Source organism: Streptomyces sp. NPDC046557 (assembly GCF_040645975.1).
GTDB lineage: Bacteria > Actinomycetota > Actinomycetes > Streptomycetales > Streptomycetaceae > Streptomyces.
Genome location: NZ_JBEYZH010000002.1, coordinates 402,295 through 625,851 on the forward strand (window position 1 = coordinate 402,295; position 223,557 = coordinate 625,851).

Genomic DNA, 223,557 nt, shown 5'->3' on the forward strand with positions numbered 1-223,557 from the left:
GCGGCAACGCCCTGCCCGCCCGGGCGCAAGCCGCGGGCTCGCAGTTGCCGGTGCGTGGCGTACTCCTCGGGGGCCATCCGCCACGGGTAGGTCGGCATGCCGTACCGCTCACCGGCCGGGTCGTAGAAGCGGCCGGCCATCACGCGGCCACCGCCTCAGCGCCGTCGCCCGACTCCGAGCGCTCCGCCTTGAGCGTGTCGCGCAGGGTGCGGCCGTTGGCGGACGACGTACGGACCGCCTTGCGGATCGCTTCGGCCGTCAGCTCGGCGTCGGACCAGTCGGCCGTGAGCGACCGTGCCTCGGTGAGGAGTTCGTCCGGGGTGCGAGTCGGTCGGGGGGTGCGCGCCGACTGCGGTACCCGACCGGTCGCCCGGCGCGGAGCCGACTCCACAGCGGCGACCGACTTCACCGGAGCCGACTGGGGAACCTCGACCGGCTCGACTGCCGGAACCGACTCGGGCACCGCCACCGGCTCGATGACCGGCAGCGGGTCGGCCGACTCAAGGGCGGGAAGTTCGACCGCCTCGGGCAGGGCTTCGGGGGCCGACTCGTGCAGGTCAGACCTCAACCGATTTACGGTGAACTCCGCTGTTTCATCCTGGTTTGCGGGAGCGGTGAACATGGCGGCCAAGGCGGCGTCCGCCCCGCTGGTGAGCCGGTCGCGCTGGACGTCCAGGAGTCGGGCGCCCAGCGATGCGTCCCCCAACCCGACCTTCCGGGCCAGTCGCCACGAAGTCTGGTCAGACCACTTCCGCACCCATGACCATGGGTGGTTCGCGGCGCGGGCCCGGTGGTAGGCCAGCGCCCGCACCACGGTGGCCGCCTTGGCTTCGGCCTCGGCGTCGCGGCCGTCCTGGTGGACCACGATCCGCCGGGCCAGGAACGCCATGCCCTCCGCCGCGACACACATGCCCATCGGCGTGACGGCGTAGATCACGGTGCGGCCCGGGTCATCGGCGGCCATCGCGGCCATGACCGACGCGGCAGCGGGCAGCGCCCACAAGCCCACCCGGATGATGCGGGGAGAGGACTGGCCGAGCATCGTCAGTCCGAGTAGCACCAGCGCCAGAACCGCGGTCGCTCCCTCACCGGCCGCCACCGCGCCCAGCGCCGTTCCGGAGCCGTAGGCACGGCTGATGTTGCTGTAGGTACCCAGGCCACCGGCGACGCCGGTGCCGAGCATGGGCACGAACGCAGCCGTCAACACGACCTTCTGCACCTTGGTCAGTGCCTTGCGGGTCGCCATCACGCAGCCTCCCCGCTGGTGCCCCGGCGGCCGTCACGACGACCGTTGACCGTGGCCACGGCAGGAACGGTGAGCCGCTGGGCGATGCGCCAGCCCCCGCCGCGCTGCTTGGCTCGGTACATCTGCTCGTCCGCGCGGCGCAGCAGAGTCGGCAGGTCACCGGTACCGGTGCGGTAGTAGGCCGCCCCGATCGAGGCGTGAACCTCGATCGGTTGGCCGTCGAACGGCACCGGCTGGTCGAGTCGGCCGGTCAGCATGAACAGGTCGGCGCGCAGCTTGTCGATGCCGTAGCCGGGGATGACGGCGGCGAACTCGTCCCCGCCCAGGCGCCCGGCGACGCCGGCGTGCTCCTCGGCCCACCGGCCAAGGCGTTGCCCAGTGGCGCGGAGGACCGCGTCTCCGGCAGCGTGCCCAAGCGTGTCGTTGATCTCCTTGAACCGGTTGAGGTCCAAGACGAGCACGGCGCGCTGGCACTTCTGGGACAGGCTCTTGCGGGCCCGCTCCTCGAACGGGTCCCGCGTCCACAGCCCGGTCAGCGGATCGCGGCGGGCAGCCTCGATCCGGCGCCGCATCCACAGACTGTGGACCGACCAGCCGGACACAAGGGGCAGCACTGCCGACAGTGTCGTCATGGTGTGGCTCATGCCGCTTCCCCCGTCCGGGCGGAGCGGCCGGCGTCACGTGCAGCGCCCCGGAGGAAGGGGACGGTGCGGGTGAGCGCGTCGGCGTATAGCGCGTCCCACGCGGCGATCTCGTCGCCGCCCTCGCCCAGGGCGGCCAGCTCCGCGATGACCTCACGGGCCACCGCCTCACGGGCCGCCCGCTCCTGCGCGGTCTCCGGGGTGAGCGGACCGCGGAACAGATCGCGGTCCAGTCCCAGGGGCAGTTCATCGAAGCCGAGCGCCAGCTCTTCGAACTCGGCGGGGTTCACGATCTGGTGGGTACCGATGTACGAACGCATGTCGATCTCTCCTGATGAGCGAAGGGAACCGGGGCGCCTCGGTCCGTGGTGAGAGGCAGCGCCCCGGGGGTGAAGCCCGAACTTCGCGGCTCCCCTCCACCCCGCCCGTACGTGACGGGCGGGGGAGGCAACCGGCCGCAGGCTGCGAGCACTGCGGAAGGGAGAGCAAGCCGTGCGAGCAATGCCGGGTGTGAAGCCCGGAGACGCCTCGCAGGGCGGTTGAGCGGTGACACGAGGGGCGCGGCCGGCCGTACCGGTCCAGTACGGCCAGCGCCCGTAAATGTCGGTGGATCACAGGAGCCTCCAAGCCGGAGGGGCGAGGCTTCACCGGCGCGCCGTTGCCACGGTGCTCCGGTCCCGAGCCTGGGAGTCGGGTGCGTCATCGTCACTGCTCTGACGCCAGCAGGGCGGCACGTACCGGGTGGCACCCCCGAGGGGGTGTTCTCCAGAGCCAGCACGCAAGAGAAGGTGTCGCCGCCGACGACTGCCCGTCGCCATGGGGACGGGGATCACGCCCCGTCTCGTTTCACTTGACACGCTGTTGAGTTCTTAAGGAACGGACGCTGCCTTCGTACTCACCCCCTCGGGCTTTCCTCCGGGCATAGCTCGTCACAGGACATCGATGCAGGTCAGCGCGGAGAACCGCCCCGATCAACATGCGATACATGCTTGAGCGTGTATCTCACAGTGGCGGCCCTGATTGCGCTTGTCAAGCCCCTCGCTCAACCGGGGTTCCATGTGATGTGCCATCAGAGTGCCGCCGAGGGGCGGGACGAAGTCACCACGTCCCTGGACGACTTGGGACGTCCCCGGTAGCGTTCCGTAGGTCGAGTACGTCCCTGGACGTCCCTGGGGGTGGGATGGCTAACGAGCGGTTGCGTTCCGCGATGCTGACGCAAGGCATCACCGTGGAAGCCCTGGCAGAGCACGTCGGGGTGGACCCCAAGACCGTGGAGCGCTGGATCACCAAGGGGCGGGCGCCGTACCGCCGCCATCGCCTCGCCATCGCAGCGATGCTGCGTGAGGACGAGTCGTACCTGTGGCCGGAAGGTCTCCCCGACTCCCAGCGCAAGGACGCTGCCGACGCCGAAGTCTTGAAGGTGTACCCACACCGGTCCTACGTGCCGGCCGAGCTGTGGCTCCAGATGTTCGGCAGGGCTGAGCGGGAAATCGGCGTGCTGGTGCACGCGGGCGTATTCCTCGCCGAAAACCCCCGATGGGCGCAGCTCCTCAAGCTGAAAGCGGCAGAGGGCGTCCAGGCACGCATCCTGCTCGGAGATCCGGAAAGCCCGGAGATCCAGCGCCGCGGCGAGGAAGAGGAGATCGGAGAGGGCGTGGCCTACAAGGTCCGCGAGGTCATGAAGCTGTACCGCCCGCTCTACTCAGTGCCGGGCATCGAGTTTCGCCAACATAGGTCCACCCTGCACAACTCGCTGTACCGCTCGGATGACGAGTGGTTGGTGAATACGCAGGTGTACGGGGTAAGCGCGCCCCTGACCCCAGTTCTCCACCTGCGCCGCGTGGCTGGCGCTGAACTGGTCTCGACATATCAGCAGAGCTTCGAGAAAGTCTGGACCGAAGCCGTTCCCCTCGAAAGGTGACCATGAGCCGCCGCACCGACTACTTCAACGATTCCTCCGCGCCGAAGGCCAACAGCATCGTGCCCGCAGTCACGGCCTTCGTGGTCAACGACGCGGGCGACGTCCTTATGGAGCGCAGGTCGGACAACGGGCGCTGGGGAATGCCGGGGGGAGTTCAGGAGATCGGCGAGGACATCGCCGGAACTGTCGTCCGAGAGGTACGGGAAGAGACCGGCATCACCGTTGAGGTGATCGGCCTGGTGGGCATTTTCACCGACCCCGGGCATGTCATCGCGTTCGCGGACGGCGAGGTCCGCCAGGAGTTCTCGCTCTGCTTCCGCGCCCGGCCGGTCGGCGGCGAGATCAAGGTGAGTTCCGAATCCTTCGAGGTCCGATGGGTCCCGCGGTCCGAAGTCGATTCACTCGACATGTCGCCGACCACGCGCCGACGCCTCGAAGAGGGCTTCCGGGAGTCCCCGGTCCCCCGGATCAGCTGAGAGCCGACCACTCCGCCTCGGCCCGACGCTGCCTCACCCGATCCACCCTCGCCAGCAACTCGGGACGGGCCGCGGAAACGGCTCGATAGACGACGTGTTCGGGGCCGTATCGGTCCAGCACTTCCGCCAACCGCTCGCCGGGGTCGACCAGGGCGCCGGTCGGGCTGCTCGTGAGGTCGCAGAAGGTGATGGCATCCACCAGTTCGGGCTCGGCGGGACCGAACTCCGAGAGGGCATCGTTCAGCCCCAGCTCGGACGCCTCCCACGGCGATGACGTGTGGAAGGCCACGAGACTGGACAAGCGCGGATCGGCTCCGACGACATCCCTCAGGTACCGGGCCCCGTCAATCATGTGCTGCCCGGTGTCGACGGCGGCCTGGGCGTATCCGACATCGTGCGCGATGGCCGCTGCCGCCAACAGTTCGGCGTCCTCCCCCAGGGCCGGGGCCAGGGTCAACGCCTGCGAATAGACGCGCTGCGAGTGGGCCCACCGCTTCGGCAGGGCCTCGGCGAGCAGCGACTCCGCAAGGTCATGGGCCCACTTGGCCAGCTGCATGAATTTACCTCCGAGGGCGTTGGGGTTCAGGCGGCGCTGCTGACGAATCTTCCTACCCCGTGCTGGGCCCTTACGTGCCCGGCCGTCTCCAGCTCCCGGACGGCACGGCGCACCGTCCCGCGGGAAACACCGTAGGTGTCGGCCATCGCTGCCTCGCTGGGCAGGCGGGCGCCGGCGGGGAGGGCACCCTCGCGGATCTGCTTCAACAGGTCCGCCATGATCTGCTCGTACGGTGCGCGCCCGGCGCCCCCGGGGAGCTGTCGGCCGACCCCGGCGACGGTGGCGACATCCCCCGTCTCCTCCAAGGCGCGCAAGGCTCGCCGCACGGTCGTACGGGCTACTCCGAACTCGCGCCCGATCTCGGCCTCGGACGGCAGACCGTCCGCGTAGCGTCCCTCAGCGATCCTGGCTCGCAGCGACTCCGAGACGAGCAAGTACGTTCCTCGTGGACTGGCCTGCGGCACGCAGCCTCCCTTTCCCGGGCCTTGACGGCGGTGGTTAACCACCCCAGCTTCGCACGCTGGGGGCCTCCCGCCGAGGCCCCGGCACGCACGCCAGCGCCCATCGCTGAGTGCCCCGCGCACGGTATGCGATAGAGATCGGTCCGGATGGGGGCGCCCGGCAGGGAAACACCAGGTCAGCGCATGTTTCCGGGGTGCCCTTGGCATGCCCTCCGGAGCCGTGTGCGCAGGTTCGAATCCTGCCGGGGGCACTTCGCAGGAAGTGCCCAAAGACCCCGCCATCAGCGAGTTCGCTGAGACGGGGTCTTCGCGTATGCGCGGCCGACTGGCGGGCTGCTGGGTGTTCGTCAGGGGGGCGGCTCCGTGAGCGGGGCGTCGCTGTCGGCGCGGAGGTAGAGGCGCGTGACGCCCGGTGGGAACTCGTGGGCGTAGACCTTGGTGCAGAGCCGGAGGGATCCGCCTTCAGGGGTCTTCGTTTCGCGAGGGCAGACGCTGGTGCTGCGCATGCTTTCGACCAAGGTCTCGGGTTCGGGCAGGCCGAGGTGGGTGAAGGCGTCGTCGCGGGAGTAGCCCGGTGGTTCCGGGTGCCGGTTGCCGGACATTTGGGTGTCCTCTCGGCGGAGCGGCCGTAGTAACCGGTCAGCCGGCAGCACTGCCGCTCGGGCCCGGCCGGCTGCCGCAGCCCGAACGTGACCGTCAGGAGCGTGCCCAGGACACCGAGAGCGCACAGGCCCGAGAACACCCAAGCGGCGGTGGCGAGGTGCGAGGTCCGCTGCACCGGACCGCCTTACGCGGGGAGGTGGGCGCTCGGGGGGAGGGGTGGGAGGAGGCTCGGGGCGCGGGGGGATGGGGGGCGGGTGAGGAGGGGGGTGCCCGTGGCGGATTCCTGGGTGGGGGCGTAGCCGGCCGCGCGGAGGGTGGCGAGGGTTTCCTCGGGCGGGGCCGTGGAGGTCAGGACGGTCGGGGCGATGCGGCGCAGGCCCAGCTTGGACAGGCCGCGGGCGTGGACCACCTCGGCGAGCAGGCCCGTGTCGTCGGAGCGGATGCAGCAGCCGGAGCGGACGACCTTGAGGCGGCCGTGGGTGCGGGCGGCGTCCTTGATCGTGTACGCGAGTGGTTGCGGGAGCGGGGTGCCGCCCTCGCTCACGGCGGTGAGGCGGTCGAGGAGTTCGTCGGCGCCCCAACCGGCGTCCAGGGCCCTCCGGATGGAGGCCGCCGTGATCCGCCAGACCACCGCGTGGCCCTCGGACTCGATGTCGCCGACGGTGGACAGGAGGTCGCAGAGGGCGGGCTCGGGCGCGCCGGTGACGGTGGCGGTCTGGTCGCTCTGGAAGCGGGCGGTGGAGCTGGGCTCGGGCAGGGCCGCGTACAGGGCCTCGCGCAGCTCGGTCACCGCGCGGGCCAGGTCGGGGCGGGCGGTGAGGTCCGCGCCCAGGCCGTCGGAGCCGCGGCCGGCCGGGTCGGCGCCCGCGCCGGGGACGGCGGGGTAGTGGCGGGCGCCGCCCGCCTCCAACACCCGGCACAGGGCCCGGCCGACGGGGGTGAGCGCGCCGTGCGAGACGACGCCGAGCAGCGTCGCCTCGGCCAGGGTGGCCACCAGTCGCTCGGGCAGGTCGTCGTCGGTTTCCGCGTGGTTGCCCAGGGGCGGGACGAACCACTCCGCCAGGTTGAGGAGTTCGGCGTGACCCCGCCTGGCCGCGTCCCGGCCGCAGCCGTCGGGGAGGGTGGCGAGGGCCCGGAGCACTCCGGTCCGTAGGCGCACGGCGGACTCGTCCTGCGGGTTGATCAGCGCGACCGGGGTCTCCTCCGGGTCCGGCCAGTAACTCAGGAGGGCCGGGATAACGGCCCAAGTGACCAGCAGCGGCAGGAGCTTGCCGGCGGCCGGGGCGGCGGCCCAGGCGTCGTAGCGGTCGCTGGGCAGGAGCCGGACCCCGGGCTGCGGGGCGTGAGGGGTCTTCGCGCGGCGGCCGGGCGCGGCGGGGGCCGGCTCCCGATGCGGTGCGGCGAGGCCGGCGTTGACGGCGAGGTCGAGCCACAGCCGGGTCTGGGCCTCGTCCGCCCCGGCCGCCTTGGCCAGCCGACGGGTGTCGCGTACGGCGATGCCCCCGGCCTTGCGGATCGCGACCGGCTCGGCGGCGAGCGCCCGCAGGACGAGTCCGGCCCGCCAGGCGGCGGAAGCGGCGGCCGCTCCTGCCTCCGCCTCCCACCCCGGGGCCGGCCGTGCGGTGACGGTGAGCGGTTCGGGCTCCAGCCGGGGGTTGGGTGCGGAGTCCTCGCCGCGCAGCGCGCGGGCGACCTCGTACGGCAGCTCCACCAGGTCGTGCCCGACGGGGATCAGCAGCCCGCGCGCGGCCAACCAGTCGGTGTCCGGGTCCCCGCTGCCGCTCGCCCGGAAGACGTACTTGGTGTCGGGGCCCGCGTACTGGGACCCGTACCGGCCGACGAAGCAGTGCGTGCGCAGCAGCGGCGGGCCGGGTACCAGGGCGTCCAGCATGTCCCGCGCCCCGGCCGGGGCCCCGGCAACCAGGGCCCGTACCCGGTCCGGGTCGCCGAGGAGGGCGGTGATCATGTCCTGGGCCCGGTCGCGGGTGCGGTTCGCGGCTTCCCCGCCGAAGAGGTCGGCGGCGATCCGCTTGATCTCGGGGGCGTTGTAGGCGGCGGTCAACAGGTGTGCGACGGGGCGGCCGTATCCGTCGAAGTCGGTGGCCCGGACGTGCAGCAGTGCGGGCAGCGCCAGCCGGCCGGCGGGGGCCGGCAGCAGCAGTGCGCGCTCACGCAGTCGGGCGAGGGCGCGCTCCGCGCGCTGTCGCTCCTCCCCCGGTTCGAACCAGGCCAGGACCTCCCGCTCGGCCACCATCCGGTCCGCGGGCTCCACCCGGACGACGGGCCGGTGCTGCTGCCAGGGGTACCGGACGGCGCCCTCGGGCTCCTCGGTGGCGGGGCCGTACCGCTCCAGGGCGAGGGCGGCGACCGAACCCAGCAGATCCAGCTCCCCGCGGTCGCACGCCAGGAGACCCCGGCCCACGGACAGGTCGGAGAGCAGGTGGTCCGCGAGGGCGGGGAGGGTGTCGATCGGACGGGGCCCGGCGGCGCGCGGCAGGTCCCGCTCTTCCAGCAGGGCGGTCAGCCGCCGGTCGTCGAGGGTGCCGAGCCATGTGGCGAGAGCGGTACGTGCCTTCACACGATCAGCCTAGGGCGGATCGCCTGCTCTTTGGGGTGAATCCGGAGCGGGGCCGGGGGGTCCGGGGGTGTCGGGGAGGCCGGGGGGTCCGGCGGTGTCCGGAAGGCCGGCGGCATCGGGAAGGCCGGGGGCATCCGGAAGGCCGGCGGCATCGGGAAGGCCGGGGGCGTCCGCCGTCAGCAGGCTGATGACCTGACTGTCCGGGGTCTGGGAGAAGTCGCGGTACCACTGACCCACGGAGGAGAAGCCGGGCGGGGTGGTGAGGCAGACGAGTTCGTCCGCCGCGGCGGCGAGGCGGGTGGCCGCCTCCGGTGGGGCCACGGGGGTGGCCATGACGACGTGGCTCGCACCCTGCGCGCGGACGACCTCGCAGGCCGCCGCCGCGGTGGCGCCGGTGGCGATGCCGTCGTCGACCAGGATCGCCGTGCGGCCCGCGACGGGCAGGCGGGCACGGCCCGCGCGGAAGCGTCGGGCCTGGTCGGCGAGTGCGGCGCGCTCCGCCCGTTCGACCGCCGCCATGTCCTCGGGGCGGAGCCGGGCACGGCGGACGACGTCCTCGTTGACGACCCGTACGCCACCTTCGCCGAGGGCGCCGAACGCCAGCTCGCGGTGGCCCGGGACGCCCAGCTTGCGTACGACGATCACATCGAGCGGGGCATCGAGCGCGCGGGCCACGTGGAAGGCCACCGGGACGCCGCCCCGGGGCAGGCCGAGCACCACCGGGTGCCGGGGTCCGTAGCGGCGCAGGGCTTCGGCCAGGCGGCGGCCGGCGTCGTCGCGGTCGTTGAACAGCACCCTTCGAACCAACGCCTCCCGGCGGTGTGGCGCAACTCGTACGAAGGAGGTGGTGCCGGGTCTGTGGGTTTTGGGGGATGGGTAGGCGTAAGCCGTGTGCGTAGGTTGACAAGAAAGCCACCCGGCGCCGCTGACCAGGCGCTTTGTGGCGGGCTCTGACGACGAGGATGGGGCGGACGCGATGCGTGAGCTGGTGGAGACGGCGCGGCGGTGGGTGGCCGAGGGGCGGGACGGGTACCTGGCACGGCCCGTCACCGAGCAGGGATTCGGGCCGCGCGACCCCGCCGGGGCGGTGCTCGTGGACGCCCGGGGCGACTGCGTCGGGGCCCTGTACCGGGGGGTGTTCGACGCCGAACTCGTCGCCGAGGCCCGGGTGATGGCGGCCGGCGAGACCGCGCGGGTGTGCGAGGTCTCCGTCGGCGCCGGGGAGGCGGTGGAGGCGAAGCTGACCTGCGGCGGGCAGGCGGAGGTGCTGCTCCAGCCGCTGTCGGCGATCCCGGCCGAGTGGTGGGAGCAGCTCGGCGCGGGGCACGGCGTGGCGCTGGTGACCCGGTTGAACGAGGCCGCGGACCGGGCGGTGAGCGAGGTCGTAGGGGCCGTCGACGCCCCGGCCGACGACGCCGCGCGGCGGGCCGGTGAGCTGCTGCGCACGCGGCGGCCGGGGCGGGACGCGCTGTACGCGGGCTCGGGGCTGGTGCTGGTGGAGGCGTACCCGTCGGAACCGCAGGTGGTGATCGGCGGTTCCGGTGAGCTCGCGGAGCTCATCGCGCGGCAGGCGACGCTGCTGGAGTGGGGCGCGGTGACGGTCGAGTCGGCGGCCGAGGCGGAGAAGGTGCTGGGCGCCCACCGGGACGCCGCCTGCCTGGTGCTGCTCAGCCACGACCCGGAGTTCGACGTGCCGGCGCTGCGCACCGCGCTCGCGCTGGGCATCCCGTACGTCGGTGCGCTCGGCTCCCGCCGGACCGCCGCCCGGCGCCGCGACGGGCTGCTGGCGGCCGGGGTGACGGAGGCCGAGCTGGCCCGGGTGCACGGGCCGATCGGCCTCGACCTCGGGGCGCGGACCCCGGCGGAGACGGCCCTGGCCATCTGCGCGGAGATCCTCGGGGTGCTCGGGGGCCGGGACGGCGGGGGGCTGCGGGACTCCGAAGGACCGCTGCGGGGGTAGCCGGGCTCTCGGCTTCCGGGAGAGCCCGGGGCGGGTGGCGGCCGCGTGTCCCGGACGGGTTCTCCCCACCTTGGGTGAATAGATCAGGTCAATACGCACGAAGAGGAGGAAAATAGTACGTATGAACATGCTCGCCTCGGACGACGTACCGAATTCCGTTTGGTTCCTCTTCGTCGGGTTCTTCATCGTCGCGTTCCTCCTCGCCGCCTTCAAGCTGGGCCAGCGGGTGCGTGCCAAGGAGCCCCCGCCGCCCACTGCCGAGAGCCACCCGCACCTGCCCGACGGGGGCGCCGTGTACGAGGTGCGGGAGGAGCGGGACCCCGTGGAGTTCCCCGAGGGCGGCCTGCGCCCGCACGAGATGCAGGGCTTCGGCAACTTCGGGTCCACCACCTCCGCCCACCCGGACGAAGTCCGCGCTGCCCGGGAATCGGGGTACCAACACTCGCACCCGCACGCCGGCCAGCGGCCGTCCTCCGAGGTCACCGAGCCTCCGCCGCCCGCGCCGCCGACCCCGCCGGAGCCGCCGGTGGCCCCGCCGCACGGGGGGACGGACCACACCTGACGCCGCCCGCCCCGGACCGCCCGGACGGACCTCTGACCGCGCTGCCGCGAGGCGCGCGTCAGAGGTCCGTCCGCAGTCGGAGCACCTCCGGCGGCGGATGGCGCAGCGAGGTGTGCCGGACCTCCGCCGCCAGCGGCGGATCGAGGGGACGGTAGGCCACCTCTCCCAGCCCGACGGCCGTGACGGTGGCCGGACCCTGTGCCCCCGCCCCCGCCTCCGCCGTCGACTCCGCCGGCGCCTCGCCCGTACGGGCGGCCAGGGCCTCGGACAGCTCCCTGCGCAGGGGCGCCGACAGGGGGCTCGACACGAGGGGCGCCTCGTCGTCGCCCGGCACGAGCAGCACCAGCGCCGCCGGCCGGCGCGACGTACCGGTGTAGCCGATCACCGCCGCGTCCCGGACGTCGGTGTGCCGCAGCTTTTGCCATGCGCGCCGGCCGGCCGGGTAGGACTGGTCCAGCCGTTTGACGACCAGGCCCTCGATCCCGCTGGCGGGCAGCGTCTCGTACCAGATCGCGGCCAGCTCCGGATCGGTCGTCATCGGCACCGGCTGCAGGGGCGGCCCGAGCGGAAGCAGCAGGTCCACCAGGAGCGCCCGACGCCGTTCGTACGAGCGGCCGCGCACGTCGACTCCGGCCAGCTTTAGGACGTCGAACGCCGCGTACGAGGCCGGCAGGCTCTGCGCGAGCGCCGGGGCGCGGGTCGCCGTCGCCGCCGCCCGCCGCTGGACGAGGGCGAAGTCCGTCCGCCCGTCGTGCCAGACCACCACCTCACCGTCGAGGACGGTCCCGGCGGGCAACCGCTCCGCCGCCCGGGCCAGGTCGGGGAACGCGCTGGTCACGATGCGGCCGGAGCGGGCCTGGAGCACCACGCCGTCCGCACCGCGCAGGATGACGAGACGGTGGCCGTCGAACTTCGGTTCGTACGCCAGACCGGGCGCCCGCGGCAGGGTCCGTACGGTGGCGGCGAGCGCGACCCGGACCCGGCTCACGGCAGGGCCCCGGCCTGCCCGGGGTCGGTGAGCGGGGCGAAGAGGTCACCGTCGCGGGCCAGCCGGGGCGCGATGTCATCGGCGAGGAACACCAGGTCGGAGGGGTGCGCGCAGGCTTCCACCTCCGCCCAAGAGAGGGGCGCGGAGACCGTCTGGCGGGCGCGGGCGCGCAGGGTGTAGGGCGCGGCGGTGGTCTTGGCGGCGGCGTTCTGGCTGTGGTCGACGAAGACCTTGCCGGGTCTCAGCGCCTTGGCCATGCGGTGCACGACGAGCTCCGGTAGGTCCCGTTCGGCCTCCTGGGCGAGCCGCTTCGCATAGGCGGACACCCGCGCCGAGGCGGTCGGCTCCAGGGGCGCGGACAGGTGCAGCCCCTTGGCGCCGGAGGTCTTCGGGTAGGCGTGCAGGCCGTCGGCGGCGAGCCGGTCGCGCAGCCAGAGGGCGGCGGCGCAGCACTCCACGACGGTGGCGGGCGGGCCGGGGTCGAGGTCGAGGATCAGCCGGTCGGCGACGGCCGGGCTGCCCGCCGTCCACTGGTGGACGTGGAACTCGACGACGAGGTTGGCGGCCCACATGAGAGTGGGCATGTCCGCGATGACCACCTGTTCGGCGGACGGGTCCTCCGAGCGCGGGACCGGGCTGGTCCGCACCCATTCGGGGGTACCGGGCGGCGGGTTCTTGGTGAAGAAGAGCTGCCCGTCGGGGCCGTCGGGGTAGCGCAGGAACGACACCGGCCGGTTGTGGACGTGGGCCAGCAGGGGCTGCGCGACGGTGGCGTAGTAGTGCAGCACCTCGCCCTTGGTGAAGCCGGTCTCCGGGTAGATGACCTTGTCCAGGTTGCTGAGCGCGATGCGCCGCCCCTCCACCATGGTGATCGGCGTCATACGATGAGATTGCCACGAAACGGGAGGAACTGTGCGATCCATCTGGAATGGGGCGATTTCCTTCGGCCTGGTCAGCATTCCGATCAAGCTCGTGAACGCCACCGAGAGCCACGCGATCTCGTTCCGCCAGATCCATGTGACCGACGGCGGACGGGTGCGGTACCGCAAGGTGTGCGAGCTGGACGGCGAGGAGGTGTCGGCCGCCGAGATCGGCAAGGGGTACGAGGAGGCGGACGGCTCGATCATCCCGATCACGGACGAGGACTTGGCGCGGCTGCCGATCGCCACGGCCAAGACGATCGAGATCGTGTCGTTCGTACCGGCCGACGAGATCGATCCGCTCCAGATGGACGCGGCGTACTACCTCGCGGCGAACGGTGCGACGGCGGCGAAGCCGTACACGCTGCTGCGGGAGGCGCTGAAGCGGAGCCGGAAGGTGGCGATCGCGAAGTTCGCGCTGCGGGGGCGGGAGCGGCTGGGGATGCTGCGGGTCGTCGACGACGTGATCGCCATGCACGGACTGCTGTGGCCGGACGAGATCCGCCGCCCGGAGGGGGTGGCGCCGGAGACGTCGGTGACGGTACGGGACGCCGAGCTCGACCTGGCGGACGCGCTGATGGCGACACTGGGCGAGGTGGACATCGAGTCGCTGCACGACGACTACCGCGGGGCCCTGGAGGAGATGATCGCGGCGAAGGCGGGCGGGGCGTACGAGCCGGCCGAGGCCATGGCGGAACCGGCCGGGCAGGTGATCGACCTGATGGCGGCGCTGGAGCGGAGCGTGCAGGCGGCGAAGGCGTCGCGGGGGGAGGGCGGTGGCGTTCCCGCGGAGGCCGGGGCCGGGTCGGGGGCCGGGTCGGGGGCCGAGGCGGACGTGACGCCGATCCGGCGGAAGGCCGCCGCCGCGCCCAAGGCGGTGGGCGGGAAGAAGTCCACGGCGACCTCCGGGTCGGGGGCGGCGAAGAAGACGGCGTCGGGGCGGAAGTCCACGTCGGCGTCGTCGTCGGCCTCCGCGAAGAAGACGGGGTCGGCCGGGGGCAAGTCGGGCGGTACCAAGTCCACGGCGGCGGCGGCGAAGAAGACGGCGGCGTCCGGCAAGAAGGCGGCGACACCGCGCAAGCGGCGCTCGGCCTGAGCCCGTGCCCTGGCCGGGTCGTCAAGCGGGCCTCCGCGAGGGGTTGCCCGGTGCGCCGGACGGGGTCGATGTCGCCTCAAACTCCCCCGGCTACCGCTGGGAGGTGCCCCAACGGGGCTGGGGTGGCTGCGCCCGGGGGCCGGCGTGGGGTGGTCGGGCGTGGGGTGGGGGTGTTACGGGAGCCAGGTTGTCGTGTCGCGGGCCAGGGAGAAGAGGGTGTCCGGGTCCGGGGGTTTGAGGGTGGGGGTGGCCGTCGTGAAGTAGGGGGCCGCCGTGGGGGGTTGGAGGACGAGGATGTCGCGCAGAGTGGGGGCCGCCTCGACCGTGGAGGCGTCGACCACCGCCACCACCGGGGTGACCGGCGTGCGCAGGGCGAGCGCGGCGTGGGCCGCCGCGCCGCGGATGTGGCGTACGTCGGGGCGGGGGTCGGCGCGGCCCACCGTGACCAGCAGGTCGCCGACCCGGACCCGCCGGCGCCCTCCCGCCACCGTGGCGACGCAGAACACCCCGGCCGGCCCGATCAGCAGGTGGTCGATCAGGCGGCCGTCCGGGAGCGGCACGGCGTGCAGGACCCGCCAGTCCATCGCTTCGAGGGCGTCCAGCTCCGACCCCATCAGTTCCCGGGCCTCCAGCTCCCGGCGCAGCCGGTGGCGGGCCCGGGTGCCCGGTGAGCCGTACGCGAGTTCCCCCAGCAGCGGTTCACCCGGGCGGTTCGGGGCCAGGTCCCGGTCCGGGGGAAGGGCCAGCCGGAGCCGTTCGGCGGGCGTGGGCACCGGCGGCGGCCCGACGGCCGGTTCACCGCGCAGGTAAGGGCGCAGGGCGGCCAGCACCGCCTCGCGGCGGGCCTCCTCCAGCAGGCTGATCCGGTTGGCGCGCCGGTCGTACCAGGCCACCGCCCGGCCGTCCGGCAGGTTGACGAACAACCGGCCGCGCCCGGGCCGTCCGCTCGGCAACACCGTGAGTCCGCGCATCGCCCTCACCCCCGGCGTCCATGGGAACAGGCGGTGCGCCGCCCGGCAATCCCCCGTAGGCGGCGCGTTGTGTAACGACTCCTACGGGACGCTGTCGGCCCACCGTTACAAGGCCATGGCCCTACCGCAACGGCGCGCCCCTACGTTGGGACGTCCTTGGCCGAGCCCGACCGCAGGAGGAGTTCCGTGACCACCGTCAGCCGCCGCACCCTCGTGCGCGCCGCCGCCGTGACCGTCTGCGCCGGCGCCCTGCTCACCGCGCCGACCGCCGCCGCGCTCGCCGAAGGGCTGCCGGCCGCCTCGGCCGGGGCGCGGACCCTGGTGAGCAACCTGTCCCTGGCCGACGGCCGCTCCACGGCCCTGGTCTACCGGCTCCCCGGGGACATGTACGAGGCCGACGTGCTGCGCGACGGCGCCCGCGTGGCGTCGCTGACCAGCCGTCCCGGCGCCCCCGCCACCGGTCAGACGCAGGGCCTGCACATCGCGTTGCGGGCAGACGGCCGGCTCTCGTCCTGGGTCGGCGCCATCGCCCCCGGGCCGGGCGGGCACGCGTTGGCCGGCGACGGGCACAAGACCGCGACCCGCGGCCGGCCGGTCTCCGCCGCCGTGGCGCCGCGGAGCGCGGCCGTCGAGGCGCTGCGCTCGTACGCCGTGCCGGACGGGCCCGGCAACGGGGCGCTGCTGCTCGCCGCGGGCGGTGGAATCGCGGCCGTCGGCGCCGCCGGGCTGGGCTTCGCGATGCTGCGGCGGGGTCGTACGGACGCCTGACGCCCGCGCGCCCGGTCACCTGCGCTTCCCACGGGCGACGCTCCCCGGCCGCCCGGGCGTCGCCCCCGTGTACGGGCGAACCCGGACCGGGTCGGCCTAAGGTTGGCGGGAAACCAACCTTCACCCCCGACCGTGTCAGAGGAGGCCCGCCGCTGTGCGCACGCTCGCCTTCCGCACGGTCATCGGGCTGCTCCTGCTGCCGCCGCTGGCGGCGTGCGGCGATCCGGGCGGGCTGGTCTCCGCCGGTCCGACCCCGACGGCGAGCGGGCCCGTACGACTGTGGCCGTGGCGCGAGGGCGCCGACGTACCGCCCGCCCCGCCAGGGGGCGTGCCGCCGGTGTACGTGCAGGGCTTGGCGCCGGTGCACGACCAGAACGTGCACGAGGTGGACGCGGTGGCGCTGGTGCGGGCGGATCTGCGCGCCCACCGGGGCGCCGTGGTCGGCGCGGACGGGATGCCGAAGGAGACCGCCGACGCGATCGGGGCCTGCGGGACGGAGGCCTCGGAGCGGTGCCCGGTGCTCGACCCGTACTACCGGGACCTCACCGGGAACGGGAAGGACGAGGTCGTCGTCGGGATCGAACTGCCCGACCACATGATGTCCGTACGCGCCTACACGGCCGACCCGGACGGACGGCTCAACCGGATCATGGCGACCACCGAGACCGTCATCGGCGTCGAGCTGGCCGGTCAGAACGTGGTGCTGCGCGTGCCGAGCGGGCATCCCGGATACGAGCTGATCAGTACGTGGTCGTGGGACGACAAGCAGCGGAGCATGCTGCCGACGCGCGAGCAGATCGTACGGGTGCCGGCGCGCCCGCGGACGTCATGAGGGCCCGGCTGCCCGCGTGGACCGCCCGGCTCACCTGGAAGTCGGCGTGCTTCATCGTGGTCATGTGCTGTGCGCTGGCGGCGGCGCTGGGCGCGCTCGTGCACGTCGAGGTCACCCGACAGACGGTGTCGAACGCGCGCGACCGCGCCCTGGAGAAGCTGGGCGACGCCACGCGCGCGTACGAGGCGGGCGAGGCGCTGCCGCCGCGTTCGTCGCTGGACCCGGCGGGCCTGCCGGAGGCGCTGCGGCGGCTGGCGGTGGGCGGACTGCGGGGCACGGTGGTGGCCGAGTACCGGGGGCGGCAGGTCATGTGGGCGGCGGGACCGGCGGACGGACGGGCCCTCGCGACGGCCGTGGACTACAGCCAGGCGGCGCGCACGATCAGCGGGCTGGACCACGCGATCATCGGCTCCTCGGTGCTGGCGATCGGCGGCACGCTGCTGTTGGGCGCGTTCGCGGTGCGGCGGGTGACGCGGCGGCTGCACCAGACGGCCACGGTCGCGCGGCGGATCTCCCAGGGGGACCTCGACGCGCGGGTGGGCGATCCCCGGACGCAGGACGCCTCGCGCCACCAGGACGAGGTCGCGACGGTGGCGGGCGCGCTCGACACGATGGCGGCGACGCTCCAGGGCAAGCTGGAGCGCGAACAGCGGTTCACGGCGGACGTCGCGCACGAGCTGCGGACGCCGCTGACCGGGTTGCAGGCGGCGTCGGAGTTGCTGCCCGAAGGGCGGGCGACGGAGTTGGTGCGGGAGCGGGTACGGACGATGCGGGGGCTGACGGAGGACCTGCTGGAGATCTCGCGGTTGGACTCGGGCCGCGAGGTGGTGGAGACGGACCTGCACCAGTTGGCGCGGCTGGCGCGGCGCGTGGTGCGGGCGTCCGGGACGCCGACCGAGGTGGTCGTGGTGCGGGACGCGCTGGTGGAGACGGACCGGCGGCGGCTGAGCGGGTGCTGGGGAACCTGGTGGCGAACGCGCACCGGCACGGGCGCGAGCCGGTCGTCCTGACGGTGGACGGGCCGGTGGTGACGGTACGGGACCACGGCGACGGGTTCCCGGAGTACCTGATGACGCGGGGACCGCAGCGGTTCCGCAGCGCGGGGGCGGGGTCCCGGGCCGGGAAGGGGCACGGGCTGGGGCTGACCATCGCGGTCGGCCAGGCCGGGGTGATCGGGGCGCGGCTGGAATTCTGCCGGGCGGAGGGGGGCGGGGCGGAGGCGGTGCTGCGGTTGCCGTAGCCCCGGCCGGGCGTTGAGCGGGGCCCCGCGGGGGTTGCCCGGTCCGCCGGGCAACCCCCGCGGAGGCCCGCTTAACGACCCGGCCGGGCCCACGGCCAGCGAACGCGGGGGCGGGTGCCCTCTGGGCGGAAGGTGTACTTCCAGCCCTTCTGGAGGCCCAGGCGTTTGGTCTGGCCCGCCGGGACCCGTTCGTACAGCAGGACCGTCGGTGCCGCCCCGTCCGGGTCGGGGACCGGGATCTCGTACCACTTCGGCGGGTGGCCGGTCGGGCCCAGCAGGATCGGCAGGGACCGGCCGTCCATGGGACCGCCCTCGAACGGGGTGGATTCGCTTCTCACCCCTCCAGTGTCACAGCAGGTGGGCCGCTTCGGAGACCACCGGGATCACCCGCCGGGCCAGCACCCCGACCGGGCCGTCCGCCGCTTCCAGGGCCAGGGCGGCCCGCGCGGCGGCGGCCGTCTGGGGGTCGGTGGCGGCGGTGGCGGTGAGGAGGGCGATGAACTGGTCCACCAGCCAGTCGCGGAGCGAGCCGACCTCCGGCTGCTTGCCCTCGTCGATCCAGTTCAGCGAGGCTCCTTCCACCGCCGTGATCCAGGTCCGCACCATCATCCGCAGCCGCGGCCCGGGGTCCGGGACGGCGAGGTGCACGAGGATCTGTTCGGCCGCCGCGCGGCGGATGCCGTCCACGGTCGCCGTCGTACGGGAGGTCTCCACGACGCTGCCGCCCTGGAGCAGCGCCGCGAAGCCGGTGTCGTGTTCGTCGACGAAGGCCAGGTAGCGGTCCAGGGCCCGGGACAGCCGCTGGGTGAGGGGCCCGGCCTGGGGCTGCGCGAAGCACTGTTCCAGCAGTTCCGCCGCCGAGCGCAGGGCGGCCTCGTAGAGCTGCTGCTTGCCGCCGGGGAAGTAGCGGTAGACCAGCGGGCGCGAGACCCCGGCGGCCTCGGCGACGTCGTCGAGGGACACCTCCTCGGGCGCCCGGTGCGCGAACAGCGACAGGGCCGCGTCGAGGAGTTGGGCCCGACGCTCCTCGACGCTCAGCCTGCGGTACGCCCGTACGGTCGTCATGCCCGCAGGGTAACCCCGGGCGGCGGGGGTCAGGCGAGGAGTCCCGAGCTGCGCCAGAGCCTGCGGCCGACGCCGCGCAGGACGCCGATGTCGTCGAGGAAGTCGGTGAGCCGTTTGGCTCCGGTCTGCATGACCTCCCGCCGGTGGCCGCTGGCCTTGACCTGGGCGACGGCTTCGCGCCGGTCCAGGCCGACGTTCTCGTAGACCTGGGGGTTGACGAAGGCCAGCGAGAAGACGCGGGCGGCCTCGCCGCAGCTGATGCGGGTGAGTTCCTGCTCCCAGCGCGGGGCGGTCAGCATCTGGCGGCGCAGTTCCTCGCGGGCGTAGCGGACGTGTCGGGCCTCTTCGATGACGTGGATGCGCGTGACCCCGCGCACGAGCGGCTGGATGCGCTCGTCGGGGAAGGTCAGGCGCTGCATCCAGTCGAGGATCTCCTCGCCGAGGAGGGTGCAGGCGAAGGAACCGGGGGTGGTGGAGACGGTCTTGAGGACGCGGGCGAGGTTGTGGTGGGTGCGCGAGACCGGGTAGGCGGGGGTGTCGGCCTTGCGGATCATCCGGGCGAACATCATGGAGTGCCGGCATTCGTCGGCGATCTCGGTGAGCGCGTAGCGGACGTGGTTGCTGACCAGCGACTTGTCGTAGATGTGCCGGACGAGCAGCTGCATCAGGATGATCTCGAACCAGATGCCGAGGGAGCCGAGCGCGGCCGCCTCGTGGCGGGAGAGGTCGATGCGCTGCTCCTCGCCCATCTTCTTCCACAGCGGGGTGTCGTAGAGCGAGAGCAGTTCGGGCGGCCAGTAGTACTTGCCGTCGATCGGCGGGGCGTCCCAGTCGAGTTCCCTGTCGGGGTCGAAGGAGTGCTTGGCCGATGATTCGAGCAGTCGTTCGGCCGTCTCCTCGCGGTCTTTGAGGAGGCCGAGCGCGTCCCTCGGCGCTGCTCGATCGGTCACGGTCGTCATGGCTTCGGACACCTCGCTCGTCGAGTTACCGGCGGTCACTGCTTATGAGACTGCTTGTCAGCAAGACCGTCAATCCCCTGGGCGCGACTTGTTGACCCCGCGTCTAGCAACGTGTGACGCTGCGGACGGTGGCCAACTGTGCAGTCCGGTACGCGAGTACATGAGACCGAGGGGGCGTCAGTGTCGACGCACGAGCTCTACACCAAGGACCCGGGCGAGGGCGTCTGGCAGGTTCCGGCCTCCGGCGCCGCCCGCTTCAGCTGGGAGTACGACGGAGGCCGGGAGCGGTTGCTCGCCCTGTACCAGAAGGGCAAGGACAAGCAGTGGGACGGCGCCAAGCGCATCGCGTGGGACCTGGAGGTCGACCCGTACGACCCGCTCGGCACGCCCGACGAGGCGCTGACGCTCCACGGCACCCGTTACTGGGCCAAACTCACCGACAAGGACAAGGGCGAGTTGCGCCGCCACTACGCGGCCTGGAACTTCAGCCAGTTCCTGCACGGGGAGCAGGGGGCGATGGTGTGCGCGGCGCGCATCGTCGAATCCGTGCCGGACCTGGACGCGAAGTTCTACTCTGCGACCCAGACCATGGACGAGGCGCGGCACGCGGAGGTCTTCGGGCGCTTCCTGCACGAGAAGGTCGGGACGCTCTACCCGATCAACGACAGCCTCCGGGGGTTGCTCGACGACACGCTGCGCGACTCACGCTGGGACATGCCGTACCTGGGCATGCAGGTACTGATCGAGGGGCTGGCGCTGGCGGCGTTCGGGATGATCCGCGACACGACCGACAAGCCGCTGCCCAAGCAGATCCTGGCGTACGTGATGCAGGACGAGGCCCGGCACGTGGCGTTCGGGCGGATGGCGTTGCGGGACTACTACAAGCAGTTGACGGACGCCGAGCTGCGCGAACGCGAGGAGTTCGTGATCGAGGGCTGCTACCTGATGCGGGACCGGCTGCGCGGGGTGGAGGTACTGGAGAACTTCGGCGTCCCGAGGAAGGAGGCGGAGGAGTTCAGCGAGCGGTCGGAGTTCCTGCACCTGTTCCGCAGGCTGCTCTTCAGCCGGATCGTGCCCTGCGTGAAGGACATCGGGCTGTGGGGTGACCGGCTGCAGCGGGCGTACGAGGAGATGGGCGTCTTCGAGATGGGCGACTCCAACCTCGACCTGTTGATGAGCGAGGACGAGGAGATCGCCGAGGCCCTGGATCGCGAGCGGTTCGCGGCCGAGGAGCGGGAGCGGGTGGCGGAGGTCCGGTCCGCCATCGAGGAGGGTGCGGGGGGCGGCACCGCGAGCGCCTGAGCGCGGCCCCGACCGTCACCCGGCACGGCTCCACCACGATTCCAGGGTGACTCCGGTGGGGTTCGACCGGCACTCCGGTGACGATCGGGCCCCGGTCGAGCGGAACTGCGGCTTCACAGCACCGGGAATCACCCGCCGCCCCACCCGTACCCCAGCGGCAGTCCGTCGAGAACCCGCCGGCAGTATCCCGGCAGTTCCGGGGCACAAGCTGCCGCACCCGCCCCCACCTGCGGTTCTCTGCCCGTGACCGGCAAATGTCGGGTCACGGGCGGGCAGCCTCCTGCCAGGCAGCTTCCTGGTCGCGCCAAACCTGGGCCCGAGGGCCCCGGGGGTGATTTCCTTTGGTCATGCGGTCGAGGGCCTCAGGAACCCGCCGACAGCACGGACGCCACAGAACACCACGGGCGCCCCGCAACGCAGCACCTCCCGCTCGAAGCAGGAACAGCCGCACCGCACCTTTCTTGTCTATGGGGGACAAAAACCATGATTTCCATCGCTCGCTGTACCGCCGTTGCCACCACCGTCGCCGCGACCGCGCTGAGCGCCCTGCTCTGGGCCGCGCCGGCCGAGGCCGCCGGGCCCTCCACCACCGCGGTCGTCACCGGCACCGACGACTTCGTCTGGGGCGGGGCGACGCACCTGGTGCCCGAACTGCCCTGCGGCGACCTTCACTTCCCGCAGTGCCTCGGCGACAACCCGGACGACTTCGTCTGGGGCGCCCCGCAGAAGCCGTGAACACCGCCGCGATCCCGCCGGTGGCGTCGGCCGCGGCCCCCGTCTCAAATCCACTCGCGGCGGGCCGCCAGCACCCCGGCTTCGAAGCGGCTCGACGCCCCGAGACGGTCCATCAGGTCGGCCACCATGCGCCGTTCGGTGCGCACGCCGATCCCCAGGGCCCGCGCCACGGCCTCGTCGGTGAGACCCGTGGCGAGCAGGCGCAGCAGCTTGCGCTCCTGCGGCGTCAGTCCGACGGCGCCGGTCTCGCCGGGGTTGTCGAAGGAGCTCGAATGCTCCCAGTACGCCTCGAAGAGCGCCCGCATCGCCAGGACGACCGGCTCGCTGCTGAACAGCAGGGCGGACGGTCGGGCCTGGCCGGGCAGGCCCGCGACGATCGCGGCCGTGGTGTCGACGATGAGCAGGCGCATCGGCAGCGTGGGCGACGTCCGCACCTCGCAGTTGCGCTCGGCCATCCACTGGGCGTGGCTCTTGGTCACGCGGTCGTTGGCCACGCTGTCCAGGTAGATGGTCCGGAACCGCACGCCGCGGGCCAGGGCGCGCTCGTTGAGCGGCCGGCCGGCCTCGATGGACTCCTTGGTGACCGTGTTGACCGGGTGGAAGGCAAGCGCCTCCCGCGTGCACGACTCCGAGAGCGATTCGAGGCGGATGCGGATGTCATCGACGGAGTCCAGGTGTTCCGTTCCGTCGAGCGTGCCGGACCAGTTCGAAGCCGTGTACTCCGCCGCGAGCGCGGCCAGCGCGGCACGGCTCTGCTCGATCCGCTGCTGCCGCGAGGCCAGTTCGCGCTGCTCCCGCTGGAGCAGCACTTTCAGGCCGAGCGAGGGGTTGACCGGGCGCAACCGTCCCGGTGCCTCCCGCGACGAGGCGAGCAGGGAAAGCTGGGCCAGTTTGTCCAAGGCCCGTTGCACCTCTTCGGCCGTACTGTCAAGCAGTTCGGCCAGCTTCTCAGGGTCGTGCTCCCGGTGGAAAAGAATGGCCCGGTACACGCCCAACGCTTGCTGATCAAGTTCAAAAACCTCGTCCACGTGGCGTTCTCCCCGTATTCGAACCACGCCTGAACGGCATCCCGCACGGTACCCCGTCGTCCTTTGTCCTCGACAGGTGGATACGACTTCAGGCCGGCCTCGTCGCAGGCAACTGCCCATCCCTAGGGGGTTTCTCGTGTCCCACTCAGTGCCCTCGGCCGACTTGCCGCTGGCCCGCGACACCGTTCTGGTGGTCGACGCGACCATCGGAATCGGCCGGGTGCTCACCCGTCGGCTGTGTCTGGCCGGGGCGTCCGTCGCCGTGGTGGGCGTGGGGCACCGGGAACGCGCGGACGACGCCGCGGCCAACGCGGCCTTCCTCTGCAAGGAGCTCGTCGCACTGGGGCTGGTGGCGCTGCCCTACCGGGCGGACGTGGACCGGCCGGAGACGGTGCGGGAGTTGCCGGCGCAGATCGCGGCGGACCTGGGGCCCGTCACCGCGGCCGTCGTGGTACTGGCCCCGGCCTCGGCCGGCCGCACGCTGGTCGAGCTGTTCCGGGGTGCGTCGGGGTTGTTGTCGGGGGCGTTGCCGCCGGGGGCGCGGCACATCGAGGTCCGGCTGTCCGAGGACGTGAGCCACGAGGAGCTCGCCGAGTCCGTGCTCTCCCGGCTGCTCGCCTCCGGGCCGCGCTGAGTCCGCGAGGAGCCCTGTCGCACCACTGCCCGGCCGTAACCGGCCGGTCCGCACCGTCTGTCATCGAGTCCCGGGGGTCGTGTCATGTCCGTACGAGTCGTCATCGCCGGCGATCACCAGCTTGTCCTGGAGGCGTTCGCCGAAACACTCAACCGGGCCGAGGGGCTGGACGTCGTGGGGCTCGCCACGGCGCCGGAGGCGGTGCTGCCCGCCGTCGAGCGGCACCGTCCCACGGTTCTGTTGCTCAGCGAGAGCACCATGGGCGGCGGGGCGTTGAAGGTGGCCACTGAGGTCCGCTCGCTGCACCCGTGGTGCGGGGTGGCGCTCATGGTGGGCGCGGCCACCCCGGCGGTGGTCGAACGGGCCGTGGCGGCGGGCGCGTTGGGGCTCGTACCGAAGAACGCCCGGATCCCGCAGCTGATCACCACGCTGATGGGGGTCGCGGGCGGCTGTCTCACCGTGGACCCGACGCTGATGAGACCGCCGGTCGACACCGACACGGCGCTGAGCGTGCGGGAGATGGACGTCCTACGGCTGACGGCGGGCGGAGCCACGGTGCGGGAGATCGCGGGGGAGCTCTACCTGGCCGCGGGCACCGTACGCAACGTGACCTCCGCGGCGATGAAGAAGCTCGGCGGTCGCAACCGCTTCGACGCGGCGCGGATCGCCGGGGAGCACGGGTGGCTGTGAGACCCGGCGGGCCCACCGGGCCCGCGCGCACGCCGGCCCCGGCACGGAGCGTGCCGGGGCTAGACGGGATGCCGCGCGCGCTGGTCGCGCGGGTACTACTTCTCCAGGCAGAACTCGTTGATCGGGTAGCCGACGTGGCGGTCCGCCGTCGGCAGGTGCCCGAGGATCGTGTCGCCCGGCTTGAGTTCGGTGCTGTTGAGTACGGACGCGCCGGGGCCGAGGACCCGTACGTGCCAGTCGTCCTGGAGGATCAGGTTGACCGCCTGCCCGTTCGGCGCGACCGCGTCGATGGAGATGAGCGGCCGGGTCTCGATCTTGACGCGGCCGACGCTGACCGGACGGGTGCGCCCGGCCACGTCGACGGCCAGGACGGTGCTGCCCGCGTGCAGTTCGCTGAGGTAGTTCGTCCGGCCGCCCTGCGAGACGGTGTACGAGTGCAGCGCGCCGGCGTTGACCCGGAAGGGACGCGTCGGCATGTACGGCAGCGGGTGGGTCTCGCTGACGCAGAGCACCATGCCCTTGGAGTGCGAACCGACCAGGATGCCCTCGTCCTTGCGGAAGTGGGTCGTGGTGTCGACGCAGGCGCGGTCTCCCATGCCGATGTGCGTGGCGGCCGTGACGGTCAGTTCCACCAGGGAGATTTCGCCGCTACGGGAGGTGGCCGCGGTACGGAGCGCGGTGGCGTCGCCGACGTGCGAGCCGGGCATGAGGACGCCGTCCGAGCCGAGTTCGAGGACGCCGTAGACGATCTCGGCCTCCTCCTGGTCCGCGGCCGTGGTGATGATGGAGCCGGGGGCGCCGGACGCGGCGGCGATGACGATCTCCAGCGGGATCTTCGTGGGGTCGCGGAAGCGCAGGACGCTCCACGCCTCCAGGCGGGCCGAGAGGCAGGCGTCCTCCAGCGAGTCCGCGTCGATGATCTCGACGTACCGTCCGAACTCCACGTCCGGGTGGGCCAGGGCGAGTTCGGCGCGTGCCTCCTTGCCGCCCGGGACGACCACCAGGTCGGCGGCGCCGAGGTCGGCCGGGACCTGGCCGTCCTCGAAGAGCAGGATCTTTTTGACGGTGGGGGGCAGACCGTCGAAGACGGCCGGGTCGGCGGCGACCACGCCGTCGATCTTCTGGTGCAGCGCCTCCTCGACTACGGCCGCGGTGGCGGGACCGGCGTCGCGGATGTCAAGCCAGCAGAGTTTGGCGTCCGACATGATGCGGACCTCCTGTCAGATGGTCGAAAGGGATTCTTCGAAGGGGGCGGGGGTGAGCCGTTCGTCGACGAACCGGTGGGCACCGGTGATGCCGAGATCGGCGGGTGCGCCGGCGGTGAAGCCGCCCGGCGCGAAGTGCTGTTCCGGGAAGTGGTGCACGATGCGGGCCACCTTGAGGGCGAGCCCCCTGGGGTCGGCGGCCCGGAAGATGTTGCGGCCCATGGCCACGCCGCCCGCGCCACCGGCGATCGCGGCGCGCACGTAGTCCAGGACGTCCTCCTCCGCGTCGAGCGCCGGTCCGCCCGCGACGAGCACCGGCACGGGGCAGGCGGCCGTCAGGTCGAGCATTTCGGCGGTGGAGCCGAGGAAGACGGTCTTGACCAGGTCGGCGCCGAGGTCGGCGGCGATGGTCACCGCGTGTGCCACGACCTCCGGGTCGCGGGGGTCGTGGATCCGCGGTCCGCGCGGGTACACCATGGCGAGCAGCGGCAGGTTCCAGCGGTCGCAGGCGTCAGCGATGCGACCGAGGTCCCCGATCTGCTGGCGTTCGTCGTCGGAGCCGAGGTTGACGTGCACGCTGACCGCGTCGGCTCCGAGCCGCAATGCCTCTTCGACGTCGGTGACGACGTACTTGGCGTTGGGGTCGAGTGCCTGGCTGGTACTCGCGTTGAGGTGGATGATCAGCGACATCGCGGCGAACCGCTCCGGGCTGATGTGCCGGACGCTGCCCTTGTGGAGGACGACGGCGTCCGATCCGCCGGCGGCGATCTGGCCCGCCAGGTGGTCGAGCGTGGTGCCCTTGGGTACCAGCGGACCGTCGTGGATCGAGTGGTCGAGTGGGGTGATCATCAACCCTGCGGTGCTGTGGCGGTAGAGCCGCCTGAGCCTGAGTGACCGGGCAAAATGCCCGTAATTTGTCATGGAGTGCCCTTTCTCGGTGCGCATCCCGGCTGGTCGGGGTGGGCGGGGGCCGTCACGCGACGGCGCGACGGGGCCCCGGGCGGGCGAGGCTGCCCGGGGAGTCTTCGGTCGGAGTGGTCACGGCCCGCAGGTAGGTGCGGTCCGGTTTCCCCGAGGCGGTGAGCGGGATCCGCGGCCAGAAGGAGATGCGTGCCGGGACGTGTTCGGGTGTGAGCACGGCCGAGACGAACCCCTTCAGGTCGCAGGAGGTCTGGGTGGCCCCGCCGGTGAGTTCGACCGCGGCGTGCACCTGCTCGACCAGGTCGTGGTCGCGGACCCCGTAGACGACCGCCTGGCTGACCTGCGGGTGGCGCAGCAGCGCCGCCTCGATGTCGGCCGGGTCGAGCTTGAGGCCGCCGTGCTTGATGACCTGCCCGATCCGCCCGTCGAGCCGCAGGTAGCCGTACGCGTCCCAGTGGCCGAGGTCCCCGGTGCGCAGCCAGCCGTCGCGCAGCACCGTCCCGGTCAGTTCCTCGTCGTCGAGGTAGCCGGCCGTGATGGTCGGCGAGGTCACCCAGATCTCGCCGCTCTGGCCGCGTTCGGCCGCGGTGTCCGAGCCGGGGGCCCGGATGTCCACGGAGACCCAGGGGAAGGGCCGGCCCACCGAGCCGAGCAGTTCCGGTTCGCGGTGGTCGAGCGGGTTGAGGCTGCTGATGCCGCCCGCCTCCGTGGTGCCGTACACCTGGATGAGCACGTCCCCGAAGAGCTCGACGGCCCGGGCCACCCTGGCGGGGGCGGCGGGGGTGCCGCTGTAGGTGATGCGGCGCAGCGAGCTCAGGTCGGTGGTGGCGGCGTCCGGGTGGTCGAGCAGCCGGTAGAGGTGGGGGACGGCGAGGTACACGTCGGTGACCCGGCGTTCCTCGAAGGCCCTGAGCACCTCACCGGCGTCGAAGCCCTCGTGCATGACGACGACCCCGCCGGTGGAGAGCACGGCGTCGGCCATCGGCGCCGTCGTGTGGCTGATGGGTGTGACGGAGAGCAGCGTCGCGGGTCCCCGGGGATCGAGGCCGTGTGCGAGCCGTTCCACCAGCTCCTCGCGGGTGCCGTAGCGCTGCGCCACCATCCTGGGCCGGCCGGTGCTGCCGCTGGTGAAGTCGACGACGCAGAGGTCGTCGGGCCGTACGGGCGGGAAGCGCAGGGGGAGCGCGGCCTCGGTCGGCCGCTCCCGGGGGATGGGCAGGACGGTGAGTTCCGGCATCCGGTGCGCGAGCCAGCGTCCGCGTTCGGCGCTCTCCTCGTCCACCAGGAGCAGTTGGGCTCCGGTGTCGCGCAGCAGGTCGGTCTGCGTGGCGAGCGAGAAGGTCTCGGTGTCGGTCCGGGGGTTCATCGAGCGTACGTAGACGGACGTGGCCCCCAGGAGGTGGATGCCGTAGCGGGCGCTGAGCATCAGGGGGTGGTTGGGGCCGGTCAGGACGCCGACGGTGTCGGAGTGGCCGATGCCGTGGGCGTGCAGCAGGGCGGTGGTACCGAGGATGGAGTCGGCCAGTTCACCCGCCGCGACGCGGGTGTCGCGCCCGTGCTCGCGTCCGTGCAGGACGGTGCGGGCCCGGTCCCGCTCCAGCACGTCGAGGACGCGCCGTACGTACGGGCTGCTTGGGTCGGCCATGTGTTCCCTCCTTCCGGGAGGCTCGGGTGGGCGGGGCTCTCGCGCGTTCTCGACTGACCAGCGGTCAGCTGATCTTCATTTGGCCCATCATTCCCATGGCGGAGTGGTCGATCATGTGGCAGTGGTACGGGTAGACCCCGCGGTGCGAGTCGAAGGTGAGCTGGAGCTTCGCGCTCTGGCCGGGCCACAAAAGGACCGTGTCCTTGAGGCCGCCCTCGGTCGGGGCGACCGGTTGGCCGTCGCGTTCGAGGACGCGGAACGGCGCCAGGTGCACGTGGAAGTTGTGCGGGATCTCGGTACTGGTGTTGCTGACCGTCCACACCTCGGTCGAGCCCCAGGTGATCTCGGTGTCGATCCGGGCCGGGTCGAAGACCTTGCCGTTGATGAGCGCGCCGGCGCCGGTCGCGGCGTCGGCGTCCATCTTGAGCGTGAAGGACCGCTCCACGGTCGGCGTGGGCAGCGGTGCCCGCGGGTTCAGCACGTCCGGCACCCGGCTGTTGTCGGGCGTCTTCTCGCCGACGTCGAAGCGCATGACCTTGCCGACGAGCTCGGTCGGCCCGGGGCCTATGAGGTTCTCCAGGACGAGTTGGGTGCCGGGCGCGTACTGGGAGAAGTCCAGGACGATGTCGGCGCGTTCGCCCGGGGACAGCACTGCGACGGGCATCTTGGCGGGGGCGGGCAGCAGGCCGCCGTCGCCGCCGATGTGCGTCATCGGGGAGGCGTCGCCCAGGCGCAGCACGAAGATCCGCAGGTTGCAGGAGTTGATCAGGCGCAACCGGTACTTGCGGCCCTCCACCTTCATCACGGGCCACGGCTTGCCGTTGACCAGGATCGTGGTGCGGTTGAAGGCGTCGTCCATGGTGTAGAGCAGCGCCGCGTTCTCGTCGAAGTGGGCGTCGCGGAGCACCACGGGCACGTCGTACTTCCCGGAGGGCAGCCCGAGGGCGTCCTCGGTGTCGTCGGCGAGCAGGTAGGCCGCCGACAGGCCCCGGTAGACGTGCTCGGACTCCATGTGGTGCGCGTGGTCGTGCGTCCACAGGGTGGCGGCCGGCTGGTCGTTGGCGTACACGTACGTCCTGCTGCGGCCCGGGGCGATGGTGTCCATCATCCCGCCGTCCATCGCGACGGGGTTGTTGCCGCCGTGCAGGTGCACGGACGTGGGCATGTCGAGCGCGTTGACCTGGCGGACCACGGTGGTGCGTCCGCGGCGGGTCCGGAGGGTCGGTCCGGGGAAGGACCCGTTGTAGGTCATCAGGTCGGTACGGGTGCCCGGGAGGACCTCGTGGCTGGTAAGGGCCATCCGGACGTCGTAGTAGTCCGTGTCCCTGGTTCTCAGCACGGGTCTGAGCACCGGTGGTGTCACGAAGGGCACGGTGAACGGTGCGACCGGCGTGGCCCCGGTCTGGGCGGCCTGGGCCGTGCCGCCGGCGACGAGCGTCTGGAAGAGCCCGCCCGCGGCACCGACCGCGCCGAGGCCACCCGCGGAGAGGCCGAGACTGATTGCATGACGACGAGTGAGCACGGGAACTTCCTTACGTCCTGCGCATGAAGGGAGTGAAGGGTCTTTTCGTCTTCCGAGCATGCGTGCGCCCCTTCGGAGCACCTAGCGTTTGACCGGCGCACCTGGCATCTGTCACGGAAGTCGATGACCTCGGTCACCGAATCGGCGGGGGGATGTCACCGGTTTTCCGGAGGGCTCACCGGGATATGCGCGCGGCCCTCACAGTGGCGTGTCCGAATTTCACCGATGGACCGCCCCGACGGGAGACCCCGTAATGCAGACCGACACACCGTCGCCGCCCCGCACCGCCCCGGTGCTCCGCGAGGACGTCCGGCTCGCCTTCGAGGGCGAGACGGCCACCCTGACCGGCCCGGCCACCACGCTCGTGCTGCGGCCCGTACGCGGAGCCGTCCGCACCGCGTTGAACCGACTGGCCACCGGCCCCGAACCGCTGGACGAGCTGCTGTCGGGCCTGGGGCCGGCCGAGCGGGAGGGCGTGCGCCGGCTCCTGGAGCGCACGAACCACCTGCTGCTGCACAGCGTCCTGACCCGCGGGCCGGCCGCCGGGCGCCGGGAGTTGCTCCGGCTGGAGCCGGTGGCCCGCGACGCCCGTCCGGGGCCGGTCGCACCCGCACCGGGGGCGGTGCTGCGGCTGTCCCGCTTCGCGTTCTGCAGGAGCCGCGAGGGGGTCCTCGTGCTGGAGTCGCCGCTGGTGAAGTTCCGGGCGGTCCTGACGGACGCCGGGGCGCGGGAGCTGGTGGCCGCGCTGGGCTCGCCCGGCTCGGCCGAGACGCTGCGGCGGGGTTCGGCGCTGGCCCCGGAGGAGGTCGACGACCTGCTCGCGCACCTGGTGGGCGCGGGGCTGGCGGAGACCGCGAACGCCTCGGGGGCCTTCCCCTCGGACACCGATCCCACCCTGCGCCAGTGGGACTTCCACGACCTGCTCTTCCACTCCCGCGTCCGCTCGGGGCGCTACGACGACGTGTTCGGCGCGGTGTATCCGTACCGCGGGGAGATCGACCCCCAGCCGGCCGTCAAGCCGGTCCCAGAGGGGCCCGTGACGGCCCTGCGCCGGCCGGACCGGGCGGAGATCGCCCGGCGGGACCCGTCGTTGACGGAGGCCGTGGAGACCCGCCGCTCCATCCGCGGGTACGGGGCCGAGGAGATGACCGCCGAGCAGCTCGGCGAGTTCCTGTACCGGGTCCAGCGGGTGCGCGCCCACTACACCCCCGAGCCGGGCGGCGACCGCGACGAGGTGGTCTCCCGCCCCTACCCCAGCGGCGGTCAGGGCTACGAGCTGGAGCTGTACGTCACCGTGCGGCGCTGCGCCGGACTGGCCCCGGGCAGCTACTACTACGACCCGGTGGCGCACTCGCTGGTCCTGGTCAACGCCTCGGAAGCCGACCGGGAAGCACTGTTCCTGGTGGCCTCCCGGGCCACCGGGATGGAGGCCCGACCGGACGTGCTGATCACGGTGACGGCGCGCTTCCAGCGCATGTCCTGGAAGTACCGGGGCATCGCCTACGCCACGACGCTGCGGCACACGGGCGTGCTCTACCAGACGATGTACCTGGTCGCGACGGCCATGGGGTTGGCTCCCTGCGGGCTGGGCAACGGGGACGCCGACATGTCCGCTCGCGTGCTGGGCCTGGACTACCTGCGGGAATCCTCCGTGGGGGACTTCCTGTTGGGCAGCCGCGCCCCGGACGACTCGGTGGTCGGGGAGCCCGGGGAGGGCTGGGAGATGCTCAACAGCCCCGAATGGACCGTGACCGACGATCGCTGAGCCGGCTTTCGCATGTGTTCGTCGGGGCGGCACATGACGCCGATTACGACCGGCGTGACAACTGTCAGGCGCCGGCCGAAAACTCTTGGCGGCGGCCGATTCGGTGGGCATTCTCTAGTTGTGCAGCCGAGAGGGTGCACAAAGAAAAGCGAAAAGCGGGAAACGAAAGACTTCCCGCTCCCAGGGAATTCGGAAAGGAATTCACATGAGCATCAACGACATCAACGGTGACGACGCGGCGTTCGACGCCTTCGACGTGGACCAGCTCGAGACCCTTGAGGTCGCCGACGGCGTGGCCCTCCCGGAGCTCGGTGCCTCCAGCGGCTCGATCGGCACCTCGTCGTCCTCGTCCTCCACCTGCTCCGCCTGCTGACGCAAGCACTCCCCGGACCGAAAGGAATTCACATGAGCATCAACGACATCAACGGTGACGACGCGGCGTTCGACGCCTTCGACGTGGACCAGCTCGAGACCCTTGAGGTCGCCGACGGCGTGGCCCTCCCGGAGCTGGGCGCATCCAGCGGCTCGATCGGCACCTCGTCGTCCTCGAGCTCGACCTGCTCCGCCTGCTGAATCGGTCCCCGCTGACTGATTGAGAGCACCAAAGGATGCGCCCATCCGGTCAACGGGCCGGATGGGTACATCCTTGCTCGACAGCTCGCACCACACGGCGGGCCGACAGGTCCCGTCGCAGAGGCCGCCCAGGCGGTGCTGTCGGTTCCGGGCTCAACCGCGCACGGCGACGTGTAGCGAGGAGCCCAGCAGCACCACCGCGGCCCCCAGACCCACCACGATCCGCACCGTCTCCCCCGCGGCCCCGGTCGCGGCGACGGCGAAACCGGCCACCGAGACCGCCGTCAGCAGCCAGGCGGTCCACTTGTACTGCCACTGGTCGAACAGCCGGGCCAGCGGGAGGAAGTGCAGGCCGACGACCAGGCAGATGCCCGGCGGGATCAGTTCGGGCCGGCCGGCCGCGTTCGACGCGGCGACCACGGCGAAGATCGCCACCACCTCGGCGACGTTGACCAGTCCGACACCGCGGTTCCACTTCTCCGGGAGCCGCACCTGGCGCACCACGGGGCCGGCGGCGCCCCGGAAGGCCGACACCACGGCCACGGCGGTCAGTACGACCGCCACCACCCCGACCGTCACGGACACGGGCATCGACGCGATGCCCGAGCCGCCCGCGAAGGCCCACACCAGGGCGAAGAAGGCCAACACGATCGCCCCGCGGCGGCGCAGGTTCCGGGTGAGCGCCTCGCACTCGGCCGTGTCCACGGCGTCCAAAGTCATTGCGCGAGAGTACAACCGGCTTGTCTGCCTTATGGCTTCTTTCGGCCACGCCTCGCGTTCGATTTCGATCACTCGAAAGGTACGAAGAACCATGGGGGTTGATGCTCCGGAGCGCACGGCCACGGCGCCGGGTTCCACCGGTCTGACGGGGGTGCGGCTCCACACCCGGATGCCGGTGTCGCCTGCCTGGCTGGCCCGCCACGTCGTTCCCGTCGCCCGTGCGCTGGTCGCACAGGGCGCTCCTGCCGTTCAGTTGCGCCGCGGCTGGCTGCACGGGCCCTACGTCGACATCCTCGCGCTCACGGCGCCGGGCCTCCCCGGACCCGACTGGGCGGAGGTCGCGGCACGGCTCGACGCGGGACCGCTGGACCCGCCACGGGCGCTGACCGAGGAGCAGTACCTCGTCCAGGCGCGTGAATTCGGCCGTCTGGAAGCAGTCCCTCCGCCGTACCTCCCGCTGCGCGAGCACGGCGCGGTCGAACGCGTCGAGCGGACCGCCGGCAGCTCCGCCGAGCCGCGCCTGGACCCCTTCCGCACCGTCGTCGCCGGCGCCCTCGCCAAACCCCTGCTGAGCATGATCGAAGCGATCGCCGCCGACCCGCGCAGCGCCACCGTGCGCCTCGCGGAGGCATTCGCCGCGCTCGCCGACACCCACGCCCTCGGCCTCGCGTACGGGGTCTTCTCCCCGCGCTCGCACGTCGAGGCCTTCCTGGCCTGGGCCGCTCCCACCAAGGACGTCCGACCCGTGTTCGAGGAGCGCTACGCGCGGGACCGGCAGCGGCTGCGCACCGTCGTGGAGCAGCGGGTGTCGGGGGAGGTCTCCCCCGCCGCCGCCGAGTGGCGCACCGCGTTCGCCTACTGCGCGGGCGCGCTGGAGAACGCGGTCGCCGCCGGCACCCTGACCCTGGACCTGCTCGACTCCGCCACCGCCGGCGTGGACAAGAGCGAGATGGGGCCGCCCGGCGCAGTGCGCACCGTCCCGCAGGGGGCGCAGCCCGACAGCGACTTCCACCGGGCCGTCGACGCGTCGGGGGTGGTGGCCGACCCGTCGAAGTGGTTCGCCGCCTTCCGCCTGCTGACCAACCTCTTCTACGAGCAGCTTCCCCTGCTGACCGTCTCCCCCATGCAGCGCTACTACATGTGCTTCGCCATCGCCGAGACGGTGGACGCGGTCCTCGGCGTCTCCTGGCAGGAGCGGCTCCGGGAGCGGCAGGACCGGGGCGGCCACGGCGGCAACGGCAGCAGCAGCGACAACGTCAGCAGCAGCGGCGGCAGCGACACCGGCGACAGCGCCCTCACCGAAACCGGAGCCCCCAGATGACCGAGCCCCTGAAGGAGCCGCTCTGGTTCCTGCGCGTCAACCCCCTGCGCCGCGCCCGCATCGCCGACCCGGCCCAGCGCGCCCTGCTCGCCGAGTACGCCGCGGCCCACACGGAACTGGCCGCCGCGACCACCGCGTGCTCCGACGAACTGTACGAGCGGATCGGCACCGTGGAGGGCCCCGAGCGGCGCGAACTGGTCGCCCTGCGCCGTACGGTCCTCGCCGGACGCGCCCCCAAGACCCCACCCGCGGCGACCGCCGTGACGACCGCCGCGACGGCCCCCGTCCCGACCCCCGTCATGACGCGCTGGCTGACCGCCCGGGAACGGCACGAGCGGCTGCGCGCCGAGCTCGTCGCCGGCTACCCCGAGGCCGCCGAGCGCGAACGGGCGGGCCTCGCCGCACTGCTGGCCGACCCCGACCTGCTGCGTTCGCTCGCGCTGGTGGCCCCCGAGGTGCACCAGGAGGCGGAGCGCTACCGCACGGCGGTGGCGGCCCCCGGACCGGTCACCTCCAAGACCCGCAAGTCTGAACGCGGTCTCATCCAGTACGTGACGCGGGCGATGGTCCGCACCAGTCCGCTCTCCCGCTTCACGGCGGTCGCCATCGCGGAGCCCGACCCGGCCGGCGTAGCCCCGGACGACGTGCCGTTCACCGGCGCGGTGGCCTTCCCGGGCCTGGACCGGGTCATGCTCGGCTACGTGCTCGGCGGTCTCCCGCAGGCCGACACGGCCGACCTGGAAGACAAGTGGATCGGGCTGCCGCCCACTTCGGCGCCCGACCCGGAGCTCGGGAAGCTGTTCTTCCTCAAACTGACCGACGGGGGCATGCGGCGCATGGCCGTCCCGCTGGACGGACCCGCCGGGCACCTCCTGGACGCGGTGTCGATGGGCCCCAGGCTCTTCCCCGCCGTCGTCGCGCACGTCGCGGAGCGCTCCGGACGGCCGCCGGCCGAGGCCGAGGCCCGGGTCCGGCAGGCCGTGACCCAGGGTCTGCTGTGCACCTTCAACGAGGCCGAGGACGGCAACGGGGACTACGAGACGCTGCTCACCCCCGCCGACCCGCGCGCGGCCGAGTCCGCCGCCGAAGTGCGCGCGGGGCTGCCGGAGCTGGCGGCCGCCCCCGCGGAGCGGCGCGGCGCCGTCCTCGGCGGGCTGCGCGGCTCGCTGGACCGGCTCAGCCACATCGCCGGCCGGCCCGCGCGGATCACCGTCGAGGAGGACTTCGTCATGCCGCCGCTGAAGGTGGCGACGGAGCGCTGGCACGCGCCGCTGGCGGACCTCGGGCCGGCCGTGGAACTGCTCACCGTATTCGACTGGCTGCACGACGTCCGGGTCCTGATGACCGCCGCCTTCGTCGAGCGGTTCGGGGCCGGCGCCGACGTGCCGCTGGCCGCGAACGCCGCCTTCGTGGTCGGCGAGGTATCCCGGCGGGCCGCCGCGATGGACGCGGTGTACGGCCCCCGCGGCACCGGTGACGCGTCCGCCCTCAAGGGCATCGGTCCGGCCGACGGCTCGCTGGAGCGGATGTACCTGCTGCGCCGGGAGCTGACCGAGGCGGTGCACACCCGGCTGTCGAAGACGGTGGACGAGGGCGCGGACACCCTGTCCTTCTCCCCCGCCGAGGTGCGCGAGCTGACGGCGGCCCTGCCCGATCGGTTCCGCCGGGACCGGCTCGTGTACGGGGTGCTGCTCCAGCAGGCCGACGGCCGACTGGTCCTCAACGACGGCCTGCCGGGCCACGGCATGCTGTACGCCCGCTTCCTCGACGCCGACCGCCGCCTCGGCGGGCGGGCCCTGCCGCTGCTCGCCGACCGCCTGCGGCGCACGTACGGCGCCGACGGCGCCCGGGTCACCGAGGACCTGGGCCTGCACCGGCTCAATGTCAACGCGCACGCGCCGATCCTGCCCGGCGGCCTGCACCCCGAGGACTGGTTCTCGCTGCGGCTGGTGCACGACGCGGACACCGACACCCTGCGCGTGGAGGACCCCGAGGGCCGGCCGACGCGCGTCCTGCCGCTCGGCACCGGCCACCCGGGATTGTTCCCGCCGCCGCTGTCGGTGGCGTCCGGGCTGGTCATCAGCGGCCGGCTGTTCAACTCACTGCCCAACAGCTGGCACGCGGCCACCCCCTGGGACCGGTCCGCCACCCGCGTCGCACCCCGGATGGCGGTGGGCGACGTGCTGATCGGTCGGCGCCGCTGGTACGGCGGCGACGAGTTGGACGCGGCGGTCGCCACCGGTCCCGACGAGCACGAGCGGCTGCTCGCCCTCACCGCGTGGCGGGCCCGGTACGGGGTGCCGGAGGAGGTCGTCATCAAGAACGCGCCGGAGGACGAGGGCCCGCTGTCGGTGGGCGCCCCCGACGTGCAGTCCAAACGGCTCCAGCAGAAGCCGCAGTACGTCGACCTGACGAGCGCGCTCGGCACCCGGGTGCTGCCGCGCATGTTGGAGCGGCGCGGTGCGGACGGTTGCTACCTCGAAGAGGCGCTGCCCGGGGTGCAGGACGGCACCCACGCCACCGAGTGGGTGGTCGAGGTCGGCCGCGAGCCCGGCGGCCGGTTCACCTACCAGGGTCCCGAAGGGGAGAAGTGATGACACCCACGACCGCACTCGTCGCCCGGCCCGACCTGCACTTCGCGCCCGTCCCGAACGGCGTGTACGTCAGCGGTCCGCGCGGCCGGTTCGTCCTGAGCGGCTCGGAACTGCTGCACGCGGTGGCCGAGGGCTGCGTGCCGTTGCTGGAGTCCGGTGCGAGCGAGGACGAGCTCGTCGCGGCGATCGGCACCGAGAAGTCCCGCCCCGCCGTGCGGCACCTGATCGGGAAGATGCGGGAGTGCGGCATGTTGCTCGATCCCGCCGCCTTCACCGTCGCGGCGCCCGCGCCGGAGGTACGGGAGCGGTTCCCCGAGGCGCTGGCCCGGCTGGAGTCGGCGCTGGACGACCCGTACGCGGCGTTCGCCCGGCTGCGGTCGGCCCGGGTGCTGTTGGCGGGTCCGGCCGAGGCCACCGGCCCGGCGGCCCGCGGGCTGCGCCGGGCGGGGGCGGGCGAGGTGACGGAGGCCGTTTCGCTGGCCGCGTACGAGGCCGCGCACCCGGGAGCGGCGTACGACGGCGTCGACGCGGTCGTGGAGATGACCACGGGGGATACGCAGCACCCGGCAGCCGTGCCGGACGGCGTCCCCCTCCTGACGGTGCTGCTGGGCGGCCGGGTGGCGCTGGTGGGACCGGTGCTGACCGGTCCCGGCCGGCACGGCGTCTGGGCCGCCTTCCGGGACCGGGCGTCGGCCTGGGCCGAGGCGGAGGCCTGCGACCCCGCGCCGCGGCCGGTCGCGGACGCCCTCGCGGGGGCGCTGGCGGGGCAGTCGCTGTTCGACTCCTTGGCGGGAACGGCGGAGCCCGGTACGGGCCACGTCGTGTACGGCGCCGATCTGGCCACCGACCCGGTGGCCGTCGAAGGGGCTCTTCACCCGGCGGCCGCGACCGGCCGGCCGAGCACCCTCGACGACGTCCCCGCCCTGCCGATGCCCGACGCCGAGGAGGCGTTGGAGGCCGCCGCGTCCGTCGCGCGCCGCTGGACCGGGCTGTTCGCCTCCGCGGCCGGCGAGGACCTGCCGCAGATGCCGCTCGCGCTGCGGGTGGCGGAGTACCGGGCCGGGCGCTCGGGCGCGGTGGTGGGTTGGGCCGCGCACCAGGAGACCGCGACCGTGGCCGCGGCACTGGCGGCGCTGCGGGCACGGGCCTCCCGGCCCGGTGTGCCCGCGGCCGGGCTGACCGAGGAGCACTGGCTGCTCGACGGTGTCCTGCGCGTCCTCGCCGGCGACCCGGCGTTGGAGCAGGACCCCGAGGCGCCCCTCGACCCGGAGGGGGCGCGCATCCTGGCGGGTCTGCGGGCCGCGGGGCGCGACCCCGAGGTGGCGGTGCTGCGGCTGCCGGAGCTGGACTGGCGGATCGCCCGGGTGAGCCTGGGCGGTGTGCCGCTGGGCCGGGGCTGGGGCGCCACCGCGGAGGAGGCCGTCCGTACGGCCCTGTGCACGGCGCTCGCCCGGGTTCAGGCGGGCGGCAGCGGCACCGTCGCTGAACTCTCCACCGACGCGCTGCTGTTCGCGGACGGCGCCGTCATCGGGCGGTTGCGCGAGCAGCTCACCGCCCGCGCCGCGCGGGCCGGCACCGGCTACCGCGGTCTGGCCGAACGCACCGACCCGGTGCTCGGTCCGCTCCCCCTCTGGTTCGGCGCGGTCGAGGCCGTGACCGTCGCACCCCCGCAGGAGGCCCGTGATGCCGGCTGACCCCACCCCGCAGACGCGTACGGCCTTCGGGCCGGGCACGGATTCGGCGTACGACGCCCCGGGCGGCGACTGGCGGTCGGCCGTGGCGGACCTGGCCGAGGCCACCGGTGCCTTGGTGGCCGTCAACCGCGGCTGGGACCTGGCCTGGGAGCGCGACCGGCTGGCGGACGCGGCCGGGGGCGGCTCGGACCTGCTGTCGGTCCGGGTGTTCGCCGACGAGGTGCTCGTCGGGCCGCTGTGGCGGCCCGGTGACAAGGACGGCGGGGGCTGTGCGGCCTGCGCCGAGGTCCGGGACCGCACCGTCGTGGACCACCCGCTGGTCGGCGACCTGGCGCGGGCGACCTCGGCCCCCCGGGCCGCCGCGCCGCTGCTGCCCGAACTGCTCCGGGCGACCCTGGAGCACCTGGCGCGGCGGCCCCTCGCCCCCGGCGAGCTGTACGTCGTATCGGCGGCCGGCAACCGGCGTCGGCGTGTCTCGCGCAGCTTCCACTGTCCCGTGTGCGGTCCGACGGCGGCCGAGCTCGACGGGACCGGGCTGCCGCGGCCGCAGGCGCTGGTCTCCCGGCCCGCCTCGGCGGGCGACCCGACCCGGTCGGCGCACAGCCGGCTCGTCGAGCACGGGGTGCTGCGCGCCCGGCTGGTGGACGACCGCTTCGGGCCGGTGCGGGCGATCCTGCGCGAGAGCCACGCGCCGTTCGCGATGAGCATGGCCGTACTGCCGGACGCCCCCGCGATGGGGCACGGCCGGGCGCAGACCTTCGCCGAGACCGAACCGGTCGCGGTGCTGGAGGCGTACGAGCGGCTCGGCGGGTTCCCGTACGACATCCCGGTCCTGACGGGGCGTTCCTATCGCGAGCTGGGCGAGCGGGCCGTGGACCCGGGCGGGCTGGGCCGCTACACGGCGGAGCAGCTCGCCCACCCCACCTCGCGGGTGACACCGTTCACCGAGGACACGCCGATGGACTGGGTGTGGGGGCACGACCTGTCGGACGGGCGGCCCCTGCTGGTGCCGGCGGACCACGCCTTCTACCAGTACGAGTACGCGTTCCGGCGGGACCGGAGGGCGGCCCGCGCGGTCGGTCCGCACGAGCGGGAGCACTTCTTCTACGAGTCCTCCAGCGGCTGTGCGGTCGGTGCGAACCTCGAAGAGGCCGCCCTGCACTCGTTGTTCGAGCTCGCCGAGCGGGACGCGTTCCTGCTGTCGTGGTACCGGGCGGCCCCGCTGCCGTACATCCCCGAGTCCTCGATCACCGACCCGACCAGCCGGGCCATGATCGAGCTGATCCGGGCGCGCGGGTTCGACGTCCACCTGCTGGTCGTCACCCAGGACATCGAGCTGCCGGTGGTGTGGGTGTTGGCGGTCAACCGGCTGAACCCGTTCCCGGCCACGTTCTCCTCGGCGGGCTCGGGCGCCGATCCGCGGTCCGCGATCCGCGGCGCGCTGCGCGAGGTCGCCCAACTGGTGACCAACCCGATCGACTGGACCCGCGAGCAGGTCGAACCGATGATCGACGACCCCTGGCAGGTCCAGGAGTTGGAGGATCACGTACGCCTGTACTCGCTGCCACAGATGCGGGAGCGGGCCACCGCCGGGCTCGGCGGACCCCCGGTGAGCCTGGAGGAGGCGTTCCCGGGCTGGCCGCAGAAGTTGGCCGTGGAGTCGGGCGGTGACGTGCGCGGTGCGTTGGACTTCGTCCGGGGCCTGTTCGCGCGGGCCGGTCTGGAGCAGATCGTGCTGGTCGACCAGACGAGCCGGGAGCACGCGGACGCGGGCATCCACGTGGCGCGTTCGGTGGTGCCCGGCATCCTGCCGATGTGCTTCGGGCACGCGCAGCAGCGGCTGACCGGGCTGCCCCGGCTGACGGCGGCGCTGCGCGGCACGGACCAGGAGCACCGCCCGGTCCCGTACGACCCGCACCCCTTCCCGTAACCCTGTCGAAGTCCCTCCCCCGGCTGCCCCCGGGACTTCGTCCGGAGGCAGCCCCAGAGGTGCCGCCGGGCCCGCGCCGATCGCGCGGGCCGGTGAGAGTCCCCGGGGTCCGGGCTGTCCCGAGACGGCCCGGACCCCGTGTCCACCCCCGGCCGGGCCGGGGCCCGATCCCCCCGGGCCCCGGCCCCGTTCTCTTGGAGGCCCGCAGATGACGCCCACGACCCCGCTCCGCACCCGACGGCCCTGCCCGGTCGACCTGCCGGGCCCCGAGGGCGACAACCCCATCGCGCGCGAGCCGCTCTGGTACGCGTACGGCGCCGGCGACGACCGGCCCGAACCGCCGCCCTGGACCTGGACCCCGCAGGCCCCGCCGGACACCCACGTGGCGCCCGCGCCGCCGACCGGGGCGGGGGCGCGGACGGTGCTGCCGCTGGGTACCACCGGGCTGCTCTCCGCCCTCCCCTACCCGGACGTGCCGGCCGGGGCGGGTGCGGGCGTGGCGGGTGCGGGCGTGGCGGACTGCGAGCGGTGGGCGCACGCGCTGACGACGGCTTTCGGGCCGCAGCGCCGCGAGCCGGAGAACCCGTACAACGACCACCGCCCGTACGCCTCGGCGCGCTGCCTGTTCCCCGTCGACGCCTTCGTGGACGGCGGCGGCCCGCGGCCCTGGCGGCTGCTCCAGCCGGACCTGCACGCGCTCACCGGCGCGGCGACGCCCGGCCCGGCCCGGCGGATCGCGCTGACCGGCCGTTACACGGCGATCCCGGCCGCCTACCAGTGGTTTCGCGGCTCGCTGGTCGCCATCGAGCTCGGCATGGTGTTGCGGGCCCTCGGCATCGGCCTGGAGCTCTTCGGGCTGCCGGCCCGGCTGCGGCTGCCCGGACCGGACGCGCACCGGTTGTTGGCCGAACTCGGCTTCGAGCGACCCTGGGAGTGGTCGCTGCCGCTCACCGTGGAGTGGGACGCCGCGACGCCGGCTGCGGCCGGGCGGGCGGACGTCGTCCCGCCGCCGGCCGCGCTCGCCGCGAGCGATCCCGCCTTGGACGACCTCGTACGGGTCAATCGCGCTCAGGTGTACGACGGCCTGCCGCACCCTCTGACCTCGGCGATCCCGGCGGGACTCCCCCGTTCGGCGGTGGTGCCCGACTGGGCGGAGCTGCTGTGGCGGCGTCACTCGGGCCGGATGCCGCGTGCCCTGCACGGGATGACGGGGCGGCGCCGGCGGGTGCCGTCCGAGGCGTTGGAGAGCGCGGTGCGTTGGCTGTCCGTACCGCCGCCCGGCCCGGACCTCGCCGCGGCCTTCGAGTCGGTCCGGGTCACGGTGGTGACGCAGGGCGTCACCGGCACGGCGGACGGGGTGCACCGGGTCGACGGCGGCGCGGCCCGGCTGGTTCGGGCGGACGCCTCGGCCGCCGGGCGGCTGGAGGAGCGGTACGGCTACGGGGTTTCGCCGGTGAACGGCTGCGGCATCCGCAACGCCCCGATGTCGGTGTTCCTGTCCGTCCGGCCCCGGGAGCTGTTCGACCGGCTCGGTCCGGCGGGCTGGGGCGCGGCGCAGCACGCGGCCGGTTGGGCGGTGCACGGGCTGTGCTTGTCGGCGGCGGCCTCGGGACTGTTCGCCCGCCCGGTGCGGGCGTTCAAGGAGATACCCACGCAGCGTGTCCTCGGCCTGGAGGAGGACGAGACGATCGTCCTGTCCGCGGTCGTGGGGGTCCCGAAGGAGACCGGTGGCGCGCTGCTCGACCTGCGACGGTGAAGGGAACCGGAGACATGACGGACACGGACACGCGGACGGACCAGCGGACCGATCGGCGGACGGACGGGCGGACGGACGGGCGGACGGACACGGGGACGGGCGGGCAGGGACGGGCGCCCACCGCCTGGACGGCCTGGCACCTGCACCTGGGCACCACCGCCCGGTCGGCCCACGACCGGGTGCTGACCGAGGCGGTGGGACCGGCCGTCGCGGAACTGGGCGGCCGGCCGTGGTTCTTCATCCGCTATTGGCAGGGCGGCCCGCACCTGCGGCTGCGCGTGGGCGATCTGGCCCCCGGCGAGCTCCCGGAGTTCGAGAAGGCCCTCGGAACGCGGCTCGCCGAGGCGGGCCGGCCGCGCGCACACGAGGAGCCGCTGGACGCCGAGGCGTTCCGGGAGGGCGCGGGCGTGCTGACGGCCGGGGAGCGCGGGGAGAACCGCTCCCTGCGGGCGCTCCTGAGCCCGGGCGTGCACGAGGCCCGGTACGAGCCCGAGTACGACCGGTACGGGGGCCGGGCTCTGATGCCCGCGAACGAGCGGTTGTTCCACGTGTCGAGCCGGCTCGTACTGGCCCTGGTGCCGAGGATCCGCGGCGAGGCGCACCGCGCGCGGCTGGCGCTGCGCGGCACGATGGCGGCGGCCGCCGCGCTCGGCGGGCCCGCCGAGCGGGCGTCGTACTACGCGCACGGTCTGGCGGCTTGGCGGGGCTGGGCGACGCAGGCCGGGTACGCGGAAGAACTGCTGGACTCGGTCACCACGATCGCCGGGGACGGGGGTGCGGCCGGCGTGGACCCGTCGGCGCACGGCCCGTTCGAGGGTTGGCACGAGGCGGCCGGGGTCCTGCTGGACGAGGTCCGCTCTGCCTCCCCGGTACCGCCCGGGGTGATCCTTTCCTCGCACACGCACATGCTGCACAACCGGCTGGGGTTGAGCATGCTGGAGGAGCTGCGCACGTACGCGTGGCTCGCGCACGCCTTCCCCGCCCCCGCGGGTTCGGTCGCCCACCCGGTGCCCGCGGGCTGAGCGGCCCCCGGCCGCGCCGGGCAACGCCGAGGCCCGGCCGGAGACTCTCCGGCCGGGCCTTCGGGGTACCGGCGGTGGGACCGCGGTCCGTCAGACACCCCCCTGGACGCCGCGGACGAAGACGGCGGTGACGCGCACGCGCAGCCGGGGTCCCACCAGGCCGCGCATCGCGCTCACGCCGAGCGCGTGCCGGTCGACGTCCGCGGTGGCGCGTACGACGACCCGTGCCCCGCCGTCCTTGGTCTCGATGCCCCCGGGGTCCACGTGCAGGGTCAGCGGGACGCCGGCGCCCTTGACGGTGAGCCGGCCGGTCACGGTCCAGCCCGCCGCGCCGCCGCCGTTGAGGCGCTCGCCGGTGAACCGGATCACGGGGTGGCGTTCGGCGTCGAGGAAGCCGGGGCCGGTGACCTGCCGGTCCCGGCCGGGGTTGCCGGTGTTGAAGTCGGCGGCGGTCAGGGAGATGTCGAGGCCGCGCAGGGTGCCGCCGTCATCGATCTGTACCGCGCCGGCGCCGACCGGGATGCGGCCGGAGACGGGGAACAGGAAGAAGTGCCGGGCGCGGAACTCGACGGAGCCGGCTTCGGTGTCGATGTCCCAGAGACCGGCCAGTTCGGCGGGGGTCGGTGCGTCGGTGACGCGGGACGAGGAGAGGGAGGAGGACATGAGGTTCCTTCCGGATGAGGTGTCGCGGGGTCGCGGCACGTCGAGGGGGCCTCGTGGTCGAGGCCCCCCGGGACGTGCACGCCGTACGGTCCGGTGCCCGGCCGGCTCTACTCCGGGCGGGGGTCCCAGCGGAAGCTGCGGACCGCGATCAGGGCGCCGATGACGCCCCAGGCCGCCAGGACGGCCAGTTCCTTCCAGTGGAAGCTGCCGTCACCGGTGAACGGCGCGAGCATGGCGTCGTTGAACGGCTTGACGGGCAGCAGCCCCGCGATCTTGTTCAGCACCTCGGAGTGGATCGGGAAGTAACTGCCGGAGATGAACACCAGCGGGAACTGGATGAACTGCACCACCGCCGGGGCGGCTTCGGAGTTCTTGATGAGCGAGGCGACGCCCACGCCCAGCGCGCAGAAGCTCGCTGCGCCCAGCACCAGGGTGAGGGTGACCACCGCCCAGGCCGTCGGCAGGGTCACGCCGTACAGCGAGCCGATGCCGATGACCAGTGCCACGTCGATCACGGAGACCACGACGCAGTGCACGAGGAGTCCGGCGAAGTACACCCAGGCCGGCAGCGGGGTGGCGTGCAGCCGCTTGAGGATGCCGGTCTGCCGGCGCATGGCCAGCACGATGGCGAGCTGGCCGTAGCAGGCACCCAGCACCGAGACCGCGGCGATCGTCGGGGTGTAGTACTGCATGCCCGACAGGCCGAAGAAGAAGGTCTCGCCCTCGCCGCCGCTGAAGACCGCGCCGAAGATGCCGATGATGACGATGGGCAGGACGAAGGTGAACACCATCGACTGCGGGTTGCGCCAGAAGGACAGCTGCTCGAAACGGATCTGGTGCCAGAGGAGGGCGAGGGTGCCGCGCTCCGTACCGGCCGCGGCCGGGCGCCCGCCGGTGCGGGATGTCGTGGTCGGGGTCAGGGTGGTCATGATCGGCTCCGATTCGGCCGGCGCCGTGTCCGGGCGGAGGACGGCGAGGAGGCTTCCGTGGACGCGTACTCCCGGGTCAGGCCCAGGTAGACGTCCTCCAGGGTGGGCTGGTCGACGGTCAGCCGCTCCAGGGGAGTGCCGCGCCGCAGGGCCCAGTCGGTGAGCTTGTACAGGGCGGTGGTGGGTTCTTCGACCTCCGCCGTGACCAGGCCCTCGCCCGCGTCGGTCACCGGAACGGGCACGTCGGAGACGACGGCGCCGCGCGGCAGCGCGAAACGGATCCGGGCGAGGGCGCTGTCGCGCCCGCCGAGGGTCTCGGGGGTGCCCGAGGCCACGACCTGGCCGGCCGCGACGACGACGACGGAGTCGGCGAGTGCCTGCGCCTCGTCCATGTAGTGCGTGGTCAGCACGATCGTGGTGCCGGCGTCGCGCAGGTTGCGTACGACGTCCCAGGCGCCGCGGCGGGCGTTCGGGTCGAAGCCGGTGGTCGGCTCGTCCAGGAACAGGAGCTGCGGGTTGCCGATGACGCCGAGCGCCAGGTCGAGCCGGCGCTTCTGGCCGCCGGACAGGTCCTTGACCTTGGCGCCGCGCTTCTCGTCGAGACCGACGAGGTCGAGGACCTCGTCGACGTCGCGCGGGGCCGGGTAATAGCCGGCGTTGCGGGCGACCGTCTCGCGTACCGACAGGTACGGCTCGACGGCGATGTCCTGGAGCACCAGGCCGATCTGGCCGCGCAGGTAGCGGCCGCCGTCCTTGGTGCCGGGGTCGCGGCCCAGCACTTCGACCCGGCCCTCGTCACGCTGCCGGAAGCCTTCCAGGATCTCCAGCGTGGTGGTCTTGCCCGCCCCGTTCGGGCCGAGCAGGGCGAAGATCTCGCCCTCCTGCACGGTGAAGTCAACGCCGCGGACGGCTTCGTGGTCACCGTACTTCTTGCGCAGGCCCTCTACGGCCACCGCGGTCATCGCGGCTCCTCCGGTTGCCTCACTGTGATCCTCCCAGGTCGTTGGTCGCCCGCGGAACGGAACTCCCGGGCACTTCACCGACGTTAGGGGCGGTCAAGCGGTACGACCGGCTCCGCGCGACGCCCGGATGACGGAGGTCACGGAAGTCACGACAGTTGTCAGGCGACGGGTGCCCCGACATTGCCGCCGGGGTGGGTGACACCCAAGCTCGGAGCCTGAAGGCCGGCAGGTCGTGGCAGAGGAAGGGCGGTCGGAGACGTGCGGTTCATGGAGGTCGGCGAGGACGCCGAAGAGGAACGGCAGCAGATCACCGTGGTGGGTGCCGGGATCGGTGGTCTGGCGCTCGCGGGCGCACTGGCCGCGACCGGCACGCCGTACACGGTCTACGAGCAGGCCGACCGGTTCGCCGAGGTGGGTGCGGGAGTGCAGCTCTCGCCCAACGCCTTGCGACCGCTGGCCCGGCTGGGTCTGGGGCCCGCGCTGGACGAGTGGGGCGTGCGGATCGAGGCGATGGAGGTGCGCGGTTGGACCGGGCGTCCGATCGCCCGGACCCCCCTCGGCGAGGAGTGCGAACGGCTCTTCGGGGCTCCGTACCGGACCATTCACCGGGCGCACCTGCACGAGGCGCTGCTCTCGTTGGGCGACCGGGAGCGGGTGCGGTTGAAGTCCCGGCTGGACTCGGTGGAGCAGACCCCGGACGGTGCCCGGCTGTTCTTCGCCGACGGTACGGTCCGCACCGCGGGCGTGCTGGTGGGCGCGGACGGGATTCACTCGACGGTGCGGGAGGTCCTGCGCAAGGACGACCCGGTCTTCTCCGGGCTGGGGATCTACCGCGGTCTCGTACCGGTGGAGAAGCTGCCGGCGGAGGCTCGCGAGGCCCTGGTGCGGCTGTGGCTCGGCCCGGGCGGACACTTCGTCTGCTATCCGGTGGACGGCGGCAGGCAGATCAGTTTCGCCGCGACCGTCCCGATGCCCCACGCCCCGCACGAGTCCTGGTCGGCCCCGGCCGATCCGGCCGATCTCGTACGGGCCTTCGGCGGGTGGACCGGGCTGGTGTCGGACATCGCCCGCAACGTGGAGGAGCTCCACCAGTGGGCCCTGCACGACCGGAGTCCGCTGCGCCGGTGGTCGACCTCGCACATCACCCTGCTCGGGGACGCGGCGCACCCGATGCTGCCGTTCATGGCGCAGGGCGCGAACCAGGCGATCGAGGACGCGATGGACCTCGCGGCCTGCCTGACGCGGGAGCCGCGGACCACGGTCGCCGAGCGGCTGGCCCGGTACGAGGCGCTGCGCGTCCCGCGGACCGCCGAGATCCAGCGGGCCTCGCGCGGCAACGCGGACTTCCTGCACCTGCCCGACGGGCCGGCCCAGCGCCGGCGCGACGCGCGGATGGCGGTCGGCGCTTCCCTGCGCGACCGGGCGACCCTCTACGCCCACGAGACGGGCCGCAGCGTACTGGCGGGCGCCTAGGTGCCGTGACCGGCCCTAAGGGAGGCGCGGGTTGGCCTGGAGCGCGGCCGTCAGGACGGCGCGGGCGATCGGGGCCGCCGCGCTGTTGCCGCTGATGTCCCCGCGGTCCGCCGCCGCGTCCTCGACGACGACCGCGACCGCGACCGCCGGCAGCGGCGCGCCCTCCGCCCTGGCCCAGGCGATGAACCAGGCGTAGGGGGTGCCCGTGTTGCCGACGCCGTGCTGCGCGGTGCCGGTCTTGCCGCCGACCACCGCGCCCGGGACGGCGGCGTTGCGTCCTGTTCCGTTCTCCACCACCTTGACCATGAGTTCCTGCATGCGCAGGGCCGTCGCCGGGTCCATGGCCCGGCTCAGCGTGCGCTGTTCGCCGCGGCGCACCTGGCTGCCGTCGTCCCGCGTGGTGCGTTCCACCAGGTAGGGGCGTTTCAGTTCCCCGCCGTTGGCGACCGCTGCCGCGACCATCGCCATCTGGAGCGGGGTCGCCTTGGTGTTGAACTGTCCGATCGAGGACAGCGCCAGTTGGTCGGGGCTCATGTCGGTGTCGAAGGTCGACGGGGACACCCAGGCCGGCACGCGCAGCCCGTTGTCGTTGAAGCCGAACCGCCGTGCCGCCTCGACCATGCGGTTCAGGCCCACCTGTACGCCGATCTTCGCCATCACCGTGTTGCACGACCACTGCACCGCCTCCGCCATCGAGGCGTCCTCGCAGCCGGTGGCCTCGTTCGGCAGCAAGGTGCTGGTCCCGGGCAGCGGGTAGGGGTCGGGGGTGTTGGTGGGAGCGTCCACGTCCTTGACCACCCCGGCGTCGAGCGCGGCCGCCGCCGTCACGATCTTGAAGGTGGAGCCGGGCGGGTACGTCTCGCGCAGCGCCCGGTTGAGCATCGGCTTGGTGGGGTCGGCGTTGAGCCGCGTCCATGCCTCCTTGACCCGCGCGCCGGTGCCCGAGAGCGCCCCCGGGTCGTAGGAGGGGCTGCTGACCAGGGCCAGGATCTTGCCGGTGGCCGGCTCCAGGGCCGCGACCGCGCCCCTCTTGCCCGCCAGCCCCGTGTACGCGGCCCGCTGCATCCCGGCCCGGAGCGTCGTGACGGCGCTCCCGCCCGGCGGGTGACCGCGCGCGAGGTCGTACCAGAGCGGGAAGGCGGACAGGTCGGGGTCGGTGCCGGCGAGGACGGTGTCCTCGGCGCGCTCGACGAAGCTGGTCCCGTACGTCTGGGAGGCGAAGCCGGTGACGGGCGCGTAGAGCGGGCCGTCGGTGTAGGTGCGTTCGTAGCGCAGCAGTTGGCCGCTGTCGCGGGAGCCGGTGACGGGCCGGCCGTCGACCAGGATGTCCCCGCGCGGCTTCGCGTACCGCTCGACGGCGGTGCGTTTGTTGGCCGGGTTCGCGCCGTAGGCGGACGCCTCCCACACCTGTACCCGGCCGATGTTGACCAGCAGGGCGACGAGCAGGACCGCGCAGAAGTACGCGCACCAGCGGATGTAGCGGATCACGCGGGGGCCGCCTCTCGGGTCACGCGAGGGCCGCCTCTGCGGCCGGCAGGGGTCTGCGGGCGCTGTCCCCGAGCCGGATCAACAGGGCGGCGATGATCCAGTTGGTGACGACGGAGGAGCCGCCCTGGGCCAGGAACGGCATGGCCATGCCGGTGAGCGGGATCAGGCCGGTGACGCCGCCCGCGATGACGAACACCTGGAGGGCGAGGATCGAGGCGAGCCCGGTGGCGAGGAGGCGCCCGAAGGGGTCGCGCAGCGCGAGTCCGGCGCGGAAGCCCCGGTCTACGAGGAGCCCGTAGAGCAGCAGGATCGCGCTGAGGCCGACGAGCCCGAGTTCCTCGCCCGCGGTGGCCAGGATGAAGTCGGACTTGGCGGCGAAGCCGATGAGGAAGGACTGGCCGTGGCCGAGGCCGGCGCCGAGGAGGCCGCCGGCGCCGAAGGCGAAGAGGGACTGGGCGAGCTGGCCGGGGCCGTCGCCCCGCGCGATGGAGGCGAAAGGATTCAGCCAGTCCTCGACGCGGCTGTGCACGTGCGGCTCGAACGTCCCCACGGCGTACGCGCCGAGCGCCGCGAGCAGCAGTCCGATCGCGATCCACCCGATCCGTCCGGTGGCGGTGAACAGCATGATCACGAACAGGCCGAAGAACAGCAGGGACGTGCCGAGGTCCCGTTCCAGGACCAGCACGCCGACGCTGAGCAGCCAGATCGTGAGGATCGGGCCGAGGACGCGGCCGGGCAGCAGGCGCAGTTTCCACAGCAGTCGGCGCCCGGTCAGCGCGAGGGCGGTGCGGTTCGCGGCGAGGTAGGCGGCGAAGAAGACGGCGAGCAGGATCTTGGCGAACTCGCCCGGCTGGAAGGAGTACCCGGCGAACCGGATCCAGATGTGGGCGCCGTTGACGGCCGGGAAGAAGACGGGGACGAGCATCAGGGCGAGTGCGGTGGTGACGGAGAGGTACGCGTACCGCTGGAGCACCCGGTGGTCCCGCAGTACGCCGACGACCAGCACGAACAGCGCCAGCCCGACGCCCGACCAGCGCAGTTGGCCCACGGCCGCGGCCGGGCCCGGGGTGGCGAGGTCGAGCCGTTCGATCAGGACCAGGCCGAGTCCGTTGAGCAGGGCGGCGATGGGCAGGACGAGCGGGTCGGCGTACGGGGCGCGCAGCCGCACGGTGAGGTGCGCGAGCAGGGCGGCGACGGCGAACCCGACGGTGTGCCGGGTGATCGCGTCGGGGAAGCGGCCGGTGGCGGCGAGTCCGACGTAGAGGTGACCGAGGACGGAGATCAGGACCGCCCCGACGAGCAGCGTGAGCTCGATGCCGCGGCCCTTGGGGGTCCGGGCGTCGGGAGGCGGGGGCGGAGCGGGCTCCGCCACCTTCGCCGTCAGAGCGGTCATAGGGGGGAACGTAGCAAGCGCGGGAACGCTATGTCCGCTTATGTCACAGTGCGCCGAAGAGTCGCCACAAACGGTCGGAACGTGAGGCGATCGCGAGCCGTGACGACCGCCGGAGCGCCCGCCCCTGCCTCCGAACAGGTGACGCGACCTCACCCCGCCGCCCCCGCTGGGCGATTCGTCATACCGGGCATGGCAGCATCGGCCACACCGGAGGTGATTACATGACAAACCGACCACTTCTTGTCCGCACCGTCTGCGTCGCCGCCGCCGTCCTGCTCACGGCCGCCGGCCCGCCGGCCACCGCCCGCGCCGAACCCCTCGCCGCGACGGAGCCCGCCGCGGCGCCCCTACCCGCGCCGCTTCCGGGCACCGGGCCCGCGGCCCGGCCCGCAGCCGCCCAGCCCGCCACCGCCGCCCAGCCGGCCACCGGCGAGTCCGTCGGGGTGCTGCTCACCCGCCTCCAAGACCTGTACCAGAAGGCGGAGCAGGCGTCCGAGGCGTACAACGCCACCGAAGTCGCCCTCAAGGCCCGCCAGGACGAGGAGCACCGGCTCACCACCGAACTCGGCAACACCCGTACCGCCCTCACCGCCGAGCGGGCCCGCGCCGGCCGGCTGGCCCGGGAGCAGTACCAGGGATCCCGCGGCGGCCTCTCCCCCTACCTGCTGATGCTCCTGTCCGGAGACCTCCGCCACGCCTCCGACCAGCGCCGGCTCACCACCCTCCAAGGCGCCCGCACCGCCGGACTCCTCACCCGCCTCGCACACGGCGAACAGCGCGCCGGGACCCTCGCCGACGCCGCCCGCAAGGCGCTGGAGGCCCAGCGGACCCTGACCGCGGAGCGGAAGCGGCACAAGGAGGAGGTCACCGGCCGGCTCAAGGAGGTCGAGCGGCTCCTGGCGTCACTGACCCCCGAACAACTGGAACGGCTCGGCGCCCGCGAGACGGAGGTCACCGCCGAAGCACAACGGAAGATGATCGACTCGGGCCGCCTCGGCCGGGCCGGTTCCCCCGCCGCCGGTCGGGCCGGTTCCCCCGCCGCCTCCCTGCCGGCCGCCACCCCCACCGCCGCCGGCGGCGCGGCCCTCGCCTACGCGGTGGCCCAGATCGGCAAGCCGTACGTCTGGGGCGCCGAGGGCCCGGCCTCCTTCGACTGCTCCGGGCTGACCTCCCGGGCCTGGGAGCACGCCGGGCGGCCCATCCCCCGCACCAGCCAGGAGCAGTGGGCGCAGTTGCCGAAGGTGCCGCTGGACCGGCTCCGTCCCGGGGACCTGGTGGTGTACTTCCCCACCGCCACGCACGTCGCCCTCTACATCGGCGACGGCAAGGTCATCCAGGCGCCCCGCCCGGGCGCGACCGTCAAGGTGTCGCCGATCGCCGCGAACCCGGTCCTGGGCGCCGTCCGCCCCGACCCGGCGGGCACCCCGCTCGCGTCGTTCACCCTCCCGCCGTTGCCCGAGTCGGCCACGACGGGGGACGACACCGGCTACTCGGGGTCCGGGCCCGACGCGGAGACCGAGGCCGAAACCTCCGCCAGGTAGTCCGCCGTGTCCTCGGGGTCGTAGAAGTACCCGTCGAAGTCGGCCGGGTTGTCGAAGCCGTTGGCGAATCGATCCGCCACCGGCGCCAGCTCCCCGGCCGCGCCGATCAGGTTCAGCACGTGCTCCGGCGGCACGCCCAACATGGCGTTGGTCCACTGGGTGACCGGCTTGCCGGTCGTGAACCAGAACTTGTCGAAGGTCGCCTTCATCCACGGCTCGTCGAACGGCTTGTCGCCGTGCATGAGGATCGACGAGAGGTAGGAGGCCGCGCACTTCGCGGCGGAGTTCGAGCCCTGTCCCGTGATCGGGTCGTTCGCCACGACCACGTCCGCGACGCCCAGCACCAGCCCGCCGCCCGGCAGCCGGCCGATCGGCTTGCGGACGACCGGCGCGTACCGACCGGCGAGGGTGGCGCCACCGTCCGTCAGGTCCACCTTGGTGGCCCGTGCGTACTCCCAGGGTGCGAACTTCTCCATCAGCTCCAGCGTCAGCGCCAAGTGCTCCGACGGGTCCTTGACGCCCTTGAAGACGTCCACCGGACCGCCCGGGAGGCCCTCCCAGAACAGGATGTCCGCCCGCCCCGAGGTGGTCAGGGTCGGCATGACGAACAGTTCGCCGACGCCCGGCACCAGGTTGCAGCGCACCGCCTCGGTTTCCGGGTGCTCGGGGCGCGGGCCGAGCCCGTGCACGTAGGAGACCGCCAGCGCGCGCTGCGGCGCGTCGTACGGGGAGCGCCCCGCGTCCCGCTCGAACATCGACACCAGTTCGCCCTTGCCGGCGGCGACCAGCACCAGGTCGTACGTGCGGGAGAAGAAGTCCAGGTCGGCGACGGACGCGCCGTGGATGACCAGCTGGCCACCGCGCTGTACGAACGTGTCGATCCAGCCCGCCATCTTCACGCGCTGGTCGACGGACTGCGCGAAGCCCTTCAACCGGCCGAGCCAGTCGACGGCGCGCCCGCCGTCGGGGGCCGCGACCGATACGCCGACGCCCTCGATCCGCGGGGCCTGCCGCTCCCAGAAGGCCAGCTGGAGGTCCCGCTCGTGCTGGAGCGCCGTATCGAACATGACTTGCGTGGACATGACCCGCCCGGTGCGGATCTCGTCCGCCGTCCGGTTGGACATGACGGTGACCTCGTACCCCTTCGACTGGAGTCCGAGGGCGAGCTGGAGACCGGACTGGCCGGCCCCCACGACGAGTATCTTGCGCATCTCACGTTCTCGATTCGAGGTCGACGGTGCTACGGGGGGGCTGCGCTTCGCGCTATTCGGGGGTGACGTCCAGGGCATGCGTGACCAGGGCCAGCAGGGACTCGACGACCGTGTCCCGGCGCCGCGCGTCCATGATCACGACGGGGACGTACGGCGGGATGCCGAGCGCCTCGCGCACGTCGGCCTCCCCGTACTCCCGGGAGCCCTCGAAGTGGTTGACGGCGACGGCGTACGGCAGCCCGCAGCTCTCGAAGTAGTCGAGGGCCGGGAAGCAGTCGCGCAGCCGACGCGTGTCGGCCAGCACCAGGCCGCCGATCGCACCCCGCACCAGGTCGTCCCACATGAACCAGAACCGCTCCTGGCCCGGGGTCCCGTACACGTACAGGACGAGGTCGTCCGCGAGCGTGACCCGGCCGAAGTCCATGGCGACGGTGGTGGTGCCCTTGTCCGGGGTCGCGGACAGGTCGTCGGTGGCCGCACCGGCCTGGGTCATCACCGCCTCGGTGCGCAGCGGGGTGATCTCGGAGACGGACGACACGAGCGTGGTCTTGCCGACCCCGAAGCCTCCCGCGACCAGCACCTTCACGGCGACGGGCGCGCGCGAACGGTCGTACTGCCACGGCTGGACGGGCTCGTCCTCGGCCGCGGCCGGATCAGAGACGGCGAAGGCCACTGAGCACCCTTTCCAGCAGCGCGCGGTCGGGACGGCCGGCGCCGTGGCCCGTGCCGTAGACGCGGACGCGTCCCTGGTCGGCGAGGTCGCTGACCAGGACGCGGACCACGCCGAGCGGCAGTTTCAGCAGCGCGGCTATCTCGGCGATCGTGCGCATGCGCCGGCACACCTCGACGATGGCCGGCATTTCCGGCATCCGGTCGGCCGTTACGGCCGGTCCGGTGTCGAGGGCGGCGACGAACGTCTCCACCAGCAGGATCTGCGCGAAGCGGGTCCGGCCGCCCGTGAGGGAGTACGGCCGGACCCGGGCGGGGCGGCGGTCGGCGCCGCGTATGGGCAGCCGGTCGGAGGCCGGACTCCTCACGAGGTGTTCTCCATCGACTGGCGCAGCTCGCTGCGGACTTCGGGGGTCAGGACGTGCCCGGCCCGGCCCACGAACAGGGCCATGTGGTAGGCGACGACGCTCATGTCGCAGTCGGGGGTGGCGTGCACGCCCAGCAGCGAGCCGTCGCTGATGACCATGACGAAGACGGAACCGTGCTCCATCGCCACCATGGTCTGCTTGACGGAGCCGAGCTCCATCAGGTCGGCGGCGCCGCTGGTGAGGCTGCCGAGCCCGGAGACGATGGTGGCGAGGTCGGCGGAGGCCCCCCGGGGGCCCTTGGGCCGGTCCGCTTCCACGGGGGCCGTCGGCTGCGAGGAGAGCAGCAGCAGCCCGTCCGAGGAGACGACGGCGACGGAGTTGACGCCGGGCACCTCCTCGACCAGGTCGGTCAGCAGCCATTGCAGGTTGCGGGCCTGGGTGCTCAGTCCGTACGTACTGGGCGCGGTCATGTGCGTGCCTCCTGTGCGGTGTCCCCCCGGTCGGTCTGCCCCTGCTGCCGGCCCTGGTCCTGGTCCCGGCCCTGGTCCTGGTCCTGGTCCTGGGCGAGTTCGGCCGCCGCGACGCGCCGCCCGTCCTGGGAGCCCTGGTAGAAGCCGCCGAGTCTGCGGCGCAGCTCGTCGGCGTCCACCCGGCGGGGCTCGGACCGTGCCCCGGCGGGCCGGTCGGTCGTCGGGGCCGTGGCCGCGGGGCGCGGGGTTCGCTTCGGCAGGCCCTTGTCGGTGACGGCTTCCTCTGGGTGGCCGTGGTTGCCCTGGCGCGGGAGCCAGTTGTCCTCGGCGGCGGCCCGGCCGTGGGGGGCGGCGTCCGCCGGGTCGGTGTGGGGCCGCGCGGGCGCGGACCCCGTTTCCGGCTGTACGTCGGCCCCGGGCGCGGTCTCGGGCAGCGGCTCGACGCCCCCCGGGGCGGGGTCGGGCACCGCGAAGGCCACCGCGTCCGGCGCGGGCACGACCCTCGCGAGGAGTTCCTCCTCGGGACCCGCCCCGCTCGGCGTCACGGCGGCGGGGGCCGCCGCCGTGAACACCTGCTCGGCGGGGGGCAACTGCCCGGCGGGAGCCTCGAAGGTCCCCGCAGCGGCCTCGGGCACGACCCGGGCCGACGACTGCTGCCGCGCAGCGGCCCGCACGTCCCGGCCGCCGTCCGAAGGAGACCCGTCCGCAACCCCTTCGCCCGCCGCGGCCGCGAACTCCTCCGCGACGGGAGGCGGTTCGGGTTCAGCGCCCGCGCCCGTGTCCGCCACCGGAGGCGCCGGCTCGGCCGCCGGCGGCACCCTCGGGGGCAGCGTGTTCTCGTTCGCCTCGGCGATCACCCCGGGCAGCCGGAACTCCGGCAACCCCGACGTGGCCGGCGTGTGCACGGGCGAGGTCGGCGGTGCGGTCGGCAGCAGCGCGGCCGGGACGACCACCAGGGCCTCCGTCCCGCCGTGCCGGCCGGCACGCAGCTCCGCCGTCACCCCGTGGCGTGCCGCGAGGCGGCCGGCGACGTACAGGCCGAGCCCCAGCCCGTGCTCCGCCTCGGGCTCCTCGTCGTACGCCTCCGGCGTGGCCAGCCGGGCGTTGAGGGACTCCAGCCGGTCGGCGGTGACCCCGATGCCCTCGTCCAGCACGGACAGCACCACTTCACCGGAGTCCAGCAGCCGGCCCGACACCTTCACCTTGGCGTCCGGCGGCGAGAACGTCGTCGCGTTCTCCAGGAGTTCCGCGAGGACGTGCGAGATGTCGTCGGCGGCGTGCCCCGCGACCTGCGTGTACGACGGCAGTGCGGCGAGGTCGACCCGCTCGTAGCGCTCGATCTCGCTGACCGCCGCCCGCAGGACGTCCACCAGAGGTACCGGCAGCGCCTGTCCGTGGCCCTGTTCCTGCCCGGCCAGGACCAGCAGGTTCTCGTTGTGGCGGCGCATCACCGTCGCCAGGTGGTCCAGTTTGAACAGGGTCGCGAGCCGCTCGGAGTCCTGTTCCTTGGATTCCAGTTCCTCGATGACGGCGAGTTGCCGCTCGACCAGGCCGAGGGTCCGCAGCGAGAGGGAGACGGAGGTCGTCGACATGATGCGGCGGTGCTCTTCCAGCCCGGCCCGCAGCTCCTCCAGCTCCGCTTCCAGCCGGGCCCGGACCTCCTTGAGCTCCGTTTCCAGCGCGCTCCGGCCCGAGGACAGCGCCTCGTTGCGGCCGATGAGCCGGCGCCGGTCGGCGTCGAGTCCGGCGATCTTCGTGTGCAGGGCGACGGTCTGGTCCCGTACCGCGTTCAGGTGGCCGACGACCTGGGCGAACTCGTCGTTTCGGCCGGTGAACCGGACCGGCTCGACCGAGCCCTCGGGGGTCGCCAGCCGCTCCGCGCCCCGGCGCAGCACCGACAGCGGCCGGGTCAGCGAGCGGGCGACGGCCGTGGAGACGCCCACGACGAGCAGGAACAGCACGCCGAGGAAGGCGACGAGCAGCTCCAGCCGCTGGACGTCGTCGTCGCGCAGGGTGGCGAGGGCGGTGGACCGCCGGCCCGCCAGGGTGGACTCCACCGAACGCATCCGGTCGATCCGGGCGGTGAGGGCCGGGCCGACGGAACCGGCGTCGGCCTTGCGGTCGGCCGTGGACGGGGTCGGCCGCTCGGTGAGGCGCTTGAGGTAGTCGTCGGCCGTCTTGACCTCGGGTCCGGTGACGGTGTCGGTCAGCGTCTGCCGTACGTCGGGGCGCGCGGCCCGCGCGAAGTCGTCGAGGGCGGCCTGTTCCCGTACCCGTGCGCGCTGGGCGGCGGCCGTGAGTTCGTCGGCGGCGGCCGAGCCGGAGGACTGCTCGCTCCGGGGGACGGGGACGGCCAGGGCCGCCAGGAGCAGTCCGCGGGTCGCCGACGCCTGTTCCACGGCTTGGCCGAGGGGGGCGAGCGGGCGGGTGGTCGCGAGGGCGGCCTCCGCGCGCGGCGGGGTCAGTTCGGCGAGTCGGTCGCCGGGCGCGAGCAGTTCCGCGATGACGGCGGTGTACGCCTGGTGCGCGGCGAGGGCGCTGCCCTTGCCGTCGACGGCCTCGGTGCGCACCGCCTTGATCCGGCCGAGGGCACCGGCGAGTTGCCCGTCCGCGTCGGCCCGGACCTCGGACAGTTGTCGGTCGGTACCCGCGACGCGTTGTTGCACGACCGCCTTGGCGCCCGTGGGGCGGCCCTTGGCGGCGTACTCGACCACGGCGTCGCGCTCGTCGCCGAGGAGGTGCGCCAAGGTGAGGCTCCCCTGTGCCTGCTCGGCGAGGGTGACCAACCGCTGGGAGTCGTTCAGTTCCCTGGTTGCGGAGACGACGGCGGGAGCGCCTGCCGCGAGGACGGTGAGGCCCGCGACGGCCACGCCGACCACCAGCCTGCTGCGTACGCGGACGCGACGTCCTGCGGGGGCGGGTCCGTCTGCGCTGGCGGTGCCGTTCTTCCGAGACCGCTTCTTCTGCACCGGTGCTCGCAATCCTGTACGTGTGCTCGTGCTCGTCTACTCGTGTGGCCGAGGTAACGGCCGGTCAACAAGTAAACGCTCCCTGCCCCCTCGTACCGCCTCAGACCTTCGCAGTGCGATGGGAACAGAGCCGCACATCGCCCACCCCGCCACTCGAAGGAGTGAACATCACGGAGGAGGGGGCGGCCAACTCGGACGGCGCGTGCCAGGTGCCGTTCGTGGACGGGCGGTTGAAAGTTCGCGGGACGCTTTGGCAAGATGCCCCGCCCTTCCGGCCCGGGGGTCGGGCGCGGTGGCGTCCCACCCCTCCCGATTTGGTACGGACCTTCCCTGAACCGGGGTCCGTCCAACGGCCGTGGCGCGGGGCAGAATGTCCGCATGCGCATCGACTTGGCCTCGGTGGCCGGCAGCCCGGAACGCCCCAACGAGGACTGGGTCTCGGTGGCGACACCCGCGTTGGGCGGCGGAGTTGTGGTGGTTCTCGACGGGGTCACCCCACCGCGCGGCGACGACGGGTGCGCGCACGGGGTGCCGTGGTTCACGGCCCGGCTCGGCGGCCGATTGACCGAACTGTCCGGCTCCCGGCGGGACATGCCGCTGGAGCGGATCCTCGCGGAAGCCATCGGGACGACCGCCGCGGCGCACCGCGACGACTGTGACCTTTCTCACGTGCGGACCCCGCAGGCGACGGTGGTGATGGTCCGCTGGGACGAGACGCACGTGGAGCATCTGGTGCTGTCGGACTCGGTCCTGCTCCTCCAGGCGCCCGGCGGTGAGGTCACGGCCGTACGGGACGACCGGCTGGAGCTGGTCCCGCGCGAGGCGTTGCGCTCGGTGGCCGCGGCGGACGCGCTGCGCAACGCCGAGGGCGGCTTCTTCACGGCCGCCGCGGACCCGGCGGTGGCGGCCCGCGCGGTGACCGGGCGCACGCCGAGGGCGCGGGTGCGGGCGGTGGCCGCGCTCACGGACGGGGCCGGCCGGTGGACGGACATCTTCCGGGAAGGAGACTGGGCGGACTGCATGACGGTGCTGCGCAAGGAGGGCTCCGAGGGATTGATCGGCCGGGTCCGCGCGGTGGAGTCCGACCCGGCCCGCCCGTCGGCCCCCCACAAGCGCCACGACGACGCGTCGGCGGTGTACGCGGAGCTGTGAAGAGGACGGGCCGGGCGGCTATTCGGCGCCCTGGTTGAGCTGGTGCAGCAGCCGGGCCAGTTCGGCGACCTCGCCGCGGTCCCAGTCGGCCAGTGTGCGCATGTACTGCTCGCGTCGGGCGCCGCGGACCCGCAGGAACCGGGCCCGGCCCTCCTCGGTGAGCCCGACGAGGAAGGCCCGGCCGTCGGCGGGGTCCGGCTCCCGGGCCACCAGGCCCAGGACCTCCAGGGCGCGAAGCTGGCGGCTCATGGTGGCCTTGCCGACGCCGAAGTAGGCGGCGAGCTCGGTCGCCCGCTGCCGCCCGGCGGCCTCCAGCCGGACGAGGAGCCCGTACGCGGCCGGCTCCAGCTCGGGGTGGAGGGCGCGGGCCATCTCGCCGGACGAGGCGCGGGCGCGCCGGAGGAAGACGGACAGCTCCCGCTCCAGGGCAAGGAACTCCTGGTCTTCTCTCCCGTGCACGTCCGGCTCCCGTCGCTGATGTTCTCCCGCTGCCTCCCCCAGTATTTCGCAGTGGGCCCGCCGATCCAGCCCCGCGGGGGTGTCGTCGGCCCCGCCGGTGTTTGAGGCGCGGGGTGGGGGGCGGAGCCCCACGGGCCCGGCGGAGCCGGTTCTCCCGACCCCGCCGGCCGGGACGCACCCCGCCGCCCCGACCCCGCCGGGCGGAACGCACCCCGCCGCCCCGGCCCCGCCGGCCGGGACGCACCCCGCCGCCCCGACCCCGCCGGGCGGAACGCACCCCGCCGCCCCGGCCCCGCCGGCCGGGACGCACCCCGCCGCCCCGACGTCAGGCGGCAGCCGTCACGGCGGCCACCTCCGCCTCCGCGAGGGCCAGCTCCAGCACCTGGCGCACATCCGTCACCGGGTGCACCTCCAGTCCCTCCAACACCTCCGCCGGCACATCGTCCAGATCCGCCTCGTTCCGCTTCGGGATGATCACCGTGGTCAGCCCCGCCCGGTGCGCGGCGAGCAGCTTCTGCTTGACCCCGCCGATCGGCAGCACCCGCCCGGTCAGCGAGACCTCACCGGTCATGGCCACGTCGGTCCGCACCTGTCGGCCCGACAGCAACGAGGCCAGCGCGGTCGTCATCGTGATGCCCGCGCTCGGGCCGTCCTTCGGTACCGCTCCCGCCGGGAAGTGGATGTGCACGCCCCGGTCCTTGAGGTCGGCGACCGGAAGCTCCAGCTCCGCGCCGTGCGAGCGCAGGAAGCTGAGCGCGATCTGCGCCGATTCCTTCATCACGTCACCCAGCTGCCCCGTCAGCGTCAGCCCGGCCGCCCCGGTCTCGGGGTCGGCCAGCGACGCCTCCACGAACAGCACGTCGCCGCCCGCCCCCGTCACGGCGAGGCCGGTGGCCACGCCCGGTACGGCGGTGCGCCGCTCGGCCGGGTCCTGCGCCGACTCCGGGACGTGGTGCGGCCGCCCGATGAGCGCCCGCAGATCGTCGGCGCCGATGGTGAAGGGCAGGTCCCGCTCGCCCAGCTCGTGCTGCGAGGCGACCTTGCGCAGCAGGCGCGCCAGCGACCGCTCCAGGGTGCGCACGCCTGCTTCCCGGGTGTACTCCCCGGCCAGCTTGCGCAGCGCGTCCTCCTCCAGGACCACCTCGTCGGTGGCGAGGCCCGCCCGTTCCAGTTGGCGGGGCAGCAGGTGGTCGCGGGCGATGACGATCTTCTCGTCCTCGGTGTAGCCGTCGAGCCGGACGAGTTCCATGCGGTCGGCGAGCGCCTCGGGGATGGCTTCGAGCACGTTGGCGGTGGCCAGGAACACCACGTCGCTCAGGTCCAGCTCCACCTCCAGGTAGTGGTCCCGGAAGGTGTGGTTCTGCGCCGGGTCCAGCACCTCCAGCAGCGCTGCCGCCGGATCCCCGCGGAAGTCGGAGCCGACCTTGTCGATCTCGTCCAGGAGCACGACCGGGTTCATGGACCCGGCCTCCTTGACGGCCCGCACGATGCGGCCGGGCAGCGCCCCGACGTACGTCCGCCGGTGGCCGCGGATCTCGGCCTCGTCCCGTACGCCGCCCAGGGCGACCCGGACGAACTTGCGGCCCATGGCGTGCGCGACCGACTCCCCGAGGGAGGTCTTCCCGACGCCGGGCGGCCCGACCAGGGCCAGGACGGCGCCGCCCCGGCGACCGCCGATGACGCCCATGCCGCGCTCGGAGCGCCGCTTGCGCACGGCGAGGTACTCGGTGATCCGGTCCTTCACGTCGCTGAGCCCGGCGTGTTCGGCGTCGAGCACGGCGCGCGCGCCGCGGATGTCGTACTCGTCCTCGGTGCGCTCGTTCCAGGGCAGTTCCAGCACGGTGTCCAGCCAGGTGCGGATCCAGGACCCCTCGGGCGACTGGTCGCTGGCGCGCTCCAGCTTCTCGACTTCCTTGAGCGCGGCCTCCCGTACCTTCTCGGGCAGGTCGGCGCCCTCGACGCGGGTCCGGTAGTCGTCGGACTCCTCGCCTTCCTTCTCGCCGTTCAGTTCGCGCAGTTCCTTGCGGACGGCCTCCAGCTGGCGGCGGAGCAGGAACTCGCGCTGCTGCTTGTCGACGCCGTCCTGGACGTCCTTGGCGATGGACTCGGCGACGTCCTGTTCGGCGAGGTGGTCGCTGAGCGCCTTGATCGCGAGCTTGAGGCGGGCGACGGGGTCGGTGGTCTCCAGCAGTTCCACCTTCTGGGCCACCGTGAGGAACGGCGAGTACCCGGAGTTGTCGGCGAGGGCCGAGACCCCTTCGATCTGCTGGACCCGGTCCACCACCTGCCAGGCCCCGCGCTTCTTGAGCCAGCTGGTGGCGAGGGCCTTGTACTCCTTGACGAGTTCGGTGACGGCCCCCGGCAGCGGGTCGGGCACCTGTTCGTCGACGGTCTCGCCCTCGACCCAGAGCGCCGCCCCGGGTCCGGTGGTGCCGGCGCCGATACGGACGCGACCGCGGCCGCGGATCAGCGCCCCGGGGTCACCGTCGGAGAGCCGTCCCACCTGCTCGACGGTCCCGAGCACCCCGATCCCGGCGTACTTCCCGTCGACCCGCGGTACGAGCAGCACCCGCGGCTTCCCGCTGCCCGCGGCGGCCTGCGCCGCCTCCACGGCGCCGCGCACCTCGGCGTCGGACAGGTCCAGCGGTACCACCATTCCGGGCAGCACGACCTCGTCATCGAGCGGCAGCACGGGCAGAGTGAGCGTTACGGACGTCGAAGCCATTATCTTCCCTCCGGCAGTCAAGTTGAGCTATGCCGACTCAATGTCCCGGAGCCCACCGATGTTCCCCAACCTGAGTTCGCCCGGGGCGAACACGCTCGGGGCGAACGCGTGCTCGGGCGAACCGAACGGGCGTCAGCCGGCCGAGAGGTGGAGATCGCCCGAGGTGGTGTGCACGGAGAGGCTCGCCGGGGCCGCCGGGTCGGCGGGGAGGGTGATGTCACGGGAGCCGGAGGCCGTGGAGGCGGCGATCCGGTAGGCCGCCGGGGGCACCCGCAGCGTCAGGTCACCCGAGCCCGTGTCGGTGGTGACCGAGGCCGGGGGCGTGCTGAAGGCCAGGCGGGCGTCGCCCGAGTCGGAGTGGACGTCGGCTCGCGGGCCGGACAGTCCGGCGGCCCGGATGTCGCCCGAGGAGGTACGGATCGTCAGCGGGCCCGCGACGCGTTCGGCCGTGACGTCCCCCGACGAGGAGCTGAGGTCGGCGGCGGCGACGCCGGTGACCGTGAGGCGGCCGCTGCCGGTCTCCAGCTTCACCGTCGCCGAGGCGGGCACCTCCAGCCGGTAGTCGACGTAGCAGGTGTCCGAGCAGCCGTTGGTGAAGGTGAGGACACCTCCCGTGACCCGTTGGCCCGGCTCGGGCCGGGTGTCACCGCGGTAGTGGACCGTGCGGTGGACGGTGACGCCCGGGCCGCTGCCCGGCAAGACCTCGACCGAGCCGTGCCGCCCGTCCGCCACCTCGACGGAGTGGACGGCCTCGGTCACGGTGGCGTCGTCACTCGCCGTCTTCCGGCCGCCCTCGGCGAGCCGGCCGAGGGAACAGCCGGTGAGGAGCAGTCCCGCGGTGACGGCGAGGGCGGGTACGGCGAGGAGGGCGCGGCGGGGGGAAGTCATGTGCGGAAGTCTGTCGAACCGGCGACCCCGCCACGATGGGGGCGCTACCCGGGAGCGGCCGGGGGTTAACCCCCCGTCACCGCCGGTCGGTCCGGGGTCCCGCCGGGCAGGCCCCACTCGCTCCACGAGCCGTCGTAGACGGCCGTGTGCCGGTAGCCGGCCAGTTCGGCGCCCAGCGCGAGGACGCAGGCCGTCACCCCGGAGCCGCAGCTGAAGTAGAGCCGCTCCCGGTCGCCCGCCGACGCCCGGAACGCCTCCCGGAGTTCGGCCGGCGGTCGCATCAGGCCGGCCGGCGCCTGGAGTTCCGTAAAGGGGAGGTTGACGGCGCCCGGCATGTGGCCGCCGCGCAGCCCCGGGCGGGGCTCCGGTACGGTGCCCGCGAACCGCTCCCGGGTGCGGGCGTCGAGCACCGCGGCGCCCGGATCGATCAGGGCTCCGGCCACCGTGTCGGCGTCCACCAGCAGTCCCTGGCGCGGCCGGGCGGTGAAGGAGCCGCGCGGGCCGTCGTACGCGGGGCCGGTGTTCTCCAGCGGCAGCCCGGCGGCCTGCCACGCGGGGAGCCCGCCGTCCAGGACGGCGGCCCGGTCGAAGCCCATCGCGCGCAGCATCCACCAGGCGCGGGCGCTGGAGTAGATCCCGGCGCCGTCGTACACGACGACCGTGTCGCCCTCGCCCAGCCCGAGGTCGCGCATCGCCTCCTCGAACCGCGCTGCGGTGGGCATGGTGTGCGGGACGGGCGAGCCGTGGTCGGACAGCGCCCCGTCGAGGTCGAAGGGGCGGGCCCCGGGGATGCGCCGGTCCGCGCCGCGCCGCGCGCCGACGGAGGCGTCGAACAGCACCAGGTCCGGTTCGAGGAGGCGGACGGCGAGCTGCTCGGCCCCGATCAGGGGTCCGAAGGGGTTCTCGGGCTCCATCATGAAGATCCTCCGGTGGGTCGGTCCGCCCATCCAACCACCGTGCCCCGGTGGCCCCTTCAGTCGCAGTCGGCGTCGGTACGGGCGTACACGGCGACGCGCGCCCCGCGCACCCCGGTGACCGAGCACAGCCGGAACCCCGCCGCCAGCGCCTCCCGCTTCGCCGCCTCCGCGGGGTACGGGTCGAGGGGTTGTCCCGGCGGGTCGAGCAGCGCCACCACCCGCGCCGCCCCGGCCAGCCGCGCCCGTATCCCCGCGGCGGGCAGTTCGGTCCCCCACAGGCTGTGTGAGGCCGCGGGGGTCCGGGCCAGGGCCAGGTCGCGCAGGGGCGCGTACGTCCCGGGCGAGGACAGCAGCCACTCGCGACGGCGCGCCGGCATGAACAGCACTGCGTCCCCCGGCCGGGCCCGCTCCCGGACGGCGGCGGCCACCGCCAACACGTCGTCCTTGCGGCTCTCGGGGGTCCGCAGCCGGCCCGACCAGCCTCCCCACGGCACCAGCAGCACCGCGGCCAGCACCCAGGCCCACACCGCGCGCGCCCCCACCGGGCGCGCCCGCACCCCGTCGGCCCGCGCCAGGCGCAGCCCGATCAGCAGGGCGAGACCGGCGAGCGCGTAGAGCACGTACCGGTCGACGTACCAGGGGTGGACCAGCGAGACCGTCATCAGCAGTCCCGGCGGCAGCAGCGTGAGCGGCACGGCGACCCGCAGGGCCCGGCGCTCCTCGCGAAGGCCCCGGGCCAAGAGCAGCACGGCGACGACGAGCACCCCGTACGCCGTCCAGTCCTGCCAGCTCGGCCGCCCGAGCCAGCCGAGTTGCTGACGGGCCTGGCGGGCGCTGAGGACGGCCAGCGGCAGCAGGGCGGCGACGACGGCCGCGGCGCTCCACCGCCAGCCGCGCGAGCGCCACGCCGCGCAGCCGTGCGCGAGCAGGGCGAGTACCGCGAACTCGTGCAGCCAGCAGCCGAGCAGCAGCACCACCGCGTACGCCACCCACCGCTCGGCCAGCATCAGGTAAGTGGCCCAGACCACGGCGCAGGCGACCAGGGCGTACGAGCGCCCCTCCTGGGCGTACATCTGCACGGGCGGCAGCAGGGCGTAGGCGCTCCCGGCGATCACCGCGGCCCGGGTCCCGGTCCGCCCGGTCCGGGTCCCCGCCCCGGGCCCCGCCAGCCGGTGTGCCACGGCGGCCACTCCGGCGGCGGCCACGGCGGTGGCGGCGACGGAGGGCAGGCGCAGCGCCCACAAGCCGCCGTCCCATACGCCGTAGACCGCGTGCATCAGCAGGTAGTACAGGCCGTGGACGGCGTCGACGTGTCCGAGGAGTTCCGGGAGGCCACCGAGCGGGCGGTGCGCCACCTGGACGGTGACGGATTCGTCGCGCCACATGCTGCCGCCCGCGGGGCCGCGTTCCAGGCCCCAGAGGCCGAGGACGACGGCGAGGAGCGGCGGCAGCCCGCGCCACAGGGCCGTGGGGCCCCCCAGGGCTGTGCGGCTGATGTCGGCCTCCGGGTGCTTCCGTGCGAGTGGTGCGGACTCCATACTCGGGGTTCGGGTCGGCCCTCGTTCCAGCGGAGGTGGGTTGTGCGAGCGTTCCGGGCGACGGCAACGGCGACGACGGCGGCACTGCTGGGTGTGGTGATCCTCAGCGGGTGCGGACTGGCCCGGCCGGACCACGCGCTGGTGACGTTCACCGCGGAGGCCACGGCCGGGGGAAGCGGGCCCGCCCCCCGGGACACGTCGGCGCCCGCGCCCGAACCCGAGCCCGGGGCGCCCTCCCCGCCGCCCGCCACCGCCGAGACAATCGTCACGGTCACCCGCAGCGGCGGCTTCGCCGGCCGGACGCACACCCTGAGCGTCTCCTCCGACGGCTCCTGGACCCGCCGGGGCGCGCACGCGGAGCCCGAGGGCGGCGGCCTGCTCTCGTCGACGCAGCTCGGCCGGCTGCGCGCGGCGGTCGAGGCGGCGGACTTCGCGCACCTGTCCCGGACCGCGAAGAGCGGCGGGACGGTCTTCGACGGGTTCACGTACACCTTCGTCCGCGGCGGGCTCAAAGTCGTCACCAACGACGGTTCCGTCCCTGCGGTGTTGACGAAGCTGCTGGACGCGCTGCCCCCCTTCGAGGGCTGAGCGGGTTCCGGACGTCCGCGGCGGTCCGTCGGAACCCCACATGGCCGCGGGCCGATGCCTCCTCTACGCTGCACCCCATCACGCGGGATCTTCAGGGGCGGGACATGGAACAGACACACACCACCCACAGCGGCGCCGCGGCCACTCCAGGTGCCCAGCGGCGCGTGCTCGTGGTCGAGGACGACCGCACCATCGCCGACGCCATCGCGGCCCGGCTGCGCGCCGAGGGATTCCAGGTGCAGACGGCGTACGACGGCCCGGCGGCGGTCGCCTCGGCCGAGAGCTGGCTGCCCGAGCTGCTGGTGCTGGACGTCATGCTGCCCGGCTTCGACGGGCTGGAGGTCTGCCGCCGCGTCCAGGCTCAGCGGCCGGTACCGGTGCTGATGCTCACCGCCCGGGACGACGAGACCGACATGCTGGTCGGGCTCGGGGTCGGCGCCGACGACTACATGACGAAGCCGTTCTCCATGCGGGAGCTGGCCGCGCGGGTGCACGTCCTGCTGCGGCGGGTGGAGCGGGCCACGCAGGCGGCCACCGCCCCGCGCGGGGCGACGCTGCGCCTGGGGGATCTGGAGATCGACCACGCGCAGCGCCGGGTGCGCGTACAGGCGGAGGACGTGCACCTGACACCGACCGAGTTCGACCTGCTGGTGTGCCTCGCCGGGACGCCGCGCGCGGTGCTCTCGCGGGAGCAGTTGTTGGCCGAGGTGTGGGACTGGGCCGACGCGTCGGGGACCCGGACGGTCGACAGCCACATCAAGGCGCTGCGCCGGAAGATCGGCGCCGAGCGGATCCGTACGGTCCACGGCGTCGGGTACGCCCTGGAGACCCCGGCCCAGTCGTGAGCGGTGTCCGCCCCGGTCGGGTGCGCGGCGCGGGCCGCACCGGTGGCGCAGGCCGCGCCGGTGATCCCGCCGAGGGGGCCGCCGAGCGCGCCGGCGCACTGCGGCCGTTCTCGCCGTTCTCGATCAAGACGAAACTGGGCACGCTCGTCGTGGTGTCCGTGTTCATCACGACAGGGCTGCTGATGGTGGCCCTGCGCACCGACACGGAGCTGCGGTTCATCACCGTGTTCTCGGTGATCGCCTCGATGTTGATCACGCAGTTCGTGGCGCACGGTCTGACGGCGCCGCTGGACGACATGACGAGGGTGGCCCGGGCGATCTCCCGCGGGGACTACACGCGCCGGGTGCGCGGGGCGGGCCGCCGGGACGAGCTGGGCGACCTGGCCTCGACGATCAACCTGATGGCGGACGACCTGGAGGCGGTGGACCGCCACCGCAAGGAACTCGTCGCCAACGTCTCGCACGAGTTGCGCACGCCGATCGCGGCGCTGCGCGCCGTGCTGGAGAACGTGGTGGACGGCGTCTCGCAGGCCGATCCGGAGACGATGCGGACGGCGCTCAAGCAGACCGAGCGGCTGGGCCGGCTCGTGGAGACCCTGCTGGACCTGTCCCGGGTCGACAACGGGGTGGTGCCGCTGCGGGCGCGCCGCTTCGAGGTGTGGCCGTACCTGTCGGGAGTGCTCAAGGAGTCGGGGCTGGCGGCGGCCGGGCGGCCGGGGTTGGCCACCGGGTCGGGCGGCCACACCCGCAACGACGTCCACCTCCACCTGGACGTGCATCCCTCGGGGCTGACCGCGTACGCGGACGCGGAGCGGCTGCACCAGGTGGTGGCCAATCTGATCGACAACGCGGTCAAGCACAGCCCGCCGCACGGCCGGGTCACGGTCCGCGCCCGGGCCGGCGACGCGCCCGAGAGCCTCGTGGTCGAGGTCCGCGACGAAGGGCCTGGAATCCCGGAAGAAGAACGCCACAGGGTCTTCGAGCGCTTCAACCGGGGCAGTGCGGGCGGCGGCGACGGCGGTACCGGGCTGGGCCTGGCGATCGCCCGCTGGGCCGTCGGCCTGCACGGCGGGGACATCCGCGTGGCCGAATCGTCACGGGGTTGCCGCATCCTCGTCACGCTTCCGGGCAGCTCGCGGGCGCCGCGTTGACGTAGGGTTCGAGTGGGAAGGACATGATCTCGGCCACACCCGGCCGGGTTCGTAAGGGGTGCGTAGCCAAGGGGGCCGCAACCTCGGTGCCCCCTACCCGAACCACGCTTGTTTCCCGCCATTCCCGGCGGTGAAACCCGCCGTTCGATGTGACCTGCACGACGTAAGTCCCGTCCGGCCTGCATCACACCGTCCGGGAGGCGTAGCCTTTATTCCCGCTGTCCATACCTTGTGAAGCGGAAGAGGGCGGTTGCCGCCGTGTCGCCACAGTCCCCCAGTAACCCGAGCACCACGACCGAAGCAGCAGAGGGCGGGAAGACCCCTGCCTCAGGCTTCGGTGCCAACGAGTGGCTCGTCGACGAGATCTATCAGCAGTACCTCCAGGACCCCAACTCGGTCGACCGGGCCTGGTGGGACTTCTTCGCCGACTACAAGACCGGGGGCGCTGCCGCTCCCGTGAAGGCGGATGGTCCCGAGAAGTCAACGACGACGGACGGCGCCTCCGCACAGGCCGCCGCCACCGTCACCGCCGAGGTCCCGCGGGCCGACGTCGCAGCCGCCACGGGGGCGGCGAGCGCCGCACCCCCCGTCGCGGGGACCGGCTCCACCGGAGCCCCTGCCGCCGCCACGCCCGTGTCAGCTCCTGCCCCTGCTCCTGCCACCCCCTCTGGTGCCCCTGCTGTGACTGTCACCTCCCAGGCCCCGGCCGCCGCACCGGCCGCGCCCCCTGCCACCGCCGCTCCGGTTGCCCCGCAGAAGTCCGCGCCCACCACCGAGGCCCCCACCGGGCCCGAGCTGGTGACGCTCCGCGGTCCGGCCGCCGCCGTAGCCAAGAACATGAACGCCTCGCTGGACGTCCCGACGGCCACGTCCGTCCGCGCCGTCCCGGTGAAGCTGCTGTTCGACAACCGCATCGTCATCAACAACCACCTCAAGCGCGCCCGGGGCGGGAAGATCTCCTTCACGCACCTCATCGGCTACGCGATGGTGCAGGCCATCAAGGCCATGCCGTCGATGAACCACTCCTTCGCGGAGAAGGACGGCAAGCCGACCCTGGTCAAGCCGGAGCACGTGAACTTCGGCCTCGCGATCGACCTGGTGAAGGCCAACGGCGACCGGCAGCTCGTCGTCGCCGGCATCAAGAAGGCCGAGACCCTCAACTTCTTCGAGTTCTGGCAGGCTTACGAGGACATCGTCCGCCGGGCCCGCGTCGGCAAGCTGACGATGGACGACTTCACCGGCGTCACCGTCTCGTTGACCAACCCCGGCGGCCTGGGCACCGTCCACTCCGTGCCGCGTCTGATGCCCGGTCAGTCGGTCATCATGGGCGTCGGCTCGATGGACTACCCCGCCGAGTTCCAGGGCACCTCGCAGGACACCCTGAACAAGCTGGGCATCTCCAAGGTCATGACCCTGACCTCGACCTACGACCACCGGGTCATCCAGGGCGCGGCCTCCGGCGAGTTCCTGCGCATCGTCGCGAACCTGCTGCTCGGCGAGAACGGCTTCTACGACGACGTCTTCGAGGCGCTGCGCATCCCGTACGAGCCGGTCCGCTGGCTGCGGGACATCGACGCCTCCCACGACGACGACGTCACCAAGGCCGCCCGCGTCTTCGAGCTGATCCACTCCTACCGGGTCCGCGGCCACGTCATGGCCGACACCGACCCGCTGGAGTACAAGCAGCGCAAGCACCCCGACCTCGACATCACCGAGCACGGCCTCACCCTGTGGGACCTGGAGCGCGAGTTCGCGGTCGGCGGCTTCTCCGGCAAGTCGATGATGAAGCTGCGCGACATCCTCGGTGTGCTGCGCGACTCGTACTGCCGCACCACCGGCGTCGAGTTCATGCACATCCAGGACCCGAAGCAGCGCAAGTGGATCCAGGACCGCATCGAGCGCCCGCACTCCAAGCCGGAGCGCGAGGAGCAGTTGCGCATCCTGCGCCGCCTGAACGCGGCGGAGGCGTTCGAGACGTTCCTGCAGACGAAGTACGTCGGCCAGAAGCGCTTCTCCCTGGAGGGCGGCGAGTCCGTCATCCCGCTGCTGGACGCCGTCATCGACTCGGCCGCCGAGGCCCGCCTCGAAGAGGTCGTCATCGGCATGGCCCACCGCGGCCGCCTGAACGTCCTCGCCAACATCGTCGGCAAGTCCTACGCGCAGATCTTCCGCGAGTTCGAGGGCAACCTCGACCCGAAGTCGATGCACGGCTCCGGCGACGTGAAGTACCACCTGGGCGCCGAGGGCACCTTCACCGGCCTGGACGGCGAGCAGATCAAGGTCTCGCTCGTCGCGAACCCCTCGCACCTGGAGGCGGTCGACCCGGTCCTGGAGGGTGTCGCCCGCGCCAAGCAGGACGTCATCAACAAGGGCGGCACGGACTTCACGGTCCTGCCCCTGGCGCTGCACGGCGACGCGGCCTTCGCCGGCCAGGGTGTCGTCGCCGAGACGCTCAACATGTCGCAGCTGCGCGGCTACCGCACCGGCGGCACCGTCCACGTCGTCATCAACAACCAGGTCGGCTTCACCGCCGCCCCGGAGTCCTCGCGTTCGTCCATGTACGCGACCGACGTGGCCCGCATGATCGAGGCGCCGATCTTCCACGTGAACGGTGACGACCCGGAGGCCGTGGTCCGCGTCGCGCGGCTCGCCTTCGAGTTCCGTCAGGCGTTCAACAAGGACGTGGTCATCGACCTCATCTGCTACCGCCGTCGCGGCCACAATGAGTCCGACAACCCGGCGTTCACCCAGCCGCTGATGTACGACCTGATCGACAAGAAGCGCTCGGTGCGCAAGCTGTACACCGAGTCCCTCATCGGTCGCGGCGACATCACGCTGGAAGAGGCCGAGCAGGCGCTCCAGGACTTCCAGGGTCAGCTGGAGAAGGTCTTCGCGGAGGTCCGCGAGGCCGCCACGCAGCCCGCGATCGGCACGCCGGCCCCGGTCGCGCAGCAGCAGTTCCCCGTTCCGGTGAACACGGCGGTCTCCCAGGAGGTCGTCAAGCGGATCGCCGAGGCACAGGTCAACATCCCGGAGAACGTCACCGTCCACCCGCGTCTGCTGCCGCAGCTCCAGCGCCGCGCGGCGATGATCGACGAGGGCACCATCGACTGGGGCATGGGCGAGACCCTCGCCTTCGGTTCGCTGCTGATGGAGGGCACCCCGGTCCGCCTGTCGGGCCAGGACTCCCGCCGCGGCACGTTCGGCCAGCGCCACGCGGTCCTCATCGACCGGGAGACGGGCGAGGACTACACCCCGCTGCAGTACCTGTCGGACGACCAGGCCCGCTACAACGTCTACGACTCGCTGCTCTCCGAGTACGCGGCCATGGGCTTCGAGTACGGCTACTCGCTGGCCCGTCCGGACGCGCTGGTCCTCTGGGAGGCCCAGTTCGGTGACTTCGTCAACGGCGCGCAGACCGTCGTCGACGAGTTCATCTCCTCGGCCGAGCAGAAGTGGGGCCAGACCTCCGGCGTCACCCTGCTCCTGCCGCACGGCTACGAGGGCCAGGGCCCGGACCACTCGTCCGCCCGCCCGGAGCGCTTCCTGCAGATGTGCGCGCAGGACAACATGACGGTCGCGATGCCGACCCTGCCGTCGAACTACTTCCACCTGCTGCGCTGGCAGGTCCACAACCCGCACCACAAGCCGCTGATCGTCTTCACTCCGAAGTCGATGCTGCGTCTGAAGGCGGCGGCGTCGAAGGCGGAGGAGTTCACCACCGGTTCGTTCCGTCCGGTCATCGGCGACAGCACGGTGGACCCGAACGCGGTCCGCAAGGTCGTTTTCTGCGCGGGCAAGGTCTACTACGACCTGGAGGCCGAGCGGGAGAAGCGCGGCATCACGGACACGGCGATCATCCGCATCGAGCGGCTGTACCCGCTGCCGGGTGCGGAGCTCCAGGCGGAGATCGGCAAGTTCCCGAACGCGGCCAAGTACATCTGGGCGCAGGAGGAGCCGGCGAACCAGGGTGCGTGGCCGTTCATCGCGCTGAACCTGATCGACCACCTCGACCTGGCGGTCGGCGCGGACATCCCGGCGGGCGAGCGCCTGCGGCGCATCTCGCGCCCGCACGGCTCGTCCCCGGCGGTGGGCTCCGCGAAGCGCCACCAGGCGGAGCAGCAGCTCCTGCTGAACGAGGTCTTCGAGGCGTAGTCGCTCCCGCGACCCGCACCGGCCGGAAGGCCCGGCCCGTTGGGGGCCGGGCCTTCCGGCCGATTTCAGTCTCGCCGGCCAAATCCGGCCGCGCCGGCGAGGCTCCGTTGGCCCCGGCCGGGGCTACGGCTGGGGTTCGAAGTCCCAGTACGGCCGGGCCTGTTGGCGGGCCGAGACCGTGTGGACGTGTTGCGCGCCCAAGGTGCGGGTCAGTGCCTTGAGGCCCGCGTCCTCGTGCTTCGCCGCCTCCGCGTCCTCCCGTACCGCCCGCAGGTCCGCCGCCAGCGCGATCTGTGCGCTCAGTGTCATCGGGTGGTCGGGGCCAAGCACCCGTTCCGCCCCCCGCAGCGTCTCCCGGCTCAGTTCCACCGCGTCCTCCAGCCGCCCGGTGATGTTCCGGTGCCCGGAGGCGTTCAGCGCGCAGCCCAGGGTCCACGGGTGCCCGTCGCCCAGCGCGCCCCGCATCCCCACCAGCGCCTGCTCCGCCAGGTTCAGGGCCTCCGCCCGCTCGCCCTGTGCCCTCAGCACCAGCCCGAGGTTGCCGACCGTGCCGATGCTGTACGGGTGGGCCAGGCCGAGCTGCGACTGGTAGCCGCGTACGACGTCCTCCGAGATCCGGCGAGCCTCGTCCACGTCGCCGTACTCCCGCAGGTAGGTCGCGTAGTCGGAGGCGACCATCAGCGTCCAGGGGAACTCCGCGCCGAACACCCGCGTCGAGCGCTCCAGTACGCTGCGCAGCCGGGCCCCCGCGCCGGGGATGTCCCCGGAGCGGCGCAGGCACAGGCCGAGATTGTGTTCGGCGCGCAGGGTCTGCGGGTGGTTGGTGCCCAGGACCTGCGCGTTGATCTTGAGCCCCTGTTCCTGGCGGGCCAGTGCCTCCCGGTAGCGACCCATGAGGCGCAGGCCCATCGCGCAGCCGATCCCGGACGAGAGGGTGGCGATGTGCCGCACCCGCAGGACCCGTTCGCGGCGCCGCAGGGTGTCGAGGTCGGTGTCGTACGCCTCCTGGTAGCGCCCGAGGAGGCGCAGGGCGACGGCTACGTTGTTCTGCGCGGCGAGGGTGGTCGCGTCGTCCTCGCCGAGCAGCTCGCGGTAGCCGGCGAAGGCGTGTTCGAGTAGTTCGCGGGCCTGCTCGAACTTGGCGGTGCTGAGCAGCACCCCGGCGTAGGAGCTGGTGGCGCGCAACGATTCGAGGTCTCGCGGGCCCCGTTCGGCCACCAGCCGCTCCGCCCGCGCCTTGGCGAGGTTTTCGGCCTGGCGGAAGTGACCGAGCATCCGCAGGGCGCTGCTGTAGTGGTAGCTGAGTTCGCGTACCTGGTCGTGGTCCTCGCCGAGCATGGGCCGCCAGATCCCGTCGGTCTCCTCGGCCAGCCGCAGGCAGGTGCGGTACTCCCCGGCGCGCAGCAGGTAGCGCAGGCAGTTCAGCAGGAAGTTCTGGATGCGCGGGTTGGAGCTGCGCAGCACCCCGGCGGGTTCCAGATGCGGGATGAGTTCGGCGTAGCGGGGCCAGAGCCGGGAGTCGGAGGGCTGTCCGGGGTCGGCCGCGGCGAGGACCTGGCGGACGACGCGGGACAGTTCCTCGGACTCGTCGTCGCCCAGGTCGCCGCGGACGATGTTGTGGACCATCCGGTGGAGTTGGACGGTCTCCAGGCCGCCTCCCTCCTCGACGGCCAGGTCGGAGTACTCCAGTCGGACGACGGAGAACTGGACGAGCTTGTTGAGGGCGGCGTTCCACCGGATCTGGTCGTTGATCAGCCCGGCGAGCCGTTCAGGCACGTCGTCCGCGGGGAACTCGCTCAGCAGCCGCAGCGGGACCCGGCCGGGGGCGAAGAAGACGAACAGCCGCAGCAGCGCGAGGGCGTCGGGGAAGTTCTCCCGTACGTTGTTCAGGAGTATGGCCAGCGCGGTGGGGAAGGGCAGCGGGTAGTCGTCGGAGAGGGTGACGGCCTCGTGCGAGTCGAGCCGGCGTTGCAGCAGGTTCAGGTACTCGCCGACGCCGATCGGCGAGTCGGCGAGCCAGCCGGCGGTCTGGTCGAGGGCGAGCGGGTAGTCCTCCAGGGCCTCGGCGAGTTGGTCGGCCTCGGCGGTGGTGAGCCGCCCGGCGCGGCGACGGATGAAAGTCACGGACTCGGGGCGGGCGTACAGCGGGACTTCCACGAGGCTGGTGTGGCGGGCCGCCCATTCGCGGTTGCGGGAGGTGATGATCACATCGCCGGCGCCGGAGGGCAGCAGGTCGGTGAGGTCGTCGGGATTGTCGCAGCCGTCAAAGACCAGCAGCCAGCGGTAGAACGGGTTGCCGCGCCGCAGCGCCTCCAGCACGGCCCGGATCTGCTCCCCGTAGCTGCCCGCGCCGCGCGGCAGGCCGAGCGCGGGCGCCAGGTCCGCGAGCCGCTCGCGCAGGGTGGGCCGGTCCTCGGCCGGGACCCACCACACCACGTCGTACTCGGAGGCGAAGCGGTAGGCGTACTCGGTGGCGACCTGCGTCTTGCCCACCCCGGACAGGCCCAGCAGGGTGACGGTGGAGGCCCCGGGCGGGGCCTCGGTGAGGGCGGCGCGCAGCCGGCCGATGACGTCGTTGCGGCCGGTGAAGCGCGGGTTGCGGCGCGGTACCCGGCCCCAGATCTCGGGCGGGTCGTTGGGGAAGCGGGGGCCGCGACGGCCGCTCTCGATGCCGATGCGGTCGGTGGGCAGCTCCAGCCGGCGCAGTACCCGGTACTCGGCCTCGTAGGCGTCCAGGCCCCACAGGTCGGTCTTCTCCAAGGCGGCCACGGCGCTCGGCAGCGGGGCGTCGGTGAGGCAGACGGCGGCGAACCGGTCTGGGTGGTGTTCGGTGACGGTGCGCAGGGCCGCGTTCCACTCCTCCTCGGTGTGGGTTCCCGCGGAGAAGTACCGTTCGCTGAGGACGACGAGGACCCTCCCGCCGGCGCGGGCCAGGTCGTCGAGGGCCTCGGTGATCCCCGGGCTGGTCTGCGGGTCCCAGCGCTGGAGGGCGACGCGGTGGCCGTGCTCCTCCAGGCGGTGGGCGATCCACACGGCCCAGGGCCGGTTGAAGCCCGCGAAGCTGATGACGAAGCGCTGCGGCGGCTGCGCCGCTCCGTCACGGTCCTGCCGAATTCCGGTGGTCATGCGGCCGTCTCCCTGAAACCGGGCGGTGGACGGGATTGAAAAGGTACCGCAACGGACGGTCCGTCAGAGCCCCTCAGCACCCCGGGGAATCGGCGAGTTCGGGGTGCCTCTCGCACCAGGCGCGGCGTTCGCGTTCCAGGGTCCGGCGGGCGGTGGCGTGCTGGTCTCCGGGGGGTGGGAGTTCGTCCATGGCCTGCTCGGCGGTGGCCATGGCGTCGATGAACTCCCCTCCGGCGGCGGTCAGTCGGGGGTGGCTGCGGATGGCGGGCAGGACGGCCGCCACCTGGGCGCGCAGCCGCGCGTGCCGGGCCCAGGCGCCGCGCGCCCCGTAGAGGGCGGCGCGCTGCCAGTATCCGGCGAGGGCCAGGTGGGCGTACGCGCCGTGCAGCAGCCCGTCGAGCGGTCGGGGGTCGCTGCGCCAGGGGGCCCAGTGGCGGGGCGTGCGGTCCGCGGTGTGCAGGGTCAGTACGTCGGCGAGGGCGGTGAGCTTGCCGTGCTGGACCTCGTGGACCAGGGTGGCGGCCAGGGCGGGCGGGGCCTGCGCCCGGGCCAGTACGGATCCGGCGGCGGCGGGCAGTGTCGCGCCGCTGGAGCGGGAGCCGCCGGCCAGGGGGACGACCGAGCGCAGCAGCCGGCCGATCTCGTCCGCGCGGGCGGAGTCGTAGCGGCGCAGCAGGGTGAGGGCGCCGGACCATTGGGTGTCCCAGCGCTTGTGGCCCTTGGGGGTGAGCCGCCGGGCGGGGCGCACTTGGGCGGGTTCGTCGCGGGCCGGGGCGCGGTAGGGGTCGAGGTCGTCGAGGGCGGTACGGCCGTCGGGCAGGGCGTGCAGCGGCAGCGGGTCGGGGGCGCCGGCCCAGGACCGTTCGGTGACGGCGAGGGGGCCGGGCCGGTCGGGGCGCAGCAGCCCTAGGGTGGGCAGGACCAGCCGGCCGTTCGCGGGGCGCAGGGTGACCTTGAAGGTGATCCCGGCGCGCAGCGCGGCGGCGGCGGCGAGCGCCCCCAGGTGTCCGAGGTCGGCGGGGGGCCCGGCCGGCGCGTGCAGCCGGCGCAGCGTCTCCTCGGCCCAGACGCCGGTGGCGGGGTAGTGCAGTACGTCCCGTACCGCGTCGGGGTCGTGCCGTTCGGCTTCCTCCAGCAGCGCCCAGTGCTCGGCGGCCTCGGTGCCGGGGGCGCGGTCGAGTACGGCGCGCAGCAGGAGCAGCCGCTTGGAGCGGCGTACGTCGCGCACGAGCCGGGTGCCTTCCGGGGAGGGTTCGGTGGAGGCGAGGGCGCGCAGGGTGGGGGCGCTGACGGCGAAGGGGGCGAGGGCGGCCGGGGCTTCGCTCATGAGACGGCCCGCCCCGTGGCGGCGGCGTGCAGGGCCCGCGCGATGTGCCGGATGAGGACTTGGAGGTCGGCGCAGTACACGGAGGGCGTACGGAACCCTTCGCCGGCGCGGTAGCGGTGGGGGTAGTGGCCCCCGCCGCACACCTCGACGAGTTCGCAGGTGCGGCAGGCGGCGGCCAGGGCGTCGCGTCCGAGCTGGCGGGCGGCGAAGCCCGGGTGGTCCAGGAGCCGGTCGAAGCCGTCGGTGTCGATGTGCAGGCCTGTCGCGGCGGCGCCCTCGTAGGCGGATTTCAGCGAGTCGGCCTGTTCGATGCTGCCGTCGGTCTCGATGACGGCGGTGGTGGCGGGGGCCAGGCCCAGGGTCTCGGTGGCGGTGGGCAGTCCTAGCAGCAGGGCGATGATCTCCTCGAAGATCCGTACGCGGGTACGGCGTTCCCCGTCGTGCCACCAGCGTTCGAAGACGGCGAGCAGCCAGTCGGCGTACGGGGTGGCCTGCGGGCCGTGACCGGGCGGCGGGTCGCTCCAGTTGGCCAGCGGCAGCAGCAGGCCGATGGCGGGCGGGGCGAAGTCCAGCAGCGACTCGTACACCTCGACGGGGTCCTGCGCGAGGTCCACGACGCAGAGCACGCCGGCGTAGCTCTCGGGGTGCCGGGCGAGCAGCCGCAGCCCCCGCGCCGCGGCCCCGAACCCGGGGCGTCCGGCGTGGTCGGCGCGGCGGGCGTTGTGCGCGGGCAGTCCGCCGTCGAGGCTGACGCCGACCCGGATGCCGGCGGCGGCGAGCGCGGCGAGCCGGCCGGGGGTGAGCAGGGTGGCGTTGGTCTGGACGGTCGCGGTGACCCGGGTGCCCGGGGCGACGGCGGCCCGGACCGCCTCGACGGGCGCGGCGAGCGCGGCGGGGCCGGACAGCAGCGGCTCGCCGCCGTGCAGGACGAGGTCGACGCGGGTCAGCCGGTGGGCGGCGGCGTGCTCGGCGATGCGCTGGGCGGCCCGGCGGACGGTGGCGGCGGACATCACGGCGGGGCGCTCGCGCCAGGACTGGTCGGCCATCTCGTAGACGTAGCAGTAGGTGCAGGCGAGGTTGCAGCGGCTGTGCGTCTTGAGGACGAATTGGCGTACGGGTGAGGGGCGGTGGCCGGCGGCGCGCAGGGCGGCCACGTCGAGCCGGGTGTGGGGCCAGGGCGCGTGGAGCGCGTGCGGGTCACCGGCGTCGGCTCCCGCCGGGCGGGCGTCCGCCACCTCGCCCCCTTGCCCCGCCGTCCGCGGTGCGTCGGGCACCGGCCGGTGCGCGGGCAGCACGGCGTCACTCGTGATCGCTTGCGTCATCGGCCTGTGCCTCCCCTCCCCCGCCGCCTCCCCGGAGGTCCCCCGCTCCCCGGAGGTACCCCGGTACTCCGGCGGACGGTCCATCCCTGCCCTGCGGACGAGCCGGACTAACGGCGGAAAGTGGTCAAACCCCGCCCGCTCACACCACCCCCGAGTCGAAGGCGTTGAGTATCTCGGCGGGGTGCGTGACCCGCTCGACCAGGCCCTCGATCACCTGGGCGAGGACCGGGTGCCCGATCCCGCGCAACTCGGCCAGATCCAGTCCGGACAGGTCCGGCAACCGCCCGCCGCCGCACTCCCGCCCGGCCGTCGGCACCCGCTGATCCTGAGTCACCATCTGCTGCCCGTCCCCCTCTTGCCCGTATGGTCCACTGCCCTTTCCCTTCCCGTGACCGCCGGAAACGGTCGCTGCGGGGCGGGAGCGGTACCGCCGCCCGGTCACGGGCCCGCCTCCAAGGCACGGATCCGCTCTCCCACCCAGGCCACACGGGCTTCCCCGGTGCCTGCCCGCAGCCACAGTTCCAACGCCGCCCGGTAAGCCTCCAGGGCTCCTCTGGGCCGCTCCAGCCGCTCCAGCACCTCGCCGCGCAGCTCCTGCACCCGCGCGGCGAGTTCCACCGCGACCCGCTCCAGGTCATCGCCGCCCGCGGACAGGGCCGCGCGCCACGCCCTGCGGTAGGAGTCGGCGGCCCGGTCGAGCCGGTCCACGGCCCGGGTGTGGGCGTGGATCTCCTGCTGGACGTCCCCGTGCTCCCGCCAGGCCCGCGCCTGCTCCAGTGGGCTGCGGCTCTGCCGTGCGGCCAGCTCCAGCAGGTGTTCGGCCTCCCTCAGGTCCACCAGGTCGCCCTCGTAGGAGTGCCGCAGCCGCAACCCGGCCGCCAGCCGCAGCAGCCGCCGGGCCGCACCGGGGTCCGACTGGGGGACCGCCGCCCGGCTCTCGCGCAGCACCCGTACGGCGGTGGACGCGTACCGCCGCCCGTCGGGGTGGGCGGCCGATGCCCGGTCCAGGAGGACGTCGCCCCACTCGGGAAGCAGTTCCCCGTAGGCGTCCCCGTCCCGGGAGAGCAGCCTGCGGGCGCGTTCGTACGCCGCGGCCGCGTCATCGAGGGCGGCCGGGTCGGCGTCCCGGGCGTAGCGCGCCCGGTGCACCCGGGCGAGGCACACCAGCGCCGCGAGTCGCAGCCGGGGCTCCCCGGCCCCGTCCTCCGCCTCCCGCAGGGCCTCGGCCAGTTGCCCGGCCGCCTCCTCCAGCCGCGCCGGCAGGTACCGCAGCGCCGTGGCCCGCTCCACCCGCGCCCGGGCCCGGTCCTCCGCGCCGGCCTCCGGGTCCACCTCCAAGCGGTCCGCGGCCCGTTCGGCCAGGGCGCTGCGTTCCGCCGGGTCCGCGGTGTGGGGCAGCAGGGCGAGCAGGACGCGTCCGAGGCCCGGGCCGACCCCGGGCGCGTCCTCCCCGGCGGCCTCCAGCGCGGCCCGGGCCTCCCGCAGCGGCGCCGGGTCGCCGCGCAGCTCGCCCAGTCGGACCAGGACCCGGGCCCGCCGGACGAGGCAGTCGAGCCGCAGCTCCCGGTCCGGGCCGGACTCCGGCCCGGCCGTTGCCCCGACCGCCGCGAACTCCCGCTCGACCGCCGCGAACTCCCGCTCGGCGGCTTCCAGGAGCCGCGCGTCCGGGGCGTCCCCGGCCAGGGCCAGCTCGTACAGCACCCGGCCCCGCGCCGCCCGGGCGCGCGGGGTGCCCAGTGCGGCCACCGCCCGCTCCGCCTCGGTCAGCAGCTCGGGGTCGTGTTGCAGGGTCCACAGCCGCAGCAACGCGCCCGCGAGTTCGACCTCGGCCTCCTCCGCAGGGTCGGTGGGACCCGGGGGCGCCGACACGGCCCGGCGCAGGAGGGTGACGGCCTCGTACAGACCGCCCCGGCCGCCCTCGGCGATCCGGGCCCTGGCCGTCCGTACGGCCCGCTCCCGGGCGGGCGCGGCGGGCGGCGGCTCGGCATCAGGTCCGTCGGGCGGCGGGCCGGGCAGGTAGCGGCGGACGACCTTCGCCGAGACCTGGGCGAAGGCCTGGGGGAGCCGCCCGGCGGGTACCCGTTCGCCGTCGGGCTCCAGGGGCGTGCCGGTCAGCTCCGAGACGGCGAGCGCGGGGAAGTTCCGTACGCCCCGCCCGAAGTGGGCCCGTACGTACGCGGAGCAGTGCTTGAGCACCAGTGCCGCCTCGTCCCGGCCGAGCGGCCCCAGCAGTACGTCCTGCACGCCGGGGACGAACTCGTACCAACCGGCGTCCGGTGCGCGCCGCAGCAGCCCGCTCAGCAGGACCTCCGCCAGGTCGGAGGGTTCCGAGTCGGGGAGCATGGTGCGCTGCACGAGCCGCATCACGGGGAGCGTGAGGGGCGCCGCCGCCAGGTACAGGGCGAGTCGCACCGCGCCGGGCGCGGCCGAGGAGCGGAAGCGGCGCACCAGTTCGCGCGGCGGTCGCGCGGCCCGGGGCGGAGCCTCGGGCCCGGCCGGGTGGCGGGCCAGGACCCGCCCGATCTCGGCCGGCACGGGGCCGGTGCCCAGCCCGGCGACGAGCCGGGCCCAGGCGCCGAGCGCACCGGCGTTCGGCGGGAGGACGGGCACGGTCAGTCCTCCGGTGGGCCGGCCGCTGCGGGGCGGCCGGTCCGGGCGGAACTCCAGCTTCCGCGGGCCGGCTTCGGTACGGGAGAGCACCCCGCGCTCGGTCGGCAGCCTGCTTCGGCTCCACAGGCGCTGCGGCAGCGGTTGCACCACCACGCAGGGGGTGCACTCGGCCCACCGGTACAGCAGCCGCTGCGCCCGGCCCTCGCGCCACACGGGCCCGGCGCAGTCGGAGACCACCATGGTCAGCGTCCGGCCGGTGGGGTCGCGCAGTTGGTCGCCGGAGCGGACGCCGGCGGCGGGGCGCGGACCCCGGCCGACGACGGCGCTGCCGTCCGCCAATCGGTGGAGGTAGGCGACCTGGACGTCACGGAAGGCCCCCAACCGTTCGCACACCGAGCGCAGTTCCTCGAAGAGGTCGTGCCACACCGCCATCGACGGCGAAGCGTCCATGACCAGGCGTACGGTCGCCTCGCGCCGGCTGTCCGGCCGGAACACGGGGATGACCAGCCCCAGGGCCCGGGCGCTGGCCTCGGCGGTGGCGCCCTCGTCGAGGACCGTCCGGGTGGGCGGTCCGGGCGGGCGGTGCCGCTGGAGGGCGCGCAAGGCGCGCTGGATCTCCAGGATGCGGGGCAGCGCCGCCGCGCCGGGCACCCGTACCGGTACCCCGTCGCCGGCCGGGAGGTCCGCGTCGGCGTCGGCCGCCCCGCCCGTTCTCGTGGCGTACAGCCGGACCGGGTCCTCCGCCGCGGGTTCGTCCCGTACGGGCCCCTCCGCGCGCGGGGCCTCCCGCGCCGCGTCCTCCCGTCGCCCCGGCCCGGACACGGGCTCCCGGGCCGGGTCGTCCCCGGCTCCCGGCGCCCCGGCCGGCGCGCCGGTGCGCCCGGCGAGCCACAGCGCGTCGGCGAGTTCCTCGGCGGTCGGGTCGAGCCCCGCGCCGCGCAGCAGCGTGACGAGGTCCCGGACGGGGTCGGCGGCCGGCACGGGCGTCACCTCGGCCGGTCGAGGCGTTGGATGAGCAGGTCGGCGAGGTCTTCCCGGGTGGGCGGCGCGGCGTAGTGGGTGAGGTAGATGGCGTTGAGCAGTTGGTCGGCGGCGACCAGCTCGGACTGGGAGCGGCTGAGGAACTCGCGGATCAGCTCGGCGCCGAGTTGCGCGGCCTCCTCCCCCAGGTGGGCCCGCACCATGGTGGCGAGCCGTTTCTCGCCGGGCTGTCCGAGCTTGAGCTGGATGCACCGCCTGAGCAGCGCGGCCGGGAAGTCCCGTTCGCCGTTGCTGGTCAGGATGATGAAGGGGAAGGCCCGGCAGCGCACGTGCCCGTCCCGGACGGTCACCTTCGTCCCGTCGTCGGTGAGGACCCGCACCTCGGGTTCGGAGTCCGCGACCCGTTCCAGCTCGGGCAGGGTGAACTCCCCTTCTTCCAGGACGTTCAGGAGGTCGTTGGGCAGATCGATGTCGCTCTTGTCGAGTTCGTCGATGAGCAGCACCCGGGGGCGCGTGGTGGGCAGCAGCGCCGTCCCCAGCGGTCCGAGCCGGATGTACTTGCCGATCCCGGGCACCCCCGCGGCGGCCGTCCCGCCACTGGCGGCGATCTGTACGTCCTGGAGCCGGGCGATGGCGTCGTAGCGGTACAGGCCCTCCTGGAGCACGGTGCGCGACACGACCGGCCAGCGCAGGACGCGGCCGAGTTTCAGTTCGTGGGCGACGGCGTGCGCGAGGGTGGACTTCCCGGTCCCGGGATACCCGGTGACCAGCAGCGGCCGCCGCAGGTACAGGGCGGCGTTGATGGCCTCCAGTTCCTCGGGCTCGGGGCGGTGCAGTTCGGCGGCCTGCCGGTGCGCGCCGAGGCGGCGGGCCACGTTCCCGTCGGCCGGGCCCGCGGCGGTGGGGCCGTCCTCGACGGGGCCGCCGTCGAAGTCCCGCCAGGGCGGCGGGTCCGGCAGGGCGTCGATCCCGTCGTGGGGCTCCCCGACGCCCCGGTAGATGAGCCACTCCTCGGTCATGTGCGTGCCCCTCCCGTCGATCCGGCGGTGTCCGGCCGCCGGCCCCTCACAGGTCCCCCTGCAGTGGTTCGTCCTCCGGCAGCGGCCGCTGGGGGTCCTGCCACAGCAGCGCTGTCCCGACCGCCCAGTAGGCGTCCGGGTCGGCCGCGTACGCCCGCCCCCGCAGCGCCTGGAGTCGGGCGGGCAGTGCCGCTCCCCTGCCCGCCTCGGCCAGTTCCTCGCGCAGGCCGCGGTGGAAGGGCTCGCAGGACGTCCTGGGGTCGGCGGGGGGCCGCCGGCACACCACCACCCCGTAGCCCGCGTCCCGCGCCTCCCGCAGTACCGCGCGCGTCGGGTCTTGCGCCGCGGCCCGGCACAGCACCGGCAGCGTGTGGTCCACCAGGCCGGCCAGCCAGCCGGGCGCCGGGCGCCACTTGCGACCGCGCGAGCAGTCGGCCCGCCGGCCCAGCAGGGGGCCGGCCTGCACCCGCGTCCAGCGCCCTGCGGCCTCGGCGGGCGGGTCGCCGCCCGGGTAGCGCAGCACGACCGGCCGCTGCACGCCGACCGGGATCCCGCCCGACACCGTCCACTCGTCGACCGGCAGCCCGAACAGTTCCTCCGCCACCACGACCTCCAGCAGTGCGGCCGCCTCGTGGGTGTCGCACCGCCGGAACCCCTCGGCGAGCGGTGCCCGCACCGCCTCGGGCAGGGCCGCCAGGGTGACCCGGTTGCCGGAGGCCACCGGGGTGGCGTCGCCCGGGCGGGCCGGTCCGGCCAGGACGGAGACCCGCCAGTCGTAGACGTCCTCCCAGACGTGCGCCCAGGTCTCCAGCAGCACCGACGGTCCCGGGGGTGCTCCCGCGACCGGCCGGAAGGGGCCGTGCGCCGGCCGCCCGCCGACGGCGCGCCGGCGCCGTTCGCGTTCCGCGAGGCCGCGCTCGTAGCGCTCGCCCAGTTCGCGCCGCAGCGGGCGCCATAGCCGGGCGGCGGTCGCCCGTACCCAGTCCCAGAGTTCCTCGTCCGCGCCGGGCGACGGCGGTTCGCGGTGGTCGGCGACGCTGACGTCGGTGGCGTAGCGGAGCATCGCGGCGGCCTCGCCGCCCGCGGACGGCGGGTCGTGCAGCAGGCCCAGCCCGTCGCGCCAGGTCAGCGGGGCCGGTAAGCCGGTGTCGGGTTCCTCGCCGCGGGCCGCCTCGGCGAGCGCCCGGACGATCTCGGAGGAGCCGGGCGGCGGCAGTTCGGCGAGCAGCCCGCACAGGGTGGTGCGCTCCCCCGGGGTGAGCCGGGTGAGGCGGCTGAGACGGGTGGGGCGCGGGGGCCCGCCGGCGGCGTCGTCGTCCGAGGGCAGCTCCGCGTGCACGTCGGTCCAGGTGCGGCGGCTGTCGAGATCGCTGACGTGTTGGTCGTAGTGGTACAGGTCGTGGCCCTGCATCACCCTCCGGTACAGGCCGACCTGCCCGGTCGTGCCGGTCGGCAGGGTCCGCAACTGCGCCACCGACACGGCGATCCCCCCGCCGCCCGCCTGCCGCCGGGCCTTGACGATCCCGATGACCTCGCCGCGCGCCAGGTCCACCAGGGGGCCGCCCGACATGCCGGGCTCGATCTCGTCGTCGTCACCGAGACGGATGGCCGCGCCGTTCGCGGCGGTGCCGCGCAGCCGGGTGGTCCGGCCGGTGATCTCCCGCACCCCGAGGTCCTCGGTGACGCCGAAGTAGGCGGCCTCGTCGAGGCGGGGCCCGGCCCGGTCCGTCAGCCAGACGCAGGCGTGCGAGACGGGCGCGAGGACCCGTACCAGCGCGAGGTCGGGCAGGTCCCACAGGGCGCGCGGGGCGGGCCGGCGCTCCTCCAGCCGCTCGGGCAGTACGCACTCCACGCGCCCGGCGACCGTCCCGGTGTCTCCCGCTTCGCCGGGGAAGCCGGCGACGGAGAAGGTGATGCCGACCTCCCGGCCCACCAGACGCACCGCAGCACCCCCTTCGCCGACCACGTGCGCGCACGTGAGGACCCAGCCGGGGGCGATGAAGAAACCGCTCCCCCAGGTCGGACCGGTCCCAGGGTTTCCATACCCGTCCGCGGGCGCGTGGACGCGCACGGTGGCCGCTTTGACGAGGGGTTCCAGAAGCTCGAAGGCGCGCGTGGAGCCGCCCGTGCGCCCGTCCGGCATCCCCTGTCCCCCTCAGGTCGAGACGGTCCAGGCTAGTGCCCGGGGCGGGGAGGACGGGAGGTGTCCGTGGGACGCGGATTATCCTGGCGGGAAACACCCCCATGACGTCACCACGTCACCACGTCACACGGAGCCGGACTTGTACTTCACCGATCGCGGCATCGAGGAGCTGGAGAAGCGGCGCGGCGAGGAGGAGGTCACCTTCGAGTGGCTCGCCGAGCAGCTCCGCACCTTCGTCGACCTCAACCCGGACTTCGAGGTCCCGGTGGAACGCCTGGCGACCTGGCTGGCTCGCCTCGACGACGCCGAGGACGACGACGAGTAGGAGGCGGCCCCGGGTTACGAGCCGACGGGCCGACCGGGCTCGTCCAGCCATGCGTACTGGCCGGACCCGTCGACCGTGACGCCGAAGCGGGTGATGTGCGGCCGGCCGCGTACCTCGTACCAGGTGTAGGCCGCCGTCACCTCCGACCAGAGATCGCGCGGTCCCCAGCAGCCGACCGCGTCCTCCTCCCACCAGTCGCGGTAGCGGACGATCGTGGCCGACGTACCGGCCTCGTCCACGAACTGCACCCGGCGGTCCCCGCCCTCCCCTCGGTGCGAGAAGGAGACGTCCGGCACTTGGAGGCCGATGGCGAAATCCTGGAGGTGGCCGGCCGCCAGGACCTGTGCCGGGTCGATCGGCGACTTCCGTCCGGTCGGTCCCTCCAGGACGGGCAGGTCGACAGTCGGCCGCTCGGAACGGATCCACATGTACGAGGATTCTCCGACGAAAGCGCCCTGCGCCTTCGTTCCCGTGGTCTCGACACGGAGTCGCAGGAGCCCCGCGTTGCTGTAGGCCGTCCCGAAGGGGGTCAGGATCACCCCACTCCGCTTGGACTGCTCGATCCAGGCGTGCGGCACTCGCCGTAGCGCGGCCGTGTTGATGATCCGACTGAACGGCTCCCCGCCGGGGGCGCCTTCCAGTCCGTCCCCGACGATGAGCTCCGGGTCGTAGCCGGCCGTCTTGAGGTTGGCCGCGCCGGTGCGCGCGAGTTCCTCGTCGACCTCGATGGCCACCACCCGCTCCGAGCCGACCCGCTCACACAGCAAGGCCGTGTGGTAGCCGGAGCCGTAGCCGATCTCCAGGACGCGGGACCGGGGCGTGAGGTCCAGGTGGCGGAGTTTGCGCATGACGATGTCCAGGGCGGACACGGAGGACGTGAAGTCGCCCGCGGCCGGGCCGGGAGTCACCGCGCCGTCGTTCAGCTGCGTGACGACCGACCGGTTGGGGTTCCAGACCGCTCGGCGCCAGGCGTCCGGGTCCTCCGCACGGTCCACGAAGCACCAGAGGCCCTCGGCGTCCTGAACCGGGAGCCACACGGCCGGCGGCACGAACGCTTCGCGGTCGACGGTGTCGAACGCCTCTGCCGTCCATGGGTCACGCAATAGCCCCGCGGTGACCAGCGCCTCGCGGCAAATGTCGCGGTTCACTTCTTGCTCGGGGGCGGGGTCGGGGTCGGGTTGGACGGCGGAGGCGTCGGCCGGCTCCCGTCCGGGCTGGGCGGTGGGGACGGCGGTGTCCACGGTTGGGTTGGTCCTGGGGTTCTCCGGCGTGCTTGCCCATCAGAGTCTCCGATCTGTTCGGTGTGCGGGATGCCTGCGCCCCGGTAGGGCGGGAGTCAAAGGGTGTCGATCACAATCACGGCTAGGAGAGCGAGGGCGATCACGACGTAAAGGGCCTGGCGCATCCACTCGCTCACAGGACGCCCTGCCCGGTCGAATGGCCGCCGGGGAGGTCGTCTCGCTGCCAGCAGTGAACCGGGTCGTGCCGGACGGCCCATGCGAAGTGGCAGATCCGGCAGTCGGCCATGGGGCCGCCGTACTTGGTTGCGATGCGGGCCCCTGTTCGGCAGCCGACGCACATCATGTGCTGCCGGGTGCAGACGCCGTCGGGGTGCGCGTGGGAGGTTTCGACCTTGAGCTGGAGCCGCGAAAGGTCGAAGGCATCCTGTTCCATCCTGGGCAGGTCGCTCCATACCGGCGTCATAGGGGTGCTTCCTCGGATACAGACGTCAACGGCTGCGCCTGACCCTGCTCTTGCCTGAACCCCGCGAGGCGCGCGGCTCCTACCCGCACGAGGAACGCCACCGACGCCGGGTCGCAGTAGCCGGGCCGCGGGCCCACCTCCGCCCAATAGACCGGGTGGGCCGGGTCGTATGCGACGAGGTCGAGCGCCGGGATGCCAAGGTGGGTTCCCCTGCCGAGGCACTCCACCCCGCAGACGGCAGAACGCCACTCGGCGACGGTGCCGGGCGGGACGATCGCGTAGTAGTTCCGGCCGTGGCCGTCGTGGATGACGGGCCCGCCGAGACGCTCGCCGAGGGCGAAGTCGGTGTGGTTGTGGCCGAGGTCCGCCGTCCCGACAGCAGCGTGCACGAGCGGGTCCGGCAGACGGACGGCATCGAAGCGACTTCCGATGGGAAGGACCGCGACGCCCCGCTCCCGCCATTCGGCGCGGACCCGTTCAGGCCGGCCATGGCTACCGGCCAGCCATTCCGTCATTGTGCGCCTGGTCACGGCGCCTCCCTTCCGTCGTCAGCGGGTGGTGAGGAACAGCGTCGCCCTGAACAGGACTTTCAGCGAGGACGTTTGGCGGTCTTCTGAGGGCGCTTTTGAGGACTTAGTGACACCCATAAGGGTGATCAGTGGCTACCCTCCGGACTTACTGCGACAGTATTCATCCACCGGAACTCGTATGGAGGTTGAGCGTGGCAAGGTCACCCGGAAACGTCCGCTTCAAGGCAGCACGCCTTGCAGCCGGATACGTCTCACAACAGGCCCTGGTCAAGGCGCTGGCCGCCTTGAACTGCCACGTAGACGTACGACAGGTGCGGCGGTGGGAATCCGACACCCCGCCCTGGCCCCACTCCGGCGCCCAGCAAGCCCTCACCGAGCTACTCGGCCAGGACATTGAACAGCTCGGCTTCGCCCCGCCCGCAGGGCACGACCGGACCGTGGCTGTACGCCGCACCCAGCTCGCCCCCGCCGCATCTGGCCCCCGCGTGTCCATACAGAATGTCACCGCAGCGCAACCCGCCAGTGCAGGTGCCGACTACGTCGCCGTGACCCGTGCCCATCGGCGTCTGTACTGGACTGTCGCGCCCGCGATCCTCCACCCCGCGACCGTCGCCCACGGCACCCTCGGAACGGCTCTCCTGCCGGCCACCGCAGGCGCCACCCGCAAGGCCGTCGCCGGTGCCCTCGCCGAAAGCCTCCTCCTCACAGGACGCATCGAGTTCTTCGACCTCAGGCAGTCCGATCCCGCCGTCGACACGTGGCTACGCGCTCTCCAGGCGGCAGGCGAGGCAGACGACGCCCTCATGGGTGCCGCCACGCTCGCCCATATGGCGTTCGTTCCGGGTTGGGCCAAGAATCGGGCCGGGGCTGCGGAGCGGATGGTGATGGCCCGCACCTACGCGCGCCGCGGTCCAGCCTCCGCGCCGTTCCTCGCCTGGCTGGACGCAGTCGAAGCGGAATGCGAGACCCGTTGCGGGCGGACCCGTGAGGCCCTCAACCTGATCGCGCACGGCGAGGACGTCTTGGCGGCTGGAACCGAGCACAGCGACCCGGAGTGGATGGACTGGTTCAGTCCCACCCGGTTGGCCGCGTTCAAAGGCCACACCCAGCTGATCGCCGGGCATCTGCCGCAGGCACGCGAAACCCTGCTCGACGTGTTGGAATGCCTGCCCGCAGATGCCGACAAGCAGCGCACCGTCGTACTCGCAGACCTCGCCGCAGTCGAGGCCGCCGCCGGGCAGCCGGACGTCGCATGCGGGTACGCGCTACGCGCCCTGGCCCAGCTGGAGACGCACTGGTACGCCACCGGCATGGAACGAATCCGCGAAGTGCGGCGCGCGCTCGCTCCGTGGCAGGCCGAGCAGTGCGTCCGCGACCTCGATGACCAGCTGTACGGGTGGGGGGCGACACTCAGTGCGTTGACGCGTTGAACGCTTCGATCAGGCCCGGGAGTTCCGCCAGGCTTTCCACACGGAAGGTCGGGAGCTTCCGGGCCTCGTCGCTGTTCCATTGGATGGTGGCCCAAGGTCCACGGCGGATGAGCGCGGTGTGCATGCCCGCGGCGGCCCCCGGCCTGAGGTCGTTGTCGACGCGGTCACCGACGTACAGGATCTCGTCCGGCCGGTAGGGAGCGACCTTGGCGACACGGACAAAGAACTCGGGGTCGGGCTTCGACGCACCCCAGTCGTCCGAGGTGCCGATCAGGTCGACGTCCTCGGTGAACAGGTCTCGGAGGATGCCGCCCGCGCGCACGGTCTGGTTGCCGGCGATACCGAGCCACAGGCCGTCTGCGCGCAGTCGGGCGAGGGTAGGCCGGACATCGGGGTACAGATCCGATTCATCGAAGTGCTCGGGCTGGCCCGCTTCCGCGCGCGCCTCTCGCTGCTCCGTGAGGTCGAAGCCGGGCCGGAACACCTGGAACGTCTCGCGGTAGTCCTTACCCTGGGCGATCACCGCTCCGAAGGCCGCTGCGAAGGTGTGCCGCGGCACTCCGAGCCAGTCGGCCCAGGTGCCGTACTCCCGGGTCTCGTCCACCAGGCACTCGCCGACGTCAAAGACCACAGCGCGAATCGTCATGCGAGCACCCTAGCCATCGCCCTGGACACAGGAAAATGCCCCCTCCCGGCCCGAAAGCCCCTCGATGATCTGGCGAGCGCATGGCGAAGGGGCCCAACCGTCCCCGGTCGGGCCCCTTCGTCAACAGGCTTCCTTCGTCGGGCCGGGGCCCGAGATCAGGCGGCCTTGGTCTCCCAGAAGATGCGGTCGATCTCGGCGATGAGTTCGAGGGCCTTCTGGCCGGTCGCCGGGTCGTTCGACGCCTTGGCGGCCGAGAGGGCCTTGAGGGTGTCGTTCACCAGCGTGTGCAGCTGCGGGTACTTCTCGAAGTGCGGCGGCTTGAAGTAGTCGCTCCACAGCACCGAGACGTGGTGCTTGGCCAGCTCGGCGCGCTGCTCCTTGATGGTGATGGCGCGCGCGCGGAAGTCGGCGTCGTCGTTGGCCTGGTACTTCTCCTGAACGGCCTTGACGGACTCGGCCTCGATGCGGGCCTGGGCAGGGTCGTACACGCCGCACGGCAGGTCACAGTGGGCGGAGACCTTCGCCTTGGGGGCGAAGAGGCGGGAAAGCATGGAGTTTGTCCTCCTCGTGATCGTCTTCTCAAGGGCGAGATTACTCGCTTGGAAAGCGGAATTCGCGGGCGGCCCCATGGGCTTCGGACAAAAGTCCAGCCTCACGCCGGCGGCGGTGAGCGAACGTACGGGGCCGTGCGGCAGCATGCGGGAGGGACGAGGAGGTCGTACATGGTGGAGAAGAAGCGCCCGGACACCCGGTTCGGGCTGGCCGACGTGTCGGGGCCGTCGATGGTCCCGACCCTGCTGCACGGGGACCGGCTGCTGGTCCGCTACGGGGCGGTCGTGCGCCCGGGGGCCGTGGTGGTGCTGCGCCATCCGTTCCAGCAGGACCTGCTGGTGGTGAAGCGGGCGGTGGAGCGGCGGCCGGGCGGGTGGTGGGTGCTGGGCGACAACCCGTACAACACGACCGGCGACAGCACCGACTACGGGGCGGTGCCCGAGGAGCTGGTGCTGGCGACGGCCGTGCTGCGGCTGCGGCCGCTTCCCGGGGGTCAGCGTTCGCTGAGGGCGTGGCTGTCCTGGGGGGCTTCGGCCCTGCGGCCGCTGCGGGCCGACTCCTCGGCCTCAAGTCGCTTGCGGGCGCGGTAGGCCGCCACGTTCGCCCGGGTGGCGCAGCGGTCGGAGCAGTAGCGCCGGGACCGGTTCGTGGAGGTGTCGAGGTAGGCGTTGCGGCAGGGCGGCGCCTGGCACAGGCCGAGGCGGTCGGGGCCGTGCTCGGTGAGGTGGAAGGCCAGCCCGAACGAGGCGAGCGCCGCGTATCCGGCGGAGGCGTTCGAGGGGTGGTCGGCGAGGTGGATGTGCCAGTGGGGGCGGCCGTCCTCGCCGATCGAGTCGTGGCCGGTCACCTGGGGGCTGACCGGGAACTCCATAAGCAGGGAGTTCAGCAGGTCGACGGCGAGCACGTGGTCGCCGCCGTCGGCTGCCTCGAAGACGGCGCGCAGTCGACCGCGCACGTTGCGAAAGCGCGTCACGTCGGCGTCCGTGGCCCGGCGTGCGGCCTGGACCCCGGCGCCGAAGAGGGCGCGCACGGCGTCGACGGAGGTGAGGGAGTCCTTGTTGCGGGCCGGCTCCTCGGTGTTGACCAGGCGCACGGCGTAGTCCGAGTACTGGGCCAATTCCACTTGTAGTCCTTACGGCTGCGGATGAGATCCCTGTAACGCCTGAGACAGCTACAAGGGTATTACGGCTGGAGGGGCTCGTGAGCGCGGCGAGGGACACCGGCCGGCTCGGTCTCGCGTGCGGTACGGGAAGTATTACGGACCGCGACCGCCCACGGTTCCCGAGTCGCCGCCCGGCAACGCGAAAGGGGCGGTACGGGAATCCGTACCGCCCCTCTCGCAGCGCCCGAAGGCGGCTACGGCACTACAGCACTACAGCACCTTGGACAGGAACGCCTTCGTCCGGTCGTGCTGCGGGTTGCCCAGGACCTCGCGCGGGTGGCCGGACTCGACCACCACACCGCCGTCCATGAAGACGAGGTTGTCGCCGACCTCGCGGGCGAAGCCCATCTCGTGGGTCACCACGATCATGGTCATGCCCGATTCGGCCAGGTCCCGCATGACGTCCAGGACGTCGCCGACCAGCTCCGGGTCGAGCGCCGAGGTGGGCTCGTCGAAGAGCATCAGCTTGGGCTCCATGGCCAGCGCGCGGGCGATCGCCACGCGCTGCTGCTGGCCGCCGGACAGCTGCGAGGGGTAGTTCCCGCCCTTGTCGCCGAGGCCGACGCGGTCGAGCAGCTTGACGGCGCGCTCGCGCGCCACCGCCTTGCTCTCGCCCTTGACCTGGACGGGGGCCTCCATGACGTTCTCGATCGCCGTCATGTGCGGGAAGAGGTTGAAGCGCTGGAAGACCATGCCGATCTCGCGGCGCTGGGCCGCGACCTCGCTGTCCTTCAGCTCGTAGAGCTTGTCGCCCTTCTGGCGGTAGCCCACCAGCTGCCCGTCCACCGAGAGCCGCCCGGAGTTGATGCGCTCCAGGTGGTTGATGCACCGCAGGAAGGTCGACTTGCCGGAGCCGGACGGACCGACCAGGCAGAAGACCTCACGCGGGGCGACTTCGAGGTCGATGCCCCGGAGGATGTGGGCGGCGCCGTACGACTTGTGGACGCCTTCTGCCTTGACCATCGGCTGGGCGGTCATCGCGCGACCTCCGTACGGCGGAACATGTTGAGGTTGGCACGCAGGCGCTGGAACGGCGTCGGCGGCAGGCTCCGCGTGGAACCTCGGGCGAAGCGGCGCTCCAGGTAATACTGGCCGACGCTGAACACGCTGGTCAGGGCCAGGTACCAGATGGACGCCACGAACAGCATCTCCATGATGGCACCGGCCGTGTTGCCGATGTTCGACGAGGCCCGCAGGAGTTCCGTGTATTGCACCGCCGAGACCAGGGACGAGGTCTTCAGCATGTTGATGAACTCGTTGCCCGTCGGCGGGATGATCACCCGCATCGCCTGCGGCAGCACGATCCGGCGCATCGTCTTCGTCTGGGGCATGCCGAGCGCGTGCGCCGCCTCGGTCTGGCCCTCGTCGACGGACTGGATGCCCGCGCGGACGATCTCCGCCATGTAGGCGCCCTCGTTCAGGCCGAGGCCCAGCAGGGCGACCATGAACGGGGTCATCACGGCCACGGTGTAGTTCTTGTAGATCGGGCCGAGGTTGATGTACTCGAAGATCAGCGACAGGTTGAACCACACCAGCAGCTGCACGTACACCGGGGTACCGCGGAAGAACCAGATGTAGAGCCAGGAGACGGCGCTGGTCACCGGGTTCTTCGACAGGCGCATGACCGCGAACACGATGCCGAGCGCGAGGCCCAGCGCCATGGAGGCGACGCTGATGAGCACCGTGTTCCAGAGACCGCTGAGGATCGCCGGGTCGAACAGCTTGTCGCCGACCGTCTTCCAGATCACGTTGCCCTGGGAGAAGGCGTAGACGAGCCACGCCAGCAGCGCGACGACGATCACACCGCTGACCCAGCGGCCGTAGTGCCGCACCGGAATTGCCTTGATGGCCTCGTACGGGGTTCCCGAGGCGCCGGGTCCGGCCGGCGGGGTTGCGGCCGGACCCTTTTCGATCTTGTCAGTCACAATGACTGCCCTTCAGTGGAGCGTGGAGCGCGGGACTTACTGACCGGCGTTGACCGTCGCGGACTTGACGGCACTGTCCTGCACGTTCCACTTCTCCAGCGCCTTGGCGTAGGAGCCGTCCTTGATGGCGGCGTCCAGTGCCTGCTTGAGGGCGTCGCGCAGCTGCGCGTTGTCCTTGCTGACGCCGATGCCGAAGAGGCCGACGCCGGTCTGCTGGCCGGCGATCTCGAAGTCGTTGCCGCCGCCGGAGGTCTTCACGGTGTACGCGGCGACCGGGTAGTCGTTCAGGTCGGCCACGGCGCCGCCCGCCTTGACGCGGGTCTGCGCCTCGGCGTCGGTGTCGAACGCCTGGATGGTGAGCTTCTTGTCACCGCACTTGTCGGCCTGCTTCTTGAACTCGTCCTCGTAGGTCGTCCCGCGCTGGACGGCGACGGTCTTGCCGCACAGGTCGTCGAGGGTCTTGATGCCCTCGGGGTTGCCCTTCTTGACCAGGAGCGAGAGGCCGGAGGAGAAGTAGTCGACGAAGTCGATGCCCTTCCCGATCTTCTGGCCCTTGTCGTCCAGGCCCTCCTGGCGCTGCTTGTTGTCCGTCATGGACGACATGATCGCGTCCTGGCGACCGGTGTAGATCGAGGTGATCAGGCCGTCGAAGGTGCCCGCCGTGAACTCGAACTTCACACCGAGCTGCTTGCCGAGCGCCTCGGCGATGTCGGGGTCGACACCCACGATCTTGCCGTTCTCGACGAATTCCATCGGGGGGTAGGCGGAGTCGGTGCCGACCTTGATGACACCGGCGTCCTGGATCTTCTTCGGCAGGGCCGAGAAGAGCGGGGCGCTGCTGGACTTGGTGCCCGTAGAGGCGCCGTCGCCGGAGCCGCTCTTGGTCTGGTCGCCACAGCCGGTGAGGATCAGGGCGCCGGCGACCGCGATCGCACCGACCGCGGCGATCCGGGACCGTGCGGCGGTCGTACGACGGGTGGTGCTTGCGGTCATGAGCTGGTTCCTCCGGCAGTGGGGAAAAAAGCATCCGAGAACGGTCGGGCACGCACCATCGAGTGCAGCGACCTGTGTGATTACGGCATCTTGCCATTCGGACCACGACATTCAGGGTGGCCGTCAGGTCAAAATCGGATAACGGGCCAGCCGAGGTTCCCAACAGGACTGCGGCGAGGGGGCCACGCGGCCGCACTATGCACCGCCACCAGGCGCTTTGACCGCAGTTTTTACTGTCGGTCTCGCCTATCGGACAGCAACGTCCGGACTTTTCGCCGAAACCGGGGCAAGAGACCTGCGAACGTGAGGCAATCGACTCGTCCGGGCGGCCGTTTTTCAGGTAGAACAGATCCTTACACCCCTCATCCGGGGCTCAGGGCGCGTGTGCGGCGCGCCCGCGCGTACGAAACCTCCCCTTCGCGGAGGCGGGCCGAACCCGTCGATGCGGAGACGGACGCGGTGCCCGCCCACCCCTTAACCAGGAGTGGCCACCCTCAACGATTTAAGACTTAAGGGGTCAAACAAGTGGCAGCGGAGATCGTCAATCCTCGCAGCGACAGCGTGACGGACAACAACCCCGACGCGGTGTTCGCACTGCACCGGGGCGGCAAGATGGCCGTGCAGGCCACCGTGCCGGTCCGCGACAAGGACGACCTGTCCCTCGCGTACACGCCCGGCGTGGCGAAGGTCTGCAGCGCCATCGCGGAGAATCCGGAACTCGTCAACGAGTACACGTGGAAGTCCAATGTGGTCGCCGTCGTCACGGACGGCACGGCCGTGCTCGGCCTCGGGGACATCGGTCCCGAGGCCTCCCTCCCGGTGATGGAGGGCAAGGCCATTCTGTTCAAGCAGTTCGGTGGAGTGGACGCGGTCCCGATCGCGCTCGCCACCAAAGACACGGACGAGATCATCGAGACGGTCATCCGCCTCGCGCCGTCCTTCGGCGGGGTGAACCTGGAGGACATCTCCGCCCCCCGCTGCTTCGAGATCGAGCGCCGGCTCCAGGAAGCCCTGGACATCCCGATCTTCCACGACGACCAGCACGGCACGGCCATCGTGACGCTGGCCGCCCTGCGCAACGCGGCGAAGCTCACCGGCCGCACCCTCGGCGACCTGCGCGCCGTGATCTCGGGCGCCGGCGCGGCGGGCATCGCCATCGCCAAGATCCTGGTGGACGCGGGCATCGGCGACGTGTGCGTGACCGACCGCAAGGGCGTCGTCTCGGCGGACCGCTCGGACCTGACGGACGTCAAGGCCGAGATCGCGGGCCTGACGAACAAGACCGGTCAGTCCGGCCCCCTGGAAGCGGCCCTGGTCGGCGCGGACGTCTTCATCGGCGTCTCCGGCGGCACGGTTCCCGAGGAGGCGGTGGCGACCATGGCGAAGGACTGCTTCGTGTTCGCCATGGCCAACCCGAACCCGGAGGTCCACCCCGACGTCGCGCACAAGTACGCGGCGGTCGTGGCCACCGGCCGGTCGGACTTCCCGAACCAGATCAACAACGTGCTGGCCTTCCCCGGCATCTTCGCGGGCGCCCTCAAGGTGCGCGCGACCCGGATCACCGAAGGCATGAAGATCGCTGCCGCCGACGCCATCGCGGGCGTCGTGGGTGACGAGCTCGCCGCCGACTACGTGATCCCGTCGCCGTTCGACGAGCGCGTCGCCGAGGCCGTCTCGGCCGCGGTCGCCGCCGCCGCGAAGGCGGACGGCGTGGCCCGGCTGGTCTGACCGCCACCGCGGTCCCACGCGTGACGTACGGGCAACGGCCCGGCCCGATGGATCCCATCCGGCCGGGCCGTTCCGGTTGCTCCCGTGCCGCCGTCCCCGCTCCGGCCGTCACGGGGGAGCGGACCGCGGACGCACCCTCCTGGCCCCCGAACCGGGAGGGGTCGCCGCGCCTGTCGTGGGCCCGGGCGCACGGGAAAGCGACGCACCGGCCACACGAAGAGAACCGCGGCGCGAATGACAGGCCCATGGCGAGCGCGCCGCATGGCCAGAATGTTACCCCCCGATCGCGGGCTCCCTTGACATTCCGCTTTCGCTCTCGGAAGCATCAAACGGACTGGTACGCGTGGCAGTTGAGAGGTGAATCAATCCTTCCGTGCAGCGGCCACGGATGGCCCGTTCCAGACGCGAAAAGACCCCGGCCCGGTTCCCTCACCCGGCAGTGACCCTCCGCGGGGCCACTGCGACGAAGACCTCACCCGCCGGCTCCCGACAGGGGTGGCCCCTCGCGCTACCGGGCGGTAGCGTCGCGGCATGTTCGCTGCCTATGCCGCCCGAATCGACCGCGACCAGCCGCTGAACGGCCTTGAACTGGGCGAGCGCCCGGCTCCCGGGGCCCGCCCCGGCTGGGTGACCGTCAACGTCAAGGCCGCCTCCCTCAACCACCACGACCTGTGGTCGCTGCGCGGGGTGGGTCTCGGCGAGGACAAACTCCCGATGATCCTCGGCTGCGACGCCGCCGGGACCGACCAGGACGGCAACGAGGTCGTCCTGCACTCCGTGATCGGCCAGAGCGGCCACGGGGTCGGCCCGGACGAGCCCCGGTCGATCCTGACCGAGCGCTATCAGGGAACCTTCGCCGAGCAGGTGACCGTCCCCGCCTGGAACGTGCTGCGCAAGCCCGCCGAGTTGTCCTTCGAGGAGGCCGCCTGCCTGCCGACGGCCTGGCTGACGGCCTACCGGATGCTGTTCACCAACGCCGGGGTGCGACCGGGGGACTCCGTGCTCGTCCAGGGCGCGGGCGGCGGCGTCGCCACCGCCGCGATCGTCCTCGGCAAGGCGGCCGGCCTGCGGGTCTTCGCCACGAGCCGGGACGAGGCCAAGCGCAAGCGCGCGGTCGAGCTGGGCGCGGTGGAGGCGTACGAGCCGGGCGCGCGGCTCCCGCAGCGGGTGGACGCCGTCATCGAGACGGTGGGCGCGGCCACGTGGTCGCACTCGGTGAAGTCCCTGCGCCCCGGCGGCACCCTGGTCATCTCGGGCGCGACGAGCGGCGACCGGCCGGCGCACGCGGAACTGACGCGGATCTTCTTCCTGGAGCTGAAGGTGGTCGGCTCCACGATGGGCTCGAAGGACGAGCTGGAGGACCTCCTGGCGTTCTGCGCGAGCACCGGCGTCCGCCCCGTCATCGACGAGGTCCTCCCCCTGGACCGCGCCCGCGAAGGTTTCACCAAACTCGCCTCGGGCGACCTCTTCGGCAAGATCGTCCTCACCGTCTGACCCTGCCGGCGGGGCGGAACTCCGGCTCCGGCTCCGGCTCCGACTCCGACTCCGACTCCGGCTCCGGCTCCGGCTCCGGCTCCGACTCCGACTCCGACTCCGACTCCGACTCCGACTCCGGCTCCGGCTCCGGCTCCGGCTCCGGCTCCGGCTCCGGGGGCATCTTCCAGCCCCGCGGCGTTTGGGGCGCGGGGCCGGGGGCGGAGCCCCACGGGCCCCGAGCGGAGGGAGGGGCCCCCAGCGGCGGGGCTACGGCCGGTCCGGGCGGAGGGCCGCCGTCACCCGGGCCGCCGCCGCGGTCAAATGAGCCCGGGCTTCGGCCAGTTGCGCCGGCGACACCCCGTGGTCTCGGGCCGCGTCCCGGACGTCGTCGCGGAAGCGGTCCAGCAACCGGTCCAAATCCCGCACCGGGTCGGCCGTAGCCGCCAGGTCCTCGGCCCAGCCCGCCCCGGCCGCCGCACCCGCGTGCGTCCCCGCACCGGCACCGCCGCCCGCACCGCCGCCCGCACCCCCGTGGCCCCCGGCGCCGCCCAGCCACGCCCCGGCCAGGCTCCCCAGCACACCGCCGGACTTGGCGAACTGCTCCTGCAACTGGCTCGCGATGCGCTGGACCTCCTCGCGCGCCCGCTCCTGGGCCTCCTTCGCCTGGCGCCGCGCCTGCTGCGCCTCCTCGCGCGCCCGGCGGCTCTCGTCCTTCGCCCGCCGCGCCTGCTCCTTCCACTCCGCCTTCGCCTTGCGCAGCTCCTCCTTGGCCGCCTTCCAGCCCTCGTCGTCGACGTGGGTGGTCGACGCCGAGGCGGCCGCCGCCCGCATCTCACGCCGCAGGTCCCCGGCGGCGCCCCGGACGTCGTCGCGGATCTCGGCGGCCAGTTCGGAGACCGAGTCACGGATCTCCAACTCCAGGTCGGCGAGTTCGCCGCCCCGGTCGGCCAGTTCGGCGCGGCCCGCCTCGGTGATGGAGTACACCTTGCGCCCGCCCTCGGTGGCGTGCGTCACGAGACCCTCCGCCTCCAGTTTGGCCAGGCGCGGGTACACCGTGCCCGCGGAGGGCGCGTACAGCCCCTGGAACCGCTCCTCCAGCAGGCGGATCACCTCGTACCCGTGGCGCGGAGCCTCGTCCAGCAGCTTGAGGAGGTAGAGGCGGAGGCGTCCGTGGGCGAAGACGGGCGGCATGTCAGAGCACCTTCTTGTCGAGCGTGAGCGGGGTGACGGGGGCTCCGTCGGGGCCGTCGGCCGCCGGGCGGCGCAGCAGGGCGATGGCGCCGGAGACCGTGGTGGCGCGCAGCGTCCCGGTGCCGGCGCCGAGCGTTCCGGTGATCCGCTTGGCGGCCCACTGCCCGGTGACCCGCAGGTCCTCGAAGGCGTTGGAGACGCCGCCGGTGGCGGTGTTGGCCTCCACGCGGGCGTCGGCCGGGTGCGGGAGGCGGATGGCGACCTGTCCGGAGACGGAGTTCAGGGAGATGTCGACGGGCCGGACGTCGGCCGGGTCGAGCATGAGGTCGATGAGCATGTCGCCGCTGACCGAATCGGCCCGCACGCTGCCGCCCGCGCCGTCGACGACGGTCAGGCTGCCGGAGACCGAGTGGAAGGCGAACTCGCCGTTCACGGACTGGGCCTCGACGCTGCCGGACACGGTGTTGGCCTTCACCTTGCCGGAGAGCCCGACCAGGGTCGTGTCGCCGCTGACGCCGTTGACGTCGGTGGCGCCGCTGATGCCGGAGACGAAGGCCGCCGCGCTGATGGTGGCCAGTTGGACGGCGGTGGCGGCGGGAACGGTGAGGGTGACGGTGACGGTGCGCTCCCACGCCTTGCGGCCGTCGGCGGAGCCGCCGGACCACGCCTTCCAGGGCTTGCCCTCGAACCACTTCTTGAAGCCCTGGGAACCGTTCCAGGGGAGGTCCTCGTAGGAGAGGGTGAGGGTTCCGCCTTCCTGTACGACGTGCAGGGGCGGCCCGGTGACCTCGGCCACTTCGAGTCGGGCGGGGCCCTCGTCGGCGGCGACGACGTTCACGGTGCCGCCGACGACGCGGACGCGGAGTTCCGTCACCGGCTGCTCGAAGGTGAGCTTCTGCGGTTCGGCTACGGACCACGTCGTCTGCTCTGCCATGGTTCTGATCCTCCTCGTGGGCGCACGAACGGGCTCGACGCTCAACGCTCGCAACATATCGCGTCTTCTGAGAACACGATATATCGCGGTTCGGCGAAGTCAAGCGGCCGACACGCCGCAGCGGCGCGCATGCGTGAGCGGCACGGGGCGCCGGGTCCGGCAGGGGGATCTCGGCCTACGCGGCCAGCAAAGGGCTCGCGTGGTGATGGAGCCAGGCCCGGTAGGGCGGGGTGCGCAGGGCGGCTTCGCGATAGGCGGCGCGGAGGTCCTCGTACACCTCGGCGTGTGCGCCCGGCCGGCTTGCCAGCAGCAGCCGTACGGCGAGCGGGTCGCCCGAGAGCGGCCGGATCGCCATGTCGTCGCGGGGGCCGGAGGTCGGCTGGCAGGGGGCGACGGCCTCGCCGGAGACGATCAGGGAGGTCGCGGTGTGGTAGTCGGCGTGCAGCACGGGCGGGTCCACCCCGGCGCCGGCGAAGACCCGCCGCAGGCCGTCCCACTCGCCGTCCACCGACGGGTCCACCGTCCAGCGGTCGGCGGCCAGTTCCCGTAACTCCACCACCGGCCGCCGCGCGGCGGGATGGTCCCGGGACATCGACACGAACTGCGGCTCCCGCTCCATCAGCACGCGCACTTCCAGCCCCGGCGGCACCCGCAGCGGGCACCCCTCGACCTCGTGCACGAACGCCACGTCCAGTTGCCCCGCCTCCACCATGCGCAGCAGGGCGTTGGCCGACACGTCGACCACCAGCGAGGTTTCGGTCTCGGGCGAGCGCCGGTGCAGTCGGCGCAACCAGCCCGGCAGGGCCCGGCTGGCCGTGGAGCCGATCCGCAGCCGCGGCCCGTGGGCCACCGCGCGGGCGTCGGCGACCAGGGCGGCCATCTCGGCCAGCAGCGGACGCGCCCGACCCAGTACGGTGCGGCCGAGCGGCGTGGGCCGGCAGCCGGTCCGTTCGCGAAGGAACAGCTCGCCCTCCAGCGCCCGTTCGATGCGGCGGAGCTGCGTCGTGAGGGAGGGCTGGCTCACGCCGAGCTGCCGCGCGGCCTTGTGCAGGCTGCCGGCGTCGGCGATGGCGCACAGGGCGCGCAGGTGCCTCACCTCAAGCTCCATGACCAGAGGGTAGGGCGGCCCCTGACGGCCGCACCAGCCACAGGCATCCCCCGGAATCCCGCCAATTTCAAGGAAGTCGACCTACCGAAAACCCACCGATAGCCCGGTGTTATCGGTGGCTGACATCATCCGCCCGGCACCCGCGCTCCCGCAGACTCCGGTTCGAACCATCCACCCCCCACACCGGATGAGTAGGAGCTTCCCCACATGCGCCACTCCCGTACGGCCGTTCCGGCCGCCACCATCGGTCTCGTCCTGGCCGCCGCCCTGGCCGGCGTCGCCCCCACCGCCAGCGCCGCCCCGGCCCCGTCCGGCAACACCGCGAGCTACGCCGCCTACGAGCGCTCGCAGGAGAACCAGGCCGCCAACCAGGCCTTCTTCGAGGCCGTCCGGCGTTCGGTGGCGGAGCAGCGCGCCGCGCACCCGGGCCTCCAGTCCGTCACCGTCACCTACAACACCCGCAACGCGCCCAGCTTCCGTACCGTGATAGCCCGTTCCACGCAGATCTGGAACGGCTCGGTGTCCAACGTGAAGCTCCAGGAGGTGTCCTCGGGCGGGAACTTCTCGTACTACGAGGGCAACGACTCACGGGGCTCGTACGCGAGCACCGACGGCCACGGCCGCGGCTACATCTTCCTGGACTACGCGCAGAACCAGCAGTACGACTCCACCCGGGTCACCGCGCACGAGACCGGCCACGTACTGGGCCTGCCCGACCACTACTCGGGCCCGTGCAGCGAGCTGATGTCGGGCGGCGGGCCGGGCACCTCGTGCACCAACCCCTACCCGAACGGCACCGAGCGCTCCCGCGTGAACCAGCTCTGGGCGAACGGCCTCGCCGCCTCGGGGCCGGCCGCCTCGGGCCTCGGCACCAAGAGCTGACCACCGGGCCGATCCGGCACCGGGCTCCCGTCGCGGGACCCGGCTGCCCGGCTGCCCGGCCGTTCCTTCGGCCGGGCGGGCCTAGCCGGCGCCCCGGGAGGAGGCGTACCTGGGGCAGTCCGGGGCGTGGCACGGCCCCGGACCCCACTCCGGTACGAAGATCCCGAGGGACTTGCGCCGCCCGACGATCACCCGCTCGACGGGTCGTCCGCAGACCGGGCACGGCTCCTGCTCGTGCCCGGCCGGCGGGGCGTCCGCCGCTCCCGCGCCCTGTCGCTCATCACCGGCCATACCTCCACGGTAGGCCGGTCCGGCGCATCCGGCGGTGCGGGAGCCCTCAGGGCTGCGGCTTGCGCCACATCGGCCACATCAACGGCCCGTCCGGCAGCCGCACCGCCGTGCCCGTGAACTCCCACCCGAGCCGCTGGTACAGCGCCTTGCTGCGTTCGCTGCTCGCCTCCAGGTAGGCCGGTACGCCCTCGCGGTCACAGCGCTCCAGCACCGGCCGGATCAGCTCCGTACCGAGGCCCTCGCCCTGCCGCCCCGGCGCCACCGCGATCATCAGCAGGTACTCGTGCTCCTCGGCCGTGGGGTGCACCTCGCCCGTCAGCCGGCCGACCAGCTCGCAGCGCTCGTTGTCCGGGTCGGCCACCGCGCGCATCTTCGCCGGGACCTCGTCCTCCCCCTCCGGCTCCCCGGCCGGTATCCGCAGCCACAGCGCCGCCGCCGAGCCGTCGGCCGCGTAGTCGATCCGGCCCTCCGCGAGCGCCACGTCGACGAACACGCCGAGGAACTTCCCGTGCACCGCCGCCCGGTGCGCCGGGTCGGGGAAGACCCAGCTGCTCACCGGGTCGTCGCGGAACGCCTCGTCCAGCAGCCGGGCCACCGCGTCCCGGTCCGACTGATCCGCCCTACGTATCTCCAGCACCACGGAACCCATCCTCGCTCACGTTTCAACAACCGTGAGTGATCCTAGAGTTGGGCTCCGTACCCGGACAGGCCGGTTCCGGCACCATGCGGTACCGGAACCGGCCTGTCCCCCCGCGGGTCCTACGCGCTCACCGGGTGCGGCGCGTGACGAACTCCGCCAGCGCCAGCAGCCCGCCCGCCGCCCCGAGGTCCGGTACGGCGCGCGACAACTGCTGCACCGCCCGGCCCATCCGGTCCGCCGCGTGGGCCTGCGCCCAGTCCCGGCCGCCGGCCCGGTCCACCGCGTCGGCCGCCCGGCGCACGTCGTCCCCGGTCATGGGCCCGGCGTAGAGCTCGGCGAGCTCCGCACCGGCCGCGGTACCCGAGGTGAGGGCGGCCACGACCGGGAGGGATTTCTTGCGGGCGGTCAGGTCGGCACCGGCGGGCTTCCCGGTGTGCCCGGGGTCCCCCCAGATGCCGATCAGGTCGTCGATCAGCTGGAACGCCAGCCCCGCCTCCCGGCCGAAGGCGTCCATGGCGTCGGCCTCGTCCGGCCCGGCCCCCGCGGACAGGGCGCCCAGCGCGCAGGCGCATCCCAGCAGGGCCCCGGTCTTGGCCGTGGCCATCCGCAGGCACTCGTCGAGGGAGACGTCCGGTCGCTGTTCGAAGGCGCAGTCCGCCTGCTGCCCGGCGCACAGCTCGATGACGCACGTCACCAGCCGGGTGGCGGCCGAGGCCGAGGCCGGATGCGGGTCCTCCGTGAGCTGCTTCAACGCGAGCGCCATCATGGCGTCGCCCGTGATGACCGCGTCCGGTACGCCGAAGACGGTCCAGGCCGTGGGCCGCCCGCGCCGCCTGACGTCCTTGTCGATGACGTCGTCGTGCAGGAGCGTGAAGTTGTGCGCCAGCTCCACGGCGACCGCCGCGCGTACGGCGTCCTCCTGCTCCTTCTCCCGGCCCTCCTTCTCCTCACCGCCCGGGCCGCGCAGGGCCCGCGCCGCCGCGAGGACCAGGGCGGGGCGGATGGCCTTGCCCGCGTTGCCCGCCGCCGGGGTGCCGTCCGCGTCCTCCCAGCCGAAGTGGTACATCGCCACGCGGCGCATGGAACCGGGCAGGCCCTCGACGGTCCGCCGCAGTCGCGGGTTGACCGTTTCCCTCGTCCGTTCGAGCAGGGCCGCCGCTTCCTGGCCCTCGCCCGTGGTGACCGCCTCGGTCGTCGCCATCGTGTGCCCCGCCGCGCCCCGAGCCGGCCGGCTCAGCGCCAGCGGCCGATCTCGACGTTCTCCAGGATGCCGAGCGCGTCCGGCACCAGGACCGCGGCGGAGAAGTAGGCGGTAACCAGGTAGGAGATGATCGCCTGCTCGCTGATGCCCATGAAGCGCACCGACATGCTCGGCTCGATCTCGTCCGGGATGCCCGGCTGGTGGAGGCCGATCACGCCGGACTCGTCCTCGCCGGTACGCATGCACAGGATCGAGGTCGTCCGGGCGTCACTGATCGGGATCTTGTTGCACGGGAAGATCGGTACGCCCCGCCAGGACGGCACGCGGTTGCCGCCGACGTCGATCGACTCGGGATAGAGGCCGCGCTTGTTGCACTCGCGCCCGAAGGCGGCGATGGCCTTGGGGTGGGCGAGGAAGAGCTTCGAGCCGCGCCGCATGCTGAGGAGCTGGTCCATGTCGTCCGGGCTGGGCGCGCCGTCGTGCGGCTGGATGCGCTGGTCGTAGTCGGCGTTGTGGAGCAGGCCGAAGTCGGGGTTGTTGACCATCTCGTGCTCTTGGCGCTCGCGCAGCGCCTCGACCGTGAGCCGCAACTGCTGCTCGGTCTGGTTCATCGGCTGGTTGTAGAGGTCGGCGACGCGCGTGTGCACCCGAAGAACCGTTTGTGCGATGGAGAGTTCGTACTCGCGCGGGCGCGCCTCGTAGTCCACGAAGGTGCCGGGCAGTACCGCTTCGCCCTCGTGGCCGGCGGAGAGCGCGATCTCGGCCTCGCCGTGCGTGTTGGTGCGCTGGGGCGGCAGCGCGCGCTGCCGGTCCACGTGGGCGCGCAGGGAGTCGACCCGGTCGGCGAGGAGCTGGAAGTCCTGCCGGGAGAGGACGAGGGCCGTACCGGAGGTGACCGCGCGGGCGGTGTACTCCCAGATCGACTCCTCGTCGACGAGGGCGTCCTCGCCGAAGAAGGCACCGTCGGCGACGGTGCGCAGCACCGCGTCCTCGCCGTAGGGGCCGGGGCCGACCTGTTCGATGCGGCCGTGTGCGAGGAGGAACACCTTGTCGGAGGCGCTGCCGAAGGAGGTCAGCTCCTGGCCGGGTTCGAAGTCGACCTGCTGGCAGCGGGCGGCGAGTTCGGCGAGTACGTCGAGGTCCTCGTAGTCGCGCAGCAGCGGGAGCTCACCGAGTTCGGCCGGGATCACCTGCACCTGGGTCCCGGTCTTGATGAATTCCACGATGCCGTTGCCGACGGAGTAGCTCAGCCGCCGGTTGACGCGGTACGTGCCGCCCTGCACCGACACCCACGGGAGCATCTTCAGCAGCCACCGCGAGCTGATCTCCTGCATCTGCGGCGCGGACTTGGTCGTGGTTGCCAAGTTCCGCGCGGCCGAGGTGCCCAGACTCCGCTGGGGGGTCTGGCCTTGCGCTTCGGACTCGGAACCCGCCTGGACCGACATGTGTTTCCTTTCGATCACTCCATGGATCTGCGGGTCCAGTTTTCAGCACGGAACGTAATGGGACCATTACACAAAAGGGTGGGACTACTCCGTACGTGACCTGGGCACCCTCATGGGCCGTCCGCGAAACCCTCGGCGGACACGGGCCGGTTGGCCGATTCCGCTCGCTCACCGTACGAACGCACTAGCCCGGAAGGGTTCCCTCCATTACACCGGTACGTGACGAGACGGGCACGCAAGGTGACCGCCCCGAATCGCAGAGGAGGCGGCCATGTCCGCACCCATGTCCGCGGACCGGTTCATCGAGGCACTGCGGCAGGAAGGGCTGACCGTGGTGGAGGTCGGCGCCTGGCGCACCCACAACCGCAACCACAAGGGGCCCTGGGGGCCGCTGCACGGGGTGATGATCCACCACACCGTGACGCACGGCACCGCCTACACCGTCTCGCTCTGCCGCGACGGCGACGAGGAGCTGCCGGGCCCCCTGTGCCACGGCGTGATCACCAAGGACGGCCGTGTCCACCTGGTCGGCTACGGCCGGGCCAACCACGCGGGCGCGGGCGACTCCGACGTCCTGGCGGCGGTGATCGCGGAGAAGCGGCTCCCGCCCGACCACCGGGCCGACACGGACGGCAACCGCTGCTTCTACGGCTTCGAGTGCGAGAACCTCGGCGACGGTGACGACCCGTGGCCGCAGGTGCAGTTGGACGCGATGGTCAAGGCGGCGGCCGCGGTGTGCCGGGTGCACGGCTGGCACGAGCGCTCGGTGATCGGCCACCTCGAATGGCAGCCCGGGAAGATCGACCCGAAGGGGTTCGCGATGGACTGGTTCCGCGACCGGGTGGCCGACCGCCTGAAATAGCCGCCTCCGCGGGGGGCGACCCGGAGTGACCCGATGACACGCGTCGCTCGCGCACGCCGGGGAGGACGGGGCCCCGACGTGCGGCGGCAGCGGCCGAGCGGCTCACAATGGAGGCGTGAACCGTTCCGCGAACCTTGACGTGCTGCTGCAGGCGCGACCGCCGTCGCCGGTGCGGGAGGTGCGTGACGACCGGTTCGAGCGGCACGGGGTGCGGTTGGTGCTCAAGCGGGACGATCTCGTGCATCCCGAGCTGCCCGGGAACAAGTGGCGCAAGCTCGCACCGAATCTGCGGGTCGCCGTGGCGGGCGGGTATCCCGGACTGGTGACCTTCGGCGGGGCGTACTCGAACCACCTGCGGGCGACCGCCGCGGCCGGGCGGTTGCTCGGCATGGCGACCGTCGGGGTGGTGCGCGGGGACGAGCTGGCCGGGCGGCCGTTGAACGACTCGCTGGCCCGCTGCGCCGCCGACGGGATGCGGTTGCACTTCGTCTCCCGCTCGGAGTACCGCCGCAAGGCCGAGCACGGCATGCGGGCCGGGCTGCTCGCCGCGGCCGGGGCCGGCGACGCGTACGTGATCCCGGAGGGCGGCAGCAACGCCCCCGCCCTGTCCGGCTGCGCAGAGCTGGGCCGCGAGCTGCGCGGCGCGGCCGATGTCGTCGCCGTCGCCTGCGGGACCGGCGGCACCCTGGCCGGTCTGGCGGCGGGGCTCGGGCCGGATCAGCGGGCCGTGGGGGTCCCGGTGCTGGCCGGCGGCTTCCTGGAGGCGGAGATACGTTCCCTCCAGCGGGAGGCGTTCGGCGGCCCGGCGGGCGACTGGACGCTGGCCGAGGGCTTCCACCACGGCGGCTACGCTCGGGTCCCTGCCGAGCTGGACGACTTCGCCGCCGGGTTCGAGGCGCGGCACGGCGTCCCGGTCGAGCGGGTCTACGTCGCCAAGCTGCTCTGGGCCCTGACGGAACTCACGGCGGCGGGCGCCTTCCCCCGGGGCACGACCCTCGCCGCGGTCGTCACCGGCGCCCCCGACCCGTGCCCTGGCCCCGCCCCCGCCGATCCCTCCCGGTAGGCCCGGGCCCCTCCGGCCCGGACGGCCGGCATCGCGGTACGACCGGCGCCCCGCCCCGGCGGAGCGGTCACCCCGCCCCACCGGACCGCTGCGACCCCGGCGGACCCACTCACGCCCACGCCGCCCGGACCGCTCAGGCCTCCGACCCGCTCAGGACGACTCCTCCCGGTAGGCCGCGGCCTCCTCCAGGTCCAGCCGGCGCAGCAGCACCCGCAGCATCTCGTCGTCGATCCGCCGGCGGTCGCGCAGCGTCACGAACACCTCCCGCTCGGCCTCGATCATCTCCCCCGCCAGCCGCCGGTAGATGTCGTCCGCGGACTCCCCCGTCACGGGGTTGGTCTCGCCGAGCCGCTCCCACACCGCGTTGCGCCGCCGCTCCAGCACCGTTCGCAGCCGGTCCGCCAGCGGCCCCGGCAGGGCGTTGCGCGGCTCCTCCAGCAGCTCGTTCAGCCGGTCCTCCGCCGCCCGCGACGCCTCGCTCTGCGCCTGGGCCTCCGCCAGCGTCTCCGCCTGGAAGTCGCGCGGCGGCAGCCGCAGCAGCCGGATCAGCGGCGGCAGGGTCAGCCCCTGCACCACCAGCGTCGCGATGACCGTCGTGAAGGTCAGGAAGAGGATCAGGTTCCGGTGCGGCACGCTGATGGGGACGGAGAAGGCGACGGCCAGCGAGACCACCCCGCGCATCCCGGCCCATCCCACGATGACCGGCGCCTTCCAGTTCGTCTCGGGTTCCCGCAGGCGGATCCGCTCGGACAGCACCCGGGGCAGGAAGGTGGCGGGGAACACCCACACCAAGCGCGCCACCACCACGGCCAGGAACACCGCCAGCGCGTACCAGGCCGCCTGCGGGCCCTCGTACTCCGCGAGCCCCTTCAGGACCACCGGCAGCTGGAGGCCGATCAGCGCGAAGACCACCGACTCCAGCACGAAGGAGATCACCTTCCACACCGCGGCCTCCTGGAGCCGGGTCGCGAAGTCGACCTGCCAGTTGCGGTGTCCGAGGTACAGGGCGACCACCACGACCGCCAGGACGCCCGAGGCGTGCACCCGCTCGGCCGCCGCGTACGCGACGAACGGGATCAGCAGCGACAGGGTGTTCTGCAGCAGTGGTTCGCGCAGCCGCTTGCGCAGCAGGTGGATCGGCACCATCAGCACCAACCCGACCCCGACGCCGCCAACCGACGCGAGCATGAACTCCGCGATCCCGCCCGCCCAGCCCGCGCTGACGCCGACGGCGGCGGCCAGCGCCACCTTGTAGGCGGTGATCGCGGTGGCGTCGTTGACCAGCGACTCGCCCTGGAGGATGGTCGTGATCCGGTTCGGCAGTCCGAGTTTGCGGGCGATCGCCGTCGCCGCGACCGCGTCGGGCGGCGCGATCACCGCGCCCAGCACCAGCGCCACAGGCAGCGACAGGCCCGGCACCAGCAGGTAGGCCGCGTACCCCACGGCCACGGTCGCGAAGAGCACGTACCCCACGGACAGCAGCGCGACCGGCCGTACGTTGGCCCGCAGGTCGAGGTACGAGCTCTCCATGGAGGCCGTGTAGAGCAGCGGCGGCAGCAGCAGGGGCAGCACGATGTGGGGGTCGAGGGCGTACGACGGCACGCCCGGGACGTAGGCGGCGATGAGACCGACGGCGACGAGCAGCAGCGGCGCGGGCACGGGGGTGCGGCGGGCCACCCCGGCGACCACCGCGCTGCCCGCCACCAAGGCCACCAGCTGCAATACCTCCATCGAAGATCCGTCCTCCTCGGTATCAACCGCCCAGTGCGCCCGCACGTCAGTACGCTGGCCATCATGAGCGAGTGCACCCACGTTGCCGAACTGCCGCGCCCCGAGCCCATCCCGCTTGCCCCGACCTGCCCGGAATGTCTGGCGCTCGGCAGTCATCCGGTGCAACTGCGGATATGCCTGGGGTGCGGATACGTGGCCTGCTGCGATTCCTCGCCCTACCGCCATGCCACGGCGCACCACCACGAGACGGGCCATCCGGTGATGCGCAGCTTCGAACCGGGCGAGACGTGGAGGTGGTGTTTTGTCGACGGTTCGATCGTCTGAGGCGGGGTAGGTCAACCCTCCGCCGGTTCCCCCGAATTGGGCCCGCAGACCCCTAGCCACTGTGCGTACCGATGGGCTTACCATCGGTCACCGACCGCAGGAACGGCGGGTGACCCGGGCGCTCCCAGCGGGCGCCACGAGGGGGGCCGCGACACGATCGCCCGGATCGCGATAGCGTCACCGGCGAACAGAGCTCGTACCACCTTGGAGGTGAGGGTGTCCCAGATCGCAGGCGAGCCCGCGACCCAGGACTTCGTAGAAGTCCGGCTGCCGGCTGCGGGTGCCTACCTGTCGGTGCTGCGTACGGCGACAGCCGGTCTCGCGGCACGGTTGGACTTCACCCTCGACGAGATCGAGGACCTCCGCATCGCGGTGGACGAGGCGTGCGCGATCCTGCTCCAGCAGGCCGTGCCCGGCTCCGTCCTGAGCTGCGTGTTCCGGCTGATCGACGATTCGCTGGAGGTCACCGTCTCGGCACCGACCACGGACGGCCGCGCGCCCGAGCGCGACACGTTCGCGTGGACGGTCCTGTCGGCGCTGGCCGGCAAGGTCGAGGCGACGGTCGAGGAGGACCGCACCGTGTGCATCAGCCTGTACAAACAACGCGGCGCGGGGCCAGGCCCGGCGTGAGCGGCGGGGAGATCCCGGTGCGGGGCGGGGATCGGCCCCGGGTACGGCATGAGGTCGACGGCGGCATCCCGGAGCAGCAGCACGCCCGGCCGCACCCGGCTGACGCGGATGCGGACAACGGCTTTTTGGACTCGGCGGAGCGACGGGCGGGCCCTATGAGCGAGAACCAGCACGACGAACCACAACCCTCACAGCCATCCGCGGCCGTGGCCCAGGCGGCTCCGGCGCTGCCGGACCCGCGCGACCGCAGTGGCGCGCGGGCGCTGTTCTTCGAACTGCGGGAGCTGCCCGACGGTTCGCCGGAGCGGGCGGAGCTGCGCAACCGCCTGGTCCGGATGCACCTTCCGCTGGTCGAGCACCTGGCCCGGCGGTTCCGCAACCGGGGCGAGCCGCTCGACGACCTGACGCAGGTCGCCACCATCGGCCTGATCAAGTCGGTGGACCGGTTCGACCCGGACCGGGGCGTGGAGTTCTCGACGTACGCCACGCCCACGGTGGTCGGCGAGATCAAGCGGCACTTCCGCGACAAGGGCTGGGCGGTACGGGTGCCCCGGCGCCTCCAGGAGCTGCGGCTCTCATTGACCACTGCCACCGCGGAGCTCTCCCAGCAGCACGGTCGCTCCCCCACGGTCCACGAGCTGGCCGAACGGCTCGGGATCTCCGAGGAGGAGGTGCTGGAGGGGCTGGAATCGGCCAATGCCTACAGCACGCTCTCCCTGGACGTCCCGGACACGGACGACGAGTCCCCGGCGGTCGCGGACACGCTGGGCTCGGAGGACGAGGCGCTGGAGGGGGTCGAGTACCGCGAGTCCCTCAAGCCGCTGCTGGAGGGGCTGCCACCGCGAGAGAAGCGGATTCTACTGCTCCGGTTCTTCGGCAACATGACGCAGTCACAGATCGCGCAGGAGGTCGGCATCTCCCAGATGCACGTCTCCCGTCTGCTGGCCCGCACCCTGGCCCAGCTGCGCGAGAAGCTCCTCGTGGAGGAGTAGGCGGCGCGGCCCGTACGACGGGCCGCGCGGTCAGGCGGCGGGACCGATGCCCAGGGCCCGGGTCGCCGTCGGGTTCACCAGCAGGGCCACGACCGCCAGCGCGGCCGCCGCCAAGGCCACCGCGGCGGCGGTCAGCGCCCCACCGGCGGTCCACAGCGTCCACGCCACCGGCAGCGCCATCAGCTGCATGATCAGCGCCGGACCCCGGCTCCACCGACGCCCCAAGCGCAGCCCGCGCGCCGCGATCAGCGGGAGCACGGCGATGGCGAGCAGGGTCAGGCCTCCCGTCTCGGCCTGCCGCACGGAGTCGACGTGTCCGGCGATCCCGTCGAACAGCAGGTAGCCGCCGAGGCCGACCAGGGCCAGGCCCTGGACCGCGCACAGTACGGCGGCGACGGTCAGCCGGCCGGGCAGCGCGGCGGGCGCACCGCCGGGGGCAGCCGCGTCGGCGGGGGCGGGGGCGGGGGCATTCGGGGTCGGCTTCTCACTCACTCCAGCAGGGTAGCCGCGCCCCGCCGCCCGCGGCGGAGCGGACGACACCGGGGAGGGGCCGGGGGCGGGACGGTGACCGGACGGGGACGGGCAGTAGGGGGTGCCCGCGAGCGGGTGGGTAGGCTGGCGCTCATGCGTGCACTTCTCGTGGCCAACCCAGCAGCGACGACCACCAGTGCACGTACGCGTGACGTCCTGACCCACGCGCTGGCCAGCGAGATGAAGCTGGAGGCGGTCACCACCGAGTACCGGGGGCACGCCCGCGACCTGGGGCGCAAGGCGGCCCGGGAGGGCCTGGACCTCGTGGTGGCCCTCGGTGGCGACGGCACGGTCAACGAGGTGGTCAACGGCCTGCTGCACGACGGCCCCGATCCGGACCGGCTGCCGAGGCTGGCGGTGGTCCCCGGCGGGTCGACGAACGTGTTCGCCCGCGCGCTCGGACTGCCCAACGACGCAATCGAGGCGACCGGCGCCCTGCTGGACGCCTTGCGGGAGCGGCGTGAGCGCACGGTGGGCCTCGGCCTCGCGGCCGGCGTCCCCGGCACGGAGGACGAGTCGGTCCCGGCGCGCTGGTTCACCTTCTGCGCGGGCTTCGGTTTCGACGCGGGGGTGGTGGGCCGGGTCGAGCAGCAGCGCGAGCGCGGCAAGCGTTCGACGCACGCCCTCTATGTGCGACAGCTGGTGCGCCAATTCCTCGACGAACCCAATCGCCGGCACGGGACGGTCACCCTGGAGCGGCCCGGCGCGGAGCCAGTGACGGACCTGGTGCTCTCGATAGTCTGCAACACCTCGCCCTGGACGTATCTGGGCAATCGCCCGTTGTACGCGTCCCCGGACGCGTCGTTCGATACCGCACTTGACGTATTGGCCTTGGATCGTTTGTCAACTCCGGCGGTCGCCAAGTACGCCACACAGCTCCTGACCTCGACTCCTGAGCGCGGTCCGCAGGGCAAGCACGCGGTGTCTCTGCACGATCTGACCGACTTCACCTTGCATTCGAAGGTTCCACTCCCCTTCCAGATGGACGGTGATCACCTGGGACTGCGGACCAGCGTTCGGTTCACAGGCGTTCGCCGTGCACTGCGTGTGATTGTGTGAGTAGAAGAGCCCAAAGTCCTTTCACTCGAACGTTTACACGCCGGTACACCCCCAGGAACTAGGGCTGTGACCTAGTCGACACCGACGAATCCAAAAAAACTTTCCGGAAGGGGTTGTATCCCCGTCCGAGGTTTGCGAATCTCTACATGGCGATCGGGACAGCCCGCACAACCCGGCACCCACACAGACCGCCAGAACCCCACCACGAATCTTCGGATCCCTCAGTCGTCATTCTGAGGGTCAGCCCTTCCCTCACGGGGGGATTCGTGAAAGCGTTCACATTCACAAGCAACCTGCCCGCAATACAAGGAGATGGAGCAGCCATGGACTGGCGTCACAACGCCGTTTGCCGCGAGGAAGACCCGGAACTCTTCTTCCCCATCGGCAACACCGGTCCTGCGCTGCTGCAGATCGAGGAAGCCAAGGCCGTCTGCCGCCGCTGCCCCGTCATGGAGCAGTGCCTGCAGTGGGCGCTCGAGTCCGGTCAGGACTCCGGCGTCTGGGGCGGTCTCAGCGAGGACGAGCGCCGCGCCATGAAGCGCCGCGCCGCTCGCAACCGGGCGCGCAACGCCAGCGCCTGACATCGACTTTCGAGCCTCGAGCCGCAGCGCGTAGAACCCTGAGAAGCGATCGGCACCGTGCTCTTGAGCCCCGGACCGGGTCCCCCAGCCACCGCTGGGAGGAACCGCCAGGTCCGGGGCTCAGTGCTGTACGGACCTCCTGGAGAGCACGCGGGGTGACGTAGCGTGACGGGCCGGTCGCCGCTCTGCGTGACCGTCGCCGACCCTACTTCTGCGGGCTGGCCGGGATGTCGAGGACGACCCGGGTGCCGTGCGGCTCGACCCGGACCATGTCGAAGGTCCCGCCGAGCTCTCCCTCGACCAGGGTGCGGACGATTTGGAGTCCGAGGTTCCCGGCCCGCTGCGGGTCGAAGCCCTCGGGCAGACCGCACCCGTCGTCGAGCACCTTGATCAGCAGTCGCGCGTCGGCGCGGCCCGTGCCCGAGCGGGTGGCCGAGACCTCGACCGTGCCGCCCTCGCCCTGGCTGAAGGCGTGCTCCAGGGCGTTCTGGAGGATTTCGGTCAGCACCATCGAGAGCGGGGTGGCGACCTCCGCGTCCAGGATGCCGAACCGGCCGGTGCGCCGGCAGGCGACCTTGCCGGGCGAGATCTCGGCGACCATCGCGATGACCCGGTCGGCGATCTCGTCGAACTCCACACGCTCGTCGAGGTTCTGAGAGAGCGTCTCGTGCACGATCGCGATCGAACCGACGCGCCGCACGGCCTCGTTCAGTGCCTCGCGTCCCTGCGGGGAGTCCATCCGGCGGGCCTGGAGGCGCAGGAGCGCGGCCACCGTTTGGAGGTTGTTCTTCACCCGGTGGTGGATCTCCCGGATGGTCGCGTCCTTGGTGATCAGTTCACGTTCGCGACGGCGCAGCTCGGTGACGTCGCGGCACAGCACCAGGGATCCGATGCGGGTGCCCTTGGGCTTGAGTGGGATGGCGCGCAGTTGGATGACCCCGCCGTTGCCCTCGACCTCCGTCTCGCGGGGGGCCCAGCCGCTGGCCAGCTTCACCAGTGCCTCGTCCACCGGGCCGCGTGAGGGGGCCAGTTCGGCGGTGGTGGTGCCGAGGTCCTGACCGACCAGGTCGGAGGCGAGCCCGAGGCGGTGGTAGGCCGAGAGCGCGTTCGGGGACGCGTACGTCACCACGCCCTCGGCGTCGAGTCGGATCAGCCCGTCGCCGACGCGCGGGGAGGCGTCCATGTCGACCTGCTGGCCGGGGAAGGGGAAGGAGCCCGCCGCGATCATCTGGGCGAGGTCGGAGGCGGACTGGAGGTAGGTGAGCTCCAGCCGGCTCGGTGTACGCACGGTGAGCAGGTTGGTGTTGCGCGCGATCACTCCGAGTACCCGGCCCTCGCGCCGGACGGGGATGGACTCGACGCGGACCGGGACCTCCTCGCGCCACTCCGGGTCGCCCTCGCGGACGATCCGACCCTCGTCGAGGGCGGCGTCGAGGAGCGGACGGCGGCCGCGCGGGACCAGGTGGCCGACCATGTCGTCCTGGTACGAGGTGGGGCCGGTGTTGGGGCGCATCTGCGCGACCGACACGTACCGGGTGCCGTCGAGGGTCGGGACCCAGAGCACGAGGTCCGCGAAGGAGAGGTCGGAGAGCAGTTGCCACTCCGAGACCAGCAGGTGAAGCCACTCCAGGTCGGTTTCACCGAGAGCGGTGTGCTGGCGTACGAGGTCGTTCATGGAGGGCACGGGCCGAGCGTACCCCGGGTACGGCCATGACTTTCCCCACGGCGAATACCCAGGAGTATCCAGGAGGGCCCCGGGCCGCGTAGGGTTGGAGGAAGTGACGGGAATAAGACCCCTGTCGTTGGATGGACAGGACAGATTGGTCTAGTCCACAATGGTTTAAGCTTCCGCCCTCCCCGCACAGGAGGACGGATCGAGGTAAGCCGCGCGCTCTGCCCTGACCGCGTCGGCCCCTCCCAACCGGCCGCCGGGAACCGCACACCCGCCGGCCGTAAGTACTCCGGGCTACGGTGCCGGACGGGTTGAGGGTCCCGTCCCGCACCGTGGCCCAGAGGAAATCGCGCAGAGGAAATGCCGCAGAGGAAAGAAGCCCCGGAGGCCGGGCCGCCCGAGGGCGGCTAGCGCGGCCAGGCCCGCATCGCCGTCTCCGCCACCGCTTCCAGCTCTTCGCGGCCCGCCCCGTCGCGCGCCTGCTGTGACATCCCCTGGAGCACCGCCCCGACGTAACGGGCTAGCGCCCGCGCGTCCGCGTCGGCGGGCAGCGCGCCGACGGCGATGTCCGCCGTGATCCGGCTCTCGAACATGGCCAGGTTGGCGTTGCGCCGTTCCCGCAGGGCTTCGGCCACCTCGTCCGAGGTGGTGTTGATCGCCGCGCTGATGACCATGCAGCCCTTGGGGTGGGTCGGGTCCGTGTAGATCTCGGCGGCCTCGCGCAGGAGGCGCCGTACGGCCGCGGCCGCGGTGGACTCCTCCGCGAGCGCCACGGCGGCGAAGCCCCCGTACCGACCGCCGTACGCCGTCACGACCTCCTCGAAGAGGGTGCGCTTGTCGCCGAAGGCCGCGTAGAGGCTGGGGGCGCCGATGCCCAGTTCGCGGGTCAGGTCGGCGATCGAGGTCGCCTCGTAGCCGCGCTCCCAGAAGACGCGCATGGCCGTGTCGAGAGCGGCGTCGCGGTCGAAGGAGCGGGGCCTGCCGCGCTGTCCGGTCACCATGCGCCCATTCTATAGCGGCCATTAAGGAATCTGGTACGGTTCTTCTGTAGCGACCACTAGAGATTATGAAGGGGGGGGCGCGTCATGGGCGTGCTCAAGGGGAAGACGGCACTGGTCACGGGCGGCAGCCGGGGTATCGGTCGGGCCGTGTCGCGGCGGCTGGCGCGGGACGGGGCGCTGGTCGCAGTGCACTACGGCCGGGACGAGGCGGCGGCGCGGGAGACGGTCGCCGCGATCGAGGCGGAGGGCGGCCGGGCCTTCGCGATCGGGGCGGAACTGGGGGTCCCGGGGGACGCGCGGGCGCTGTGGGCCGCGTACGACGCCCATCCGCGGGCGACGGAGGGGCTGGACGTCCTGGTCAACAACGCGGGGGCCGCCGCCTTCGCGGGCATCGAGGAGACGGACGAGGAGACCTACGACCTCACGCACGCGCTCAACGCGAAGGCGCCCTTCTTCGTGATCAAGCACGGGCTGGCGCGCCTGCGGGACGGGGGCCGGATCGTCAACGTGACGGGCACTCCGGACATCGCGCTGCCGGCGATCCTGGCGACGATCACGGCCAAGGGGGCGGCGAACGCCCTGACGGTGTCGCTGGCCGCCGCGCTCGCGCCGCGCGGCATCACCGTCAACTCGGTGGGCCCGGGTGTCATCGAGACCGACCTCAACGCGGGGTGGCTGGCCGACCCGGCGGCCCGGGCGCACGTATCGGCCCGCTCGGTGTTCGGCCGTACCGGCACGGCGGAGGAGGTGGCGGACATCGTCGCCTTCCTGGCCTCGCCGGATTCCCGCTGGATGACGGGCAAGCACCTCGATGCGACGGGCGGCCTCCAGCTCGCACTGCTGTAGGCGGCGCCGCGGGCCGCCGAGAGGCCACCGCGGGGCCGCCGAGAGGCCACCGGGCGGTCATCGGATCACCATGGAAGAGGGGGCCGCGAGGCCCGCCGCGAGCGGGCCGGCTCTGCTAGATTGGTCTATACCACACTACCTCTCCAGATTGGCAGGCCCCGCGTGGAAGTTGTCATCGTCCCGAACGCCAAGGCAGGCGGCGAGCTCATCGCGGAGGCCATGGCCGCCCTGGTACGCCGCAAGGCCGACGCCCTGCTCGGGGTGGCGACCGGCTCCACCCCACTGCCCGTGTACGAGGCCCTCGCCGCCAAGGTCAAGGCCGGCGAGGTCGACGTCTCCAAGGCCCGCGTCTGCCAGCTCGACGAGTACGTCGGCCTGCCGGCCGGGCACCCGGAGTCCTACCGCGCCGTCGTCCTGCGCGAGGTGGTCGAACCCCTGGGCCTGTCCGAGGCGTCCTTCATGGGCCCCGACGGCTCGGCCGAGGACATCGTCGCCGCATGCGACGCGTACGACCGCGCGCTCGCCGAGGCGGGCGGCGTGGACCTCCAACTGCTCGGCATCGGCACCGACGGGCACATCGGCTTCAACGAGCCGTGCTCCTCGCTCGCATCCCGCACCCGTATCAAGACGCTGACCCACCAGACCCGCGTCGACAACGCCCGCTTCTTCGACGACGACATAGACCAGGTCCCGCACCACGTCGTCACCCAGGGCATCGGCACGATTCTCGACGCCCGCCACCTGGTCCTGCTCGCCACCGGCGAGGGCAAGGCGGAAGCCGTCGCGCAGACCGTCGAGGGGCCGCTGTCCGCCCTCGTCCCGGCCTCCGCGCTCCAACTGCACCGCCACGCGACGGTGGTCGTGGACGAGGCCGCCGCCTCCAAGCTGAAGCTGGCCGACTACTTCCGCCAGACCTACGCCGACAAGCCCGCCTGGCAGGGTCTGTAACACCGCGAACACCCGCGCACGAAGGCCGGGCCCCCCTCCACGGGGGCCCGGCCTTCGTGCGTACGGGGTGCTACGCGCCCGCGATGACCTCGGCCGCCGCCCTGCCGCACACCCGCGCGGCGCCGTGCGTCGCGATGTGCAGGGCGCCGCGCGGCTCGGCCCGGGGCAGCCCCATCTCGACCACCACGGTGTCCGGCCGGGCCGCCACGAGGGCGTCCAGCGCCTCGGTCATCCAGGGGTGGCGGTGGGCGTCCCGGACCACCGCCACGACCGTGCGGTCCCCGGCGGCGGCCAACACCTCCCCCGCGCCGGCCCCCTCGTGGTAGACGCCCGACGCGGTGCCGGGCAGCAGCGCCGCGAGCTCGGCGGCCACGCCCCAGGGGGTCTCGTCGCCCACCGCGATGTTGGGTTCGGGGGCGAGCGTGGCCACATACGGGGTGCCGACGGCGCTCACCCGGCCGGTCAGGACCAGGGCGCGGCGGGCCGCCGTCAGACCGATGCCGGGCGCGCCCCCCTCCGGCGCGCCCGGCGTCGCGGCGGTCCGCCGGGCGCGGGTCCATTCGGCCAGGGCGCGGACCCGGGCGGCGGCGTCGGCGAGCCGTTCCTCGGGCAGCGCGCCCTCCCTTACGGCCGCGACCAGCGCGTCCCGCAGACGCAGGACGGTGGCCTCGTCGGCGAGTCCGCCGCCGACGCAGATCGCGTCGGCGCCGGCGGCGATGGCGAGGACGGAGCCCCGCTCGATGCCGTAGGTCCCCGCGATGGCGTTCATCTCCATGCCGTCGGTGACGACGAGGCCCTCGTAGCCGAGTTCCTTGCGCAGCAGACCGGTCAGGATCCGCGGGCTGAGGGTGGCGGGACGGGTGGGGTCGAGGGCGGGGACCACGATGTGCGCGCTCATGACGGCCTTGGTGCCGGCCTCGACCGCGGCCCGGAACGGTACGAGTTCACGCGCCGTCAGGGTGTCCGGGTCGGCGTCGATGCGCGGCAGGGCGAGGTGCGAGTCGACGTTGGTGTCGCCGTGGCCGGGGAAGTGCTTGGTGCAGGCGGCGACCCCGGCGGCCTGGAGGCCCTCGACGTAGGCGGCGGTGTGCCGGGCCGCGAGGTGGGTGTCGGCGCCGAAGGACCGTACGCCGATGACCGGGTTGTCGGGGTTGGAGTTGACGTCGGCGGAGGGCGCCCAGTTGAGGTTGACCCCGCAGGCGGCGAGCCGGCGGCCCAGCTCGTGGGCGACCCCCCGGGTCAGTCCGGTGTCGTCGACGGTGCCCAGCGCCAGGTTGCCCGGGAAGGAGGAGCCCTCGCGGACCTCCAGGCGGGTGACGTCGCCGCCCTCCTCGTCGATGGCGACCAGGACGTCGTCCCGCTCGGCGCGCAGTTGGGCGGTGAGCCGCCCGAGCTGCTCGGGGGAGGCGATGTTGCGGCCGAAGAGGCCGACGGCGTGTAGCCCTTCGCCGAGCCGGCGCAGCAGCCAGGCGGGGGCGGTGGTGCCCTCGAAGCCGGGCTGGAGGACCGCGAGGGCGTCGCGGGTGAGCGTGTCCGTCTGGTGCGCAAGGACAGTCATGGGCCGTTATCCCTTCACGGCGCCGGCGGTGAGGCCCGCGGCCATCTTGCGCTGGACGATGAGGAAGAGGACCACGATGGGGAGCGCCATCATGGTGGAGCCCGCCATCATCGGGGCGAACTCGGTGCCGTGCAGGGTGGTGAAGTTGCCGAGCCAGACGGTGGCCGTCTGGTTCTGCTGGCTCATCAGCATCAGCGCGTACAGGTACTCGTTCCACGCCTGGATGAAGCCGTAGACGGACGTGGCGACCATGCCCGGGGCGAGCAGCGGGAAGACGACCCGCAGGAAGGCCCCGGTCGGTGTGCAGCCGTCGACCATGGCGGCTTCTTCCAGCTCCTTGGGGATGTTGACGATGAATCCGCGCAGCGTCCACACCGTGAAGGGCAGGATGAAGGTCAGGTAGGTGATGATCAGACCGCTGAGCTTGTCGTACTGGCCCAGGTCGTTCAGGAGCAGGAAGACCGGGATGATCATCGCGACGAGCGGGATCATCTGGACGGCGAGGATGCCGACGATCACGATCTTGCGGCCGCGGAAGGCGAACCGGGAGATGGCGAGGGCGGCCAGCATGCCCACGGTGATGCCGATGACGACCACGGTCAGCGAGACGATCAGGCTGCGCCCGACCGGTCCCCAGAAGTCGGAGATCTCCAGCGCCCGCTTGAAGTTGTCGAGCGTGAAGGTGGTCGGGAAGAAGTGCGGGTGCGGGTCGATGGCGTCCTTGGCGGGTTTGAACGCCGTGTTGAGCATCCAGTAGACCGGGAACCCGGCGGTGACGAAGACCAGCAGGCCGATGAGGTTCCAGCCGAGCCTGGACTTCTTGCGCTGCCTGAGGCGGGGGGCGCGGGCGGTCGCGGGCGGCGCGGCGGTCGGGGGGGTCGCGGTGGTCGAGGTCACTCCACCTCTCCGATCTTGAGCATCTGGCGCATGTAGACGGCGACCACCGCGAGCAGGAGCAGGACGGTCACCAGGGCGATCGCGGAGCCGCCCGAGTAGTCGTTGACCACGAACGCCTGCTTGTACGAGTAGGTGGTCAGCAGTTGGAACTCGGCCTCGGGGTTGCCATTGCGCATCACGAAGACCTGCGGGAAGACGCCCATGTCCCAGATGACCGACAGGGTCGTCAGCATCACGATGATCGGCTTGAGTATGGGGAGGGTGACGTGGCGGAACACGCCCCAGGCGCCCGCGCCGTCCAGGCGCGCCGCCTCTTCCAGTTCCTTGGGCACCTGGGTCAGTCCCGCGCTGAGGGTGATGACGACGAAGGGCACCGCGCCCCAGACCACGAGCAGCATGATCACGGCGAGGCCCTGGGGGCCGCCGGCGAACCAGTTGTGGCCGATCATGTCGACGCCGGGGAGCCGGCTCATCAGGTAGTTGAGGACGCCGTAGTCGGCGTCGAATATCCACTTGAAGATCGCGGTGGCGACGATGATGGGCATGCCCCAGCTCGCGACCAGCGCGACGCTGATGAGGGCCTTGACCCAGCCGGAGACCTTCTGGAGCAGCAGGGCGACGAGCATGCCGATGACCATGGTCAGGACGACCGCGCCGGCGGCGAAGACGATGGTGCGCAGCACGACGGACCAGAACACGCCGTCGCCGAGGACCTTGCCGAAGTTGTCGAATCCGACGAACTCCGCGTCCTTGAAGCCCCAGAGCTCGGACTTGCCGAAGCTCTGGAAGGAGAGGGACACCAGTCTGAACAGCGGGTAGCCCATGACGAGGACGATGATCAGCAGGCAGGGGGCCAGCAGCAGCCAGGGGGTCGCGCCGGGGCCCTTGCGGCGGCGCTGTCGCGGCGCGGAGGTCTTGCCTGTCCCGGGTCCGGTGGAAGTCTGGCGCCGTGCCGGCGGCAGATCGGCGGTGGTTGTCTGTGCGGCACTCATCGCGTGCTCCTCGGGGGTCCCTCTCTTGACGGGCAGCGGGGCCCCGCCGATCCGGCGGGGCCCCTCACTTCAGGTCACTTGGTGTTGATGACCTTGTCGATCTCGGTGTCGGCGGCCTTGGCCGCGTCCTCGACCGACTTCTTGCCGGTGGCGACGTCCTGGAGCATGGTCTGGAGGACCTTGCCCTTCTCGACCTGGCCCCAGCCGGGGGCGGTCGGGACGAACCAGGAGGACTCGGCCGCGGTGGCCGGCACCTCCGTCTTGGGGTCGGCCTTGAGCGGGCCGAGGTCCGTCTTGTTGTTCGGCAGGTTGCCCTTGCTGATCAGGCCCTTCTGACCCTGGGAGCCGGTGAAGGCGTTGATCCACTCGGACGCGATGTCCTTGGCCTTGGACTTGGAGGGGACCGCGAGGTCGGAGCCGCCGAGGAAGACCGGGAGGGCCTTGCCGTTCGGGCCGGGCATCACGAAGTTCTCCAGCTTGTCCTTCAGCCCGCCGACCTTGTCGCTCTTGGGGTCGGCCGCGTCGGCGCCTTCCCAGGCGGAGGCGAAGATGACGGCGGAGTTGCCCTGCCCGAAGACGACCGGGCGGTCGGACTCGTCCTTGGTCTTGTCCGCGTGCATGTACTTGTCGAGGAGCTCCTTGTACTGCTTGAGCCCCTTGACCGACTCGGGGGAGGACAGGGAGCCCTTCCAGGCGGAGCCGTCCTTCTTGGCGATGGCGCCGCCCGCGTCGTAGACGAAGGACATCGCGGCGTACCAGTCGGGGGAAGGCTGGTAGAGGGCGCTGAACTTGTCGCCCTTCGCGGCCTGGATCTTGTCCAGGGCGGAGGTCAGGTCGGCCCAGCTCTTCGGGGCGGCGGTGACGCCGACCTCGGCGGCCAGGTCCTTGCGCCAGGTGCCGACGCGGCCACCGGCGTAGTAGGGGACGCCGTAGGTCTTGCCGTCGTAGGTGACCGACTGCTTCAGCGCGTCCAGCCAGGCGGCGGAGTTGTCGAACTTCGCCGGGTCGACCTCGGAGAAGGCACCGGTCGACATGTAGCCGATCATCTCGGAGTTGCCCATCTCGACGACGTCGGGGGCCTTGTCCGTGGCGAGGACGGCGTCCAGCTTGGCGTTCTTGTCCGGCCAGCCGTAGTACTCGTGCTTGATGGTGAGACCGGGGTGCTTCGCGACGATCGCGTCGTCGGCCGCCTTGACCAGCTCGGGCCAGTTCTTCTGGGCGTCGACCGTCAGCCAGACCGTCAGCTCCTTGGCACCGGACGCCTTGTCGGCCGTGTCCCCGCCCTTGCCGTCCGAGCCACCGCAGGCCGCCAGGCCGATCACCATGCCCGCGACTCCAACCGCCGCGATGAGCTTGCGCTTCACGCCACCCTCCTCAGGGATGCCTTCATGCACGTCCCTTGCCCGCCGCGGTGACATACGCGAAGTAGTAGGCGTGGGGCCGGGATCCGATCCATATTGGTGTAGACCAGTAACCGGAGCTTGGCCTAGACCTTTAGGGGTGTCAAGGGTCTAATGAGCGGGTGATCGGTCCGTTATCGGACCGACACCTGGGGGAGGGGAGAGGCCCGTCCTCCCACCCGTGTCACGATGTGACCGCACATATCGGAGGAGCCGGTGACGGCAGCGAAACTGGAGTCGGGAAGGCGGGCGGCGATGGCCACCGAAGGGGCGACCACGGAGCCGGAAGGCGGGGCGGCCACTCGCACGGCCCGGGTTCCCAAGTACTACCGACTCAAGCGGCACTTGCTCGACATGACCGAAACCATGCCCCCCGGCACACCGGTGCCGCCGGAGCGCACGCTCGCGGCCGAGTTCGACACCTCGCGGACCACCGTCCGCCAGGCCCTGCAAGAACTCGTGGTCGAGGGCCGACTCGAACGCATCCAGGGCAAGGGCACCTTCGTCGCCAAGCCCAAGGTCTCCCAGCCGCTGCAACTGTCCTCCTACACGGAGGACATGCGCGCCCAGGGCCTGGAGCCCACCTCGCAGCTCCTGGACATCGGCTACGTGACGGCCGACGACACCCTCGCCGGGCTCCTCAAGATCTCCGCCGGCGGGCGGGTCCTGCGCATCGAACGGCTGCGCCTGGCCAGCGGCGAGCCGATGGCCATCGAGACCACCCACCTCTCGGCCAAGCGCTTCCCCGCGCTGCGCCGTTCGCTGGCCAAGTACACCTCCCTCTACACCGCCCTCGCCGAGGTGTACGACGTGCGGCTGGCCGAGGCCGAGGAGACGATCGAGACCTCGCTGGCCACCCCGCGCGAGGCCGGCCTGCTCGGCACGGACGTCGGCCTGCCGATGCTGATGCTCTCCCGGCATTCGCTGGACGCCGACGGCGAGCCGGTCGAATGGGTACGTTCGGTGTATCGCGGCGACCGTTACAAGTTCGTTGCCCGTCTCAAGCGACCCGCCCTCTGATACACCGTTGACTCCTGATCCGCCCTCGGTGGACGCTCGTACCGCTCAACAGTGATCAACGAGGGGACGAGGATCATGCCGGAACCGGAAGCAACAGACACGACACGGGACACGGCGGGAGCCTCGTCGGGGGGGCTCTCGCCCAAGTCGATCGCCGTGTGGGTGCTCGTGGCCCTCGTCGGGGCCATCGGCTGGGGCGTACTGGCCCTCTCGCGCGGTGAGGAGATCTCGGCCGCCTGGCTGCTCGCCGCCGCGCTGGGCTCGTACGCCATCGGCTACCGCTTCTACGCGCGCTTCATCGCGGACCGCGTCCTGCGCGTCGACAAGACCCGGGCGACCCCCGCCGAACGCCTCGACAACGGCGTGGACTTCCACCCCACCGACCGCCGGGTGCTCTTCGGCCACCACTTCGCCGCCGTCGCCGGCGCGGGCCCGCTGGTCGGTCCGGTGCTCGCCTCGCAGATGGGCTACCTGCCGGGGACCATCTGGATCGTCGCGGGCGTCATCTTCGCCGGCGCCGTCCAGGACATGGTGACCCTGTTCTTCTCCACCCGCCGCAACGGCCGTTCGCTCGGCCAGATGGCGCGGGACGAAATCGGCCCGGTCGGCGGCGCCGCCGCACTGGTCGCCGTGTTCGTCATCATGATCATCCTGCTCGCGGTACTGGCCCTGGTCATCGTCAACGCGCTGGCCGACTCCCCCTGGGGCGTCTTCTCCATCGGCATGACCATCCCGATCGCCCTCTTCATGGGCTTCTACCTGCGCGTCCTGCGCCCGGGACGGATCACCGAGGTCTCCCTGATCGGTGTCGCCCTGCTGCTGGTCGCCATCGTCGCGGGCGGCTGGGTCGCCGACTCCTCGCTCGCCCACGTCTTCACCCTGGACAAGCAGACCCTGGTCATCTGGATGGTCGCCTACGGCTTCGTGGCCTCGGTGCTGCCCGTGTGGATGCTGCTCGCCCCGCGCGACTACCTCTCCACCTTCATGAAGGTCGGCACCATCGTGCTGTTGGCGGTGGGGGTGGTCATCGCGATGCCCATGCTGAAGATGCCCTCCGTCACCGACTTCGCCTCGCGCGGCGACGGACCGGTCTTCTCCGGCTCGATGTTCCCGTTCGTCTTCATCACCATCGCGTGCGGCGCGCTGTCCGGCTTCCACGCGCTGGTCTCCTCGGGCACCACCCCGAAGATGATCCAGAAGGAGACCCAGGTCCGGGTCATCGGCTACGGCGCGATGCTCACCGAGTCCTTCGTCGCCGTCATGGCCGTGATCGCGGCCTGCATCATCGAGCCGGGCCTGTTCTTCGCCGTGAACTCCCCCGCCGGGGTCATCGGCACCACCGTCGAGACCGCGTCCCAGGCGGTCACGCACTTCGGGTTCGCCATCTCCCCCGACGCCCTCGCCCAAGCCGCGAAGGACGTCGAGGAAACCACCCTGCTCTCCCGTACGGGCGGCGCGCCGACCTTCGCACTCGGGATGTCGCAGATCTTCTCCTCCGTCGTCGGCGGGGCCGGGATGAAGGCGTTCTGGTACCACTTCGCCATCATGTTCGAGGCCCTGTTCATCCTGACGACGGTCGACGCCGGCACCCGCGTCGGCCGCTTCATGCTCCAGGACACCCTCGGGAACCTGCACAAGTCCTTCAAGGACGTGAGCTGGAAGCCGGGCGTGTGGATCGCCAGCGCGGTCGTCGTCGGCGGCTGGGGCTACTTCCTGTGGGTGGGCGTCGAGGACCCGCTGGGCGGCATCAACCAACTGTTCCCGCTGTTCGGCATCGCGAACCAGCTACTGGCGGCCGTCGCCCTCGCGGTGTGCACCACGCTGCTGGTCAAGTCCAACCGGCTCAAGTGGGCGTGGGTGACGGGCGTCCCGCTGGCGTGGGACGTGGCGGTGACCCTCACCGCCGGCTACCAGAAGGTCTTCTCCGACAACCCGAAGATCGGCTTCTTCGCGCAGCGCGACCTGTACCAGGACGGCATCGACGCCGGAAAGGTCATCAAGCCGGCCAAGGACCTCGCCCAGATGCACACCGTGGTCACCAACGCCACGGTGGACGGCGTGCTGTCGGTGCTCTTCGCCCTGCTCATCGTCATCGTCCTGGTGGACGCCGCCCGGACCTGCGTCAAGGCGGTCCGCGCCCCGCAGGACGTCGCCCTCACCGAAGTCCCCTGGACCGAGTCGAGGATCGTCGCCCCGGCCGGTCTGATCGCGACGCCCGAGGAGCGGGCGGAGCTGGCCGCCGCCGGCCTCGACTCGGGCGGCGGCAAGGCCAAGGAGCCGGTGGCGTGAGCGGCGTCCGGGAGGCCCTGGCCAAAGCCGGGTACTACGTACGGGAGTTCTCCGGCGAGGCCGCCTACGACCGCTACGTGGCCCACGCCCGCTCCCACGACCCGGACGCCGAGGTCCTCACCCGGCGCGCCTTCGAACGCGCCCGCACGGACGCCCGCGAAGCCGATCCGCGCGAGGGCTTCCGCTGCTGCTGAACCGGTCACGGGCCGCCGCGCATTCCCCCGGGAAAACGCGGCGGCCCTTTCCGTGCCCCCGGGGCACACTCGACGTCATGGACATCACCATCAGACCGGCGCTGCCGGCGGAGTACGAGGCCCTCGGGGACGTCACCGCCCGGGCCTACCTCGGGGACGGCCTCCTCACCTACGGCGAGGACGACCCGTACCTCGCCCGACTCCGGGACGTGGCGGGACGCGCCGCGACCGCGGCGGCCGAAGTGCTCGTCGCCGTACTCGGCGACGGACGCGTGGTGGGCGGGGTGACCTTCGCCGCGCCGGGCAGCGCCCTCTGCGACATCGCCCGCGCCGACGAGGCCGAGTTCCGGATGCTGGCGGTCGCCCGCGAAGGACGCGGCCGGGGCGCCGGCGAGGCGCTCGTGCGGGCCTGCGTCGACCGCGCCCGGGCCGTGGACGGCGTACGACGACTCGTGCTGTCGACCACCCCAGACATGCTCGGCGCCCACCGGATCTACGAGCGCCTGGGCTTCGTCCGCTCGCCCGAGCGCGACTGGGAGCCGGTCCCCGGCCTCACTTTGCTCACGTACGGTCTCGCGCTGTAGTCGGTGCGCGACACAACATCTAGGGGGTCCCACAGGAGGGTGCCCCCACATGTATGCTCGTGCTCGCTGTCGCCGCAGGGGAATCCGGTGCGAATCCGGAACTGTCCCGCAACGGTATGAACTGCGCCCATTGGTGCATCCGAAGTCCGAGGACCTGCCGACAGCGCGCCCGGCTCGACCGAACCGGGTACAGCCACGTCCGGGCCTCGCGGTTGGGCCGGTGGACGCAGCGCGGCGCAAGCGTGCCCGGAGTCGGGGACGCGCCCGCGCGCGCCCGCTCGCGCTCCGCACCGAAATGCCCCGGAGCCGAGTGAGGGAGAGCTCCCCCCGTGACCATCGCGCCCGCCGCACCGCGCGCCGAGTCCGACCCGTCCGACACCGCAACCACCGGTGGGGGCCATGGGGCCGCGCTGCTGCGCACCCTCACCGAGCTCACGGGCGACCTCCCCGACACCGACCCCGGCCGGGTCGCCGCCGCCGCCCTGCGCGGCCGCAGCGCCGCCGCGGACGAGGCCGAACTGCGGTCGCTGGCCACCGAGGCCGCCGCCGGACTGATCTCCGAGGACCCGGCGTACTCCCGGCTGGCCGCGCGCCTGCTCACGCTGGCCGTGCGCGACGAGGCCGCGGGCCAGGGCGCGACCTCCTTCGCCGCGTCCGTCGCCGTGGGCCACCGTGAGGGCCTGATCGCCGACCGCACGGCCGCGTTCGTCGCCACCCACGCGAGCCGCCTCGACGCACTGGTCGAGCACGCGCTCGCCGAGGGCGCCGACGACCGCTTCGGCTTCTTCGGCCTGCGCACCCTGCACAGCCGCTACCTGCTGCGCCACCCGATCACCCGTCATGTGATCGAGACGCCGCAGCACTTCATGCTGCGCGTGGCCTGCGGTCTCGCCGCGGACGACAGCGTGCCGGCCGTCGAGGAAGTGGCCTCGCTGTACCGGCTGATGAGCCGCCTGGACTACCTGCCGTCCTCCCCCACCCTGTTCAACTCCGGCACCCGGCACCCGCAGATGTCCTCCTGCTACCTGCTGGACTCCCCGCTGGACGAGCTCGACTCGATCTACGACCGCTACCACCAGGTCGCCCGCCTCTCCAAGCACGCCGGCGGCATCGGTCTGTCGTACTCCCGCATCCGCGCCCGCGGTTCGCTGATCCGCGGCACCAACGGCCACTCCAACGGCATCGTCCCGTTCCTCAAGACCCTCGACGCCTCCGTGGCCGCCGTCAACCAGGGGGGTCGCCGCAAGGGCGCCGCCGCCGTCTACCTGGAGACCTGGCACGCGGACATCGAGGAGTTCCTGGAGCTTCGCGACAACACCGGTGAGGACCAGCGCCGTACGCACAACCTGAACCTGGCCCACTGGGTGCCGGACGAGTTCATGCGCCGGGTGAACGCCGACGCCGACTGGTCGCTGTTCTCCCCCGCCGACGTGCCCGAGCTGGTCGACCTGTGGGGCGACGACTTCGACGCCGCCTACCGCAAGGCCGAAGCGGCCGGCCTGGCCCGCAAGAGCATGCCCGCCCGCGACCTGTACGGCCGGATGATGCGCACCCTCGCGCAGACCGGCCAGGGCTGGATGACCTTCAAGGACGCCTCCAACCGGACGGCGAACCAGACCGCCGAACCCGGCACCGTCGTCCACTCCTCGAACCTCTGCACCGAGATCATCGAGGTCACCAACGACGGCGAGACTGCTGTCTGCAACCTGGGCTCGGTCAACCTCGGTGCCTTCGTCCTGGCAGGAGCCGGCAGGCGGGAGGACGCCATCGACTGGGAGCGGCTGGACGAGACCGTCCGCACCGCCGTCACCTTCCTCGACCGCGTCGTGGACATCAACTTCTACCCGACCGAGCAGGCCGGCCGCTCCAACGCCCGCTGGCGCCCGGTGGGTCTGGGCGCGATGGGCCTCCAGGACGTCTTCTTCCGGCTGAAGCTCCCCTTCGACTCCCCCGAGGCGAAGGCCCTGTCCACCAAGCTCTCCGAGCGGATCATGCTGGCCGCCTACGAGGCGTCCTGCGACCTCGCCGAGCGCAGCGGCCCGCTCCCCGCCTGGGAGCAGACCCGTACCGCCCGCGGTGTCCTGCACCCGGACCACTACGACGTCGAGCTGAACTGGCCGGAGCGCTGGGACGCGCTGCGCGCCCGGGTCGCGAAGACCGGCATGCGCAACTCGCTGCTGCTCGCCATCGCCCCGACGGCGACGATCGCCTCGATCGCGGGCGTGTACGAGTGCATCGAGCCGCAGGTCTCGAACCTCTTCAAGCGCGAGACGCTCAGCGGTGAGTTCCTCCAGGTCAACGCGTACCTGGTGGACGAGCTGAAGAAGCTCGGCGTGTGGGACGCGCAGACCCGCGAGGCGCTGCGCGAGGCCAGCGGTTCCGTCCAGGGCTTCGGCTGGATCCCGGCCGAGGTTCGCGAGCTGTACCGCACGGCGTGGGAGATCCCGCAGCGCGGCCTGATCGACATGGCGGCGGCCCGTACGCCGTTCCTGGACCAGTCGCAGTCGCTGAACCTGTTCCTGGAGACGCCGACCATCGGGAAGCTGTCCTCGATGTACGCGTACGCCTGGAAGCAGGGGCTGAAGACCACGTACTACCTGCGCTCCCGCCCGGCGACGAAGATCGCCCGCGCGGCGTCGGGCGCCGCCGCCCCGGCCGCCGCCACGCCCCTCCCGCAGGCCGTCGACGCCGACGCGCTGGCCTGCTCCCTTGAGAACCCCGAGTCCTGCGAGGCATGCCAGTAATGAGTTCCGACGGACAGAAGAACCTCCTCGACCCGGGCTTCGAGCTGACCCTGCGCCCGATGCGCTACCCGGACTTCTACGAGCGCTACCGGGACGCGATCAAGAACACCTGGACGGTGGAGGAGGTCGACCTCCACTCGGACGTCGCCGACCTCGCGAAGCTGACGCCGGGCGAGCAGCACATGATCGGCCGGCTGGTCGCGTTCTTCGCGACGGGCGACTCGATCGTCTCGAACAACCTGGTGCTGACGCTCTACAAGCACATCAACTCCCCGGAGGCGCGCCTGTACCTGTCGCGCCAGCTGTTCGAGGAGGCCGTGCACGTCCAGTTCTATCTGACGCTGCTCGACACCTACCTGCCCGACCCGGACGACCGGGCGGCGGCCTTCGACGCGGTCGAGGAGATCCCGTCGATCCGCGAGAAGGCGCAGTTCTGCTTCAAGTGGATGGATTCGGTCGAGAAGATCGAGCGGCTGGAGACGAAGGCCGACCGCCGCCGCTTCCTGCTGAACCTGATCTGCTTCGCCGCCTGCATCGAGGGCTTGTTCTTCTACGGCGCGTTCGCGTACGTCTACTGGTTCCGCTCGCGGGGTCTGCTGCACGGTCTGGCGACGGGCACCAACTGGGTGTTCCGCGACGAGACCATGCACATGAACTTCGCCTTCGAGGTCGTGGACACGGTCCGCAAGGAGGAGCCGGAGCTTTTCGACGACGCCCTCCGGCAGCAGGTGACCGACATGCTGAAGGAGGCGGTGGAGGCGGAGCTGCAGTTCGGCCGCGACCTGTGCGGTGACGGCCTGCCCGGCATGAACACCGAGTCGATGCGCGAGTACCTGGAGTGCGTCGCGGACCAGCGTCTGGTCCGTCTCGGCTTCCCGCCGGTGTACGGCTCGCAGAATCCGTTCTCGTTCATGGAGCTCCAGGGCGTCCAGGAACTGACGAACTTCTTCGAGCGCCGCCCGTCGGCCTACCAGGTCGCCGTCGAGGGAACGGTCGACCTGGACGAGGACTTCTGAGCGAGGCCCGGCAACGGGAAGGCCCCGCACCGTACCGGTGCGGGGCCTTCCCCATGTGCCCTCGCGGACTACTCGTTGGGGACGGTCTCGTAGCGCGGGGTGCCCTCTTCCATCTGGCGGAGGGCGTCCTTGCGGTCGCGCTTCGAGAGGCGGTCGATGTAGAGGTACCCGTAGAGGTGGTCCGTCTCGTGCTGGAGGCAGCGGGCGAAGTAGCCGGTGCCCCGGACCTTGATCGGGTTGCCCTGCGCGTCCTGGCCGGTGACCTCGGCGTAGTCCGGGCGGGCCAGCGCGGCGTACGCGGTCGGCACCGACAGGCAGCCCTCGTTGGAGTCGTCCAGCACGCGCGCCTCGGCCGGCAGCTCGACCGGCTTCGGGTTGACGACGACACCGGTGTGGCGGCGGCCCTCGTCGTCCGGGCAGTCGTAGACGAAGACCTTGGCGTCCACGCCGATCTGGTTCGCGGCCAGGCCGACGCCCTCGGCGGTCTTCTGGCTGGCGAACATGTCGTCGATCAGCTGCGCCAGTTCGTCGCCGAACTCCGTGACGTCCTTGCACTCCCGGTGCAGGACCGGGTTGCCGACCACCGTGATCGGGCGGGAGGTGCCGCGCTCACGGTGGGCGAGCTCGCGTGCCTCACAGTCCTCGGTGTCCACGACGTAGCCTTCGTCGTCGACCGGGACAACCTGGTTCTCCTGCTGGGCCATGTCCGCCGTACGCCTTCCGTAAGTCTCCGAGTCACCGATGTGACCGGTACAGCCTACGGCCCCGGCTCAGCAGACTTCTTCGAGATCGCGCCACTCGCGGCTGTCCGGGCTGTCCGCCACCCAGCCGTCCAGGAGTCCGCGCACCAGACCGGCGGGCGCCGCGATGCCGCATTCCCGTTCGGGCACCCACAGGGAACCCGAGCCGGTCGTGCGGTGCCCCAGCGGGCCGGGGTGGCCGGGCTCGCTGTGGTCGTGCGGGTCCAAGTGCTCGCCGTCGCCCTCGTCGCTCGGCATCGCGCTCTCCGAGCAGGTCCGGCACAGCAGCCGCACGGACGACGACCAGTCCTCGGCGGCGAAGCCCGCGTCGGAGGCCAGCCGCTCCAGCGCGTCCCGGTCGTCCTCGGTGGCCGCTTCCAGCAGGACCACCCAGGTCGGCACGGGCGAGGGCGCCCACAGCTCGATCTCATCGAAAACCGGGTACGAGGGCCCCGCGGCGGTGATCCGCTCGCCGTGCGGGACGCCGTCGTGCAAGACGACCTCGCCCCAGCGCCGCCCCGAGGACGGCAGCGGGATCGAGAGGACCTCCATCCGGGCCGGATCGAGCCTCCGGCCCCACACGACCTCGGCCTCGCCCTCCGGCGAGAGCCGTACCGCGGCGCTGCCCAGCTCCATGCCGACGGGCTCGGCGCCCGCCGCCGAGCCGTGCGGGTCACCGGGGACCTTGAGCCCGTACGCCTGCCAGGCCCGGCGGGCCAGCGGCCAGTCCTGGAGCGCGGTCGCGGCGATCCCCACGTTCCACCAGTCCGGGGCGCCGGTCTCGCGGTCCAACAGGGCCACGGCGCGCAGTCCGGCCGCCCGCGCCTGTTCCCAGTCGTGGCGGAACTTGTGCAGCAGGGCCAGGTTGAACCAGGACTCGGACAGCCAGGGTTCCAGGTCCGCGGCTCTGGTCAGGAGCGCGCCCGCGTCCTCGTACCGCCCGTCGCCGATCAGCGTGAACGCGCGGTCGGTGGCCTGCCGCCACGAGGCGGAGGGCCGATGCCGTACCTTCCCGAAGATCCTCACGTTTCCCGCCTGCCTGGGGGCACCGCCCAGCGGTAGCTGGGGGACTACGGTGCAGCCTCGCGGACACCCACACGGACACTCTTACTCGCATCCAACCATGCCCACTCGGACGGCCGCTCATTACCCATGGGTTACCCCGGTGGAAGCGGGCCGACTCCGGCCCGTCCGTCCCTGGCGAGAACCCTCGCCAGGCACTCCACGACCTCCGGCTGGAAGTCCCGTCCGGTCCCCAGGCGCAGCCGTTCCAGGGCGGCCAGTGAGCCGCCCGGGTGACCTTCCCCGCCGCAGAGGTCGTCGTACGCGTTCACCGCGCGCACGATCCGCGCGGCGACGGGCTGCTCCCGGTAGGGGTCCGCCTGGCGCTCCACCACGACGGCGACCTCCGCCGGCACGCCCGTCTGTCGGGCCACCTCCCCGCCGAGCCCCGCGATCCGGCGGGCCTCGGCGGCCGGCAGCCGGGCCGTCGCCCCGGCCGGTACGGGGTCGACGAGCGAGAGCTGGCCGATGTCGTGCATCAGGGCGGCGTACTCCAGGACCGTGAGCTCCCGCTCGGAGAGCCCCAGCTCCCGCCCGACGGCGCGACTGAGGTCGGCCACCCGGCGGGAGTGCCCCGGGCGGGTGCAGCCGGCGATCTCGGTGGCCCGGGCGAGGGAGGTGATGGTCTGGCGGTAGGTGGTGCGGATGGCGGAGATCCGGTGGAAGGACATCTGCGTCAGCAGCAGCGGCACGCTGAACACCGGGAGCGCCCACAGCCCGGCGACGGCGGTGCCCAGTGCCATCACCAGGCCGGTCGCGCAGATCGCCGAGCCGATCCCGGCCGGCGCGCGCAGCTCGTCGCGGAGCAGGGAACCGTAGGGCCGGCCGGTGTGGGCCCCCGCCAGCGCGGCGGCGAGCACGGCGTCGCACAGGGCGGTGAGACCGAGCAGCAGCACCAGGAACAGCACGAGGTACGGGCCCTGCCCCACCCGTCCCTCCAGCCGGCCGGAGTTGTAGAGCGGCTGGAAGCAGACGGCGGCGAAGGCCACGGCCAGCACCCGCCGGGCCACGTGGTCGAAGGCGGGCCCGTTGCCCCGGGCGACGTGCGGGACGATCCCGACCAGGGCCGCGGCGACGACGACCGCGACGACCTGGAGCACCCCGTGGTGCGTGGGGTGGCCGGCGGCCCGGCCGAGCAGCGCGTAGGCGAGGGCGCCGGCGGAGCCCAGCGGCGCGGGGCGGCGGTCCTCTGCCGGGACGGGTACGGCGGCGTCGCGGTGGTCGCCGCGGGCGAGCTCGCCCACGCCGATGAGGATGCCGAAGGCGAGGGCGGTACCGCCTTCCACCACCCCGTTCCACAGGGTGTGGCCGAGCGCCGCGAGGGTGAGCAGCGCGGCGGCGGCCCGTACGGCCCTGGCGGCGCCGGCCCTCACGCCCCGCCTCCGGCGCCCCGGCCCGGCGGGACGGGGGCGGGGGCAGACGCTGAGGCGGCAGGAGACGCGGAGGCGGGCTTCGGGGCAGGGGCAGGCCCGGGCTCCCGGGCAGGGGCAGGGCCGGGCTCCCGGGCAGGGGCAGGGGCAGGGGCAGGCCCGGGTTCCCGGGCAGGGGCAGGCCCGGGCTCCGGGGCAGGGGCGCCGCCGCGCGGGGCCACCACCCGCACGTCGTCGTCGGAGGTCACCACGGGGTGCCAGCCGTGCCGCCCGATGGCGTCGACCAGCGCCCGCACCATGGCCTGGTCGAACTGGGCCCCCGCGCAGCGTTCCAGCTCGGCCAGGGCGACGGGGACCGGCCGGGCCCGGCTGTAGGAGCGGGTCGAGGTCATCGCGTCGAAGGAGTCGGCCACCGCCACGACCCGCGCCAGCACCGGGATCTGCTCCCCGGCCAGCCCGTACGGGTAGCCGCGGCCGTCGACCCGCTCGTGGTGGTGCAGGATCGCGGACCGGGCCTCCCCCAGGAAGCCGATGCCGCGCACCATCTCGTGCCCGTACTCGGGATGCAGTTCGATGACCCGCCGTTCCTCGGGCGTCAGCGGCCCGTCCTTGCGCAGCAGTCGGGTGGGGACGCCGAGCTTGCCGACGTCGTGCAGGATCCCGGCGATCCGGACGACCTCCATCCGGTCGTCGGTCATGCCCAGTTCGCGGGCGATCATCGCGGATGCCTGCCCGACGCGTTCGCTGTGTCCGCGCGTGTAGCGGTCCTTGATGTCGACGGCCTGCACCAGCGCCCGGATCGTGGCCTGGTGGGCCGCGCGTTCGCGGGTGTACTGGGCGAAGACCCAGCAGGAGATGTACATCGGGAGCAGTACCAGCAGCGCGGCCGGCACCCCGTAGGGGCTGCGCCACATCACGGCCATCATCAACCCGGCCAGCCCGTGGACGCAGTAAGGGGCCAGGCCGGGGGTCCCGCCGGAGGACGTCTGGGGGTGGGTCGGCAGGCCGCGCCAAGCGGTGGCCGCGGGGCGGCGTTCGGCGGTGGCGAGGATGCCCCCGTCGAGGGCGGTGAGCACCAGACAGAAGACGACGGCGGCGACGGCGGAGGGGAACACGGCGTACGGGAAGTCCGCCACCCGGGCGGCGGGTTCGACGCCGGGCCCGGCGCCCCCGAGCATGGCCGGCCCGTCCAGCAGCCGGTAGACCTGCCCGGCCGCCCAGGCGGCGATCGCCTGCTGGGCCGCGTGCCAGGTCCGGCGCACGCGTACGGGCCGCTGCACCACGGGGGCGGCGAGGCCGCCGGGCAGCGCCACGAGCGCCGCCGCCGCGGGCGGCAGCAGGAACACCGCGGCCAGCACCACGGGGAAGAAGGCGCCCATGCCCTCGGGCACCCGGTTTCCGAGCAACCGGCAGCTCTTGAGGAGTTCGCAGCCCAGGCACAGGACGCAGAGCAGCGCGACGGCCGGCCAGGGCGTACCGGAATCCCTGAGGGCCGGGGCGACGCACCCGCACGCGGCGAGGACGGCGCACACGATCAAGGCGCGCGCCCCCCACGGAAGGACCCGCATCGCACCCTCCTCCCTGCACCGGGCCGGGCCGGCACCGAAACCGACCGGCACCGGAAGGGGAGAATAGGTGCGTCCCACGGCGCGGCGGGCCGCATTTCCGCATCGGGGCATACGGACGCCCCCGGATTAGCACCTTCGAGTGAACGAAGGGGGACTCCGGGGGCGGTTGTCGCCGGCTCGGCCGGGGCAACTCAGCCGGGGGCGGGACCCGCGGTGACGTCGTGGTCGGGAACGGCCTGTCCCGAACGGATCAGCTCGATCCGTCCCATGACCTTCGAGCGCAGGTCGCTCGGCACGTCGTCAGAGCCGCAGCACCGCTTGACCAGCTTCTTCACGGCCTGCTCCAGGCCGTACTTCTCAAGACAGGGATTGCACTCGCCGAAGTGCGTCTCGAACTTCGTGCAGTCGCTGTCGGGCATCTCGTGGTCCAGGAACTCGTACAAGTGGTCCAGGACCTCGGCGCACTCCGTCTCGTGCGGCTCTCCGCAGCTCATGAGCCCGAGCCTTTCAGGTCGTTCGACTCTCCCGCTCCGGCGGGGACCAGCCCGCGCTCGCGGGCGTAGTCCTCCAGCATTCCGCGGAGTTGGCGGCGGCCACGGTGCAGTCGGGACATGACCGTACCGATGGGTGTACCCATGATGTCCGCGATCTCCTTGTACGCAAAGCCCTCTACGTCGGCGAGATAGACCGCGATGCGGAACTCCTCCGGAATGGCCTGGAGCGCCTCCTTCACGTCCGAATCGGGCAGGTGGTCGAGCGCCTGCGATTCGGCGGAGCGCAGTCCGGTCGACATGTGCGACTCGGCGCGCGCCAACTGCCAGTCCTCGATCTCCTCCGCCGCGCTGCGCTGGGGCTCGCGCTGCTTCTTGCGGTAGGAGTTGATGAAGGTGTTGGTCAGGATGCGGTACAGCCACGCCTTGAGGTTGGTGCCCTCGCGGAACTGGTGGAAGGACGCGTACGCCTTCGCGTACGTCTCCTGGACCAGGTCCTCGGCGTCGGCCGGGTTGCGCGTCATGCGCAGCGCGGCGGAGTACATCTGGTCGAGGTAGCCGAGGGCGTCCCGCTCGAAGCGCGCGTTGCGCTCCGGGGTCGTCTCCTCCGCGTGGCCTTCGTCGGTCCCGGCGACAGGACCCACCTCCTCCGACAGCGTGGCGGCTCCGAAAGCGGATCCGCTCGAATCGGAGAATAGTCGACCTTCCCGGGCCTCCGCCGCCCGAAGCGTCCCGCGCTTGGGTGCGGGCAGCACCGTCCAGTCCAGGTCAGCGGCCTGCCGACGGTTCTGGCTGATGACCTGGGTCATGCGCTCCCTCTCCTCCGACGAACGTTCCCGTGCGTACCGACACCCGGTTAACGACGGGCCCGGGCGCCGCATTCCCGGGCGGGACAAGGGTGTCGGCGCCCTGGGGGGCGGGTCCGGGCGGCCGGTGCGTGGGGAGTGACCCGGATCACCCGGGAATCCGTCAGATCGGTCTCAGATCGGGAGCCGGTCGAGCCATCCGGCCACCGCCCCGGTGATCGCGGCGAGGGTCTCGGCCTGGGTCACGTCCGCCCGTTTGGGCACCGCGAAGCCGTGGTCGCCGTGCGGTACGGCGACCAGCTCGTACGGGGACCCCGGGCCGGGCGGGGTGTGCGGGCCAGGCGGCGGGAACTCCTCCGGGCGCCCGAACGGGTCCCGGCCGCCTTGGACCACCAGGGTGGGCCGCCCGGCGCCCAGCAACTCCTCGGCCCGCGACTTCTCGGCCCGGCCCGGCGGGTGCAGCGGGAACGCCAGGGCCAGCACCCCGGCCGCGTCCAGTTCGGCGGCGGTCCGGCACGCCACCCGGGCCCCGGCGCTGCGCCCGCCCGCGACGACGGGCAGTCCCGGCGCCAGCAGGGCGGCCCACACGGCGCGCCAGCCCTCGTCCAACACCTTGGGCGCGGCGGCCACCCTCTTCCCGGCGACCCGCCAGGGCTGTTCGACCAGCGCGACGGTGACCCCCCGGCCCGGCAGGGCGGCGGCCAACGCCTGGAGGTCGCGGGCCTCGATCCCGCCCCCGGCGCCGTGCCCGACGGCGAGCACGAGCCGCGCCGCGCGGGCGGCGTGCCAGGTGACGCGGGCCTCGCCCGCCGGGGTGTCGACGCTTTCGGTACGCGTGGTCATGGGCCGATCATGCCGTCACCGGCACTGGACGGGCCTCAGAAGAGCGTGGCCTCTTCCGGCGCGGCGAGCTCGGTCAGCAGCTCCGGCCCGTTGTTGCGTACGTTGCTCACGGCGGTGGAGACCGGGTAGGCCCGCATCAGACCGCCGGGCGGCGGCGCCAGCAGTGCCTGCAGCCCGTCGACGTCCGTACGGGCCGGGTCCAGCCAGGGGTCCCACTTGTCGGGGGTCAGCATCAGCGGCATCCGGGGGTGGATGTCGGCGAGCGAGCGGGGGCCCTCGTCGGGCGCCACCGCCAGGGGACCGGTCTCGGCCTCGGTGGTGATCACCGAGCAGGTCGCCCACCAGGCGTTCGGGTGCTCGTCGGGCAGGGTCCGGTCGCGCCAGAACTCGTATATGCCGGCCATGGCGAAGGCGCTCCCGTCGGCGGGAACCACGAAGTACGGCTGCTTGCGCGCCCGCTTCTTCTTCCCCTCGACTTCCAACTGGCGCTCGTCGTGGGCGGTGACCCACTCGAAGTAGCCGTCGGCGGGGATGATGCAGCGGCGCTGCGCGAACGGGCGGCGGAAGGACGGCTTCTCGGCCACCGTCTCGGCCCTGGCGTTGATCATCCGGGCCGCGCCCTCGGGGCCGTTCGCCCAGGAGGGCACGAGTCCCCACCTCAGCACCCGGAGCTGTCGAACCGGACGGCGGCCCGGCGCGTCCTTCACAGGACGGTCGAGGACGACGTGGACCTCTTTCGTCGGCGCCACGTTGAAGTCGGCGGCCAGGGACTCCTCGGGCTCCCACCGCTCGACGCCGAAGATCCGCGCCAGTTCCTCGGGCGCCCGGCTCGCTGCATACCTTCCGCACATGGCTGACACACTGCCATGGCCCTCGCCCCCTACCGCAAGGAGTCCGCCACTCCATGGACAGCACGACGACGGCCGGTCTGTGGGACCGGCTGAGCGGCATACAGACGGCAGCCCCCTGGTGGCTGGTGGTCGTGACGGGGCTCGCCGCGCTGGCCGCCGTGGCGCCCCGGCCCGTGTGGCGGCTGTCCCGGAACGCGATCACGATCGCCCACGAAGGCGGCCACGGGCTGCTGGCGCTGCTGACCGGGCGCCGGCTCGACGGGATCCGGCTGCACTCCGACACCAGCGGCGTCACCGTCAGCCGCGGCAAGCCCAGCGGGCTCGGAATGGTGCTGACCGCCGCCGCCGGTTACACGGCGCCCTCGCTGCTCGGGCTCGGCGGAGCCGCCCTGCTCTCGGCGCACCGGATCACGCTGCTGCTGTGGGCGGCGACCGCCCTGCTCCTCGCGATGCTGGTGATGATCCGCAACGCGTACGGGCTGCTGACGGTGGTGCTGACCGGCGGCGTCTTCGTCCTGGTGTCCTGGCTGACCCCCGCCGAGGTGCAGGCGGTGTTCGCGTACGGGGTGGTGTGGTTCCTGCTGCTGGGCGGGGTCCGGCCGGTGTTCGAGCTCCAGGCCAAGCGCCGGCACGGCGGCGCCCCGGACTCCGACGCCGACCAGCTGGGCCGGCTCACCCACGTCCATCCGGTGGCCTGGCTGCTGTTCTTCCACGCCGTGGCGCTGTGCGCGCTGATCGGCGGGGTGCGCTGGCTTCTCGGCCTCTGAGACGGCGCCGGTGAAGTGCCCGCGGCGGGGCCCCGAACGGGCCCCGGCCACGATCCGGGCTTGGGCGAAGCCACTAAAGTGGAGGCCATGACCGAGACCCCCGCGCCCCACGCCCTCTGGCCCGCCCCCCTCGCGGACGGCGCCGTCCACGCCACCGTCACCGTGCCGGGCTCCAAGTCGGTCACCAACCGGGCCCTCGTACTCGCCGCGCTGGCCTCCGAGCCGGGCTGGGTACGCCGCCCACTGCGCTCGCGCGATTCGCAGCTCATGTCGGACGCCCTGCGCGCGATGGGCGTCGGCATCGAGGAGACCGTCTCCTCCAGCTCCGCCGGCGGCGAGGGCGCGGGCGGAGAGGCGTGGCGGGTCATCCCGGCGGCCCTGCACGGCCCGGCCACCGTCGACGTCGGCAACGCGGGCACGGTCATGCGCTTCCTGCCGCCCGTCGCGACCCTCGCCTCCGGCGACATCCGCTTCGACGGCGACCCGCGCTCCTACGAGCGCCCGCTGGGCGAGGTCATCAACGCCCTGCGCGTCCTCGGTGCCCGCATCGACGACGACGGCCGGGGCGCACTGCCCCTGACGGTGCAGGGCGGCGGGGCGCTGGAGGGCGGCACGGTCGAGATCGACGCCTCCAACTCCTCGCAGTTCGTCTCGGCGCTGCTGCTCTCCGCGCCGCGCTTCAACCAGGGCGTCGAGGTCCGCCACATCGGTGACACCCTGCCCTCCATGCCGCACATCCGGATGACGGTGGAGATGCTGCGCGCGGCGGGCGCCCAGGTCGACACCCCCGAGGCGGGCGGCGAGAAGAACGTGTGGCGGGTCACCCCCGGCGCGCTGCTGGGCCGCGACCTGGTCGTCGAGCCGGACCTCTCGAACGCGCAGCCCTTCATGGCGGCGGCCCTGATCACGGGCGGCACCGTGACCGTCCCCGACTGGCCGCGCCGCACCACGCAGCCCGGTGACGCGCTGCGACGGATCTTCACCGAGATGGGCGGCTCCTGCGAGCTGACCGACACGGGCCTGGTCTTCACCGGCAGCGGCAAGATCCACGGCATCGACGTGGACCTGGGCGAGGTCGGCGAGCTGACGCCGGGCATCGCGGCGGTCGCGGCGCTGGCGGACTCCGAGTCCGTGCTGCGGGGCGTACGCCATCTGCGGCTGCACGAGACGGACCGGCTGGCGGCCCTCACCGCGGAGATCAACGGCCTCGGCGGCGATGTCACGGAGACCGAGGACGGACTGCGCATCCGCCCGCGCCCGCTGCACGGCGGTGTGTTCCACACGTACGACGACCACCGGATGGCGACCGCCGGCGCGGTGATCGGTCTCGCGGTGGAGGGAGTCCTGATCGAGAACGTGGCGACGACCGCGAAGACCCTGCCGGACTTCCCGGCGATGTGGGCCGGGATGCTCGGCCAAGCGGCACAGGCCGCGGGAGCGTAGGGGTCGGCATGCGCAGGTACGGCAAGAACACCGACGAGGACGACATCCGCTCGCGCCCCAACCCCAAGGGCAACCGGCCGCGTACGAACATCCGCCCCAAGCACGAGGACGCGGCCGAGGGCTTCGTCCTGACCGTCGACCGGGGCCGGCTCACCTGCCTGGTCGGGGACCGCGCGGTGCACGCGATGAAGGCCCGGGAGCTGGGCCGCAAGGCGGCGGTGGTCGGAGACCGGGTCTGGATCGTCGGTGACCTGACCGGCAAGAAGGACACCCTCGCCCGGATCGTGCGGATCGAGGAACGCAAGTCCGTCCTGCGGCGGACCGCAGACGACGACGACCCGTACGAGCGGGTGGTCGTCGCCAACGCCGACCAGTTGGCCATCGTGACGGCGCTGGCCGACCCGGAGCCGCGGCCCCGGATGATCGACCGGTGCCTGGTGGCCGCGTACGACGCCGGGCTGGAGCCGCTGCTGGTCCTCACCAAGTCGGACCTGACTTCCGCGGACAAGATCCTGGAGATCTACTCGACGCTCGGCGTGAACTACGTCGTCACCAACCGCGAGGAGTTGGCGACCGGCGACGCGGCCGACCGGGTGCGTGAGCGGCTGAACGGCCGGATCACCGCCTTCGTCGGCCACTCCGGGGTCGGCAAGACCACCCTGGTCAACTCGCTGGTCGCCGAGGGCCGCCAGCGTGCGACCGGCCATGTCAACGCGGTCACGGGCCGTGGCCGGCACACCACCACCTCGGCCCTCGCACTGCCGCTGCCCGGCGGTGACGGCTGGGTCATCGACACCCCGGGCGTGCGCTCGTTCGGCCTGCACCACGTCGACCCGTCCCGGGTGATCCTGGCCTTCCCCGACCTGGTGGGGGGCACGGAGGAGTGCCCGCGCGCGTGCAGCCACGACGAACCCGACTGCGCGCTCGACCAGTGGGTGGCGGACGGTCACGCGGACCCGGCGCGGCTGTACTCGCTGCGGCGGCTGCTGGAGACGCGGGAGCGCCGCGAGGGCGACTGATCGGCGCGGGCGGCCCATCGTCCGGGCGGACCGCTCGTGTTTGCCGAAGATCGCGTCGGGATAAATGCATAATCGCACCAAGTGACGCGACGCCACGTCACGTGACGCGGGACGCACTCGGCACTCGGCACTCGGCACTCGGCACTCGGCACTCGGCACTCGGCACTCGGCACTCGGCACTCGGCACTCGGGAGGGGCATACGCCATGGCGTGGCTGCTGGTCGTGGTCGCCGGGATCCTGGAGACCGGATTCGCGGTGTGCCTCAAGCTCTCCCACGGGTTCACCCGGCTGTGGCCCACGATCGCCTTCGCGTCCTTCGCGCTCGGCAGCTTCGGCCTGCTGACCCTGGCGCTGAAGAAGCTCGACGTGGGCCCCGCGTACGCCGTGTGGACGGGCATCGGGGCGGCCGGCACCGCCATCTACGGCATGGTCTTCCTCGGCGACCTCGTCTCGACCTTGAAACTCGTCTCGATCTCGCTGGTCATCCTCGGCGTCATCGGGCTCCAGCTCTCCGGTTCCGCGCACTGACCAGTCCGAGCAGCCCGGCCGCCGCCGGCTCCTCGCCCGGGGCGCCCGGGGCGATCACGTAGGACAGCGCGAGTCGCACGACCAGCTCGCACCGCTGCGCCGGCTCCGCCGGGAGCGCGGCGGCCGCCCGGTCGCGGACGGCGCGTACCAGCTCCCCGGGCCCGAGCGCCGGGACGCCCGGTCGGACCGCCCGCCCGGGCGGGGCGGGCAGGTTCCCGTTCCACGAGCCCGTCAGCAGGGCCCGTACGAGGGGACGCGCGCGGGCGGCCCGTACGGTCCACTCGGCGATCCCCGTCAGCCGCTCGGCGCTGTCCGCGGACGTCTCCAGGGCACGGTCCACGCCCCTCAGGTACCAGTCGGCCTCCCGGCGGACCAGGGCGCGCCCGAGCCCCGCCTTCCCGCCGAACTCGTTGTAGAGGGTCTGCCGGGACACCCCGGCGGCCGCGGCCACCTCGACCATCCGCACGGCGGGCCAGGCGCGCGCCGCCAGCGCCGCTCCCGCCGCTTCCAGCAAGGACTCCCGCGCCGCCGCCATCGTCGCCTCCCCGGCTCCCCTCCCAGGCTCCCCTCCCCCGTTCGCCTTCCGCCAGAGTTGACGGGGCACCAGGTCCTGTCAAGGGCGCCTGTCGGCCGTACCGTGGACGGCGTTCGCCGCTCGGCCGCGGTCTCGATACTGTTCGGGCATGCCCGAGTATGACGATGACCTCCGCCTCGCCCTCGAACTCGCCGACGCGGCGGACGCGGCCACCACGCAGCGCTTCCGCGCCCTCGACCTCCAGGTGGAGACGAAGCCGGACATGACCCCGGTGAGCGAGGCCGACAAGGCCGCGGAGGAGATCATCCGGGCCGGTATCCTGGCCGCGCGGCCCGACGACGCCATCCTGGGCGAGGAGTACGGGCTCAAGGGCGACGGCCCGCGCCGCTGGGTCGTGGACCCGATCGACGGCACGAAGAACTACGTCCGGGGCGTCCCGGTGTGGGCGACGCTGATCTCGCTGATGGCCGAGGGCACGGACGAGGTGTTCCGCCCGGTGGTCGGGGTGGTCTCCGCGCCGGCGCTGGGCCGGCGCTGGTGGGCGGCGAAGGGCAGCGGCGCCTGGGCGGGGGGCTCGCTCGGCGCGACCGCGGCGATCGGCGTCTCGAAGGTCGCGACCCTGGGCGACGCCTCGTTCGCCTACTCCTCGCTGTCGGGCTGGGAGGAACAGGGCCGACTGCCCGGCTTCCTGGACCTGACCCGCGCGTGCTGGCGCACCCGGGGCTACGGCGACTTCTGGCCCTACATGATGGTCGCCGAGGGTTCGCTGGACCTGTGCGCCGAGCCGGAGCTGAACCTGTGGGACATGGCCGCCATCGCGGTCGTCGTCGAGGAGGCGGGCGGCCGTTTCACCAGCCTGGACGGCGTCGACGGGGTGCACGGCGGCAACGCGGCCGCCTCGAACGGCCTGTTGCACGAGGAGATGCTGGCGCGCCTGCGGCCGCGCCCCTGAGCACCCGGTGCCCCCTGACGCGCCGTCGGCGCGCTCGGCCGGGCGGGTGTCGCCGAGCCCGCCCCCTTGATGACCCTGCGTATGCGTGGGAATCTGAGACTCCCCCGCTTGTGCGCTTGTGAAGCCCTTCTCTTGAGGGGGCCCTCACCCGGCGCACCCACCAGGGCGGGGTCTCACCCAGGAGGTGGCTCTCTTCATGCTCGTCCGTGACGCCATGAGCACCGTGATCCTCACCCTCGGACCCGCGCACACCCTCCGGCAGGCGGCCTGCCTGATGTCCGGCCGGCGCGTCGGCGCGGCCGTCGTCCTCGATCCCGACCACAGCGGCATCGGCATTCTGACCGAGCGCGACATCCTCAACTCCCTCGGCGCCGGCCACGACCCCGACCGGGAGTCGGTGGGCGCGCACACCACCAACAACGTCGTCTTCTGCACGCCGGACGCCACGGTCCAGGAGGCCGCCGAGGCCATGGCGCACGGTGGCTTCCGCCATTTGATCGTGCTGGAGGACGGCGGCCCGGTGGGCATCGTCTCGGTGCGTGACGTCATCCGTTGCTGGGTGCCGGCGCGGCGCGCCGCCACCGTACCGGCGTAGCGGCGCGGCTTCGACGCGAACGCCGACGGGCCGGCGCTCCGAGGAGGAGTGCCGGCCCGTCGTCCCGCCACGACAAGCGTCCGTATCAGCCGCGGAGGGCCTGGACCGCGGCGTCCAGCCGCTTGCCGAAGTCACCGTCCGCCTGGCGGAAGTTGTTGATCGCGCGGTCGACGATGTCGTCACGGGAGACCTTGGCGATGAAGCCGGAAAGGTTCTCGATCAGACGGCCCTTCTCGTCCTCCGACATCAGCCGGTAGAGGTTGCCCGCCTGGACGAAGTCGTTGTCCTCGCGGTGCACCGGAGTGGCGTGGTTGCCGGTGCCACCGGTCAGCGGGACGGGCTGCCACAGCGGACGGTCCGTCTGGAACGGGCCGCCGAAGCTGTTCGGCTCGTAGTTCTTCGCGCCCTTGTGGCGGCCGTCGTACAGCGCGCCGTCGCGGGAGTGGGTGCGCGCCTCGGTGGCGTGCGGGCGGTTCACCGGCAGGTGGTCGGCGTTGATGCCGACGCGGTAGCGGTGGGCGTCGCCGTACGCGAAGAGCCGACCCTGGAGCATCTTGTCCGGGGACGGACCGATGCCGGGGACGAAGTGGGCCGGGCTGAAGATGCTCTGCTCGACCTCGGCGAAGATGTTCTCCGGGTTGCGGTTGAGCTCCAGCTTGCCGATCTCGATCGGCGGGTAGTCCGCGTGCGGCCACACCTTGGTGAGGTCGAACGGGTTGAAGCGGTACTCGGCCGCCTCGGCCGCCGGCATGATCTGGACCTGCACGCTCCAGCTCGGGAAGTCGCCGCGCTCGATCGACTCGCGCAGGTCGCGCTGGTGCGAGTCGGGGTCCTCGCCGGCGAGCCGGTTGGCCTCGGCCTGGGTGAGGTTCTTGATCCCCTGGTCGGTCTTGAAGTGGTACTTGACCCAGAAGACCTCGCCGGCCTCGTTGTTCCACTGGAACGTGTGCGAGCCGAACCCGTCCATGTGCCGGTAGGACGCCGGGATGCCGCGGTCGCCGAAGAGCCAGGTGACCTGGTGGGTCGACTCGGGGCTCAGGCTCCAGAAGTCCCAGACGTTGTCGGCTTCCTGCGAGCCGGTGTACGGGTCGCGCTTCTGCGTGTGGATGAAGTCCGGGAACTTGATCGCGTCGCGGATGAAGAAGACCGGGGTGTTGTTGCCGACGAGGTCGTAGTTGCCCTCTTCGGTGTAGAACTTCAGCGCCCAGCCGCGCGGGTCACGGCGGGCGTCGGCGCCGCCGAGGCTGTCCGCGACGGTGGAGAAGCGCAGGAAGGTCTCGGTCTGCTTGCCGACCTCGGACAGGAACTTCGCACGGGTCCACTGCGAGACGTCGCGCGTGAGCGTGAAGGTGCCGTACGCACCGGCGCCGCGGGCGTGCACCACACGCTCCGGGATGCGCTCGCGGTTGAAGTGGGCGAGCTTCTCCAGCAGGAGCTGGTCCTGGACCAGGACGGGGCCGCCGACTCCGGCGGTCTCGCTGTTCTGGTTGTCGGCGATCGGGGCCCCGGCCTCCGTGGTGAGCGGTCCCTGCGTCACGTGCGCCTCCTGCGTCATTACTGCGTGTCCTGTCCTCAGCGTCTTCGAAATCGATCCTACAATGGACATTGTCTAAGTCAAGCAGCAATCCAATTCCGCACTGGTTCGGGAGTTACACCGAATCAGTCACACTGTTAGGCTGGGGTGCATGAGTGACCTGCTGGAACGACTTCGCGGACGCGGATGGCGCATGACCGCACAGCGGCGCGTCGTGGCCGAGGTGCTCGACGGTGACCACGTTCACCTGACGGCCGACGAGGTGCACGCGCGCGCGGTGGCCAAGCTGCCGGAGATCTCCCGCGCGACGGTGTACAACACCCTGGGCGAGCTGGTCAGCCTCGGCGAGGTGCTGGAGGTGTCCACGGACCGGCGCGCCAAGCGGTACGACCCCAACGCCCACCGCGCGCACCAACACCTGGTCTGCGCCCAGTGCGGCGCGATCCGCGACGTCCACCCGGCGGGCGACCCGCTGGCCGACCTGCCGGACGCCGAACGCTTCGGCTTCGTGGTCTCGACGGTCGAGGTGACGTACCGCGGGGTGTGCCCGAACTGCGCGGGCGCGTAGCCGACTGATACGGATGCGGATGCGGATGCGGATGCGGATGCGTTCGAGGGCAGGCTAGGGGGCCTGCCCTTTTCCGATGTTTTCGGAGGCAAACGCCGAAGGCCCGGATCCAGGGGATCCGGGCCTTCGGGCTACTGAGTAGCGGGGACAGGATTTGAACCTGCGACCTCTGGGTTATGAGCCCAGCGAGCTACCGAGCTGCTCCACCCCGCGTCGGTAAACCTGACTTTACGCGACCCTGCCCGGCAGATGCAAATCGCTTAACGATGGGCCCCAATCCAGCCCCGTGGGGTCCCCTGGACGGAGTCTGGGGGAGTTCGAGGCGATCAGCCCCGCCGGCGCTTGAGGCGCGGGGTCCGGGGCGGAGCCCCGAAAGCCCGGCGCAGCCGGGGCCGCTCGCGCGACGGCGCCGCGGACGGCTCCACACGAACCCCGCCAGGGGCTACGCCGAGAGCTCCTCCGCCAACGCGTCCCGCAGCCGCGCCGCCCGCTCCGAGACCTCGGCCGGCCCCAGCTCCATGGCCCGCACGCACCACTTCTGCCCCTCGTTCAGGTCCCCCTGCCGCGCCGCCAGCAACCCCAGGCGCAGCGCCGCCCGGCCGTGGCCGGCCACCGCCGCCCGCGTCCACCACAGCGCCGCCTCCGGCTCGTTTCCCTCCCGGGCCAGCAGCAGCCCCAGGTTGAACGCCCCGTTCCGCGAGCCCGCCTCGGCCGCCTCCCGGTACCACCGCGCGGCCGCCGCGAGGTCACCCCGCGCCGCCGCCAGCATCCCGACCCGGACCTGGGCCCGCCGGTGGCCCTGCTCGGCGGCACGCTCGTACCACTCCTCGCTCTCGGTGCGCGGGACCCCGCCCACCGGCTCGCCCAGCGCCGCCGGCTCCGGCGGCGGGGCCAGCGACTCCAGCAGCGCGGCCAGCCGGAACGCCGCCTCCGCGCTGCCGCCGCCCGCCGCGCAGCGCAGGTGCCGCTCCGCCGCGCGCTCCTCGCCGTCCCGCACCAGGGCGATGCCGACCTGGAGTGCGGCGTCGGTGTGCCCGGCCGACGCGGCCCGCTCGTACCACTTCAGCGCCGTCCGGTCCTCGTCCCGGCTGGCGAACAGGATGCCGAGGTTGAAGGCGGCGTCCACGCTGCCCGCCTCGGCCGCCTTCGAGAACCACGGCTCGGCGCCCTCCGCGTCCCCGCCCTGGAGCAGCAGGATCGCCAGGGCGTTGGCCGCCTCGCGGTGGCCCGCGTAGGCCGCCCGCCTGTACCACTGCTCGGCCTGCGCCGTCCGCTCCTGCGCGGCACACAGCAGGGCGAGGTTGTACGCGCCGTTGTGGTCGCCCGCGTCCATCGCGACCCGGTACCACTTCTCGGCCGTCTGGGTCTCGCCGCGGGCCGCGTGCAGCGCGCCCAGGGCGTTGGCCGCGTTGCCGTCGCCGTCCTCGGCGGCCCGGCGCCACCACGCGGCCGCGCTCTCCTCGTCCCCGGCGTCGCGCAGCAGGAAGCCGAGGGCGCACGCGGCCCGCGCCTCCCCCTGCTTCGCCGAGGTCAGGTACCAACGCCCCGCCTCCTTGAGTTCGCCGCGGGCCTCCAGCAGCGCGCCCAGGTGCAGCGCGGCCCGGCGGTGTCCGCGCGCGGCGGCCTGCCGGTACCACTGTTCGGCCTCGACGGGGTCGCCCTTCCTCAGGTGGCGGGCGAGGCGGTACGCGGCTTCCCGGTGCCCCTGCTCCGCCGCCGCGCGGAACCACCGCTCGACGCCCTTGTCCCCGCGGTGTTCCAGCAGGTCGGCCAGCCCGTAGGCGCCGAGGGCGTGACCGGATTCCGCCGCCTGGCGCATCCAGTATTCGGCGGCGGGCTCGTCGCCCCGCTCGCGGTAGTGCCGGCCCAGGGCGTGGGCGGCCGGCGCGGAGCCCGCGACGGCAGCGACCCGCCACCAGCCGGCGGCCTCGTCCGGGTAGCCGCGCTGGTGCAGCAGTACCCCAAGGTTGTTGGCGGCGGCGCGGTCCCCCTCGGCGGTGGCTCCCCGCAGGTACGGTTCGGCCCCGGCCAGGTCGCCCCGGCGCAGCAGCAACGCCCCGAGCACGCTCATGGCGCCCGGGTCCCCCTTGTCGGCGGCCACGCGGTGCCGGGCCTCCAGCTCCGCGTCACTGGCCACGTCGGTTTCGACGAACGCTTCGTCCGCGAAATCCGCATCGGTCAATGCGGTCTGCGCGTTAACGGTCTGAGCCCCCTTCTCGGCTTCCCTGCCCGACTCGACCCCGGACCTCACAAACCGCCCTGTCTCCAGCAGAGTTGACCTGTCCCCCATAAATCCCATCGTCGCATCACCTGCTACCCGCGTACACCTGGTATGTCGCAGTCAGTGAGGTCACTACAGCGTTTTGTCGACATGCCCACAGAGAGACAAGTCAAACACGCTCCCACCCCAACTCACCCGCCCCAGTGACCTCGTGACCGGCCGTGTCCCCCCGAACGGTCACCCCGGACATGACGAAGGCCCGGATCCCATGGATCCGGGCCTTCGTTTTCAGTAGCGGGGACAGGATTTGAACCTGCGACCTCTGGGTTATGAGCCCAGCGAGCTACCGAGCTGCTCCACCCCGCGTCGGTGAAACCACAGTATCACGACGCGGGGCCGGTCCCTTACCCGGTGATCGTCAACTGCCCGACTTCGGGGCCGTCAGCTTCGCCTCGGCGTCGACCGCCCGCTGGAGCGCCGCCTTGATGTCGTCCTGCGCCTTACCGTAGGCCGCCCAGTCGCCGGATTGGCGTGCCTTCTCCGCCGCCTCGACCGCCTTCTGCGCATCGGACAGGGCCGCCTGGACCGTCGGGTCCTGCGTGCCCGGCGTGGTGGTTCCGGCGCCCGGCGGGGTGGTGGGCGTGGTCGGGGTGGTCGGCGTCGTCGGCGCGGTCGGCGCCTGCGCTCCGAACACCACGTTCAGCGCCTTCTCCAACGTGTCCTCGAAGGCCGTCTGGCCGCCGTACGTCACCAGCACCTTGCGCAGCGTCGGGTACTTGAGCCCGCCGCCCTTGACGTACACCGGCTCGACGTTCAGCACGCCGTCGTCGAGCGGCACCGTCAGCAGGTTGCCGTACTCCACCTGGGAATCGCCCCGGCTCAGGATGTTGATCTCCTGGGCGATCTCCGGCTTGGAGTTGAACTTGCTCTGCACCTGCTTGGGTCCGTCGACAGGGGTACTGGTCGGCAGTTTCAGGATGCGGATCTTGCCGTAGTCCGGGGTGCCCGGATCGGCGTTGACCGCCATGAAGGCGCTCAGGTTGTCACGGCCGTTGGGGGTGAAGGTCGTCGTCAGCGAGAACGCCTGCTCCTTCTGGCCGGGCATCTTCATCGACAGGTAGTACGGCGGCACCGCGCTGCCGGTCTTCGTGGTCGGGTCGTCGGGGACGGCCCAGACCTCCGAACCGCTCAGGAACGTCTGGGCGTCGGTGACGTGGTAGCGGGTCAGCAGCTCGCGCTGCACCTTGTAGAGGTCCTGCGGGTAGCGCATGTGGTCGATGAGCGCCTTGGGGATCTCGCTCTTCGCCTTGACGGTGCCGGGGAACGCCTTCATCCAGGTCTTGAGGACCGGGTCCTGGGTGTCCCACTGGTACAGCTTGATCGTTCCGTCGTAGGCGTCGACGGTGGCCTTGACCGAGTTGCGGATGTAGTTGACCCGGTTCTCCTGCGCCACCACCGCGCGCTGGCTGTTGGTGAGCGAGTCCGCCGTGGAGTCGCCGAGCGTGGTGCGCGAGGCGTACGGGTAGCCGTTCGTCGTCGTGTAGGCGTCCACGATCCACTGGATGCGGCCGTCCACCACGGCCGGGTAGGCCGCGCCGTCGATGGTCAGCCACGGGGCGACGGCCTCGACGCGCTCCTTGGGCGTGCGGTTGTAGAGGATGCGTGAACCGTCGCCGATGGCGCCGGAGTACAGGATCTGCGGCTCGCTGAACGCGAGGGCGTAGGCCGCCCGGTTGATCGGGTTGTCGAGGCTGACACCGCTCTTGCCGGTGTAGCTCGTCTCCTTCTCGCCCTTGTCGTCGGAGTAGTCGAGCTCCTTCTGGGGACCGCCGACGATCGAGTACTGCTTGGTCTGCTCGCCGTAGTAGATCTGCTGCTTGAACGCGTTGCCCGTGCCGAACTCGCCCTTGGAGGGGAGGTCGGACTGGATGAAGACCGGGTCGCCGTTCTTCGTGACCTCGGTGCCCTTGGCGGCGACCACGCCGTAGCCGTGCGTGTAGCGGAAGTGGTCGTTGATCCAGTTGTTCTTGGGGATTCCCGCGAGGTTCAGTTCGCGCAGGCCGATGACGGTGTCCTGGCCCTTGTAGCGGTCGACAGCGAGCGTCGCCGGGAAGCCGTAGTAGCCCTTGACCTGCTGGAGCTGCTGGAAGGCCGGCGAGACGATGTTCGGGTCGAGCAGCCGGATGCTCGCGGTGGTGTCGGCGTTGGCCCGGAGCTTGGCCTGGTCCGTGTTGGAGCCGACCCCCGGGTAGTCCTTCACCTCGGCGTTGGCGATGCCGTAGGCGTTCCGCGTCGCGTCGATGTTCTTCTCGACGTACGGCGCCTCCTTGGCCTGCTCGTTCGGCTGGACCTGGAACTTCTGCACGATCGCCGGGTACAGCCCGCCGATGAGGATCGCCGAGAGCACCATCAGGCCGAAGCCGATGACCGGCAGCTGCCAGGTCCGGCGCCACAGCGTGGCGAAGAACAGCAGCGCGCAGATCGCGGCGATGGCGACCAGGATCGTCTTCGCCGGGAGGTAGGCGTTGGCGTCGACGTACCGCAGGCCGGTCCAGTTGTCGGCTGCCTTGAAGTCACTGGACTTCACCGCCAGGCCGTACCGGTCGAGCCAGTAGGCGATCGCCTTGAAGGTCACGAACAGGCCGAGCAGCACCGACAGGTGCCCGGTGGCGGCGGCGGTGGCCCGGGCGCCGGGGCTGGTCACGCGCAGCCCGCCGTACAGGTAGTGCACGACGACGGCGGCGATCACCGACAGGACGACCGCCGCGAAGCCGAAGCCGAGCAGGAAGCGGTACCAGGGCAGATCGAAGGTGTAAAAGGACACGTCCAGACCGAACTGCGGGTCCTTCTTCCCGAACGGCACCCCGTTCACGTACATCAGCCAGGTCTTCCACTGGCCGGCGGCCGAGGCTCCGGCGATCAGCCCGACAATCGCGGCGATGGCCAGGAGCAGCCACTTCTTGTACGGCGCGACGCTCATCCGGTAGCGGTCGAGGCTCTGCTGTTCCATCGACATCGCGCTGAGCGGGGGCCGCAGCCGGTGCGCCAGCCAGATGTTGAGCCCGACGGCGCCCGCCATCAGCAGCCCGAAGACCGCGAAGAGACCGATCTTGGTCCACAGGGTGGTGGTGAACACACTGGAGAAAGCGACGGAGCGGAACCAGAGCCAGTCCGTCCAGAAGCCCGCGAACATGATGAACGCCATGGCCAGCACGGCCAGAACGCCCAGAGTCGTCAGAAGAGTGCGGGCGCGCCGGGAGGGGCGGCCGACTCTCATCCGTGGCCCGGAGGGGCCTGCGCCGCGGTCCGGCATCTGGAAAGCCAAGGTGCGCACCTCTGAAAGTCGCTGGAGCTGGTCGTCAACGGGGCCCTGATCGTAGGGCCCACTCATGCAACTTACTGAGGCTTTGGTCAGTTCCCGCTATCCGGTGGAAAGGAGGCAGGATGTTGTCCATGTCCAACCTTTCGCCTTCCGGCACTCCCATGGCGGCCAGTCCGCTGACCCGCGCCTGCCTCGAAATCGACGAGTACGCGGCCGGCCTCGGCTGGGACCGGCCGGCCCGGCTCTTCGCCCTCGTCGACACCGCCCGTCTGCGCCGGCAGGAGCCCCGGCTGGCCGGCCAGCTCGGTCTCGACCAGGACGACACCGGCAAGTCCTCCCTCACCCCGATCGAGCAGGAGGAGGTGCCCGCCAACACCCCGCTCGACAAGTTCCTGGGCACCATCGCCTGGCCCGACTCGGTCGTGGGCTGCGCGCTGACCGTGGAGCGGCTGATGCTGCCGCCGTCCGCGGAGGCGTCCGTACCGGAGGGGCTGAACGACAAGCAGTTGGCGAAGTGGGTCGCCTCGCACCCCGAGCGGCAGGAGGTCCGCCTCACCGTGGCCGTGCTGCGCGACGGGGCACGCGAGTCGGCGGTCCGACTGCGGGAGAAGGACTCCTCGACCGAGGTCCTCACCGGCAGCGAGCTGGTGCCCGGGCTGGCGGAGGCGCTGGCCGCGACCTTCGTGTAGCCGCTCCCGGCAGGGGGGCGGGTCGGTCAGGACGTCGTGCAGCGCGGCAGGCCGGCCGTGTCCCCCTTGCCGATCTTCTCCAGCGCCTGCTCGGCGTCGCCGATCGTGGAGACCTTGACCAGGGTCAAGCCGTCGGGGACGTGCGCGGCGGCGGAGGCGCAGTTCTCGGCGGGCGTGAGGAAGAACCGTGCGCCGGCGTTGCGGGCCCCGATGGTCTTCATCTGGATGCCGCCGATCGGACCGACCTTGCCCGTGTCGTCGATGGTGCCGGTGCCCGCGATGAACTTCCCGCCGGTCAGGTCCTGGGGGGTGAGCTTGTCGACGATGCCGAGCGCGAACATCAGGCCGGCGCTCGGGCCGCCGACGTCGGCGAGCTTGATGTCGATGGGGAACGGGAAGGTGTGGTCGACCCCGGCCCGGATGCCGACGATGGCGTGACCGTCGCCCTCCGCCTTCCCGGACACGATCGTCACCTTGGCAGTGGTGTTCGGCTCGCGGCCCGCCTTCTCGGCCTCGGCCGCCTCGGCGGCGGGCACGATGACGAACTCGACCGGTTCCCCGGCCTTGTGCTTGGTGACGAGCTTGGCCACGTCGCCCGGCTCCGCCACCGGCGTCCCGTCCACCGACTTGATCACGTCACCGGCGTGCAGCTTGCCCTCGGAGGGGCTGCCCTTGACGACGGTGGAGACGACGACGCGGACGGGAACCTCGATGCCCAGTTGCTTGAGGGCGGCCACCTTGGCGCTCTCCTGCGACTGGCTGAACTCCTCGGCGTTCTCCTGCGTCGATTCCTTGTCCGTCTTGCCGCCCGGATAGAGGTTCTCGTGCGGCACCACGATGTTGTCCCCGGCCAGCCAGCCGTACACCGCTTCCAGCAGGTTCATGTCGTAGTCCGCCCCGGTGACGCGGACCGTCGTCATGTTGAGGTGCCCGGTGGTGGGGTAGGTCTTGTGCCCCGAGATGTTCAGGACGGGCTCGCCGCGCGATTCGCCGAGCGTGTTCACGGTGGGGCCGGGGCTCATCTCGGAGTACGGGACCTTGAGGAACACCCCTGCGCAGAGCAGTGCGAACAGCATGAGGGTGGAAGCGAGCATCGTCGCAGTGCGGCGTGGCATGGATCGACAGTACGGGACGCCTCTGGCGGGCGACCCGTGGGGCCGGTCCGTACGGGGTTCGTCCGCCGAACTCTCAGGGGATTCTCAGGCCGAAGGTGCCGGACGGCCGGGTTCTCGGGCGGGCCTCTCGGGACGCGTCAGACGGCGTCGGAACCGGAGTGCGCCTTTTCCTGCGTTTTGAGGCGGGTGGGCTCGGCGTGGTCCATGGCCTCGCGGAAACGTGCGTAGCCGGAGAGCTCGGATATGTCGCCGGACGTACGGTCGCGCGCCGCCCAGCTCCCCCATATCGCGGCTCCTATGGCGGCGAACAGCGGAATCAGCAACCACGCCAGTGACGCCATGGACGTGCCTCCCTGCCCCGAAAGTACGTGTCGTTGGTGGCTTCAACGCTCGTGCCCGGAAAGGAGTTACGCAAATCGAGGGCGTGTTGCGCGGCCGAACGGGTGTGAGGTTACCCCCTTACGGGGGCCGTACGGGGGCCGGGGGTTCAGCGGGCTCCGTCAGACACCCCTAGCAGGCCCCGACCCACTCCTCGGTGCCGTCGGTGAACGTCTGGTGCTTCCAGATCGGGACCTCGTGCTTGAGGTCGTCGATCAGCATCCGGCACGCCTCGAACGCCTCGCCCCGGTGGGGGCAGGAGACGGCCACCACCACCGCGAGGTCGCCCACCGCCAGGTCGCCGACGCGGTGTACGGCGGCGAGGGCGCGGACCGGGTACTTCGCCACGACGCGCTCGGCGATCCGGCGCATCTCGGCCTCGGCCGTGGGGTGGCAGGAGTAGCCGAGGGAGTCGACGTCGGCGCCGCTGTCGTGGTTGCGCACCGTGCCGACGAACAGCGTCGTGCCGCCCGTCGCGTCGTCACCGACCGCCTGGAAGACCTCGTCGATCGAGAGCGGGGTCTCACGGATCTGGAGCAGCCGGATCGGATCTTGGGCGGCCTGCTCGCCGGGGTGGTCGAAATGCGCCATGTCCCCATCGTGCCCTAGCCGGGGCCCCGGCGAAATAGCTGATTCACCCGGCGCGGCGCGGCCCCCTTGGGAGCCTCCTACAGGAGACCGCCGGTGTCGGCCGACCCGGGCCGGCCGACACCGCCCGTGGCGGGGGCCGGCCCCCCTCAGATCCCTCGGCGCTTGCGGGCCCGGCGCACCGCGGCGGCGGCGCCCAGCAGGGCGACCGTCGCGCCCGCCGCGCCCGCGGCCGTGGCGGCGTCCTTGCGACCCAGGCGGCGGCCGGCGACGGTGTGGCGACCCGCGACCTCCTGGAGCAGCTCGGCCAGCACCTCCTCGTTGGTCCAGCGCGGCCGCCAGCCGGCGGCGTGCAGCGCACTGACGCTGACCACCCACGGGTGCATCGTGTACGCGAGGTCGCCCGCCGGGGAGGGCGTCAGGCCGATCCGGTGCAGCCGGGCCGCGGCCCCCAGCGCGACGGCGGAGGGCAGCTCCATGCGGCGGATGCCGCTCAGCTCCTCGACTTCCTCCTGCTCCAGCCAGCCCTCGCAGCCGACCGCCAGCTCCCCCTCGACCTTTTCCAGGGCGGCGTACTCCAGGGCGCTGACCAGGTCCTCGACGTGGCAGAACTGCCAGGTGGGCCGGGATCCGGCGACGACGAGGAGCCGGGGCGACTCGAAGTAGCGGGTCAGGGCGGTGTCGGTGCCGCCGACCAGTACGGCGGGGCGGACCACGGTGACGTTGAGCCCGGGGTGCGCGCGGGGGGCCCGGCGGCCGAGTCGCTCGATCTCCAGCAGGTCGCCGACGCCGGTGGCCTCGGCGGTGGCCCGCAGCTCGGAGTCCTCCGCCAGCGGGATGTCGTTGTCGGGGAGCGCCCCGTAGACCATCGCGGAGGTGCAGAGCACGACGCGGTGCACCCCGGCCGCAGCGGCGGCCGTCAGCACGGTCTGGGTGCCGCGCACGTTGTACGCGGTGCGGGCCGCCGGGTCCGTTTCCAGGTCCAGGTCCAGCGCGAGGTGGACGACCACGTCGGCGCCCCGCAGCTTCTCGGCGATCGCGGGGTCCCGTACGTCCAGGACGTGCCAGGTCGCGGACGCGCAGTCGCCGCGCCGCTCGTCGATGGCCACGACCTGCTTGACCTCGTCGGATGCGGCGAGGCGGCTCACCAGCGCCGCGCCGACCCCGGACGCGGCGCCGGTCACCGCGATCACGGGACCTCGGACGGCCGGGTTTCGCGGCGGGCGAACGCCGCTCTCGCCGGGCTCCACGGGGTCTTCGGCGTGCGGCGCGGGGTCGGGCTCGTGCGAGCTGTCTTTGTCCAAAGCGTGCGGATCTGGGGAACTCACCGGGCGTCTCCAGCGGTTGTCTTCAGTAGGGACGCGTCGTGACGCGTACCCACCAGGTGATGTCCATCCTGCCGCAGCCCAGGAGCCGGCGGAGCACCGAGCCCGGAAGCGGGCCGGGTGTCTACGCTGGGTGGTGTTGTCGGACCATTGCCCGTCGGCACCCGCCGGCGGCCCTACGAGCCGAGGAAACCCGTGAGCGACACCCCATTCGGATTCGGCCTTCCGCCGGAGGAGCCGGAGAACGGCGACGAAGGCAAGAAGAAGGGCAGCGAGGGCGGTCAGGGCGGCCCGAATCCGTTCGGGTTCGGCACGGGGCTGCCGGGCGGCGCCGGGGCCCCGGGCGGCGCGGACAATCCGTTCGCCGCGATGTTCGGGGCCATGAACCCGAACGACTTGGGCGCGGCCTTCCAGCAGCTCGGCCAGATGCTGAGCTACGAGGGCGGTCCCGTGAACTGGGACATGGCCAAGGACATCGCCCGCCAGACCGTCGCCCAGGGCACGGCGGACGGCGTCAAGGACGCCAGCGTCGGCATCGCCGAGAAGTCGGCGGTCCAAGAGGCATTGCGCCTCGCCGACCACTGGCTGGACGGGGTCACGTCGCTGCCGTCGGGCGCCACGACCGCCGTGGCGTGGAGCCGGGCGGAGTGGGTCGAGGCCACCTTGCCCGTGTGGAAGGAGCTCGTCGACCCGGTCGCCGAGCGCGTCGGCGTCGCCATGGGCAGTGTGCTGCCCGAGGAGATGCAGGCGATGGCCGGGCCGCTGCTCGGCATGATGCGCTCCATGGGCGGGGCCATGTTCGGCCAGCAGATCGGCCAGGCCGTGGGCGTGCTCGCGGGCGAGGTCGTCGGCTCGACCGACATCGGGCTGCCGCTGGGCCCGGCCGGCAAGGCCGCGCTGCTCCCGCTGAACATCCAGGGCTTCGGCAAGGACCTGGGCGTCCCGTCCGAGGAGGTACGGCTGTACCTGGCGCTGCGCGAGGCGGCGCACGCCCGGCTCTTCGCGCACGTGCCGTGGCTGCGCTCGCACCTGTTCGGCGCGGTCGAGGGCTATGCGCGCGGCATCAAGGTCGACACCTCGAAGCTGGAGGACGTGGTCGGCCAGATCGACCCGTCGAACCCGGAGCAGCTTCAGGAAGCGCTCCAGGGCGGCATGTTCCAGCCGCAGGACACCCCGGAGCAGAAGGCCGCGCTGGCCCGTCTGGAGACGGCGCTCGCACTGGTCGAGGGCTGGGTCGACGCGGTGGTGCACGAGGCGGCCAAGCCCCGGCTGACCTCGGCGGACGCCATGCGCGAGACGATGCGCAGGCGCCGTGCCTCGGGCGGCCCGGCGGAGCAGACCTTCGCGACGCTGATCGGGCTGGAGCTGCGCCCGCGTCGGCTGCGCGACGCCTCGCGGCTGTGGGCATCGCTCACCGACGCCCGCGGGGTGGACGGCCGCGACGGGCTCTGGGAGCACCCCGACATGCTGCCGACGGCCTCCGACCTGGACGACCCGGACGGGTTCGTGCACCGGGAGCAGCCGGACTTCTCCGAGATCGACAAGATGCTCGGCGAGGCGGCCCGCAAGCACGAGCAGGGCGAGTCCGACGGCCGGGGCCAGACCGACGGCGAGGGCAACGGCGAGGGCGGGGGCGAAGAGAAGAAGTGAGCCTGTACGACGACGCGGTCCTCGTCCTCAAGGGCTACGAGGACCAGCCCGATCTGCGCGAGCTGTATCTGGAGCACCTCGCCGCCCACCCGGACGGGGTCTACAAGCCCTGCCGGGCCGGGCACATCACCGGCAGCGCGCTGGTGGTGGACCCGGCGCGGGGCCGGGTGCTGCTGACCCTGCACAAGAAGCTCGGCATGTGGCTGCAGTTGGGCGGCCACTGCGAGCCGGGCGACGCGACCCTCGCGGAGGCGGCGCTGCGCGAGGCCCGCGAGGAGTCGGGCATCCCGGCCGGGCTGACCCTGCTGCCGGGTGGCCCCGTACGCCTGGACCGGCATCCGATCCCGGAGCCGTGCAACTGGCACCTGGACGTGCAGTACGCGGCGCTGGCCCCGGCCGACGCGGTGGCGGAGATCAGCGAGGAGTCGCTGGACCTTCGCTGGTTCCCGTACGAGGAGGTGGCGGCGGTCGCCGACGCCTCGGTGGTCCGGCTGGTGGAGGCCACGCGGGCGCGCCTTTGAGGGCCTGACGTACAGGTGCTTGACGTACAGGTGCTTGACGTACAGGTGCTTGACGTACAGGTGCTTGACGTACAGGGGGGCGGTCCCGTGGGACCGCCCCCTCGTGCGCCGGCGGTGGCTCAGTTCCAGGCGTTGTTCTGGTTCTGCGCGTGGGCGCCGTGCTGGCCCATGCCGTACTGCGCGGCCAGGCCCTGCCCGAGCTGGGCGTTCTGCGGCGGCAGCAGCTCGCTGGGCTGCACCAACGCGAAGCCGGTGCCGAGGAAGCTGAGCTCCCAGCCCTCGCCCGTGTTGCCGCGCCGGCGCCACACGCCGGTGGAGTGCGTCTGGGCCTGCATCTGCACGCGCAGCGAGGTGGACCAGGCGACGATGGCGTCCGCGTCGGCGTTGACGTACTTGTCGGGGGTGACCCGCATCATCAGCGGCTGCCCCGAGGTCATGAGGGCGACCTTGCCGCGGCCGGTGATGTTCAGCTGGTACTTGCCCGAGCCGGAGATCCCGTACTGGCTGTCCACGGCGACGGCCTCGGTGTGCAGGGTGGAGTCCAGGGCCAGCACGTAGCTGCTGTCGACGGTGAGCCCGTCCTGGTCGACGTCCACGACGTGGACGTACTGCGCGAGGTTGGCGAGGTAGACCGTGCCCTGTCCCGAGCAGCGCATGAGGTCCAGGCCCTCGCCGGTGCGGGCGCGGGCGGTGCGCTGCGTGGTGCTCTGGTACTCGCCGTCGAAGTCGATGATCCCCTGGTAGGCGACCATCGCGCCCTTGCGGGCGAGGACATCGTCGGAGCCGCTCAGGGAGACCCGCAGCAACTGTGGGTTCTGGACGGTGTACCGGTCCTGGGACTGCGCCTCGGCGTGGGCGAAAAGTGCGCTCTGCATGATGTGTCCGCTCCCCCTCAGCCCCGGGTCCGGAGCCGGTCGGTGCTGTCCTCGCTCGGCTGTACGACGACGATGCCCTGCCCGGAGAAGGCCATCTGGTAGGCCTCCCCGCTGCCCCGGCCGATCATCGACGAGGCCTTGAAGCTGCGCTTGCCCTTGACCTTGAGGTTGGGGGACCAGGCGACCAGCGCGTCCGGGTCGACGTACGTCTCATCCTCGCCGCGGCCGCAGTCGACCACGATCGGTGTGCCCCGGGAGGTGATGGCGACCCAGCCGGTGCCGGAGACCTGTACGTTGAACAGCCCCTGACCCGCGAACTTGGCCATGCCCTTGACCCGCTCGACGCCCCACTGGAGCTGGGCGTCGAAGGCCAACAGGTTGGTTCCGTTGACGGAGAGGGCGTCGTTGTCGAGATTGACGCAGACGACGTCCGCGCCGTAGTCGGCGAGGTAGAGGAGCCCGTCGCCGGTGCACTTCATCAGCGGAGCGCCTTCGCCGGTGAGCCACTGTGAGGCCATCTGACGCACGGCGGGCGGGTTGGGCTCGTACTGCACGAAGCCTTCGTAGGCGACCATCGAGCCGGTGCGCGCGAAGAGGTCGTGGCCGCTCTGCATGGCGACCTTGAGCATGGCCGGGCCGTGGTTCTCCATGCGGGCCGTGACGGGGGTCGGGGCGTAGCCCGCGAGCTGCTGGTTCATTGCGTTCATGGCATTCATGTGGGGCTCCCTCAGACCTCGTACGGCTGGACGACGATAAAGTTGCCGGGAGCGCCGCGGAACTGGAGGTTCACGGTCTCCCCGCTGTGGCCGGGGTAGGCATTGCGGCGCAACCGGACCTGGCTGGAAATGATCACCTGGGAGGCGGCGGACCAGGCCACGATGGCGTTGCTGTCCGCGAAGGTGGTCGGGGTGACGGGCAGGACGACGGGGGTGCCGTGCGTCTTGACGATCACGGTGCCGGAGCCCTGGAAGAGCATGGTGAACAGGGCGCCGCCCGGGATGCCGTGGCCCTCGATCCGGCGCACCTCGTGTTGGAGGGACTCGTCGAAGGCGAGGACGCTCTCGGCCGAGACGCAGATGCCGTCGCCTTGGAGCTCGATGGCGTGCAGGTGGGCCCCGTTCTCGGCGAGGAAGACCTGGCCGCGGCCGGTGCAGCGCATGAGCTGCATCTCCTGGCCGGTGGCGTTGCCGACGATGCGGCCGGCGAAGCCGGCTCCCTTGTAACTGAAGTCGACCTTGCCCTGGTAGAGGACCATGCTGCCCTGGCGGGCGAGGACCGGCTGACCTCCGCCCATGGCGAGGTCGACCCGCATCAGCTGGTGGTTCTGCGGGGTCCAACGGGCGCCGGTGGGGGCTTCCTTGTACCGGCTGAGGGCGGCGGTGAGTCCCGGGGCGCCCGCACCGGCGACGGCCGGCTGGGGGTGGCCAAGCTGCTGACCGTACGGGGCCGGCTGCGGATAGCCGGGCTGTTGACCGTACGGGGCGGGCTGGTTGTACGGGGCCGGGTGACCGAGCGGTGCGGGGACCGGGCCGGGCGGGGGCACCTGGCCGCCGTACGAGGGGTGCTGGGTCGGGACCTGGCCGTACGAGGGCGGCCCGGGCGGCTGCGGCGCGTGCGGCGGCTGACCGTACGGGGCCGTCGGGGGCGCGGGCACGAGGGGGCCGACCATCGTGGGGGCCGAGTGCACCGGCTGGTGCGGGGTCGGGACCGGCCCTGGGGCGGGGACCGGGGCGCCGAAGGAGGGGTGCGGGGCGGGGGGCGCCGGCGGGGCCTGGTGCGCGGGCGGGGCCTGGTGCGCGGGCATGCCGAACCCGGGCGCCGGAGCGGGGGCCTGCGGAGGCGGGGCGAAGCCGGGCGCGGCGGCCGGGGCCTGGTGCTGCGGCTGCGGCTGCGGCTGCGCCTGGGGCTGGTGGCTCCGGGGATCCGGCTCCTCGTCTTCGGCGACCTCGCCGCCGAAGTTCTTGAGCAGGGCGGCGAGCCCGCCGTCGAAGCCCTGGCCGACGGCGGCGAAGCGCCACACGTCCTTGAGGTAGAAGTCGCCGATCATCAACGCGCGCTCGGTGCTGAACTCCGCGCCCGTGAACGAGTACCGGACGACTTCCTCGCCACCCGCCACGACCCGGATGTAGCCGGGGCCGATCTGCGACATCTGCCCCGGGCCGTCGATGGAGGCGGCGAAGGACAGCTTGTGGATGTGCGCGGGCACGCGGTCCAGGGTCACCCGGAAGGACTCGGTGTCGCCGGCCTGGGCGCCGAGCTGTTGAACGGACTCCTCGGGCGACTTCGGCTGGTTGTAGAAGACGAAGTAGCGGTCGTCCGAAAGCTGCTCGTTGGCATCGAGGCCGAAGCAGCTGATGTCGATGGAGAGCCCGGCACCGGCGATCTGGACGCCCACGTACAGATCGGTGCCCGCCGTCAGATCACTGATCTTGGCCTTGTGGCCGCGTTGGAATTCCCTGGCCATACGTACGCCCGTCCCCCATCCCGACTGTGAATGCCCGCACCCGACTCCGAATGCGTGCCGCTCAGGCTAACGGCTGTGGCGGACATCCGGCCAAGTCGGTACCGAGCCGGTACACATCCCCCGCGGCCCGGTCATTCCTCGCGTGCGGCGGGCACTCCGGAGGCGGGTTCGGCGGGCGCGTCGGGTGCAGCCGGTGCGGCGGGGAGGTGTTCCGCCGCGACGACCCCCTCCAGATAGCCGCGGGCGCGTTCGGTCTTCGGGTACGCCTCCAGCAACTGCCAGAAACGGGGCCCGTGTCCGGGTACCAGGAGGTGCGCCAACTCGTGCAGCAGCACGTAGTCGACGACGTACTCGGGCATGCCTTGGAGGCGGTGCGAGAGCCGGATGCTGCCCTCGGCCGGGGTGCAGGAGCCCCAGCGGGTGTTCTGGTTGGTGACCCAGCGCACCGAGCGGGGGCGGGCGCGGGAGTCGAAGTACTGCTCGGACAAACGCTCGGCGCGTTCGGTGAGTTCCGTGTCCCCCAGGGTCCGCTTGCTCTCCTGGGCGGCGAGCTTGTCGAGCATCACGCCCACCCAGCGTTCCTCCTCCGCCTGGGACATCCGGGCGGGGATGAGGACGACCGTCCGCTCTCCTTCGCGGTAGGCGGATACGGTCCTGCGGCGGCGCGCGCTCCGGCGTACTTCGACGGCGCGCTGCGAGGGATCGGCGGACACGCCTCGACGGTACCCGCTCGCCGGCCCGGACGCCCCGTGCGTCCGGGGTTCGAACACGATCGATTCCCCGGAGACCCGAAAACACCCTATTTCTCCATCTCATATGCCTAATACCCCTTGCCTGTGGACAAATTCCCGCGAGCATTTCGGCGAGCGGGCAATGTGGCGGAAGACACGAAGGAATCGCGGAGAGACGGACGGGAAATCGGGGGCTGTCATGTATCCGAGGGTGAAGCCGGCATTGGCGCGGGCCTGGCGGGATCTGCACACGGTGCAGTGCGGGGTGACTCCCGCGCACGCGGTGGCGCTCGGTCCGGTGGACACGGCGACCGCGTCGTTGATCGACCGGATCGACGGGACGCGGGGCATGGAGTCGCTGCGCGAGGAGGCCGGGAGGATCGGACTGCCCAGGGGGCAGGCGGACGAACTGGTCCGGCGGCTGGCGGGGGCCGGGCTGCTCGACGACGCCACCGCGGGCGGCCCCCGGGCGCAGGCCGTGCGCGAGCGGCCGGAGGCCCTGGAGCGGCTGGGGCCGGATCTGGCGTCGCTCTCGCTGGTGCACCCCGAGCCCGGCGGGGAGTTACGGGCGGTGGCGGCCCGGCGGGCGATACGGGTCCAGGTGCGCGGCAGCGGCCGGGTGGGCGGGGTCGTCGCGGCCGTCCTGGCGGGAGCCGGAGTGGGCCGGGTCGAGGTGCTCGACGGGGGGCGGGTGCAGCCGGGTGATGTGGCGCCGGGTGGGGTGGGTCCGGGCAGCGTGGGGCGGCTGCGGGCCGACGCCGCGGCGGCGGTGGTCCGGGAGGCGGCGCCAGGTCGGCCCCCGCGCGCCGGGGAGAACCGTGGGCCGGAACCGGGGCTGGCCCTGGTGGTGGTCGCGCCCCGGGACGGGCTCCAGGCGTGGGCCCCCGACCCGGACGCGGCCGCCGAGTGGGTGGCGGCCGGCATCCCGCACCTGTACGCGGGGGTGCTGGAGGGCACGGGGATGGTGGGACCGCTGGTGTTGCCGGGGGTCGCGGCCTGCGCGGGGTGCATGGAGCGGGATCGGATCGAACGGGACGCGGCCTGGCCCCGGATGCTGGTCCAGTGGCGGTCGGCGCACCGCCGAAGAGCCGTCGCCGCGTGCGATCTGGGCCTTGCCTCGGCGGTGGCGGGCCTCGCCGCCGCGCACGCCCTGTCGTTTCTCGACGGTCGGCTTCCGGCGTCGACGGCCGCCCGCTGGGAGGCCGCCCTGCCGGACCTGCACTGGGAGCGCACCGAGGTACGCCCCCATCCGGACTGCCCGTGCGGGGCCGACGCGGTGGGCCGCGGCGGCGCCGGGAGCGGGCCGGCGGTACTCGAGGGACGGGAGGCAGGATCGGGCTGACCCTCGTACCGAGGGCCATGACAGGATGCGTTCGACCGAAGGCCAGAGGGGACACCCCCCGAACCGCCGCTGGCGGCAGAGCTGTCTGGGAATTGGAGGGGCGCATGTCTGATCTTCCCCGGAAGGCGGTCACCCGCACCGTCAAGCTGGCCGCGCTGCCCCTGGGCATGGCCGGCCGGGCCACCTGGGGCCTGGGCAAGCTGATCGGCGGCAAGTCCGCGGAGATCGTCGGCCGCGAGCTGCAACAGCGCACCGCCGAGCAGTTGTTCCGCACGCTCGGGGAGCTGAAGGGCGGCGCCATGAAGTTCGGGCAGGCGCTGTCGGTCTTCGAGTCGGCTTTGCCCGAGGAAGTCGCGGGGCCCTATCGGGCGGCGCTGACCAAGCTTCAGGAGGCGGCCCCACCGCTGCCCACGTCGACGGTGCACCAGGTACTGGCCGAGCGGCTGGGTGAGAATTGGCGTGAATTGTTCGAGGAGTTCGAGGACAAGCCGGCCGCGGCGGCCTCGATAGGGCAGGTGCACCGCGCGGTCTGGCACGACGGCCGACAGGTGGCGGTCAAGGTGCAGTACCCGGGGGCCGGGGAGGCGCTGCTCTCCGACCTGAAGCAACTGGGCCGGTTCGCCGGGCTGCTGGGGCCGCTGATCCCGGGCATGGACATCAAGCCGCTGATCACCGAGTTGCGTGACCGGGTGGCCGAGGAGCTGGACTACGAGCTGGAGGCCGAGGCGCAGCGGGCGCACGCCGAGGCGTTCGAGGGCGACGGGGACGTGGTGGTGCCGGCCGTCGTCCACCAGGGTGACCAGGTCCTGGTGAGCGAGTGGATGGAAGGGACCCCGCTGTCGGAGGTCATAGCCGACGGCACGCAGGAGGAGCGCGACCGCGCGGGGCAGTTGCTGGCCCGGTTCCTCTTCTCCGGTCCCGCGCGCACCGGGCTCCTGCACGCGGACCCGCATCCCGGGAACTTCCGGCTGATCCGGGGCGCGGACGGGACGGCCCGGCTCGGGGTGCTGGACTTCGGCACGGTCGACCGGCTGCCGGGCGGCTGGCCCGAGCCCATCGGCCGGTCGCTGCGGATGACGCTGGACGGTGACGCCGAGGGGGTGTACGGGCACCTGTGCGCGGAGGGCTTCGTGAAGAAGTCGATCGAGCTCGACCCGGACGCGGTGCTGGACTATCTCAAGCCGATCATCGAGCCGGTCGACGCGGAGGAGTTCACCTTCACTCGCCCGTGGCTTCGCGGCCAGGCGGCGCGGATCGCCGATCCCCGCTCCCCCGCCCACCAGTTGGGGCGGCAGATCAACCTGCCGCCCTCGTACCTGCTGATCCACCGGGTGACGCTGAGCACCATCGGCGTCCTGTGCCAGCTCGGCGCGACGGTGCGCCTGCGCGACGAACTGGAAGCCTGGCTCCCCGGGTTCCTCTCCGAGGGCTGACGCGACCCGGCACTCCGGCGGCCTCGCGGCAGGGCGGCGCGGTCACCACCAGGAGGAGTCGAGGCGGCCCTCGATCGCCCTGAGGTTGGCGCGGGCGCAGGCGACGCAGAAGAACTGGCGGGTCCCGTTCTCCACCGAGCAGGTCCAGGTGGGCGGGGCGCCGTCGGGGGCTTCGGTACCGCAGCGCGCGCAGACGGTCCCGCGACGGGGTTGCGCCTTGTGCCCCGGCGGGGTGGGGCGGGGAGTCGGCTGGTCCACCTGCCGACGATATCCCCGGAGGGGCCGCGGTGCGCGTCCGCAACGCCCCGGGGGGACCGGTCCGTGTGGACCGGTCCCCCCGGGGGTGCGTGTGCGGCGGTCAGTGCATGACGGCCATGGCCAGCGCGCGCCGGGCGCGCATCGACACGCGCTCGGCTCGCCGCTGCATGCGCCGGGCGGAGACCAGGCGCAGGGCGTGACGCTCGGCGTCGGCCTCACGCATGCGGTCGTCCATATGGGCACGAGCCATGGCTTCTGGGATGAGTTGCATTTCGCGGGTCCTGTTCTGACGCGAGGTGATCGCGCCTGCGGTGATGAAGTCTGCGGTGGCGGAGCCGTGCGGCTGCTCGCTCGTGGTGCCGGTGAAGGGGGACATGGGGGCCTGCTTCAGGGGGTCGTGCGTCAGGGGGCGGTCGATGGTTCCGATGGCGGTCATGCCGCGACAACCGGGTTCTTGCGCGGGCGGCCACGGGGCCGCTTCCGGGCGACGACCACGCCCTGGACGAAGAGCTCGCCGCCCCAGACGCCCCAGGGCTCGCGACGCTCCTTCGCGCCGGCGAGGCACGCCTCGACCAGCGGGCAGGTCCCGCAGAGGGACTTGGCGTACTCGACGTCAGCCGGGGACTCGGCGAAGAAGACCTCGGGGTCGAAGGTGCGACAGGGGACGGGCACGCCGAGGTTCTCGATGGCGTCGTCGAGCGCGGTGAGCGCGGTGAGGGGAGTCAAGGTGGAGTCCTCCGGGACTGCGGGCGGGGAGATCGTTTGGGTCTGCGGTACGGACGGGGCGTGCGCTTCGAGTTGCACGGTGGTTTCTTCCTCGTCTTCGTTGATTAGTCGTTCCGGCCGGGGTCGGCTGGTACCTGTTCTTGCCAGTCCCGAGGCTCCTTCGCTCTGTAGCCCCCGTTCGGGGACAAACAGAAGGGCCGCGGATCCCGGGTGGGGTTCCGCGGCCCTGAAGGCGCCGGCCTGATCTTGAGATCAGACTGGATCACTCCAGGGTTCGAGCCCACGGAAGGCCCACATCAGGTGGTGCTGCTGCTTCGTCTGGGATCCGGCACCGGCCGCGGCGGCGGAGGCATAGGCGCCATGCGCCTGGGCTTCTGCTGCCAGTACTGCCACCGGTGCCTGGGTCGGTCGCTCATTCCGGTCGCTGACGAGCAGCGCGCAGGGCGCGGCCGTCAGGGCAGGGATGTCCGCGGAAATCCGGGACACACCGGTACCCAGGACCGGGAGGAGCGAGGAGGAGCCGAGCATGCGGGAAGCGGCGACCGGGCGATCGGTCATTTTGGTGAAGGTCATGAAGCTGGTCACTGGTCTCGCCTCCTCTCGGCGTCTCGGGGACCCGGCCCGGGGGCCCGTCCCATGCGTATTCGGAAAAGTACAGCAAAGTACAACACGGATCAGGGGCTTCGGAGAAGCCACTGTTTCCGATGCCAAGAACCTATGGGGATCTGCTGGGCATGTGCAAACTATTTTTCCGACGAGTTTCTACGCGTCGTCAGAATCCTCGTCGCCGGGCTCCTGGCCTGCGCAGATGGCCAGCACGTCGGCTCCGTACCGCTCGAGCTTGCGGCCGCCGACACCGGAGATCATCGACAGCTCGCCCTCCTCGGACGGGCCGGCCTCCGCGATCGCCATCAGCGTCTTGTCGGTGAAGACGCAGTAGGCCGGCAGGCCCTGCTCCTTCGCCTGGGCCGCGCGCCACTCACGCAGCCGCTCGTAGAGGCCCTCGTCCATGTCGGACGGGCAGTCCTCGCAGCGCATGAGTTTGAGCTCGCCGGCCTCGGTGAGGGTCTTGCCGCAGACCCGGCAGAGCACCGGGCCGCGACGCCCGCGCTTGCGGGCCGCCCGCTCGCCCGCGGCACCGGTCTTGGCGCCCGGGGCCGCCGAGCCGGGCCGCAGGCCGTTCAGGAACCGGCTGTGACGCCGGGAGGCCCGGCCGCCGGGGGCCCGGGACAGGGCCCAGGAGAGTGTCAGGTGCAGTCGCGCCCGGGTGACGCCGACGTACAGCAGCCGGCGCTCCTCCTCGACCTGCTCGTCGGTCTTGGCGTAGGTGATCGGCATCATGCCGTCGGTGAGGCCCACGAGGAACACCGCGTCCCACTCCAGGCCCTTCGCCGCGTGCAGGGAGGCGAGGGTGACGCCCTGCACCGTCGGCGCGTGCTGGGCGGCCTTGCGTTCGTCCAGCTCCACGGTGAGGTCGGCCAGGGTGGCGCCGGGGCGGGCGCGCGCGAAGTCCTCGGCGAGGCGGACCAGCGCGGCCACCGATTCCCACTGGTCGCGTACGGCGCCGGAGCCGGCGGGCGGCTCGCTGGTCCAGCCGGTGGAACTGAGCACGGCGCGGACCTGGGAACCCAGCTCCACCACGTCCTCCAGCAGCGGGTCGTTACCGCCGGAGCGGGCGGCTCCGCGCAGCGCGAGCATCGCCTTCTGTACCTCGTTGCGCTCGAAGAAGCGCTCGGCGCCGCGCAGCTGGTAGGGCACCCCTGCATCGGCGAGGGCCTGCTCGTAGACCTCGGACTGGGCGTTGATGCGGTAGAGGACGGCGATCTCGCCGGCAGGGACCCCGGCGGCGATGAGGTCGCGGATCCTGACGGCGACGCCCTCGGCCTCGGCGGGCTCGTCGGGGTACTCGGCGTAGACCGGGTCGGGGCCGGCCTCGCGCTGGGAGACCAGCTCCAGCCGGTGTTCGGAGGCCCGGCCCTTGGCCTGGGCGAGCAGGCCGTTGGCGAGGTGGACCACCTGGGGGGTGGAGCGGTAGTCGCGGATCAGCTTGACCAGGGTGGCCTGCGGGTACTTGGTGCGGAAGTTCAGCAGGTGGTCGGGGGTGGCGCCGGTGAAGGAGTAGATCGTCTGGCTGGCGTCGCCGACGACGCAGAGGCTGTCGCGCTCGCCGAGCCACAGGTCGAGCAGCCGCTGCTGGAGCGGGCTGACGTCCTGGTACTCGTCCACCACGAAGTGCTGGTACTGCGCGCGGATCTGCTCGGCGATGTCGTGGCGGTCCTGGAGGATGCCGACGGTGAGGAGCAGCACGTCCTCGAAGTCGATCATGTTCCGGTCGCGCTTGAGCTGCTCGTACGTGCCGTAGATCTGGGCGATCTCCGCCATGTCCCGCGGCGCCTCGCGGCCCGCCTTGAGGGCGGCGGCCGGGTAGTCGGCGGGAACGGTCTGGGTGACCTTGGCCCACTCGATCTCACCCGTGACATCGCGCAGCTCGTTGCGGTCGAGCCGGATGCGACAGCGCGATCCGGCCTCGGCCACGAACTGGATCTTGCGCTCCAACAGGCGGGGCACCTCCCCGCCGATCGCCCGGGGCCAGAAGTACTGGAGCTGGCGCAGGGCGGCGGCGTGGAAGGTACGGGCCTGGACTCCGCCCGCGCCCAGGGCGCGCAGCCGGCCGCGCATCTCGCCGGCCGCGCGGTTGGTGAAGGTGACGGCCAGCACGCTGGCGGGCATGAGCTGCCCCGAGGCGACGCCGTAGGCGATGCGGTGGGTGATGGCGCGGGTCTTGCCCGTGCCGGCGCCGGCGAGCACGCACACCGGCCCGCGCAGGGTCGTCGCGACCTCGCGCTGCTCCGGGTCGAGGCCCTGGAGCACCGCGTCGGCCGAGTCGGCGCCGGACGGGAAGGATGAGGAGTGCGTTGCTGATGTCACCCCGCCATGCTGCCAGGTCCGGTGTGCCGGGCGGGAACGTTGTCCACAGGCCGCCGGTATCCGTAGTACCGGGAATGGGGAGACGCCGGCGTACGTTCGTGTACTCGGACCACCGAGCCTCACGAAGGAGAGCGCAGCATGCAGGACACGGGTTCCGTCACGATGTACAGCACGACCTGGTGCGGCTACTGCCGCCGGCTGAAGACCCAGCTGGACCGGGAAGGCATCGCGTACGACGAGATCAACATCGAGCTCGACCCGGCGTCCGCGGCCTTCGTGGAGCAGGCCAACGGCGGCAACCAGACGGTTCCCACGGTGCTGGTGAAGTCCGCGGCGGGCAACGAGTCCGTCATGACGAACCCGAGCCTGGCCCAGGTCAAGCAGGCCCTCGCCGTCTGACCGGCAGCGCGTCGAGAACCGGAAGGCCCCCGCCGCGGCGGGGGCCTTCCGGTGTGACGAACGTTACGGCGCGGCAGTGGGCAGCGGGCAGGGGGGCGGCCCGACGGTCAGGCCGCCGCCCGCGGCAGCGGCTTCCCGTACCAGAGCTCGACCAGCCGGGCCGCGATGGAGATCCCCGCCGGTGGGAGCACCTCGCCCGACTCGATCGCCTCACGCAGGTCCTCCCGGGAGAACCAGCGGGCCTCCTGGATCTCCTCGCCGTCCACGGTGATCTCCGAACTGACGGCGCGCGCCGTGAACCCGAGCATCAGGCTGTACGGGAACGGCCACGGCTGGCTGGCGACGTACTCGACCTCGCCGACCTTGACGCCCGCCTCCTCCCACACCTCACGGATCACCGACTGCTCGATGGACTCGCCCGGCTCCACGAACCCGGCCAGCGTCGAGAAGCGGCCCTCGGGCCAGTGCACCTGGCGGCCCAGCAGCGCGCGGTCCTGCTCGTCGGTGACCAGCATGATCACGGCGGGGTCGGTGCGCGGGTAGTGCTCGGCGCCGCAGCCCGGGCAGCGCCGGATGTGACCGGCGGCCGCGACGACCGTGCGATCGCCGCAACGGGAGCAGAAACGGTGCATCCGCTGCCAGTTCTCCAGCGCCACCGCGTGGACCATCAGCCCGGCGTCGCGCGGCGACAGCAACAGTCCCGCCTCCCGCAGCCCGGCGGCGCGCGCCGACTGGTCCATGCGGCCCGGCAGGGCGTCCTTCTGCAGCGCGAAGTACCGTACGCCGTCCTCGTCGGTGCCCAGGAAGTAGCGGTGCGTCTGGGTGACCGGGGCCTCGAAGGCGGGGGTCATCACGATGGCCGTGCCGCCGTCGGGGGTGTCGTCGATCAGGACCTGGCCGCCGGAGACTACGAAGACGCGGGTCGTCGGGTGGCTCCAGGCGGCGGCGAGCCATGCCTCGTCGAGGCGGTGGTGCGCGGCGCGGTCGATGCCGCTGGGCGCGGCGAGCGAGAGCGGGCGCTCGGTACGGGTACTCACAGGTACTTCCAACTCCCCCGGTGGTGGACAGGCGGGCTAGGCGGGCGGCAGGCGTGGCCCTCGTGCGGCTGGGTGCGCTCCGTCCTCAGGCGTCGGGCTTCCAGTGGGCGGCGAGGTCCCCCCACAGGTAGGCGGCCGTCTCGACGCCCTTGAGGAGCAGGTCGAGCTCGACCTTCTCGTTCGGCGCGTGCCAGCCGTCCGACGGGACGGAGATGCCGAGGAAGAGGACCGGGGCGTCCAGAACGTCCTGGAGGTCGGCGGCGGGGCCGGAGCCGCCCTCGCGCGTGAACCGGATCGGCTGCCCGAAGGCGCGGCCCATGGCCCGTACGACGGACCGCAGGGCCGGGTGGTCGAGCGGGGTCAGGCACGGCCGGGTCGGGGCGCCGAAGACGATGGAGTGCCGGATGCCGTCGGGGACGCGGGCGGCGACCCAATCCCGTACGGCGGCCTCGACCTCGTACGGATCCTGGCCGGACACCAGGCGGAACGACAGCTTCAGGTGGGCGGAGGCGGGCACGATGGTCTTTCCGCCGGGGCCCTGGTAGCCGCCGCCGATGCCGTTGACCTCGGCGGTCGGGCGGGCCCAGACGCGCTCCAGCGTCGAGTAGCCCTTCTCGCCGGCGGCCGCGTGCGACTTGGCGCTACGGAGCCACTCGGCCTCGTCGAAGGGCAGCTCGGCGATCAGCCGGCGTTCGGCGTCGGTGAGTTCCGCGATGCCGTCGTAGAAGCCGGGGATCGTGACCCGGCCGTCGTCGTCGTGCATCGAGGCGACGAGGCGGGCGGCGGCGGTCGCCGGGTTGGGCACGGCTCCGCCGAAGGCTCCGGAGTGGATGTCCTGGTCCGGCCCGTGGAAGTCGATCTCGCAGTCCGCGACGCCGCGCATGCCGGTGCAGACGGTGGGGGTGGTCTCGGACCACATGCCGGTGTCGGAGACGATCACGACATCGGCGGCGAGGCGGCCGGCCTCGCGTTCGACGAGGGCGCGGAAGTTCGGGGAGCCGGACTCCTCCTCGCCCTCGATGAGGAGCTTGAGGTGCACGGCGGGGGCGTCCGCGCCGGTGGCGGCGAGGTGCGCGCGGACCCCGAGGGTGTGGAAGAACACCTGGCCCTTGTCGTCGGCCGCGCCCCGCGCGTACATCCGGCCGTCGGCGACGACCGGCTCGAAGGGGTCGGTGTGCCAGCCGTCCTCGCGGGCGGCGGGCTGCACGTCGTGGTGGCCGTAGACGAGGACGGTGGGGGCGGCCGGGTCGGCGCTCGGCCACTCGGCGAAGACGGCGGGGGCCCCTGGCGTTTCGAGCACCTCGGCGACCGGGAAGCCGGTCTCCTTGAGCTTGGCGGCGAGCCAGTCGGCGCTGCGCCGTACATCGCCCGCGTGCTCGGGCTGAGCCGAGACGGACGGGATGCGCAGCCACGCGGCGAGGTCGTCGAGGAAGGCCGCGCGGTGGGTGTCGATGTACGTGCGGACGACCTTGTCCGCCGGGGTGTCGCTCATGCCACGAGCCTAACCGTCCGCCTGAGGGTCGCTGTCCGTGCCCGTTGCGCCTTGGAGGATCCGCTCAAGACGGGCCCGGTCGGGCAGGTCGCGGGGGCGGATCACGCGGCCGCTGCGGACGTGGAGGAACGCGGCGGAGACCCGGTCGAGAGGGGTCTCGGTGGCCTCGGCCCACCCCAGGCGGTAGACGGCGAGCTGGAGGGGGTCGGCCTCGGTGGTGCGCCCGGTCTTCCAGTCGACGATCTCGTACGAGCCGTCGGGGTTCTTGTAGACGGCGTCGATCCGGCCGCGGACGACGCGACCGGCGAGGGTGAGCTGGACCGGGGCCTCCATCCGGTGCGGGGTGCGGTCGGCGTACGGGCTGCGCTCGAACGCGGCCTTGAGGGAGGCGAGGTCGGCCTCGTCGGCGATGTCCTGGTCGGAGGCGGCGCCGGGGAGCTCGGTGGCGGGGTCGAGGACGTCGAGGAGCGGCAGGGGGAGCTCGTCGAAGCGGGACTCGACCCAGGCGTGGAAGCGGGTGCCCTGGCGGGCGGCGGGCTGGGGCGGTTTGGGCATGGGCCGGGCCAGCTCCCGGGCGAACCCCTGCTCGTCGGCGGCGAGGCGCAGGAGTTGGCTCGCGGAGAGGGAGGCGGGCAGCTCGACGTCCCGCACGGCCGTACGGGCACGGCGGAGCTCGCCTTCGAGGGCGTCGAGGTCCCGGTCCCATGACGCGACGGCCCGCGCCTCTTCGGGGGTCAGGTCCCCGCCGTCGTACCCGGCCCGCGCCCCGGCGACCCGGCCCCGCGCCGACGGCCCGGCGGGGTCGGCCTCCGGCCACAGGTCGTCGTCGGGCACGGCGGGGTGGGCCCGCGGCCCGGGGTCGGCGGCGGGCACGGCGCGCCCGGTCCGGCGCACACCCGCGTGCGGAGCCAGGGCCGACGGCCCGGCGGGGTCGGCCTCCGGCCACAGGTCGTCGTCGGGCACGGCGGAGCCGGGCCGGTATCCACCGGGGTGCGGCCACAGGTCGTCAGCCGGCCCGGCGGCGTCGGTAGGCGCGGCGTAGCGGGAGTCGGCCGCGGCGGGCTGCTGACCCCGCGACGACGGCCCGGGGATTTCGGCCCCCGGCCACAGCTCGGGGTCCGGCGCAGCAGCGTCGGCGGGTACAGCCGGACCAGACGCGAGGGCGTCCGTGTACGGGGCTCCCGCCGACGGTCCCGCCGCTTCGGCCTCCGGCCACAGGTCCGCCTCCGGCCAGAGGTCGTCATCCGGGGCGGCGGCGTCCGCGTGCGGAGCCCGTGACAACAGCCCCTCCGCCTCCGGCTCCGGCCAGAGGTCGGACCGGGGGGTGGTGGAGCCGTGCGGGGCGCGGGGGCCGGGGACCGTGGGGGCGAGGCCCGGGTCCGGGGCCTGCGGGTCGGGCCACGGGGGGTCGTCGTAGGAGGGTTCCTCGCAGTGCGGGGGCCAGAGGTGGGCCGCCGAGAGGTGGGACTCCACCAGCGCCGCCGCCCGGCGGCGCCGGGCCAGCGAGGCCGGGTCCAGCGGCAGCGGCCAGGAGTGGTCCGCGGTCGCGGCGTCGGCGAGAACCGGGTTCTCCGCCTCCGGCTCCGGCTGGGGCGCCCAGGCCTCGATCTCCCCGTACCCCGCCTCACAGTGCGCGTACAGGGCCTCCAGGAACGCCGACGGCCCCCGCGGCTTCTTCTGCGTCGGCCCCCACCAGTGGCCGGACGCCAGCAAGAGCGAGCGCGGTCGCGTGAACGTCACGTAGCCGAGGCGGAGTTCCTCCACCGCCTTGTGCTCCTTCAGCCCCGCCTTGAAGGACTTGAGGCCCGCCGAGGTCCAGGCCGGGTCGCCCGGCAGGGTCGACGCGTCGCCGCGCAGGGCGTACGGCAGGACCTTCGCGTACGAGGTCCACGCCTCCGGCGGCTTCTCCTTCGGGAAGGCCCCCGCGCACAGGCCGGGTACGACCACCACGTCCCACTCCAGCCCCTTGGACTTGTGGGCCGTCAGCACCTTGACCGTGTTCTCCCCACCCGGCAGGGCGTGGTCCAGGCCCTTCTCGTACTGGGCGGCCGTGCGCAGGAAGGCGAGGAACGCCAACAGCGACGCCTCTCCGTCCAGCGAGGCGAACCCGGCCGCGACGTCCAGGAATCCCGACAGCGTCTCGCGGCGCCGGGCGGCCAGTGCGTGCGGGGAGGCGGACAGCTCCACATCCAGCCCGGTCGCCGCCAGCACCCGGTGCAGTACGTCCATCAGCGGGTCGGCGAGCGAACGCCGCAGGTCACGCAGCTCCTGCGCGAGGTGCGCGAAGCGGACCCTGGCCTCCGTCGAGAACGGCAGGTCCTCCCCGGCGACCGCCCCGGCGGAATCCAGGAACGTCTCCAGCGCGTCGGCCAGCGAGATGACCTCCACCGGGTCGACGCCCTCGACTGCCGCCGCGAGACGCGCGTCCGGGTCGGCCCCGTCTCCTCCGGACGGCCTGCCGTTCACCAACTGCCGGGCCCGCCGCCCCAGCAACGCCAGGTCACGGGCGCCGATCCGCCAGCGCGGGCCGGTCAGCAGGCGCACCAGCGAGGCGTTGGCCCCCGGGTCCTGGAGCACCTCGCACACCGCGACCAGGTCGGCGACCTCGGGCAGGTGCAGCAGGCCGGAGAGCCCGACCACCTCGACCGGCACCTCGCGGGCCACCAGGACCGCCTGGATCCGCGCGAAGTCCCCGGCGGAGCGGCACAGCACCGCGATCTCACCCGGCGCCGTCCCCGTACGGACCAGGTGCGCGACGGAGTCACCGAGCCACTCCAGCTCCTCTGCGTGCGTGGGGAGCAGCGCGCAGCGGACCGAGCCGGCCCGCTCCTGCCCCGGCGCGGCGCGCAGCGCCTCGACGCCCTCGTGCATGGCGCGCAGGGGCGCGGCGAGGCCGTTGGCCAGGTCCAGCAGCCGGCCGCCGCTGCGCCGGTTCTCGCTGAGCGAGTGGCGTTCGGCGGGCGTGCCGTCCGCGTTCGGGAAGTGTTCGGGGAAGTCGTCGAGGTTGGCGACGGAGGCACCGCGCCAGCCGTAGATCGCCTGGCAGGGGTCGCCGACGGCGGTCACGGCGTGGCCCGTGCCCGCGCCGAACAGCCCGGAGAGCAGCAGCCGCTGCGCGACGGAGGTGTCCTGGTACTCGTCGAGCAGGACGACCCGGAACTCCTCGCGCAGCAGCGCCCCCACCTCGGGCCGGGTGGTGGCGAGCCGCGCGGAGAGGGCTATCTGGTCGCTGAAGTCGAGCAGGTCGCGGGAGCGTTTGGCGTCGCGGTAGCGCTCGGTCAGTTCCAGCAGTTCGAGCCGGCCCCGCACCGCCTCCGGGACCTTGCGCAGGTCGTCGTTGGTGAGCTTGGTGCCGGCGAGTTCGTCCAGGAGCCGGGTGTCGTACGCGCGCAGTTCCTCGGGGGTGACCAGGTGCTCGGACAGCTCGGCGTCGAGCGCGAGCAGGTCGCTGACCAGGTCGGGGAGGGACTTCGTCAACGAGGGGTACGGGCCGGGGGCCTCGCGCAGCACACGGGCGGCGAGCTGGAAGCGGGTGGCGTCCGCGAGCAGCCGGGCGCTGGGTTCCAGGCCGATGCGCAGGCCGTGGTCTTTCAGGAGCTGTCCGGCGAAGGCGTGGTAGGTGGAGATGCGGGGCTCGCCGGCGGCGGCGCCGGCCTCCGCAGGCTCGGGGGTAGAGCCAGGGGCCGGGTCGGGATCGCTGATGCCGGCGCGGGCGAGGGCCTTGCGCACGCGCTCGGCGAGCTCGCCGGCGGCCTTGTTGGTGAAGGTCAGGCCGAGGACCTGTTCGGGCGCGACCGAGCCCGTGCCGACCAGCCAGACCACGCGGGCGGCCATGACGGTGGTCTTGCCGGAACCCGCTCCGGCGACGATGACCTGGGGTGCGGCCGGGGCGGTCGCGCAGGCCAGCTGTTCCGGCGTGAAGGGGATCCCGAGGAGCTCCTTGAGCTGCTCGGGATCGGTGAGGGCCGGGGGGCCGGCCGGACGCGCGGACACCTGAAAAGGCTAGCGGCCCGCACTGACACTCCCCGCCGGCGTCCCTGCCGCCGTCCCCGGCGGCAGCCCCGCCGCGCCGGGCCCGGGGGGCTCACTCCACAGTGTGACGGCCCTCCGGGCGGGCGCTGCACGCGCTGCGGAAGGAGCAGTGGTCGCAGTGCTGCCCGGTGCTGGGGGTGAAGCGCTCGTCCAGGACCCGGCCGGCGGCGGTGGCGAGCAGGTCGGCGGCCCAGTCGCCGTCCAGAGGCTGCTGCGCTTGGACCTTCGGCACCTCGTCACCACCGTCGCGCTTGGCGGCGCCCTGTCGCAGCTGCACGAGTTCGGCGCCGCCGGGTTCGGGGCGGCGGCCGTCGAAGACCTCGTCGACGGCGCCTTCGCGGACCGCGAGCTGGTACACGGCGAGCTGGGGGTGGCGCGCGACCTCGTCCTTGGTGGGCGCGGCCTTGCCGGTCTTGAAGTCGACGACGTACGCCCGCCCCTGGGGGTCCGATTCGACCCGGTCCATGGAACCCCGGACCCGGACGGCGAACTCGCCCGCTTCGAGCGTGACGTCGAATTCGTGCTCCGTGGCCACGGCCGCCCTGCCCCCGCGGTCGGTGGCGTGCCAGCGCAGGAAGCGTTCGAGGGCGGCGCGGGCGTTGTCCTTCTCCTGGCGGGACTTCCAGGGGGCGTCGAAGGCGAGGGCGTCCCAGACGGAGTCGAGCCGTTCCATGAGGACGGCGAGGTCGGCGGGGGTGCGGCCGGAGGCGACCTCGTCGGCGAGGACGTGGACGACGTTGCCGAAGCCCTGGGCGGCGGTGGCGGGGGCGTCGGCCTTGACCTCGCGGCCGAGGAACCACTGGAGGGAGCAGGTGTTGGCGAGCTGGTCCAGGGCGCTGCCGGAGAGGGCGACGGGCCGGTCGCGGTCGCGCAGCGGGACGCTGCTGCGGGTGGGCTCGTACAGCCCCCACCAGCGTTGCGGGTGCGCGGCGGGGACCAGGGGGCGGTCCTCGTCGTCGGTGAGCGCGGCCAGGCGGGCCAGCCGGCGGGCAGCGGCGTCGCGCATCGCCTCGGACGCCTCGGGGTCGACGGTGGTGGCGCGGAGTTCGGCGACGAGCGCGGGGACGGAGAGGGGGCGGCGGGGGCGGCCGGTGACGTCCCTGACCGGTACGCCGAGTTCGGTGAGGAAGCGGGAGGGCTGGTCGCCGTCCTCGGCGGGGGCCTTGACGGCGGTGACGACGAGGCGGTGACGGGCGCGGGTGGTGGCGACGTAGAAGAGGCGGCGCTCCTCGGCGAGGAGCGCGCCGGGGGTGAGGGGATCGGCGAGGCCGTCGCGGCCGATGCGGTCGGCCTCCAGGAGGGAGCCGCGGCGGCGCAGGTCGGGCCAGAGCCCTTCCTGGACGCCGGCGACGACGACGAGGCCCCACTCGAGGCCCTTGGAGCGGTGGGCGGTCATCAGCCGGACGGCGTCGGAACGGTGGGCCTTGCGGGTGAGGGTGTCGGCGGCGATGTCCTCGGCTTCGAGCTGTTCGAGGAAGTTGAGGGCGCCGCGGCCGCCGGTACGTTCCTCCGCGCGGGCGGCGGTGTCGAAGAGGGCGCAGACGGCGTCGAGGTCGCGGTCGGCGTTGCGGCCGGCGGGGCCGCCGCGGCGGGCGTTGCGCTCCAGGCGCTGGGGCCAGGGGGTGCCGTCCCAGAGGAGCCAGAGGGCCTCTTCGGCGGTGCCGCCGCCTTCGAGGAGTTCGCGGGCCTTGCGCAGGAGCAGGCCGAGGCGTTGGGCGCCGCGGGCGTAGGCGGGGTCGTGGGCGACGAGCCGCTCGGGCTGGGCGAGGGCGCGGGCCAGCAGTACGTCGGAGGGCGCGGGCACGGTGACCCCGGCGGCCCGCTCCTCGTCCCGGAGCGCCCGCCCGAGCCGCCGCAGATCGGCGGCGTCCATCCCCCCGAGCGGCGACCCGAGCAACGCGACGGCCGCCTCGACCCCGACCCACCCCTCGTCTGCGACGGAGTCGCCGGCGGAGGCGGCACCGGAGGCGTCGGTGGAGGCGCCGGGCAGGGCGGAGCCCCCGTCCGAGCCCGCGCCCGGCCCGCCGGAACCGGCCTGCCCGGCCGCACCGGCCGGAGCCGCGTCGGCGAAGGCGTCGTCGGCCACCGCCGGTACGGCCGCGCCGGCCGGAGCCGCGTCGGCGAAGGCGTCGTCGGCCACCGCCGGTACGGCCGCGCCGGCGGAGCCGGTGCTCCCGGCCGCGCGGATACCGGCGCCCGCCGCCGAAACGGACGCGTCGGCAGAGCCGCAAACCGGGGCCAAGCCCCCGCTCGCCCCCAGGCCCGGCGCGCCGGAACTTGCCGGGGCCGCGTCGGCGGAGCCGAGAACCATGGCGGACTCGGCGGAGGCGTGCGAGGGCGACCCCTCGGGGCCCACGCCATCACCGGACCCGGCCGGAACGGCGGGAGGAAGAACTTCGGCGGCGCCGCAAACCTGGTCGGAGTCCCTGTCCGTCCCGGCGGAGCCGTGCACCGCCGGTCCCACTCCCGGCCCGCCGGAACCCGCCGGAGCGGCGGCGGCTCGGGCGGGATCGGGGAGCCCCGGCCGGTCCGGCCCGGCGGCGCGGGCCGGGGCGGGCAGCTCCGGCGGGAGGTCCGCCGTGGTGGCGGCGGCCGTGGCCGTCAGGCGGAGGGCCGTCAGGAGGGGGGCGACGGCCGGTTCGTGGCGCAGGGGCGTGTCCGTACCGTCCGTCTCCGCCGGGACCCCGGCGGAGATCAGCGAGCGCCGCATCGCCGGGAGCGTGCGACCGCCCGCGCGGACCAGGACGGCCATGTCCCGCCACGGCACCCCGTCCTCCAGGTGGGCCCGCCGCAGGATGTCGGCGATGTTGTCGAGTTCCGCCCCGGCCGTCGGGTACGTGTACACCTCCACGCGCCCGCCCTCCCGCACGGGCCGCAGCCCCCGGTGGGCCCGTACCGCCGCCGCCGGCAGCCTCGGTACCGGCATGCGGGAGGTGAGCAGCCGGGTCGCGGCCAGCAGGACCGACCCCGAGCGGCGGCCCACCGTCAGGGCCCGTACCTCCGCCCCCGGGAAGGAGCCCTCGAAGTCCAGGATGTTGTTGATGTCGGCGCCCCGGAACGCGTAGATCGACTGGTCCGGGTCGCCGAAGGCCACCAGCGTCCCGCCCGCCCCGTTCAGCGCGCGCAGCAGCCGCAGCTGCGAGGCGTCGGTGTCCTGGTACTCGTCCACGTAGATCACGTCGTACGCGGAGGCCAGGGCCGGCTCGCGCTCCGCGAGGAGCACCGCGCGGTGCAGCAACTCGGCGTAGTCCAGCATGCCCTGCATGTCCAAGACGTCCAGGTACTCGGAGAGGAAGGCGGCGGCGGCCTGCCAGTCCGGGCGGCCGATCCGCCGGGCGAAGTCCGCCAGGGCGCCCGGTGCGAGCCCCAGCTCGCGCGCGCGGGCCAGCACGGCGCGGACCTCGTCCGCGAACCCCCGGGTGGTCAGCGCGGCGCGCAGGTCGTCCGGCCAGCGGATGGAGTGGACGGAGCTGATGCGGCGCTGCCCCTCCAACAGGGTGCGGACCATCACGTCCTGCTCCGGACCGGACAGCAGCCGTAGCGGGTCGGCGAAGAGGTCGGTGTCCTGGTGGGCGCGGACCAGGCCGTAGCAGAAGGAGTGGAAAGTGGTGGCCTGCGGGGCGCGGGCGCCGCCCAGCCGCAGGGCCGCCCGGTCGCGCAGCTCGACGGCCGCCTTGCGGCTGAAGGTGAGGATCAGGATGCGGGCCGGGTCGGTGCCCGCCTCGACCCGGGCGGCGGCGGCCTCGATCAGCGTGGTGGTCTTGCCGGTGCCCGGCCCGGCCAGCACCAGCAGAGGGCCGCCGGTGTGCTCAACCACCGCGCGTTGCGCTGCGTCCAGGACAGGGGGAGCCACCCGTTCCGGCCCGGTGCGCACCAGGCGGTACGCGTCGGAGGCACGCGTACGCCGCTCTGAGCGGTCGGAGGGGGAGGTGATCACGTGGGGTGCCGGTCCTGGTGGGTCTGCGGGTGGTACGGGTACGTAGGGTGCGCGGGGCGGTGTGCCCCGGGCGTCGATCGGCGCGGCCCCGGTCGGGACGGCCGAAGGGGCAACGCTACGCCACCGGCGCCGGCCGCCGCAGTCGTCCGGGACGCCCGAGGTCGGTTCGGCCGTCGCCCCGGGGACCCCTCGGTTCGTCCCCCGTACGAGCCTTCGACCTCCCGCCCCGGCCAGGAATGGCCGAAGCTGTCAGATGTGAGCCTCGTCGCCTCCGTCACGTCCGTCCCGGCCGTCCCAGCGCGCCCGCCGCATCGCCAGCCGCGGCTCGCCGCCGGCCGTCTCGCGCAGCGGTGTGCCCTCGGCGCGGTAGTGCGACAGGGCCCGCCGCTCGCTGCCCGGCAGCGGCCGTCCGTCCGCGCGCACCACGCGCCACCAGGGCACGGCGCCGCCGTACAGGGCCATGATGCGCCCGACTTGGCGTGGTCCGCCCACGCCGAGCCACTCCGCGACGTCCCCGTACGTCATCACCCGGCCGGGCGGAATCCGCTCGACCACCTCCAACACCCGTTCCGCGTACTCGGGCAGTTCCGTACTCATCCGGACCATGGTGCCGCACGTCACCGACAGGCTCGTGGAAGGTTCCCTTCCGCACCGGCGCGCACCCTGCTGCCCCGCACGCAGGCCGGTCCGTGCCACCATCTTCCGGGCGGTGACTGGTGATACGTGATCAAGAAGAGACGGAAGTGACGGCGAAGGAGCAGGGTGTGAGCCCTCCGGACGGCGCGATGTCGGACGACGGCGCACGCCCAGACGCGCCCCGCGACGACAGCCCCGGCGGCAGCGGCGACGGCGATCCCGGCGACAGCCGCGACATCGGCCGGGCCGCAGGCCCCGACGCCGGTCCCGTGCCCGGTCGCGACGCCGGTCCCGACGCACCCGGCTCCGACGAATCCCGTCACGACGGACCCGGTCCCGACGGACCCGGCGCCGACGACGGCCTCGACAGCCCCGAGCGCCCCCACGGCCACACCCCGACCGACGCCGACCGCGTCGAGGTCGACGAGCCGCTCCTCGCCGCCCGCGTCCACCGGCCCTCCGACCTCGTACGGCTCCTCGTCGGCGTCCTCGGCATCGCCGTCGTCCTCGGCATCTCCGCCTTCGCCCACGGCACCACCGCCGGCCTCGAACAGGACATCTCCAACGGCACCGGTCAGGCGCCCGACGTCCTGATCAAGCTCGCCGGTCTGGTGTCGAGCATCGCCGTACTGCTCGTACCCGTCGCCTTCGCCATCGAACGGCTGATCAAGCGCGACGGCCTGCGCATCGCCGACGGCGTGCTCGCCGCGGTCCTCGCGCACGGCGTCACCCTCGCCACCGACCTCTGGGTCTCCCAGGCCGCCCCCGCGACGATCCAGGACGCCCTCACCCGCGCCACCGGCGCCGGCGGCGCCCTCACCGACCCGGTGCACGGCTATCTCGCGCCCGTCATCGCGTACATGACCGCGGTCGGGATGACCCGCCGTCCGCGCTGGCGCGTCGCGCTGTGGGTGGTCCTGCTGCTCGACGCCTTCGCGATGCTCGTCAGCGGCTACACGACGCCCTTCTCGATCATCCTGACCGTGTTGATCGGCTGGAGCGTGGCGTACGGGACGCTGTACGCGGTCGGCTCCCCCAACGTCCGGCCCACCGGGCAGCACCTGCTCGCCGGGCTCCGCCGGGTCGGCTTCCAGCCCGTCAGCGCGATGCGCGCCGAGGCGCCGGACAGCGCCGAAGCCCCCGAGGTGAGCGACCGGGGCCGCCGGTACCACGTGACGCTGGAGGACGGGCCCCCGCTCGACGTCACCGTCGTCGACCGCGAGCAGCAAGCCCAGGGCTTCTTCTACCGGGTCTGGCGCCGGCTCACCCTGCGCGGCATCACCACCGGGCGCAGCCTGCAGTCGCTGCGCCAGGCGCTGGAGCAGGAGGCCCTCCTCGCGTACGCCGCCATCGCGGCGGGGGCCAACGCCCCGAAGCTGATCGCCACCTCCGAGCTCGGGCCGGACGCCGTGATGCTCGTCTACGAGCACCTCGGCGGACGGACCCTGGACTCGCTCCCGGACGAGGAGATCACCGACGACCTGACCCGCAACGCGTGGGAGCAGGTACAGGCGCTGCAGTCGCGGCGGATCGCGCACCGGCGGCTCACCGGGGACGCGCTGGTGGTGGATCGTTCCGGCAATGTCACCCTCACCGACCTGCGGGGCGGCGAGATCGCGGCCGGCGACCTGGTCCTGCGGATGGACATCGCGCAGCTGCTGACCACGCTCGGCCTGCGGGTCGGCGCGGAGCGGTCGGTGGCGTCGGCGGTGTCGGTGCTCGGCCCGGACGCGGTCGCGGACTGCCTGCCGCTGCTCCAGCCGATCGCGCTGAGCCGCTCCACCCGGGCGACGCTGCGCAAGCTGGCGCGCGAGCGGGCCGACCGGGAACGGGAAGCGGTACTGGAATCCTCGCGCGCTGCGAAGGCCGCGCGCGAGGCGGACTCCGCGACGAGCGGGGCGGCCACCGCCGTCGACCGGAAGGCGGAGAAGCGGGCGCTGGACGACGCGCTCGACGAGGCCCGCGAGGAGGACCTGCTCAGCCAGATCCGCCGGCAGGTGTTGCTGATCCGCCCGCAGGCGCCGGTGGAACCGGCCCGGCTGGAGCGGATCCGGCCGCGCACGCTGGTCTCGTTCATCGCGGGGGCGTTCGGTGCGTACTTCCTGCTCACGCAGCTCGCCCACGTGGACTTCGCGACCGTCGTCGGGCAGGCCCGGTGGGGCTGGGTGGGGGCGGCGCTGGCCTTCTCGGCGCTGAGCTACTTCGCGGCGGCGATGAGCCTGCTGGGGTTCGTGCCGGAGCGGGTGTCGTTCCTACGGACGGTCGTGGCGCAGGTGGCCGGGTCGTTCGTGAAGCTCGTGGCCCCGGCGGCGGTCGGTGGCGTCGCGCTGAACACCCGCTTCCTCCAGCGGGCGGGGGTCCGGCCGGGGCTGGCGGTGGCGAGCGTCGGCGCCTCCCAGTTGTTCGGGCTGGCCAGCCACATCCTGCTGCTGCTGTCCTTCGGCTACCTGACGGGGACGGAGAAGACCCCGGAGATGACCCCGTCCAGGACGGTCATCGCGGGTCTGCTGACGGTGGCGGTACTGGTGCTGGTGGTGACGGCGGTCCCGTTCCTGCGGAAGTTCGTCGCGACGCGGGTACGGGCGCTGTTCGCCGGGGTCGTGCCGCGCATGCTGGACGTGCTCCAGCGACCGCAGAAGCTGATGACGGGCATCGGCGGGATGCTGCTGCTCACGGCGTGCTTCGTGATGTGCCTGGACGCCTCGATCCGCGCGTTCGGCGGCGGGCAGGCCATCAGCTACGCGAGCATCGCGGTGGTCTTCCTGGCGGGCAACGCGCTGGGTTCGGCGGCGCCGACGCCGGGTGGTATCGGCGCCGTGGAGACGACGCTGACGCTGGGCCTGATCGCGGCGGGACTGGAGAAGGAGGTCGCCATCTCGGCGGTCCTGCTGTTCCGACTGATGACCTTCTGGCTGCCGGTCCTGCCGGGGTGGCTGTCGTTCAACTTCCTGACCCGCAAGGAAGCCATCTAGCCAGCGGGGTTTGCCCGGGCGCCGGCCGCTCCGCCGGAAGCCTCCGGGCGGGGGGGACCGCCCGGGGAAACGGGATTTCCGGTCCCGCCGTCCGTCCGGGCGGCTGCGCTGGGGGCGGGGGATCGGCCCGCCCGGGTCGCGGCCCGGGTCGGCACCGCGACGCCGGACCGGCGGACCGGCATCGGGCGGGGCATTCGTCACCCCGGGGCCAGGGCCGGACTCCCGGGACAGGACCAGTCGCTCGGCGGCGGCCGGGATGCCACCCGGAGCCGGCGGCTTGCGCCCCGGCGGGGCCGCCCGAACTGCGCACGGGCGGAGATCCGACAGGCTGCCCCATCCCCCGCGACGCCCCGGCACCACATCTCTCCCCCGGGTCCCTGGCGAGGTCGGCCGGCGCTCCGCCACTCGCCCCGAAGCCGCGCCCGCCATCCCCGGACGGACCGGGACACCGCGGCGAGCACCGGCGGGCGGTCGAAGCCGCCGCCCCTGGCCCCCGTAGGGCCCGTCGGCGCCCCGCCGGAAGTCCGCCGCCCGGGCTTCCGGGCGGGACCGTCGCGCAGCCGCAGGACGGGTGACATCCGGAGCTACCGGCCGGGGGCACCGGCCGCGGGGCGGGGTCATGTGGGCGGGGGGCGATGGGAGAGGAGTTCCGCCACGCGGGCCAGGGCCGGGGAGAGGAGGCCCGAGAGGGTGAGGACGTCGGAGGATGCTTCGGGTGGGGGCGTGGGGGGCGGGGAGTCGAGGAAGTCCGGCTCCGGGAAGTCCGCCGCGCGTTCCGCCGCCTCCAGCGCCAGCAGGTGGACCGAGAAGTCGTGGGCCAGGGCCACCACCCGGGGGTCGTCCGGCGGGAAACCCGGGTCGGAGAGCACCTCGATCTCCACCTCCAGCCGCCGCTGCTCCGCCCGGAGCCGCGGGTGCAGGGTGGACGTCCGGTGTCCGGGCGTCCGGGCCACCCCGGCGGCCGGCCGTCCCAGGTCGCCCCCGCACGCGCGCAGCTCCCGCACCGCCGACAGCAACTCCCCGGCCCGCTCCCGTTGCCCCTCCAGCGACGCCTCCAGCTCCTCCAGCTCCGCCGGCGGGTCGTCCCGCCCGGCCTCGGCCGGGGGCAGCCCCAGTTCCGTGGTCGCCCGCGCCCACAGGACTCCGACGAGGTCCCCGTACCCGTACCGCCGCCGCTCGCGCGGGTTGCGCTCGGGCTCCGGCAGCAGCCCGATCCGGTGGAAGTGCCGGATGGCGTCGGGCGTCGTACCGGTCAGGGCCGCGGCTTCGCCGATCCCGACCCGCTGGGAGTGGTCCATGGATCCAGGTGACCACGTACGGCCCCGCCGCGCACACCCCCGCGCAGCCCTTACGCCCACCCCGCCGCACACCCCCGAACGGCCCATCACCCGCGCGCCCGGGCCCGCGCGCCCACAGGATGGGGACATGCCGAGAAACGCACTGCGGGCCACCGCCGCCGCGGCCGTCGCCGCCGCGCTGTTCACCGCCGGCGCCTGTTCGTCCGGCGACGGTTCGGAGAAGGACAAGAAGACCTCGGGCGCCAACCCGCCCAAGGCCCTGAAGTGGGACGCGTGCGACGCCCCCACTCCCGCCGAGGGCGGCGGACAGGCGCCCGGCAAGGACTGGCAGTGCGCGACCCTCGACGTTCCCCTCGACTACGCGAAACCTGAAGGAGAAACGATTCCGCTGGCCCTGATCCGCGCCGAGGCGCGCGACAAGGACAAGCGCGTCGGGTCCCTGGTCTTCAACTTCGGCGGCCCCGGCGGCTCCGGCGTCACCACCCTGCCCGGCGCCGCCAAGGAGTACGAGGCGCTGCGCTCGCGCTACGACCTCGTCAGCTTCGACCCGCGCGGCGTGGGCCGCAGCGCGCCCGTCCTGTGCGAGAACGACCGGCAGCTGGACGCGTACTACGCCTCGGACTCCACGCCGGCGACCCCGGAACAGGAGAGGGCGTTCACCGACAACACCAAGAAATACCAGCAGGCCTGCGTGCAGAACTCCGGCAAGGTCCTGCCCTACGTCGGCACCGAGAACGCCGCCCGCGACCTGGACCGGATCCGTCAGGCGCTCGGCGACGAGAAGCTGCACTACTTCGGCATCTCCTACGGGACCGAACTCGGCGGGGTCTACGCCCACCTCTTCCCGAAAAACGTCGGCCGGGCGGTCCTCGATGCCGTCGTGGACCCGACCCAGACCTCCGAGCAGGGGGCGCTGGGCCAGGCGAAGGGCTTCCAGTTGGCGCTCGACAACTTCGCCCAGGACTGCGTGGACCGGGGCGACGCCTGCCGGCTCCAGGGCAGCACCGCCAAGGAGGTCGAGGAGAACGTCACCCGGCTCCAGAAGGAGCTGGCGGTCAAGCCGATCCCCGGGCTCGGCGGGCGGCGGCTCACCGACTCCGCCGCCACCAACGGCATCGCCCAAGCGCTCTACTCCAAGGAGCTGTGGCCCCTGCTGGAGCAGGGGCTGGACGAGGCCCAGGGCGGCCAGGGGCAGTTGCTGATGGCCCTGTCGGACGCCCTCAACGGCCGGGACCAGCAAGGCCGTTACAGCAACATCGGGGCGGCGAACACGGCGATCAACTGCGCCGACTCCAAGGAGCGCTTCACCCTGGAGCAGGCCAAGTCCAAGCTGCCGCAGTTCCGTTCGGCGTCGCCCGTCTTCGGCGACTTCCTCGGCTGGGCGCTGACGAGCTGCACGGGCTGGCCGGTCGCGGGCGCCTGGGAGACCCCGGACGTCTCGGCCCGCGGGTCCGCCCCGATCTTGGTGATCGGCAACACCGGCGACCCGGCCACCCCGTACGAGGGCGCGCGCAAGATGGTGGAGCGGCTCGGCCCCGGCGTCGGCGTGGAGCTGACGTACAAGGGCCAGGGGCACGGCGCGTACAACAGCGGCGACCCCTGCGTCCAGCAGGTGACGAACGCCTACCTGCTGGACGGCAAGGTGCCGCCGGCGGGCAAGGTCTGCACACCGAGCAAGAGCCCGTCGTCCCAGCCCTCGCTGCCCGACCAGCCGGACGCGGGTGCCTGAGCAGCGGCGGCACACACGCGGAGGGGCCGTACCGCATACGCGGCACGGCCCCTGAAGTGCGACCGGCGGATGATCAGTAAACCGGCTTCTCGGGCTCGATCTGGTGGACCCAGCCGATGACGCCGCCGCCGACGTGCACCGCGTCGGAGAAGCCGGCGGACTTCAGGACGGCGAGGACTTCCGCACTGCGGACACCCGTCTTGCAATGCAAGACGATCCGCTTGTCCTGCGGCAGGTCCTGGAGGGCGGTGCCCATCAGGAACTCGCCCTTGGGGATCAGCTTCGCGCCGGGGATCGAGACGATCTCGTACTCGTTCTTCTCCCGGACGTCGATGATCTCGATCGGCTCGTCGTTGTCGATCCACTCCTTGAGCTGCTTGGGAGTGATCGTCGAACCGGCCGCCGCCTCCTGGGCCTCCTCCGACACGACACCGCAGAACGCCTCGTAGTCGATGAGCTCCGTGACGGTCGGGTTCGGGCCGCAGACGGCGCAGTCGGGGTCCTTGCGGACCTTGACCTGGCGGTACTGCATCTCCAGGGCGTCGTAGATCATCAGACGGCCGACGAGCGGCTCGCCGACACCCGTGAGGACCTTGATGGCCTCGGTCACCTGGATGGAACCGATGGACGCGCAGAGCACGCCCAGCACGCCGCCCTCGGCACAGCTCGGGACCATGCCCGGCGGCGGCGGCTCCGGGTACAGGCAGCGGTAGCACGGCCCGTGCTCGGACCAGAACACCGACGCCTGGCCGTCGAAGCGGTAGATGGAGCCCCACACGTACGGCTTGTTCAGCAGCACGCAGGCGTCGTTGACGAGGTAGCGCGTGGCGAAGTTGTCCGTGCCGTCGACGATGAGGTCGTACTGGCTGAAGATCTCCATCACGTTCTCGGCTTCGAGCCGCTCTTCGTGAAGGACCACGTTCACGTACGGGTTGATGCCCAGCACGCTGTCACGGGCCGACTCGGCCTTCGACCGGCCGATGTCCGCCTGGCTGTGGATGATCTGACGCTGGAGGTTCGACTCGTCGACCTCGTCGAACTCCACGATGCCCAGCGTGCCGACGCCGGCCGCGGCCAGGTACATGAGGGCGGGCGAGCCGAGGCCGCCCGCGCCCACGGCCAGCACCTTGGCGTTCTTGAGGCGCTTCTGGCCGTCCATCCCGACATCCGGGATGATCAGGTGGCGGGAGTACCGACGGACCTCGTCAACGGTGAGCTCAGCAGCTGGCTCTACCAGGGGTGGCAGCGACACGGGGACTCCGTAGATGGGTATGTCTGAACGTTGGTTCTCCCCGTAACACTGCCACGCCCTTCTTCATTCCGAGACACCTGGTCCGATACGCGAGACGATTTCGTCCCAGTACCCGGGCATCGACGCCCACGGGTCCCGGTCGGGGGTACCGCGCCGGTCGGTGAACCAGATCGTCCCGGCGCCCTGCCAGCGGGCGATCCGCAGCGCCTCTTCCAGGTGGGTGCGCGGCACGCCGTGCACCAGGTGGCAGAAGAGCTCCGGCGGGTACTCGGCCGTCCACTCCGCCACCAGCGACCAACGGTAATCGGCCCAGGACCCGGAGAAGGTGACCAGTTGGTCGGCGGTCTCCGCGTAGCCCTCGTAGGGGTGGGTGCCGTGGTCGAGCACGATACGCAGGCCGTCGCCGAGCCCGCGCAGGGTGTCCACGACGCGGCGCACCGCGGGCAGGTCCGCCCGGTCCGCCGGGGTGTCGGCGAGGTAGAAACCGCCGACCCCGTACCAGTCGCGGAAGCGGTGGGCGTCGGAGATCAACTCCCCGAACGACCGCGCCCCGTCCCGCATGGCGAGACGGCCGAGCAGACGACGGTCCGTGCCGCCCGCACCACCCGCACCGCGCAGCCGTGCGGCCGCCTCCGCGCAGTGCGGGTCGGGCCGTCCGCCCGGGCCGTCCGTGACGTTGAGCACGGCCCAGTGCAGCGGGGTCCCGGGCCGGGTCAGCTCGGCCCACTCGACCGGCGCGAGCAGCGGGTGCGCGTACCCGGGCGTGCCCAGGCCGAGGCGGGCCGCCCCGGTGGCGGCGGCCGGGGACATCGGCGTCGTCAGATGCGACACGCCGCCTCCATCCAGATGTCGGCCAGGGACTCCTCCAGGTTGATCCGGGGCCGCCAGCCGAGCCGGTCGCGGGCGGTGCGGACGTCTGCCTGCTGCCAGGCGCCGCAGCCGTCGGGGTACGGGGGCTGGGGAGCGGCGGCCAACTGCTCGGCGGTCGCCTCGGAGCGCGGGGCGCCGATGGCGGGCATGGCCTGCGGCCGCCCCGGATGCCCGTGCGCGAGCGGGTGCTGTCCGCCGCCGTGCGGTACGTCCAGTTCGTGCAGCGAGCCGCCGTATCCCGCGACCCGGGCCAGGACTGCCGCCGCGTCGCGCAGCCGGACCGCGCGGCCGGTGCCGATGTTGACGACGCCCTGGGCGGCGGACAGGGAGGCCGCGTGCACGGCCCGGGCGACGTCGCGCACATCGACGAAGTCGCGCTGCACCCCGAGGCCGCTGAGCTTGAGTTCGCCGTCGCCGGACTGCATGGCCCGCCGCATGGCCTCGGCGAGCCGGCCCAGCGGCGATCCGGCGGGGGTGCCGGGGCCGACGGGCGAGAAGACCCGCAGCACGACCGCGTCCAGCCCGGAGCCGAGCACCAGCTCGGTCGCGGCCAGCTTGCTGACGCCGTACGGTCCGCCCGGTCTCGGGACTGCGTCCTCGGCCGTGGAGGAACCGGGCTGGCTGGGCCCGTACTCGGCGGCGCAGCCCAACTGGACGAGCCGGGCCCCGCAGCCGCTGCGGCGCAGCGACTCGCAGATGGTGGCGACGGCGACCGTGTTGTGGCGGGTCAGTTCCCGGGCCCCGCCTCGGGTGGCGCCCGCGCAGTTGATGACGACGCCCGGGTGGACGGCGTCGAGGAACCGGGTGAGGGCCCCGGGGCTGCCGGTGGCGAGGTCGAAGCGGACGTCGGCGTCGTCGCCCCGGCCGAGCGCGGTGAGTTGCACGGCGGGGTCGGCGAGCAGCCGGTCGGCGACGTAGCGGCCGAGGTATCCGTTGGCTCCGATCAGCAGCACCCTCATCGCGCGGCCCCTTGGTCGATTGGCTGGCCGGTCATCCTGTTTCTCCTTGGGTCTGGGGTGGGGTGGTAGGGGTACGGCGCTCCGGCATCGGTTTCCGAAAGCTCAGGGACGCGCGTGTGCGGAGGCACGGGACAGCGCGACGACGGCGTGTACGAGGAGTCCCGCGGCGGCGGCGAGCGGCGCGACCGGGACCGGTACGAGGGCCACGGCCAGGGCTGCCGCCGCAGGCACGCGGTGTGCGCCGTGGGCGAGCACCAGCCGGGTCAGGAGGAGCAGCGCCGCGAGCGGCACGGTGGTCGCGAGGGGCGCTCCGGCGAGCGCGGCGGCCCCGGCGGCGGCCACCGTGAAGGCGGCGACGGTGAGGACCAGCAGTGGTCGCGCCCCGGCGGCGAAGTCCTCCAGGGCCCGGCTGCCGGCGAGCCCCCGTCGCGCGCGGGCCGCGAAGCCGGCGGCGGCCAGGTGCGCGGGGGCCACGGCGAGGGCGAGGGCGACGCCGAGGGCGGGGCCGTGCCCGTGGACGGCCCAGCCGACGGCGGCCGCCGCGAGCAGGTGGAGCAGGCCGGGGAACCGCCCCCCGGCGGTCCGCCCGGGCCACACCAGCGCGGCGACGGTGACGGCCACCGCGACGGCCCCGGCCCACGGCACCCGGGCGGCGACGGCCCCGAGCGCGACGGCCCCGGGCAGCAGGGCGCAGCCGAAGCCGCGCACGGCGGCGGGTCCGGCGACGCCGACGGGGGCGGGGCCTGCCAGGGTCTCGCCGCGGGGGGTGCGGGCGTACAGCTCCTCGGCGAGGGAGAAGACGTCCCGGTGGCGGAAGCGGGTGGCGGTGCGGTCGGTGATGCCGTGCGCTTCGAGCCCGGCGGCGATCTCCAGCGGGTCGACGGCGCGCTCGCACAGGTCGCGGTGGCGGTGCAGCAGGGCCTTGACGGGGTCTCCCGCGGCCCGCCGGCGCGGGGCGGCGGCGGGGTCGGGGCGCAGGTCGGTGTCGTCGAGGGTCATGCCGCCGCCTCCGTGGCCGGTACGGGGCCGGCCGGTACGGGTCCGGCCAGGGGCACGGGATCGCACGGCGCGGAATCCGGTGGCGGCGCGGGCTCGCCCGGAGCGGCTTCGGGCGCCGCCGCCCAGGTCGGTGTGGTCCAGTGACCCGGTACCCGCGCCTCCGGCGGCTGCGCGAACGGGACGCCCGCCTCCGGGCGGGCCGGGCCCTGGGCGAGCAGGAGCAGGTAGATGTCGCGGAACGCGGCCACGTTCTGCTCGACGGTGAACAGTTCGAGGGCCCGGGCCCGGGCGGCGGCACCGAGCCGCCGCGCCCGCTCGGGGTCGCGGAGCAGCGACAGGCAGGCGTCGGCCAGGGCCTTGGGGTTGCGTGGCGGTACGACCAGCCCGGTCCCTCCGATGACCTCGCACACCGCGCCGACGTCGGTGGAGACGGTGGCCCGGCCGCAGAACATCGCTTCGGCGAGGGTGAGGGGGAAGCCCTCGATCACCGAGGACAGCAACACCACCCGCCCCGCCCCGTACGCGTCGGCCGGGGAGGGCGCGTCGGGTCCGCCGATCCCTTCGAAGGTGACCGGGTTCTCCCCCATCGTGATCGCGTCGGCGGCCTCGTCGGGGAAGAGCTGCGCGGCCAGGGAACGGCAGCCGGCGAGGTAGTCGGGCGCGGCGGAGGTCGCGAAGATCCGCAGCCGGGCCCGCGGCAGCGCCCTGCGCACCTCGGCGAAGGCGTGCAGCAGGGCGACGAGGTCCTTGGCCGGCTCTATCCGCCCGACCCACACGAGCGTGTCCGGGTCACCGCGGTCGGGGTCCTCCCCGACGGTGGCGAATCGGTCCGCCTCCATCCCCGGGTAGACGGTGCGCACCCGTTCCCGCGCGGCCCCGCACCGCTCCTGCCAGCGGCGGGCGTGGGCGTTGCCGGGGGTCAGCAGGTCGGCGCGGGCGTAGATCTCGGCGGCCAGGCGGATGTGGAAGGCGGCCAGTAGGGCCCGTACGGCGGGCCGCTCGTCCGGGGAGTGCTCCAGGTAGTGGGCCCGCAGCCGTACCCCGTACTCCGTGACCAGCAGCGGGACCCCGAAGAAGCGTTTGGCCAGCAGCCCGGGGAGCGCCGCGATCCCGCCGCCGGCGGCGTGGCAGACGTCGGTCGCACCGAGCGCCCCGTACCAGTCGAGGGACAACGGCCGCAGGGCTCGCTCCAGTTCGTCCACGAACTCCAGCAGATCCGGGACCCGGGCCGCCCGTAAGGCCCGGCCGGCGCCCGGTGCGCGACAGCCGGCCTCCACCCCCCGCACGGCCGTTTCCGAGCGCAGGGCCGCGCACATCCCGCCGTGTTCGCGGGCGAGTTCGGCGAGACCGTACAGTCCGGCGGCGAAGGGGGCGGCCTCACCCGCGCAGATGCCGCGGACCAGGTCGCCGAAGCAGTCGGCGAACCGGCGGCGCTCCCGCCGGGAGTAGCCGCGCCCGTCGTCGGCCGGCGCCCACAGCGAGGCGGTCCGCACCCGGGTGACGTTGCCGGGCAACGGCACGCTGCCGCGCTCTTCCTGTTCGGCGCTGCGGCTCAGCGCGTAGAGCTCGAACTCGTGCTGCGGCAGCCCGCGCACGAGCCGGTCGCACCACAGCCCGGCCTCTCCCGTCGCATACGGATAACCACCTTCCGTGAGCAGTCCGATCCGCACGAGTGGCACCCCCGATCTCCCGTTACAGGCGGTCTCCGCCGGTCCGTCGACCCGCCGCGGAAGAACTCAAGCCGAAATGCCGAAGGCGCGACGGACGGTTGTCCATCGCGCCACCGGAAGGGGTGAAGAGTCGTAACTTTCCCGCACGGGTCGCGTTCGAGCGCGCTACGCGACCGGGCGCGGCGGGCGGCGGGGGGAGCCCCGGGCCGCCGGGGTCAATTGCCGGGGTACACCCAGGGGTTCGGCTTGCAGGCGATGTTGTCGATGTCGAGGGACTTCGTCTGTTGCTGCATGATCGGGGCGAGCGCGCCCGGGGTCCGGCAGTTGACGTGCCCGTGTCCGAGCCGGTGGCCGACCTCGTGGTTGATGAGCATCTGGCGGTAGGCGAACATCTGGTCCGCGCCGTAGGTCGGGGAACCCTGGGCCCAGCGGAACGCGTTGATCATCACCCGTTCGGTGGCCGCGGAGTCACAGGAGACGTTGTCGACGGTGGTGTCCAACCCGGACTTCGCGCACCAGGCGCCGGTGGTCCCGGGGCTCGCGAGGGTGATCACGAAATCGGCCTCGCCGCCCGGTACCCGCTCGAAGGTCATCTCCCCGCCGTGCGCCCAGCTCCGCGGGTCGTTGAGGGTGCGGTGCACGGCCTCCGCGAACAACTGGCCGTCCATGCCCAGGCCCTGTTCCACATCGACCCGGTAGCGCAGCAGCTTCCCCTTGCCCGGGGCCTTGGCGACGCCGGGGACGGTGTCGAAGACTCCGGGGCCGGTGAGCTTCGCGTCGATCGGCAGCTGCTGCGCCATCTTCTGCTCGTACGTCGGCTCGGCCGGGCCCACTTCGGGCGTCGCCCGGCCCTCGGAGCGGGACGCCGGCGACTGCCCGGCGACCTGCCGGTCCTTCGCGCTGTCCGCGGCGGCCCGGGTGGGGGTGGCGTCGCCGTCGTTCTGTCCGGCCAGCTGACCGGCCACGACGACGGCGAGCACCGTGGTCACGGTCACGGCGGCCATGCCGGTGTACGTACGGATCCTCGTGCCGCGCCCGGACCCGGACTCCGGCTCGGGCTCGGGCTCGGGCTCGGGCTCGGGCTCGGGCTCGGGCTCGGGCTCGGGCTCGGGCTCGGGCTCGGGCTCGGGCTCGGGCTCGGGCTCGGGCTGCGGCTCGGCCTGGGCCGGCTGCGGCTGGGGCCGGGAATCGAACCGCGGCCCGGGGCCGGGCTCCGGTGCGGTGAGCGGACCACGGGGCCCCGGGAACCTGCGGTGCGTGCCGGTGCCGATCACGCTGTCGGCGTCGGCGTCGGGCTCGGCGATCGGCGTCGGCGTCGGCGTCGGCGTCGGCGTCGGCGTCGGCGTCGGGAAGGCGAGCACGGGGATGCCGAAGGCCGGGGTGTCGGTGTCCCGCACGGCCGGCGCCGGCGCCGTCACGCGCGTCCTGGGCACCCCGCGCCAGTCCCCGTACGCGGTGTCGCCCCCGGTCCGCGGACCGGCGCCGCCCCAGGCGCCCCCGGGTTCCCGCTGCTGCGGGTGCCCGGCCGGCCACTCCTCGCCGTGCGTGTGGGAACCGGAACCGAAGGGGTCGAAGGGCGCTCCGTGCGCCGGAGCGCGGACGGGCTCACGGCGCCGCTCGTCCGGCGCGGACTCCACCGCTGGCGCGGGCCGGGCAGGGGCGGAGTCCTTGCGACTATGTCGTCCCACGCGTCTCAGCCTCTGCCGTCTTCGGTGTCTGCCGTCTGTTCCGTCTGCTCGCCGTGCTCCGACCGCCCGCCGTGCCCCGACCGCTCCGGCCGTTCTCCGGAAGCAGTGTGGCGCGCGCGTTCGGTGTCCCGCAGCAGTTCCCGGAAGGCGGTGGCCACCACGTCCGGGTACTCCATCATCGCCACGTGCCCCGCCTCCGGCAGACTCAGCAGCCGCGAACCGCCGAAGGCCGCGGCGGCCCTGCGCGCCTTGCGGTACGACACCAGTTGGTCGCGACCGCCGTAGATCAGCAGGGTCGGAGCGAGCACGCGCTGCGCCTGCCGCCACAGTCCGTGCTGGCCACCGAGGGTGTAGGCGTCGACGATCCCGCGCGAGGAGCGGGTCATCGCGTCCCAGAAGTAGGGCAGCGCCATCCGGCGCTCCATCTCCTCGACGGCCTCCTCGAAGCCCTCCACCGTCACCCGTGAGGGGTCTCCGTAACAGAGGTCCGTCACCCCCCTGGTGCGCTGTTCGGCGCTCATGCCCCGGGTGAGACGCCCGAAGAGGGCGGCGACGCCGGGCAGCGCCAGCAGGGCGGTGGGCACCGCCGACCTCTGTACGCGCAGCTCCGGCAGCGCCGGCGAGACCAGCGTCAGGGTCCGTACGAGGTCCGGGCGGACCGCGGCGACCCGGGTGGAGACGGCGCCGCCCAGCGAGTTCCCGAACAGGTGGACCGGCCCGCGCCCGGCGGCGTCGAGGTACCGGATGACCACGCGGGCCAGCCCGGTGACGGAGTAGTCCCGGTCGGCGGGCGGTGGTGACCAGCCGAATCCGGGCAGGTCGACGGCTTCGCAGTCAACGTCCGCGGCCAGCCGCTCCATCAGCGCCGACCAGTTCTGCGAGGAACCGCCGAGTCCGTGCACGAAGAGCGCGGGCGGCAGCCCGTCCCGTACCGATGGCCGAAAACGTACGTTCAGCTCCAGGCCGGACAGCGGTGCCGTGCGCAGCCGCTCACCTGCGGCCACCCGGGCTCCCCCCACCTGGGAGGTCAGCTCGGCGGCGGCCTTCACACCCGGCAGCTCCGTCGAAGACATGGGCCCAATGTTACGAGACGATCACACCCGGCCCCTTGTGTCGGCGGTCACAGGACCACCTGGCGGCGTAACCGCGATCCTCCTAGGCTCATAGGGAGACGACGAAGGCGAGGGGAGCGGTATGACGGTCGATCCTGCCGAACCGGACACTTTCCAGGAGGAGCTCCGGGAGTTTCCCGACCCGGAGACGCCCGAGGCGGATGCCGCGGAGCAGCACACGGACGTCCAGCCGCACGACGACGACCGGCCCACCGGTGTGGACCGGGACGAGGCGACCGACGGGGACGCCTTCGAGCAGGCCCGGGTGGTCCCGCTGGACGAGGACGACTACCGCTGACCAGCGGGTCAGGGCGGTCGACAGTGGTCCGTAGAGCGAGAAAAGTCGGCTTGAACCCACCAGATTCGGTTACCGAAAAGTACGATGGCGGCGCGGCGTAGAGCGCAGTGTGTTCTTAGAGAAAGTGGGAGGCGGCGTGACAGCCATCGAGCAGACGGACGCAGCGCGTCCCCGGGGCACGCGACTGCCGCGCCGAGCCCGACGCAACCAGCTCTTGGGCGCGGCCCAGGAGGTTTTCGTCGCGCAGGGGTACCACGCGGCGGCGATGGACGACATCGCCGAGCGCGCGGGGGTCAGCAAGCCGGTGCTCTACCAGCACTTCCCCGGCAAGCTCGACCTCTACCTCGCACTGCTGGACCAGCACTGCGAGGCGCTGTTGAGCGCCGTGCGCACGGCGCTGGAGTCGACGACCGACAACAAGCTGCGCGTCGAGGCGACCATGGACGCCTACTTCGCGTACGTCGAGGACGAGGGCGGCGCGTTCCGCCTGGTCTTCGAGTCGGACCTGACCAACGAGCCGGCGGTGCGCGAGCGCGTCGACCGGGTCTCGCTCCAGTGCGCGGAGGCGATCTCCGACGTCATCGCGGAGGACACCGGCCTGTCGAAGGACGAGTCGATGCTGCTGGCCGTGGGTCTGGGCGGCGTCTCGCAGGTGGTGGCACGGTACTGGCTGTCGAGCGAGAGCCCGGTCGCCCGGGACACCGCGGTGGGCCTGCTGACCTCGCTCGCCTGGCGCGGCATCGCCGGTTTCCCGCTGCACGGCGCCGAGGGCTGAGAGCCTGGCGGCCCTCCTGAACGGGGCCCGCCGCACGGGCCGCTGTTCGCTGCGAGCGTGTCCGCCGCGAGCCGATCACGTCCCCTCTCCGGGCTAATGTGGACCCGGTACGGCGCGGCTGATCGCGCGCATTCGGATCGTCGGAGGGACAAAGCCGTGGAGGTCAAGATCGGCGTGCAGCACGCACCCCGGGAGATCGTGCTGGAGAGCGACCTGAGCGCGGAGGAGCTGGAGCGCATCGTCACGGCGGCGCTGTCCGGCACCGCGCCGCTGCTGAGCCTGACCGACGCCAAGGGCCGCAAGGTCCTGGTGCCGTCCGACCGCCTGGCCTACGTCGACCTGGGCGAGCCGAGCGGACGCAAGGTGGGCTTCGGCGCGCTCTGAGGCGCGCGGACCGGGGCGATGCGAGTCCCGACAAATCGCGAGAAACGGCCTGGCGGAACAACCGCCAGGCCGTTTCCGTTTCTTCCGCTTCGGGTAGGACCGCACTTGCCGCACCCGAAAACGCCCGCTGACGTATCGGAAGGGACCTCATGCTGCTGATGGAAGCGCTTGGCTCCGGCCTGCTGGGACTCGCCCTCGCCGGGGCGGCCGTGCGCGCGCTCGGGGAACGGCTGCCCTCTTCCAGAACGGTGCTGGTCAGCGGTGTGGCGGGGGCGCTGTTCGGGGCGTACCTCACCCACATGTCGCTGGGCCCGGGGCACAACAGCCTGGCCGCGACGCTGCTGGGCTCGGTGTCGGTGTCCGCGGTGGTGCTTTCGCTGCTGCTGCGGCCCACCGGACATTCGGGCCGCCGCCGCAGTCGGCCTCCGTTTTCGCTCCCGACGCGGAGCTGATCACCGGACGTACGCACGCCGGCCCCGGGCGGGGTGACCGCTCCGGGGCCGGCGTGTCGACTCGGGGCCGGGTGGCCTCAGGCGGCGAGGCCGAGGGCCGCCATCCGCTTGGTGTGGGCCTTGGTGATCCGGGTGAACATCTCGCCGACGGCCGCGAGGTCGAAGCCGGCCGCCATCCCGTCGACGCCGCCGACCAGCATGGTCGACAGCGCGTCGCGTTCGGCGACCACGCGCTGCGCCTGCGAGAGGGCCTCGCCCATCAGCCGGCGGCCCCACAGCGCGAGCCGGCCGCCGACGCGCGGGTCGGCCTCGATCGCGGCGCGGACCTTCTCGACGGCGAAGCCGCCGTGACCCGTGTCGTCGAGGACGCCGACGACGAGGGCGCGGGTGTCGGTGTCCAGGTGGGTGGCGACCTCGCGGTAGAAGTCGCTGGCGATGGAGTCGCCGACGTACGCCTTGACCAGGCCCTCCAGCCAGTCGGAGGGGGCGGTCTGGCGGTGGAAGTCGTCGACGCCCTTGGCGAAGGGCTCCATCGCGGCGGTCGGCTCGGCGTCGATCGCCGACAACCGGTCCCTGAGCCGCTCGAAGTGGTGGAACTCCGCCGAGGCCATCTTCGCGAGTTCTGCCTTGTCGGAGAGCGTGGGCGCGAGCTTCGCGTCCTCGGCCAGGCGCTCGAACGCCGCGAGTTCTCCGTACGCGAGCGCGCCGAGGAGGTCCACGACGGCTGCCCGGTACTGCGGTGAGGCCGAGGCGGTCGCCCAGTCCTGGGCGGCGATTCCGGCCGCCTCCGCGGCGGTGCCGTCGTCGGCGGGCGATGCGTTTTCTACGGTCGACATGCTCCGCACAATAGCCCGCCCAAACCCGGGGCGAACCCCCTGGTCAGTCCACCTAAACGCGACCGGCAGGTGAATTCACCCGACACGGCTGCGCGATTCCGGGGTACAGTGGTAATGCGCCTGCCGGAAACTCGGCGGGCCATCCGAATGAGGATGCCCGGTCGGTGGCCCGATCGGCTCCACCCGACCGCCCTCTGTGTGGTGCGTACGTCCATGCGTACCGCCTGCACGAGGGGCCCCCTCAGCGGCAGAAGCGCTTGAGCGAAGGCTAGTGGTCCCGCGCAGCTTTGTACGGCTCGCCCGAACGTGGGTGGGCGTAGTACTGCAAGCCCGGCACGGTACGACCCCCCTCGCCGCCTCGCGCCGCGTCTCACAGAAGAGGCAGCACCCTGACTACGTTCCGTGACCTCGGGATCCTTCCCGAGACCGCCGAAGCCCTTGAGGCCGTCGGCATCGTGTCCCCCTTCCCGATCCAGGAGATGACCCTCCCCGTAGCCCTTTCCGGCTCGGACGTCATCGGCCAGGCCAAGACCGGAACCGGCAAGACGCTCGGTTTCGGCCTTCCGCTGCTGGAGCGGGTCACCGTCCCCGCCGACGTCGAGGCGGGCCGGGCCCGTCCCGACCAGCTGACGGACGCGCCGCAGGCCCTCGTGGTCGTCCCGACCCGCGAGCTGTGCACGCAGGTCACCAACGACCTGCTGACCGCGGGCAAGGTCCGCAACGTCCGCGTCCTCGCCATATACGGCGGTCGCGCGTACGAGCCGCAGGTCGAGGCCCTCAAGAAGGGCGTCGACATCATCGTCGGCACCCCGGGCCGGCTCCTCGACCTGGCGGGTCAGCGCAAGCTGGACCTGTCCCACGTGAGGGCGCTCGTCCTGGACGAGGCCGACGAGATGCTCGACCTCGGCTTCCTGCCCGATGTCGAGAAGATCATCAACTACCTGCCGCCGAAGCGTCAGACCATGCTGTTCTCGGCGACCATGCCGGGCGCGGTCATCGGCCTGGCCCGCCGGTACATGACGCAGCCGACGCACATCCGCGCCACCTCGCCCGAGGGCGAGGGCGTGACCGTCGCCAACATCAAGCAGCACGTCTTCCGTGCGCACAACATGGACAAGCCGGAGCTCGTCTCCCGCATCCTCCAGGCCGAGGGCCGTGGCCTGGCCATGATCTTCTGCCGTACGAAGCGCACGGCGGCCGACATCGCCGAGCAGTTGGAGAAGCGCGGCTTCGCCTCCGGCGCCGTCCACGGCGACCTGGGCCAGGGAGCGCGCGAGCAGGCGCTGCGGGCGTTCCGCAACGGCAAGGTCGACGTGCTGGTGTGCACCGACGTGGCCGCGCGCGGCATCGACGTCGAGGGCGTGACCCACGTCATCAACTACCAGGCGCCGGAGGACGAGAAGACCTTCCTGCACCGCGTGGGCCGTACCGGTCGCGCGGGCAACAAGGGCATCGCCGTCACCCTGGTCGACTGGGACGACATCCCGCGCTGGCAGCTGATCAACAAGGCGCTGGAGCTGGACTTCCACGACCCGGTCGAGACGTACTCCACGTCGCCGCACCTGTTCGAGGAGCTGAACATCCCGGCCGGGACCAAGGGCGTCCTGCCGCGTGCCGAGCGCACGCGGGAGGGCCTGAAGGCCGAGCAGCTGGAGGACCTGGGCGAGACCGGCGGCCGCGGTGGCCGTGGCGGTCGCGGCCCGGCCGCCGCCGCGCCGGCCGAGGAGCGTCCGGCGCGTACGCGGACCCCGCGTCAGCGCCGCCGTACCCGCGGCGGCAGCGACCTGGGCGCCGAGGCGCCGGCCACGGTCACCGAGGCCCCCGCCGCCGAGGCACCCGCCGCGGTGACCCCGGTCGCCGAGGCCCCCGCCGGCGATGAGCCGCGCAAGCCGCGTCGGCGCCGGACCCGTGCGGCCGTGCCGTCGGTGACCGCCGCCGCCGTGACCCCGGTCGTCGAGGCACCGGTCGCCGAGGCACCGGTCGCCGCCCCGGAGCCGGACTTCCAGATGGCCCCGGCCGTGGAGCCCGTCCGGGCACCGCGCCGCCCGGTCCGCCGGGTCGTGGCGCCGTCCGCCGCGGAGCCGGACTTCCAGATGGCCCCGCCGGTGGAGCCGGCCCCGGCCCGCCGTACCCGGACCCGCAAGGCCGTGGCGCCGGTGGTCGAGGCCGTCGCCGAAGCCGCCGTGGTCACCGCCCCGGCCGTGGTCGCGGAGGAGGCTCCGGCCAAGCCGAAGCGCACGCGGACCCGCAAGGCCGCCGAGGCCGCGCCCGTGGCGACCGAGGCCGCTCCGGTGGCCGAGGAGGCACCGGAGAAGCCGAAGCGCACCCGGACCCGCAAGGTCGCGGAGGCCGCCCCGGTGGCTGCCGAGACCGCGCCCGTAGCCGATGGGGAAGCCGCCGCCAAGCCGAAGCGGACCCGCACCCGCAAGGCCGCCGCCGCCGTGGAGGCGCCCGTCGCCGCCGCGGAGGAGGCGCCCGCCAAGCCGAAGCGCACCCGGACCCGCAAGGCCGCCGCACAGACGCCGGAGGCGTAACCAGCCCGGGCGTCCGCGCCTCGAACGGCCCCGTTCCCCTCTTCGGAGGGGGCCGGGGCCGTTCGCGTACCGGAGCCCGCACCACGGGCTACGGGCCGGTAACCTCGGGCCCATGAGCAAGCCGCCCCGCCTGACCCTGCCGTCCGTCGCCCGCGCGCACCGTCTCGGGACCGCGCGCGGGGAGTTCGCCGTGCACGAGGCGGGTGAGCCGCTGCGCGGCACGGCCCTACTGGTTCCCGGCTTCACGGGCAGCAAAGAGGACTTCATCGGCCTGCTGGAGCCGCTGGCCGCCGCCGGCTACCGGGTGGTCGCGGTCGACGGGCGCGGCCAGTACGAGAGCCCCGGCCCGCGCGACGAGTCCGCGTACACCTGCGAGGAGCTGGCACGGGACCTACTGGCCCAGGCCGAGGCGCTGGACGCCGGGCCGGTCCACCTGGTCGGCCACTCCCTGGGCGGTCTGATCTCCCGCGCGGCCGTGCTGCGCGACGCCGCGCCCTTCGCCTCCCTCACCTTGCTGAGCAGCGGTCCTGCCGCGATCGCCGAGGACCAACAGGCCCGTACGAAGCTGCTCATCGCGGCGCTGGAGGCGCTACGGGACGACATGCCGGCGATGTGGGCCGCGATGCGCGCCCAGGACCCGGCGGACGCCGTGCCGGACTCGCCCGCGCTGGCGGGCTTCCTGCGCGAGCGGTGGTTGGCCACGGTGCCGGAGCAGCTGATCGGCACGGGGCGGGTACTGATCTCGGAGCCGGACCGGGTGGCGGAGCTGGCGGACGTACCGCTGCGCAAGCTGGTGCTGTCGGGGGTGGTCGACTACGCCTGGCCGGTGCCGCTGATGGACGACATGGCACGGCGCTTGAGTGCGGCGCGAGTCGTCGTCGAAGGAGCCGAACACTCCCCGAACGCGGAGAACCCACAGGTCACGGCGGGTGCGCTCGCCGCCTTCTGGGACACGTCCGCGATCCCGACCGCGGCGATTCGTTAGCGAAGGAAAAAATTTCCTTAGCGTAGGGAATGTTTGCGGCTTACACTTCGTTATGCCAGTGCAAGTGAAACACTGACGAAGGGAGAAGCCCATGCGCTTCGAGATTCTGCGCCTGGACGATGTCCACGGAAGCGCCGTGGACAGCACCGTCGTGGACGCGGCCTCCGTCAACCGGATCGTGCAGCACGCCGCATCGGTCGGCCAGCGCATTCTGATCCGACCGGCCGAGACCGCGTCCAACTGATCAGCTTTCCGCGATAGACGACGAGACGAACGAGACGCGAAATGCCCCGCACCGGACCGGCGCGGGGCATTCGCATGTACGGGGTCGGGCGCAAGGGCGCACACGGCGCACTGCGCACCGCGCCTCAGGCGTTGTGCATGACCTGGAGCACCCCGTTGATGATCTGCTGGACGGCGATCGCGGACAGCATCATGCCGGCGAGGCGCGTCACCAGGACGACCCCGCCGTCCTTGATCACCCGGATGATCACCAGGGAGTAGCGCATGGTGATCCACAGCACGACGTGCATGGCGATGATCGCCGACCAGACGGAGACCTGCCCGCCGAAGCCGTCGGCCTTCTGCACCGCCAGGATGACGGACACGATCGCGCCCGGGCCCGCCAGCAGGGGCATGCCGAGCGGCACGAGCGCGACGTTCACGTCCTTGGTCTGCTTGGGCTCGTCCGTCTTGCCGGTGAGCAGGTCCAGCGCGATCAGCAGCAGGAGCAGACCGCCCGCGATCATCAGCGCCGGGACGGACACGTGCAGGTAGTCGAGGATCTGTTGGCCGCAGACCCCGAATACGGCGATGACACCGAAGGCCACGCAGACGGCCTGCCAGGCCATGCGGCGCTGCACCTTGGTGGCGCGGCCCGAGGTCAGGGCGAGGAAGATCGGTGTGATCCCCGGGGGGTCCATAATCACAAAAAGCGTGAGAAATAGGGATCCGAAGACGGCGAAATCAAACACAGTGATGCCTTGCAGGAGAGAGGGGTGTAGCGAAAGGGCCGGGGACGGGCGAGGGCTCAGGCCTCGTGGCGCCGTCCACCGGCGCCGGGAACGGGGAAGGCCCCGGTGGCGCGGCGCGTGATCTCGCCGTAGATCTCGGGGTCGGTCGTGTACTCCCCGAGGCGGCAGGTCTTGCGGCTGCCGTGGTAGTCGCTGGACCCGGTCGTCAGCAGGCCGAATTCGTCCGCCAGCGCGCGCAGTCGGGCGCGCGTCGCGGTGTCGTGGTCCATGTGGTCGACCTCGATGCCGTCCAGGCCGGCCGCCGCCAGTTCGGCGATGGCGCTCTCGGGCACGCACCGGCCGCGCTTGAGGGCGGCGGGGTGGGCGAAGACGGTGACCCCGCCGGCCGCCTTCACCAGGCGGATCGCCTCGAAGGGGTCGAGTTCGTGCTTCTCGGCGTAGGCCCGGCCGCCGTCGGCGAGCCAGTCGGGCGTGAACGCGTCGGAGACGGTGGGCACGACGCCGAGTTCGACGAGGGCGGCGGCGATGTGCGGGCGTCCCACGGACCCGGCACCGGCGATCCGGGCGACCTGCTCCCAGGTGATGTCCACGCCGAGGGCCCGCAGCTTGCCGATCATGGCCTGGGCGCGGGGGGTGCGGTCGTCGCGGACCAGCTCCCGTTCGGCGTGCAGCTCGGGCTCCTCGGGGTCGAAGAGGTAGGCGAGCATGTGCACCCCGATCCCGTCGAGCCGGCAGCTCAGCTCCGCTCCGGTGACCAGGGTGAGCCCCCGCGGCAGCGCCGCGACGGCCTCGGCGTAGCCGCCGACGGTGTCGTGGTCGGTCAGCGCGACGACGTCCAACCCGGCGGCGGCCGCGTTGCGGACCAGCTCGGCGGGGGTGTCGGTGCCGTCGGAAGCGGTGGAGTGGGCGTGCAGGTCGATGCGCACTGCCGAGCTCCAGCTTCTACGGTCGGACAAAGGGGGACGCTCCAGGATACCCGGGCCCGGCCCTCACCCGGCACGACCGGTGTCCCGGCCTTCCGCCCCGCCATCTTCCGTCCTCGGCGGCGTCCGAGGACCGGTCGCCCGGCGCGTCGCTGTGAACCGCACCGGCGCCCGGATTCCGCCCCGCGGCCCGGCGGCCCGGCGCCGCGACGGACGGAGTCTCCCCGACAGTCTCCCCAGGGTGCCCCCGGCGCAGCCGCCCAGAGCACGGGGTCCTCGCCAGGCCGGGGCTTCCCGGGGCAGAGCGGTGCGAGGACCGCGTCAAGAGGACAAAATGCGCGGGCTCAGCGCGCCGCAGGGGACCAGTTCCACCTCGGCGCCCGCCTCGCGCAGGTCGGTCAGGACGAGTTCGTCGTACATCAGCAGCCCCGTCTGCTCGGGCCAGACCACGGCCCACAGCCACAACCCGCGCGCCTCGCCGGCGAACACGGCCCGGTCGTCCGGGGCTCCCTTGACGTGCCACAGCGGCGTCGGCCGGCCCGCCGCGACGACCTTGGCGTGCGGCGGCGCCGACACGTCCATGAACGGGCCGGGGTCGGGCGCGTCGATCCCCGCGTACCGCGCACCGAGGCCGACACCGAGTTCCTCCGCGACGAGCACCAGCTCCCCCATGCCGCCCAGCGGCCCGGGGCCCGAACAGGCGACGGCGGTGGCGCGCCCCCCGCTGCGGTCGTCGCCGGCGGCGGCGACGCCGGTGAACAGCCAACCCACCGGCAGGGGCCACGGCATCCACACCGGTACGTGTGCCCGGTGCACTATGACGCCCAGGCCCTCGACGCTGGGCGGGATCACAGGCTGTAGGGGATGGACGGCGCCGTGCACCGCGCACTGCCAGGAGTCGGCGAAAAGACCGGGCGCTCGGACCCGGCCACCGCACTTCGGGCAACTCGGTTCGCCCCTCATAAGAAGCACGCTCCTCCCCGCCCGGCGCCCCGTCAAGGCACGCTCACCCGTCCGGATGCCATCCGTACCCGCGACGACGGGGGCTCAGTCCGGTCTCACGGTCCGGTGCCCCGGCCCGATCCTCGGTCCGCTCCATCAGTCCAGTGCGACGGCCGTACGCAGAGGGTCCCGCAGATCCGTGCCGCGCGCGAGCCAGCGCTCCTGAAGGGCGGCCGCCCCGTGCACCCGCTTCCAGGCGGCCTCGTTCGCCGTCATCGGCAGCAGCGGGAGGAACCGCACCGGCTCCAGCGGCTCGTCGAGGTCGAGATCCTCCACCAGCCCGCCCGGCTCGGCGACAAGCACGGAGCTGAACTGCGCGCCGTCCCACAGGGGTTCACCCACGTCCAGCGAGGCTCCGGGCGCCACGACCACTCCCTCGACCATCGGGGACGCGGCCAGCACCGCGAGCGGGCGGAGCACCTTGTCGGTGGGCGCGAGCCCCGCCCGCACGGTCAGCACCAGTTCGGCGCGCGGCCCGCGCAGCGGGTCGGCGACCGCTGCGGTCGGGTCGGTCATGGGGTGTGCGGACATGCCGAGGGTCGCGTACCGCACGAGGTCGCCCTCGGCGAAACGGAGTACCTCGATGCGGTCGGTGCCGAGGAAGGTGACGGCGGCGCGGGCGTCGGGTTCGCCGAACGCGTTGCGCAGCCGGGCCTCCACAAGGGCGAGAATTTCTGCCATGGAGCGAGCATAGAACTCGTATCCGGCGGGTAAAGGCGCGGTCCTGACCATGCGTCGGCTGCTAGTGTTGAAAGCTGGTCGGGGCCGCACGCAGACGCGTTGTTCCAAGGGTCCGGGCGACAGGACGTCCTCCACGGGGGACCGGCCGGAGGAGGTGGGGCTGCGATGGATCGAAGTCGATCGTGCAGTACCAATCGCTCTTCCACTTCCATGCCGGGCGTTCCGCGCCCTCTGTGATCTTCCTCGGGTGCCCTTTCGGGTCGCCGGAAGGTCGGTAGAAGAGCGACGGCAGAACGTTGTCCTCTCCGTCCTGTTTCCCTCCGTCTGCCCTGGGCCGAGTCGCCCGTGCGCAGCCGCGGAGGGCCTCCCACCCGTACGGCCCGCAGCCGTGCGCGCGAAGGAGCCTGCCATGTCGATGCTGCCCTACCTCCGTGCCGCCGTCCGTCCGGCCCTGCGCCGGTCCACTCCCGCGCAGCCCGGCTACGACACCACCCGCGACCCGTCCGCCGTCAGCGCGGTGGTGGATTGCGCCGTGTACCGCGACGGCCGGCGCGACCAGCCGGCCGGGGCGGGGTGCCTGACGCCCCGTGAGGCGATGCGCCGGGTCCGCGAGGACGGCGGGTTCGCCTGGATCGGCCTGCACGAGCCCACGGAGGCCGAGTTCGCCGGGATCGCCGCCACCTTCGGCCTGCACCCGCTCGCCGTGGAGGACGCGGTGCACGCGCACCAGCGGCCCAAGCTGGAGCGCTACGACGACACCCTGTTCACCGTCTTCAAGACGATCCACTACGTCGAGCACACCGAACTGACGTCCACCAGCGAGGTGGTGGAGACCGGTGAGGTCATGTGCTTCACGGGCCCGGACTTCGTCATCACCGTCCGGCACGGCGGCCAGGGCTCCCTCAAGGGGCTGCGCCACCGCCTCCAGGACGACTCCGAACTGCTGGCCCGCGGTCCTTCGGCGGTGCTGCACTCCCTCGCCGACCACGTCGTCGACGGCTACATCGCGGTCGCGGCGGCCGTACAGGACGACATCGACGAGGTGGAGAGCGCGGTGTTCGCCGCGCCCGCCAAGGGCGGCGGCCGCGGTGGTGACGCGGGTCGCATCTACCAGCTCAAGCGCGAGGTGCTGGAGTTCAAGCGGGCGGTGACCCCGCTGCTGCGGCCGATGGAGTTGCTCAGCGAGCGCCCGATGCGGCTGGTGGACCCCGACATCCAGAAGTACTTCCGCGACGTCGCCGACCACCTGGCGCGGGTGCACGAGCAGGTCGTCGGCTTCGACGAGCTGCTGAACTCGATCCTCCAGGCCAGCCTGGCGCAGGCTTCGGTCGCGCAGAACGAGGACATGCGCAAGATCACCTCCTGGGCGGCGATCATCGCGGTGCCGACGATGATCTGCGGCGTGTACGGGATGAACTTCGAGCACATGCCGGAACTGCACTGGCGCTACGGCTATCCGTTGGTGATGGCCACCATCGCCGGGGCCTGCCTCACCATCCACCGCGCCCTGCGCCGCAACGGCTGGCTGTGACCGCTTGCCCGCCACGGCCGGCCGTGGCCGGCCCCGGCGCCCTGGCTACCCTGTGCGCATGACTCTCAGCGCACTCGACCTGGCCCTCGTCGAGGAGGCCACCAAGAAGTCCGGACTCATCTGGGTCCGCGGCTCCGGGGCCGACCGGGCCCTGTGGCACGCCTGGGTGGACGGCGCGGCGCACGTGGTGGGCGACGGTCCCGGCGAGCAGCCGTTCCCGGGACTCGTGGACGGTGCGAGCGCCGAGGTGACCGTGCGGAGCAAGGACAAGGGCGGACGGCTGGTCGCCTGGACGGCCACCGTACGGGAGCTCCCGCCGCGCGGCGAGGCGTGGCAGGCCGCGGTCGCGGAGCTCAAGGGCAAGCGGCTGAACGCGCCAGACGCCGAGCTGATGACGGAGCGGTGGGCGCGCGAGTGCCGGCTGCTGCGCCTGGAGCCGGCGGCGGTACGGGACTCCCTGCCCGGCGGGTCGCTGGCCGCGGCCCCGCTGCCGAGCCCGGCGATCACGCGCCGGGAGATCCCGGCGGGGTTGCCGAAGCTGCTGCTCAAGCGGAAGAAGGCGGCCCGCTAGCGGGGGCGGGGCCGGGCCCTTCTCGTACGGCCCGGTCGCGCCGGGGTCAGCCGTCGGTGGGGTCGGAGCCCTGGCCGGAGCTTTTGCCCGGGCCGGGGGTGGCGCCGCTCGCGTCCTTGGTGGTGGGCAACTGGGCCCCGTAATCCACTGTCTGGTCCTCCGCGGGCGCGGTCAGGGGGAAGTTCTGGCCCCAGTCGCCGAGTTGCACCCGCCCGGCGCCGCCCGCGCGTTCCATGAGGAGTGGGTACGGGGTGCCCTCCAGGGACACCGAGAGCCGGCCGCCCTTGCCGCCGTTCGCGAGGACCGGCACCACGCGCCCGTGCCCGACCTTGCCGTAGGCGGCCTTCGTGAGCTTGCCGTCGAGGCCTAGCAGCCCGTCCAGCAGGACGTGCATGTCGGTGAAGCCGCGGAACTGCTTGTAGGTGGGGTCGCTCTGGGGCACCTTCACGAACTTGTCGCCGAGCTTCCCGGCCGAGTCCGACTTGCCCCAGAAGGCGGCGTTCGCCTTCAGGTACAACTGTTCGCCGATGCGCAGCACCTGGAAGGTGTCCTGCTGGGACTTGACCTCGCCGGAGCCGCCGTCGCCCTTGAGCCGCATGTCGAGGGTGAAGGTCTTGCCGCCGGTGACCACCGACCCGGACAGGTGCACCGAGGAGGCCGCCGAGGCCGCCGCCTTGGCCTTCGCCTCGATCTGGTCCGCGGGCAGCTTGCCGACGCCGTTGGTGCCCTTGTCGGGGTCCTCGCCGCCGCCGCAGCCCGTGACGGTGACGGTGAGGCCCGCGCACAGCACGCCGATGAAGGCGGCCCGGCGCAGGCGAGCGGCGGGGAAGTAGGCGGTCACGTGCGGGTGCCTCCCGGTCGGTCCTCTGGGGCAGCAGGCAGCGTACCCGCCCGTCCCGCACGGCCCGCGCCCGGTGCGCCGGCCGCCCGGCCCGCCCCGTACGGACGCCGTGCGACGGCCCCACCATGACGCCTTCCCGGCGCACGGGCTAGCCTGAGCCTCGGCAGGACTGTTGATCGACGGTCGGTACACGTTCTAGGAGGCGCTCGGATGGCTGCTGGCGCCCCGCGGATCTTCGTCTCGCATCTGTCGGGTGTGCCCGTCTTCGACCCCAACGGCGACCAGGTGGGCCGGGTGCGCGACCTCGTCGCCATGCTGCGCGTCGGCGGGCGACCGCCGCGACTGCTGGGCCTGGTGGTCGAGGTGGTCAGCCGGCGGCGGATCTTCCTGCCGATGACCCGGGTGACGGGCGTGGAGTCCGGGCAGGTCATCACCACCGGGGTCGTCAACATGCGGCGCTTCGAGCAGCGCCCCACCGAGCGGCTGATCCTCGGCGAGCTGCTGGACCGGCGCGTGAAGCTGGTGTCGACCGGCGAGGAGGTCACCGTCCTGGACGTGGCCATCCAGCAGTTGCCGGCCCGCCGGGACTGGGAGATCGACCGGATCTTCGTCCGCAAGGGCAAGGGCGGCGCGCTGCGCCGGCGTGGCGAGACCCTGACCGTGGAGTGGTCGGCGGTGACCGGGTTCTCGCTGGAGGAGGAGGGCCAGGGCGCCGAGAACCTGGTGGCCACCTTCGAGCAGATGCGCCCGGCGGACGTGGCGAACGTGCTGCACCACCTGACGCCGAAGCGGCGCGCCGAGGTGGCCAGCGCCCTGGACGACGACCGGCTGGCCGACGTCATGGAGGAGCTGCCCGAGGACGAGCAGGTGGAGATCCTCGGCAAGCTCAAGGAGGAGCGGGCGGCCGACGTCCTGGAGGCGATGGACCCGGACGACGCGGCCGACCTGCTGTCCGAGCTGCCGGAGGACGACAAGGAGCGGCTGCTGAGGCTCATGAAGCCGGACGACGCGGCCGACGTGCGGCGTCTGCTGTCCTACGAGGAGCGCACGGCGGGCGGCCTGATGACCACCGAGCCGATCGTGCTGCGCCCGGACGCGACGGTCGCGGACGCGCTGGCCAGGGTGCGGCAGTCGGACCTGTCCCCGGCGCTCGCGGCGCAGGTGTACGTGTGCCGGCCGCCGGACGAGACGCCGACGGGCAAGTACCTGGGGACGGTGCACTTCCAGCGGCTGCTGCGCGATCCGCCGTTCACGCTGGTCAGCTCGATCGTGGACACGGATCTGCCGCCGCTGCGGCCGGACGCCTCGCTGCCGGTGGTGACGAGCTACCTGGCCGCGTACAACATGGTCGCGGTGCCGGTCGTGGACGAGAGCGGCTCGCTGCTGGGCGCGGTGACCGTCGACGACGTGCTCGACCACCTGCTGCCCGACGACTGGCGGGAGACGGACTTCCATTCCGAGGAGGCCGTGCGTGGCCACTGAGCGGGGGCGCGGGCGAGCGGAGCGCGGCGACGGGCCGCGCGGCGAGGCGGCGCGCGAACGGCGGCGGGAGCGGCGTGAGCAGGCCCGGGAGGGACTGTCCGAGCAGCTGGAGGCGGCGGAGCGGCTGCGGCAGGAACGGCTGGAACGCTCCGAGCGGGCCAAGGCGGGCGCGCCCTCCGGGGCGAGCGCGCTGACGCGTTCGCGCGTCCGGCTGGACCAGCCGCGGCCGGCGCGCCGGCGGCTGCTGCCCGAGTACGACCCGGAGGCGTTCGGTCGGCTCTCGGAGCGGGTCGCGCGGTTCCTGGGCACGGGCCGGTTCATCGTCTGGATGACGGTCGTCATCGTCGCCTGGGTGCTGTGGAACGTCTTCGCGCCACCGCACCTGCGCTGGGATGAGTACCCCTTCATCTTCCTGACGCTGATGCTGTCCCTCCAGGCGTCGTACGCGGCCCCGCTGATCCTGCTCGCGCAGAACCGGCAGGACGACCGGGACCGGGTCAATCTGGAGCAGGACCGCAAGCAGAACGAGCGCTCCATCGCCGACACGGAGTACCTGACCCGGGAGATCGCCTCGCTGCGGATGGGCCTGGGCGAGGTCGCGACGCGCGACTGGATCCGCTCGGAGTTCCAGGACCTGATCAAGGAGATGGACGAGCGGCGGCTGCTCGCGCCCGAACGTGACGAAGGCGACCGCTGACGGGCTTACCGGGGGCGTGCTACCGAGCCGTACCATCGGGTCATGGCTACCGACACAAGCTCCGCCGCTGCACCCGGGCAGGACGCGATCCTGGACGCGCTGGCGACGGTGAACGACCCCGAGATCCACAAGCCGATCACCGACCTCGGCATGGTCAAATCGGTGGAGATCGGCGACGGCGGCGCGGTCGCGGTCACGGTCTACCTGACGGTGTCGGGCTGCCCCATGCGGGAGACCATCACCAAGAACGTCACCGAGGCCGTGGAGCGCGTCGCGGGCGTCACCTCCGTCGCCGTCACCCTCGACGTGATGAGCGACGAGCAGCGCAAGGACCTCGCGGCCACCCTGCGCGGCGGCACCGCCGAGCGCGAGGTGCCCTTCGCCAAGCCGGGCTCGCTGACGCGTGTGTACGCGGTCGCGTCGGGCAAGGGCGGCGTGGGCAAGTCCTCCGTCACGGTCAACCTGGCGGCGGCGATGGCCGCCGACGGCCTCAAGGTCGGCGTCGTGGACGCGGACATCTACGGCCACAGCGTGCCGCGCATGCTCGGCGTGGAAGGCCGGCCCACCCAGGTCGAAAACATGATCATGCCGCCGTCGGCGCACGGCGTGAAGGTCATCTCCATCGGCATGTTCACGCCGGGCAACGCGCCGGTCGTCTGGCGCGGTCCGATGCTGCACCGGGCGCTCCAGCAGTTCCTCGCGGATGTCTTCTGGGGCGACCTGGACGTGCTGCTGCTGGACCTGCCGCCGGGCACGGGCGACATCGCGATCTCGGTGGCGCAGCTCGTGCCGAACGCCGAGATCCTCGTGGTGACCACCCCGCAGCAGGCCGCGGCCGAGGTCGCCGAGCGGGCCGGCTCGATCGCCGTGCAGACCCACCAGAAGATCGTCGGTGTCGTGGAGAACATGTCGGGCCTGCCCTGCCCGCACTGCGACGAGATGGTCGACGTGTTCGGCTCGGGCGGTGGCCAGAAGGTGGCCGACGGCCTGACCAAGACGATCGGCGCGAGCGTGCCGGTGCTGGGCAGCATCCCGATCGACGTGCGGCTGCGCGTGGGCGGCGACGACGGGAAGCCCGTCGTGCTGTCCGACCCGGACTCCCCGGCGGGCGCGGCGCTGCGCGCGATCGCCGGAAAGCTGGGCGGGCGCGCCCGCGGTCTGTCGGGCATGTCGCTGGGGATCACGCCTCGCAACAAGTTCTGAGCACGGAAACGGCGAAGGGCACCGCGGGCTTCCCGCGGTGCCCTTCGCCGTTCCGGTCGGCCGTTCGGCGTCGCTACGCGTACGTGCCGAGGTCGGCGATGGCCGAGAAGCCGAGGCCGTACGCGCTCATCCCGCGCCCGTACGCGCCCAGGTGCACCCCCGCCCTGGTGGAGCCGGCGAGCACCCAGCCGAACTCCGACTCGCGGTAGTGGAAGGTCGTCGGCTCCCCGTCGACCGGCAGCGAGAGCGTCGACCAGTCGGCGCCTTCGAGGTCGTCGGCGAGTTCCCAGGCGGCCTCGGTCTGCTGGTCGAGCCAGTCGTTGCGCAGGGTGTGGTCCATCTGGCCGGGCCAGCTGTAGGCGAGCAGCCCTGAGCCGGCCAGCCAGGCGGCGGAGGCGACGGAGGTGGCCTCCAGGACGCCCGTGCCGTCGCCGCTGCGGCGCAGCGGGTTGCTGGCCACGGTGATGACCACCGCGAAGCGTTCCTTCTCGCCGGTGGCGATCTCGCCGCGGGCGGAGGGCTCGTCGCCGTGCCCGGTCGCACCGTGCTCGACGGTGCCGTCGGCGGCGGCGCCCACCTGCATGAGCCAGCGGGGGCCGGTGAAGGCCCCGTCCAGCCCGTACCAGGGGAAGTCTGCCCGCAGGTAGCCGTCGATCGCCCGACGGGCCGTCGGGGCGGACGCGGCGCTCTCCTGGGTCTGCGGCGGTGCGGGGGGCCGCTCGGGCTCCGGGGTCGGCTGTGGTGCGGCGGCGGGGGCCTCGGCGGTGGCTTCCGCGGGCTGTGCCCCTACCCGGCTGCTGGTCGTCTCCATCTGGGCGCCTCTCGTTCCGTGGGGTCCGGAACGGCCCTCCCCTCGCTGCGCGGGGGGATCCCATCCTCGGGTGCCCTGCGTCCGGACAGATGGAGAGGATAGCCATCCGGTCCCGGATCGCCGGGCAGGCAGTGGCCTAGGTGGCGTCGGCGTCGAACGGTGTGAGCTGTTCGGGGGCGGGGGCGGCGGGCTTCTTCACCAGGTCCGGACCGGTCCCGACGGCGGGCGTGGCGACGGTGCCGGCCACGGCCGGGCCGGGGCGCGTCTCCCTGCCGTTGACGGCGTCGGTGACCTCGTTCAGCTCCTTGCGGAGGTCGAAGCTGCCGCGGATCTCCCTGAGGTCCTCGTTCTCCGCCAGGTGCTTGCGGATGAAGGTCTTGGGATTGAGGTCCTCGAACTCGAAGTCCTTGAACTCGGGGCCCAGTTCCGAGCGGATGTCCTGCTTGGCGCTGTCCGAGAACGACCGGATCTTGCGGATGACCCCGCTGACGTCCTGGATCACCTTCGGCAGCTTGTCCGGGCCGAAGATGAGGATGGCGAGCACCACGATCGTGACCAGTTCGAGTGCGCCTATGTCGTTGAACACCTTGCCGCTCCTCGGCTCTCTCCACGTCCGGCCTGCACCACGGTACCCGGCCCCGCGTCCGGGCCCCTACGTCAGGAGGCCCCCGATCCCGCTTTCGGCCCCGCGCGCCCCGGCCCGGGTGTCCGGGGCCGCCCCGGGCTCATGATCCGCCGGCCGAGCCGAGGACCACTTCCAGCGTGCGCTCCCTGCCCGCGCGCAGCACCGTGAGCGTCAGCGCGTCGCCGGGGCGGTGGGCCCGGATCTTGATGATCAGCTCGTCACCGCCGTGGACGCGCTGTCCGTCCACCTGCGTGATCACGTCGCCCGCCGCGATCCCGGCGCGGGCGCCCGGCCCGCCGGCGGCGACCGACGGCTTGCCGTCCTCGCCCTTGGCGCCGACCCGTGCTCCGTCGCCGGTGTACTGCATGTCGAGGGTGACACCGATCACGGGATGGGTGGCGTGGCCGGTGCGGATCAGTTCTTCGGCGACCCGTTTGCCCTGGTTCACGGGGATGGCGAAGCCCAGGCCGATGCTGCCGCTCTGGCGGGCGCCCTCGTCTCCGTCCTGCGCCTTGTCGGCGCCCCGGATCGCGCTGTTGATGCCGATCACGCGGGCCTGGGAGTCCAGGAGCGGGCCACCGGAGTTGCCCGGGTTGATGGGGGCGTCGGTCTGGAGCGCGTCGACGTAGCTGACGTCGCTGCCGTCACCCTTGTCGCCGCCCGCGGTGATGGGGCGGCCGGTGGCGCTGATGATGCCGGCGGTGACGGTGTTGGAGAGGTCGAACGGCGCGCCGATGGCCACCACCGGGTCGCCGACCCGTACGTTCTCGGAGTTCCCGAGGGCCAGCGGGCGCAGGCCGCGTACCCCGTCGACCTTGACCACGGCCAGGTCGTAGCCGCCGTCGCGGCCCACCAGTTCGGCGACGACGCTCTCACCGGTACTGAACGTGACCGTTATGTCCTTGGCGTCGGCGACGACGTGGTTGTTGGTGAGGATGTGGCCCTCGCCGTCGAGGACGAAGCCGGTACCGGTGCTGCCGCCGCTACCGCTGCTGACATGCAGGGTGACGACGCCGGGCAGGGCGGTGGCGGCGATCCCGGCCACGCTATCGGGGGCACGGTCCTTGTGGTCGACGGCGGCCTGCGGGAGGTGGAGGCGGGTGCTGCTCCGGCGCTCACCGAGGACGCCGAGGTATCCGCCGATACCCCCGGCGAGCAGGGCGATGACGACGCCGACGGCCATGAGCTGCCACATCCGCGGCCCGCGGCGGGGCTCCGCTCCCGAGTCGACGACCTGCAACGGGGCGGCGGCCCAGGGGTCGTAGCGGGGCGCCGGGGCCGGTTGTTCGGTGTGCTGATCGTCGGACATGCACTCCCCCGCGGCTGGCGGACTCCCACAGCTGTCGCACCGCCGGGCGGCGCCTTCGGCGCCGATTCAATCAGGTCCGCGCGCGTCCCGTGGCGCCGCCCCGGCCCCGCGCGGGGCCACTGGACGCGCGGGGCCACGGGACGCGCGGTCAGTGCGCCAGGGACACGGCGGGGCGGCCCGAGACCGGCGCGGAGGGCGCCGGCACCCCGCGGGGCGCGAAGGTGGGCAGCACCCCGGGGCTCGGCAGCCGGTCGCGGACCACCGCGTCGGTCAGGGGTACGTACGGTCCCGGCCGCGCGGCGGGTGCGTCACCCCGCGAGGCGCCCGGCTCCGCGGAGTCCAACGGCAGGGCGCCGCCCAGGGCGAGCGCGGCGAGCGAGACCGCACCGGCCGCGACGAACGCGAACCGGCGTCTGGGGCGGCCCGGCTCGTGGGGCCGGCCGCCCTCGTGGATACGGAGGGCTTCACGCGGCGCGTCCGGTGCCACGTACCCGAAGGTCGGCGTCGGGGCGCCGCCGCCCGGCGACCCGGAGGGCGGGCTGCCGGGATCACCGCCCGGCAGACCCTGCAGGCGGGCGAGCAGCCCGGCGGACAGCGGCGGCGGAGCGCTCTCCACGAACAGCGTCTTGAGCCGGCGCTGGGCGTCGGCTTCGGTCTTGCACTTGGGGCAGGTCGCCAGATGCGCGAGCACCCGCTCGCGGGCGTCGTGGCCCAGCTCCCCGTCGACCAGGGCGGCGAGGCGGTCGCCCAGGTGCTGTTCGGCGGGGGACGGTCGAGGTCCGGTCACTCGGTTCCGCCCTCTCCCCCGGCACCGGGGGCGCCCACCGCCGCACCCGCCAGCGCGCGCTGCTCCGCGCGGGCCTCGGGAGAGCGGTGCTTGAGCGCCCTGCGCAGGTGCGAGCGGCCCCGGTGGATGCGGCTGCGCACGGTGCCGAGCTTGACGCCGAGCGTGGCGGCGATCTCCTCGTAGGACAGGCCCTCGATGTCGCAGAGGACGACGGCCGCACGGAACTCGGGCGCGAGGGTGTCCAGCGCCTGCTGCACGTCCGCGTCGAACTGGGTGTCGTGGAGTACCTGTTGGGGGGACGGCTCACGGCTGGGCAGCCGCTCGGCGGCGTCGTCGCCGAGCGCGTCGAACCGGATCCGCTGCTTGCGGCGGACCATGTCCAGGAAGAGGTTGGTGGTGATCCGGTGCAGCCAGCCCTCGAACGTACCGGGCGTGTAGGTGGACAGCGAGCGGAAGACGCGGACGAAGACTTCCTGCGTCAGGTCTTCGGCGTCGTGCTGGTTGCCCGTCAGGCGGTAGGCAAGGCGGTACACCCGCGCGCTGTGCGTGCTGACGATCTCCTCCCAGGAGGGAGGCGTCCACGCCTGCGGTCCCGCGTCGGCGGCAAAGGTCGCGGTGGTTGCGGTGTCGGCGGTGTGGAAGCGGTCAGCAGTCTCGGTCACGGATTTCGGCTCACCTGCCGACCAGAAGAGACGTCGGAACACGCCTCCACGATCCGTAGGCGCAGCCGCACCTCCCCTATCGGCTCTGGCGGTGTCCAGTGGAGCCCCTACCATAGCCACCCCTCCCGTCAGCTCCGGATAAGCATTTTTGCAGTAACTTTGCACGAGTCTTATGGGTCCGCGGCCCCCGGATTGCCGATCTGCCCTCTGCCGTCCCCTCTATCCCGCATCCGTACCGCGTCTACCCCTCCCAACGCCCGGTCCCATCTGCGGGTTCCCGACGTCAACGGATACAGTCACCGTTGCGCCAACTATGGGGACAGGAGAGGGTCATTAGCGGCAACCGGCAGACGAGCTGGGCGTTCGCCGACGCGTTTGTCGCCGAGGACGACGCTCTGCGATGGGCCCGCGACCGGTCCAGGGAAGCGGGGCTGCGCTCCGTCTCCCCGGGCACGGGGGCCGCGTTGCGCCTGCTGGCCGCCACCGCGGACGCCAAAGCGGTCGCCGAGATCGGCACCGGGACCGGCGTCTCCGGCATCCACCTCCTGTACGGGATGCGCCCGGACGGGGTACTGACCACCGTCGACCCCGAGCCGGACCGCCAGGCGTTCGCCCGCCAGGCCTTCCGCGCCGCCGGCTTCGCGGGCAACCGGGCCCGGTTCATCCCCGGCCGCGCCCTTGACGTGCTGCCGCGGCTCGCCGACGGCGGCTACGACCTCGTCTTCTGCGACGCGGACCCCACCGAGTCCCTCGACTACCTCGCCGAATCGTTGCGGCTGCTGCGTCCGGGGGGCCTGGTGTGCTTCGAGGGGGTCTTCTCCGACGGTCGTACCGTCGACTCCGCCGCCCAGCCGGTGGAGGTGCTCCGGGTCCGCGAGCTGCTGCGCAGCGTGCGCGAGAGCCCGGCCCTGGAGGCCGCGCTGCTCCCCGTGGGTGACGGCCTGCTGTGCGCGGTCCGCCGCTGACACCCGCACCCGTCGGTACGTACGACACCGCCCCGGTCGCGCGGGGCGGCCGGGGCGGTGCGGAGTTTCGTAGGCGAAGTGCCTGTCAGCGTCCTCGGGGGATCAGCCGACGACCTTCTTCAGGGCGTCACCCAGGGCGTCCGCCTCGTCCGGCGTCAGCTCGACGACAAGTCGACCGCCGCCCTCGAGCGGTACGCGCATGACGATGCCTCGCCCCTCCTTGGTGACCTCGAGCGGGCCGTCGCCCGTCCGCGGCTTCATGGCCGCCATGCTCGTTCCCCTTCCTGAAACCAGCTCATCGTCGCCGACGGCCCCATTCAGGCGCCTAGTACCCGGCATCGAACACATTGCTTCCCAGCCATTATCCCGCATGTCAGGACCCGATGACCAACATCGGCGGGGAACGCTTGTGCAACGCGCTTGACCAAAACCACTCATTTCGGGGATCCGCCTGCGATACTTCGCCGCTGCGCCCGGCGCGCGGCCTCTTCTTTCTTTGACGCACATCACATGCCCGGCGTCCTCCCGGTCCGCCATGCTGGCCCTTGCACCGGCCGGTACCGGCCGGTAGCCAAGACCGCGACGAAGGGGGACCCCCGACATGGCCGACAGCGTGCTCTACGAAGTGACCGACGGACTCGCCACCATCACGATCAACCGGCCCGACGCGATGAACGCCATGAACACCGAGGCCAAGGTCGCCCTGCGCGACGCCGTGCGGGCCGCCGCGGGCGACGTTGAGGTACGCGCGGTCCTGCTCACGGCGGCCGGCGGCCGGGCCTTCTGCGTGGGCCAGGACCTCAAGGAGCACATCGGTAACCTCGCGGCCGACCGCGAGAGCGGCTCCTCGCTGACGATGAGCACGGTCGCGGACCACTACAACCCCATCGTGCGGGCGCTGACGGAGATGCCGAAGCCTGTCGTGGCGGGCGTGAACGGGGTCGCGGCGGGGGCCGGCTTCGGCTTCGCGCTCGCGGCGGACTTCCGCGTCGTGGCCGACACGGCCTCCTTCAACACCTCCTTCGCCGGGGTGGCGCTGACCGCCGACTCGGGCGTCTCCTGGACCCTCCCGCGGCTGATCGGCGCCTCGCGCGCGAGCGACCTGCTGCTGTTCCCGCGCTCGGTCACGGCGCAGGAGGCGTACGAGCTCGGCATCGCGAACCGCGTCGTCCCGGCGGACGCGCTGGCCGCCGAGGCCGAGTCGGTGGCCCGTACCCTCGCCTCGGGCCCGACCGTCGCCTACGCGGCGATCAAGGAGTCACTCGCGTACGGGGCGTCCCACTCGCTGGCGGAGGCCCTGGCCCAGGAGGACGTCCTCCAGACCCGCGCCGGCGCCTCCGCGGACCACGGCATCGCGGTCGAGGCGTTCCTCGCGAAGCAGCCCCCGAAGTACCTGGGCCGCTAGCGGCCATACCCGGGGGCGGCCGGCGGGGCCGCCCCCGGGCGGGATCAGCCGGGCGGGATCAGTCCCGGTGGCGGAAGCCGCAGGCTGCGAGGTGGTCGTCGACCAGGCCGCACGCCTGCATCAGGGCGTAGGCCGTCGTCGGTCCGACGAAGCGGATGCCGGCCTTCTTGAGCGCCTTGGCGAGCGCCGTGGACCGCTCCGTCACCGCCGGGACGTCCGCGAGGGTCCGCGGGGCCTTGCCCGGCTCGGGGGCGTACGACCAGATCAGCGCGTCGAGCTCACCCGGCTCCCAACCCGCGAGCACCTTCGCGTTCGCCAGTGTCGCCTCGATCTTCATCCGGTTGCGGATGATGCCCGGGTCCAACATCAGCCGCTCCGCGTCGCTCGCGTCGAACCGCGCGACCGCCTCGATCGCGAAGTCCGCGAACGCCTTGCGGAAGCCCTCGCGCCGCCGCAGGATCGTGATCCACGACAGCCCGGACTGGAACGCCTCCAGGCACAGCCGCTCGTACAGCGCGTCGTCCCCGTGGACCGGGCGGCCCCACTCCGTGTCGTGGTAGGCGATGTACTCCGGCGCCGAGAGCGCCCACGGGCAGCGCAGGATGCCGTCCGGTCCGGCCGTCGCCGGGGCGCCGCTCACCGGTCCTCTTTGGTGAGGTCGACGCGGGCGTGGGCGGTGGCGGCGGTCAGCTCCGCGATGCGCGCGTCCCGCTCGGCAAGCTCGGCCGCCAACCGGTCCAGTACGTCGTCCACCTCGGCCATCCGGTAGCCGCGCGGCGCGACCGGCAGCCGCAGGGCGTCGATGTCCGCCCGCACCACCGGCCGGGTCTCGGGCAGCGCGTCGGCCACCCGGTCCGGCTCCGCCTCGGGCAGCACGGCCTCCGAACCTCCGCCGACCACCGCGAGGGTGACCGCGGCCACGACCACGACCAGCGCGATCAGCAAGAACCAGAACACGATCAACTCCCCTGAGAGACTCCGGCCACCAGGTTAAGGTCGCAGGCGAGGCGCGAGGGCCGCCGAAGGAGGAAAGAGCAGGATGCTGCGACTGGGCAGGCGTGAGTTCGACACCCACGAGCCGGTGATCATGGCCATCGTGAACCGGACCCCGGACTCCTTCTACGACCAGGGCGCGACGTTCCACGACGAGCCCGCGCTGGACCGGGTCGAGCAGGCGGTGGCCGAGGGTGCCGCGATCATCGACATCGGCGGGGTCAAGGCGGGCCCCGGCGAACACGTCGACGCCGCCGAGGAGGCCCGCCGTACGGTCGGATTCGTCGCCGAGGTGCGCCGCCGCCACCCGGACGTGGTGATCAGCGTGGACACCTGGCGGCACGAGGTGGGCGAAGCGGTGTGCGAGGCCGGCGCGGACGTCCTGAACGACGCGTGGGGCGGGGTCGACCCCAAGCTGGCGGAGGTGGCGGTCCGCTACGGCGTCGGGCTGGTCTGCACGCACGCGGGCGGGGTCGAGCCGCGGACCCGACCGCACCGGACCGCGTACGAGGACGTGATGGCGGACGTCCTGCGGGTCACGGTGGGCCTGGCCGAGCGGGCCGTCGCACTCGGGGTGCGCCGCGACGCCGTCATGATCGACCCGGGCCACGACTTCGGGAAGAACACCCGGCATTCGCTGGAGGCCACCCGGCGGCTGGGCGAGATGACGGCGACGGGCTGGCCGGTTCTGGTGTCGCTTTCCAACAAGGACTTCGTCGGCGAGACCCTCGACAAGCCGGTGAAGGAACGTCTGCTCGGCACCCTCGCCACGACGGCCGTGTCCGCCTGGCTCGGCGCGCAGGTGTACCGCGTGCACGAGGTCGCGGAGACCCGGCAGGTGCTCGACATGGTGGCGTCCATCCAGGGCCACCGGCCCCCGGCGGTCGCCCGCCGGGGACTCGCCTGACCCCGTCGGGGTCCTGCCCGGACGCCCCGATGGTCCGCGGCCCGCGGCCGAAGGCCGGCGCAACCGCTCGACGCCGGGGAGGCGCCCCGGCGTCGAACCGCGCGAGAGGGGCGTCGGGAATCAGTCGCCGCTCTCCCGGGCCGCCTCTGCGGTCGCGGCACGGGCGGCGCGTTCGTTCGTGCCCTCGCCGACTTCCTTGCTGACCAGCGTCACGGCCTCCTCCACGTCGTCCGTCACGTGGAAGAGGCACAGGTCGTACTCGGACGCCTTGCCCTGGGCGACGACGGTGTTCTTCAGCCAGTCGATCAGGCCGCCCCAGTACTCCGTGCCGAACAGCACGATCGGGAAGCGGGTGATCTTCCGGGTCTGGACCAGGGTCAGGGCCTCGAACATCTCGTCCAGCGTGCCGAGCCCGCCGGGCAGCACGACGAAGCCCTGGCTGTACTTCACGAACATCGTCTTGCGGACGAAGAAGTACCGGAAGTTCAGCCCGAGGTCGACGTGCTGGTTCAACCCCTGTTCGAAGGGCAGCTCGATGCCCAGCCCCACCGAGATCCCGTTGGCCTCCCGGGCGCCCTTGTTGGCCGCCTCCATCGCGCCCGGGCCGCCGCCCGTGATGACGGCGAAGCCGGCGTCCACGAGCGCGTGCCCGATCCGTACGCCCGCCTCGTACTCCGGCGAGCCCTCCGGGGTACGGGCCGAACCGAACACGCTGATCGCCGGCGGCAGCTCCGCCAGCGTGCCGAACCCCTCGATGAACTCCGACTGGATGCGCAGGACCCTCCACGGATCGGTGTGCACCCACTCGGAGGGTCCGGCGGAATCCAGCAGCCGCTGGTCCGTCGTGCTGCCCGCCTGCACCTGGCTCCGCCTGCGCAGCACCGGTCCGAGCTGCTGCTCCTCGGGCCGACGAGCGAAACCCTCGGAATTGCGGTGGTTGCCCATGATGTGCTCCCTCCTGCCGATCGTTGGATCAGGTTAGGCGCACAAAGGTGGCGAGGAGCGGAATTCAGGAGGTCAGCCAGGCGCGGAGTCGCTCTTCACAGTGCAGGATCGCCTTCGTCTCGACCCGCTCGTCGACCTTGTGCGCCAGCAGCGCGTCGCCCGGGCCGTAGTTGACCGCCGGTACGCCCAGCGCGCTGAAGCGGGCCACGTCGGTCCAGCCGAACTTGGGCATGGCGCGGCCGCCGACCGCCTCCATGAAGGCCGCGGCGGCCGGGTGGGACAGGCCCGGGAGGGCGCCGCCGGAGAAGTCGTCGACCACGAACTCGGCGATGTCGCAGTCCGCGAAGACCTCCTTCACGTGCGCCAGCGCCTCTTCCCCGCTCCGGTCCGGGGCGTAGCGGAAGTTGACCGTCACCGTGCAGGAGTCGGGGATGACGTTGTTGGCGACGCCGCCCTCGATGCGGACCGCGTTGAGGCCCTCGTGGTACTCCAGGCCGTCGATGACGGGCTTGCGGGCCTCGTACGCGGCGAGCCGCGCGAGGATCGGGGCGGCGCCGTGGATGGCGTTGGAGCCCATCCAGCTCCGCGCGGAGTGGGCGCGCTCGCCGGCCGTGCGGAGCAGTACCCGCAGGGTGCCCTGGCAGCCGCCCTCGACCTCGGCGTTCGACGGCTCCAGCAGGACCGCGAAGTCGCCCTTCAGCCAGTCGGGGTGGGCCTCGGCGACCTTTCCCAGGCCGTTGAGGTCGGCGGCGACCTCCTCCTGGTCGTAGAAGACGAAGGTGAGGTCCCGGTTGGGCGCGGGCACCGTAGCCGCGATCCGCAGCTGCACGGCGACGCCGGACTTCATGTCCGTGGTGCCGCAACCCCACAGGACGTCGTTCTCGTCCAGGCGGGAGGGCACGTTGTCGGCGATCGGGACCGTGTCGAGGTGACCGGCGAGCACGACGCGCTCGGCGCGGCCGAGGTGCGTGCGGGCGACGACGTTGTTCCCGAAGCGGTCCACCGTCAGGTGCGGAAGGCCGCGCAGCGCGCGCTCCACGAGGTCGGCGAGGACCTTCTCGTCGCCGCTCACGGAGGGGATGTCGACGAGCCGGGCGGTCAGCTCGGCAGCGTCCAGGGTGAGGTCCAGCTCGGATTCGGACATGAGCCGACCCTAACGCCCGGCCGGTGGAGAGGGCCTGCCGGTCCGGCGGGTGGACGCGTCCGGCGAGCCGGTCACACAGCTCAAGTACGGTGGGCCGCGTGTCCCCCACCGATCACTCCAGCCCGCGCCGTCGCCGACCCCTGCTCAAGGTCGCCGGTCTGCTCGTTCTGCTCGCGCTCGGCGGTTACCTCGTCGTGCAGTACCAGTCCAACGGCGGGGTCGGCGCCCCGCACTGCACGGCCGGCGCGCCCGGGGGCCGGAGCGGCGGCGAGCCGTACCGGATGTCGCCGGAGCAGGCGGGGAACGCGGCGACGATAGCCGCCGTCGGCGTCGCCAAGGGCGTTCCCGACCGGGCGGTCACCATCGCGCTCGCCACCGCCATGCAGGAGTCGGGGCTGCGCAACCTCGACCACGGCGACCGGGACTCGCTCGGGCTGTTCCAGCAGCGTCCCTCGCAGGGGTGGGGCACGCCGCAGGAGATCCGCGACCCGGTGTACGCGGCGGGGATCTTCTACGACCGGCTGCTGGAGGTCCGGGGCTGGGCGCGGCTGCCGCTGACCGAGGCCGCGCAGGAGGTGCAGCTCAGCGGTTTCCCGCAGGCGTACGCCAAGCACGAACCGAACGCGACCGTCCTGACGGCGGCCTTCGCGGGCGGCGGCTCGGTGACGTGCGGCGGGCCGGCGCCCACCGAGCCCGGCCGGCCCGAGCGGGTGCGGGCGGAGTTGGTGCGGATCTTCGGCAAGCAGGTGCGGGTGGACACCCCCGCCGGCCCCTCCCCCGCGAAGGAGGGCGCCGCCGCCCCGGAGGCGGAGGTCACCGTAGGGCAGCCGCAGGGTCCCGCGGACGCGGCGTTCCGGCGCGCGCGGGTGGTGGCGTACTGGGCGGTTGCGCACTCCCACGACCTGGGGATCGCCCGGGTCTCGTACGCCTCCCGGGGCTGGACGGCGGGCGGGGCGGGCGGCGGGTGGCAAAGCGAGCGGGCCGCGTCCGCGCGGTCCGGTGCGCCGGGGGACGCGACCGCGCAGGCGGACGAGGTACGGATCTTCGTGCACCGCTGACCCCGGCTGTGAACGGCCCCCCGGCCCGGATATCGCTCGGGCGTGCGGGACGTCCCCCGCCCGGGGGTGACCGGCGCGGGGGCGCCCGTGGCGCGGAAGGCACGGAATGCCTGGTCGGCCCCGGTCCGGTGCGCTTGTCGCGGAACCCGATTAAACGATGCGTTACCGATCCTTTACCGATCGGGTCCGCAACTTACCCCGCCCCGGGAGCGGTTGTACCGGCGTACTCAGCCGCTAACGCTTAGGAGCATCATGTCCCTCCCCCTGACCCGTCGGATCGCCCGTACCGCGCTGCTCCTCGCAGCCGGGGCAGCTCCCGTGGTCGGTGCGGCCGGCGCGGCCAGCGCCGCGGGCCTGGAGTCCGTGCCGCAGCTGGGCGCGCTCACGTCCCCGGACGCAGCCGCCGCCACCGTCGGCGACACCGCCGCCACGGCCACGGACACCGCGGCGAAGGCCGCCCCCGCCCAGCTCACCGAGGCGGCCGGTCCGCTGCTGGCCGGTCTGCCGACCTCCGGCCTGCCCACGTCGGAGCTGCCCACCTCGGGCCTGCCGGCCGCGCCGCAGCTTCCGCTGAACGCCGGACCGCTGGGCGGTCTCGGCCACTGACCCGCCGCCGCGGGAACCGAGGTCCTGTCGTCGAAGTTCCGCCTGGCCAGCGCTACTTCGACGACAGGACCGAGGGCCCGGGAGTGCGAACTCCCGGGCCCTCGGGCTGTTCCGGACCTGTCCGGCCTGCCGGGCCGGCGGAGCCGTTTACGCGCCGAGCCGCTTGACCGCGGCCGCGACCCGCTCGTCGGTGGCGGTGAAGGCGACGCGGACGAAGTTCGCGCCCGCCTCGCCGTAGAAGTCGCCCGGCGCGACCAGGATGCCCAGCTCCGCGAGGTGGGCGACCGTCTGCCAGCAGGGCTCGTCGCGGGTGGCCCACAGGTACAGGCTGGCCTCGCTGTGTTCGATGCGGAAGCCGTGCGCCTCCAGGGCCCCGCGCAGCGCCTCCCGGCGGGCGGCGTACCGGCCTCGCTGCTCCGCCACGTGCGCGTCGTCGCCCAGGGCGGCGACGACGGCGGCCTGCACCGGCGCCGGGGTCATCATGCCGCCGTGCTTGCGGATCTCCAGCAGCTCGCCGAGCACCTCCGGGTCGCCGGCGATGAACGCCGCCCGGTAGCCCGCCAGGTTGGACCGCTTGGACAGCGAGTGGACGGCGACGAGACCCTCGTAGGAACCGCCGCACACCTCGTCGTGCAGGACCGAGACGGGCTCCGCCTCCCAGCCCAGCTCCAGGTAGCACTCGTCGCTGAAGACGAGGATGCCGTGCTCCCGCGCCCACGCCACGATCCGGATCAGCTCGTCCTTGGGGAGCACCCGGCCCGTGGGGTTGGAGGGGGAGTTGAGCCACAGCAGCTTGACGCCCGCCGGGTCGAGCTCGGTCGGGTCGTCGTAGACCACCGGCTCGGCCCCGCACAGCCGGGCGCCGACCTCGTACGTGGGGTACGCGAGCCGGGGGTAGGCGACCTTGTCGCCGGCGCCCAGGCCCAGCTGCGTCGGCAGCCAGGCCACCAACTCCTTGGAGCCGACCACCGGCAGGACGTTGCGGTGCCCGACGGTGCTCGCGCCGAGGCGCCCGCGCAGCCAGCCCGTGATCGCGTCGCGCAGGGCGACCGTCCCCCACACCGTCGGGTAGCCCGGGGAGTCGGAGGCGGCGACGAGGGCGGCGCGGATCAGCTCCGGTACCGGGTCGACGGGCGTACCGACCGACAGGTCGACGATGCCGTCGGCGTGGGCGGCCGCCGTCGCCTTGTACGGCTCCAGCTTGTCCCAGGGGAAGGCGGGAAGACGTGCGGATACTGCGGCCACGGCGCTCTCTGCTCTCTGCTCGCTCACTGCTCGCTCACTGGTCCTGCTCGCTACGGGTCCTGCTCGCCGCCGGCGCTGCCCGCTAGTGCTCCGGCGGGCGGCGCCGCGGAAACGGCTCGGTCCCGCGCGGCACGGGGCCGTACGGGACCGAGGCACACTGCGGCGGGGCGACGGCCGTCAGTGGCCCTCGCCCATCGGCGGCAGGGCGGCGATGAAGGGGTGGTCCCGCTCGATCAGGCCCAGCTTGGAGGCGCCACCGGGCGAACCGAGATCGTCGAAGAACTCGACGTTCGCCTTGTAGTAGTCCTTCCACTCCTCCGGGGTGTCGTCCTCGTAGAAGATGGCCTCGACCGGGCAGACCGGCTCACACGCACCACAGTCGACGCATTCGTCCGGGTGGATGTACAAGGACCGCTGGCCCTCGTAGATGCAGTCGACGGGGCACTCTTCGATGCATGCCTTGTCCTTGACGTCGACACAAGGCTCCGCGATGACGTAGGTCACGCTCTCGTTCCTCCTCGGTAGG

General features: G+C 72.7%; 200 protein-coding genes, 2 tRNA genes, 4 pseudogenes and 1 riboswitch (1 of these 207 only partly in view). Of the genes and pseudogenes, 81 read left to right on the forward strand and 125 right to left on the reverse strand.

Annotated features, from left to right (window positions below):
* The 4 genes in view from ABZ934_RS07030 to ABZ934_RS07045 are tightly spaced (each overlapping or abutting the next) and all read right to left on the reverse strand, a layout consistent with a single transcriptional unit that may run on beyond the window.
* Positions 1 to 140, reverse strand: the beginning of a protein-coding gene (locus ABZ934_RS07030) for an RRQRL motif-containing zinc-binding protein (protein WP_361310281.1). It extends 247 nt beyond the left edge of the window; only the first 140 of its 387 coding nucleotides appear in the window; the start codon lies at positions 138 to 140; the stop codon falls past the left edge of the window.
* Positions 140 to 1,246 carry a conjugal transfer protein gene (locus ABZ934_RS07035; protein ID WP_361309431.1) on the reverse strand — a complete coding sequence of 369 codons (1,107 nt, stop codon included), beginning with the start codon at positions 1,244 to 1,246 and terminating at the stop codon, positions 140 to 142. The genes ABZ934_RS07030 and ABZ934_RS07035 overlap by 1 nt, the downstream gene beginning before the upstream one ends.
* A complete protein-coding gene (locus tag ABZ934_RS07040; protein ID WP_361309433.1) occupies positions 1,246 to 1,890 on the reverse strand; it encodes a GGDEF domain-containing protein in 645 nt (214 codons plus the stop codon). The genes ABZ934_RS07035 and ABZ934_RS07040 overlap by 1 nt, the downstream gene beginning before the upstream one ends.
* The gene (locus ABZ934_RS07045; protein ID WP_361309434.1) at positions 1,887 to 2,207 is read right to left on the reverse strand and encodes a hypothetical protein; all 321 of its coding nucleotides are present in this window, start codon (positions 2,205 to 2,207) and stop codon (positions 1,887 to 1,889) included. The genes ABZ934_RS07040 and ABZ934_RS07045 overlap by 4 nt, the downstream gene beginning before the upstream one ends.
* Positions 2,208 to 3,067: 860 nt before the next feature.
* Here ABZ934_RS07045 and ABZ934_RS07050 point away from each other — a divergent pair.
* A complete protein-coding gene (locus tag ABZ934_RS07050; RefSeq protein ID WP_361309437.1) occupies positions 3,068 to 3,808 on the forward strand; it encodes a helix-turn-helix transcriptional regulator in 741 nt (246 codons plus the stop codon).
* Between the two features lie 2 nt (positions 3,809 to 3,810).
* Complete coding sequence (locus tag ABZ934_RS07055; RefSeq protein ID WP_361309439.1) at positions 3,811 to 4,284, forward strand: NUDIX domain-containing protein; 474 nt, start codon at positions 3,811 to 3,813, stop codon at positions 4,282 to 4,284.
* Here the strand turns inward: ABZ934_RS07055 and ABZ934_RS07060 are convergent.
* The 5 genes and pseudogenes from ABZ934_RS07060 to ABZ934_RS07080 form a co-directional block, all read right to left on the reverse strand.
* Positions 4,277 to 4,840, reverse strand: coding sequence for an HD domain-containing protein (locus tag ABZ934_RS07060; protein ID WP_361309441.1), 564 nt, complete (start codon positions 4,838 to 4,840; stop codon positions 4,277 to 4,279). The two genes, ABZ934_RS07055 and ABZ934_RS07060, sit on opposite strands and share 8 nt — an antisense overlap.
* 26 nt (positions 4,841 to 4,866) lie before the next feature.
* Entirely contained in the window at positions 4,867 to 5,274 is a 408-nt protein-coding gene (locus ABZ934_RS07065) for a GntR family transcriptional regulator (RefSeq protein ID WP_361309444.1), read from the reverse strand.
* Positions 5,275 to 5,648: 374 nt separating this feature from the next.
* Positions 5,649 to 5,903, reverse strand: coding sequence for a hypothetical protein (locus ABZ934_RS07070; protein WP_361309446.1), 255 nt, complete (start codon positions 5,901 to 5,903; stop codon positions 5,649 to 5,651).
* Between the two features lie 185 nt (positions 5,904 to 6,088).
* Positions 6,089 to 8,482 carry a helicase-associated domain-containing protein gene (locus tag ABZ934_RS07075; protein ID WP_361309448.1) on the reverse strand — a complete coding sequence of 798 codons (2,394 nt, stop codon included), beginning with the start codon at positions 8,480 to 8,482 and terminating at the stop codon, positions 6,089 to 6,091.
* A gap of 177 nt (positions 8,483 to 8,659) precedes the next feature.
* Positions 8,660 to 9,277: pseudogene (locus ABZ934_RS07080) on the reverse strand (phosphoribosyltransferase family protein); the annotation flags it as partial.
* Positions 9,278 to 9,458: 181 nt separating this feature from the next.
* Here ABZ934_RS07080 and ABZ934_RS07085 point away from each other — a divergent pair.
* Together ABZ934_RS07085 and ABZ934_RS07090 are read left to right on the forward strand one after the other, a co-directional pair.
* The gene (locus ABZ934_RS07085; RefSeq protein WP_361309450.1) at positions 9,459 to 10,442 is read left to right on the forward strand and encodes an XdhC family protein; all 984 of its coding nucleotides are present in this window, start codon (positions 9,459 to 9,461) and stop codon (positions 10,440 to 10,442) included.
* Positions 10,443 to 10,563: 121 nt separating this feature from the next.
* Positions 10,564 to 11,004: a DUF6479 family protein gene (locus ABZ934_RS07090; RefSeq protein WP_361309452.1), complete on the forward strand. Its 441-nt coding sequence runs from the start codon at positions 10,564 to 10,566 to the stop codon at positions 11,002 to 11,004.
* Positions 11,005 to 11,062: 58 nt separating this feature from the next.
* On the opposite strand, the gene ABZ934_RS07095 is transcribed toward ABZ934_RS07090, so the two are convergent.
* Together ABZ934_RS07095 and ligD are read right to left on the reverse strand one after the other, a co-directional pair.
* Positions 11,063 to 11,992 (reverse strand): ATP-dependent DNA ligase, encoded by a 930-nt coding sequence (locus ABZ934_RS07095; RefSeq protein ID WP_361309454.1) that lies wholly within the window; start codon positions 11,990 to 11,992, stop codon positions 11,063 to 11,065.
* On the reverse strand, positions 11,989 to 12,873 hold the full coding sequence (ligD, locus tag ABZ934_RS07100) for a non-homologous end-joining DNA ligase (RefSeq protein WP_361309457.1): 885 nt from the start codon (positions 12,871 to 12,873) through the stop codon (positions 11,989 to 11,991). Before ligD ends, ABZ934_RS07095 begins: the two co-directional genes overlap by 4 nt.
* Positions 12,874 to 12,904: 31 nt before the next feature.
* On the opposite strand from ligD, the gene ABZ934_RS07105 reads away from it, so the two are divergent.
* The gene (locus ABZ934_RS07105; protein WP_361309459.1) at positions 12,905 to 14,008 is read left to right on the forward strand and encodes a Ku protein; all 1,104 of its coding nucleotides are present in this window, start codon (positions 12,905 to 12,907) and stop codon (positions 14,006 to 14,008) included.
* A gap of 173 nt (positions 14,009 to 14,181) precedes the next feature.
* Here ABZ934_RS07105 and ABZ934_RS07110 read toward each other — a convergent pair whose 3' ends face one another.
* A complete protein-coding gene (locus ABZ934_RS07110; RefSeq protein WP_361309461.1) occupies positions 14,182 to 14,979 on the reverse strand; it encodes a nuclease-related domain-containing protein in 798 nt (265 codons plus the stop codon).
* Positions 14,980 to 15,165: 186 nt separating this feature from the next.
* Here ABZ934_RS07110 and ABZ934_RS07115 point away from each other — a divergent pair, with 186 nt between their 5' ends.
* From ABZ934_RS07115 to ABZ934_RS07125, 3 genes and pseudogenes are all read left to right on the forward strand, one after another.
* Complete coding sequence (locus ABZ934_RS07115) at positions 15,166 to 15,747, forward strand: hypothetical protein (protein ID WP_361309464.1); 582 nt, start codon at positions 15,166 to 15,168, stop codon at positions 15,745 to 15,747.
* Positions 15,748 to 15,901: 154 nt separating this feature from the next.
* Entirely contained in the window at positions 15,902 to 16,579 is a 678-nt protein-coding gene (locus ABZ934_RS07120; RefSeq protein WP_361309467.1) for a hypothetical protein, read from the forward strand.
* Positions 16,576 to 17,819, forward strand: a pseudogene (locus ABZ934_RS07125) (HAMP domain-containing sensor histidine kinase). The gene ABZ934_RS07120 and the pseudogene ABZ934_RS07125 overlap by 4 nt, the downstream one beginning before the upstream one ends.
* A 71-nt stretch (positions 17,820 to 17,890) precedes the next feature.
* Here the strand turns inward: ABZ934_RS07125 and ABZ934_RS07130 are convergent.
* Genes ABZ934_RS07130 through ABZ934_RS07140 form a run of 3 tightly spaced genes read right to left on the reverse strand, consistent with a single transcriptional unit; the run spans position 17,891 to position 19,843 of the window.
* Positions 17,891 to 18,157, reverse strand: coding sequence for a hypothetical protein (locus ABZ934_RS07130; protein ID WP_361309470.1), 267 nt, complete (start codon positions 18,155 to 18,157; stop codon positions 17,891 to 17,893).
* Between the two features lie 10 nt (positions 18,158 to 18,167).
* The gene (locus ABZ934_RS07135) at positions 18,168 to 18,884 is read right to left on the reverse strand and encodes a helix-turn-helix domain-containing protein (RefSeq protein WP_361309473.1); all 717 of its coding nucleotides are present in this window, start codon (positions 18,882 to 18,884) and stop codon (positions 18,168 to 18,170) included.
* Between the two features lie 29 nt (positions 18,885 to 18,913).
* Positions 18,914 to 19,843 (reverse strand): diiron oxygenase, encoded by a 930-nt coding sequence (locus ABZ934_RS07140; RefSeq protein WP_361309475.1) that lies wholly within the window; start codon positions 19,841 to 19,843, stop codon positions 18,914 to 18,916.
* A gap of 180 nt (positions 19,844 to 20,023) precedes the next feature.
* On the opposite strand from ABZ934_RS07140, the gene ABZ934_RS07145 reads away from it, so the two are divergent.
* Both ABZ934_RS07145 and ABZ934_RS07150 read left to right on the forward strand, forming a co-directional pair.
* Positions 20,024 to 21,145, forward strand: a complete 1,122-nt coding sequence (locus tag ABZ934_RS07145; RefSeq protein WP_361309478.1) for a ferritin-like domain-containing protein — start codon at positions 20,024 to 20,026, stop codon at positions 21,143 to 21,145.
* Positions 21,146 to 21,628: 483 nt separating this feature from the next.
* Positions 21,629 to 21,880, forward strand: coding sequence for a hypothetical protein (locus ABZ934_RS07150; RefSeq protein ID WP_361309481.1), 252 nt, complete (start codon positions 21,629 to 21,631; stop codon positions 21,878 to 21,880).
* A 44-nt stretch (positions 21,881 to 21,924) separates the two neighbouring features.
* Here the strand turns inward: ABZ934_RS07150 and ABZ934_RS07155 are convergent, their stop codons facing one another.
* Positions 21,925 to 22,908, reverse strand: coding sequence for a helix-turn-helix transcriptional regulator (locus ABZ934_RS07155; RefSeq protein ID WP_361309484.1), 984 nt, complete (start codon positions 22,906 to 22,908; stop codon positions 21,925 to 21,927).
* A gap of 136 nt (positions 22,909 to 23,044) precedes the next feature.
* Between ABZ934_RS07155 and ABZ934_RS07160 the strand changes: the two genes are divergently transcribed.
* Both ABZ934_RS07160 and ABZ934_RS07165 read left to right on the forward strand, forming a co-directional pair.
* Complete coding sequence (locus ABZ934_RS07160; protein WP_361309486.1) at positions 23,045 to 23,542, forward strand: hypothetical protein; 498 nt, start codon at positions 23,045 to 23,047, stop codon at positions 23,540 to 23,542.
* 84 nt (positions 23,543 to 23,626) lie between these two features.
* Positions 23,627 to 24,232 (forward strand): response regulator transcription factor, encoded by a 606-nt coding sequence (locus ABZ934_RS07165; protein WP_361309489.1) that lies wholly within the window; start codon positions 23,627 to 23,629, stop codon positions 24,230 to 24,232.
* 95 nt (positions 24,233 to 24,327) lie between these two features.
* Here the strand turns inward: ABZ934_RS07165 and ABZ934_RS07170 are convergent, their stop codons facing one another.
* From ABZ934_RS07170 to ABZ934_RS07185, 4 genes are all read right to left on the reverse strand, one after another.
* Positions 24,328 to 25,437, reverse strand: a complete 1,110-nt coding sequence (locus ABZ934_RS07170) for a 3-dehydroquinate synthase II (protein ID WP_361309491.1) — start codon at positions 25,435 to 25,437, stop codon at positions 24,328 to 24,330.
* 15 nt (positions 25,438 to 25,452) lie between these two features.
* A complete protein-coding gene (locus ABZ934_RS07175; RefSeq protein ID WP_361309493.1) occupies positions 25,453 to 26,286 on the reverse strand; it encodes a 2-amino-3,7-dideoxy-D-threo-hept-6-ulosonate synthase in 834 nt (277 codons plus the stop codon).
* A gap of 124 nt (positions 26,287 to 26,410) precedes the next feature.
* Positions 26,411 to 28,003 carry a fatty acid--CoA ligase family protein gene (locus ABZ934_RS07180; RefSeq protein ID WP_361309495.1) on the reverse strand — a complete coding sequence of 531 codons (1,593 nt, stop codon included), beginning with the start codon at positions 28,001 to 28,003 and terminating at the stop codon, positions 26,411 to 26,413.
* 64 nt (positions 28,004 to 28,067) lie between these two features.
* On the reverse strand, positions 28,068 to 29,525 hold the full coding sequence (locus tag ABZ934_RS07185) for a multicopper oxidase family protein (RefSeq protein WP_361309497.1): 1,458 nt from the start codon (positions 29,523 to 29,525) through the stop codon (positions 28,068 to 28,070).
* Positions 29,526 to 29,778: 253 nt separating this feature from the next.
* Between ABZ934_RS07185 and ABZ934_RS07190 the strand changes: the two genes are divergently transcribed.
* The 3 genes from ABZ934_RS07190 (at position 29,779) to ABZ934_RS07200 (ending at position 31,863) form a co-directional block, all read left to right on the forward strand.
* Positions 29,779 to 31,290, forward strand: coding sequence for a SagB family peptide dehydrogenase (locus ABZ934_RS07190; protein WP_361309500.1), 1,512 nt, complete (start codon positions 29,779 to 29,781; stop codon positions 31,288 to 31,290).
* 205 nt (positions 31,291 to 31,495) lie between these two features.
* Positions 31,496 to 31,663 carry a thiazolylpeptide-type bacteriocin gene (locus ABZ934_RS07195; protein WP_334594558.1) on the forward strand — a complete coding sequence of 56 codons (168 nt, stop codon included), beginning with the start codon at positions 31,496 to 31,498 and terminating at the stop codon, positions 31,661 to 31,663.
* Positions 31,664 to 31,695: 32 nt separating this feature from the next.
* On the forward strand, positions 31,696 to 31,863 hold the full coding sequence (locus ABZ934_RS07200) for a thiazolylpeptide-type bacteriocin (protein ID WP_334594558.1): 168 nt from the start codon (positions 31,696 to 31,698) through the stop codon (positions 31,861 to 31,863).
* A gap of 153 nt (positions 31,864 to 32,016) precedes the next feature.
* On the opposite strand, the gene ABZ934_RS07205 is transcribed toward ABZ934_RS07200, so the two are convergent.
* Positions 32,017 to 32,583 (reverse strand): hypothetical protein, encoded by a 567-nt coding sequence (locus tag ABZ934_RS07205; RefSeq protein WP_361309503.1) that lies wholly within the window; start codon positions 32,581 to 32,583, stop codon positions 32,017 to 32,019.
* A 91-nt stretch (positions 32,584 to 32,674) separates the two neighbouring features.
* Here ABZ934_RS07205 and ABZ934_RS07210 point away from each other — a divergent pair, with 91 nt between their 5' ends.
* The 6 genes from ABZ934_RS07210 to ABZ934_RS07235 all read left to right on the forward strand — a co-directional run bounded on the left by ABZ934_RS07210 (position 32,675) and on the right by ABZ934_RS07235 (position 42,900).
* Positions 32,675 to 33,904: a hypothetical protein gene (locus tag ABZ934_RS07210; protein ID WP_361309506.1), complete on the forward strand. Its 1,230-nt coding sequence runs from the start codon at positions 32,675 to 32,677 to the stop codon at positions 33,902 to 33,904.
* A complete protein-coding gene (locus ABZ934_RS07215) occupies positions 33,901 to 36,498 on the forward strand; it encodes a hypothetical protein (RefSeq protein WP_361309508.1) in 2,598 nt (865 codons plus the stop codon). Before ABZ934_RS07210 ends, ABZ934_RS07215 begins: the two co-directional genes overlap by 4 nt.
* Positions 36,498 to 38,192, forward strand: coding sequence for a hypothetical protein (locus ABZ934_RS07220; protein WP_361309510.1), 1,695 nt, complete (start codon positions 36,498 to 36,500; stop codon positions 38,190 to 38,192). Before ABZ934_RS07215 ends, ABZ934_RS07220 begins: the two co-directional genes overlap by 1 nt.
* A complete protein-coding gene (locus tag ABZ934_RS07225; RefSeq protein ID WP_361309512.1) occupies positions 38,182 to 40,122 on the forward strand; it encodes a TOMM precursor leader peptide-binding protein in 1,941 nt (646 codons plus the stop codon). The genes ABZ934_RS07220 and ABZ934_RS07225 overlap by 11 nt, the downstream gene beginning before the upstream one ends.
* A gap of 208 nt (positions 40,123 to 40,330) precedes the next feature.
* Positions 40,331 to 41,878 (forward strand): nitroreductase family protein, encoded by a 1,548-nt coding sequence (locus ABZ934_RS07230; RefSeq protein WP_361309514.1) that lies wholly within the window; start codon positions 40,331 to 40,333, stop codon positions 41,876 to 41,878.
* Between the two features lie 14 nt (positions 41,879 to 41,892).
* A complete protein-coding gene (locus ABZ934_RS07235; RefSeq protein ID WP_361309516.1) occupies positions 41,893 to 42,900 on the forward strand; it encodes a thiopeptide-type bacteriocin biosynthesis protein in 1,008 nt (335 codons plus the stop codon).
* Positions 42,901 to 42,990: 90 nt separating this feature from the next.
* Here the strand turns inward: ABZ934_RS07235 and ABZ934_RS07240 are convergent, their stop codons facing one another.
* From ABZ934_RS07240 to ABZ934_RS07250, 3 genes are all read right to left on the reverse strand, one after another.
* Entirely contained in the window at positions 42,991 to 43,563 is a 573-nt protein-coding gene (locus tag ABZ934_RS07240) for a YceI family protein (protein WP_361309518.1), read from the reverse strand.
* A gap of 107 nt (positions 43,564 to 43,670) precedes the next feature.
* Positions 43,671 to 44,492 carry an ABC transporter permease gene (locus tag ABZ934_RS07245; RefSeq protein WP_361309521.1) on the reverse strand — a complete coding sequence of 274 codons (822 nt, stop codon included), beginning with the start codon at positions 44,490 to 44,492 and terminating at the stop codon, positions 43,671 to 43,673.
* On the reverse strand, positions 44,489 to 45,454 hold the full coding sequence (locus tag ABZ934_RS07250; protein ID WP_361309524.1) for an ABC transporter ATP-binding protein: 966 nt from the start codon (positions 45,452 to 45,454) through the stop codon (positions 44,489 to 44,491). Before ABZ934_RS07250 ends, ABZ934_RS07245 begins: the two co-directional genes overlap by 4 nt.
* A gap of 267 nt (positions 45,455 to 45,721) precedes the next feature.
* Between ABZ934_RS07250 and ABZ934_RS07255 the strand changes: the two genes are divergently transcribed.
* Positions 45,722 to 46,927 carry an FAD-dependent monooxygenase gene (locus tag ABZ934_RS07255; protein ID WP_361310284.1) on the forward strand — a complete coding sequence of 402 codons (1,206 nt, stop codon included), beginning with the start codon at positions 45,722 to 45,724 and terminating at the stop codon, positions 46,925 to 46,927.
* 15 nt (positions 46,928 to 46,942) lie between these two features.
* Here the strand turns inward: ABZ934_RS07255 and ABZ934_RS07260 are convergent, their stop codons facing one another.
* Together ABZ934_RS07260 and ABZ934_RS07265 are read right to left on the reverse strand one after the other, a co-directional pair.
* Positions 46,943 to 48,415 (reverse strand): penicillin-binding transpeptidase domain-containing protein, encoded by a 1,473-nt coding sequence (locus tag ABZ934_RS07260; protein WP_361309526.1) that lies wholly within the window; start codon positions 48,413 to 48,415, stop codon positions 46,943 to 46,945.
* Between the two features lie 19 nt (positions 48,416 to 48,434).
* A complete protein-coding gene (locus ABZ934_RS07265) occupies positions 48,435 to 49,808 on the reverse strand; it encodes an FtsW/RodA/SpoVE family cell cycle protein (RefSeq protein WP_361309529.1) in 1,374 nt (457 codons plus the stop codon).
* Between the two features lie 221 nt (positions 49,809 to 50,029).
* Here ABZ934_RS07265 and ABZ934_RS07270 point away from each other — a divergent pair, with 221 nt between their 5' ends.
* On the forward strand, positions 50,030 to 51,349 hold the full coding sequence (locus ABZ934_RS07270) for an NlpC/P60 family protein (RefSeq protein WP_361309532.1): 1,320 nt from the start codon (positions 50,030 to 50,032) through the stop codon (positions 51,347 to 51,349).
* On the opposite strand, the gene ABZ934_RS07275 is transcribed toward ABZ934_RS07270, so the two are convergent.
* From ABZ934_RS07275 to ABZ934_RS07295, 5 genes are read right to left on the reverse strand one after another with little or no spacing between them, the layout of a single operon-like run.
* Positions 51,295 to 52,560 carry a styrene monooxygenase/indole monooxygenase family protein gene (locus ABZ934_RS07275; RefSeq protein ID WP_361309535.1) on the reverse strand — a complete coding sequence of 422 codons (1,266 nt, stop codon included), beginning with the start codon at positions 52,558 to 52,560 and terminating at the stop codon, positions 51,295 to 51,297. The two genes, ABZ934_RS07270 and ABZ934_RS07275, sit on opposite strands and share 55 nt — an antisense overlap.
* Before the next feature lie 52 nt (positions 52,561 to 52,612).
* Positions 52,613 to 53,233, reverse strand: coding sequence for an ATP/GTP-binding protein (locus tag ABZ934_RS07280; protein ID WP_361309538.1), 621 nt, complete (start codon positions 53,231 to 53,233; stop codon positions 52,613 to 52,615).
* Positions 53,214 to 53,597, reverse strand: coding sequence for a DUF742 domain-containing protein (locus tag ABZ934_RS07285; RefSeq protein ID WP_361309541.1), 384 nt, complete (start codon positions 53,595 to 53,597; stop codon positions 53,214 to 53,216). The genes ABZ934_RS07280 and ABZ934_RS07285 overlap by 20 nt, the downstream gene beginning before the upstream one ends.
* The gene (locus tag ABZ934_RS07290) at positions 53,594 to 54,067 is read right to left on the reverse strand and encodes a roadblock/LC7 domain-containing protein (protein WP_361309543.1); all 474 of its coding nucleotides are present in this window, start codon (positions 54,065 to 54,067) and stop codon (positions 53,594 to 53,596) included. Before ABZ934_RS07290 ends, ABZ934_RS07285 begins: the two co-directional genes overlap by 4 nt.
* Entirely contained in the window at positions 54,064 to 57,036 is a 2,973-nt protein-coding gene (locus tag ABZ934_RS07295; RefSeq protein WP_361309545.1) for a nitrate- and nitrite sensing domain-containing protein, read from the reverse strand. The genes ABZ934_RS07290 and ABZ934_RS07295 overlap by 4 nt, the downstream gene beginning before the upstream one ends.
* A 378-nt stretch (positions 57,037 to 57,414) precedes the next feature.
* Between ABZ934_RS07295 and ABZ934_RS07300 the strand changes: the two genes are divergently transcribed.
* Positions 57,415 to 58,188, forward strand: coding sequence for a hypothetical protein (locus ABZ934_RS07300; protein WP_361309548.1), 774 nt, complete (start codon positions 57,415 to 57,417; stop codon positions 58,186 to 58,188).
* Between the two features lie 18 nt (positions 58,189 to 58,206).
* Here the strand turns inward: ABZ934_RS07300 and ABZ934_RS07305 are convergent, their stop codons facing one another.
* From ABZ934_RS07305 to ABZ934_RS07325, 5 genes are all read right to left on the reverse strand, one after another.
* Positions 58,207 to 58,647, reverse strand: a complete 441-nt coding sequence (locus ABZ934_RS07305) for a MarR family transcriptional regulator (protein ID WP_136215079.1) — start codon at positions 58,645 to 58,647, stop codon at positions 58,207 to 58,209.
* A gap of 325 nt (positions 58,648 to 58,972) precedes the next feature.
* The gene (gene lon / locus ABZ934_RS07310) at positions 58,973 to 61,372 is read right to left on the reverse strand and encodes an endopeptidase La (RefSeq protein WP_361309551.1); all 2,400 of its coding nucleotides are present in this window, start codon (positions 61,370 to 61,372) and stop codon (positions 58,973 to 58,975) included.
* A gap of 132 nt (positions 61,373 to 61,504) precedes the next feature.
* Positions 61,505 to 62,260 carry a DUF4097 family beta strand repeat-containing protein gene (locus ABZ934_RS07315; protein ID WP_361309554.1) on the reverse strand — a complete coding sequence of 252 codons (756 nt, stop codon included), beginning with the start codon at positions 62,258 to 62,260 and terminating at the stop codon, positions 61,505 to 61,507.
* 65 nt (positions 62,261 to 62,325) lie between these two features.
* Positions 62,326 to 63,207, reverse strand: coding sequence for a sulfurtransferase (locus tag ABZ934_RS07320; RefSeq protein WP_361309556.1), 882 nt, complete (start codon positions 63,205 to 63,207; stop codon positions 62,326 to 62,328).
* 26 nt (positions 63,208 to 63,233) lie between these two features.
* Positions 63,234 to 64,715, reverse strand: coding sequence for a hypothetical protein (locus ABZ934_RS07325; protein WP_361309558.1), 1,482 nt, complete (start codon positions 64,713 to 64,715; stop codon positions 63,234 to 63,236).
* Between the two features lie 42 nt (positions 64,716 to 64,757).
* On the opposite strand from ABZ934_RS07325, the gene ABZ934_RS07330 reads away from it, so the two are divergent.
* From ABZ934_RS07330 to ABZ934_RS07345, 4 genes are all read left to right on the forward strand, one after another.
* Positions 64,758 to 65,303 (forward strand): hypothetical protein, encoded by a 546-nt coding sequence (locus ABZ934_RS07330; protein WP_361309561.1) that lies wholly within the window; start codon positions 64,758 to 64,760, stop codon positions 65,301 to 65,303.
* Between the two features lie 104 nt (positions 65,304 to 65,407).
* Positions 65,408 to 66,148 carry a response regulator transcription factor gene (locus ABZ934_RS07335; protein ID WP_361309564.1) on the forward strand — a complete coding sequence of 247 codons (741 nt, stop codon included), beginning with the start codon at positions 65,408 to 65,410 and terminating at the stop codon, positions 66,146 to 66,148.
* A 98-nt stretch (positions 66,149 to 66,246) separates the two neighbouring features.
* Positions 66,247 to 67,299, forward strand: coding sequence for an ATP-binding protein (locus ABZ934_RS07340; protein ID WP_361310286.1), 1,053 nt, complete (start codon positions 66,247 to 66,249; stop codon positions 67,297 to 67,299).
* Between the two features lie 258 nt (positions 67,300 to 67,557).
* Positions 67,558 to 71,454, forward strand: coding sequence for a multifunctional oxoglutarate decarboxylase/oxoglutarate dehydrogenase thiamine pyrophosphate-binding subunit/dihydrolipoyllysine-residue succinyltransferase subunit (locus ABZ934_RS07345; protein WP_361309566.1), 3,897 nt, complete (start codon positions 67,558 to 67,560; stop codon positions 71,452 to 71,454).
* A 123-nt stretch (positions 71,455 to 71,577) separates the two neighbouring features.
* Here the strand turns inward: ABZ934_RS07345 and fxsT are convergent, their stop codons facing one another.
* From fxsT to ABZ934_RS07380, 7 genes are all read right to left on the reverse strand, one after another.
* Positions 71,578 to 74,580 (reverse strand): FxSxx-COOH system tetratricopeptide repeat protein, encoded by a 3,003-nt coding sequence (fxsT, locus tag ABZ934_RS07350; RefSeq protein ID WP_361309568.1) that lies wholly within the window; start codon positions 74,578 to 74,580, stop codon positions 71,578 to 71,580.
* A 73-nt stretch (positions 74,581 to 74,653) separates the two neighbouring features.
* On the reverse strand, positions 74,654 to 75,907 hold the full coding sequence (locus ABZ934_RS07355) for an HEXXH motif-containing putative peptide modification protein (protein ID WP_361309570.1): 1,254 nt from the start codon (positions 75,905 to 75,907) through the stop codon (positions 74,654 to 74,656).
* Entirely contained in the window at positions 75,904 to 77,229 is a 1,326-nt protein-coding gene (locus ABZ934_RS07360; RefSeq protein WP_361309573.1) for an FxsB family cyclophane-forming radical SAM/SPASM peptide maturase, read from the reverse strand. The genes ABZ934_RS07355 and ABZ934_RS07360 overlap by 4 nt, the downstream gene beginning before the upstream one ends.
* 139 nt (positions 77,230 to 77,368) lie before the next feature.
* On the reverse strand, positions 77,369 to 77,566 hold the full coding sequence (gene fxsA / locus ABZ934_RS07365) for an FxSxx-COOH cyclophane-containing RiPP peptide (RefSeq protein ID WP_361309576.1): 198 nt from the start codon (positions 77,564 to 77,566) through the stop codon (positions 77,369 to 77,371).
* 101 nt (positions 77,567 to 77,667) lie between these two features.
* Entirely contained in the window at positions 77,668 to 80,820 is a 3,153-nt protein-coding gene (locus tag ABZ934_RS07370; RefSeq protein WP_361309579.1) for an SAV_2336 N-terminal domain-related protein, read from the reverse strand.
* 5 nt (positions 80,821 to 80,825) lie between these two features.
* Positions 80,826 to 81,839 carry a MoxR family ATPase gene (locus ABZ934_RS07375; RefSeq protein WP_361309581.1) on the reverse strand — a complete coding sequence of 338 codons (1,014 nt, stop codon included), beginning with the start codon at positions 81,837 to 81,839 and terminating at the stop codon, positions 80,826 to 80,828.
* 46 nt (positions 81,840 to 81,885) lie between these two features.
* Positions 81,886 to 83,982, reverse strand: coding sequence for a trypsin-like peptidase domain-containing protein (locus ABZ934_RS07380; RefSeq protein WP_361309584.1), 2,097 nt, complete (start codon positions 83,980 to 83,982; stop codon positions 81,886 to 81,888).
* 139 nt (positions 83,983 to 84,121) lie between these two features.
* On the opposite strand from ABZ934_RS07380, the gene ABZ934_RS07385 reads away from it, so the two are divergent.
* Positions 84,122 to 84,307: a DUF6104 family protein gene (locus tag ABZ934_RS07385; RefSeq protein WP_361309586.1), complete on the forward strand. Its 186-nt coding sequence runs from the start codon at positions 84,122 to 84,124 to the stop codon at positions 84,305 to 84,307.
* Between the two features lie 14 nt (positions 84,308 to 84,321).
* On the opposite strand, the gene ABZ934_RS07390 is transcribed toward ABZ934_RS07385, so the two are convergent.
* The 3 genes from ABZ934_RS07390 to ABZ934_RS07400 form a co-directional block, all read right to left on the reverse strand.
* Positions 84,322 to 85,548, reverse strand: coding sequence for a methyltransferase domain-containing protein (locus ABZ934_RS07390; protein ID WP_361309589.1), 1,227 nt, complete (start codon positions 85,546 to 85,548; stop codon positions 84,322 to 84,324).
* A gap of 172 nt (positions 85,549 to 85,720) precedes the next feature.
* Entirely contained in the window at positions 85,721 to 86,011 is a 291-nt protein-coding gene (locus ABZ934_RS07395; protein ID WP_361309592.1) for a hypothetical protein, read from the reverse strand.
* On the reverse strand, positions 86,008 to 86,541 hold the full coding sequence (locus ABZ934_RS07400) for a hypothetical protein (protein ID WP_361309595.1): 534 nt from the start codon (positions 86,539 to 86,541) through the stop codon (positions 86,008 to 86,010). Before ABZ934_RS07400 ends, ABZ934_RS07395 begins: the two co-directional genes overlap by 4 nt.
* A gap of 191 nt (positions 86,542 to 86,732) precedes the next feature.
* On the opposite strand from ABZ934_RS07400, the gene ABZ934_RS07405 reads away from it, so the two are divergent.
* Positions 86,733 to 87,971, forward strand: a complete 1,239-nt coding sequence (locus ABZ934_RS07405; RefSeq protein WP_361309598.1) for a transcriptional regulator — start codon at positions 86,733 to 86,735, stop codon at positions 87,969 to 87,971.
* Here ABZ934_RS07405 and ABZ934_RS07410 read toward each other — a convergent pair.
* Together ABZ934_RS07410 and sodN are read right to left on the reverse strand one after the other, a co-directional pair.
* On the reverse strand, positions 87,952 to 88,617 hold the full coding sequence (locus tag ABZ934_RS07410) for an HAD family hydrolase (RefSeq protein ID WP_361309601.1): 666 nt from the start codon (positions 88,615 to 88,617) through the stop codon (positions 87,952 to 87,954). The genes ABZ934_RS07405 and ABZ934_RS07410 overlap by 20 nt on opposite strands.
* 155 nt (positions 88,618 to 88,772) lie before the next feature.
* On the reverse strand, positions 88,773 to 89,168 hold the full coding sequence (gene sodN / locus ABZ934_RS07415) for a superoxide dismutase, Ni (RefSeq protein ID WP_136215065.1): 396 nt from the start codon (positions 89,166 to 89,168) through the stop codon (positions 88,773 to 88,775).
* A gap of 171 nt (positions 89,169 to 89,339) precedes the next feature.
* Between sodN and sodX the strand changes: the two genes are divergently transcribed.
* Positions 89,340 to 89,759, forward strand: coding sequence for a nickel-type superoxide dismutase maturation protease (gene sodX, locus ABZ934_RS07420; RefSeq protein WP_361309604.1), 420 nt, complete (start codon positions 89,340 to 89,342; stop codon positions 89,757 to 89,759).
* On the opposite strand, the gene ABZ934_RS07425 is transcribed toward sodX, so the two are convergent.
* From ABZ934_RS07425 to ABZ934_RS07440, 4 genes are all read right to left on the reverse strand, one after another.
* Positions 89,663 to 90,292, reverse strand: coding sequence for a CGNR zinc finger domain-containing protein (locus ABZ934_RS07425; RefSeq protein WP_361309606.1), 630 nt, complete (start codon positions 90,290 to 90,292; stop codon positions 89,663 to 89,665). The two genes, sodX and ABZ934_RS07425, sit on opposite strands and share 97 nt — an antisense overlap.
* A 249-nt stretch (positions 90,293 to 90,541) precedes the next feature.
* A complete protein-coding gene (locus tag ABZ934_RS07430; RefSeq protein WP_136215062.1) occupies positions 90,542 to 91,309 on the reverse strand; it encodes an amino acid ABC transporter ATP-binding protein in 768 nt (255 codons plus the stop codon).
* Complete coding sequence (locus ABZ934_RS07435) at positions 91,306 to 92,256, reverse strand: amino acid ABC transporter permease (protein WP_361309609.1); 951 nt, start codon at positions 92,254 to 92,256, stop codon at positions 91,306 to 91,308. The genes ABZ934_RS07430 and ABZ934_RS07435 overlap by 4 nt, the downstream gene beginning before the upstream one ends.
* 36 nt (positions 92,257 to 92,292) lie before the next feature.
* Entirely contained in the window at positions 92,293 to 93,249 is a 957-nt protein-coding gene (locus ABZ934_RS07440; RefSeq protein ID WP_361309612.1) for an ABC transporter substrate-binding protein, read from the reverse strand.
* Positions 93,250 to 93,786: 537 nt separating this feature from the next.
* Between ABZ934_RS07440 and ABZ934_RS07445 the strand changes: the two genes are divergently transcribed.
* A complete protein-coding gene (locus ABZ934_RS07445) occupies positions 93,787 to 94,977 on the forward strand; it encodes an NADP-dependent malic enzyme (protein WP_361310289.1) in 1,191 nt (396 codons plus the stop codon).
* Positions 94,978 to 95,508: 531 nt separating this feature from the next.
* Positions 95,509 to 96,471 carry a zinc-binding dehydrogenase gene (locus ABZ934_RS07450; RefSeq protein WP_361309615.1) on the forward strand — a complete coding sequence of 321 codons (963 nt, stop codon included), beginning with the start codon at positions 95,509 to 95,511 and terminating at the stop codon, positions 96,469 to 96,471.
* A gap of 249 nt (positions 96,472 to 96,720) precedes the next feature.
* Here the strand turns inward: ABZ934_RS07450 and ABZ934_RS07455 are convergent, their stop codons facing one another.
* The 3 genes from ABZ934_RS07455 to ABZ934_RS07465 form a co-directional block, all read right to left on the reverse strand.
* Positions 96,721 to 97,644, reverse strand: a complete 924-nt coding sequence (locus tag ABZ934_RS07455; RefSeq protein ID WP_361309618.1) for a helix-turn-helix transcriptional regulator — start codon at positions 97,642 to 97,644, stop codon at positions 96,721 to 96,723.
* Position 97,645: 1 nt separating this feature from the next.
* Positions 97,646 to 98,578, reverse strand: a complete 933-nt coding sequence (locus ABZ934_RS07460; RefSeq protein ID WP_361309621.1) for a DUF4097 family beta strand repeat-containing protein — start codon at positions 98,576 to 98,578, stop codon at positions 97,646 to 97,648.
* 175 nt (positions 98,579 to 98,753) lie between these two features.
* On the reverse strand, positions 98,754 to 99,686 hold the full coding sequence (locus ABZ934_RS07465) for a LysR family transcriptional regulator (protein WP_361309624.1): 933 nt from the start codon (positions 99,684 to 99,686) through the stop codon (positions 98,754 to 98,756).
* A gap of 207 nt (positions 99,687 to 99,893) precedes the next feature.
* On the opposite strand from ABZ934_RS07465, the gene snpA reads away from it, so the two are divergent.
* The gene (gene snpA, locus ABZ934_RS07470) at positions 99,894 to 100,568 is read left to right on the forward strand and encodes a snapalysin (RefSeq protein ID WP_361309627.1); all 675 of its coding nucleotides are present in this window, start codon (positions 99,894 to 99,896) and stop codon (positions 100,566 to 100,568) included.
* 81 nt (positions 100,569 to 100,649) lie between these two features.
* Here snpA and ABZ934_RS07475 read toward each other — a convergent pair whose 3' ends face one another.
* The 4 genes from ABZ934_RS07475 to ABZ934_RS07490 all read right to left on the reverse strand — a co-directional run bounded on the left by ABZ934_RS07475 (position 100,650) and on the right by ABZ934_RS07490 (position 104,145).
* Positions 100,650 to 100,859, reverse strand: coding sequence for a hypothetical protein (locus ABZ934_RS07475; protein WP_361309630.1), 210 nt, complete (start codon positions 100,857 to 100,859; stop codon positions 100,650 to 100,652).
* A 46-nt stretch (positions 100,860 to 100,905) separates the two neighbouring features.
* Positions 100,906 to 101,499 carry a GNAT family N-acetyltransferase gene (locus tag ABZ934_RS07480; protein WP_361309633.1) on the reverse strand — a complete coding sequence of 198 codons (594 nt, stop codon included), beginning with the start codon at positions 101,497 to 101,499 and terminating at the stop codon, positions 100,906 to 100,908.
* 127 nt (positions 101,500 to 101,626) lie between these two features.
* Positions 101,627 to 102,700: a family 2 encapsulin nanocompartment cargo protein polyprenyl transferase gene (locus ABZ934_RS07485; RefSeq protein ID WP_361309636.1), complete on the reverse strand. Its 1,074-nt coding sequence runs from the start codon at positions 102,698 to 102,700 to the stop codon at positions 101,627 to 101,629.
* 32 nt (positions 102,701 to 102,732) lie between these two features.
* Positions 102,733 to 104,145, reverse strand: coding sequence for a family 2B encapsulin nanocompartment shell protein (locus tag ABZ934_RS07490; RefSeq protein WP_361309639.1), 1,413 nt, complete (start codon positions 104,143 to 104,145; stop codon positions 102,733 to 102,735).
* 271 nt (positions 104,146 to 104,416) lie between these two features.
* Here ABZ934_RS07490 and ABZ934_RS07495 point away from each other — a divergent pair, with 271 nt between their 5' ends.
* Together ABZ934_RS07495 and ABZ934_RS07500 are read left to right on the forward strand one after the other, a co-directional pair.
* Positions 104,417 to 105,007 carry an N-acetylmuramoyl-L-alanine amidase gene (locus ABZ934_RS07495; RefSeq protein WP_361309642.1) on the forward strand — a complete coding sequence of 197 codons (591 nt, stop codon included), beginning with the start codon at positions 104,417 to 104,419 and terminating at the stop codon, positions 105,005 to 105,007.
* A 115-nt stretch (positions 105,008 to 105,122) separates the two neighbouring features.
* On the forward strand, positions 105,123 to 106,070 hold the full coding sequence (locus ABZ934_RS07500) for a pyridoxal-phosphate dependent enzyme (protein WP_361309645.1): 948 nt from the start codon (positions 105,123 to 105,125) through the stop codon (positions 106,068 to 106,070).
* A 150-nt stretch (positions 106,071 to 106,220) separates the two neighbouring features.
* Here ABZ934_RS07500 and ABZ934_RS07505 read toward each other — a convergent pair whose 3' ends face one another.
* Positions 106,221 to 107,801 (reverse strand): Na+/H+ antiporter, encoded by a 1,581-nt coding sequence (locus ABZ934_RS07505; RefSeq protein WP_361309648.1) that lies wholly within the window; start codon positions 107,799 to 107,801, stop codon positions 106,221 to 106,223.
* 63 nt (positions 107,802 to 107,864) lie between these two features.
* Between ABZ934_RS07505 and ABZ934_RS07510 the strand changes: the two genes are divergently transcribed.
* From ABZ934_RS07510 to ABZ934_RS07520, 3 genes are all read left to right on the forward strand, one after another.
* Positions 107,865 to 108,125 (forward strand): UBP-type zinc finger domain-containing protein, encoded by a 261-nt coding sequence (locus ABZ934_RS07510; RefSeq protein WP_361309650.1) that lies wholly within the window; start codon positions 107,865 to 107,867, stop codon positions 108,123 to 108,125.
* Positions 108,126 to 108,341: 216 nt separating this feature from the next.
* Positions 108,342 to 108,755, forward strand: a complete 414-nt coding sequence (locus ABZ934_RS07515) for an anti-sigma regulatory factor (RefSeq protein WP_136215044.1) — start codon at positions 108,342 to 108,344, stop codon at positions 108,753 to 108,755.
* A gap of 11 nt (positions 108,756 to 108,766) precedes the next feature.
* Positions 108,767 to 109,747: an RNA polymerase sigma factor SigF gene (locus ABZ934_RS07520; protein ID WP_361310292.1), complete on the forward strand. Its 981-nt coding sequence runs from the start codon at positions 108,767 to 108,769 to the stop codon at positions 109,745 to 109,747.
* Between the two features lie 30 nt (positions 109,748 to 109,777).
* Here ABZ934_RS07520 and ABZ934_RS07525 read toward each other — a convergent pair whose 3' ends face one another.
* Positions 109,778 to 110,239 (reverse strand): hypothetical protein, encoded by a 462-nt coding sequence (locus tag ABZ934_RS07525; RefSeq protein WP_361309653.1) that lies wholly within the window; start codon positions 110,237 to 110,239, stop codon positions 109,778 to 109,780.
* 132 nt (positions 110,240 to 110,371) lie between these two features.
* Between ABZ934_RS07525 and ABZ934_RS07530 the strand changes: the two genes are divergently transcribed.
* Both ABZ934_RS07530 and ABZ934_RS07535 read left to right on the forward strand, forming a co-directional pair.
* Positions 110,372 to 111,337, forward strand: a complete 966-nt coding sequence (locus tag ABZ934_RS07530; protein ID WP_361309656.1) for a diacylglycerol kinase family protein — start codon at positions 110,372 to 110,374, stop codon at positions 111,335 to 111,337.
* A gap of 323 nt (positions 111,338 to 111,660) precedes the next feature.
* Entirely contained in the window at positions 111,661 to 111,918 is a 258-nt protein-coding gene (locus ABZ934_RS07535) for a WhiB family transcriptional regulator (protein WP_003953983.1), read from the forward strand.
* A 205-nt stretch (positions 111,919 to 112,123) separates the two neighbouring features.
* Here ABZ934_RS07535 and ABZ934_RS07540 read toward each other — a convergent pair whose 3' ends face one another.
* Both ABZ934_RS07540 and ABZ934_RS07545 read right to left on the reverse strand, forming a co-directional pair.
* On the reverse strand, positions 112,124 to 113,593 hold the full coding sequence (locus tag ABZ934_RS07540) for a PAS domain-containing sensor histidine kinase (RefSeq protein ID WP_361310295.1): 1,470 nt from the start codon (positions 113,591 to 113,593) through the stop codon (positions 112,124 to 112,126).
* 404 nt (positions 113,594 to 113,997) lie between these two features.
* Positions 113,998 to 114,591 (reverse strand): TetR/AcrR family transcriptional regulator, encoded by a 594-nt coding sequence (locus ABZ934_RS07545; RefSeq protein WP_361309659.1) that lies wholly within the window; start codon positions 114,589 to 114,591, stop codon positions 113,998 to 114,000.
* Positions 114,592 to 114,675: 84 nt separating this feature from the next.
* On the opposite strand from ABZ934_RS07545, the gene ABZ934_RS07550 reads away from it, so the two are divergent.
* On the forward strand, positions 114,676 to 115,437 hold the full coding sequence (locus ABZ934_RS07550; protein WP_361309662.1) for an SDR family oxidoreductase: 762 nt from the start codon (positions 114,676 to 114,678) through the stop codon (positions 115,435 to 115,437).
* Positions 115,438 to 115,599: 162 nt separating this feature from the next.
* Positions 115,600 to 116,385 (forward strand): glucosamine-6-phosphate deaminase, encoded by a 786-nt coding sequence (nagB, locus tag ABZ934_RS07555; RefSeq protein WP_361309666.1) that lies wholly within the window; start codon positions 115,600 to 115,602, stop codon positions 116,383 to 116,385.
* Positions 116,386 to 116,455: 70 nt separating this feature from the next.
* Here the strand turns inward: nagB and ABZ934_RS07560 are convergent, their stop codons facing one another.
* The 4 genes from ABZ934_RS07560 to ABZ934_RS07575 form a co-directional block, all read right to left on the reverse strand.
* Positions 116,456 to 117,943 (reverse strand): glycoside hydrolase family 3 protein, encoded by a 1,488-nt coding sequence (locus ABZ934_RS07560; RefSeq protein ID WP_361309669.1) that lies wholly within the window; start codon positions 117,941 to 117,943, stop codon positions 116,456 to 116,458.
* Positions 117,944 to 117,949: 6 nt separating this feature from the next.
* On the reverse strand, positions 117,950 to 118,738 hold the full coding sequence (locus ABZ934_RS07565; RefSeq protein WP_361310298.1) for a carbohydrate ABC transporter permease: 789 nt from the start codon (positions 118,736 to 118,738) through the stop codon (positions 117,950 to 117,952).
* 98 nt (positions 118,739 to 118,836) lie between these two features.
* On the reverse strand, positions 118,837 to 119,832 hold the full coding sequence (locus ABZ934_RS07570) for a sugar ABC transporter permease (RefSeq protein WP_361309672.1): 996 nt from the start codon (positions 119,830 to 119,832) through the stop codon (positions 118,837 to 118,839).
* Positions 119,833 to 119,906: 74 nt separating this feature from the next.
* Positions 119,907 to 121,196, reverse strand: coding sequence for an extracellular solute-binding protein (locus ABZ934_RS07575; RefSeq protein ID WP_361309675.1), 1,290 nt, complete (start codon positions 121,194 to 121,196; stop codon positions 119,907 to 119,909).
* Positions 121,197 to 121,487: 291 nt separating this feature from the next.
* Here ABZ934_RS07575 and ABZ934_RS07580 point away from each other — a divergent pair, with 291 nt between their 5' ends.
* From ABZ934_RS07580 to ABZ934_RS07605, 6 genes are all read left to right on the forward strand, one after another.
* Positions 121,488 to 122,252, forward strand: a complete 765-nt coding sequence (locus tag ABZ934_RS07580; protein WP_361310301.1) for a GntR family transcriptional regulator — start codon at positions 121,488 to 121,490, stop codon at positions 122,250 to 122,252.
* A 75-nt stretch (positions 122,253 to 122,327) separates the two neighbouring features.
* On the forward strand, positions 122,328 to 124,541 hold the full coding sequence (locus ABZ934_RS07585) for a carbon starvation CstA family protein (protein ID WP_361309678.1): 2,214 nt from the start codon (positions 122,328 to 122,330) through the stop codon (positions 124,539 to 124,541).
* Complete coding sequence (locus tag ABZ934_RS07590) at positions 124,538 to 124,735, forward strand: YbdD/YjiX family protein (RefSeq protein ID WP_361309681.1); 198 nt, start codon at positions 124,538 to 124,540, stop codon at positions 124,733 to 124,735. The genes ABZ934_RS07585 and ABZ934_RS07590 overlap by 4 nt, the downstream gene beginning before the upstream one ends.
* A 77-nt stretch (positions 124,736 to 124,812) precedes the next feature.
* On the forward strand, positions 124,813 to 125,319 hold the full coding sequence (locus ABZ934_RS07595; RefSeq protein WP_361309683.1) for a GNAT family N-acetyltransferase: 507 nt from the start codon (positions 124,813 to 124,815) through the stop codon (positions 125,317 to 125,319).
* A gap of 36 nt (positions 125,320 to 125,355) precedes the next feature.
* A riboswitch (cobalamin riboswitch) is annotated at positions 125,356 to 125,496 on the forward strand.
* 152 nt (positions 125,497 to 125,648) lie between these two features.
* Positions 125,649 to 128,063: a ribonucleoside-diphosphate reductase subunit alpha gene (locus tag ABZ934_RS07600; protein ID WP_361309686.1), complete on the forward strand. Its 2,415-nt coding sequence runs from the start codon at positions 125,649 to 125,651 to the stop codon at positions 128,061 to 128,063.
* Positions 128,063 to 129,079 (forward strand): ribonucleotide-diphosphate reductase subunit beta, encoded by a 1,017-nt coding sequence (locus tag ABZ934_RS07605; protein ID WP_361309688.1) that lies wholly within the window; start codon positions 128,063 to 128,065, stop codon positions 129,077 to 129,079. Before ABZ934_RS07600 ends, ABZ934_RS07605 begins: the two co-directional genes overlap by 1 nt.
* Positions 129,080 to 129,147: 68 nt before the next feature.
* Here ABZ934_RS07605 and def read toward each other — a convergent pair whose 3' ends face one another.
* The 8 genes from def to ABZ934_RS07645 form a co-directional block, all read right to left on the reverse strand.
* Entirely contained in the window at positions 129,148 to 129,783 is a 636-nt protein-coding gene (gene def, locus ABZ934_RS07610) for a peptide deformylase (RefSeq protein ID WP_361309691.1), read from the reverse strand.
* Positions 129,784 to 129,849: 66 nt separating this feature from the next.
* Positions 129,850 to 130,845 (reverse strand): hypothetical protein, encoded by a 996-nt coding sequence (locus tag ABZ934_RS07615; protein ID WP_361309694.1) that lies wholly within the window; start codon positions 130,843 to 130,845, stop codon positions 129,850 to 129,852.
* Between the two features lie 131 nt (positions 130,846 to 130,976).
* Entirely contained in the window at positions 130,977 to 132,254 is a 1,278-nt protein-coding gene (locus ABZ934_RS07620) for an HD domain-containing protein (RefSeq protein WP_361309697.1), read from the reverse strand.
* Complete coding sequence (locus ABZ934_RS07625; RefSeq protein ID WP_361309699.1) at positions 132,251 to 133,819, reverse strand: HD-GYP domain-containing protein; 1,569 nt, start codon at positions 133,817 to 133,819, stop codon at positions 132,251 to 132,253. Before ABZ934_RS07625 ends, ABZ934_RS07620 begins: the two co-directional genes overlap by 4 nt.
* Before the next feature lie 191 nt (positions 133,820 to 134,010).
* Complete coding sequence (gene rsrA, locus ABZ934_RS07630) at positions 134,011 to 134,313, reverse strand: mycothiol system anti-sigma-R factor (RefSeq protein WP_136213975.1); 303 nt, start codon at positions 134,311 to 134,313, stop codon at positions 134,011 to 134,013.
* Positions 134,310 to 134,954 carry a sigma-70 family RNA polymerase sigma factor gene (locus ABZ934_RS07635; RefSeq protein WP_008741505.1) on the reverse strand — a complete coding sequence of 215 codons (645 nt, stop codon included), beginning with the start codon at positions 134,952 to 134,954 and terminating at the stop codon, positions 134,310 to 134,312. The genes rsrA and ABZ934_RS07635 overlap by 4 nt, the downstream gene beginning before the upstream one ends.
* A gap of 336 nt (positions 134,955 to 135,290) precedes the next feature.
* Positions 135,291 to 135,959: an alpha/beta family hydrolase gene (locus ABZ934_RS07640; RefSeq protein ID WP_361309703.1), complete on the reverse strand. Its 669-nt coding sequence runs from the start codon at positions 135,957 to 135,959 to the stop codon at positions 135,291 to 135,293.
* 35 nt (positions 135,960 to 135,994) lie between these two features.
* On the reverse strand, positions 135,995 to 136,810 hold the full coding sequence (locus ABZ934_RS07645; protein ID WP_361309706.1) for an SOS response-associated peptidase: 816 nt from the start codon (positions 136,808 to 136,810) through the stop codon (positions 135,995 to 135,997).
* A 53-nt stretch (positions 136,811 to 136,863) separates the two neighbouring features.
* Here ABZ934_RS07645 and ABZ934_RS07650 point away from each other — a divergent pair, with 53 nt between their 5' ends.
* From ABZ934_RS07650 to ABZ934_RS07665, 4 genes are all read left to right on the forward strand, one after another.
* Complete coding sequence (locus ABZ934_RS07650; RefSeq protein ID WP_361309709.1) at positions 136,864 to 137,577, forward strand: M50 family metallopeptidase; 714 nt, start codon at positions 136,864 to 136,866, stop codon at positions 137,575 to 137,577.
* Positions 137,578 to 137,664: 87 nt separating this feature from the next.
* Positions 137,665 to 139,020, forward strand: coding sequence for a 3-phosphoshikimate 1-carboxyvinyltransferase (gene aroA / locus ABZ934_RS07655; protein ID WP_361309712.1), 1,356 nt, complete (start codon positions 137,665 to 137,667; stop codon positions 139,018 to 139,020).
* An 8-nt stretch (positions 139,021 to 139,028) separates the two neighbouring features.
* Complete coding sequence (gene rsgA / locus ABZ934_RS07660; protein WP_361309715.1) at positions 139,029 to 140,039, forward strand: ribosome small subunit-dependent GTPase A; 1,011 nt, start codon at positions 139,029 to 139,031, stop codon at positions 140,037 to 140,039.
* Between the two features lie 205 nt (positions 140,040 to 140,244).
* Positions 140,245 to 140,568, forward strand: a complete 324-nt coding sequence (locus tag ABZ934_RS07665) for a multidrug efflux SMR transporter (RefSeq protein ID WP_190183336.1) — start codon at positions 140,245 to 140,247, stop codon at positions 140,566 to 140,568.
* Here ABZ934_RS07665 and ABZ934_RS07670 read toward each other — a convergent pair.
* Positions 140,534 to 141,103 carry a TetR/AcrR family transcriptional regulator gene (locus ABZ934_RS07670; protein WP_361309718.1) on the reverse strand — a complete coding sequence of 190 codons (570 nt, stop codon included), beginning with the start codon at positions 141,101 to 141,103 and terminating at the stop codon, positions 140,534 to 140,536. The genes ABZ934_RS07665 and ABZ934_RS07670 overlap by 35 nt on opposite strands.
* A 148-nt stretch (positions 141,104 to 141,251) precedes the next feature.
* Here ABZ934_RS07670 and hisN point away from each other — a divergent pair, with 148 nt between their 5' ends.
* Both hisN and ABZ934_RS07680 read left to right on the forward strand, forming a co-directional pair.
* On the forward strand, positions 141,252 to 142,055 hold the full coding sequence (gene hisN, locus ABZ934_RS07675) for a histidinol-phosphatase (protein ID WP_361309721.1): 804 nt from the start codon (positions 141,252 to 141,254) through the stop codon (positions 142,053 to 142,055).
* Positions 142,056 to 142,251: 196 nt separating this feature from the next.
* The gene (locus tag ABZ934_RS07680) at positions 142,252 to 142,650 is read left to right on the forward strand and encodes a CBS domain-containing protein (RefSeq protein WP_361309724.1); all 399 of its coding nucleotides are present in this window, start codon (positions 142,252 to 142,254) and stop codon (positions 142,648 to 142,650) included.
* Between the two features lie 85 nt (positions 142,651 to 142,735).
* Here the strand turns inward: ABZ934_RS07680 and ABZ934_RS07685 are convergent, their stop codons facing one another.
* Positions 142,736 to 144,205, reverse strand: coding sequence for a catalase (locus ABZ934_RS07685; protein WP_361309727.1), 1,470 nt, complete (start codon positions 144,203 to 144,205; stop codon positions 142,736 to 142,738).
* A gap of 130 nt (positions 144,206 to 144,335) precedes the next feature.
* Between ABZ934_RS07685 and ABZ934_RS07690 the strand changes: the two genes are divergently transcribed.
* Positions 144,336 to 144,752 carry a Fur family transcriptional regulator gene (locus ABZ934_RS07690; protein ID WP_136213964.1) on the forward strand — a complete coding sequence of 139 codons (417 nt, stop codon included), beginning with the start codon at positions 144,336 to 144,338 and terminating at the stop codon, positions 144,750 to 144,752.
* A 139-nt stretch (positions 144,753 to 144,891) separates the two neighbouring features.
* Here the strand turns inward: ABZ934_RS07690 and ABZ934_RS07695 are convergent.
* The 4 genes from ABZ934_RS07695 to ABZ934_RS07710 all read right to left on the reverse strand — a co-directional run bounded on the left by ABZ934_RS07695 (position 144,892) and on the right by ABZ934_RS07710 (position 150,286).
* A tRNA-Met gene (locus ABZ934_RS07695) sits at positions 144,892 to 144,965 on the reverse strand.
* Positions 144,966 to 145,194: 229 nt separating this feature from the next.
* Positions 145,195 to 147,051, reverse strand: coding sequence for a tetratricopeptide repeat protein (locus tag ABZ934_RS07700; protein ID WP_361309730.1), 1,857 nt, complete (start codon positions 147,049 to 147,051; stop codon positions 145,195 to 145,197).
* 214 nt (positions 147,052 to 147,265) lie between these two features.
* Positions 147,266 to 147,339, reverse strand: a tRNA-Met gene (locus tag ABZ934_RS07705).
* 52 nt (positions 147,340 to 147,391) lie between these two features.
* Positions 147,392 to 150,286: a UPF0182 family protein gene (locus tag ABZ934_RS07710; RefSeq protein WP_361310304.1), complete on the reverse strand. Its 2,895-nt coding sequence runs from the start codon at positions 150,284 to 150,286 to the stop codon at positions 147,392 to 147,394.
* A 131-nt stretch (positions 150,287 to 150,417) separates the two neighbouring features.
* Between ABZ934_RS07710 and ABZ934_RS07715 the strand changes: the two genes are divergently transcribed.
* Positions 150,418 to 150,984: a PPA1309 family protein gene (locus tag ABZ934_RS07715; RefSeq protein ID WP_361309733.1), complete on the forward strand. Its 567-nt coding sequence runs from the start codon at positions 150,418 to 150,420 to the stop codon at positions 150,982 to 150,984.
* A gap of 26 nt (positions 150,985 to 151,010) precedes the next feature.
* Here ABZ934_RS07715 and ABZ934_RS07720 read toward each other — a convergent pair whose 3' ends face one another.
* The 4 genes from ABZ934_RS07720 to ABZ934_RS07735 form a co-directional block, all read right to left on the reverse strand.
* The gene (locus ABZ934_RS07720; RefSeq protein WP_361309735.1) at positions 151,011 to 152,099 is read right to left on the reverse strand and encodes a PDZ domain-containing protein; all 1,089 of its coding nucleotides are present in this window, start codon (positions 152,097 to 152,099) and stop codon (positions 151,011 to 151,013) included.
* Positions 152,100 to 152,236: 137 nt separating this feature from the next.
* Positions 152,237 to 152,440, reverse strand: coding sequence for a hypothetical protein (locus tag ABZ934_RS07725; protein ID WP_361309737.1), 204 nt, complete (start codon positions 152,438 to 152,440; stop codon positions 152,237 to 152,239).
* A gap of 169 nt (positions 152,441 to 152,609) precedes the next feature.
* Entirely contained in the window at positions 152,610 to 153,068 is a 459-nt protein-coding gene (locus ABZ934_RS07730; RefSeq protein WP_361309740.1) for a molybdenum cofactor biosynthesis protein MoaE, read from the reverse strand.
* Between the two features lie 146 nt (positions 153,069 to 153,214).
* Positions 153,215 to 154,315 carry an SDR family oxidoreductase gene (locus ABZ934_RS07735; protein ID WP_361310307.1) on the reverse strand — a complete coding sequence of 367 codons (1,101 nt, stop codon included), beginning with the start codon at positions 154,313 to 154,315 and terminating at the stop codon, positions 153,215 to 153,217.
* A gap of 270 nt (positions 154,316 to 154,585) precedes the next feature.
* On the opposite strand from ABZ934_RS07735, the gene ABZ934_RS07740 reads away from it, so the two are divergent.
* Both ABZ934_RS07740 and ABZ934_RS07745 read left to right on the forward strand, forming a co-directional pair.
* Positions 154,586 to 156,040, forward strand: a complete 1,455-nt coding sequence (locus ABZ934_RS07740; protein WP_361309742.1) for a zinc-dependent metalloprotease — start codon at positions 154,586 to 154,588, stop codon at positions 156,038 to 156,040.
* Entirely contained in the window at positions 156,037 to 156,561 is a 525-nt protein-coding gene (locus tag ABZ934_RS07745) for an NUDIX hydrolase (protein ID WP_361309745.1), read from the forward strand. Before ABZ934_RS07740 ends, ABZ934_RS07745 begins: the two co-directional genes overlap by 4 nt.
* Positions 156,562 to 156,680: 119 nt before the next feature.
* Here the strand turns inward: ABZ934_RS07745 and ABZ934_RS07750 are convergent, their stop codons facing one another.
* From ABZ934_RS07750 to ABZ934_RS07765, 4 genes are all read right to left on the reverse strand, one after another.
* Positions 156,681 to 157,436, reverse strand: a complete 756-nt coding sequence (locus tag ABZ934_RS07750) for an AIM24 family protein (protein ID WP_361309748.1) — start codon at positions 157,434 to 157,436, stop codon at positions 156,681 to 156,683.
* 17 nt (positions 157,437 to 157,453) lie between these two features.
* Positions 157,454 to 158,134 carry an AIM24 family protein gene (locus tag ABZ934_RS07755; protein WP_361310310.1) on the reverse strand — a complete coding sequence of 227 codons (681 nt, stop codon included), beginning with the start codon at positions 158,132 to 158,134 and terminating at the stop codon, positions 157,454 to 157,456.
* Positions 158,135 to 158,163: 29 nt separating this feature from the next.
* The gene (locus ABZ934_RS07760) at positions 158,164 to 159,900 is read right to left on the reverse strand and encodes a TerD family protein (protein ID WP_361309750.1); all 1,737 of its coding nucleotides are present in this window, start codon (positions 159,898 to 159,900) and stop codon (positions 158,164 to 158,166) included.
* A 131-nt stretch (positions 159,901 to 160,031) separates the two neighbouring features.
* Positions 160,032 to 160,613, reverse strand: coding sequence for a M48 family metallopeptidase (locus ABZ934_RS07765; protein ID WP_361309752.1), 582 nt, complete (start codon positions 160,611 to 160,613; stop codon positions 160,032 to 160,034).
* A gap of 217 nt (positions 160,614 to 160,830) precedes the next feature.
* Here ABZ934_RS07765 and ABZ934_RS07770 point away from each other — a divergent pair, with 217 nt between their 5' ends.
* Entirely contained in the window at positions 160,831 to 161,973 is a 1,143-nt protein-coding gene (locus tag ABZ934_RS07770; protein WP_361309754.1) for a ThiF family adenylyltransferase, read from the forward strand.
* A gap of 104 nt (positions 161,974 to 162,077) precedes the next feature.
* Positions 162,078 to 163,406: an AarF/ABC1/UbiB kinase family protein gene (locus ABZ934_RS07775; RefSeq protein ID WP_361309757.1), complete on the forward strand. Its 1,329-nt coding sequence runs from the start codon at positions 162,078 to 162,080 to the stop codon at positions 163,404 to 163,406.
* A gap of 42 nt (positions 163,407 to 163,448) precedes the next feature.
* Here the strand turns inward: ABZ934_RS07775 and ABZ934_RS07780 are convergent, their stop codons facing one another.
* The 5 genes from ABZ934_RS07780 to ABZ934_RS07800 form a co-directional block, all read right to left on the reverse strand.
* On the reverse strand, positions 163,449 to 163,664 hold the full coding sequence (locus tag ABZ934_RS07780; protein ID WP_361309760.1) for a hypothetical protein: 216 nt from the start codon (positions 163,662 to 163,664) through the stop codon (positions 163,449 to 163,451).
* Between the two features lie 100 nt (positions 163,665 to 163,764).
* Positions 163,765 to 164,100, reverse strand: coding sequence for a hypothetical protein (locus ABZ934_RS07785; RefSeq protein ID WP_361309763.1), 336 nt, complete (start codon positions 164,098 to 164,100; stop codon positions 163,765 to 163,767).
* Complete coding sequence (locus ABZ934_RS07790) at positions 164,097 to 164,468, reverse strand: WhiB family transcriptional regulator (RefSeq protein WP_053676354.1); 372 nt, start codon at positions 164,466 to 164,468, stop codon at positions 164,097 to 164,099. The genes ABZ934_RS07785 and ABZ934_RS07790 overlap by 4 nt, the downstream gene beginning before the upstream one ends.
* Positions 164,469 to 164,642: 174 nt before the next feature.
* Positions 164,643 to 164,975 carry a hypothetical protein gene (locus ABZ934_RS07795; protein WP_361309766.1) on the reverse strand — a complete coding sequence of 111 codons (333 nt, stop codon included), beginning with the start codon at positions 164,973 to 164,975 and terminating at the stop codon, positions 164,643 to 164,645.
* 177 nt (positions 164,976 to 165,152) lie between these two features.
* A complete protein-coding gene (locus tag ABZ934_RS07800; protein WP_361309768.1) occupies positions 165,153 to 167,318 on the reverse strand; it encodes an ATP-dependent DNA helicase UvrD2 in 2,166 nt (721 codons plus the stop codon).
* A 138-nt stretch (positions 167,319 to 167,456) separates the two neighbouring features.
* Here ABZ934_RS07800 and ABZ934_RS07805 point away from each other — a divergent pair, with 138 nt between their 5' ends.
* Positions 167,457 to 167,717: a mycoredoxin gene (locus ABZ934_RS07805; protein ID WP_190183315.1), complete on the forward strand. Its 261-nt coding sequence runs from the start codon at positions 167,457 to 167,459 to the stop codon at positions 167,715 to 167,717.
* A gap of 107 nt (positions 167,718 to 167,824) precedes the next feature.
* Here the strand turns inward: ABZ934_RS07805 and nudC are convergent, their stop codons facing one another.
* From nudC to ABZ934_RS07830, 5 genes are all read right to left on the reverse strand, one after another.
* A complete protein-coding gene (gene nudC, locus ABZ934_RS07810) occupies positions 167,825 to 168,766 on the reverse strand; it encodes an NAD(+) diphosphatase (RefSeq protein ID WP_361309771.1) in 942 nt (313 codons plus the stop codon).
* Positions 168,767 to 168,839: 73 nt separating this feature from the next.
* Complete coding sequence (locus ABZ934_RS07815; protein WP_361309773.1) at positions 168,840 to 170,246, reverse strand: dipeptidase; 1,407 nt, start codon at positions 170,244 to 170,246, stop codon at positions 168,840 to 168,842.
* A 9-nt stretch (positions 170,247 to 170,255) separates the two neighbouring features.
* The gene (locus ABZ934_RS07820; RefSeq protein ID WP_361309775.1) at positions 170,256 to 174,239 is read right to left on the reverse strand and encodes a UvrD-helicase domain-containing protein; all 3,984 of its coding nucleotides are present in this window, start codon (positions 174,237 to 174,239) and stop codon (positions 170,256 to 170,258) included.
* A gap of 91 nt (positions 174,240 to 174,330) precedes the next feature.
* The gene (locus tag ABZ934_RS07825; protein ID WP_361309778.1) at positions 174,331 to 178,215 is read right to left on the reverse strand and encodes a UvrD-helicase domain-containing protein; all 3,885 of its coding nucleotides are present in this window, start codon (positions 178,213 to 178,215) and stop codon (positions 174,331 to 174,333) included.
* A 249-nt stretch (positions 178,216 to 178,464) separates the two neighbouring features.
* Positions 178,465 to 178,812 carry an MGMT family protein gene (locus ABZ934_RS07830; RefSeq protein ID WP_361309780.1) on the reverse strand — a complete coding sequence of 116 codons (348 nt, stop codon included), beginning with the start codon at positions 178,810 to 178,812 and terminating at the stop codon, positions 178,465 to 178,467.
* Between the two features lie 119 nt (positions 178,813 to 178,931).
* Here ABZ934_RS07830 and ABZ934_RS07835 point away from each other — a divergent pair, with 119 nt between their 5' ends.
* The gene (locus ABZ934_RS07835; protein ID WP_361309783.1) at positions 178,932 to 181,823 is read left to right on the forward strand and encodes a lysylphosphatidylglycerol synthase domain-containing protein; all 2,892 of its coding nucleotides are present in this window, start codon (positions 178,932 to 178,934) and stop codon (positions 181,821 to 181,823) included.
* A gap of 617 nt (positions 181,824 to 182,440) precedes the next feature.
* Here the strand turns inward: ABZ934_RS07835 and ABZ934_RS07840 are convergent.
* Positions 182,441 to 183,121 (reverse strand): MerR family DNA-binding transcriptional regulator, encoded by a 681-nt coding sequence (locus ABZ934_RS07840; RefSeq protein ID WP_361309785.1) that lies wholly within the window; start codon positions 183,119 to 183,121, stop codon positions 182,441 to 182,443.
* Positions 183,122 to 183,248: 127 nt separating this feature from the next.
* Here ABZ934_RS07840 and ABZ934_RS07845 point away from each other — a divergent pair, with 127 nt between their 5' ends.
* Positions 183,249 to 184,850 carry an alpha/beta hydrolase gene (locus ABZ934_RS07845; RefSeq protein ID WP_361309788.1) on the forward strand — a complete coding sequence of 534 codons (1,602 nt, stop codon included), beginning with the start codon at positions 183,249 to 183,251 and terminating at the stop codon, positions 184,848 to 184,850.
* Positions 184,851 to 184,923: 73 nt separating this feature from the next.
* Here ABZ934_RS07845 and moeZ read toward each other — a convergent pair whose 3' ends face one another.
* From moeZ to ABZ934_RS07880, 7 genes are all read right to left on the reverse strand, one after another.
* Entirely contained in the window at positions 184,924 to 186,102 is a 1,179-nt protein-coding gene (gene moeZ, locus ABZ934_RS07850; protein WP_361309791.1) for an adenylyltransferase/sulfurtransferase MoeZ, read from the reverse strand.
* Positions 186,103 to 186,165: 63 nt separating this feature from the next.
* A complete protein-coding gene (locus ABZ934_RS07855) occupies positions 186,166 to 186,933 on the reverse strand; it encodes a spherulation-specific family 4 protein (RefSeq protein ID WP_361309794.1) in 768 nt (255 codons plus the stop codon).
* Entirely contained in the window at positions 186,921 to 187,931 is a 1,011-nt protein-coding gene (locus ABZ934_RS07860) for an NAD-dependent epimerase/dehydratase (protein ID WP_361309796.1), read from the reverse strand. The genes ABZ934_RS07855 and ABZ934_RS07860 overlap by 13 nt, the downstream gene beginning before the upstream one ends.
* A 102-nt stretch (positions 187,932 to 188,033) precedes the next feature.
* Positions 188,034 to 188,930: a hypothetical protein gene (locus tag ABZ934_RS07865; protein ID WP_361309798.1), complete on the reverse strand. Its 897-nt coding sequence runs from the start codon at positions 188,928 to 188,930 to the stop codon at positions 188,034 to 188,036.
* Positions 188,927 to 190,600 carry a DUF3492 domain-containing protein gene (locus ABZ934_RS07870; protein WP_361309801.1) on the reverse strand — a complete coding sequence of 558 codons (1,674 nt, stop codon included), beginning with the start codon at positions 190,598 to 190,600 and terminating at the stop codon, positions 188,927 to 188,929. Before ABZ934_RS07870 ends, ABZ934_RS07865 begins: the two co-directional genes overlap by 4 nt.
* Positions 190,601 to 190,815: 215 nt before the next feature.
* Positions 190,816 to 192,288 (reverse strand): DUF3152 domain-containing protein, encoded by a 1,473-nt coding sequence (locus ABZ934_RS07875; RefSeq protein ID WP_361309803.1) that lies wholly within the window; start codon positions 192,286 to 192,288, stop codon positions 190,816 to 190,818.
* Positions 192,289 to 192,293: 5 nt separating this feature from the next.
* Entirely contained in the window at positions 192,294 to 193,361 is a 1,068-nt protein-coding gene (locus ABZ934_RS07880) for an alpha/beta hydrolase (protein WP_361309805.1), read from the reverse strand.
* Positions 193,362 to 193,482: 121 nt separating this feature from the next.
* On the opposite strand from ABZ934_RS07880, the gene ABZ934_RS07885 reads away from it, so the two are divergent.
* From ABZ934_RS07885 to ABZ934_RS07900, 4 genes are all read left to right on the forward strand, one after another.
* On the forward strand, positions 193,483 to 193,698 hold the full coding sequence (locus tag ABZ934_RS07885; RefSeq protein ID WP_361309808.1) for a hypothetical protein: 216 nt from the start codon (positions 193,483 to 193,485) through the stop codon (positions 193,696 to 193,698).
* 136 nt (positions 193,699 to 193,834) lie between these two features.
* Positions 193,835 to 194,473: a TetR/AcrR family transcriptional regulator gene (locus tag ABZ934_RS07890; protein ID WP_361309811.1), complete on the forward strand. Its 639-nt coding sequence runs from the start codon at positions 193,835 to 193,837 to the stop codon at positions 194,471 to 194,473.
* A gap of 156 nt (positions 194,474 to 194,629) precedes the next feature.
* Positions 194,630 to 194,857 carry a DUF3107 domain-containing protein gene (locus tag ABZ934_RS07895; RefSeq protein ID WP_361309814.1) on the forward strand — a complete coding sequence of 76 codons (228 nt, stop codon included), beginning with the start codon at positions 194,630 to 194,632 and terminating at the stop codon, positions 194,855 to 194,857.
* 152 nt (positions 194,858 to 195,009) lie between these two features.
* Positions 195,010 to 195,309, forward strand: coding sequence for a hypothetical protein (locus ABZ934_RS07900; RefSeq protein WP_361310312.1), 300 nt, complete (start codon positions 195,010 to 195,012; stop codon positions 195,307 to 195,309).
* A 77-nt stretch (positions 195,310 to 195,386) separates the two neighbouring features.
* Here the strand turns inward: ABZ934_RS07900 and ABZ934_RS07905 are convergent, their stop codons facing one another.
* The gene (locus tag ABZ934_RS07905; protein WP_361309816.1) at positions 195,387 to 196,145 is read right to left on the reverse strand and encodes a ferritin-like fold-containing protein; all 759 of its coding nucleotides are present in this window, start codon (positions 196,143 to 196,145) and stop codon (positions 195,387 to 195,389) included.
* Positions 196,146 to 196,624: 479 nt separating this feature from the next.
* On the opposite strand from ABZ934_RS07905, the gene ABZ934_RS07910 reads away from it, so the two are divergent.
* From ABZ934_RS07910 to ABZ934_RS07920, 3 genes are all read left to right on the forward strand, one after another.
* Positions 196,625 to 198,679, forward strand: a complete 2,055-nt coding sequence (locus ABZ934_RS07910; RefSeq protein ID WP_361309819.1) for a DEAD/DEAH box helicase — start codon at positions 196,625 to 196,627, stop codon at positions 198,677 to 198,679.
* Positions 198,680 to 198,791: 112 nt separating this feature from the next.
* The gene (locus ABZ934_RS07915) at positions 198,792 to 199,664 is read left to right on the forward strand and encodes an alpha/beta hydrolase (protein ID WP_361309821.1); all 873 of its coding nucleotides are present in this window, start codon (positions 198,792 to 198,794) and stop codon (positions 199,662 to 199,664) included.
* A 91-nt stretch (positions 199,665 to 199,755) separates the two neighbouring features.
* Positions 199,756 to 199,908, forward strand: a complete 153-nt coding sequence (locus tag ABZ934_RS07920) for a hypothetical protein (protein WP_361309824.1) — start codon at positions 199,756 to 199,758, stop codon at positions 199,906 to 199,908.
* 124 nt (positions 199,909 to 200,032) lie between these two features.
* On the opposite strand, the gene ABZ934_RS07925 is transcribed toward ABZ934_RS07920, so the two are convergent.
* From ABZ934_RS07925 to ABZ934_RS07940, 4 genes are all read right to left on the reverse strand, one after another.
* The gene (locus tag ABZ934_RS07925) at positions 200,033 to 200,638 is read right to left on the reverse strand and encodes a MarC family protein (protein WP_361309827.1); all 606 of its coding nucleotides are present in this window, start codon (positions 200,636 to 200,638) and stop codon (positions 200,033 to 200,035) included.
* A gap of 56 nt (positions 200,639 to 200,694) precedes the next feature.
* A complete protein-coding gene (locus ABZ934_RS07930) occupies positions 200,695 to 201,564 on the reverse strand; it encodes a PHP domain-containing protein (protein WP_361309830.1) in 870 nt (289 codons plus the stop codon).
* Positions 201,565 to 201,882: 318 nt separating this feature from the next.
* Positions 201,883 to 202,524, reverse strand: a complete 642-nt coding sequence (locus ABZ934_RS07935; protein ID WP_361309833.1) for a DUF6758 family protein — start codon at positions 202,522 to 202,524, stop codon at positions 201,883 to 201,885.
* Between the two features lie 135 nt (positions 202,525 to 202,659).
* Positions 202,660 to 203,244, reverse strand: coding sequence for a suppressor of fused domain protein (locus ABZ934_RS07940; protein WP_361309836.1), 585 nt, complete (start codon positions 203,242 to 203,244; stop codon positions 202,660 to 202,662).
* A gap of 409 nt (positions 203,245 to 203,653) precedes the next feature.
* Between ABZ934_RS07940 and ABZ934_RS07945 the strand changes: the two genes are divergently transcribed.
* Positions 203,654 to 204,775, forward strand: coding sequence for a magnesium and cobalt transport protein CorA (locus ABZ934_RS07945; protein WP_361309839.1), 1,122 nt, complete (start codon positions 203,654 to 203,656; stop codon positions 204,773 to 204,775).
* Positions 204,776 to 204,833: 58 nt separating this feature from the next.
* Positions 204,834 to 205,346 (forward strand): hypothetical protein, encoded by a 513-nt coding sequence (locus ABZ934_RS07950; RefSeq protein WP_361309841.1) that lies wholly within the window; start codon positions 204,834 to 204,836, stop codon positions 205,344 to 205,346.
* 46 nt (positions 205,347 to 205,392) lie between these two features.
* On the opposite strand, the gene ABZ934_RS07955 is transcribed toward ABZ934_RS07950, so the two are convergent.
* On the reverse strand, positions 205,393 to 206,187 hold the full coding sequence (locus ABZ934_RS07955; RefSeq protein WP_361309844.1) for a hypothetical protein: 795 nt from the start codon (positions 206,185 to 206,187) through the stop codon (positions 205,393 to 205,395).
* A gap of 210 nt (positions 206,188 to 206,397) precedes the next feature.
* Here ABZ934_RS07955 and ABZ934_RS07960 point away from each other — a divergent pair, with 210 nt between their 5' ends.
* From ABZ934_RS07960 to ABZ934_RS07970, 3 genes are all read left to right on the forward strand, one after another.
* Positions 206,398 to 207,669, forward strand: coding sequence for a CBS domain-containing protein (locus tag ABZ934_RS07960; protein WP_361309847.1), 1,272 nt, complete (start codon positions 206,398 to 206,400; stop codon positions 207,667 to 207,669).
* A 190-nt stretch (positions 207,670 to 207,859) separates the two neighbouring features.
* A complete protein-coding gene (locus ABZ934_RS07965; protein WP_361310315.1) occupies positions 207,860 to 208,366 on the forward strand; it encodes a DUF1003 domain-containing protein in 507 nt (168 codons plus the stop codon).
* A gap of 87 nt (positions 208,367 to 208,453) precedes the next feature.
* Positions 208,454 to 209,569 (forward strand): P-loop NTPase, encoded by a 1,116-nt coding sequence (locus ABZ934_RS07970; RefSeq protein WP_361310318.1) that lies wholly within the window; start codon positions 208,454 to 208,456, stop codon positions 209,567 to 209,569.
* Positions 209,570 to 209,642: 73 nt separating this feature from the next.
* Here the strand turns inward: ABZ934_RS07970 and ABZ934_RS07975 are convergent, their stop codons facing one another.
* The 5 genes and pseudogenes from ABZ934_RS07975 to sigE form a co-directional block, all read right to left on the reverse strand.
* The gene (locus tag ABZ934_RS07975; protein WP_361309850.1) at positions 209,643 to 210,380 is read right to left on the reverse strand and encodes a hypothetical protein; all 738 of its coding nucleotides are present in this window, start codon (positions 210,378 to 210,380) and stop codon (positions 209,643 to 209,645) included.
* 136 nt (positions 210,381 to 210,516) lie between these two features.
* Entirely contained in the window at positions 210,517 to 210,966 is a 450-nt protein-coding gene (locus ABZ934_RS07980) for a sec-independent translocase (RefSeq protein ID WP_361309853.1), read from the reverse strand.
* 139 nt (positions 210,967 to 211,105) lie between these two features.
* Positions 211,106 to 212,314, reverse strand: coding sequence for a trypsin-like peptidase domain-containing protein (locus tag ABZ934_RS07985; RefSeq protein WP_361309855.1), 1,209 nt, complete (start codon positions 212,312 to 212,314; stop codon positions 211,106 to 211,108).
* A gap of 331 nt (positions 212,315 to 212,645) precedes the next feature.
* A pseudogene (locus tag ABZ934_RS07990) lies at positions 212,646 to 213,101 on the reverse strand (zf-HC2 domain-containing protein); the annotation flags it as partial.
* Entirely contained in the window at positions 213,098 to 213,877 is a 780-nt protein-coding gene (gene sigE / locus ABZ934_RS07995; RefSeq protein WP_361309858.1) for an RNA polymerase sigma factor SigE, read from the reverse strand. The pseudogene ABZ934_RS07990 and the gene sigE, both read right to left, overlap by 4 nt.
* 188 nt (positions 213,878 to 214,065) lie before the next feature.
* Between sigE and ABZ934_RS08000 the strand changes: the two genes are divergently transcribed.
* Complete coding sequence (locus ABZ934_RS08000; protein ID WP_361309861.1) at positions 214,066 to 214,728, forward strand: class I SAM-dependent methyltransferase; 663 nt, start codon at positions 214,066 to 214,068, stop codon at positions 214,726 to 214,728.
* 102 nt (positions 214,729 to 214,830) lie between these two features.
* On the opposite strand, the gene ABZ934_RS08005 is transcribed toward ABZ934_RS08000, so the two are convergent.
* Positions 214,831 to 214,998, reverse strand: coding sequence for a DUF3117 domain-containing protein (locus ABZ934_RS08005; protein ID WP_003966491.1), 168 nt, complete (start codon positions 214,996 to 214,998; stop codon positions 214,831 to 214,833).
* A gap of 331 nt (positions 214,999 to 215,329) precedes the next feature.
* Between ABZ934_RS08005 and ABZ934_RS08010 the strand changes: the two genes are divergently transcribed.
* Entirely contained in the window at positions 215,330 to 216,133 is an 804-nt protein-coding gene (locus ABZ934_RS08010) for an enoyl-CoA hydratase-related protein (protein ID WP_361309864.1), read from the forward strand.
* A gap of 58 nt (positions 216,134 to 216,191) precedes the next feature.
* Here the strand turns inward: ABZ934_RS08010 and ABZ934_RS08015 are convergent, their stop codons facing one another.
* Together ABZ934_RS08015 and ABZ934_RS08020 are read right to left on the reverse strand one after the other, a co-directional pair.
* On the reverse strand, positions 216,192 to 216,773 hold the full coding sequence (locus ABZ934_RS08015) for a DNA-3-methyladenine glycosylase I (RefSeq protein WP_361309867.1): 582 nt from the start codon (positions 216,771 to 216,773) through the stop codon (positions 216,192 to 216,194).
* A 38-nt stretch (positions 216,774 to 216,811) separates the two neighbouring features.
* A pseudogene (locus ABZ934_RS08020) lies at positions 216,812 to 217,096 on the reverse strand (DivIVA domain-containing protein); the annotation flags it as partial.
* A gap of 76 nt (positions 217,097 to 217,172) precedes the next feature.
* Between ABZ934_RS08020 and folP the strand changes: the two are divergent.
* Complete coding sequence (folP, locus tag ABZ934_RS08025) at positions 217,173 to 218,033, forward strand: dihydropteroate synthase (RefSeq protein WP_361309869.1); 861 nt, start codon at positions 217,173 to 217,175, stop codon at positions 218,031 to 218,033.
* Between the two features lie 120 nt (positions 218,034 to 218,153).
* On the opposite strand, the gene ABZ934_RS08030 is transcribed toward folP, so the two are convergent.
* On the reverse strand, positions 218,154 to 218,978 hold the full coding sequence (locus tag ABZ934_RS08030) for a TIGR00730 family Rossman fold protein (RefSeq protein WP_361309872.1): 825 nt from the start codon (positions 218,976 to 218,978) through the stop codon (positions 218,154 to 218,156).
* Positions 218,979 to 219,042: 64 nt separating this feature from the next.
* The gene (dapE, locus tag ABZ934_RS08035; protein ID WP_361309875.1) at positions 219,043 to 220,122 is read right to left on the reverse strand and encodes a succinyl-diaminopimelate desuccinylase; all 1,080 of its coding nucleotides are present in this window, start codon (positions 220,120 to 220,122) and stop codon (positions 219,043 to 219,045) included.
* 98 nt (positions 220,123 to 220,220) lie between these two features.
* On the opposite strand from dapE, the gene ABZ934_RS08040 reads away from it, so the two are divergent.
* On the forward strand, positions 220,221 to 221,180 hold the full coding sequence (locus tag ABZ934_RS08040) for a hypothetical protein (protein ID WP_361309878.1): 960 nt from the start codon (positions 220,221 to 220,223) through the stop codon (positions 221,178 to 221,180).
* A gap of 252 nt (positions 221,181 to 221,432) precedes the next feature.
* Positions 221,433 to 221,786 (forward strand): ATP-binding protein, encoded by a 354-nt coding sequence (locus ABZ934_RS08045; protein ID WP_361309880.1) that lies wholly within the window; start codon positions 221,433 to 221,435, stop codon positions 221,784 to 221,786.
* 147 nt (positions 221,787 to 221,933) lie between these two features.
* On the opposite strand, the gene dapC is transcribed toward ABZ934_RS08045, so the two are convergent.
* Together dapC and fdxA are read right to left on the reverse strand one after the other, a co-directional pair.
* The gene (gene dapC / locus ABZ934_RS08050; protein ID WP_361309883.1) at positions 221,934 to 223,031 is read right to left on the reverse strand and encodes a succinyldiaminopimelate transaminase; all 1,098 of its coding nucleotides are present in this window, start codon (positions 223,029 to 223,031) and stop codon (positions 221,934 to 221,936) included.
* 177 nt (positions 223,032 to 223,208) lie between these two features.
* Complete coding sequence (gene fdxA, locus ABZ934_RS08055) at positions 223,209 to 223,535, reverse strand: ferredoxin (RefSeq protein ID WP_356739959.1); 327 nt, start codon at positions 223,533 to 223,535, stop codon at positions 223,209 to 223,211.
* Between the last annotated feature and the right edge of the window lie 22 nt (positions 223,536 to 223,557).

What these genes read in the sequence shown, in the direction of transcription:
- ABZ934_RS07035 (WP_361309431.1), bottom strand. Translation starts at nt 1,246, where the DNA reads ATGGCGACCCGCAAGGCACTGACCAAGGTGCAGAAGGTCGTGTTGACG.
- ABZ934_RS07040 (WP_361309433.1), bottom strand. Translation starts at nt 1,890, where the DNA reads ATGAGCCACACCATGACGACACTGTCGGCAGTGCTGCCCCTTGTGTCC.
- ABZ934_RS07045 (WP_361309434.1), bottom strand. Translation starts at nt 2,207, where the DNA reads ATGCGTTCGTACATCGGTACCCACCAGATCGTGAACCCCGCCGAGTTC.
- ABZ934_RS07050 (WP_361309437.1), top strand. Translation starts at nt 3,068, where the DNA reads ATGGCTAACGAGCGGTTGCGTTCCGCGATGCTGACGCAAGGCATCACC.
- ABZ934_RS07055 (WP_361309439.1), top strand. Translation starts at nt 3,811, where the DNA reads ATGAGCCGCCGCACCGACTACTTCAACGATTCCTCCGCGCCGAAGGCC.
- ABZ934_RS07060 (WP_361309441.1), bottom strand. Translation starts at nt 4,840, where the DNA reads ATGCAGCTGGCCAAGTGGGCCCATGACCTTGCGGAGTCGCTGCTCGCC.
- ABZ934_RS07070 (WP_361309446.1), bottom strand. Translation starts at nt 5,903, where the DNA reads ATGTCCGGCAACCGGCACCCGGAACCACCGGGCTACTCCCGCGACGAC.
- ABZ934_RS07085 (WP_361309450.1), top strand. Translation starts at nt 9,459, where the DNA reads ATGCGTGAGCTGGTGGAGACGGCGCGGCGGTGGGTGGCCGAGGGGCGG.
- ABZ934_RS07090 (WP_361309452.1), top strand. Translation starts at nt 10,564, where the DNA reads ATGAACATGCTCGCCTCGGACGACGTACCGAATTCCGTTTGGTTCCTC.
- ligD (WP_361309457.1), bottom strand. Translation starts at nt 12,873, where the DNA reads ATGACGCCGATCACCATGGTGGAGGGGCGGCGCATCGCGCTCAGCAAC.
- ABZ934_RS07110 (WP_361309461.1), bottom strand. Translation starts at nt 14,979, where the DNA reads ATGCGCGGACTCACGGTGTTGCCGAGCGGACGGCCCGGGCGCGGCCGG.
- ABZ934_RS07135 (WP_361309473.1), bottom strand. Translation starts at nt 18,884, where the DNA reads ATGACGACCGTACGGGCGTACCGCAGGCTGAGCGTCGAGGAGCGTCGG.
- ABZ934_RS07140 (WP_361309475.1), bottom strand. Translation starts at nt 19,843, where the DNA reads ATGACGACCGTGACCGATCGAGCAGCGCCGAGGGACGCGCTCGGCCTC.
- ABZ934_RS07150 (WP_361309481.1), top strand. Translation starts at nt 21,629, where the DNA reads ATGATTTCCATCGCTCGCTGTACCGCCGTTGCCACCACCGTCGCCGCG.
- ABZ934_RS07165 (WP_361309489.1), top strand. Translation starts at nt 23,627, where the DNA reads ATGTCCGTACGAGTCGTCATCGCCGGCGATCACCAGCTTGTCCTGGAG.
- ABZ934_RS07170 (WP_361309491.1), bottom strand. Translation starts at nt 25,437, where the DNA reads ATGTCGGACGCCAAACTCTGCTGGCTTGACATCCGCGACGCCGGTCCC.
- ABZ934_RS07175 (WP_361309493.1), bottom strand. Translation starts at nt 26,286, where the DNA reads ATGATCACCCCACTCGACCACTCGATCCACGACGGTCCGCTGGTACCC.
- ABZ934_RS07180 (WP_361309495.1), bottom strand. Translation starts at nt 28,003, where the DNA reads ATGGCCGACCCAAGCAGCCCGTACGTACGGCGCGTCCTCGACGTGCTG.
- ABZ934_RS07190 (WP_361309500.1), top strand. Translation starts at nt 29,779, where the DNA reads ATGCAGACCGACACACCGTCGCCGCCCCGCACCGCCCCGGTGCTCCGC.
- ABZ934_RS07195 (WP_334594558.1), top strand. Translation starts at nt 31,496, where the DNA reads ATGAGCATCAACGACATCAACGGTGACGACGCGGCGTTCGACGCCTTC.
- ABZ934_RS07200 (WP_334594558.1), top strand. Translation starts at nt 31,696, where the DNA reads ATGAGCATCAACGACATCAACGGTGACGACGCGGCGTTCGACGCCTTC.
- ABZ934_RS07205 (WP_361309503.1), bottom strand. Translation starts at nt 32,583, where the DNA reads ATGACTTTGGACGCCGTGGACACGGCCGAGTGCGAGGCGCTCACCCGG.
- ABZ934_RS07210 (WP_361309506.1), top strand. Translation starts at nt 32,675, where the DNA reads ATGGGGGTTGATGCTCCGGAGCGCACGGCCACGGCGCCGGGTTCCACC.
- ABZ934_RS07215 (WP_361309508.1), top strand. Translation starts at nt 33,901, where the DNA reads ATGACCGAGCCCCTGAAGGAGCCGCTCTGGTTCCTGCGCGTCAACCCC.
- ABZ934_RS07220 (WP_361309510.1), top strand. Translation starts at nt 36,498, where the DNA reads ATGACACCCACGACCGCACTCGTCGCCCGGCCCGACCTGCACTTCGCG.
- ABZ934_RS07225 (WP_361309512.1), top strand. Translation starts at nt 38,182, where the DNA reads ATGCCGGCTGACCCCACCCCGCAGACGCGTACGGCCTTCGGGCCGGGC.
- ABZ934_RS07230 (WP_361309514.1), top strand. Translation starts at nt 40,331, where the DNA reads ATGACGCCCACGACCCCGCTCCGCACCCGACGGCCCTGCCCGGTCGAC.
- ABZ934_RS07235 (WP_361309516.1), top strand. Translation starts at nt 41,893, where the DNA reads ATGACGGACACGGACACGCGGACGGACCAGCGGACCGATCGGCGGACG.
- ABZ934_RS07240 (WP_361309518.1), bottom strand. Translation starts at nt 43,563, where the DNA reads ATGTCCTCCTCCCTCTCCTCGTCCCGCGTCACCGACGCACCGACCCCC.
- ABZ934_RS07245 (WP_361309521.1), bottom strand. Translation starts at nt 44,492, where the DNA reads ATGACCACCCTGACCCCGACCACGACATCCCGCACCGGCGGGCGCCCG.
- ABZ934_RS07250 (WP_361309524.1), bottom strand. Translation starts at nt 45,454, where the DNA reads ATGACCGCGGTGGCCGTAGAGGGCCTGCGCAAGAAGTACGGTGACCAC.
- ABZ934_RS07255 (WP_361310284.1), top strand. Translation starts at nt 45,722, where the DNA reads ATGGAGGTCGGCGAGGACGCCGAAGAGGAACGGCAGCAGATCACCGTG.
- ABZ934_RS07265 (WP_361309529.1), bottom strand. Translation starts at nt 49,808, where the DNA reads ATGACCGCTCTGACGGCGAAGGTGGCGGAGCCCGCTCCGCCCCCGCCT.
- ABZ934_RS07270 (WP_361309532.1), top strand. Translation starts at nt 50,030, where the DNA reads ATGACAAACCGACCACTTCTTGTCCGCACCGTCTGCGTCGCCGCCGCC.
- ABZ934_RS07275 (WP_361309535.1), bottom strand. Translation starts at nt 52,560, where the DNA reads ATGCGCAAGATACTCGTCGTGGGGGCCGGCCAGTCCGGTCTCCAGCTC.
- ABZ934_RS07290 (WP_361309543.1), bottom strand. Translation starts at nt 54,067, where the DNA reads ATGACCGCGCCCAGTACGTACGGACTGAGCACCCAGGCCCGCAACCTG.
- ABZ934_RS07300 (WP_361309548.1), top strand. Translation starts at nt 57,415, where the DNA reads ATGCGCATCGACTTGGCCTCGGTGGCCGGCAGCCCGGAACGCCCCAAC.
- lon (WP_361309551.1), bottom strand. Translation starts at nt 61,372, where the DNA reads ATGGCTTCGACGTCCGTAACGCTCACTCTGCCCGTGCTGCCGCTCGAT.
- ABZ934_RS07315 (WP_361309554.1), bottom strand. Translation starts at nt 62,260, where the DNA reads ATGACTTCCCCCCGCCGCGCCCTCCTCGCCGTACCCGCCCTCGCCGTC.
- ABZ934_RS07320 (WP_361309556.1), bottom strand. Translation starts at nt 63,207, where the DNA reads ATGGGCGGACCGACCCACCGGAGGATCTTCATGATGGAGCCCGAGAAC.
- ABZ934_RS07325 (WP_361309558.1), bottom strand. Translation starts at nt 64,715, where the DNA reads ATGGAGTCCGCACCACTCGCACGGAAGCACCCGGAGGCCGACATCAGC.
- ABZ934_RS07335 (WP_361309564.1), top strand. Translation starts at nt 65,408, where the DNA reads ATGGAACAGACACACACCACCCACAGCGGCGCCGCGGCCACTCCAGGT.
- fxsT (WP_361309568.1), bottom strand. Translation starts at nt 74,580, where the DNA reads ATGACCACCGGAATTCGGCAGGACCGTGACGGAGCGGCGCAGCCGCCG.
- ABZ934_RS07355 (WP_361309570.1), bottom strand. Translation starts at nt 75,907, where the DNA reads ATGAGCGAAGCCCCGGCCGCCCTCGCCCCCTTCGCCGTCAGCGCCCCC.
- ABZ934_RS07360 (WP_361309573.1), bottom strand. Translation starts at nt 77,229, where the DNA reads ATGACGCAAGCGATCACGAGTGACGCCGTGCTGCCCGCGCACCGGCCG.
- fxsA (WP_361309576.1), bottom strand. Translation starts at nt 77,566, where the DNA reads ATGGTGACTCAGGATCAGCGGGTGCCGACGGCCGGGCGGGAGTGCGGC.
- ABZ934_RS07375 (WP_361309581.1), bottom strand. Translation starts at nt 81,839, where the DNA reads ATGACCGAGGAGTGGCTCATCTACCGGGGCGTCGGGGAGCCCCACGAC.
- ABZ934_RS07380 (WP_361309584.1), bottom strand. Translation starts at nt 83,982, where the DNA reads ATGCCGGACGGGCGCACGGGCGGCTCCACGCGCGCCTTCGAGCTTCTG.
- ABZ934_RS07395 (WP_361309592.1), bottom strand. Translation starts at nt 86,011, where the DNA reads ATGACGCCGGTATGGAGCGACCTGCCCAGGATGGAACAGGATGCCTTC.
- ABZ934_RS07410 (WP_361309601.1), bottom strand. Translation starts at nt 88,617, where the DNA reads ATGACGATTCGCGCTGTGGTCTTTGACGTCGGCGAGTGCCTGGTGGAC.
- sodN (WP_136215065.1), bottom strand. Translation starts at nt 89,168, where the DNA reads ATGCTTTCCCGCCTCTTCGCCCCCAAGGCGAAGGTCTCCGCCCACTGT.
- sodX (WP_361309604.1), top strand. Translation starts at nt 89,340, where the DNA reads ATGGTGGAGAAGAAGCGCCCGGACACCCGGTTCGGGCTGGCCGACGTG.
- ABZ934_RS07430 (WP_136215062.1), bottom strand. Translation starts at nt 91,309, where the DNA reads ATGACCGCCCAGCCGATGGTCAAGGCAGAAGGCGTCCACAAGTCGTAC.
- ABZ934_RS07440 (WP_361309612.1), bottom strand. Translation starts at nt 93,249, where the DNA reads ATGACCGCAAGCACCACCCGTCGTACGACCGCCGCACGGTCCCGGATC.
- ABZ934_RS07450 (WP_361309615.1), top strand. Translation starts at nt 95,509, where the DNA reads ATGTTCGCTGCCTATGCCGCCCGAATCGACCGCGACCAGCCGCTGAAC.
- ABZ934_RS07455 (WP_361309618.1), bottom strand. Translation starts at nt 97,644, where the DNA reads ATGCCGCCCGTCTTCGCCCACGGACGCCTCCGCCTCTACCTCCTCAAG.
- ABZ934_RS07460 (WP_361309621.1), bottom strand. Translation starts at nt 98,578, where the DNA reads ATGGCAGAGCAGACGACGTGGTCCGTAGCCGAACCGCAGAAGCTCACC.
- ABZ934_RS07465 (WP_361309624.1), bottom strand. Translation starts at nt 99,686, where the DNA reads ATGGAGCTTGAGGTGAGGCACCTGCGCGCCCTGTGCGCCATCGCCGAC.
- snpA (WP_361309627.1), top strand. Translation starts at nt 99,894, where the DNA reads ATGCGCCACTCCCGTACGGCCGTTCCGGCCGCCACCATCGGTCTCGTC.
- ABZ934_RS07475 (WP_361309630.1), bottom strand. Translation starts at nt 100,859, where the DNA reads ATGGCCGGTGATGAGCGACAGGGCGCGGGAGCGGCGGACGCCCCGCCG.
- ABZ934_RS07485 (WP_361309636.1), bottom strand. Translation starts at nt 102,700, where the DNA reads ATGGCGACGACCGAGGCGGTCACCACGGGCGAGGGCCAGGAAGCGGCG.
- ABZ934_RS07490 (WP_361309639.1), bottom strand. Translation starts at nt 104,145, where the DNA reads ATGTCGGTCCAGGCGGGTTCCGAGTCCGAAGCGCAAGGCCAGACCCCC.
- ABZ934_RS07495 (WP_361309642.1), top strand. Translation starts at nt 104,417, where the DNA reads ATGTCCGCACCCATGTCCGCGGACCGGTTCATCGAGGCACTGCGGCAG.
- ABZ934_RS07505 (WP_361309648.1), bottom strand. Translation starts at nt 107,801, where the DNA reads ATGGAGGTATTGCAGCTGGTGGCCTTGGTGGCGGGCAGCGCGGTGGTC.
- ABZ934_RS07510 (WP_361309650.1), top strand. Translation starts at nt 107,865, where the DNA reads ATGAGCGAGTGCACCCACGTTGCCGAACTGCCGCGCCCCGAGCCCATC.
- ABZ934_RS07530 (WP_361309656.1), top strand. Translation starts at nt 110,372, where the DNA reads ATGCGTGCACTTCTCGTGGCCAACCCAGCAGCGACGACCACCAGTGCA.
- ABZ934_RS07535 (WP_003953983.1), top strand. Translation starts at nt 111,661, where the DNA reads ATGGACTGGCGTCACAACGCCGTTTGCCGCGAGGAAGACCCGGAACTC.
- ABZ934_RS07540 (WP_361310295.1), bottom strand. Translation starts at nt 113,593, where the DNA reads ATGAACGACCTCGTACGCCAGCACACCGCTCTCGGTGAAACCGACCTG.
- ABZ934_RS07545 (WP_361309659.1), bottom strand. Translation starts at nt 114,591, where the DNA reads ATGGTGACCGGACAGCGCGGCAGGCCCCGCTCCTTCGACCGCGACGCC.
- ABZ934_RS07550 (WP_361309662.1), top strand. Translation starts at nt 114,676, where the DNA reads ATGGGCGTGCTCAAGGGGAAGACGGCACTGGTCACGGGCGGCAGCCGG.
- ABZ934_RS07560 (WP_361309669.1), bottom strand. Translation starts at nt 117,943, where the DNA reads ATGACTGTCCTTGCGCACCAGACGGACACGCTCACCCGCGACGCCCTC.
- ABZ934_RS07570 (WP_361309672.1), bottom strand. Translation starts at nt 119,832, where the DNA reads ATGAGTGCCGCACAGACAACCACCGCCGATCTGCCGCCGGCACGGCGC.
- ABZ934_RS07580 (WP_361310301.1), top strand. Translation starts at nt 121,488, where the DNA reads ATGGCCACCGAAGGGGCGACCACGGAGCCGGAAGGCGGGGCGGCCACT.
- ABZ934_RS07585 (WP_361309678.1), top strand. Translation starts at nt 122,328, where the DNA reads ATGCCGGAACCGGAAGCAACAGACACGACACGGGACACGGCGGGAGCC.
- ABZ934_RS07595 (WP_361309683.1), top strand. Translation starts at nt 124,813, where the DNA reads ATGGACATCACCATCAGACCGGCGCTGCCGGCGGAGTACGAGGCCCTC.
- ABZ934_RS07605 (WP_361309688.1), top strand. Translation starts at nt 128,063, where the DNA reads ATGAGTTCCGACGGACAGAAGAACCTCCTCGACCCGGGCTTCGAGCTG.
- def (WP_361309691.1), bottom strand. Translation starts at nt 129,783, where the DNA reads ATGGCCCAGCAGGAGAACCAGGTTGTCCCGGTCGACGACGAAGGCTAC.
- ABZ934_RS07625 (WP_361309699.1), bottom strand. Translation starts at nt 133,819, where the DNA reads ATGCGGGTCCTTCCGTGGGGGGCGCGCGCCTTGATCGTGTGCGCCGTC.
- rsrA (WP_136213975.1), bottom strand. Translation starts at nt 134,313, where the DNA reads ATGAGCTGCGGAGAGCCGCACGAGACGGAGTGCGCCGAGGTCCTGGAC.
- ABZ934_RS07640 (WP_361309703.1), bottom strand. Translation starts at nt 135,959, where the DNA reads ATGACCACGCGTACCGAAAGCGTCGACACCCCGGCGGGCGAGGCCCGC.
- ABZ934_RS07645 (WP_361309706.1), bottom strand. Translation starts at nt 136,810, where the DNA reads ATGTGCGGAAGGTATGCAGCGAGCCGGGCGCCCGAGGAACTGGCGCGG.
- ABZ934_RS07650 (WP_361309709.1), top strand. Translation starts at nt 136,864, where the DNA reads ATGGACAGCACGACGACGGCCGGTCTGTGGGACCGGCTGAGCGGCATA.
- aroA (WP_361309712.1), top strand. Translation starts at nt 137,665, where the DNA reads ATGACCGAGACCCCCGCGCCCCACGCCCTCTGGCCCGCCCCCCTCGCG.
- rsgA (WP_361309715.1), top strand. Translation starts at nt 139,029, where the DNA reads ATGCGCAGGTACGGCAAGAACACCGACGAGGACGACATCCGCTCGCGC.
- ABZ934_RS07665 (WP_190183336.1), top strand. Translation starts at nt 140,245, where the DNA reads ATGGCGTGGCTGCTGGTCGTGGTCGCCGGGATCCTGGAGACCGGATTC.
- ABZ934_RS07670 (WP_361309718.1), bottom strand. Translation starts at nt 141,103, where the DNA reads ATGGCGGCGGCGCGGGAGTCCTTGCTGGAAGCGGCGGGAGCGGCGCTG.
- hisN (WP_361309721.1), top strand. Translation starts at nt 141,252, where the DNA reads ATGCCCGAGTATGACGATGACCTCCGCCTCGCCCTCGAACTCGCCGAC.
- ABZ934_RS07680 (WP_361309724.1), top strand. Translation starts at nt 142,252, where the DNA reads ATGCTCGTCCGTGACGCCATGAGCACCGTGATCCTCACCCTCGGACCC.
- ABZ934_RS07685 (WP_361309727.1), bottom strand. Translation starts at nt 144,205, where the DNA reads ATGACGCAGGAGGCGCACGTGACGCAGGGACCGCTCACCACGGAGGCC.
- ABZ934_RS07690 (WP_136213964.1), top strand. Translation starts at nt 144,336, where the DNA reads ATGAGTGACCTGCTGGAACGACTTCGCGGACGCGGATGGCGCATGACC.
- ABZ934_RS07700 (WP_361309730.1), bottom strand. Translation starts at nt 147,051, where the DNA reads ATGGGATTTATGGGGGACAGGTCAACTCTGCTGGAGACAGGGCGGTTT.
- ABZ934_RS07710 (WP_361310304.1), bottom strand. Translation starts at nt 150,286, where the DNA reads ATGCCGGACCGCGGCGCAGGCCCCTCCGGGCCACGGATGAGAGTCGGC.
- ABZ934_RS07715 (WP_361309733.1), top strand. Translation starts at nt 150,418, where the DNA reads ATGTTGTCCATGTCCAACCTTTCGCCTTCCGGCACTCCCATGGCGGCC.
- ABZ934_RS07720 (WP_361309735.1), bottom strand. Translation starts at nt 152,099, where the DNA reads ATGCCACGCCGCACTGCGACGATGCTCGCTTCCACCCTCATGCTGTTC.
- ABZ934_RS07725 (WP_361309737.1), bottom strand. Translation starts at nt 152,440, where the DNA reads ATGGCGTCACTGGCGTGGTTGCTGATTCCGCTGTTCGCCGCCATAGGA.
- ABZ934_RS07730 (WP_361309740.1), bottom strand. Translation starts at nt 153,068, where the DNA reads ATGGCGCATTTCGACCACCCCGGCGAGCAGGCCGCCCAAGATCCGATC.
- ABZ934_RS07750 (WP_361309748.1), bottom strand. Translation starts at nt 157,436, where the DNA reads ATGCAGAGCGCACTTTTCGCCCACGCCGAGGCGCAGTCCCAGGACCGG.
- ABZ934_RS07755 (WP_361310310.1), bottom strand. Translation starts at nt 158,134, where the DNA reads ATGAACCAGCAGCTCGCGGGCTACGCCCCGACCCCCGTCACGGCCCGC.
- ABZ934_RS07760 (WP_361309750.1), bottom strand. Translation starts at nt 159,900, where the DNA reads ATGGCCAGGGAATTCCAACGCGGCCACAAGGCCAAGATCAGTGATCTG.
- ABZ934_RS07770 (WP_361309754.1), top strand. Translation starts at nt 160,831, where the DNA reads ATGTATCCGAGGGTGAAGCCGGCATTGGCGCGGGCCTGGCGGGATCTG.
- ABZ934_RS07775 (WP_361309757.1), top strand. Translation starts at nt 162,078, where the DNA reads ATGTCTGATCTTCCCCGGAAGGCGGTCACCCGCACCGTCAAGCTGGCC.
- ABZ934_RS07785 (WP_361309763.1), bottom strand. Translation starts at nt 164,100, where the DNA reads ATGACCGCCATCGGAACCATCGACCGCCCCCTGACGCACGACCCCCTG.
- ABZ934_RS07805 (WP_190183315.1), top strand. Translation starts at nt 167,457, where the DNA reads ATGCAGGACACGGGTTCCGTCACGATGTACAGCACGACCTGGTGCGGC.
- ABZ934_RS07815 (WP_361309773.1), bottom strand. Translation starts at nt 170,246, where the DNA reads ATGAGCGACACCCCGGCGGACAAGGTCGTCCGCACGTACATCGACACC.
- ABZ934_RS07830 (WP_361309780.1), bottom strand. Translation starts at nt 178,812, where the DNA reads ATGAGTACGGAACTGCCCGAGTACGCGGAACGGGTGTTGGAGGTGGTC.
- ABZ934_RS07840 (WP_361309785.1), bottom strand. Translation starts at nt 183,121, where the DNA reads ATGGACCACTCCCAGCGGGTCGGGATCGGCGAAGCCGCGGCCCTGACC.
- ABZ934_RS07845 (WP_361309788.1), top strand. Translation starts at nt 183,249, where the DNA reads ATGCCGAGAAACGCACTGCGGGCCACCGCCGCCGCGGCCGTCGCCGCC.
- ABZ934_RS07860 (WP_361309796.1), bottom strand. Translation starts at nt 187,931, where the DNA reads ATGAGGGTGCTGCTGATCGGAGCCAACGGATACCTCGGCCGCTACGTC.
- ABZ934_RS07865 (WP_361309798.1), bottom strand. Translation starts at nt 188,930, where the DNA reads ATGACCCTCGACGACACCGACCTGCGCCCCGACCCCGCCGCCGCCCCG.
- ABZ934_RS07880 (WP_361309805.1), bottom strand. Translation starts at nt 193,361, where the DNA reads ATGTCTTCGACGGAGCTGCCGGGTGTGAAGGCCGCCGCCGAGCTGACC.
- ABZ934_RS07885 (WP_361309808.1), top strand. Translation starts at nt 193,483, where the DNA reads ATGACGGTCGATCCTGCCGAACCGGACACTTTCCAGGAGGAGCTCCGG.
- ABZ934_RS07905 (WP_361309816.1), bottom strand. Translation starts at nt 196,145, where the DNA reads ATGTCGACCGTAGAAAACGCATCGCCCGCCGACGACGGCACCGCCGCG.
- ABZ934_RS07910 (WP_361309819.1), top strand. Translation starts at nt 196,625, where the DNA reads ATGACCCTCCCCGTAGCCCTTTCCGGCTCGGACGTCATCGGCCAGGCC.
- ABZ934_RS07915 (WP_361309821.1), top strand. Translation starts at nt 198,792, where the DNA reads ATGAGCAAGCCGCCCCGCCTGACCCTGCCGTCCGTCGCCCGCGCGCAC.
- ABZ934_RS07920 (WP_361309824.1), top strand. Translation starts at nt 199,756, where the DNA reads ATGCGCTTCGAGATTCTGCGCCTGGACGATGTCCACGGAAGCGCCGTG.
- ABZ934_RS07935 (WP_361309833.1), bottom strand. Translation starts at nt 202,524, where the DNA reads ATGAGGGGCGAACCGAGTTGCCCGAAGTGCGGTGGCCGGGTCCGAGCG.
- ABZ934_RS07940 (WP_361309836.1), bottom strand. Translation starts at nt 203,244, where the DNA reads ATGGCAGAAATTCTCGCCCTTGTGGAGGCCCGGCTGCGCAACGCGTTC.
- ABZ934_RS07945 (WP_361309839.1), top strand. Translation starts at nt 203,654, where the DNA reads ATGTCGATGCTGCCCTACCTCCGTGCCGCCGTCCGTCCGGCCCTGCGC.
- ABZ934_RS07950 (WP_361309841.1), top strand. Translation starts at nt 204,834, where the DNA reads ATGACTCTCAGCGCACTCGACCTGGCCCTCGTCGAGGAGGCCACCAAG.
- ABZ934_RS07960 (WP_361309847.1), top strand. Translation starts at nt 206,398, where the DNA reads ATGGCTGCTGGCGCCCCGCGGATCTTCGTCTCGCATCTGTCGGGTGTG.
- ABZ934_RS07975 (WP_361309850.1), bottom strand. Translation starts at nt 210,380, where the DNA reads ATGGAGACGACCAGCAGCCGGGTAGGGGCACAGCCCGCGGAAGCCACC.
- ABZ934_RS07985 (WP_361309855.1), bottom strand. Translation starts at nt 212,314, where the DNA reads ATGTCCGACGATCAGCACACCGAACAACCGGCCCCGGCGCCCCGCTAC.
- sigE (WP_361309858.1), bottom strand. Translation starts at nt 213,877, where the DNA reads ATGGTAGGGGCTCCACTGGACACCGCCAGAGCCGATAGGGGAGGTGCG.
- ABZ934_RS08005 (WP_003966491.1), bottom strand. Translation starts at nt 214,998, where the DNA reads ATGGCGGCCATGAAGCCGCGGACGGGCGACGGCCCGCTCGAGGTCACC.
- ABZ934_RS08010 (WP_361309864.1), top strand. Translation starts at nt 215,330, where the DNA reads ATGGCCGACAGCGTGCTCTACGAAGTGACCGACGGACTCGCCACCATC.
- folP (WP_361309869.1), top strand. Translation starts at nt 217,173, where the DNA reads ATGCTGCGACTGGGCAGGCGTGAGTTCGACACCCACGAGCCGGTGATC.
- ABZ934_RS08030 (WP_361309872.1), bottom strand. Translation starts at nt 218,978, where the DNA reads ATGGGCAACCACCGCAATTCCGAGGGTTTCGCTCGTCGGCCCGAGGAG.
- dapE (WP_361309875.1), bottom strand. Translation starts at nt 220,122, where the DNA reads ATGTCCGAATCCGAGCTGGACCTCACCCTGGACGCTGCCGAGCTGACC.
- ABZ934_RS08045 (WP_361309880.1), top strand. Translation starts at nt 221,433, where the DNA reads ATGTCCCTCCCCCTGACCCGTCGGATCGCCCGTACCGCGCTGCTCCTC.